Here is a 230686-nt window from a genome sequence, read left to right as displayed (position 1 = left end):
GCGACCGGCAGTGCGCGCTGCTCTGGCACTCCTCCTGGCTGCACCTGGGAACCACCCCGACCCGGTAGCCACGGACGTACCTCTGGACACCTGGCTCTCCTTGCCAGGACACTGACAAGTCGGCAGGCATCGTTCGCCTGTTCTTCACCTGAGAAGCGCGGCCATGTCCACCACCGCACTCCTAGGGTTGCGGCGCTCGGACACCCCCTCTGCCCACGCCGACTCGCCCGGAGGACATCCACCATGACGACGAATCAGTCAGCTCCGACCCCCGCCCGTCCCCGTCGCAAGCTCACCGCCGTCGCCGCCGCCACCGCCCTGGCGGCCGGCTCGCTCGGCCTGTGGGCCGCCGCCGGCGGCAGCGCCCAGGCCGTCGTCGGCCTGCCCTCCCCGGACCACGTGGTGGTCGTGGTGATGGAGAACCACGCCTACTCGCAGGTGATCGGCAGCTCCAGCGCACCGTACATCAACAACACCCTGAAGGCGGGCGGCGCCAACCTCACCTCCTCCTTCGGCCTCACCCACCCGAGCGAGCCCAACTACTACATGCTCTTCTCGGGCAGCGCCCAGGGCCGTACCGACGACAGCTGTGTGAGCGTCGGCTCGATGTCCGCGGCCAACCTCGGTTCCGAGCTGATCGCGGCCGGCAAGACCTGGGGCAGCTACAACGAGGGCCTGCCGAGCCAGGGTTCGACCACCTGCAGCAGCGGCAGGTACGCCCAGAAGCACAACCCGTGGTTCGGCTTCAAGAACGTGCCGACCAACACCGCGTTCACCATGACGCAGTTCCCGACCGACTTCACCACCCTGCCGAAGGTCTCCTTCGCCATCCCCGACCTGTGCAACGACATGCACGACTGCTCGGTCGGCACCGGCGACACCTGGCTCAAGAACAAGCTGGGCGCGTACGCCACCTGGGCCAAGACCCACAACAGCATCCTGGTGGTCACCTTCGACGAGGACAACCGGCTCTCCGGCAACAAGATCCCGACCGTGATCTACGGCGAGCACGTGACGCCCGGCAGCAGCTCGTCCACCACGTACAACCACTACAGCGTGCTGCGCACCCTGGAGGACCTGGCCGGTCTCTCCACTCACGCCGGCAACGCGGCCGGCGCCTCCGACATCACCGGCATCTGGAACTGACGCCCGTGTACCTCGCGGACTCCCGCAGCACCAAGGCCCCCGCCGTCCCGGACCAGCGTCCGGAACGGCGGGTGGCCGCCGTGCCCGGCACCGTGCTCGCGCTCGGCGCGGTCAGCCTGGTCACCGACGTGTCCTCCGAGATGGTCAGCGCCGTGCTGCCGCTGTACGTGGTGGCCGGGCTCGGACTCTCGCCGCTCGGCTTCGGGCTGCTGGACGGGATCAACAACGGCGTCGGCGCACTGGTCCGCCTGCTCGGCGGCCACCTCGCCGACCGGGGCGGCCGCGGACCGAAGACGGTGGCCGTGGTGGGCTACGGGCTCTCCGCGCTCTGCAAACCGCTGCTCCTGCTGGTGCACACCGTCCCGCTGATCGGCGCGGTGCTGGCCGTGGACCGTACCGGCAAGGGCCTGCGCACCGCACCCCGGGACGCGATGATCTCGCTGGCCACCCGGCCCGAGCACCGGGGACGGGCGTTCGGCGTGCACCGGGCGATGGACACCACCGGCGCGCTGCTCGGACCGCTGGTCGCCTTCGCCGTGCTGCGGGCCACCGTGGACGGGTACGACGCGGTCTTCGCGGTCAGCGGCTGCGTCGCCGCGCTCGGCGTCCTGGTCCTGCTGCTCTTCGTACCGTCGGCCCCTGCCAAGGCAGTTGACCCCGCTCCCCGGCCCTCACTCCGCGACTCGCTCGACCTGCTCCGGCTGCCCGGCCTGCGGCGGCTCGGGGTGTGCGCCGCGCTGCTCGGCCTGACCACCGTCAGCGACTCCTTCCTCTACCTGCTGCTGCAGCGTCAACTCGGGCTCGCCACACACCTGTTCCCGCTGCTTCCGCTCGGCACCGCCGCCTCCTTCCTGCTGCTCGCCGTACCGCTCGGCGCGCTCGCCGACCGGATCGGCCGCCGCCGGCTGTTCCTGGCCGGGCACGTCCTGCTGCTGCTGGCCTACGCCCTGGTGCTCACCAACAGTTCGGCGGTGCTCCTGGTGCTGGTCCTGCACGGCGGCTTCTACGCGGCCACCGACGGCGTACTGGCCGCGGCCGCCGCCAACGCCGCGCCGGAGGACCGGCAGGGCTCCGCGCTCGCCCTGGTCGGCACCGGACAGGCGCTGGCCCGGTTCGTCTGCTCCCTGGTCTTCGGCGCCGCCTGGAGCGCCTGGGGTGGTCACACCGCGCTCGCCGTCACCGCAACCGCCCTGTCTTGCACGGCGGTTGTCACCTTCTTCCTGCTCCGCAGCTCCGCCGACGAGGTCACCGTATGAAGAACTCCACCCGCCTGCTGGTCCTGCTGCTGGCCGTCGTCCTGCTCGGCGGGATCGGCACCGGCGCGGTGCTGTACGCCGCCGACCGGGCCGACCGGCGCGACCAGGAGCAGGCCGGCGGCCCGGCCGTCCGGTCCGGCCCGGTGTCGCTCCGGCCGCCCGGCCCGCAGCTGGTCTTCCGCAACCTGGCCTGGGGCGCGCACCGGGACGAGATCACCACCGTCCCCGCCGACCGGCCGGACGGTGAGCGGACCGCCTCCGGCCTCAAGTGCCTGCGCTTCCACGCCGCTTCGGGCACCGGCATCTGCCTGCAGGCGGTCCGCGGCGCGCTGGAGGACACCTATCGCACCGTCGTGCTGGACGCGGATCTGCACGAGCGGCACGTCTTCCCCGCCGCCGGCATCCCCACCCGGGCCCGGGTCTCGCCCTCAGGTCACCTGGCCGCCTGGACGGTCTTCGTCAGCGGCGACTCCTACGCGGGCACCGACTTCTCCACCCGGACCGAGATCGTGGACACCAGGACCTGGGCGCTGGACGACAACCTGGAGACCTTCGCGATCGTCAAGGACGGGCACCCGTACCAGGCGCACGACACCAACGTCTGGGGCGTCACCTTCGCCGACGACAGCCGGTTCTACGCGACGCTGGCCACCGGCGGCCAGACCTACCTGGTCCAGGGGGACGTCGCCGCCCGCACCCTGACCACGCTGCACCAGAACGTCGAGTGCCCCTCGCTCTCCCCCGACGGCACCCGGATCGCCTACAAGAAGCGCGCGCCCGAGGCTCCCGGCGACGCCCCCTGGCAGCTCTACGTGCTGGACCTGCGCACCATGACCGAGACGCCCACCGCCGAGCAGCGCAACATCGACGACCAGGCCCTGTGGGCGGACGACGGCACCCTGCTGTACTCGATGCCGGGCGACTTCGGCGCCGACCTCTGGTCCACGCCCGCCGACGGCACCGGAGCCCCTCACCGGCTCCTCACCGCCGGGGTCGCGCCCGCCTACCTCGGCTGAACGGCAGCGGCCCGGCCCCCAGGACGGGGGCCGGGCCGCGGGCCGGACGGACGGGGACGTCAGCTCTGCTGGTCCTCCGGGAGGGTGATGATCCAGCGGCTGTCCTGACGCGGCCGCAGGTAGAACACCCAGTACAGGCTGGCGACGGCGGTGATGCCCGCGGTCCAGGCCAGCGCAGTGTGGTCGAGATGGGCCAGCACCCAGCCCAGCAGCACGATCAGCAGGAGCGGCAGCACCGGCCAGAGCGGCTGCCGCCACGCCGCGGCGGTCTTGTGGTGCTTGCGGCGGGAAAACAGCGCGGCGAACGCGACCAGCAGGTAGAGGGCCGCGACGGCCACACCGGTGATGTTCACCAGCTGCTCCTGCGGCACGAAGCAGAGCACCGCGCCGGGGATACCGACCGCGAGGGTCGAAACCCACGGGGCGCTGAACCGGTTGAGCGTGCCGAACGCCTTGTTGGCGGGGGCCGGCCAGGCCTTGTCACGCCCGGAGGCGAACAGCACGCGGGAGTTCTGGATCACCATGACGATGCCGGCGTTGATGATCGCCAGCGCGATGCACAGGCTGACGAAGGTGCCGACCGCCGAGCCCGACCACCCGGCCACCAACGCGGAGATGTCCCCGGCCGAGAGCGCATCCAGGTCCGGCGCACCAACGGTGATCGCGATCACCGGGATCAGGATGACGACCACGGAGAGGCCGAGCGTCCACAGCACGGTGCGGGCCACGTTGCGCCGGGGGTTCTCCAGCTCCTCGGAGAGGTAGATCGCGGTGGAGAAGCCCTGGGTCACGAACAGCGCGGTGCCCATCGCGGCCAGGATCGCCGCCATACCGACCGTACTGGTGCCGCCCGCGCCGTCGCCGACCACGCCGTGCAGCAGGCTGCTCGCGCCCCGCTGGCTGTGCGAGAAACCGAGGAACGAGACCACCGCGCAGGCGATCACCTCCAGGACCAGGAAGATGCCGGTCAGCCAGGCGTTGGCCCGCAGGTCCAGCAGACCCGCCACGGTGGCCGCGATCATCACGGCGGCACCGGCGAACCGGGGATCCACGTCGATGATCGGTGCCAGGTACTGCGAGGTACCGATCGCGATCAACGAGGGAACGATCATCACGACGATCAGGGACTGGATGAACACCAGCCACCCGGCGAACCGACCCGCCAGGGTGCCGACCATGGCGTACTCGCCACCGGCGCTGGGGATCAGGGTGCCCAGCTCCGAGTAGCAGAACGCCACGGCGATGCAGATCAGCGACCCGATCGCGATCGCCATCGCGGTGTGGGTGCCCAGCGAGCTGAACAGCTCCGGCACGATAACGAACAGCGACGACGCGGGCGTCACGCACGACAGGGTGAGCAGCGTGCCGCCCACCACGCCGAGCGAGCGGGAGAGCTTCTTCGGCACATCTGCGGGCGTCGGGGACGCCACCGCCGACACCGGGATGGACGGGTCAAGCGTGTCGGTCATGAGGGGTTCCGATCGGCTCAGCGCGAGGGGGCGCGCGGTGGGGCGGTGTTCACCGGGAGCGGTATCTCCTCCAGAAGGCTGAGGTTGGCGATAGACGTTGTCGCTCCCGGATCGCCATGGAAGCGGGCAGACCGCGCCCCGTCAACGGCCGAAAGGCTTCGGAATTCGTTGCCGACCAGCGGGTATTTCGCCGGATCCGTCGCACAGCGCGATCTCTGCGTGCGGAGATTCCAGCGCCGCGAGCCCTAGTCAGCAGATGAATCCATGGCAAACAGTCAATGAAACCTACGATCCATCATCACCGCTTCGACTTCGCCCGCCGACCGCCTCCCCGCCCCGGCCGACCGCCCCCGCGACGATAACCGCAGCTCAGAGCGGGGAAGTCGTCCATAACGTTTCAGCCAGCGGACGATCTTCGCCACAGCGTGTGTCTGAGCGTCAACCCGACGCCACAATGATCGGCATGAGAACGATCTACGCCATCGCGGGATCCCTGGTCCTGCTCGTCACCGTCGCCAGCATCCTGCGCACCCTGGTGGTGCCCCGCGGCCTCTACTCCGCGCTCGTCAACCGGCTCTGGGCGGTCCTGCGGGCCACGCTCCGCGCGATCTCTCCGTTCGGCGGCTACCACGTGCAGGACCGGGTGCAGACCTGGCTGGCCCCGCTGATGCTGCTCGGCATGCTGACCACCTGGCTGTTCGGGATGCTGATCGCCTACACCCTGCTACTGCACGGCTTCTCCCTGCTGGACTGGTCGGTCTCGTTCCGGGAGGCCGGTTCGAGCCTGTTCACCCTCGGCTTCGCGAGCGGTGAGCGCCTGCACCTCTCGGCCCTGGACTTCCTGGCCGCCGCCACCGGACCGCTGGTGATCGCCCTGCTGATCGGCTACCTGCCCACCCTGTACGGGGCCTACAACCGGCGCGAGGTGGAGGTCACCCTCCTGCAGTCCCGGGCGGGCGAGCCCGCCTGGGGCCCCGAGCTCCTGGCCCGCCAGTCGCTGGTGGACACCGAGACCGCGCTGCCGCAGCTCTACCGCGACTGGGAGCGGCTGGCCGCCGACGTCGGCGAGGGCCACTCCAACTACCCCGTCCTGCTCTCCTTCCGCTCCCCGCAGCCGCACCGCAGCTGGGTGGTGGGCCTGATCGCGGTGATGGACGCGGCCGCCCTGCAGCTCGCCCTCTGTCCGAAGTCCGCCCCGCCCGAGGCCCGCCTGGTGCTGCGGGCCGGCTTCACCGCACTGCGCGACATCGCCAGGACCCAGCGGATCGCCTTCGACCCGGACCCGCATCCGGACGGCCCGATCCGGCTGACCTACGAGGAGTTCGACGCGGCCGTCGCCCTGGTCACCGCAGGCGGCATCACCGGCGAGCGGGCGGCCTCCGAGGCGTGGCCGCACTTCCGGGGCTGGCGGGTCAACTACGAGTCCCTGGCGCACGAACTCGCCCGCCGTACCGACGCCGTACCGGCGCTCTGGACCGGACCGCGCGACTTCCCCGCCGCCCCCATTCCGCCGAGCCGCCCGGCCGACCGCCGTCCCCGGCAGCCCATCTGAGCCCGAGCCCCGGTCAACCCCGGGGGGCCGGAGGCGCGGTGATCCGTCGACCGGTGCGTCGACGATCCACCCGCCGGCCACCCCCGGCGGCGCGCCGGTCAACGGGCCCGGCTCAACAGCCAATTCTGTCTGAACAGTTGACCTCCTTGATGCGGGCATGGCAGCTTTCTCCGGCCTGGGCGTTCCAACCGGTTGCGCGCCGGGCGATCCCCCACAAGGAGACCCATGCTCAAGGGACTTACCGCCGCACTCGGCACCGCCGCAGTCGTCGCGGGCCTGCTGACGTCAGCCGTCTCGCCCGCACAGGCGGTCCAGGCAGGCGATCTGACGTCCACCATCGCGCTGAGCAACTGCTCGGCGTCCCTGGTGCGTTACCCCTCCTCGGTCGACACCGACCGGGCGCTGATGCTCACCAACGGCCACTGTCTGCCGACCATGCCGAGCGCCGGCCAGGTGATCCAGAACACCACCGCCAGCCGCTCCGGCACCCTGCTCAACGCCGCCGGCTCCTCGCTGGGAACCGTGCAGGCCGACAAGGTGCTGTACGCGACCATGACCGGCACCGATGTCGCGCTGTACCAACTGACCGACACCTTCGGGTCGATCACCAGCAAGTTCGGCGCCACCGCGCTGACCATCAACGACACCCACCCGGTCGACGGCTCGTCGATGTTCATACCTTCGGGCTACTGGAAGCAGACCTGGAACTGCTCCATCAACGGCTTCGTGGACACCCTCCGCGAGGACGCCTGGACCTGGCACGACTCGATCCGGTACAGCTCCGGCTGCAACACCACCCACGGCACCTCGGGCTCGCCCATCGTCGACGCCACCAGCAGGCGGGTCGTCGGCATCAACAACACCGGTAACGACGACGGCGCGATGTGCACGCTCAACAACCCCTGCGAGGTGGCGGCCGACGGCACCACCACGGTCACCAAGGGCCAGAGCTACGGCCAGGAGACCTACTGGTTCACCACCTGCCTCGGCACCAACCGCGCCATCGACCTGAGCCTCAGCGGCTGCCTGCTCACCAAGCCGGCCGGCACCAGCGTCTCGGTGACCAACCCGGGCAGCCAGACCACCGCGCTGAACGGCTCGGCCGACCTGCAGATCAGCGCCACCGGCGGCACCGCACCGCTGACCTTCACCGCCACCGGCCTGCCGACCGGCCTCTCGATCAGCTCCACCGGCAAGATCACCGGCACCGCGACGGCCACCGGCACGTACAACGTGACCGTGACCGCCAAGGACGCCGCCAACAAGACCGGCAGCACCGCCTTCAGCTGGATGGTCGCCGGCGGGGGCGGCACCTGCACCCCGGCCCAGCTGCTCGGCAACGCGGGCTTCGAGACCGGCACCGCCGCCCCGTGGACCACCACCTCCGGCGTCGTGGACAACGGCACCTCCCAGCCCGCCCACACCGGCTCCTGGAAGGCCTGGCTGAACGGCTACGGCTCCGCCCACACCGACAGCGCCGCCCAGACCGTCACCATCCCCGCCGGCTGCCGGGCCACCCTGAGCTACTGGCTGCACATCGACACGGCGGAGACCGGCAGCACCGCCTACGACAAACTGACCGTCACCGCCAACGGCACGACCGTCGCCACGTACTCGAACGTCGACAAGAACACCGGCTACGCCCAGAAGACCGTCGACCTCTCCTCGTACGCGGGCCAGTCCGTCACCCTCAAGTTCAACGGTGTCGAGGACTCGTCGCTGAAGACCAGCTTCGTGATCGACGACACCGCCGTCCAGACCAGCTGACCCGGGGCGCCCGGCGGCAGCGGCCGCCGGGCGCTTCCCCACTCGACCCCCTACGGACTTGCGTCCGCCTCACCTGACGGCCCCGTGTCGGCCGACTTCGAGCCACTGCCGAGGAGTGCCCCCGAGGACGTACCGGCGGACGGGGCCGAGGAGCCGCCCTTGCTGGCGGACCCGGGCCCGGATGCCGGTCCCGACGCCGGTCCTGAGGCCGGGGCGGACCCGGGCGCGGAGCCGGACGCCGGGCCGGACGCCGGGGCCGAGCCGGACCGCGAGCCCGAGGGCGGGACCGAGGGTGAACCGCTCACCTGGTGGGAGTACGACTGCCCGCTCGACGGGTCGACCACCACGAGGTCCTTGAGCGGCGAAGGCGCCGGGCTCACCGCCACCACGTTCTGCTCCTTGAAGCCCGGCCACGGCGTGCCCGAGTAGGCCGGCGGGGTCGCCGACAGCACGGGCGGCAGCAGCGGGTTCCCGCAGGCGCAGCGCACCCGGGGCACCCCTCGGGCGTCGATCAGCACGGCGCTGCCGCTCTGCAGCACGGCCTGGTACGGCGTGGCGACGCCGTTGGCGAAGCCGTGGTTGGTCACCCGGGTGTCGACCCGCAGCACCACCGAGGTGAGCGAACGGAGGTAGTCGCCGATCGCCGCCGGATCGATCCCCTCCACCGTCGCCCAGGCCTTGGCCTTGTCCGGGTTGGCGTTCAGGAACTCGATCAGGCGCGGCACGTCGCAGCTGGCGACCTGCTGGCTGCCGCCGTACAGGCCGGGATCCGATCCCTGCACGGGACGTCCGTCGGTGCCGGTCGCCGAGGCGCTGCCCACCGAGGCCGACGCCGCCGAGGCGGTCGTCCCGACCGCGACCGAACCGGTGAACGGGTCGGGCCCCTGGGCCGCGACCGGCTGCAGGGCCACCTGCGGGGCGGCCTCGGTCTTGGTGCCGGAGTCATGGTGCCCCTGCGTCGTGAGCACCACGGTCAGCACGGCGGCCGCCACCACCACGCCGGTCAGCAGCGCGAGCATCTTGGGCTTGCGCCACCACGGCCGGGGCGGCCGTCCGCCGGAGGCCGTCACCAAGGTCCGGCCGCCGCCGGGCGGCTGCGCTCCGCCGCCCGCCGCGCCACCACCGACCGAGCCCGCACCTGCCGACCCGGCAACGGTCTCTCCGGCACCACTGGAACCGGCAGCCGGCGCCCCGGCCCCGGAGGACCCGGAGAGCGGGCCGGACGGTGGACCGGACGCACCTCCGCTCACGGTCGGCCGCCCGGCAGTCGGGGTGGGAGAGCCACTCGGCGGCACCGACGGCGGGCCGGACGGCGGGTGGGACGGTGGTCCGGACGGCCGCCCCGCCGAGGGGTCGGGCGGCGGCGGATCGGACGGCGGTTGGGAACTCAAGGCCTACCTCCACAACTGGTCTCCCCCGCTGCCCCATTGTTCCGACGCCCGCACCCGGTGGCTCGCCGGAGTCCGCCGGGTGGCCCAAGCTGGAGTGACGCGACCACGGCACCGCACGTCCGCCAGGAGGCGCCATGCTGCCGACCGAAACCGCCGCCGGGCCCGGCCGGGCGGCCACCGTCCTCGGCCCCTGGGCGGACGCCCTGCTCGCCACTGTCGTCACCCTGCTGGCGATGGCCGCGCTCGCCACCGCGGGCCTCTGGCTGGCCGGTGCGGATGACCTGCCGGGGTCGGCGTTACCCGCCGTGGTCGCGGCGACCGTTCTGATGGCGGTCGGTGTCCCGGTCCAACTCACCGGCGGCGCCGCCTTCCTGGCCGAGGCACACGGTGACCTCTCCGCCCTGCCGCTCTCGGTGACCCTGCTCGGCGCGCTGGCCCTCGCCCGGCTCTTCCTGCGCCCGCTGCGCCTGCGGGCGGTCGCGACGCCGGGTGAGCTGGCCGGCCGGGCGGCCCGGACGGCGGTGCTCTGGCTCGCCCTGCTGCTCCTGCTCCGGCCGCTGGCCCAGCACAGCTTCACCATCAGGACCGGCGACCCTCTGGCGGACGAACTCGGCGCGGCCTTCGACGCGGCGCCGACCGCCGGCTTCCGCACCGGCCTGCTCCCGACCCTCGGCCTGGGCCTGCTCTGGCTCGCCCTGGTGCTGCTGCTGACCCTGGTGACCGCCCGTGGCGCGCCGCTGCCGCCGAGGCTGCTGCGGTACCGGGCGGCCGTCCGGCCCGCCGCCCACGCGGTGCTCACCCTGCTGCTCTGCACGGTGGTGCTCGGCCTGCTGGCCGGGCTGGTCTCGGCCACCGTGGACGGGCATCCGCGCCGGACCCTCGCCGTCCTCCTGCTCGCCCTGCCGAACCTGGCCTGGCTGGCCCTCGGCGTGGGCTTCGGCGCGTCCTGGCACGGCTCGGCCGGCGGCGATCTGGGCCTGCCGGTGCCCCACCTGCTGACCGACGTCCTGCGCACCTCGGACCACCGGGACGTCACGCTCGACCTCGGCACCCTGGCCGCGCAGGACGGCCGGGCCTGGCTGCTCGCGGCGCTGGTCGCGCTCCTGTTGCTGCTGACCGGTCTGGGCGCGGCCCTGCACTCGCCGCCCGACCTGCCGCTCTGGCGGTACGCCGCCCAGCTGGCGGCCGCCCTGGCCCTCGCGATGGTGCTGATCGGCCTGCTGACCCGGATCTCCGCCGAGGTCGGCCTCTCCCTGCTCGGCTTCGACGCGGCGGGCGGCGGCCTCTCCCTCTCCCCGGACCTCCTGCGCTCCGTCCCTCTCGCAGCCGCCTGGGGCGGCCTGGCAGGCCTGCTCGGCGCCCTCGCCGCGCGTCCCCTCCGGTCCCGCCCGACGGCCCCCACCTCGGCCGCCCCGGAGTCAGGGCGGAGCACCTGACTCCGGCTCAGGACAGCCTGGACCGGCCGGGCCGCGAACCGGCCCGCGCAGCCGTCAGAGGGCCTGCCAGCTTCCGAGGGTTGTGGTCCCCGTCCGGAAGTAGATCCTGCCGTCCGTGCTGATGGCGAACACGTGGATCACCGAAGCGCCGTCCACGACGGCCGCCGGGCCGTCCACCATCGTGCCGCCGAGATCCTGCCAGGCGCCGTACGACCCGTTCGGTCCGGTCCTGGCCACCACGCTCACACCGGTGGTCCGGTTCCGCTCGAACAGCACCACCTGGCCGTTGACCGTCGCGGCGGCCGGCTCGCCGACGCCGCCGTGACCGCCGGTGTTGATCGGTGACGCGTTCCACGCTCCGCCCACCTGGTTCTGGTAACTGACCAGCATCATCCCGGTCCCGACCTCCCGGTAGGCGAGGTCGATGCGACCGGACTGGCCCACTGCCGCTTTGGGCGGGCTGGCGGGCTGAGCGTTGGGGATCGGACCGGGACCGGCGAAGGTCCCGTTCGGTGCGCCCTGCCACCAGCCCAGGATGCTGGTCCGGGTACTGCCGAACACCTCGATCCGACCTTCGCCGTTGCGGACCGCGGTCACCGGATCCTGCAGGTCGCTGCCGCCCATGTCGGCCCAACCTGCGCTCCACGAGCCGTTGATCGAGGTCTGCCACTTGTGGCTGAGGCCGCCGCCCGCGTTCTTGACGAACATCTCCAGCCGCCCGTCCTGGTCGGCGGCCACCACCGGCATGCCGACCTGGGCCTCGTAGCCGCTGCCCTGGTTCGGGTTGCCGTGGTCGGTCCAGGTGGTCCGCCAGCCTCCGTTCGGGGTGTTCTGCGGCAGGGAGACGATGTGGTGGTCGGTCAGCCTGCGGGCGAACAGCTCCATCCGGCCGTCCTGGTTCATCCCCACCGCCAGGGCCGGAGCCAGCCGGCCCCCCGGATCGGAGAACCGGAGCGGCCCGGCCCAAGTCCCTTGCAGTGTCCGCCAGTAGGTGTCCGGTGCGCCGTTGCGCACCACGAACACCTGGGGTCTCCCGTCCTGGTTCAGCCCGGCCCAGGACGTGCCCCGGGACCAGCGGTAGTACATCCGGGACAGCCACTCGGAGTGGTAATTCCCGGTGGAGTGGTCATGGCTCTGGTACTCGGCGAAGATGCCGAGCTTGCCGCTCGCCGCCGTCGGCTCCAGGTTCGCCGGGCAGCTCTCGATGTTGTAGTCCCGGTAGTTCACCTGGACCACGTCGTACGGGTGCAGGAGTACGGCATCCGCGACGAACTGCGCGGCCGCCACGTGGTCGGGGTGGTCCTCCGTGTACCGCTGGTCGGGGAACTCGTCATGGACCCGGAGCACGGCGGGCCGGTAGGCGTCCAGCAGCAGGCGGAGCAGTTCGACCACTGCGGCGGCGGTGTAGGTCGTCCCCGGTGGCAGCAGGCTGCCCTGCGGGACGACGGCCGTGTCGGTGCCGCCGGCCCGGATGGCCGCGAGACCGGAGTCGTGCAGGTTCACGAAGATCAGCTGCACACCCGGCCGCTCGCGCAGGGTGTACTTCTCGACGGGACGGGCGTTGAGGGTCCACAACTCGGCGTCCCAGCGCGCGTACTCGTCAGTGCCGGGACTGCTGTCGCTGACGCCGGCCATGCGCGACTGGGCGTTGAGGACGCCGAGCTGACGTTGACGGGTCCGTCCCGGGTCTCCGGCGGCGTCGAAGCAGATCGACGGGCAGGGGTCGCCCGTCCTGTTTCCCGCCGTGAGGAACACGGTGACCATCGATGCCCCGGAGCCGGCCGCCGCCGCCAGGTCCGGGTTCATGAACAAGATGTCGTCGTCCGGGTGTGCCACCACCTGCATGATCACGGTTCACGTTCCTCACTGCGTCCACCCGGTGCGGTCGTCCGGTGCTCCGAGGGCGGCCGGGCATTCCGGAGTCTCGGATGACGGGGGTGCAGCCCGGGCGGGAGGAGAGTCGCTCTACCGAGATCGGAGATCTTGAGGCACGGGCCGACATCTCATATGATCGCCTGATATTCCCCCCTTCAAACACACTTCGTACACAGATCCTCCGTTATCGAGGAGCTGCCGCCACACAGTGAAGCCGGGAACGCAGCCCTGCGCCGCGATGTCGGCCCCGCTGCCTCGCGCGGCCGTCGCCGCCGGGACGGACGAACCGTTCAGCGCTCACCCGTCTCGAAGACCGGCCAGGCCCAGGCGGGCGGAGCGGGCACCGGTTCGGGCAGTGAAACCACCGGGACGACCTCCGTCGGGGTCGGAACGCCGGCCGACGGAGCGGCCGGCTCCGTACCGGCCGCCCGCAGTGCGGCGACCAGCGCGAGGCAGCTGTCGAAGCGCTGGTCCGGGGTCTTGGCCAACCCCCTGGCCAAGACCTCGTCGATCGCGGCCGGCAGGTCTGGGCGGAGGGCGACGATCGGCGGTACGGGGTCGTTCAGGTGGGCCCAGAGCAGCGCCAGGTCGTCGTCGCGGCGGAACGGCGGTGCGCCGGTGAGCTCCTCGTACACCACGCAGGCGAGGCTGTAGACATCGCAGCGGCCGTCCACCGGCTTGCCGGAGATCTGCTCGGGTGCGACGTAGTCGAGGGTGCCGACGAACTGGCCGACCGTGGTCAGGCCGGTCAAGGAGAGGGACTTCTTGGTGAGGCCGAAGTCGGTCAGGTAGACGTGTTCGGGGTGGTCGCTGTCGGTCCCCTCGGCGACCAGGATGTTGCCGGGCTTGACGTCCCGGTGGACCAGGTCGTGGGCGTGCGCGGCGTCCAGTGCGGAGGCCACCTGGGCGGTGATCCGCAGCGCCTGGCGGACCGTCAACGGGCCCTGCCGGTCGAGCAGGGCGCGCAGGTCCCGACCCTGGACGTAGCGCATCGCGATGTAGAGCACGCCCTCCGCCTCCCCGGCGTCGTACACGGGGACGATGTGCGGGTGGTCGATCGCGGCGGCGACCTTGGACTCGCGGGCGAAGCGCTGCCGGAAGACCTCGTTGCGGGCCAGTTCGGGGGCGAGCAGCTTGACCGCGACGATCCGGCCCAGCCGCAGGTCCTCCGCCTGGTGCACGACGGCCATCCCGCCGCGCCCGATCACCTTGCCCAGCCGGTAGTTGCCGAGCTGGCGCCCGGTCAGGTCGGACGGCGCGGTGGTGCTCACCCCGGGCTCCGCCCGCTGTCGGCCGGCTCCACGGTGGCGAACGTCTGCAGCTGGGCGCCCTCGCAGTAGTACCAGCGGCCCCGGTCGAGGTCGAGCAGCCAGGCGGCCGGACCGTCGACCACGGCACCGATCCGCAGACCGGCGCTGCGGCTGCGGAAGGCCTCCAGGTCGATCCGCCCGTCGGCGTAGTCCTCCACCAGCCGCCGGTAGGTGCCCAGCGCCGACTCCAGCGCGGCGAGCAGCGCCCGGGGGTCGGCGGTGGTGGCCAGCGGCTCGGCGGTGCCGGGCGGGCGGTGCGGCAGGCTGATCAGCAGCCGGCCGTCCACCCAGGCGGACCAGGCGTTGGAGCAGACCACCCGGGCCCAGTCACCGCTGGTCTCGGTCAGCATCACCGGCAGCAGCGGGTCCAGCCGGGCGGACTGCCGGGCCGGGTCGGGGCTGTCCCAGGTCGGCAGCCCGCCCTCGGGCACGACATGCGTCGGCCGGAACTCGTACGGGCTCGTCATCGCCGCTACCCGCGCATCACGGCCGGCTCGTGCCGGCGCAGCAGCCGGGCGACCAGCAGGCCGAACAGCAGCGAGAGCGCCGCGAGCACGCCGAGGTCGAGCAGCCAGATGCCGAGGCTGTGCTCGAACAGCGGGTCCTGGGTGAGCTTGCCCGGCACCACCTGGCCGAGGTCGATGCTGGCCGCCATCGCCGCCAGGGCCCAGCGGGACGGGATCAGCCAGGAGAGCTGGTTGAGCACCAGGACACCGTTCAGCTGGAGCAGCGCACCGCAGAACACCACCTGGACGATGGCGAGCAGCACCAGCAGCGGCATGGTCACCTCCTCCTTCTTCACGAGGGCGGAGATCAGCAGGCCGAGCATCATCGCGGTGAAGGACAGCATCGCGACCGCGATGGTGATCTCCACCAGCGGTGGCAGCACCACCCCGCCGCCACCCTGCGGACGGAGTTTCACCCCGGCCAGGCCGACCATGGTGAGCACCACCGCCTGGGTGACCGTGATGGTGCCGAGGACGACGATCTTCGACCAGAGGTAGGCGGATCTGGACAGGCCGACGGCTCTCTCCCGCTGGTAGATGGTGCGCTCCTTCACCAGCTCCCGGACGGCGTTGGCGGCGCCGGTCAGCACGCCGCCGACGCAGAGGATCAGCAGGCCGTTGAGCGCGGTCTCCTGGGTCAGCGTGCTGCCGGCCAGGGCCCGGGCCATCGCGCCCATCACGAACGGCAGCGCGATCATGACGGCCAGGAAGGTCCGGTCGGCGGTCAGCGCGGTGGCGTAGCGGCGGACCAGGGTGCCCAGTTGGGACCACCAGCCCTGCGGCGGCCGGACCGGCACCGGGGCGACGGCGGCCGGGGCCGGCCGGGCCGGGCGGGCCATCGCGTCGGCGATGTACCTGCGGTGCGCGTCCGAGTCGCGGTACTGACCGGCCCAGTCGCGGGCCCGGTCGTTCTCGAACGCCTCGAAGGCTTCCGGCCACTGGCCGAAGCCGACGAATTCCAAGGTCTCCCCCGGTGGTCCGTAGAAGGCGATCTTCCCGCCGGGGGCGAGCAGCAGCAGCCGGTCGCAGAGGTCGAGGCTGAGCACGCTGTGGGTGACCACGATGACGGTGCGTCCGTCGTCGGCCAGGTCACGCAGCATGTGCATCACCGACCGGTCCATGCCGGGGTCCAGGCCGGAGGTGGGCTCGTCCAGGAAGAGCAGCGAGGGTTTGGTGAGCAGTTCCAGCGCGACGCTGACCCGCTTGCGCTGGCCGCCGGAGAGGCTGGAGATCACCTGGTCGGCGCGCTGTTCCAGGCCGAGTTCGGTGATCACCTCCTCCACCCTGGCGGCCCGCTCGGCAGGCTCGGTGTCGCCGGGGAAGCGCAGTTCGGCGGCGTAGCGCAGCGCGCGGCGGACGGTGAGCTGGGTGTGCAGGATGTCGTCCTGCGGCACCAGGCCGATCCTCCGGCGCAACTCGGCGTAGTCGCGGTACAGGTCGCGGCCGTCGTAGCGCACGGTGCCCCGGTCGGCGGGCCGCAGGCCGGTCAGGGCGTTCAGCAAGGTGGACTTGCCGGCGCCGCTCGGGCCCGCGACGGCCAGCAGGCACTTCTGGCCGACCGGGAAGGTCACCTGGTCGAGCAGCACCCTGCCCTCGCCGACCTCGACCACCAGGTTCTCGACGTTCAGGTCGATGTCGCCCGTGTCGACGAACTCCTGCAGCGTGTCGCCGACCAGGCAGAACATCGAGTGTCCGATGCCGACCAGGTCCTCGGGCCCGACCGGGGCGGTCCGCACCGGGCTGCCGTTCAGGTACGTGCCGTTGTGGCTGTCCAGGTCGGTGATCTCGTACCGACCGTCGAGGCGGGCGCGGAGTTCGGCGTGGTGGCGGGAGACCGAGAGGTCGGCCAGCACCAGGTCGTTGTCGGTGGCCCGGCCGATCCTGATCACCCTGGTGGGCAGGGGGCGGACCCGGGTGGGTGGCCGGTAGGAGCCGGTGAGCATGGTCAGCGCGGACGGCGCCCTGGCCGTGGCGGGCGCCTCGGGCAGCGCGCTCAGCGTCGCGGCCGGGCCGTCCTCGGCGCTGCCGAACCGGACGGTGCTGCCCGGGCCGAGGTCCAGGTGGCTGACCCGGTGGCCGTACGCCCAGGTGCCGTTGGTGGAACCGGTGTCGTCCAGGGTCCAGTGGTCACCGTCGGCGTGCAGCACCGCGTGGTGCCAGGACACTCGGGGGTCGGTCAGCACGATCTCACCCGTGGGGTCCCGGCCGACGTGGTAGGTGCGGCTCGGGCTCATCACCTGCGAGTCGCCGTCCGTCTCCAGTACGAGCTGCGGCGCGAAGGGCGCCACCTGTGGCTCTCCCATACCAACGATGCTAGGCCCGGGCCTCGCCGGGAGCCTGGCGAGAGCCGGTGGCGTCACGTTCGGTTGGCGTGATCGGGCCATGGCGCGTTCCGGCAGGTTCGAGGCGTTGTTGCGCCCGCTCCGGGGTTGTTTGACTGGTTCCCTCCCCGACCCGTCCCGATCCGGAGGCGTGCCACCGATGACTGCCGACGCTCATGCCGCCTTCCCCCTGACCGAGATCCAGTACGCGTACTGGGTCGGCCGCGGGCCCAACTTCGTGCTCGGGAACGTCGCTCCGCATGCCTACTTCGAGCTGGAGGGCAGGCGGCTCGACCCGGCGCTGCTCACCCGGAGCTGGCGCCGACTGCTGGAGCGGCACCCGATGCTCAGGGCGGTGGTCGACAAGGAGGGACGCCAGCGGGTGCTGCCCGAGGCGCCGCCGTTCGAGGTCGGCTTCGAGGACCTGTCGGCGGCTCCACCCGCCGTACGGGCCGAGCGGCTGGCCGCCACCCGGGCCGAGATGTCGGAGCGGGTCCACGACCCGGCCGAGTGGCCGCTGTTCGACATCAGGATCAGCCGGCTGGCCGAGCACGATCGACTGCACGTCAGCCTGGACCTGCTGATGGTGGATCTGGCCAGCATCACACTGCTCTTCACCGAGTGGAGCGCGCTCTGCCAGGACGAGGCGGTGCGGCTACCGCCGGTCGACGTGACCTTCCGGGACTACGTGCTGGCGCTGGAGGCCGGGACCGACGCGCCGCGCTACAAGCGCTCGCTGGACTACTGGGCCTCCCGCGCCGAGACGCTCGCGCCGCCGCCCGAACTCCCGCTCGCCAGGCCGCCGGCGCAGATCCACAAGCCCCGCTTCACGCACCGCGAGTACCACCTGCCGCCGACCGAGTGGCAGCGCTTCCAGCAGCTCGCCGAGCAGCGCGGTCTCACCCCGACCGCCGTGCTGGCCACCGTGTTCGCCGAGGTGCTGGCGGCCTGGAGCGGCACCCCGAGGTTCAGCCTGAACCTCACCGTCTTCAACCGGCTGCCGCTGCTGCTCGCCGAGAACGAGCGCGGCCACCGCACCGTCCATCCTCATCTCCGGCGCGTGGTGGGCGACTTCACCTCGATCTGCCTGCTGGAGATGGACACCACCGGCGACCTGCCGCTGACCGAACTGGCCACCCGCACCCAGACCCAGCTGCAGCAGGACCTGCGGCACCGCTACGTCAGCGCGCTGCACACCCTGCGGGAGCGCCGCCGCCGTGGCCTGCAGACCGGTTTCGAGGGTATGCCGGTGGTGTTCACCAGCGGGCTCGGCACGGTCTCCGACGCCTCGGGGCCGATGGAGTACTTCGGCGACATCAGCTACCGGCTGAGCCAGACCCCGCAGATCTGGCTGGACCATCAGGTGCTGGACGTCACCGGTTCGCTGGACCTGACCTGGGACGCCGTCGAGGAGCTGTTCCCCGAGGGCGTGCTCGACGACATGTTCGCCGCCTACTGCGGGCTGGTACGGCGGCTCGCGGAGCCGGCCGCCTGGGACGAGGGCCTCGACGTCCCGCTGCCGGCCCATCAGCTGGAGGTCAGGGAGCGCGCCAACGACACCTCGGGCGAGGCGCCCGGCGGGCTGCTGCACGAGGCCCTGTTCCGGGGCGCCGCCGCCCACCCCGACCGGCCCGCCGTGCTGCACGGCGGCGGCTCGGTCAGCTACCGCGAACTCGCCGACCGGGCGGCCGCAGTAGCCGAGGGCGTCGCCGGGCTCGCCGCCGGGCCGCTGCGCGACCGGCTGGTCGCCGTCACGCTGCCCAAGGGCCCGGACCAGGTCGCGGCCGCGTACGGCGTGCTGCTGGCCTCGGCCGCCTACCTGCCGGTCGGCCCGACCCTGCCGACCCGGCGGCGCGAGGAGCTGTTCGAGAGCGGCGAGGCGCTCGCCGTGGTCACCGACCGGGCACTGGACCGGCAGCTGGACTGGCCGGCCGACCTCCCCCGGCTGCACTCCGACGGACCGGCCGGCGCCGTACCGCTCGCGCGGGCGGAGCCCACCGACCTCGCCTACGTGCTCTACACCTCGGGCTCCACCGGCCGCCCCAAGGGCGTGATGATCGAGCACCACGCCGCGCTGAACACCGTGCTGGACATCAACGAACGGTTCGGAGTCGGCCCGCAGGACCGGCTGTTCGGGCTGGCCGACCTCGGCTTCGACCTCTCGGTGTACGACCTCTTCGGCAGCACGGCGGCCGGCGCGGCCCTCGTCCTCCCCGACGAGGACCAGCGCCGTGAACCTGCCCACTGGGCCGAGCTGATGGACCGTCACGGCGTCACCGTCTGGAACTCGGTGCCCGCCCAGATGCAGATGCTGGTCGAGCACCTGGAGCAGGCCGACCGTGTCCCGCCCGCCCTGCGGCTGGTGCTGCTCAGCGGCGACTGGATACCGCTAGACCTGCCCGACCGTATCCTCGCGCTCTGGCCGGACGCCCGGGTGATCAGCCTCGGCGGCGCCACCGAGGCGTCGATCTGGTCCAACTGGCACCCCGCCGACCAGGTGGACCCGGACGCCCCGAGCATCCCGTACGGCAGGCCGCTGCGGAACCAGGCCTTCCACGTCCTCGACGCCGAGCTGCGGGACTGCCCGGTCTGGGTGCCCGGCGAGCTGTACATCGAGGGCACCGGCCTGGCCCGGGGCTACTGGCGCGATCCCGAGCGGACCGCCGCGAGCTTCGTCCGGCACCCGGTCACCGGGGCGCGGCTGTACCGGACCGGCGACTTCGGGCGCTATCTCCCGGACGGGGTGCTGCAGTTCCTCGGCCGCCGGGACGGTCAGGTCAAGATCGGCGGGCACCGGATCGAGTGCGGCGAGATCGAGGCGGTGCTCGGCCGACACCCCGGCGTGGAGTCCGCGGTGGTGGTGAAGTCCGTGGACGAGGGTGGCGGCGCCAAACTGCTCGGCTTCGTGGTGCCCGACCGCGCGGACGGCTCGCTGCTGGTGACCGGTACGGCCGACCCGGCGGAGACCGAACGCTGTCGCCGGGCCCTGCACTCCGCCGCTCTGCTGCCCGCCCCCGGCCCTGGCAGCGCCGAACTGCGCAGCGCGTGGGCCGCGTTGAACCAGGTGTACGTGGCGGCGGCGGCCGCCGCCTTCCGTGCCCTCGGCCTGCCGCACACGCCGGGCGAACGCTTCGACCCGGCCGCGGCCCTGGCCGCCGGGGTGGCCCCGCGCTACGAACGCTGGCTGGCCCGCGCCGTCGGCGTGCTGACCGAGCAGGGCCTGCTGCGGCACACGCCCGACGGACCGGAGGTGGCCAGGACCTTCCCCGCCCTGATTTCCGACCAGGTGGCCGCGGACGCCCGGGCGGCCCTGCACGCCACGCTGGAGGTCCCGGAGGACCTGATCGACTGGATGCTGTCGCTGGCCGGCGGCCTGGCGGACATCCTCACCCAGTCCGTGCACTCCGCCGAGCTGTACGCCTCCGACCGCACCCCCGAGGTCTACGCCCGGCTCTTCGGGCCGGCCTACGCCGTGGCCACCGAGGCCGTCCGCCGCCTGGTGGCCGACTGGCCCGAGGACCGCCCGATGCGTGTCCTGGAGGTCGGCGGCGGGTACGGCACCCTGACCCGGCACCTGCTGCCGCTGCTGCCTGCCGACCGCACGGACTACCTCTTCACCGACATCTCGCCGTACTTCACCGACCGGGCCACCGAGGTCTTCGGTGACCACGCCTTCCTCCGCCCCGGCCTGTTCAACCTCGACCAGGCGCCCGAACTCCAGGGCCACGAGGGCCTGTCGGCCGATCTGGTGATCGCGGCGAGCGTGTTGCACGACATCCGCCGGATCGGGCCCGGGCTGGAGACCCTGCGCTCGGTGCTGGCACCCGGCGGCACCCTGCTGATGGTCGAACAGACCGCCTTCCACCCGTGGTTCGACCTCACCATGGGCCTCCAGCAGGGTTTCGACGGCTACGAGGACACCGAACTCCGCGGCTGGGGGCACCCGTTGCTCGACCGCGGGCAGTGGGCGGATCTGCTCACCGTTACCGGCTTCGCCGGGAGCACGGTGCTGACCAGGCCCGAGGACGGCCCGGCCTCGGTCGGCTTCGACGTGATCGCCGCCCAGGGACCGCTGACCACCCGTCGGTTCGACCGCGAGGCACTGCGCGAGTACACCGCCGAGCGGCTGCCCAAGCACATGGTCCCGACCCGGCTGCTCGCCCTGGACCGGCTGCCGCTCAGCCGCACCGGCAAGGTGGACCGCGGTGCCCTCGCCAAGGCCGGGGTCCGCAGGACCGGCCGCAGTAGGGCCGCACGGCCTCCGGTGACGGACCGTCAGGTGAAGATCGTGGAGATCTACCGCACGGTGCTCGGCCTTAGCCAGGTGGACCTGGCGGACGACTTCCTGGAGGCCGGCGGCGACTCGCTGCTCGCCGCCCGGATCTCGGCGGCGCTGCACCGGGCCCTGGGCGCCGAGGTCCCGGTCGGCGTCATCCTGCAGCACCCCACCGTGGCCGCACTCGACAGCTGGCTGGAGCCGCTCCTCGGCCCGGCCGCACCCCTGGACGACCGGCCGGACACCGGCCCCGCCGGAAGCGAGGAGACGGCATGACCCGGCAGCAACTGACCGAATGGCTACGGGAGTACCTGGCGGACCTGCTCGACGTGACGCCCGAGCAGATCGGTACGGACCTCCCGCTGGAACAGCTCGGGGTCGACTCGGCCACCACGCTGGTGCTGAGCGCCGACCTGACCGCGCACCTCGGGCGGGAGATCCGGCCCGGGGAGATCTTCGAGCACCCGACCGTCGAAGGGCTGGCGGCCCATCTCGGCGGTACCGCCCTCGGCGTCCCCACCGAGCCCGCGACGGCCGGGTGATCGCAATGGACGCACCGTCCGTACCCCGCTGGGCGATCCGCGCACCGGGTGCCGACCCGGACGCCCGGACGCTCTACTGCCTTCCGCACGGCGGCGGTTCGGCCGCCGAGTACGTCCGGTGGGCCCGCGACCTGCGCAAGGTGGCCGTCTGCGCGGTCCAACTGCCGGGCCGGGGCTCCCGCTTGGCGGATCCGCCGCACACCTCGATGGCCGAACTGGTCCGCTCCCTGCTGGCCGGCCTCGACCCGGCCCCGCCGTACGTGTTCTTCGGACACAGCCTCGGCGCCCTGGTGGCGTACGAGCTGGCGCAGGCCCTCTACGCGGCCGGGCGGCCGCTGCCCGAGCGGCTGATCCTCTCCAGCCATCCGGCGCCGCACCTGCCCCGGCAGCGCACCCGCCTGCACCGGCTGCCCGACGAGGAGCTGCTGACCGAGGTGGCCCGGCTGCACGGCGGCATCCCCGAGGAGGTGCTCGCCAACGCCGAGTTGCGCCGGTTGACGGCGGTCTGTGTCCGGGCCGACTATCAGATCGTGGAGACCTACAGCTGGGAACCTCGGCCACCGTTGCCGGTGCCGATCACGGTGCTCGGTGGGCAGCAGGACGTGGTGTCCGCCGAGCAGTTGGCGGCCTGGGTCGAGCACACCACCGTGGGGCCGGTGCAGCAACGCACCTTCCCCGGCGGGCACTTCTACTTCCGCGAGCGGCAACGGGCCGCCGTGCTGCGGACGGTGGAGGCGGCCGCGTGCTGACCTTCGCGGTGGCGGCGCTGCTGCTGATCATGATCCCGGGCCCCGACCAGGCGTTGATCACCCGCAACGCCCTGGTCGGCGGCCGGTCCGCCGGGCTGTTAACCATGACCGGCGGCATGCTCGGCCTGAGCGTCCACGTCAGCGCGGCCTCACTGGGCGTCTCGGCCCTGCTGCTGGCCTCGGTCACGGCCTTCACCGTGCTCAAGGTGGCCGGCACCGTCTACCTGGTCTGGATGGGTATCGCCACGCTGCGCAGCGCCCGCAGGCGCGGCCAGGAGAGCGACGGTGTCGACCAGGACCGCTCGCTCTCCCGGACCCGGTGCCTACGGCAGGGCTTCCTGTCGAACGCGCTCAACCCCAAGGTGGCGCTGTTCTTCGTCACCTTCCTGCCGCAGTTCCTGCCCGACACCCGGCACACCCTGGGCAGTGCCCTGCAACTGTCCGCCGTCTTCGTGCTGCTGTACCTGCTCTGGTTCTCGCTCTACACCGTGACGGTGGACCGGTTCGGCGCTTTCCTGCGCCGCCCGGCCGTCCGGCAGCGGATCGAGCGGTCCACCGGAGCGCTGCTGATCGCCTTCGGCGTCCGGCTGGCGTTGCAGCACTAGACCGGTACTGACGCGGCGTTCAGACCAGCCCGCGCGCCCGGGCCAGCACCCCGGCCTGGAAGCGGCTGTGCGCGCCGAGGTTCCGGGTCACCTCGGACACCAGCCGGCTGACGGTGCGGACGGAGACGCCCATCGACCGGGCGATCCGTTCGTCCGTCAGCCCGTTGGCCAGCAGCCGGAGCGAGGTCCGGTGCTGCTCGGTCAGCCAGTCGCCCTCGGGGCCTCCTGCCACCTCGGCGGGCCCGGCGTACGGGAAGGCCCGCAGCCAGTGGTCGTCGTAGAGGGCGGCGTACGTCCGCACCAGCGCGGCGCCGCGGATCACGATCAGCGGGTCCTCGGGTTGGTCGGGCCGGGGCGGCAGCAGGGCGACGTCCAGGTCACCGATCACCAGGCTGCACGGGACCTGCGGGGCGAGCCGCAGCTCCACCCCGACCCGCCGTACTTCGGCCAGGTATTTGCACTGCCAGCGCGCCGAGTTGAAGCCCTGCGGGTAGATCGCCCGGACGGTGACCCCGCGCCGGACCATCCGGCCCTTCTCGGTCAGGAAGCTGCCCAGGCTCTGGCTCATGGTCCGCGACGGCACCGTGTCCGCGTGCAGGGTACGGCTCTGCGCCCGGGGCAGGTCGGCGAAGTCGCGCAGCACCCGCTGCTGGTTGCGGAGGCCGGTCACCACCTCCACCTCGACCCGCTCGGTCAGCCGGGCGGCGGCCGGCCGGTACCGCTCCAGCAGGGATTCGGTGGCGCTGACGATCGAGGTCAACTCCTGGCAGTGCGAGCTGAGTACGGCCCGCTTCTGCCGCAGGGTGCCGAGCAGACCGAGCAACGCGGTCTCCGGCTCGACCACGTCCGTCTCCCCGATCGCCGAGCCCGGCCGGACCAACCGCAGCGCGCGCAGCTCGGCCCAGGCCGAGGCGGCCTCCCTCGGGTCCAGTCCGAGTGCGGGCGCCGCCTCGGCGGGGCTGCGCGAGTCGTTCTCCCGCAGCCACCGATAGAGCAGCGGTCCGGCGCTCTCCTGCCGGGCCGGCTCGCCCGCAGAGCTGTTCGTCACCATTCCCCACTCCTCATTCCGGCGGCCGGAACACGACTGTCCCTCGGCATTCCGGGCCAGTGTCAGGGAACGTACTACCGGCGGACCTCTTCCATCGTGCTCTCCTGTGTTCCCGCTGGTGGTCAACCTGGTTGATCCGCTGGGCAATTCAGGAGTAGCCGCGCATTGCCGCATTCCCCGCATACTCACGGTGTAAAAACCGGCAGAGCGCGAAATAGCCGCCCGGAACGGCAGAGGAAAGAGGGCCAGAACATGATCGAGCTGGACACGGTGAACCTCGAGATCGACGGACCCACCGCCACGATCTACCTGAACCGACCGGACAAGAAGAACGCCATGAACCCCCAGATGCACCAGGACATGAACCAGGCCCTGGACGCGATCGAGGAGGCCGGGGACGTCAAGGTCGTCGTGGTGACCGGCAACGGTGACAGCTTCAGCTCGGGCATGGACCTGGAGGAGTGCTTCCTCAAGCCGTACGAGGACCCCCAACTCTTCTACCGGACCAACCTGGTGGCGCTGAACTGGTTCAAGCGCCTCAAGGCGTTCCCCGCCGTGACCATCGCCAAGGTGAACGGGTTCTCGTTCGGCGGCGGGGTGCTGGTCACCGGCATCTGCGATCTGGCGATCGCCGACGAGGCCGCACTGTTCGGGCTCTCCGAGATCAATTTCGGCATCTTTCCCGCCGGCGGGGCGAGTTGGGCTGCCGCCCACAACTTCTCCCGTAAGCAGGCGCTCTACTACATCCTGACCGGCGACACCCTGACCGGCGCCGAGGCGGAGAAGTACGGCCTGGTCAACAAGGCAGTTCCGGCAGACCAGTTGGACGCCGAGACCGACAAGCTGGTCCGCCGGCTGGTCAAGAAGAACCCGGTCACTCTGGCGCTGGCCAAGCAGGTCTACGAGCACAACCGCGCGGTGGACCTGCCGGCCGCGATCGACTACGACCAGGCCAAGCTCTGGGAACTGTCCCGGCTGACCGGCAACGAGTGGATCAACGTCGCGCTGAAGCAGTTCGAGAAGCGCAGCTACCAGCCGGGCCTGAGCACGTACAGTCGGGCGGAAGTGACCTCATGATCTTCGCCGGCCCGCACCCGCCGGTGCCCGTACCCGAGACCTCGTTCACCTCCTTCGTCCTGCAACGGGCCGAGCAGTACGCCGACCTGGTGGCGACCGTGGACGTCACCGGCGCGAACGCCCACACCTACCGGGAGCTCGCCTCCGCGATCGGCCGCGCCGCCGACGGGCTCCGGGCCCGCGGCTTCCGGCGCGGCGACGTGCTGGCCATGCTGGCGCCGAACCTGCCCGACTACCCGATCGCCTTCCACGCCGCCGCACTGGCGGGCGGCACCGTGGTGGTGCTCAACCCGCTGGACACGGTGGACGATCTCGCCGCCCACCTGAACGAGGCCGGGGCGCGGCTGCTGGTCATCTCGCCGACCGAGCTGGACAAGGCGCAGCAGCTCCTGCTGGGCACCCCGCTCGAGGAGATCATCGTGCTGGGCAAGGCCGACGGCGCCACGCCGTTCGCCTCACTGCTGACCGACGGCCCCGCGCCCGAGGTGGCGGTGGACCCGGCCCGCGACGTGGTGGCCCTGCTGCACTCCAGCGGCAGCACCGGCCACCCGAAGGGCGTGATGCTGACGCACCGGAACATGATCGCCAACGTGCTCCAGACCAGTACGGTCGCACCGCTGGAGGCGGACGAGAAGGTGCTCGCCGTACCTCCCTTCCACCACGCCTTCGGCCTGATCATGGTGATGAACGCCAGCCTGCTCCAGGGCGCCACCCTGGTGACCATGCCGCGCTTCGATCCCGAGGCGTACCTCCAGGCGATCCAGGACCACCGGATCACCCGGCTCTACGTCGTGCCGACGATCGCCGTCCTGCTCGCCAAGAGCCCGCTGGTGGACCGCTACGACCTCTCCTCGGTCCGCGAGATCGTCTCCGGCGGCGCCGCGCTGGACCCGGAGACCGCCCGGCTCTGCCGCGAGCGGCTCGGCTGCCGGATCGGCCAGGGGTACGGCCTCACCGAGGCGCTGGTGTCGTTCATGCAGCTCGACCACTCCGAGGCGCCCGGATCGGTCGGCCGGAACACCCCGAACATCGACTGCAAGATCGTCGACCTCGACACCGGCAAGGAGCTGGGGCAGGACGAGGACGGCGAGATCCTGATCCGCGGCCCGCACGTGATGAAGGGTTACCTGAACGCCGAGGAGGCCACCCGGCAGGTGCTCGAACCGGACGGCTTCCTGCACACCGGCGACCTCGGCCACGTGGACCGGAACGGCGAACTGTTCATCGTGGACCGGATCAAGGAGCTGATCAAGTACAAGGGCCAGCAGGTCTCCCCGGTCGAGCTGGAGGCGGTCCTGATGACGCATCCGAAGGTCGCCGACGCCGCGGTGATCGGGGTGCCGGACGAGGAGGCCAGCGAGATCCCGAAGGGCTTCGTGGTGACGCGGGAGCCGGCCACGCCCGAGGAGATCATGGCCTTCGTCGCCGAACGGGTCGCCCCGTACAAGAAGCTCCGCCGGGTCGAGTTCATCGAACAGATCCCCCGCACACCGGTCGGCAAGATCCAGCGTCGCGCCCTGAGGGAGTGGGGCAGCACCACCCGGTAGGGCCCCTGCGGGCCCCGACCAGCTGTTCGGGTCGGGGCCCGTCGACCTGATCTGACGTACCGTCATCAATTCGATCCTTTGGAGGACTTCATGAGCGACCTGTCCGGCCGGACCACAATCGTCGTCGGCGCGAGTCGTGGCCTGGGCCACGGGATCGCCACCGCCTTCGCCGAGGCCGGCGCTCCGGTGGTCGCGGTCTCCCGCACCGCGACCGTCTACCCCGAGCCGGCCAACGGCGCGGGCGGCATCCAGCCGGAGACCGCCGACGCCGGTGACCCCACAGTGGTGGCCGACCTGATCGACCGCCACCAGCCGCAGACCGTCGTCCTGGTGGCCGGCGCCACCCCGCACATGCGTCCGCTGCAGCAGCAGACCTGGGAGACCTTCTCGGCCAACTGGGAGAGCGACGTGCGGATCTCGTTCCACTGGCTGCGCGAGGCACTGCTCACCCCGCTCCGGCCCGGCAGCCGGGTGGTGGTGTTCAGCAGCGGGGCCGCGCTGGCCGGTTCGCCGCTCAGCGGCGGGTACGCGGGCGCCAAGGCCACCCAGCGCTTCATCACCGCCTACGCGCAGGAGGAGGCGGACCGGGCCGGGCTGGAGATCGGCTTCACCACGATCCTCCCCCGGATCACCCCGCTGACCGGCCTCGGTCGCGCGGCCGCCCGGGCGTACGCGGCCCGCGACCATCGCGCGGAGGAGGAGTACGTCCAGCAGTTGGGCCCGCTGCTCTCCCCCGAGCAGGCCGGCGCCGCAGTCGTCGAACTGGTGCAGGCGGACGCCGCCACGGTGGCACCGGCCTACCTGCTGACCGGTGCCGGACTGAAGAAGCTGGGCTGATGGGAGAGCCTGTCCGCATGGCTGATGCCCGTACCCGGCGGGGTACGGGCATCAGCCGTGCCGTGCGGCTGGTCAGTCGAGGTAGCCCCTGGCGACCAGGGCCTCGCCCATCTCGTCGTACAGTGCCGGGTCCTCGGGCGTTATCGCGCCCAGCCCGTCGACGTAGCGGTTGTACATCGCGAAGGCCGCCGCGATCAGCACCGTGTCGTGGATGCACTCGTCGTCGGCGCCCGCGGCCCTGGCCCGCTCGATGTCGGCCGGGGTGACCGCCAGACCGCCGATCTGCACCTGGCCGGCCAGCATCAGCAGGGCGCGCAGCCGCTCGTCGACCGGGGCGGTGCTCAGGTCCTGCCGGACCGCCTCCACCAGCGCGAAGTCGCCACCGAGGGCGTGCGCAGCCGCCGCGCCGTGGGCGCCCGTGCAGAACCTGGTCCCGTTGCGGGCGGAGACGTAGGCGGCGATCAGCTCGCGCTCGCCCACGCTGAGCGGGGACTCGCCCCGGAGCAGTTGCTCGGCCAGCTCGCCGAGTCGGCGACCGGAGGCGGGCTTGGTCTTCATCAGCCCCCGAATGCCGGGGATCGGGGCCGGCAACGCGATGTGCGGCATGGGGATCAGCCTCCGTGTCACGTGGTGGACCCGGACGGCCTCCGTGCGGGTCATAACATCGTTATACATTAACGGACTCAACTGTCCGTCAGATGCCACGCGCCGTCAAGCCGCCGTGCACAGCCCAACTCCCCGATGAATGACCCTCGTTCAGCCTCGGGTCAGACCGACCGCCCCGGCCGCCAGCTCCGGCTGCGGCAGCTCCCAGCAGTCGAGCTCGGGCAACGCCAGCAGGATCGGCAGGTCGAACGGGCAGAACTCGCGGGTCTCCAGATCCACCTCGATCGGCTGGTCCGCCCGCACCGTCACCGGCCGGCTGGAGCCGATGAACAACGGGCTGCGCTTCCACGGCTGCGGTTCGACGTCGTGCACCGCGACCACCGCCGCCCGCAGGTGCCACACTCCCTCCTGCACCCCCGACAGCAGGAACTCCCCCGGCCCGTCGAGGATGTCACAGGCGACCGGCTCGCCCTGCACGATCGGATCGCTGAACGCCGCCACGTAGATCCGGGTCGGTAAGCCGACCTCCGGCGATCCGACCGAACCACGCACCGCGCAGGTCCGACGGGCCGCCGCCGACCGGAACGCCCGGGTGGCGACCGGCATACCGGTCCGGGCCAGCGTGCGGTACCGCCCCGGCGAGAGCCCGACGCTACGGGTGAACCGGCTGGTGAACGTGCCGAGGCTGTTGTAACCCACCTGGTACGAGATGTCGGTGACGCTCAGTTCGGTTCTCAGCAGCAGGTGCTTGGCCTTGTGCAGCCGGATCGCGGAGAGGAACCGCCCCGGCGAGGTGCCGGTGAGGGTCCGGAACACCCGGGAGAAGTAGAACTTGCTCAGGATGGCGGTGTCCGCGATGTCGTCCAACGAGAGCGGTTCCTCGTAGCGGTCCCACATCGTCGCGATCGCGCGCTCGACTGCGTCTTGCATGACATCACTCCTTCGGTCGGGTCCGGGGGGCTCCGAAGCGAACTCGGCGGTGCCGGGCGGAGGTTCCGTTCACTCGGGGTGGTGCATCCAGGCGCCCACCCGGCGGGCGGCGGTCAGACTCGCCCAGGCCGTGATGCCGACCAGTGCCTCGTCGTCAGCGCCCGCCGCGCGGGCGGCGTCGATCACCGTCTCGTCCACCGTGTAGGCGGCGAGCGCGGTCAGCAGCGCCAGCCGGGCGGCCGGGCGCTCCTCGGCCGGGCGCGACTCGACGGCCGCGTCGGCCCAGGCCCGGCCCAGGCCGGGCGGGCGCCCGTCCCAGCGCTCCACGGTGTCCAGCACCAGGGCCCGGACACCGTCGGGCAGAGCAGCCCGTCCGGCCGCCTCCACGGCGGCCGCCGCCCGGGCGAAGGCCGCCGCGATCTGCGGGCTGGCCGCCGCCCAGGACAGGTCCTCGGGCAGCGGCGCGGCGGGCAGCAGACCCAGCGTGCCGCCCGCCTTCGGCTCGGCCCTGGCCGCCGAACGGAGCAGCCAGGTGAGCACCCGCATCACCGGCCGCAGCGAACTCTCCGGTGCTCCGGGCGGCAGCGGCAGCGCGCCCAGGAAGACGTTCACCATGCGGTTGAGGTAGTGCATGATCACCACCGATCCGAGCAGTTCGGGCAACTGCTCGACGGCGAACGGGAACCGGGTCTTCGCGGCGGTGTCCCGGACCGCGCCGTCCCGGACCCAGCCGGCGACCGCACGGACCGCCGGGTCGGCCACCAGCTCGAGCCGGCCGTCCCGGATCGCGGCGCTGTCCCTGCCGGGCGCCAGGCTGTGCAGCATGGCGGAGTGCATCCGGACGCAGAACGGGCACTCGTTGGCCACCGAGACCGCCGCGGCCACCGCCTCCTTGGTGGTCCGCGCCGCCACCCCCGTCACCAGCATCGACTCCCTGAGCATCAGCCAGCTCGCGGCGAGCGGACCGTACGAGGGCGAGTGCAGCGCGATGGGCGGGGCCAACACCCCGAAGTCACGCTCCAGTTCGCGGTACACCTCGGCGATACCGTCGCGCGCCGCGTCGAACGGGACCGGCTTGACGTGGCGCACCTGGAGCAGCGACAGCCCCCGCAGTGAGGACTGGACGAACCTTCTGTGCACGGTGCGCTCCTCGATCGGTCGGGCAGCGGGCGGTTCGGAGTTCGCGGTTCGGGTCTTGCGGGCGGTTCACGGCTTGCGGGCGGTTCAGGGTTTGCGGGCCACCGCGCACCACAGGGCCGGTGACCCGGTCGGGGCGGCCGGTGACTCGGGCCGCCAGTCCGTGGACAGGACCATGCCGGGGTCCTCCAGTTCGAGGCTCCGGTCCAGCAGGGCCAGCGCCTCCGCCCGGCTCCGGCGGACGATCCGACCGCTCCAGTCCGGCACGATCCGTTCCATCGCGGCGTCCATCAGGTGGTCCCGTTCGTGCGTGGCGAGGTGCCCGAAGGCCACCCAACTGCCGGAGGGGACCGCGTCCACCAGCAGCTGCACCAGGCCGGCCGGATCGTCCGCGCCGGACACGAAGTGCAGTCCGCCGAAGAGGACCAGCCCGAGCGGGCGTGACAGGTCCAGTACCCCGGCAGCGTCCCGGAGAATCCGATCCGGGTCACCCAACTCGCCGTGCACGTAGGCGGTCGGGCTTCTCGGCTGCTCCCTGAGCAGCTGCCTGGCGTGGGCCACCACGCCCGGGTCCCGGCTGACGTACACCACCCTGGTGGCCGGGGCCATCCGCTGGGCCACCTGGTGGGTGTTGCGCATGGTGGGCAGGCCGGCCCCGATGTGCAGCAGCTGCCCCAGGCCCGCCTGGCCGACCAGATGGCCGACCATCCGGCCCAGGGCGGCCCGGGCGGCCCGCAGTTCGGCTCGCAGATCGCCGGTCGGCCAGACCGCGCAGGCCCGGTCGGCGGCCTCCCGGTCGGCCGGGCCGTGCGCCTCGCCGCCCAGCAGATAGTCCATCGCCCGGGCCAGACCGGAGGTGTCGAACTGTTCGGTCACACCATTCCTTAGGGGAGTCTGAGGGGGTAACACGGACTCGGGAAAAGCGCTATTCGCTCAGGGGATCGGGAAGAAGGCGCGCACGAACTTCTCGAACATCCGATCGCCGATTGTCCAGCGCATCCGGGGCAGTAGTCGAGAGGGCACCCCGATCCGGTACCGGATCCTCGGGTTCTCACTGCTCACCGCCTGCTCGATCACCTTGGCAACGGTCTCAGCCCGAACGGCCATTCGACCTCGCCCGGTCGGCTTGTCGGTCTCCCGGTACGCGCCGTGCCAGTCGACGAAGTACTCCCAGAACTCGTCGTAAAGGCCGCCGCGCTCCTGTCCGGTCATCCCGAGGTCGGCGACCGACATCGGTACGAATCCGCCCAGCACCGGCGAGGGCTCGATCAGCACCACCTTGATGCCGAACCGCGCGACCTCGTGCCGGAGCGAGTCGCCGATCGCCTCCAGCGCGTGTTTGGTGGCCTGGTAGTACCCCCGGCCCGGGGTGGCGAACTGGCCGAAGATGGACGACATCATGACCACCCGGCCGCCGCCCTGGGCCCGCATCCCGGGCAGCACCAGCTGGGTCAGCCGGGACAGGCCGAAGACGTTGGTCTCGAACTGCCGGCGCACCTCCTCGACCGGTGTCTCCCCGATCGTGCCGTTCAGGCTGTAGGCCGCGTTGTTGATCAGCGTGCCCACCGCGCCGTGCTCGGCGGTGATCTTGTCGACGGCCTCGACCATGGACCGCTCGTCCGTCACGTCGAGGTAGAGCACCTGGATCCCCTCGGCGGCCAGCGGCGCCAGGGCCTCCAGGTTGCGCCCGGTCGCGTACACCGGCCAACCCGCCCGGTGCAGCCGCAGCGCCGCGGCCTGACCGGTGCCGGAGGACATCCCGGTGCCGGAGGAGGCGCCGGTCAGCAGCACCGCCCGGGACGCGGCCATCAGCCGACCGCCCCGTCCGCGCCGGTGTCCGCACCGGCGTCCGACTGGCTGGCGACCCGGCTGCGGGTCATCGAACTGCCGAGCCCGTAGCCGTCCACCAGACGGTTGATGAAGGCGAACAGCCCGGCGGTGAAGACCGCCTCCAGCAGCTCGTCGTTGCTCCAGCCGGCGGCCGCGACCCGGTCCCACTCCTCGTCGGTGATCCGGTAGGCACCGGTGCAGACCTGGGTGACCAGGTCCATCAGTGCCAGGTGCTTCGCGTCCAGCGGGAGTTCGCCGGGCTTGTTCGCGGTGGCGATCGCGTGGGTGAGTTCCTCACTGCCGCCGAACTGCGAGAGGAACCAGTTGTGGGTGCCCACGCAGTACGGGCAGCCGTTCACCTTGGAACTCCAGGCCGAGATCATCTCGCGGGTGGCCCGGGGCAGCACTCCGTCGCCGAATACCCCGGTGTAGCCCGTGATGAGAACCTCCATCAGATCCGGCCGGGTGGAGACCAGCCGAAACATATCGGGCACGAACGGAAGACCCGTCCTGCTCTTGATCAGGTCGTAGAGTTCCGCGGTCCTTCCGGTCGCGTCGGCCTCGTCGATCAGCGGGACGCGTGCCGCCGGAACCTGCTGTTCGGTCATGGAAGTGACTCCTTCGCCATGGACGGACATTCGCGGGCAACCCGATGTTGTCAGGACGGCGGAGCCCTTCTGTCTCCTAAATTGCCCTCTTCCAGCAGATCGGACGTCCGTCAAAACGCACCCCCTGATTTGCCCGGGGCAGCACCGCGGGCATATGCCGAGGGTGCCCGGAAACCGGCAGACCGCCGGAGCCGGACACGCCGAAGCCCGGGTGCCGTCATTCACGGCACCCGGGCTGGGCCGGACTTCAGACCCGACCGGTCATCAGGTGGCGAACTTGTCCGTACGGTTCCACCAGTTCTGCCCGGCGGTCGCGGCGTTCTCGTCGTCGTACTTGTCGTGGTGGCGCCACCAGTCCCACGGCTGCTCCAACTGGGCCTCCTGCCGGCCGAGCGGGGTCAGGTCGAGGTAGTTGTAGAAGTTCTTGAAGATGTCACCACCCCGGTCGTAGATCGAGTAGGTGTGGAAGACGTCCGTCCCGTCGGTCATGAAGACGCTCACGCCCGGCAGTTCACCCTGTTCGGTGGTGACGTGGTAGTCCACGTTGAAGTCCGAACCGAAGGAGGAGTACCACGGGAGGGTCCAGCCCATCCGGGCCTTGAACGCCTCCAGCTTCGGCAGTTGTCCCCGCGACACCATCACGAACGTGGTGTCGCGGGCGTTGATGTGGGCCAGGTGACCGACCGAGTCCGCCTGCATCGAGCAGCCGATGCAGCCCTCCTCCTGGTCCGGGCCGAACATGAAGTGACGGACGATCAGCTGGCGCCGCCCCTCGAACAGGTCGGCCAGCGAGAGCTCGCCCTGCGGGCCGTGGAAGACGTACTCCTTCTCCACCTTGACCATCGGCAGCTCGGGACGGGCGGCGACCACCTCGTCGTGCAGCCGGGTGAGCTGCTTCTCCTTCTCCAGCAGTTCCTTGCGCGCTTGGAGCCACTCCTCGCGGGTGGCGATCCTGGGCAGGTCGATCAACTCGGTCTCCTGACGTGTGAGTTCGGCTCCGCCGGTCTCAGCCGGCGCGGAGCCAGTCGGCGAGCCGTTCGCCGATCATGGTCGAGGTCAGATTGGTGTTGCAGTTGACGATGCTCGGCATCACCGAGGCGTCGGCCAGGTAGAGGCCCTCGGTGCCGTGCACCCGCAGGTACTGGTCGACCACGGCGCCCTCGTCCGAGGCCGTCCCCATCCGGGCCGTGCCGACCGGGTGGTAGGCGCTGTCCAGGCTCAGCCGGACGTACTGGCGGACCATGTCGTCGTTGTCGATCAGCTGGTCGTTGAGCACGATGAACCCGTCGCCCCGGCTGCTGATCCCCGGGTGGCTGACCAGCTCCCAGCAGGTCCGGACGGCGTCGACCAGCTTCTGCAGGTCGCGTTCGGTGGACAGGAAGTTCAGGTCGATGTCGGGTGAGGCCGCCGGGTCGGCGGAGTTCAGCCGCAGCCGGCCCCGGGACTCCGGTTTCTGGTCCACCACCATCACACCGAGGATCACGTTCCCGCCGGCCAGCATCTGCAGGTCGGGGAACATGGTCAGGTCGAAGTGGTTGACCATGTAGTACTGCAGGTCGTTGAAGTCGGTGGAGCCCTTCGCGGTGGTCCGCACCATGGTCTGCAGGAACGGGTCGGTGCGCTCGATCGCCCCCGGGGCCGGCTTCATGAAGATGCCGGTGCGCGGGTGGTCGATCAGGTTCTCTCCGACGCCGGGTGCGTCCAGCAGCACCTCGATGCCGAGCCGACGCAGGTCCTCGGCCGGTCCGATGCCCGAACGCATCAGGATGGTGGGCGAGTTCACGGCGCCGGCGGACAGGATCACCCGCTGCGCCCGGACCTGCTCGGCCGTCCCGCCGGCGGACACCTCCAGACCCACCGCGCGGGTCCCCTCGAACAGCACCCGGTGCACCAGCACGCCGGCCCGGACGGTCAGGTTGGCCCGGCCGCGGACCTCCGGGGTGAGGTAGGCCAGCGAGGCGCTGACGCGGACCTCGGTGTCCCTGCGGTTGGACGGAATCGGACCGATTCCGGTGGCCGTGGGGTTGTTGTGGTCGGTCACCTCGGGGAATCCCGCCGCCAGGCTGGCGTCCACGAAGGACTTCTGGGCCGCCGTCAGCTCCTCCGGACGCCAGCGCCTGATCGGGACCGGACCGCCCTTCCCGTGAATCTCGTCGCCCCCGAGATCGAGGTCGTCCTCCAGCTTCCGGTAATACGGCAGGACGTCCGACCAGGACCATTCGGAATTGCCCGAACCGGCCCATTCGGCGAAATTCTCCGGGACACCCCGCAGGGCGATGGTGGCGCCGACCGAGGACGATCCACCGGAGACCTTTCCGCGTGGAAAGAGGATCCGCCGGCCGTCGCTGATCTCCGCCCGGAACTTCCAGTCGTGCGCGCTCAGCGACATCGCGTTGCCGTCCCGGATGTCGTCCGGCAGGGCGCCCACGTCGGCAAAGTCGGGTCCCGCCTCCAGCAGCAGCACCCTGCGCGAAGGGTCCTCGCTGAGCCGCGCGGCGATCGCCGCGCCGGCCGAGCCCGATCCGACAACGACGTCGTCATAAACCTCTGTCATGGAACATCCTCGGGGTCGCGGAATCCGATAGGGGGACGTCTTCTCTCCCAGAGCTTCACAGCCGCCGTGTCCCGATGTCTTCTCCGAACGTGCCCTCCCGCCCACCGGCCGGAGCGGTGGGCAACATGAGAGAAGCGGGACCGCAAAAGGTGTCCCATGCTCAAAAACCAAGACGTCCACAAAAGGGGTTGACCAGCAAAATAGGGCCGAGCATCCATCACATTGTTATTACTGTGCGGAAACCCGCGCGGAGAGGGGAACGTCTTGTATCGCGAGCGAATTCGTAGACTCATTCCGGGAGTGGCGACGGTGGTGGTGACCGCGTCACTCTTCATCGCCGTCCGGAGCTCGGTCGCCGTGGCCGGGGGCGACGAGGTCGCCACGCAGTACAAGTTCCAGGAGATGCCGATCGCCTTCCCGGCCGGGTACGAGTCCCAGAAGATGAACACGGTCCGTACGGTGAACCCGTCGTACGAGAAAATCCGCTCCTGGGTCTCCTCCGTCGGCGCCGGCATCGCCATCAACGACCTCACCGGGCACGGCCTGGCCGACGGCATGTGCATCGTCGACACCAGGACCGACCAGATCGTGGTGACCTACACGCCCACCGCCCGCCCGGGCGACCGGTTCACGCCGTTCGTGCTGAACGCCGCACCGCTGCCGATGGATGCCGCGATGGCCCCGACCGGCTGCACTCCCGGCGACTTCAACGCCGACGGCCGGATGGACCTGCTGGCCACCTACTGGGGGCGCACCCCGGTCCTCTTCCTGGCGAACTCGGACGCCACCACTCCGGCCGTGGACAGCTACACACCGCGTGAGGTGGTCCCCTCCCAGTCGCTGGACGGCAAGTACCACGGCCCGCGCTGGAACACCGACGCGGCGTACGTGGGCGACCTGGACGGCGACGGCCACCCGGACATCGTGATCGGCAACTACTTCCCCGACTCCGACGTGCTGGACCCGCGCGGGCTGAACAACGTCCAGATGAACGACTCGCTCTCCAGTGCCCGGAACGCCGGCGGCGACCACGTGCTGCGCTGGGCCAAGTCGACCACCGGACCGGAGCCCGACGCCTTCTTCGTCGAGGAGAAGGCCGCCATCCCGTTCGACGCCTCCACCGGCTGGACACTCGCCATCGCGGGCGCCGACCTGACCGGCAAGGGCCTGCCGGACCTGTACATCGCCAATGACTTCGGCCATGCGCACCTGCTGTACAACCGCTCCGTACCGGGCCGGATCAGCTTCACCGAGGCCACCGGCCGGCGGGACGCGACCACCCCCAAGTCCTTCGTCCTGGGCAAGGGTTCGTTCAAAGGCATGGGCGTCGACTTCGCCGACGTCAACCACAACGGCAGCTTCGACATCATGGTCAGCAACATCACCGCCGCCTGGGGCCTGGAGGAGTCCAACTTCCTCTGGATCAACCAGGCGAAGGACAACGACGAGATGCGCGCGAAACTGGAGCAGGACATCGCGCCGTTCACCCAGGAGGCGCGCGAGCACGGGGTGGCCTGGACCGGCTGGGGCTGGGACACCAAGATGGCCGACTTCCGCAACGACGGCGACCTGGCGATCCTCCAGGCCGACGGGTTCGTGAAGGGCGAGATCGACCGCTGGCCGTGGCTCCAGGAGATGGCCATGACCAACGACGACCTGCTCTCCAACCCCCGGATGTGGCCCAACGTCCAGCCCGGCGACGACCTGGCGGGCGACGACGCGCTGGCCTTCTACGCCAAGACGCCGAGCGGGACCTACGCCAACATCAGCAAGGACCTCGGGCTGGCGGTGCCGACCCCGACCCGGGCCATCGCCACCGGTGACACCACCGGCAGCGGTCTGCTCGACTTCGCGGTCGCCCGCCAGTGGGGACCGCCCGCGTTCTACGCCAACCAGGCGCCCCGGCCGGGCAATTACCTCGACTTGCGGCTGTACCGACCGACCGGCACCGAGGGCGCGGGGCAGGGCCTGGTCAACACCGGCAGTCCCGCCTACGGCGCCACCGTCAAGGTGACCACGCCCCGGGGTACCCAGGTCTCCCAGCTCGACGGCGGCAGCGGCCACGGCGGCTTCCGGAGCTTCGAGGTGCACTTCGGTCTCGGCGGCCAGCAGGGACCGGCCACCGTGGAGCTCTGCTGGCGCGACGCCGCCGGCCAGTTGCACATGAAGGACCTGCAGTTGAAGCCGGGCACCCACTCGCTCCAGCTGACCAGTGACGTCCAGGAGGTTCCGAGCCGATGAGTACCGTCGCCCTGCCGACCCCCGCCAAGGACCCGCGCTACCTCGCGCTGCGGAACTTCGCCATCTCGATCTCCGTCTTCAACGCCTTCGGCTACACCCTGCTCGGCTTCGAACAGCCGTGGCTCTGGCCGTTCATCGCGGTGGGCACCGCGTACACCACCGAGCTCGCCTTCGAGGTGCTCAGCGCCTGGGCGCAGAAGCGCGTTCCCCGTTTCCGCGGGAACGGGGTGCGCGGCCTGTACGAGTTCCTGCTGCCCTCGCACATCACCGCGCTCGCGGTGAACATGCTGCTCTACGCCAACGACCAGATCCTGCCGGTGATCTTCGGCACGGTGGTCGGCGTGGCCGGCAAGCACGCCCTCCAGGCCCCGGTGGCCGGCCGGATGCGGCACTTCATGAACCCGTCCAACTTCGGCATCACCATGAGCCTGGTCTGCTTCGGCTCCTGGGTCAGCATCGCGCCGCCGTACGAGTTCACCGAGAACGCCAACACCTTCTTCCGGGTGGCCATCCCGCTGATCATCGTCACCTCCGGCACCGTGATCAACGCGATGCTCACCAAGAAGGTCGCGCTGATCGTCGGCTGGCTGGGCGGCTTCGTGATCCAGGCCCTGATCCGGCACTGGATCTGGGACGTGGCGATCTTCAACGCGCTCGGCCCGATGAGCGGCGTCGCCTTCGTGCTGTTCACCAACTACATGATCAGCGACCCCGGCACCACGCCCTCGCGTCCCAGGAACCAGTTCATGTTCGGCTCCTGGGTCGCCATGACCTACGGCGTACTGATGCTCTTCAACGTGGTCTACACCCTGTTCTTCGCGGTCACCGTGGTCTGCGGCGTGCGTGGCGCCGGCTGGTGGGTGGCCCATCTGATCAAGCGTTACCGGGCCCCGGAGTCCTCCGCCGGCAACGGGCTCGGCGACACCATCGCCGCCGAGCTGGGCAAGAAGACCGGCTCCGAGGCGGTGGCCGCATGACCTCCAACCCCAACCCTGCCAGGATCGCCGTCGTCGGCATCGCCTGCCGCTACCCGGACGCGGACTCACCGGGCGAGCTCTGGCAGAACGTACTCACCGGCCGCCGCGCCTTCCGGCGCCTGCCGGACGAGCGGATGCGCGCCGAGGACTACTACGACCCCGACCCGGCGGCGCCGGACAAGTTCTACTCGGCCAAGGCCGCCGTCATCGAGGGCTTCGAGTTCGACCGGGTCAAGTACCGGGTGGCCGGCTCCACCTACCGGGCCACCGACATGACGCACTGGCTGGCGCTGGACACCGCCGCGCGGGCCCTGGAGGACGCCGGCTTCCCGCTCGGCGCCGGGCTCGGCGAGGCCAACACCGGTGTCATCATCGGCAACACCCTCACCGGCGAGTTCAGCCGGGCCAACCTGATGCGCCTGCGCTGGCCGTACGTGCGCCGCACGGTCGGCGCCGCGCTGCGCGAACAGGGCTGGGACGACGCAGCGTTGGCCGGTTTCCTGGCGGGCCTGGAGGAGCGCTACAAGAGCCCCTTCCCGCCGATCGGCGAGGACACCCTGGCCGGTGGTCTGGCCAACACCATCGCCGGCCGGATCTGCAACCACTTCGACTTCAAGGGCGGCGGGTTCACCGTCGACGGTGCTTGCTCCTCCTCGCTGCTCTCGGTCGCCACCGCCTGCGACGCGCTGGTCGACGGGCGGTTGGACGTGGCCGTGGTCGGCGGCGTGGACCTCTCCATCGACCCGTTCGAGGTGATCGGCTTCGCCAAGACCGGCGCGCTGGCCACGGGCGAGATGCGGGTCTACGACAAGGGCTCGAACGGCTTCTGGCCGGGCGAGGGCTGCGGGATGATGGTCCTGATGCGCGATCAGGACGCGCAGGCCGAGCAGCGGTTCAGGTACGCCTCGATCGCCGGCTGGGGCTACTCCTCGGACGGCAAGGGCGGCATCACCCGACCGGAGGCCAGCGGCCACCGGCTGGCACTCGAACGGGCTTACGCCACGGCCGGGTTCGGCATCGAGACGGTGTCCTACTTCGAGGGCCACGGCACCGGCACGGCGGTCGGCGACGCCACCGAGCTGCGGGCCTTCTCCGAGGCCCGCCGGGCGGCCGACCCCACCGCCCCGCCCGCCGCGATCAGCACGGTGAAGGGCAACTTCGGGCACACCAAGGCCGCGGCCGGGGTGGCCGGGCTGCTCAAGGCCGTCCTGGCGGTCCGGCACCAGATCATCCCGCCCGCCACCAGTCACCACGACCCGCACCCCGAGCTCACCGGCGAACGTCCCGCCCTGCGGGTACCGGACCACGCGGAGCTCTGGCCGGCCGGCGCACCGGTCCGGGCCGGGGTCTCCTCGATGGGCTTCGGCGGGATCAACGCGCACGTGGTGGTGGAGCACGCCGACGGCATGCGGAAGACCGACGTCGGCCGCACCACCCGTCGGCTGGTCGCCTCCCGGCAGGACGTCGAGCTGCTGCTGGTCGACGCCGCCAGCATGGCCGAGCTGCGCGGCCGGGTGGCCCAACTCGCGACCCTCACTCACCGGTTGTCGTTCGCCGAGCTCGGCGACCTGGCCGCCACCCTGCAGCAGGAGCTGGCCGACCGGCCGATCCGCGCCGCAGTGGTCGCGGCCAGTCCCGAGCAGGCCGAGCAGCGCTTCGGCAAGCTGCTGACCCTGCTGGACTCCGGCGCCCGCTCGGTGCTGGACCCGAACGGCGGCGTCTACCTGGGCAATTCGGCGCTCACCCCGAGGATCGGCTTCCTCTTCCCCGGTCAGGGCGCCGGGCGGCGCGGCGACGGCGGCGCGATCCGGCGCCGGTTCGCCTCGGTGGACGAGCTCTACCGGACCCACGCCCAGCCGACCGACGGCGACCTGGTCGCCACCTCGGTGGCCCAGCCGAGGATCGTCACCGCCTCGGTGGCGGGCCTGCGGGTGCTCTCCGCGCTCGGCATCGACGCCGTCGGCGCGGCCGGGCACAGCCTCGGCGAGGTCACCGCGCTGCACTGGGCCGGGGCGATGGACGAGACCACCCTGCTGCGGGTCGCCGCCGCCCGTGGCCGGATCATGGCGGACGCCAGCGACGGCAACGGGACGATGGCGGGCATCGCGGCCGAGGCCGCGCTGGTCGAACCGCTGCTGGCGGGCGAGCCGGTGGTGATCGCGGGGTACAACAGCCCTGCGCAGACCGTGGTTTCGGGCCCAGTGGACGCGGTCGACCGGGTCTGCGCCAAGGCCACGGCCGCCGGTCTCGGCACCGCCCGGATCAACGTCTCGCACGCCTTCCACTCGGCGGCGGTCGCCCCGGCGGCCGAGGGCCTGCGGGCGCACCTGGCCACCGAGACCTTCGCGCCGCTGACCGAGCGGATGTTCTCCACCGTCACCGCGACCGAACTCCCGGCCGACGTGGACGTGGTGGAGCTGCTGACCCGTCAGGTGCTGGACCCGGTCCGGTTCGACGAGGCGGTCCGCGAGCTGGCGTCCGAGGTCGACCTGCTGGTGGAGGTCGGCCCCGGACGGGTGCTGCGCGGCCTGGCGGCCGAGATCGCACCGACCGTGCCGACCGTGTCGCTGGAGTCCGACAGTGCCTCGCTGATCGGGCTGTTCGCGGCCGTGGCGGCGGCGTTCACGCTCGGCGCGCCCGTCCGGCACGCGGAGCTGTTCCGCGACCGGTTCACCCGGCCGCTGCCGCTGGACAAGGAGTTCAGCTTCTTCGCCAGCCCCACCGAGCTCTCCGCCGAGGGCGAGTTCGTGCTCGCGGCCCTCCCGGCGGAGCGGCCCGTGTCCGCCGCGCCGCCGGTCGCGGTCGCCGCTGCCACCGCGACCGCCACCGAGCCGGCCGGGAACAGCCTGGAGGTACTGCTGCGGCTGGCCGCCGACCGGGCGGAGCTGCCGCTCGCCGCGGTCGGCCCGGACATGAACCCGCTCGACGAGCTGCACCTGAGCTCGATCACGGTGGGTCAGATCATGAACCAGGCGGCCCAAGAGCTCGGCTTCACCGCCCCGTTGGTGACCTCCGCCTTCGCCACCTCAACGCTGGCCGAACTGGCCGCGCTGCTTGACGAGTTGGCGGAGACCGGCGGGGACGGGGAGGAGCCGGGACGGATCGCCCCGGGCGTCGCTCCCTGGGTCAGGGCGTTCGAGGTCGAGCTGGTCCCGACTCCGGCACCCCCGTCCCGGAGCAGCGACACCGGCGGCGACTGGCAGGTCTTCGCCTCCGAGCGGCACCCGCTGGCGGACACCCTGCACCGGGCGCTCGGCGCGGCCGGTCTCGGCGGCGGCGTACTACTCTGCCTGCCGAGGGACTGCGGGGCGGACCACGCGGCGCTGATGCTGGCCGCCGCCCGCGCGGCGCTCACCGAGGCGGGCGCCGGGACCGGCCGGTTCGTCGCGGTCGGTGACCGGCGCGGAGCCGCCGGGCTGGCCAAGACGCTGCACCTGGAGGCCCCCGGCATCACCACCACCCTGGTCACCCTGCCGCTGCCCGACGACCTGTCGGCGGAGCGGGCGGCCGAGCTGAGCGCGCTGATCACCGCCGACGTCGCCGGCACGGTCGGGTTCGCCGAGGTGAGCCACGGTCCTGACGGCGTCCGCCGGGTGCCGGTGCTCCGGCCCCGTCCGACCTTCGACCCGGCGGCCGGACGCCCGCCCCTGGGCGGTGCGGACGTGCTGCTGGTCACCGGCGGCGGCAAGGGCATCACCGCCGAGTGCGCGCTCGAACTGGCACTGGAGACCGGCGCCGCGATCGGCCTGCTGGGCCGCTCCGACCCGGCCCGAGACCCGGAGTTGGCCGCCAACCTGGCCCGGATGACCCAGGCCGGCGTGACGTTCCACTACGCCCGGGCCGACGTCACCTCGGCCGACGAGGTCAAGGCCGCGGTGGACGAGATCCGGACCGCGCTCGGCCCGGTCAGCGCCGTCCTGCACGGCGCGGGCCGCAACGAGCCGCACGCGCTGGCCAACCTGGACGAGTCCTCGTTCCGGCGCACCCTGGCCACGAAGATCACCGGTCTGGAGACGGTGCTGGCAGCCGTGGACCCCTCGTCGCTCCGGCTGCTGGTCACCTTCGGCTCGATCATCGGCCGGGCCGGTCTGCGCGGCGAGGCGGACTACGCCACCGCCAACGACTGGCTGACCGACCTGACCCTGCGGATCCAGCAGGAGAACCCGGACTGCCGCTGCCTGGCCCTGGAGTGGTCGGTCTGGTCCGGGGCCGGGATGGGCGAGCGGCTCGGCGTCCTGGAGGCGCTGATCCGCGAGGGCATCGAACCGATCCCGACCGAGCAGGGAGTGGCGCTGCTCAAGCAGCTGCTGGCCGACCCCTCGGCCCCGACGTCGATGGTCGTGATGGGCCGGGCCGGCGGACTGCCGACCCTGGACGTGGGCCGGGGCGAATTGCCGCTGCTGCGCTTCCTGGAGCGGCCGCAGGCGTACTACCCGGGCATCGAGCTGGTCGCCGACGCGGACCTGTCGGCCGCCGGTGACCCCTACCTGGCCGACCACCTGCTCGACGGGGATCTGCTCTACCCCGCCGTGCTCGGTATGGAGGCGATGGCGCAGGCCGCCGCCGCGGTCACCGGGCGGTCGGGCGCGCCGGTGGCACCGACCCTCGAGAACATGGAGTTCCTCCGCCCGATCGTCGTCCCGGTCACGGGCACCGTCACCGTCCGGGTCGCGGTGCTGGCCACGGACGCCGACACCGTGCAGGCGGTGATCCGCAGCAGCGAGACCGGCTTCCAGGCGGACCACTTCCGGGCCACCCTGCGGTACGGCCGGCCGGCGCCGGTGGACGGCGCGCCCCGGCCGGTCGCCGAGGACGCCCCGCAGGTCCCGCTCGATCCGGCCCGGGACCTCTACGGCCCGGTGCTCTTCCAGGGTGGACGCTTCCAACGCCTGCTCGGTTACCGGCAGTTGGCAGCCAAGGGCTGCGTCGCGGAGATCTCCAACACCGCCACGGCCGGCTGGTTCGCCGGCTACCTGCCGCACGAGCTGGTGCTCGCCGACCCCGGCACCCGGGACGCGATGATGCACTCGATCCAGTGCTGCGTACCGGACGCCACCCTGCTCCCGGTCAGCGTCGAGCGGCTGCACCTGGCCGACCCGGCGGCCGTCAGGGCCGAGAAGCAGGTCACCCTGCACGCCGTCGAGCGCTCCAAGGTGGGCGACACCTACCTGTACGACCTCGACGTGCGCGACCAGGACGGCGTCCTGGTCGAGCGCTGGGAGGGGCTCAAGCTCCAGGCCGTCCGCAAGCTGGACGGCACCGGACCGTGGCACCCCGCGCTGCTGGGCGGCTACCTGGAGCGGCGGGCCGAGCTGATGCTCGGCTCCCCCGTCCGCGGAATCGTCCTACCCGACGGCGAACTGGCCGTGCGGGGCGTGGCGATGCGCCGGGAGCGGACCGCCAAGGCGGTCGGCTGGGCCCTCGGACGGGAGACGGCGGTGCGCTACCGGCCGGACGGCCGCCCGGAGATCGACGGCGAGCTGCGGGTCAGCTCCTCGCACGGCGGCGGCGTCACCTTCGCGCTGCTCGGTGAGCGGCCGGTGGGCTGCGACGTGGAGCCGGTGGTGGACCGGGCCCCGGCCGACTGGGCCGCCCTGCTCGGCCCGGACGGGTTCACGCTCGCGGAGCTGGTCGCCGGTGAGCTGGACGAGCCGCTGTCCCAGGCGGCGGCGCGGGTCTGGGGTGCCACCGAGTGCCTGCGCAAGACCGGCCGGGCCCAGGTCGCGCTGACCCTGGCCGAGGTGCCGGACACCCCGGACCGCTGGGTGGTGCTGCGCTCCGGCGGTGCCCTGGTGGCGACCTTCCCGACCGCCCTGAACGGGGCCGACCTGCCGGTGATGTTCGCCCTGTCGACGGAATCCGAGGAGTGACCGTGCAGCCGTTCTACGAGTACCGCCACCTGGTCGGCTTCGAGGAGACCAATCTGGTGGGCAATGTCTACTACGTCAACTACTTGCGCTGGCAAGGTCGTTGCCGGGAGATGTTCTTGCGGGAGATGGCTCCGGAGGTACTGGAGGACATCCGCGCCGACCTGAAGCTGTTCACCCTCAAGGTGGACTGCGAGTTCTTCGCCGAGATCACCGCCTTCGACGAGCTGTCGATCCGGATGCGGCTGGAGGACCTGACCCAGACCCAGGTCGGCTTCGCCTTCGACTACGTCAAACTGCCTGAGGCGGGTGGCGAGTTGCTGGTCGCCCGGGGGCGTCAGCGGGTGGCGTGCATGCGCGGCCCGAACAACGACACCCGGCCGACCCGGGTGCCGGAGGCACTGCGCAAGGCACTCGAACCGTACGCGGTCGCGCCGAGCGGCCCCGCCGGACGGGCCACCCGGCCCGTCCTCGTCCCGAGCGAGGTGTAGCCGATGACGTCCACCGACAGACTGCCCGCCGGTCCGGCCGCCGTCCGGACCGACCAGGAGCGGACCGAACTCCGGGGCGTGCTCGGCCGGTTCGCCACCGGCGTGACCGTCCTGACGGCCGGCCGGACCGAACCCCGGGGGATGACCGCGAACTCCTTCACCTCGGTCTCGCTCGATCCGGCGGTGATCCTGGTCTGCGTGGTCAGGACGGCGGCCGTGCACGAGACGATCCTGGCCGAGCGGGCCTTCGCCGTGTCGGTGCTGGCCGGGCCGCAGGAGAAGGCGGCCAGGCACTTCGCCGACCGTCACCGGCCGCGCGGCGCCCAGGAGTTCGACGCCGTCGAGACCACGCCGGGACGGTACACCGGGGCTCCCGTCCTGGTGGGTGCGCAGGCCTGGCTGGAGTGCGAGCTGACCGCCGAGTACGACGGCGGCGACCACTCCATCTTCCTCGGCTCGGTGCTGGACCTCGGGCGCTCGCCCGCGGACGACCCGCTGCTTTACTTCGCCGGCGGCTTCCAGCGGCTCGGCGACTGACGGGAGTTGTCCGAGAAGCCGGTGTCTCCCGCACGGGAGGCACCGGCTTCCGGCATGCCAGGACGGCGTCCGTACGCACCGCAGAAGGCCCGGCCGGTGAGTCCGGCCGGGCGTTCTGCGCTGGTTACGGGAGCCCTTGGTGTGGACGCGCCGGATATGGCTCAGTCGATCGGATGGACCGTCATCGGCAGCCCGCCCTGCACCCGCAGCGTGAGCATCGGCTCCGGCTTCGGCACGTAGCCCGGCGCCTTCACCAGCTTGAGCTCCCGCACCACCGCCGCGAGCACCACGGTGGCCTCCAGCATGCCCAGGCTGCTGCCGACGCAGTAGCGCGGCCCGGCCCCGAACGGGATGTAGCTGTACCGGTGCCGTCCGGCAGCCCGGCCGGGCGCGAACCGCTCCGGGTCGAACCGGTCCGGGGCGTCCCAGAAGCCGGGGTGCCGGTGCAGCGTGTACGGGCAGATCAGCACCTCGGCGCCGGCCGGGACGTGGAAGCCGCCGATCTCGTCCTCCTGCTGCGCCTTCCTCGGCAGGATCCACACCGGCGGGTAGAGCCGCATCACCTCCTCCAGCACCTGGGAGGTGTAGGTGAGCCGGTGCAGGTCCTCGGGGACCGGTTGGCGGTCGCCGAGCACCTCGACCACCTCGGCGTGGACCTTCTCCAGGACCAGCGGGTGCTGGTCGAGCAGCAGGAAGGTCCAGCTGAGGGTGGACGCGGTGGTCTCGTGCCCGGCCAGCAGCAGGGTGACCAGCTCGTCCCGCATCCGCTGCCGCCGGACCGCCTCGTCCGGTTCGCCGGCGGTGGCCTCGATCAGCCGGGAGAGCACGTCGTCGCCGTCGGCGCTCGGGTGTGCGGCCCGCTCGGCGGCCAGCCGGGTGGTGATCCGCTCCAGATCCGCCCTGGCCCGCCGGAACCGGCGCTGCTGGGGCAGCGGCAGCCAGGACGGGACGGCGCTGAGCGACATCATCTCGAAGATCGCCTGGTCCTGGACCACCTCGAAGGACTCACCGATCGAGTCGTACACCCCGAGGTCGGCGTCCAGCAGGGTGCGGCCGAGGATGCCGAGGGTCAGTTCGGTCATCTCCTCCCGGATGTCCACCGGGCCGCTGCCCGCGCGGGCGCGCAGCCGGGCCACCAGCTTGGCCGCCTCCTCGGCGATCACCCCGGTCTGCCGGGAGATCCGCTTCGGCTGGAAGACCGGCTGGATCACCTTGCGCTGGGCCCGCCAGAGCTCGCCCTCGCTGGTCAGCAGCCCGTCGCCGAGCGCCCGTCTGGCGTGCACCAGCCCGATGCCCTTGTGGTAGTTGGCGGCGTTGTCCGCCAGCACCCGCTTGGCGTGGTCGGGGTGGTTGAAGAAGAACAGCGTCTTCGGCCCGAGCGGCAGCCGGACGGCGTCACCGTAGCCGAGCGCCGCCGAGGTCATCACCGAGAGCCGGTCCCTGGCCATCCTGGCCAGCAGGCCGACCGTCCGGGTGGCGGGCGGTCCCGGCGGCAGCCGCCGGGCGGCCGCGGGCGCGCTCATGCGGTCACGTCGCGCTGCTCGGCCAGCTGCTCGGCGATCCGCTGCCGCCAGAGTTCGTAGCCGGGCACCGCGCCGTCCGGGCCGGTGGCGGGGCGCGCCTTGTCGCACAGCACGGCCGCCTCGTCGGGCGTCAGATCGCAGAAGAACCGGGCCGCCAGCTCGGTGTGCGGCGTGACAAGACCGGCCTCCACCCGGGCGGTGGCCGCGAAGGCGGACGCCTGCGCGACCTGCGGGCGGTAGCGGGCCGCCCGCTCCCAGAACAGCTCCAGCTCGGCCTGGTCCCCGCCGCCCGCGTAGGTGGCGGCCAGCCCGGCGCCGCTGTAGAGGTCGGGCCGCCGGTGCTCGGGGAAGCGGTCGAGCAGGTCGGCCACCACGTCCGGCGCGGTGCCCGCGACGAACCAGGTGGCGCGGCCGATGCCCTGGTCGATCGCCCGGTTCCGGTAGTCGGCCGGACCGTCCACCGGCCACGGGAAGTCCCGCTCCTGGTAGTGCTCGTGGACGTACTTCCGGGTGTGGAAGTACGCCTGGTGGAAGCCGTAGCCGTCCAGCACCAGCCAGCGCAGCAGCGGGTCCGGCGGGGTGATCGCGGCCCAGCGGAACCGGGGCAGTCTTGCCATCGCCCAGCCGACGCCGACGTAGGCCATGTAGCTGTGCTGCCGACCGCGGCCGGCCAGCAACTCGGACACCTTGCGGCCGTTGCCGAACGGCAGGCCGTCGAGCATCGCGCAGGCCATCGCCGCGCCTTCGTAGGCGAATCCGCGGAACGGGTCCGGCACCCCCTCAAGCCGGATCTCGGCATCGGCGACCGTGCGTTCCTCCATCACGTACGCGTAGCCGGTGAGAAAGGTCGCACCGACCGTCTCCAGCAGTTCCCGGGATTGCACGCTCTTCTCGTGGAATCCCCGCTTTGAGAGCTTCGTTTCCGAATGATCTGGGGTCAGGATTCTGCGCCTGAGCGCACGCCAAGAACCCGCCATGGTTCCCTCCGGAGAATCGGGCTGCCGAATGGGCGCAGCTGTCCAACCGAAATCCTGGCGGCTTTCCCCGTGGGCCGCCTACTCCGAACGTGCCCTGCCGAGGGCACGTGCGAAGAAGTCGACCACCGCAGGGACACCCAGAATCAAGCCGTCCTGTCCTGAACACCCCATCGGAGGAGCAGCAGACGTGACCGATCTGAGCGCCGCCCGGAAGCCCGCCCCAGAGACCTCCCGAACCCCACTGTTCGTCAACAGCACCTTCCCGCGCCGCCGGGGGCTGCTGATACTCCTCAGCATCGCCTTCGGACTCTTCCTCTCCTATGCCTGGTCCGCGAAGTTCGTGGACACCGAGATCGGCACCACCACCGCCAACGCCCTTCTCGGCCACGACGCCCACAAGACCCCGATCGCGGGGATCGCGGCCGGAGTGGTGTTCGCCTTTGTCACCGGCCTGGCCGGTTCGTTCACGGCCTGCAACATCGCGGTCTTCGGTGCGGTCGGCCCGATGATGGGCGAGCTGACGACCCGTCGGGACCGGTTCCTGCGGACCGTCAGGCCGCTGGGCTGGATGGCTGCGGGCATGGTGCCGGTCTCCGCCGCGTACGGTGCGCTGGTCGGCTTCGTCGGGACCAGGATGCCGCAGTTCTCCACGGCCTCGGGCCCGGCAGGCACGCTGTCACCGCGCAGCATCCAGTCCATGATCACGTTCGGCCTGATCGGGCTGGCGATGACCGTGCTCGGTCTGGCCGCGGCCGGTGTGCTCAAGGACCCGCTGGGCCCGCTCTCCCGGCGCTTCCCGAACGCGCCGATGCTGGTGCTCGGCGCGCTGGTCGGCGGTTTCCTGATCGGGCGCCCCTACCCGCTCTTCCGCGACCTGTTCCGGCACGCCGCGACCACCCACAACCCGCTGTACGGCGCGGCCGCCTTCACCCTCCAGTCGCTGGGCAACATTGTGGTGATGTCGCTCCTGGTGCTCGCCCTGACGTACGGTCTGGGCGGCCCGCTGCAACGCTGGCTGAGCGGCGGGCCCGGCCGGGTCGCGGCGGTGACGGCGGCGGCCTTCCTGGTAGCCGGCGTCTTCACGCTGGTCTACTGGGACGTGCGGATCCTCGGCCGGCTCGACTACATCTGGTTCCCCACCGCACCCTGGAACAACTGACCCACGGGCGGACGGACGGCGGGCCTGGCCTCAGGCCCGCCGTTCGCGTGCCCGCGCCATCGAGGCGAGGGTGGCCGTGGGCTCACCGCCGGCACCTATCAGCAGCCCGCTCACCTGGGCCTCGAAGCAGGCGTCCGCGTCGTACGGCGGCACCAGGTAGCCGCCGAACTCCAGGGTGACCAGTCCGTGCAGGGCGATCCAGAGCTGGTGCGCGACCGCCTGCGGGTCACCGGGCGACAGCCGGTCGGCCGCCATGCACCGCGCGACGGCGGCGACCAGGGTCTCCAGGGTGTAGCGCCCGTGCTGCCGGTCGTCGTCGGTGAGCGAGAAGCCGCTCAGCACCGAGCCGCCGAACATCACGCTGTACAGGTGCCAGTGCTCCCGTGCGTTCCGCCGGTACGCCCAGCCGAGCGCCCCGATGTCGGCGACCGGATCGGCCGTCCCTTCGACCTCGGTGAGGCTGCGGTTGAGGTAGCTGAAGCCCTCCCGCACCATGGCCCTGACCAGGTCGCCCTTGCCCCCGAAGTGCGTGTAGACGGCCATCGTGGAGGTGCCCACCTCGGCCGCCAGCCGACGGGTCGACAGCGCCTTGGGCCCTTCCTCGGCGAGCAACTTGGCCGCAGCCCGCAGGAGTTGGGGGGCAAGGGTCGGGTCGATCTGACGGGGGCTCACTCTTGACATCCTCTCACGACAGCAGGAACCTTCGTAGAACAGAGTTATATAACGCCGATATGCAAGGGGACGCCAGATGACCACCCGTCGCACCCACGGCACGTCGCACCTGCTGACCGGTGGCTACCGCCCGGTCACCGAAGAGGTCACCGAGTACGGCCTGCCGGTGCTCGGACAGCTCCCGGCCGGGCTCGACGGCACCCTGCTGCGGATCGGCGCCAACCCGCTCGGCCCGTCCGACCCCGCCACCGACCACGCCTTCGCGGGCGACGCGATGGTGCACGGGCTGCGCCTGCGCGGGGGCCGCGCCGAGTGGTACCGCAACCGCTGGGTGCGCACCGACCGGGTCACTCACGCGCTGGGCGAACTTCCCACCCCGGGGCCGCAGTCGGGGCTGTGCGACAACACCAACGCCGGCCTGGTCCGGCACGCGGGCCGCACCTTGGCGCTCGGCGACGGCGGCGCGCTCCCCTTCCAACTGGGCGACCAGCTGGAGACGCTGGCCAGGTACGACTTCAACGGCACCCTCCCGGCCGGCTTCGCCGCCCACCCGGTGGCCGACCCGCTCACCGGCGAACTGCACGCCGTGGCGCACCGGTTCGGCCGGCCGCAGCTGAGCTACCTCACGGTGGACTCGGACGGCCACGTCAGCCGGGCCGAGCCGATCACCGTAAAGGGCGCACCCATGGTGCACGCCTTCTCGCTGACCGACCGGCACGCGGTCATCTACGACCTGCCGGTCACCTTCGACCCGCGCGCGGCCGCGGCCGGCTCCCGGGTGCCGTACACCTGGGACGAAGGCCACGGCGCCCGGCTCGGGCTGCTGCCGCGCGGCGGCCGCGACGCGGACGTCCGCTGGCTGGAGATCGACCCCTGCTTCGTCTTCCACCCGGTGAACGCCTACGAGCAGGGCGACCGGACGGTGATCGACGTGATCCGGCACGAGCGCGTCTTCGACCGCGACCCGCTGCACCCGACCGAGTCCACCCCGGCCCTGTGGCGGTGGACCGTCGACCACCGGCACGGCACCGTGCTGGAGCGCCGACTCGACGGCCGCGCCCAGGAGTTCCCCCGGATCGACGACCGCTACGCCGGATCGCCGTACCGCTACGCCGTCACCGTCGGGCTGCGCCCGGACCGTGGCGGGGCGCTGGCCGGCCCCGAGCTGCTGCGCCACGACCTGCTCACCGGGCACACCGAGGTGCACCGGCTCGGCGCGGGGCGCGAGGCCGGCGAAGCGGTCCTCGTACCGCGCGGGGCGCACGCCCCCGAGGGCGACGGTTGGCTGCTCAGCCTGGTGCACGACACGGTCACCGACCGGAGCGAACTGATCGTCCTCGACTCCGCCCACTTCACCGGACCGCCGGTCGCCGTCGTCCCACTGCCCGTCCGGGTGCCGCACGGATTTCACGCCCAGTGGGTGGCGAATTCTCAACCGTGAGCCCGAGTGTGCCAGGCCCACACCATTGCGGACATGACACCACGTCGCTAGGCTCGTCCCTCTAATGCAGCAGCACAAATAGGACATCCACCCATCGGGAATGGAGAGATTCCTTGCATGACGCTGTCGAACGGGCCATCGCCACGATGTGGGAACGCTTTGACGAACCACTGACCCTGAACGATATCGCAGACAGTGCGATATTGAGCAAGTTCTACTTCTCACGCGTATTCCGTACCCTCACCGGCACCTCGCCAAGTAGATTTCTTGCCGCCATCCGCCTCTGTATGGCAAAAAAGTTACTGTTGGAGACGTCGGCCAGTGTCACCGACATCTCCTTCATGGTCGGGTACAACAGTCTCGGCACGTTCACCAGCCGGTTCACCCGCAGCGTCGGCGTCCCGCCCGCCCGGTTCCGGATGATGTCCGAACTCGGCATGGGTGCCACCCTGAGCGCACTGCGCGCGGTCGGCCCGACCGGACACAGCGGCTGCGTGGAGGGCGAGTTGTACGTGCCCGAGACCGAACTGCCGGTCCGGATCTACGTGGCTGCCTTCAAGGAGTCGATCCCCGAGGGCCAGCCGAAGGCCTGCGACATCCTCGACCGGAGCGGCTCCTACCGGCTTACCGGATTGCCGGACGGCCAGTGGTACGTCCGGGCCGCCGTGGTCTCCCGGGTCGCGCTCGAACCACGCCCCTGGGTGCGGCAGCCGCTCTTCGTCGGCTCCTCGCACCTCCCGGTGGTGATCTCCGGCGGCGGGACGGTCGAGGCCGATGTGATGACCCGTCCGCTCAGCAAGCTGGACATCCCGATCCTGCTCGCCCTGCCCGAGCTCGACGGCAGGCAGCCACTGACGGTCGGCCTCCCGGCCCAGCGGGTCGTCCGGCTCGCCCGCACGCCGGGCATCAGCCGGTCCGGCTAGCGGCACCACCCGGCCCACCGGGACGGCCACCAGGACCGCCCCGGCTCAGCGAACGGCGTCGGCGCGCACCGCCCGCCGTTGGCTCAGCCACCCGCCTCCCCGATGGCCTGCAGCAGCACCGGAACGGCCTCCCCCTGGAAGTCCACCCCGGGGTCGAAGCTGTGGATCATGCCCTCCAGCACCAGCAGGGACAGCAGCGGGAAGGCGAACTCCGCGGCCGCGAAGATCCCGAATCGACGCTGCAGCTTGAACAGCCGCGGCGCGAAGGCCGCCAGGTTGAACTCAGCCGCCACCACCGCGGACGCGTCCCCGACCAGCTTCTCCACCTCGGTCCTGAACGCCTCCAGGTCACAGTCGGCCGGCACCCGCGCGGCGCTCTCGATCACGATGTCCGCGCACCGGCGCCCCTCCCCGAGCGCCATCCTGAGGAAGAACTCCCCGAAGTGCCTGCGCACCCGGTCGGGGAGCCGGACCACGAACCCGGCGTCCAGCAGGACCACCTCCCCCGCCGCGTCCAGCCGCAGGTTCCCCGGGTGCAGGTCACAGTGGACCAGTCCGTCCAGGAAGAGCATCTGGTAGACCGCGCGCAGCACCCTCCGCATCGCGTCCCTGCGCTCCTCCGGCCGGTACGGCTCGGGCCTGAACTCCCTTAGGTCGTCCAAGAATTCCATCACCAGCACCTGGTCCCCGCCGAACCCCTCGACCGGCTCGGGCAGCCGTACGCCCTTCACCGTGGCCAGGTTGGCGCGCAGCCGCGTCAAGGAGTCGCGCTCGGCCGCCAGATCGGCCTGGGCCAGTACGGCGGTCCCGATCTGGCCGAGCATCTCCTCGGCCGGCAGCCGGCGCAGCCCGGGCAGTCGGCCGGTGGCCCGGGCGAACGCCCCGGCCAGCCGGAAGTCACTGCTCATCAGCGGCACGATCCCGGGCCGCCGGATCTTGACCGCCACCACCCGGCCGTCGGTCAGCACCGCGCGGTGTACGGTCGCGATGCTCCCGCTGCCCACCGGCTCCCAGTCGAACTCGGCGAACGGCCAGCCGGCCTCGGGCCCGAACTCCTCGGCCAGCACCGCCGCGAGCTGCTCCCGCGACGGCGGCGGCACCGTATCGGTCAGCCGCCCCAGCTCGTCGCACCAGCGCTCCGGCAGCAAGTCCCTCCGGGTGCTCAGCAGTTGGCCCACCTTCACGCAGAACGGGCCCAACTCGGTCAGCATCGCCGGTGCCCGCTTCGCCAGCCGCGCGGACACCGACCCTCCCCGGCCCCGCCGGAACACCGCCCCGCCCAGGGCGGCCGCGGTGTGCCGTAGCGTCACCGAACCGATCCGGACCGCCCGCCGGCCGAGGCCGGACCTTTCCGTGCCCGCGTAACCCATGAGGCTCTCCCTCGTCAGCTGTGCTCTTCGCCGACTGCTCCAGGACTGCCCTACAGATACTCAGCGTCCGCGGCCTGCCGGACTTCTCCTGACGTGCCCGTTCTGCGACTCCGGCGGGGACCGTAGCGTTCAGCGGTCGCGCAGCGCCCGCTCGGTCGGCTCCGCGGGCGGGCTGAACGGCCACCAGGTGAAGGCCGGCAGCCAGCGGTCGGCGGGCCCGCTCCAGGACAGTGCGCCGATCTGGTCCAGGGTGCGCCGCCCGGTGAGCGAGCGGAACACGTCGTGGTGGTGGCCGCCCACCGTGACCTCGGGCTCCCCCGGGCCGACCAGCCACTCCTGGCCGCCGGCCCGCACCCGCAGGGCCGGCAGGCCGAGTTCGGCCACCCTGAGGCCCATGCCCAGCGCCACCAGGTCCAGCGAGGCCGGGTAGGCGGGGTGGTCGAGCGGCACCGGCGCGCCGATCGCCCACCGCAGGTCGAGTTCGTGTGTCAGGGCGTCCATCGTCATGATCGGGCCGCGCAGCCCCTCCCCGAGCGGCGGCAGCTTCCCGGACAGCTCCGTCCACCGCTCCAGCAGCTCCGGCACGCCTGCCACGCCGTCGGGGTCGGGGTTCCGCAACGGCAGCACCTTGGTCCCCTGGGTGACCTGCCGGCAGACGTCCACCAGATGGTCGACCAGATCACGGACCGTCCACCCGTGGCAGGCCGGGACGGCGAGCTCGGCCAACTCCGGTCTGCCGCTGAGCAGTCCGATGACGCTCTCGCTGACCCGGTCGTAGCCGAGCCGGGGCGACAGTCGCTCCCAACCGGCCGGTGCGGAGCCGTCGGCCGTCATCCCTGTACTCCCGCCGCCCTGTGTGGGCCCGTTCGCCGTCATCCCCGTACTCCCGCCGCCCGGCCGGCCTGTTTGCGGCTCAGCTGTCCCCGGGCGTGCAGCCAGGAGATGGTGTCGCCCATCGTCTCGGCCAACGGCCTCGCCTTGACACCGTGTTCGGTACCGCCCTCGGCCCGGGCGGCCACCGCGCAGGTGTAGACGGCGCCGTACTCGGCCGGGATGTGCCACGGCCAGACGTGCTGCACCGCCCCGGTCAGCAGGCCGAACGGCAGCATCGCCCTGGCCGGCAGGTACGTCGCGGGCAGCTGCCGCCCGGTGGCCTCGCGGACCGCCTGCACGTACTGACGGGTCGTCAGGAAGTGCTGCGGGCCGAACTGCCGAACCGCTCGGCCGGCCGCGCCGGTGACCAGGGCGGCGTGCATCGCCGCCGTGTCCCGGACGTCTCCGACCGGGAGGTGACCGGTCGGCCAGAGCGGCATCAGGCCGCGCAACTCGTTGCGCAGCCGGGCGTTCTGGTCACCCAGGTACGGATCGTCCGGGCCGAGTAGGGCGGGCGGGTAGCTGATCACCACCGGCGCGCCCTCCTCCTGGTGCCTACGGGCCACGGCCTCGGCGGCCGCCTTGGTCGCCAGGTACGGCTCCCGGGGCCGGCCCACCGGTGAGTCGGTCCGGACCGTCGGCCCGGCGGCCGGGAAGAGCGCGCCCACGCTCGACACGTGGATCACCGCCCTGGCGCCGCTCTCCCGCCCGGCGGCCAGCACCAGTTCGGTCCCGCGCACGTTGGTGCGCAGCATCTCGCTCCGACGGCGGCTGTCGAAGGAGTACACCGAGGCCGCGTGCAGCACCACCTCCACCCCGTCGACCGCCTTCGCCACCGCGCCGGGGTCGGTGACGTCGCCGACCACCAGCTCCAACTGGTCCGGGTCGACGCCCAGCGGCAGCAACGCCCGCCCGACGGCGACCGGGTCGCGGACCAGCAGCCGGACCCGGCACCCCGTGCGCAGGACGGCCGCGACCGAGTGGGCGCCGACGAAGCCGGTCCCCCCCGTCACGCATACCAGCATGAGAACTCCAACCAGCGGCGATCACGTCCGGCCCGGGGTCCGGGCAGGCACCACAGCAATCGTGGGTCTGCCCGGCCCGCCCGGACTTCTCGCAGCGTGCCCCGCCGGAGTTCACCGACGAGGCGTCACCGGCCCGCCCGCGCCGGGACCGCCCCGCGCGCGTGCCGACCGGCCGTACGCGGGCTGCGTCCGGCCAGCGCCGCCACCGCGCCGGCCACCAGGAGCAGCCCGGCCGGTATCGCCGGCGCCAGGCCCTGCCGTACGCCCCACCGGTCGGCGAACCCGTCCACCGGCAGCCGGACCAGCTCCAGCAGGTGGGACGCGTCGTAGGTGGCCAGCGCGTAGGCCAGCGCCGCGTACCCGAAGGCGAACAGCAGCAACCAGCTGCTGCGTTCGGCCGCCGCCAGCAGGACCAGGGCCGCCGCCGACACCAGCAGCGGGGTGGCGCCGTTGAAGATCAGCAGCTGGGCCGAGCCCAGCGCGGCCGAGGGCGAGCGGAAGCCGCGCCAGTGGGTCACCGTCAGGGCGGCCGCCGCTCCGCCGAGCAGCACCATCACCGCCAGCGCCGGCAGCGCCCGCCGCAGCCGCCCGGCCCGCCGGTACCGCCGGGCCATCAGCCAGAGCGCGAGCAGCAGTGCGACGGCCCAGTAGCAGGCCAGCCAGCCTGGACGGGCCAGCGCCTCGGTGCCCAGGATGCCGCCGGTCGCCCGGGTCGGCACCGCGCAGACGCCGTCGGCGGCCCGGCCGCAGCGGGTGCCCGGCAGCCGGTACAGCGGCACCGAGAGGGCGAGCGACACGCCGAACAGCACGAGCACGAACCAGTACCGCCGTGCGGCCACTTGCCCTCCTCGGAGACAGCTGCCAGGCATCTTGCAGGCGTGACGGCTCCCGCACAAGGGGGATCACCACCGGAATCGGGTGGTCGGGACGGACGGCACGCAGCAGCGTCGCCGCCGGTCCTACCGCACGGCCGCCCCGTAGGCCGCCCACCGGCCGAGCGCGAACCCGTCGCGCACCTTCCTGACCTGCACCGCGCCCGCCCCGCCGAAGTGCGCCGGGATCACCAGCTCGCGTTCTTCCGAGGCCCGTTCGAGAATCCGGCGGCGGCTGACGGCCGCCTGGACCGGGTCCAGGCAGAGGCAGCTGCTGCAGCTCGGCCGGAGGATCTGGACCGGACTGTGCATCAGGTCCCCGACGAAGACCGCCCGGTCCCCGCCGGAGGAGAGTCGCAGGACGGCGGAGCCGGGGGTGTGGCCGGGCGCCGACTCCAGGGTGAGGTGCTCGTCGATCCGGTGCGTGCCGTCCCACAGGTCGACCAGCCCGGCCTGGTGGACGGGGCCGATGCTGTCCTGGTAGATCAGCCGGTCGACCGCGCGGGCACCCTTGGCGTACTCGTTCTCAGGGCCGAACCACCGCTCGTCGGCGGCCGGCAGCAGGTACCGGGCGTTCGGGAAGGTCGGTGCCCAACCCCCCTCCACGGGCGTGGTGTTCCAGCCCACGTGGTCGATGTGCAGGTGGGTGTTGACCACCACGTCCACCTCCTCGGGAGCGATCCCGGCCCGGGCCAGCAGGCCGGGGAAATCCCCCTGCCAGTGGTGGAACTGCGAGCCGGGCCGCTCGCGGCCGTTGCCCACCCCGGTGTCGACCACGACCGTCCGGCCGCCGCTGCGCAGCACCCAGGTCTGCAGCGCGCCCCCGGCCCGTTCGGTCTCCGGCTCCCAGTGGTCCGGCGCCAGCCACTCCCGGTTCTCCCGCCACACTTCGGCACCGGCTCCGGGTACGAGCTCCCGGGAGGGCATGAACGTCCCCCGCCACTCCACCAAGCGGATGATCTCGACATCTCCCAGCGTCATGCGCTGCACGCTCTCGTTCTCCATGCGTCCAACCCTACGGAGCGGGTGGTGAGTGGATCAATGCCTGTTGTGCTCAGCCGCATACGCATCCGTCTCACCGGTGAGGACTCCGTATGCTGATCCGATGGATGTAGTGAGCGATGCGATCTCCGCCGTCCGGCTCGGCAGCCCGTCCTCCAACCGGCTGCGGGTCACCGGGAGTTGGTGCACCCGGCTGGCCCCGTACGACGGGGCGGGCTTCCACGTGGTGCTGGAGGGCGGCTGCTGGCTGCTGCCGGACGGCGGCGGGGACCCGGTCTCCCTCGGACCGGGCGATGCGGTACTGCTCCCGCACGGCACCGGCCACGTGCTCGCCGACTCCCCCGCCGGGCCGGAGACCGTGGCGCGTGCGGTGCCGTTCGACCTGTACGCCGGGCAGGTCGGGACTGACGGTCCCGGTGGCACGGAACTGCTGTGCGGGAAGTACCGACTGGACCGCAGTCGGGTGCACCCCCTGCTGGCCGAACTGCCGGGCATCGTCCACCTGCCGAACCGGATCGGCAGCCGTCCCGAACTCCGTTCCGCGATCGACCTGTTGGGACGAGAGCTCGCGCAGGCCGGGCCAGGATCCTGCCTCGCCGTGCCCAGCCTGCTCGACCTCCTGCTGGTCTACCTGGTCCGGGCCTGGCTGGCCGGGGCGGCGGCCACCGGAGCGTGGCCCGCCGCGCTGGGCGACCCGGTGACCGCCGCCGCCCTGCGCGCCCTGCACACCGACCCGGCCGCCCCGTGGACCAACGACCGCCTCGCCGCCGAGGCCGGCGTCTCCCGCCCCACGCTGGCCCGCCGTTTCACCGCCCAGGTCGGTCGGCCACCGATGGCGTACCTCACCTGGTGGCGCCTCACCTACGCCGCCACCCTGCTCCGCGACACCGCCGACCCGCTGGCCTCCATCGCCCACCGGGTCGGCTACGCCGGTCCGTACGCCTTCTCGCACGCGTTCAACCGCGAGTTCGGCACCACCCCGGGTCGCTACCGGACCGAACGGCGGAACCGCCCGGCACCGGCGGCCCACTGAGCCGACCTTCGTGATCCCGGACGGCTGGCGCGCCGATCAGGGCAGCGTCCTGATCGTCCCTGCCGACCAGACCGTCCGGGTCGCGTTCCGCCCGGGCTGACCGGCCCGGGCCCTCCGTCAGTCCCGCACGAACCGCAGGGTGACCAGCTCGAACGGACGCAGCCGCAACCGCACCCCCTGCTCCGTCACCGCAGCCTGGCACTCCGGGAGTTGACGCTCCAGAAGATCGCAGACCTGCACCCCGGCGAAGGCGAACCCGGCCGCGATCACCGCCTCGGCGCGCCCGCCCATGCTCTCGTACAGGCGGACCACCACGTCCCCGCTCCCGTCGTCGGCGAGCTTGACCGCGCTCACCGTCACCGCCTCGTGGTCGACCTCGACCAGCGGCCGGACCTCCGCGTCGCCGGGCACCCGCCGCTCGGGCAGGTTGATCAGGTACCCCTCGCGGACGGCGTCGCCGATCTCCGCCCCCGGGACCAGCGCGTGCCGGAAGCTGTGCGCGCCCTGGTCGGTGTGCGGGTCGGGGAACCGGGGCGCGCGCAACAGCGAGAACCGGACCGTGGTGGTGGTGCCGTGGTCCTGCTCCCGGACCGTCCGGGTGACGTCGTGGCCGTACGTGGAGGCGGTCACCAGGGCGACGCCCCAGCCGGGTTCGGCCAGGTGCAGGAAACGGTGGTTGCAGGACTCGAACCTCGCCGCCTCCCAGCTGGTGTTGGTGTGGGTGGGCCGGTACAGGTGGCCGAACTGGGTCTCGGCGGCGTACCGCTCGGTGTGCAGGTCGAGCGGGAAGGCGGCCTTGAGGAACTTCTCCGTCTCGTGCCAGTCCACCTCGGTGCCGAGCTCCACCCGCTTGGCGCCCGCCGTCAGCCCGATCGTCTGCACCGCCCTGGACGCCCCGAACGCCCGCGACACCCGGATTGAGACCGCCGCCGGGGAGTCCGCCGAGACGACGAGCTCCTCGACACCGGTCAGGTCGGTGACGGTGTTCCGGTAGAACTGGTCGACGTCCCAGGCGTCCCACATGTTGGGGAAGTCCGGGTGGATCTGGAGCAGGTTGGCCGCGGCCCCGGGGGCGACCGTCTCCCGCCCGGCCGCGAGGTCGAGCACCGAGACCACCAGCCCCTGCCCGTCCACCTCCACCCGGAGCAACCCGTTGTCGAGCCGGTACCCGCCCTCCGGCCGGGCCGTCACCGTGCAGCCGCCCGAACTCTCACCGACCATCCGGCCGCCGCCGGCGGGCACCCCACCGCGCTCGTGCGGCGCGGAGTTGAAGACCAACTCTCGCCCGGCCGCCGGATCCCCCGCCAGCGCGCGCTGCGCCCGCTCGACGATCCCGGTCAGCTCGGCGGCCACCGCCGCGTACGTCCGCTCCGCCTCCCGGTGCACCCAGGCGATCGAGGAGCCCGGCAGGATGTCGTGGAACTGGTGCAGCAGGACGGTCTTCCAGATCCGGTCCAACTCCTGGTACGGGTAAGGGAGTCCGGCCCGCACCGCCGCCGTGGCCGCCCACAGCTCGGCCTCCCTGAGCAGGTTTTCGGCGGCCCGGTTGCCCTGCTTGGTCCTGGCCTGGCTGGTCAGCGTCGCCCGGTGCAGTTCCAGGTACAGTTCACCGACCCAGACCGGCGGGTTCGGGTACTCGGCCTGCGCCTTGGCGAAGAACTCGGCGGGCCGCTCCCACCGCACCCGGGCCGAGCCCTCCAGATCGCGCAGCCGGGCCGCCTTGGCCACCATCTCGCGCGTGGTGCCGCCGCCTCCGTCGCCCCAGCCGGTCGGCGCGATGGAGTGGCTGGCCACCCCCTTGTCCTTGAAGTTCCTCGCCGCATGGGCGATTTCGCGCCCGTCCATCGAGCAGTTGTAGGTGTCGACCGGCGGGAAGTGGGTGAAGATCCTGGTCCCGTCGATGCCCTCCCACCAGAACGTGTGGTGCGGGAACTTGTTGACCTGGCTCCAGGAGATCTTCTGGGTGAGCAGCCACTTGGACCCGGCCGCCTTGATGATCTGCGGCAGACCGCCCGCGAAGCCGAAGGTGTCAGGCAGCCAGGCCTCCTCGTTCTCGATCCCGAACTCGTCCAGGAAGAACCGCTTGCCGTGGACGAACTGACGGGCCATCGCTTCGGAACCAGGCATGTTGGTGTCCGACTCGACCCACATGCCGCCGGCCGGCACGAACCGTCCGTCCGCCACCGCCTTCTTGACCCGGGCGTACACCTCGGGGCGGTGCTCCTTGATCCAGGCGTACTGCTGCGCCTGCGACATCGTGTAGACGAAGTCCGGCTCGTCCTCCAGCAGCGCGGTCATGTTGGCGGTCGTCCTGGCCACCTTGCGGACGGTCTCGCGCAGCGGCCAGAGCCAGGCGGAGTCGATGTGCGCGTGGCCGACCGCGCTGATCCGGTGCGCCGAGGGCTCGGCGGGGGTGGCCAGCACCCCGGCGAGCTGCTCCCGGGCCGCCGCGGCGGTCGCGTTGACGTCCTGGAGGTCGATCGCGTCCAACGCCCGTTCGACGGCCCGCAGGACGTCCCAGCGGCGGGCGCCGTCCACCGGCAGTTCGGCCATCAGCTCACCGAGCACCTCCAGGTCGATCACCAGCTGCCAGACGGTCTCGTCCAGCACCGCCAGGTCGATCCGCTCCAGCCGGTACTGCGGCTCGTTCCCGGCGGTCTCCTTCTCGCCCAACTTCGTTGGCAGGAACGGGTGGTAGTCCAGCACCACCGGGTTGGACGCGGCCTCGACATGCAGCAGCACCTCTTCACCCCCGACTGCGGGGGCGGCGATCCGCACCCACTGGTTGCGGGGGTTGAGCCCCTTCACCGGGGTGCCGTCGGGCCGGTAGACCAGGCCCTCGCACTGGAATCCCGGCATGTTGGCGTCGAAGCCGAGGTCGATCAGCGCCTCGACCGTCCTCCCCGCCCACTCCTTCGGCACCGTCCCGCTGACCGTCAGCCAGCTGGTGCCCCAGGGCGCGCCCCAGCGCTGTCCGGCCGCGATCGGGGTGCGCGGGGCGGCGATGCCCTCGGCCACCGGCACCGGCTCGTCGGGCGCGGTCCAGATCCCGACCTCCAACGGCACGGACTCCGGGTACACCGCCGGGCGGATCCGCTCCGCGAGCACCCGCTTGAGCCGGGACTCGACCAGACTCCGGTCGTCATGCATGACACACACTCCGTGAAGTACTCGGTGACAGGGTGGATTTCAGCTCTGTTCGACGTCCTCGACCGTGACCAGCTCGGTGATGCCGCGTGCGGCCAGGTGGTCCTGGTCGGTGGCGTGCCCGGCCAGCACCACGGCGGGACGCGCGTCCCTCGCGCTCAGTCGCATGAAGGCCTCGAAGTACGCGCCGCCAGGGGCGCAGGTCGAGCGCTTCGCCGCCGCCTCCGACACGTCCAGCACCAGGGCGGTGCTGCGCGGCGGTGGTGGGCGCCAGCCCGTACGGACCTCCTCGACCGCGCGGGCGATCGCCCGGCCGGCCGGCTTGACCCGCCGGTCGTTGGTCAACAGCCCGAGGCTGTACTCCAGTTCGGGGAAGTCGGCCAGCGAGCGGGCGACGTCGTGCGAGCACCACCAGGTGATGCCCCACAGCCCTGGGCAGTCGAGCGCGCCCGCCACGGTGGTGCGGACGAAGTCGGCCGCCTCCCCCGGCAGGATGTGCGGTTCGGGGGCGCCGACCTCCTGGAGCCAGACCGGCCGGGCCGGGTCCTCGGCCCAGGCCTTGGAGAGCTCGATCAGGTACGCGGCGTGCTGCCCGACCGCGACCGATCCGGCGCCGTGGCGCTGGGCGGTGCCGTTGAACACCCAGGAGTGCACAGCCGTAGCCGCGCCGATCCGGGCGGCCTGAGCGGGCGTGAAGGGGTGGTCGTCCTGGTACCAGCACGCGTCGTACTCGGCGTGCAGGTGCAGCCGCCCGGGCGCGCCCCGTTCGCAGGCGTCCAGCATCCGGCCCAGCCAGGCGGCCGCCTGCTCCGGAGTGACCCGGTAGGGGTCGGGGTGCGGGTCGCCGGAGAACTGGTTGATCTCGTTGCCGACCGTCATCCCGAGGAAGTTGGGCCGCTCCGCCAAGGCCGAGGCCAGGGTGTGCAGATAGCGGGCCTGACCGTCCAGCACCTCGGGGTCGGTGAAGATGTTCCGCCGGTGCCAGCTGGTGGTCCAGGACGGGAGGAAGTCGAAACTGGACAGGTGACCCTGCAGCCCGTCCACCGCCACGTCGAGCCCCCGTTCGGCCGCCGCGTCCACCAGCTGCACCAGGTGCTCGACCGCCCGGGGGCGGATCAACGTGCGGTTCGGCTGGAACAGCGGCCAGAGCGGGAAGACCCGGAGGTGGTCGAGGCCGAGTGCGGCGATAGAGTCCAGATCGGCCCGGACCTGGTCCGGGTCGAAGTCGAGCCAGTGGTGGAACCAGCCTTGGCTCGGTGTGTAGTTGACACCGAATCGGGGAGTGCTGGTGGTCATACGGGGAACGGCCCTCCTCTGCGGAGCACGCGCGGTCAGCCTTTGACCGCGCCTTCCTCGACGCCCTTGAAGAAGAAGCGCTGGAGGGTGGCGAAGACCACGACGACCGGCAGGAAGGCGATCATCGTGCCGGCCGCGATCAGCCGGGGGTTGGCGCTGAACGTGCCGTTCAGGTACTGGAGTCCGACGGTCAGGGTGTACTTGCCCGGATCGTTCAGCACGATCAGCGGCCAGAGGAAGTCGTCCCAGGCGCCGATGAAGGTGAAGATGACGACCACGCTGAGCATCCCCCGGACGTTGGGCAGGCCGACGTGCACCAGCCGCTGCCAGACGTTGGCGCCGTCCACCAAGGCCGCCGCGTCCAGGTCCGGTGGTACGGCCTGGAAGGCGGTGCGCATCAGCAGGACGTTCAGCATCGCGACCGCCCCGGGCAGCGCCACCCCGGCCAGCGTGTCGGTCAGGCCGAGGCTGCGCACCGTGACGTACTGGGAGACGATGGTGACCTCGCCGGGCAGCACCAGGGTGGCCAGGAACAGGCCGAGCACCAGCCCGGCTCCCCGGAACCGCAGCCGGGCCAGCGCGAACCCGGCCAGGGTGGCGCCCACCGCGTTGCCGACCACCGCGATCGCAGCCACCACCAGGGAGTTGGCGGCGTAGGTCCACACCGGGATGGTGTCGGCCACCTTGCCGTAGTTGGCGAGGGTCGGCTCCTGCGGCCAGAAGCCCGGGGTCCTGGACCAGACGTCCTCGCCGGGGCCCTTGAGCGAGGTGGACAGCTGCCAGAGGAACGGACCGACCGTCAGCAGCAGCACGACCGCCAGCAGCAGGTATCGCACCGTCCGCTCGGCGGCGGACGGAGTGTTGAAACTTCGGGTCCGCGCCTGTCGCACCGTCAGGCCGCCTTTCGGTTCAGCCGCGCCAGCAGCAGCATCGGGCCGATGGTGATCAGGAAGAGCAGCAGGCTCAGCGCCGAGGCGTACCCGATGTGCCCGGTGAAGCCCCGGCTGTACATCTGGATGAGCATCACCACCGACATGTCGCGGCCGCCCGGGCCGCCGGTGCCGTGCGAGAGCACGTACAGCTCGGAGAACACCCGCAGCGCGGAGACCGAGATCAGCACCGAGATCAGCATCATGGTCGGCCGTACGCCGGGCAGGGTGACGTGCCAGAACCGGCGAAGCGCCGGGGCCCCGTCGACCGCGGCCGCCTCGTGCAGCTCGCGGCCGACGTTCCCGAGCGCCGACAGGTAGATCACCATGTAGTACCCGAGGCCCTTCCACACCGTCAGTCCGATCGCGCTGAACAGCAGCAGCCAGCGGTCGGTGAGGAAAGACACCGGGCTGTCCGCGACGCCGAGTTGGCCGAGCACGCCGTTCACCAGCCCCCGGTCGTCCAGCACCCAGCCCCAGATCAGCGCGACCACCACGGCGGAGGCGATCACCGGGGTGTAGAAGGCGGTCCGGAAGAAGGTGATTCCGGGCAGTCGCTTCTCCACCAGCAGGGCCAGCAGCAGCGGGAGCACGGTGAGCAGCGGCAGGCAGATCAGCAGGTAGACGATGCTGTTCAGCAGCGCGTCGGCCAACTGAGCGTCGCTGAAGGCGCGTTCGTAGTTGGCCAAGCCGGTGAACCGGCCGCCGCCGAGCGGCTTGGCGTTGGTGAACGACAGCACCACCGTGTTGAGCGCGGGCCACAGGTTGAAGACGGCCAGCCAGACCACGGCCGGAGCGGCCAGCAGCCACGGGGTGAACCAGCGCCGGTGGGTCATCGGGAACCTTTCCGATCCGAGGGGGTCAATCCTTGAGCAGCTGGTTGCAGCGCTCGACGGCCGTGTCCAGCGCCTGCTTGGAGCCGGCCTGACCGCTGATCGCCAGGGCGATCTGCTGGTTGACGACCGTGCTCATCGCATCGTTGACCTGGACCGGTTGCAGCATCTGCGCCTTGGCCAGGGAGTTGAAGGCGATCACCTTGGCGTCCCCCGCGTTGCTGCCGTCACCCTTGCTGAAGAAGGCGTCCCCGGCCGAGGCCCTGGTCGAGGGGAAGATGCTGGTGAGGTGGGCGAAGGCCGCCTGGTTCTCCGCGTCGGTCACCCAGCGGGCCAGCGCGACGGCGGTGGCCGCGTTCTTGCTGCCCTTCGCGACCGAGAGGCCCTGGACGTAGAGCGGCGGTGTACCCATCGCGGCGGACGGGACCACCTTCGGCGCCAGCGTCGGGTTGTCGGTGGCGAGGCTGGTGATGTAGTTGGCACCGCCGGTGGTCCAGGCGACCGTACCGGCGTTGAAGAGCTTGGCGTTCCCGGCGTAGGTCTCGGTCAGCACGTCCTTGGGGAGCAGCCCCTCCTTGAAGGCGGCCACGTACTTGTCCAGCACGGCGGCGGCCTCGGGGGTGTTGAACGTGAAGCTGCTGCCGTCGTCCGCCATGATCTTCACGCCCGCGTTGGCCAGGTCGCCGAGACCGGGCTTACGGCTCATCAGGTAGGCGGCGCCGCCCGACTTCTCCTTGACCGTCCTGGCCTGCGCGATCAGCTCGTCCAGGCTGGTCGGCACCTTCTTCGGGTCGAGGCCGTACCGGGTGAGCAGCTCCGAATTCCAGTAGTTCACGTCGGTGTTGAGGTACCAGGGGTAGCCGTACGCGCCGCTGCGGCCGGCGAAGCGGTACGCGTCGACGCCGCCCTTGACGTAGTCCTCGGTCAGCTTCGGGTCGGCCGCGGCCACGTCCAGCAGCATGTTCTGCTTCGCCAGCGGCAGCGCGAAGTCGGGCGGGAGGTTGACCACGTCGGGCAGCGAGCCGCCGGCCGCCTGGCTGAGCACCTTGTCGGAGTACCCGTCGCCGGGCTGGTCGAGCCACTCGACCTCGGTGCCGGGGTACTTCTTCTCGAAGGCGGCGATGACGCCGTCCATGTAGCTGGTGAACTTCGGTTTCAGGGCCCAGGTCTGGATCGAGACCTTGCCCTTCACCTCGCCGGTGATCGCTGCGCCGTCGGCGGCGGTGCCGGAGTTGTCGCCGAGTCCGCAGCCCGCGAGGGTCGACAGGGCGAGCGCGGTGACGGTCAACCGTACCCGGTGGCTTCTTCGCATCAGAGGGGTCTCCTGGTGTGTCCAGACGAGGATGAGCCTGACTAAACCGCTCTAGTGACCGGGGACTATGCCCGCGATCCGATGCGCCGTCAAGGGCCTCTGCGTCAACTCGCGGCTGCGACAAGCTTTCTGCGCGCCTGACGATCACCCAGCCCGTCCGGCACCCTTGACGCCGTCAGCTAAAGCAATTTAGCCTCCGGGGCGGCATGCCAACCCGAGCGCACCTCCACCCACTTCGCTTGGATTCGGAGCACCGGATGAGACGACATCTCCCACTCCTGCTGACCACGGCGCTCACCGCGGCCGTTCTCGGGATCGCCCCCACCTCGAACGCCACCGAGTACCCCACGGCCACGGCGGCCGCCGGCAACCAGCCGTTCGCCTCCTACTGGTTCCCGAACAGCATCCTCACCTGGGACCCGGCCACCGATCCCGACGCCAGGTTCAACCGCTCCCGGGTCCCGCTCCGGCCCCGGGTCTCCTACCCTGCCCTCAAGGCCAACGCCAACGCCCGGACGGGGGAAGGGAAGATCGCCTCCCTGGTCTCCTTCGGGCCCACCTCCAACAATCCCTCCCAGGGCTCGGCCGACCCGAACTACTACGCCTTCGGGTACTGGCAGTACGTCGACAAGCTGGTGTTCTGGGGCGGTTCGGCCGGCGAGGGCCTGATCCTCGCCCCCAACCCGACCGTGATCGACGCCGCCCACCGCAACGGCGTGAAGGTCTACGGGACGGTGTTCTTCCCGCCCACCGCGTACGGCGGGCAGCTCCAGTGGGTCCGGGACTTCACCCAGAAGTCCGGCACGACCTACCCGGTCGCCGACAAGCTCGCCCAGGCCGCCCAGTACTACGGGTTCGACGGCTGGTTCATCAACCAGGAGACCGACGGCGGCGACGCCGCCCTGGCCACCGAGCTGCGCAACGAGCTGCGCTACGCCCGCTCGCTCGGGCCGGTCGAGTTCATGTGGTACGACGCCATGACCGAGGCCGGCTCGGTGACTTGGCAGAACGCGCTGACCTCAGCCAACGACGCGTTCCTCCAGGAGTCGGCCGAGCGGACCTCCGACTCGATGTTCGTCAACTTCGGCTGGAGCAGCTCCGGTCTGAACTCCTCCCGCACGCTGGCCCGTTCCCTCGGTCGCAACGAGTACGAGCTGTACTCGGGCATCGACACCGAGGCGAACGGCTACAACACCTCGGTCTCCTGGGACGCCCCCTTCCCGGCCGGCCAGCCGCACACCACCTCACTCGGCCTCTACCGACCCGAGTGGACCTGGAAGTCCGCCACCGACCGCGCCGACTTCTACGCCAAGGACTCCCGCTACTGGGTCGGCGCCAACGCCGATCCGGGCAACACGACCACCACCTCGGCCTGGAAGGGCCTGTCCACGTACGTCGCCGAGTCCTCCCCGATCACCGCCAAGCCCTTCGTCACCTCCTTCGACACCGGCCAGGGTGACTTCTACAACTCCGGTGGCGTACGGGTCGGTTCGAGCGGGTGGAACAACCTCTCGCTCCAGGACGTCCCGCCCACCTACCGCTGGTCGGTCAGCTCGACCGGCAGCAGGATCACGCCGTCCATCGACTTCAGCGACGCCTACGAGGGCGGCTCCTCGCTCCGGCTCACCGGGACCGTGGACGCCACCAACACCGTCCGCCTGTACCAGACCCAGCTGCCGGTGGCGGCCGACACCAAGCTGTCGGTGACCCTCAAAACGCCGACGGCACGGGCGAGCAACCTCCGGGCGGCGGTGGCCTTCACCGATGCCCCGACCAGCTTCACCACCCTCGACCTCGGCTCCACCACCGGCTCCGGCTGGGAGACCCGTACCCTGGACCTGTCAGCCTACGCGGGCCGGACGATCGCCCAGATCGGCCTGCAGACCGTCGGCAGCACGCCCTCCCTCGACGTGCGGATCGGCCAACTCCGGGTGTACGACGGCTCGGTGGACACGGCAGCCGCACCCACCGGCCTGACCGTCCTGGGCAGCACCGACGTCTCCGCAACCCGCAAGTCCCTGCGCCTGACCTGGACGGCCTCCGCCACCGGCTCGGTGCACCACTACGAGGTGTACCGGCGGAACGCCGACGGCACCCGGACCTTCCTCGGCGCCACCACGAACGACGCATACTACGTCCCGCGGCTCGACCGGGTCGGCAGCGAGCCCGCCACCACGCTGGACGTCGAGGCCGTCTCCACCGAGCTCGGACGCTCCACCACCGCGAGCACGACGGTCAACTGGTCCGCCGTCACCGCGTCCAACCTCGCACTCAACCGGCCGGCCACCGCCTCCAGCCAGTGCAACGGCAACGAGGGCGCGGCCAAGGCCGTCAACGGCAGCGTCTCGGGCGGCACCAGCGACAAGTGGTGCGCCCTGACCGCAAGTCCGTCCCTGGAGGTCGATCTCGGCTCGGTCCGACCGCTCACCCGCTTCACCGTCAAGCACTCGGCGGCAGGCGGCGAGAGCGCCTCCTGGAACACCCGCGACTTCACCATCCAGGTCCGTAACACCACCACCGATCCCTGGACCACCGCCGCCACCGTCACCGGCAACACCGCCGCGACCACCGACCACCCGGTCGTCCTGAACGCCCGCTACGTCCGCCTGGTCGTCACCAAGCCCACCCAGACCACCGATCCCGCCACTCGCATCTACGAGTTCGAGGCCTGGGGTACCTGACCCATGGCCCCCGGTCAGCCCCCGACGACCGGGTGGTGGACGCTGAGGTCGCCGAAGGCCGACAGGGAACGTGCCGGGTCGCCGGGCTGGTCCCGGAGCACGGCGTCCAGGAACGTGAGGGTCGCCCCGGCGACGACGCGCGGGCTCTCGGTGCGGCCCAGGGTGCCGACGATCGAGGGCACCGGCGGCAGGTACAGGGTGCCGTCCATGAAGGTGAGGTGTGCGGCGCCGGGGATGGTGAGCCGGTAGCTCGTCGCGGTGCTCTGCCCAAGGGCCTCGGTGAGACGGGGGAGGTAACGCGGGTCGGTCGCGGGGGTGATCGCCTGCGTGAGCGCGAGCGCCGGCTGCCGCAGGGCCGGCGAGGTGGGGCCGTGAGGGTAGCCGTCCAGATCGATGACGGCGTCGAACCTGCGGTCCTGCCGGGCTGCTTGCAGGGCGGCAGCGCCTCCGATGGAGTGGCCGGTCACCGCGACCCGGCCGGTGTCCAGACGTCCGGTCAGCGGGTCAACGGTCTCCCCTCGGTCCAGGCCCTCCAGCCGGGTGAGGACGAAGCCGAGGTCGGCGGCCCGGACGGCCGTCCAGTCGGCCGCGAGCGTCTCGTCCCTGTCCCGGTCGCCGGTGGACGCGGTTTCGGCGTGGATCGTCCGACCGTCGGCGAGCACGACGGCGGCCGAGTCGTACGGATGGTCGAGGGCGGCGACCAGATAGCCGTGACTGGCCAGTTCCTCCGCCCAGGCGGTGTTCTGGGTCCTTACTCCGCCCGACCCGGGCGAGAACAGCACGATCGGGAACCGTTCGCCCCCACCGGCCACCGGAGCGTCGACGACTGCCCGGGTGTGCGCCTCCGGGACGCCGTCGACCAGGAAACCGGGCAGACCGACCGCGCCGGCCAGGGCATCGGAGACAGTACGCGCCTCGTGCTCCGTGCGTCCGAGGTACTGGGCCCGCTGCGCGCCTGCGGGACTCCGCTGCGCGGGGTACCAGAGCTGGACCACCACCGTGCGGAGGTCGTTCGGGTCGGCGGTGAAGCCCTCGGGGCGCAGCGGGTCGGTCCACTGCACCACGCGGGTGCCGACCGCGAAGTCGCCCGACGGTTCGGGGAACACGGGAACGGGGAAAGCCCAGGCGGCCACTGGGCCCATGGCGATCAGACCGGCGCAGGCCGCCGACCCCGGCAGCGCCAGCCACCACCGGGCCCGCCACGACCTCCGTCCGGTCCGGCGTCGCAGCAGCGGCGCGAGGGCGAACGGCAGCACGACGGCAGCACCCACCAGGACGGGCAGCAGCTGCCAGCGGATCCCCACCACGCCCAGCACGGTCGCGGACGGCACGAGAACCGCCCCCGCCGCGATCGTGACGCGTGGTCGGGCGGCGGGCGGAAGCCAGCGGGCCACCACCAGAGCGACGGCACCCAGCAGGGCAAGGATTTCCAGTGGCGACATGGACAGCCCTTCAATGATCTCGGTCATCCCGCCATGCTGGGCGCCGGGGCCGCGCTGCCGCATCGATCCCGGGTCGCCGTCGGGTGCGACCGGGGTCACCCTCCGGGGCGGTCCCGGTGCGACCTGAGTGGCAGCCGGGCGCCCCGGATCAACGGCCGCCTTGCGACCACGGGAGGTGGTGGGACTCATCCTGCGGTCGTACCTCGGCCCGCTCCAGTCCGACCGTGGACTCATGTGCTGCGCGGGCCGGCGGCCTACCGTGACAGGGCCGCGGTGCGTGCCGGGCAGCGCGAGACGTACGGGCCCGTCCCCGACTCGGCTCCGGCCGCACGCGGTGGTCGCCCCGACCGGGGCCACCACGACGCCGAACCGGCAGGGACGTGTGATGACCGAGACGGCCGTCGAACCGGGCAGTGCCCGCCCGGTGCGCTACGGGTACCGGGTGCGGCGAACGAGGTACGCCGACCTGCTCTCGGTCCTCGCCGCTCGACCGGCGCGAGCGGTCCGAGCCGCCGGGCGCCGGATTCGCCGACTACCGCCTGTGGTAAGGGACTTGCTGGTGCCGGCGCTGCTCCTGCTCAACCTCGTGACCACCCGCGAGCCCCACGAGCTCCCGGTCACGGTAGCCCTCACCGCCGCCCTGACACTGCCCCTGCTGTGGCGGCGCCGGGCCCCGCTCACGGTGTTCGGCGTCGTGGCCGCCGCGGCTTTCGTCCAGTGGCTGATGGACGTTCAACTACCGGCGGACATAGCCCTCCTGGTAGCGCTCCATACGGCGGCTGCCACCTCGGGCCGGCGCGCCACACTCATCGCCGCGGCCGTCGCGGAGGCCGGGGCTCTGCTGGCCTGCCTGCGCTGGGCGACCGACGGGGCCTTCCTGACCCCCTTCGTCGCGGCGACCGCGCTGGTCGTCGCGGCCGCCGTCCTCGGCGTCAACGTGCGGACCACGCGCGCCTACCTCGCGGCCCTGGAGGAACGGGCCGAACGCCTGGAGCACCACCAGGACCAGCAGGCACGACTGGCCGTCGCCGAGGAGCGGACCCGCATCACCCGGGAGATGCACGACATCGTCACCCACAACCTGTCCGTCATGGTCGCGCTCACCGACGCCGCCGTCTACGCGCAACACCGGTCGCCCGACAAGGCCACCGCCGCGATGCTCCAGATCTCCGAGACGGGCCGACAGGCCCTCACCGACATGCGGCGCTCCCTGGGCATCCTGCGGACCGACGAACCCGACGCGGAGCGCCACCCGCTGCCCGGTATCGCCCAACTGGAAGCTCTCGCCGAGCAGATGGGCGCCGCCGGACTGCCAACCGACATCGAGGTCCACGGCAGCCGCGCCCACGTACCCGCCACCGCCCAACTCACCGTCTACCGCCTGGTGCAGGAAGCCCTGACCAACACCCTCAAGCACGCGCCCGCCGGCACCCGCGCGGAGGTCCGGATCCGGTGTTCGACCGAGTCCGTCGGCGTGGACATCACCGACGACGGCCGGTGCCCGTCACGGCCCGGCACCACACCGTCCGGCCACGGCATCCACGGCATGCGCGAGCGCTCGGCCGCCTACGGGGGAACGTTGCAGGCCGGACCGCTCCCGGGCGGCGGCTGGGGAGTCCGCACCCGCCTGCTCCTCGTCGGCAGCGGAGCGGCGTCCGCGTGACGATCCGCATCCTGATCGCCGATGACGAAGCCCTGCTCCGGATGGCCTTCAGCACCGTCCTGGACGCCCAGCCCGACATGACACCGGTCGGCGAGGCCACGGACGGCGGCCACGCGGTGCGCCTCGCCCGGGAACTGCGCCCCGACGTCGTCCTCATGGACGTCCGGATGCCGGGCACCGACGGGATCGAGGCGACCCGGCAGGTCATCCGGGCTTCCCCGCAGAGCAGGGTGCTCATCCTCACTACCTTCGACCTGGACGAGTACGCCTTCGCCGGGCTCAGGGCCGGGGCCTCGGGCTTCCTGCTGAAGAACACCAGGCCCGAGGAACTCCTCACCGCCATCCGCAGCGTGGCGGCGGGCGACGCGGTGGTCTCCCCTCGGATCACCCGCCGCCTGCTGGAGAAGCTCCGCCCGCACCTCCCCGACGGCAGCCGCCCCGCCCCCGACGAGCGGCTGAGCCGGCTCAGCGCCCGTGAGCGCGAGGTACTCGTCCAGGTGGGCCGCGGCCTGTCCAACTCCGAGATCGCGGCCACCCTGCACCTCGCGGAGGCGACCGTGAAATCCCACCTGGGCCGCATCCTGCAGAAGCTCGAACTCCGCGACCGCACCCAGGTGGTGATCCTGGCCTACGAGAGCCGCCTCATCCACCCGGCATGACGCGAGGACATGCTGTCCGATGCGTAGCGGTGATCTCGGGTGACCGGGGCTGCTGCCGGCCACCGCGCTGGGATAGGGTCCGGAGATCAGTAAGCCGTCCGGAAGGGGGCCGGTCCGCGCCATGTCAAGAGAACTCGTCAAGGCGTCCCGGGTGCGGGTCAGCGAGCTCACTTCGAGCACCGACCTCTACCTCGGCGTGCACATCGCCGGGCCCGGACTCACCTTCGACATCAGCTGCTTCGGCCTCGACGCCGAGGAACGGCTGAGCGACGACCGGTACTTCGTCTTCTTCAACCAGCCGCACAGCCCCGAGCAGTCGATCCGGCTGCTCGGCGCGCAGCAGGGCGACTCCGAGTCCTTCTCCGTGGCGCTGCCGCAGGTGCCGGAGGCCGTCCACAAGTTGGCGCTGACCGCGACCATCGACGGCGCCGGGCAGATGTCCCAGGTGGCCTCGGGGTACGTCCGGATCGTGGCGGGCGGTACCGAGGTCGGCCGGTACAGCTTCACGGGCACGGAGTTCAGCACCGAGCGGGCCGTGATGCTCGCCGACGTCTACCGCCGGGGCGGCGAGTGGCGGTTCGCCGCCGTCGGCCAGGGGTTCGACGGGGGGCTGCAGGCGCTGCTGGAGAACTTCGGCGGCGAGGTCCTCGACGAGTCCGAAGCGGCCCCCGGTGCAACCGTCCCCGCCCCGGCCACCGAAGCCGTGCCGGCCCCTGCACTCGTCCCTGCACCGGCTCCTGCACCGGCGGCCGCCCAGCCGACCGAGTCCGTCCCGGCCGGTGTCAAGGTCTCGCTGACCAAGTACACCGAGGTCCCGGAGAGTTCGGGCTGGGTGCAGCAGAACGACAACCTGGTACGGGTCACCCTGACCAAGGGTCAGGACGTGCTCGCACTCCAGGGCAGCATGGTCGCCTACCAGGGCAGGGCCGACTTCGCGTACGAGGGCTCCGGTGTGCTGAAGAAGCTGGTCGGCAACCTGACCGGCCAGCCGCTCAAGCTGATGCGGGTCTCCGGCGAGGGTCAGGTCTTCCTCGCCGACGAGGCGTGCGACCTGCACATCGTCCGGCTGGAGGGCGACTCGCTCTGCGTCGGCTCGGACCGGCTGCTGGCGTTCGACGCCGGCCTGGAGTACGAGGTGCGCCGGATCGAGGGCGAGGGCCTGCCGAACGGCGGCTTCTTCACCCTCCAACTCAGCGGACACGGCATGGTGGTGGTGAAGACCAACGGCATCCCGGTCGTGCTGCCGGTCACGCCCGCCCCGGAGACCTTCGTCGACATCCAGGCGCTGGTGGCGTGGTCGCGGGGTGCCCAGGTGATCACCACCGCTCCGGTACGGATCCGCCGCTCCGCGTACGCCGGGCACGCGGCCGAGTCGCACAGTCTCCAGTTCCGTGGCGCGCCGGGGAACCTCGTCGTCGTCCAGCCGTTCGAGGTCTGAGGACCGAGGAGGAGTCATGCAGGCACAGTTCCTCAGGGGTGGCGGGCTCGGCACCCACCGACCGACCGACAGCACGACCCGGATGACCAACCACGGCAAGGCGATCTGCCGGGTCGCGGTGACCGCCACCTCGGATGTCTACGCCAAGGCGGGCGCGATGGTGGCGTACGACGGCTTCCTCCAGTACGAGGCCGTGTCGCAGAACTTCCGCCGGGCGCTGGGCGAATGGGCGTCCGGTGAACGAAACCCGCTGCTGCGCTGGTCAGGTGACGGCGCGCTCTACCTCGCCGACCGGGGCGCGGACGTGCTGAACCTGCACCTCGACGACGAGAGCCTGTCGGTGAACGGCTCTCACCTGCTCGCACTCGACGCCACCCTCCGGTGCACGGTGGATAAGGTGAAGGGCGCGGCCATGATGGCCGGGACGGGCCTCTACAACGTCAAGGTCTCGGGCACCGGTTGGGTCTCCGTCACCTCCCGCGGTGTGCCGGTGGTGCTCGACTGCGCCGAGGCGGAGACGTACGTCGACCCGGACGCGCTGGTGGCCTGGACCACCGGTCTCGACGTGCGCTCCCGCCGGTCCATGAAGCTCGGCGCGCTGGTGGGCCGGGGCAGCGGTGAGGCCGTGCAACTGGGCTTCCAGGGCGTGGGTTTCGTCGTGGTACAGCCCAGCGAGGACACCGCAGACCGTCTCAAGATCCGCGGCTGAGAACCGAGTTCGAGGAGCCCCTCCGTGCAGAGCCCCCTCCTGGCGCACACCGCAGGCACCGGCACCGACCGCTTCGGACTGCAGAACCCGCAGTTGCTGCGGGTGGTGCTGGACGGCACGTCCGAAGTGCTGGCCCGCAGCGGCGCGATGGTCGCGCATGTCGGCAAGATCGCCTTCGCCGGCTGGACGCCGCCGACCGGCAACCGCCGAGACCGGCGGCGTGAGCCCGACGTCCTGGACCTGATGCGCTGCTCCGGCACCGGCACCGCCTACCTCGCCAACCTGGCTCAGCACCTGCACGTGCTGCCGCTGAACGGCGAGAAGCTGGTCGTCACCAACACGTACGTCCTGGCGCTCGACGCCTCCTTGGACTGGCACGCGGTGGCCGTCGAGAACGGCGACCGGATCGCCGGGGTCGGTTCACGCGCGGTGGAGTTCTCCGGCACGGGGAGTCTGGTGCTGATGACCTCCGGCCGCCCCCTGGTGCTCCCCGTCGAGCCCGGCCGGTACGTCTACGGCGACGCCGACGCGGTGGTCGGCTGGTCCTCCGGGCTCGAGGTGCAGCTCCAGGCGCAGACCAGCAACACCGAGGCCTGGCGCCGTCGCGGTACCGCCACGGAGGGTTGGGAGCTGTCCTTCACCGGGCAGGGCTACGTGATCGTCCAACCCAGCGAGCTGCTGCCCCCGCAGCGGGTGCCGCGCGGCTGAGACCACGGCGGGCGGTCACTCACCGTAGATCTAAACCGCTCTAGTTGACGCACCGTTGGATTGATTCCCCAGCCGCCTCCCGCCCTCATCTGACGTGTTCTCAACAAGAGTTCAGCCCTGCGCTGTCGGTAAACCGGTTGATGACCCGTGCACTATGCTCCGACCAGATCCGACAGGTCGCAGGAGAGGCGGCATCCCCGTGGCTAGACCGACCATCGCGGACATCGCCCGGCAGGCCGGCGTGTCCAAGGGCGCCGTCTCGTTCGCCCTGAACGGACGGCCCGGGGTCAGCGAGGAGACCCGCCGACGGATCCTGCGGATCGCTGAGGAGATGAACTGGCGGCCGCACAGCGCTGCCCGTGCGCTCGGCGGTGCGAAGGCGGGCGCGGTCGGCCTGGTACTGGCCCGCCCGGCCCGCACCATCGGCGTCGAGCCGTTCTTCGCCCAACTGCTCTCCGGCCTCCAGGCGGGCCTGTCCGCGCACTCCACCGCCCTGCAACTGATGGTGGTCGAGGACACCGCCGCCGAGATCGAGGTGTACCGACGCTGGGCCTCCGAACACCGGGTGGACGGCTTCGTGCTGGTGGACCTACAGGTCCGCGACCCCCGGATCGCCGTGCTGGAACAGCTCGGCGTGCCCGCCCTCGTACTCGGCGGTCCCGGTCGCCACGGCACCCTGCCGAGCGTCTGGGCCGACGACCGGGAGGCGATGATCTCCACCGTCGACTACCTCGCCGCGCTGGGCCATCGGCGGATCGCGCACCTGGCGGGCCTGCCCGCGTTCCAGCACACCCAGCGCCGGATCCGCGCCCTGCGCGACAGCGCGAAGCGCCTCGGCCTGACCGAGGCCCTCTCGGTGCCCACCGACTTCAGCGACGCCGAGGGCGCCGCCGCCACCCGTACGCTGCTCACCCGAACCCGGCGGCCCACCGCGATCATCTACGACAGCGACGTAATGGCGGTCGCCGGGCTCGGTGTCGCGATGGAGATGGGCGTGTCCGTTCCGGGCGAACTGTCGATCGTCTCCTTCGACGACTCCACCCTCACCCGGATCGTCCACCCACCCCTCACCGCCCTCTCCCGCGACACCTTCGCCCTCGGCGAGCAGGTCGCCCGCACCATGCTCGCCGCCATCGCCGACCCCGACGCGGTGCACGACCTCAAGAACCCCACCCCCCGCCTGACCGTCCGCGAGAGCACCGCCGCCCCGTACTCGGACTAGCTGCTCCGCAGCCGCGGGAGCGGGGGTACGTGCCGGCCGGCCTCCCGGATGTGGGCCTGAAGCAGGGCCGACTCGGCGCCGGTCAGAGCGAGTTCCTCGGTGCTCCGGCGGTGGTATCCACTGCGTCACCCAGCAGCAGCCGGTCGCGTGACCGTCCGCTCCGGGCCGCAAACCCGCGGCACGAGACGTACCGAGTTCCACGGCTAGGACCCGCCCCTGGAGCCCCGGTTGCCGTATCGCCGACAGCCGGGGCCCGGGGTCGGCGGGACTACTTCTCGCAGAGGGCCGTGTCCAGCAGGGTGTTGAGCTGCTGGAGCGGCGGGTTGGTGGCGAGGTAGGCGTTGGTCATCACGGAGACGTGCCGGCCGTCCTTGGTGACCATGGTCTCGCTGAGGTAGCCGGGGACCGCGCCGTTGTGCCCCCAGGCTTCGCCGCCGCAGGAGAGGGTTGTCCTGACGATCCCGAGGCCGTAGGGGATCGGGGTGACGGTGCTCGGCTTCTCCATCTCCGCCAACGCCGCCGGTGACACGACCCGACCGGTGGTCAGGGCCTCGTAGAAGGTGCTGAGGTCCTCCAGCGTCGAGATGACCGCGCCGGCGGAGCTGAAGACGGAGGGGTCGTAGTCGAGGACCGGGCTCCAGAAGTAGAACGGGCCGAGCCGCGCGCCGTGGTAGCCGGGTACGGCCGGGGCCGGCAGCGCACGGTTGCCCGGGACCGGGAAGACGGTGCCGGTCAGGCCGAGGGGTTCGATGATCCGCTGCGTGACGGCCTGGTGGACCGGTATGCCCGTCACCTTCTCGACGAGCAGGCCGAGAATCAGGTAGTTGGTGTTCGAGTAGGTGAAGCCGCCGCCCGGCGCGGAGACCGGGGCCCGCTTGAGGCCCTCCCGGACGAGGGTGGTCAACTTGTAGGTGCCGTCCGGTTCGACCAGGGCGATGGAGGCCAGCGGGTCGTAGGCCGCGACCCCGCTGGTGTGCTGGAGCAGTTGACGCACGGTGATGCGGGTGCCGTCGTAGCCGTTGCCGGTGACGGTGCCCGGCAGATAGGTGTCGATCGCCGAATCGAGGGAGACCTTGCCCTCGTCGACCAGTTGCAGAACGGTCGCCGCGGTGAAGGTCTTGCTCTGGCTGCCGATCCGGAAGTGCTCGTCGGAGCGGATCGGCTTGACGGTGTTGATCGTGCTGGTACCGGCGGACAGCGTCCACGAACCGGCGGCGTTGCCGGCGTACACCGCGGCACCGGGGCCCGCAGCGGCCTGTAACGACTTCAGTGCCGCGCTGGTGGCGCCGTGCTCCTCGGCGGCGTGGGCCGTGGTCGTTCCGGTCAGCATGACGACCGTCGCGGCCGCTGCACCGACGAGGGCCGAGAGGCGCTTCCTGCTGTGCTTCATCGTGTGGCTCCTGCTCAGTGGGTGATCCAGGTGCCCCTGGTGGGGTTCCAGTGGATGGTGGCGTTCTGGAACTGCTGTGCGGTGCCGCCGGGTTCGGCGAACTCGTCGCTGGTGGGATAGCCGAGGGCGGCCTCGTGCCCGGAACCGTGGAACGCGTCGTAGATGGCGTCGTGGACGATGTGCGTGCCGGTGGCGGGCGACCAGAGGAAGAGACCGCGTTCGAAGAACTGGTAACGGCCCTTGGTCCCGTCGGGTGCCGCCGAGGCGTCGGCCTCGTCCATCGTCGGGAAGCCCCAACGGCGTTCGGCATCCGTGGCCCAGAACCTGGTCAGGATGTCCCCGTACACCGCGTACGCGACATCGGGGTGCCACAGCACGATCCCGCGCTCGAACTGCTGGAACCGCCCACCCTCCGACGCGTCACGTTCACCCCGGACCGGCTGCCCGAGCGCACCGCCCGGACCGCCCAGGGCTGCGTACTTGGCGCCGATCGTCCCGTACGGCATGAGGTCGTCGAGCCGGTCGTAGCGGCGTGGTGCGAAGCCGCGGAGCCCGTCGTTCCAGACGCGCTCCTCGGCGACCTGTCCGAAGTCGTACTCCTCCCGGACCACCGGACGGGTGTGGGCGGCGTCGGCCCAGTGCAGGAAGAGGGCCACGTGGTCGGTGCCGTCGGCGTCCTTGAGGAGGGCGTCGCCGGGCTGGAGGTCGTCGGCGGGGATGTCCCGGGTGACGTTCCACAGGTCCCAGGTGGTCAGCGAGGTGCCGAGGTGCCACGCCATCGAGACGAAGCCCGAGCAGTCCGGGCGGTAGCAGCCGTACTGGTTCTCGTGGCAGCCGGTCCAGCTGTAGGGGACCTGTTCCGCGATCCAGGACCAGGAGCGCTCCATCACCTCGGCGCGTCCGAGCGGTTCGTCGGGGCCGGCCGCGTGGGCGGCCGGCGCGGCCGGGAGGGCGAGCGCGCAGACGGCCAGAGCCAGGCCCGCGGCGCGTGTGAGTCGGAGGAAGAACCTCATCGTGTGGCTCCTGCTCAGTGGGTGATCCAGGTGCCCCTGGTGGGGTTCCAGTGGATGGTGGCGTTCTGGAACTGCTGTGCGGTGCCGCCGGGTTCGGCGAACTCGTCGCTGGTGGGATAGCCGAGGGCGGCCTCGTGCCCGGAACCGTGGAACGCGTCGTAGATGGCGTCGTGGACGATGTGCGTGCCGGTGGCGGGCGACCAGAGGAAGAGACCGCGTTCGAAGAACTGGTAACGGCCCTTGGTCCCGTCGGGTGCCGCCGAGGCGTCGGCCTCGTCCATCGTCGGGAAGCCCCAACGGCGTTCGGCATCCGTGGCCCAGAACCTGGTCAGGATGTCCCCGTACACCGCGTACGCGACATCGGGGTGCCACAGCACGATCCCGCGCTCGAACTGCTGGAACCGCCCACCCTCCGAGGCGTTCTCCTCGGCACGCAGCGGGGCACCGAGCGGGCCGCCCCCGCCGCCCAGGTCCTGGTACTTGGCGCCGATCGTCCCGTAGGGGGCGAATGCCTCGGTCATCAACTCGCGGGCCCTGCCCTCGGCCTGGTCGTAGCGGTCGGGGTAGGCGGAGCGCTGGACGGCCTGGGCGAGCTGACCCGGGGTGCTGCCGGTGTGGTCGGGTTCCATCTGCTGGGCGACCTCGAAGAACTTGTTCGCCGCGTAGTCGACATCGAGGCACTGGGCCGGGGTGCACCAGTCCATCGACGGGCGCTGCTGGAACACGCCGAGCGAGTCGTCCTGCCCGCAGGCGAGGTTGTTCATCCGGGTCTCTACCCATCCGGTCTCGAAGCCGGCGAGCATCACCTTGGCTGACACGCCCCGGCGTTGGCCGACCTCGTAGACCTTGCGGGTGACGGCGACGTCCCGGTCGGGCGGGATGGCGCAGTAGGCCGCGGCCGTCGCGGAGTGGTTCAGCGGACCGGGTACGGGCCCGGCTCCTCGTGCCCCGGCCGGGCCGCCGAGGGCCACCATGGTGCCGGCGAGCAGCAGGACGGCGGCGGCGGAGGCCGCGCGCCGTGCGGCGGGTCTGGTCATGCTTCTCCTTCGTCTGCGGGCTGCGAGCGGTGCGTGACTAGGGGTTGATCCCGTCGAACTGCAGTACCCGGTATGGAGGTTGGTGCACGACCCCGGGCCACTGGGAGACGATCAGGGTGAGCGAGGTGGCACTCGCGCTGCCCGGGTGGATGTAGCCGCCGTACAGGGTCTGGACCTGCGGCTTACCCCAGTGGCTGGCCGGCCAGCGGTTGTCGCCGACGATCTGCGGCTTGGCCGCCGTCCACGCGGCGTCCGGCCGGGGCGCGGTGCGGGTGGAGATGGAGTAGTCGGTGACGTCGAAGTAGCTCATGCAGTACCGGTTGCCGATCCGCTTGACCGAGAACTCGCCGATGTTGTTGCCGGTCAGGACGGGCGAGGGTCCGACGGCGGTGGTCCACTGCCAACGGTCGTCCAGGTAGGCCCAGTTCTGCTGGGCGCCGAAGTTCCCGGCCCGGAAGTCGTCGGGCCAGATCCGGAACAGCTGGATCGCGCCGCCGTCGGCGGTGTTGCGGTGGGTGCCGTTCCAGCGCTTGGAGAAGATGTACAGCCAGCCGTCGGGGTCGATTCCGGCGAACGACCACATCCCGTACATGGACTGGTTCACGCCCTGCATGTCGCCCGGCCAGTGGTACGGGTAGTCGTGCCAGCTGACGCCGTGGTCGTCCGACCAGGCGACGCCGGACATCACGGACCCGTCGTAGCCGGCCGGCGGGGTCCAGGTGCCGACCGAGGTGTACTGGATGTAGGTGCGGCCGCCGAACTCGATGCAGTCGTTGGGGATCCGGCTCACCTCGAAGCCGAACCCGTTGTCCGCGTTGGTCCGGTAGTCGAACAGCTGCCCGGCCCGGCCGCCGGTGGGCATCGCCCAGGTGAACGAGATGGGGGACGAGCCAGAGGCGTCGAAGCGATCCTGACAGAGCATCAGTGGCGAGCCGAGGTAGTCGCCGTACTGCTGCATCCCGGCCCAGGTGTCGCCGAAGACGTAGCCCCAACTGCCGTCGTGCTCGCGGTAGTACGGGATGCCCAGGTCACTGGAGCCGATCCCCTGGCCGGCGGCCGAGTCGCCGGCCTCGTCGCACAGCGGGGTGCCGTGCTGAGCGGCGAAGGCGGGAGCGGCCGGGGCGAGACCGGCCAGACCGGCGCCCAGGGCCAGGCCGCCGCCGGCGCGGAGGACGGTACGGCGCGAGACGGCGGGACGATGGTCCGACGGGGACGATTCGGGCATGGTGGTTCCTCCGTGGGAAGACGGGGTGGTGGAAGTGGACGGCCTGACGGCCGGTCAGCCCGCAGCGGCGAAGGCGGTCGCGAGACGCGGGACGTAGTCGGCGAAGGCCGGCGCCCAGCAGCCGTAATTGTGGCCGCCGTTGCAGGTCGGAGCGAGCGACGCGCCGTTGCCGTAGTCGACCAGACGGCTGGGAATGCCCAGGTGGTCCAGCCGGGCCTTGACAGTCGCCGACGCCGCTGCGGTGTTGACGTCGATGACGTCGTTGTTACCGGTGTAGAGCGCGATGCCGGTGCCGGACAGCTTGGCGAGGTTGACCGGTGCGGCCGGATCGACCGCCTTCCAGACCCGGTCGGCGTTGAAGACCGAGTACGGGGAGCCGAAGATCGCGTCACTGTCCACGTAGGAGCCGTAGCCGGTGCAGGCACCCGAGCCGGAGGTGCTGACCGCGCACCAGGCGCCCGTGACGTTGAGCTCGGTGGCCAGGACGGCCGCGCGGATCTTCCACTGGCCGAAGTCGATGCCGCCGGACATCACGGCGACCTGGCCGAACAGGTCGGGCCTGGCCTCGGCGTAGTGCAGCGAGCCGTAGCCGCCCATGGACAGCCCGACCACGGCCCGGTGCGCCCGGTCGTTGACGGTCCGCAGGTTGGCGTCGATGAACGGGACCACTTGGGTGAGGTGGAAGGTCTCCCAGTTCGCCGCCCCCTCGGCGGTGTTCTGCATCAGCCAGTCGGCGTACCAGCCCTTCAGCCCGCCGTCCGGCACCACGGTGATCATCGAATCGGCGTGCAGGGCCGGGGCGGCCGCGACGTCGTCCACCCCGCCGCCACCGCCGTGCAGGAAGTAGGTGACCGGCCAGCGGCGCCCGGGGTCGGTGTCGTACGCGGCGGGAAGCAGGATGCGGATCCGGTGCGTCCCGGAGAGCTGCTTCGTGGTGACTGTGAGGGTGAAGTCGGTGGGGCTGTGCACCTCGGTGGCGCCGGGGACCACGGTCAGACCGTAGCCGTCGGCGAAGACCGGGAGGGCGGAGGCGGAGACCGCGTAGGGTGCGGCGGACGCCGGATCGGCATGGGCCGCGCCGGTGCCCGTCAGGGCGGCGAGCGCGAGTGCCGCGCCGAGTGCGGTGTGGCGCAGGGAGGTCATCGGGAGCCCTTCGTCGGGGTGCCCGTGGCGGCGTGGACCGCCGCGGGCCGAACGTCCCGATGCTGGCCTCCCGCACCGCCCGGTGGACAGGTCAGGCCACCGGCCATTGGTGACCGGCTGTCAGGCCGCTCGCAAGTGGCCGGTGCTGGGCTCCACCGGTCAGGGGCCGCCGGTCAGGGCGGGTGGGTAGGTGGCCGGTGCGAAGTCCGGGTGCCGGCGGCGGAAGGCACTCCCGAGGTGGTGCTGCAGCCGGACGTGGCGGAACTGGTAGACGGCACCGGTCTGACGCAGCACCCCGCGCCGGTAGGCGTCGTCCAGGAAGGCGGCGGGGTGCCAGGGGAGCCGGCCGGTCAGCGGCAGCCAGAGGCGGGAGAGCAGCAGCCACTGCCCCCAGGCGGTGAAGGCGAGCACGTAGGAGGCCGTGCCGCCGAGGCCGCCGACCGCGCCGATCAGCAGGCTGTCCTCCAGACCCCAGGTGAGCGGTCCGAGTGTGCCCTGCAGCAGCTGGACGATCACGTGCCCGCCGAAGGCGATGGCCAGGGTGAAGGTTGGGACCAGGAACAGGAACTGACGGCTCACCGTGGTGCGGTTCGAGGACAACAGGCCGACCGGGGTGGCCGCCTCGGTGACGTCCACGGGGGCTTCGAGCGCGGCCATCAGCCCGAAGACCAGACCGGCCGCCGAGCCGAAGACCAGCCCGAAGACCAGCATGTCGGTCAGGGCGCTCCGGACGAGGTGCGGATCGGTGAGCGAGGTCCCCGTGGCCAGCGCGTGTTGCAGGGTGAGGGTGGCGGCGCATCCGATCCCCATCACGGCCCCGCCGAACAGGCCCTGCCCGAAGCGGACGGTGAAGGTGCGCAGCGGTCGGTGGCCGAGGCCGCGGTGGGTCGCGCGCAGCGTCAGCCGGACCCGGGCCGGTTCGAAGGCCGTCCCGCCCCCGGTCCGCTCCGCCATCGCGTAGACGGAGCCGAAGGCGAGCCCGGCGGCGGGCCCCATGAGGGCGCCCTGCAGCAGGAGTTCGGCGATGCCGAGCGGGGTGAGCAGCAGACCGACCAGCCAGTCCGCCAGGGTCACGCACAGGGCGGTGGCCAGCACGACGGCCAGCGTCCGGGCCGGACGGGTCACCAGGTCACCGAGCTGCCACCAGGCGACGTCCTGCCGCTCGCGGTCGAGCCGGACCAGGTGGTGGGCGAGGTGACCGAGCCAGCGCTCGGCCCGCGCGGGGTCCGCGTACGGGGTCCTCGGCTGCCGTCCGGTAGCGTCCCGCTCCGGGGTGCGGCGCCGGTAGACGGCGGGCACGAAGCCTGCCAGCAGGTGCTCCTCCAGGCTCCGGGCGGACGGAAACCTGGTGGCGTCGAGGAGTTCGGAGGGATCGCGGCCGGGCGTCTCGCTGTACAGGGTGCGGGCCAGGATGACCATCAGCGGCGTGGTCAGCACCGTGGCGAGGCCCTCGCCCGCCGGGGTCTGCGGGGCGCGGAGCCGGGCCAGCACGGCATCCCATGGCGTCCCGGGCGTGCCGGAGCCGTCGCCCTCGCCGGACGGGACGGCCCTGGTGGTGCGGGGCAGGTAGCCGACGAGGTCGTCCAGGGTGACGTCGGTGAGCTCGATGCCCCCGGCCCAGACCAGCGGTGCGTGGGCCGCCCGGACCGCTTCGGCGTACTCGTCGCGACGACTGGTGAGCACCAGCGGCGAGGCGGTCGCGTTGAGCGCCTCCAGGGCCTCGCGGCGCAGACCTTCGGCCATCTCGTCGAACCCGTCCAGGACCGGGAGGACGAGGTCGGCGTCGACCAGCGCGGCGGCCAGGGTCGTGCCGTGCGGGCCGCGGGCGGCCAAGTGGGGGTGGTCACGCAGCAACCGCCCGATCAGCCAGTCCCGCAGTGCGGTGGTCGACGGGTTCCAGGAGCCGATGCTGAAGATGACCGGCACCCGGGAGTGCGGGACGGGGGCGTCCAGCAGGTCCAGCGCGAACCTGATGGTCAGGACGGACTTGCCCGAGCCCGCCCGGCCGAGGATCGCCAGCCGTCCGGAGGGGATCCTGAGATAGACCTCGGCCACGCTCCGCAGGTCGCCGCCCAGATCCACCTCGCGCGGCGTCTCGCCGGGTCCGAGGCGCTGGATGTTCTCCGGGAGGTCGGTCAGGCCGGTCGGCGCGGGCTGCCACCGGACGGGCAGCGGGAACGGGTCGTGCACCCGGCGGTGAGCCTCCTCGTGACGCCAGCGGCGTCGGACCTCGGTCGCCAACTCACGGGCAGCATCGGCGAGCGGGCCGTGGACGGGCGGGCCGGGGACGGGCGGGCCGGGGACGGGCACCGGGGCGGGGTTGGCGGGCAGGGGTTCCTTCACGGGGCCCTCGCCGCCCGATCCGGCGAGGGTGGCCGCCAGGCGCAGGCGGTCCTGCTCGCCCAGCCCGAGCGCGTCGGCGAGCAGGTTCACCGTCCCCATCCGATGGTTGGTGGAGGTGCCGCTCTCCAGCCGGCGGATGGTGCGCACGCTGACCCCGGACCGTTCGGCCACCTGTTCCTGCGTCAGGTCGGCCTCATCGCGGAGCCTGCGTAACAACATGCCGAGATCGTCTGTCACCGCGAGTCTCCCTACCCAGCAGTACGAACGGCGGTGAGCCTACCCGCGAGCACCGGTCACAGATGGCCGGTTCCCTGTCCTGTACAGCGAACATGACAAAGGTCACCCTCGGGGGCGGTGTCCCCGTGCGCACACCGACGGAAGCCAGGAAACCTGGGTGGCGGGACCACGACTGCCGACGCTCCGGTAGGTTCACACCAGTCGGCGCACTCTCAGTCGACCACGAACAGCCGGGCGCCCTCCGCCGTGCTGGAGCGGTGCGGCTGGGCGTCGTCACCGACCTGGTAGCTGCTGCCCGCCGTGAGTGTGACCACCTCGCCGTTGCCCAACTCGGTGGTGAGCGACCCTTCGAGGACCAGCAGGATGTGGCCCCGGTCGCACCAGTGGTCGGCCAGCTGGCCCCGGCTGTACTCCACCATCCGGACCCGGACGGCCCCGAACTCCCTGGTCCGCCACGTGGCGAGCCCCGTCTCCCACTGGTGCTCGGTGGCCGCGACCTGCGACCAGTCGGTGGTGCCGAACGGAATGTCGATCATGTCCATCCGGCGAACGTAGCGGGATCGGGGCGGGCGGCGAGTACGTCTACGGCGCCTTGACATCGGCCTGGCCTCCGCCGCGTCACACCGGCGGTCTACCATCGGCGCATGGTGACCGTACTGGTGAACGGCCTCCCGGCGGCCGGCAAGTCCGCCCTCGCCCGCGCCCTGGCGGGCGAGTTGGGACTGCCGCTGTTCAGCAAGGACTCGATCAAGGAGACCCTGGCGGACACCCTCGGACCGCAGCAAGCCCCCGGCACGGACCCGCGCGAGTGGAGCACCGCCCTCGGCCGCGCCGCGGCGGAGACCCTCTGGACGCTGCTGGCGTACGCGCCGGACGGTGCCGTCCTGGAGAGCCCGTGGCTGGCCGACACCCGTCGGTACGCGGTGGACGGGCTCGCCAGGGCCGGTGTGCGGCAGGTCCAGGAGGTTTGGTGCGAGGCGCCGTTGGCGGTCCTGCGCCGTCGCTACGCCGAGCGCGCCGCCGACCGGCACCCGGTGCACCTGGACGACCAGGCGGACGCCGAGGAGCGGTGGGAGCGGTGGAGCCGGGCCGCCGAGCCGCTCGGGCTCGGGCCGGTGCACCGCGTTGACACCACGCGGCCGGTGGACATCGCACTGCTGGCCCGCCGGATCAGCGGCCGACCGCGGGGAGCATCGCCCAGTCGATGGCCGACAGGGTGACCATCGACAGCAGGGTCGAGCAGAGCACTGAGTTGCGCGGCAGGGCGGTGCTCAGACCGTACTCTCGGGCGTAGACGAACACGTTCTGCGCGGTGGGCAGCGCGGAGCAGAGCACCACAGCGAGCAACTGACGGCCACTCAGCTGGAGCAGGGCGCCGACGGCCAGCGCGACCAACGGCTGTATCAGGTTCTTGGTGAGTACGGTGACAGCGAGCTCGGCGCGCGGCGAGCTGCCGGTGGTCGGCGGGCGGCCGTGCAGGGAGAGGCCGAGGGTGATCAGCGCGGTGGGGACTCCGGCGCCGCCGAGCAGCACGCAGGAGTGGCCGAGCGCCGTCGGCAGCTGCCAGCCGAGGGCGGAGCAGGTGGCCCCGAGGGCGGAGGCCAGGATGACCGGGTTGCGCAGCGGCATCCGCAGCAGGCGGCCCAACCGCCGGTCCGGGCGGCCGCCGTCGCGACCACCACCGGTGGTGGCGTCCAGCGCGGTCAGGATCACCGGCGTCACCAGCAGCACCTGGAACAGCAGGACCGATCCGATGAACGAGGCGTCACCGAGCACCTGGACGGCGACCGGGATCCCCAGGTTGGCGGAGTTCACGTACCCGGCCGCCATCAAGCTGATCGCCCGGTCGGCCGGCTTCCGGTCGAACAGCCACCGGGCCGCGGCCCACCCGAGCAGCGAGGCCGCCAGAGTGCCGACGGCGAAGGCGAGCATCGAGGTGTTGGCGAAGCTCCCCAGCGGAGCCCCGGCCAGCATGGTGAACAGCGCAGCGGGCATCGCGACGTGGAACACGAAGCGCCCGAGCACCGCCTCGGCCTGCTCGCCCAGCAGGCCGGTACGCCCGGCCAGATAGCCGACGGCGGTGAGCGCCCAGATGGGCACGAAGCTCGACAACAACGGTTCCACGGTCATGGCGCACCATCATCGTCCCCGGTCCCTGCGTCGGTGCAGGTGGGCCGGGGACTTGGCCGCGAATCCCACACGGGCGCTCCGGGCCGGGCGACGCTACGATCACTTGCCCATGGACGTGAACGAAGCAGTCGAGATGGTCACCGTCCCACCCGGGCGGGTGACGCTGTCGGACCGGCGGACACAACGGAGTTGGCAGGCCGAGCTCGCGCCCTACCGGCTGGCTCCGCATCCGGTCACCCAGGAGCAGTACGCGCAGGTCACCGGTCTGCGGCCGAGCACCGCGCAGGGTGACCGGCTGCCGGTCGAGGGCGTCTCCTGGCTGGACGCGGTGCGGTTCTGCAACGCCTGGTCCACCCAGCAGGGGCTCACGCCCGCCTACCGCCTGCCCGGGGACGCCGAATCCGTCGAGTGGGACACCACCGCCGACGGCTACCGGCTGCCCACCGAGGCCGAGTGGGAGCACGCCTGCCGGGCCGGCACCACCGCCGCCCGCTACGGCCCGCTCGACGAGATCGCCTGGCACCGGGGCAACTCCGCCGAACGCATCCACTCCGTCGGCGGACGGCAGCCCAACTCCTGGGGCTTGTACGACATGTTGGGCAACGTCTGGGAGTGGTGCTGGGACGTCTACGACGCCGAGGTGTACGGCACCTACCGGGTGCTGCGCGGTGGCGGTTGGTTCGACGAACGCTGGAGCTGCCGGGCCTCGGTCCGCCGCCGCAGCCACCCGACCTTCCGGATCGACGACGTCGGCTTCCGGGTCGCCCGGACCGTCCCGGCACCTGCCGCCCTACCGTCGGACCAGGCGGCTAGGTTGAACGGATGACCGAAGCACAGAACAAGAGCGAGCCCATCAGGCCGAAGCAGTTCCACGAGACCGCCGGCCTGGCGGACTGGCGGGTGCTGGGCGAGGGGGCGTGCGCGTACTTCCGCACCGGTTCGTTCCCGATGGGCGCCCAACTCGTGCAGGCCATCAGCGAGTTGACCGCCCTCGGGGACGGTGCCCCGGACGTCGACCTGCGGCCCGAGGGAGTGACCGTGCGCCTGATCGCGGTCACGGAGGACTACTACGGGCTGACCGAGCACCACCTCGAACTGGCCCGGCAGATCTCGGCGGTGGCCCGCGCGCTGGGCGTCCCGGCCGATCCGGCCGCCGTGCAGACCGTCCAGGTCACGGTGGACGCCCTCGCCGGTCCCGAGGTGGTGGCGTTCTGGCGCGCCCTGCTCGGCTATCGGGACCGGGCGAACAGCCCCGAGGACCTGATCGATCCGCAGCGCCGGGGGGCACCGTTCTACTTCCAGCAGATGGACGAGCCGCGCCCGCAGCGCAACCGGCTGCACGTCGACGTCTGGGTACCGTACGACCAGGCCGAGGCCCGGATCGCCGCGGCGCTCGCGGCCGGCGGCCGCCTGCTGAACGACGCCGACGCGCCGTCGAACTGGGTGCTGGCCGACCCCGAGGGGAACGAGGCCTGTGTCGGCGCGGCCGGCTGGACCGGCCCGGAGCCCGGGCGCCCGTAGGGGGGAACGAGCCCGGGAACACGAAAGGCAAGAGGAAAACCCACCTCTTGCCACTTCTAAGATATAGCGCACAGGGGGCCTTGCCGCAAGGCCCCCTCCGTGCCGCAGAATCGCTGGCCTGAACCAGAAAACCTGCGGATTCGGGAGATTCACGAAAGTGCGTGTGCTGTTGTCAGCTGACGGGTCGTTCGATGACGTCGCAGTGCGGGTGTGCGCACTGCCGGACTTCGCAGGAATCACCTCGGATCGGAGCCGCTGACATGAATCCTCTGACCACCAGCGTGTTCGACCTCCCCGACCGACTCTCCGCCAAGGCCGATCCTGCCCTGATCGCCCGCGACGAGCAGCACTTCGCCGCCGTCGGGGAGAGCCTCGAACAGACCATCGCCGAACTGTCCGACCGCCTCGACGCCGAGCTCAGGGCGCCCGGCGGCCTCGGCCGCGAGGCGATGGACCGCGACATCGAGGTCCACCGGCTGACCGGCCGCCTGCGCGCCCTGCGCCGCTTCGGCCTGGACCTCTGCCTCGGCCACATCGTCGGCGAGGACGACCCCGAGCCGGTGTACATCGGCAGGCTCGGCCTCACCGACAGCACCGGCCGCCGACTGCTGCTCGACTGGCGCTCCCCCGCCGCCGAACCGTTCTTCGCGGCGACCCACGCCAACCCGATGGGCCTGGCGAGCCGCCGCAGGTACCGCTGGTCCCACGGCCGGATCAACGACTACTGGGACGAGGTCTTCACCGCCGACGGCCTCGAAGGGCACGCCGCACTGGACGACCAGTCCGCCTTCATCGCCAGCCTGGGCAGCAACCGCTCGGCCCGGATGCGCGACGTGCTGGCCACCATCCAGGCCGACCAGGACGCCATCATCCGGGCCGGGTCCCGCGGCACACTGGTGGTCGACGGCGGTCCCGGTACGGGTAAGACCGTGGTCGCCCTGCACCGCGCCGCCCACCTGCTGTACTCCGACCCGCGCCTCGGCCACCGGCGCGGCGGCGTGCTGTTCGTCGGTCCGCACCAGCCCTACCTGTCGTACGTGGCCGACGTCCTCCCGAGCCTCGGCGAGGAGGGCGTGCAGACCTGCACCGTGCGGGACCTGGTCGCCGAGGGAGCTAAGGCGCCGGTCGAGGCCGACCCGGAGGTGGCCCGGCTGAAGTCCTCGGTGCAGCTGGTCCGGGCGATCGAACCGGCGGTCGGCATCTACGAGGAGCCGCCCACCGAGGGGATGGTGGTCGAGACGCACTGGTCGGACCTCTGGCTGAGTGCCGAGGACTGGGCCACGGCGTTCGAGGCACCGGAGCCGGGGACCCCGCACAACGAGGCGCGTGACCAGGTCCTGGAGGAGCTGCTCACGATCCTGATGGACCAGGACGACGGCGAGGCGCCGCCCGCTCAGCTCCGGCGGTCGCTGCTGCAGAACCGGGAGCTGATCACCACCCTGAACCGCGCCTGGCCGATGATCGAGCCGACCGACCTGGTCGGCGACCTCTGGTCGGTGCCCGCCTACCTGCGCAAGTGCGCCCCCTCGCTCACCCCCGACGAGGTCAGGAAGCTGCAGCGCGAGGACCCCACGGCCTGGACGGTGTCCGACCTGCCCCTGCTCGACGCCGCCCGGCAGCGGCTCGGCGACCCGCAGGCGTCCGACCGCAGGAAGCGGCACCAGGCCGCGGTCGCGGCCGAGCGCGCACGGATGGACGACGTCATCGAGCACATCCTCCAGGCCGACGACGACGGCGAGGGGGCGGTCACGATGCTGCGCGGGCAGGACCTCCAGAGCACCCTGGTGGACGACGGCGCGCTGCCCGGCACCGACCCGGAGCCGCTGGCCGGCCCGTTCGCGCACATCGTCGTGGACGAGGCCCAGGAACTGACCGACGCCGAGTGGCAGATGCTGGTGCTCCGCTGCCCGTCCCGGAGCTTCACCATCGTCGGCGACCGCGCCCAGGCCAGGCACGGGTTCACCGAGTCCTGGCAGGAGCGACTGGAGCGGGTCGGGCTCGACCGGATCGAGCTGACCTCACTGAGCGTCAACTACCGGACGCCCGAGGAGGTCATGGCGGAGGCCGAACCGGTCATCCGCGCCGCACTTCCGGACGCCAACGTGCCGACCTCGATCCGCAGCAGCGGCCTCCCGGTCAGGCACGGGTCCGTCGCCGAGCTGGAGTCGGTCCTCGACACCTGGCAGGCCGCGAACGCGGAGGGGGTCGCCTGCGTCATCGGCGATCCGACCTTCCGGCCGACCTCCCGGGTCCGCTCGCTGACCCCGGAGCTGTCGAAGGGGCTCGAGTTCGACCTGGTCGTACTGGTCGACCCGGACACCTTCGGCACCGGCATCGAGGGAGCGGTGGACCGCTATGTCGCGATGACCCGGGCCACCCAGCAGCTGGTGGTGCTGACCAGTGGCTGACCCCGGCGCTCACCCGAACTGCTGAACCCTCCGGGCTCCCCACATGGACGGCGCGGCGAAAGGGTAGTCCGAGTACGAAGGTTCATCACGGACACCGGGAGACCCGCATGCCGCCCACCCGCATCCTGGCCACGGTCGGAGCCGCCCTGGCTGCCCTGCTCTGCACCGTCGCCGCAGCCCCCGCCGAACCGCTCCAGGCCTCGGCCTCCTGCAAGGGCGCCGCCTGCAACGGCAAGGACCCGATCTCGGCGGGCTGCGACCAGGACGGCAGGCTGGTGGAGAGCGTGCCGCTGGCGACCGACCGGAGCATCAAGGTCGAGCTGTTCCACAGCAGCGCCTGCCAGTCCAACTGGGCCCGCAGCGTCGGCGCTCCGAACGGCGGCGCGGTGCTGGTGACCAACAAGCGGGGCGCCCGGTACGTCCGGAACACCGACGGCGCCAGACGGTACGTCTGGACGCCGATGGTGGACGGCACCGTCCAGGCCCAGGCCTGCCTCGGCCCGCAGAACAGCGATGCGCTGACCTGCACCAGGTACCACTGACCACCCGTCAGCCGGGCGCCTCCGAGCGCAGCTCCGCCTCGGAGGCGCCCGACCGCACGTGACCCAGAGCCTGCCCGCCGATGTCCGCCATGCCGTCCAACTGCTCCCGCCACCAGGCGGCCATGTCCGACTCCGTCATCGCCGACCAGTCGGGCGTACGCTCCGCCTGCGCCGAACCCAGGCGGCGGGCCAGCGCGACCAGGTCCCGGCCGGTGGTGCCCCGCGCCGCCTGGTAGGCGCTGAGCAGGTCGCTCCACGAGTCGGCCTGCCGCCAGGCCACCTCGAAGGCGGTGGCGTCCTGCAGGGCCTTGGCCGCGCCGCTGGTGTTGTGCGGGCGGACCACGGAGGCGGCGTCACCTGCCAGCAGCAGGCGCTCCGCCACCGTGAGCCCGGTCTCCAGGTCGTAGATCGGCTGTACGGAGGTCCGCTCCGGCGGGGTCAATCCGATCACCCCGGCCCAGTACGGCGGCAGCCGGTGCTGCGCCAACCAGGCGAGCTGGTCGGCGAGTTCGCCGATCACCTCGCCCGGCGGGAAGCTGGTCGGGTCGTCCAGCCGCAGACCGGTCTCCGGTGGGGCGGCGTAGAACACCCAGTTCACCATCGGCCCGTCGGGCCCGGGGATCCGGTAGATCACGCAACTTCCACCCGGGATACCGATGGTGACGGTGTCGGTGACCGGCCAGTCGGTGCCGCCGTCCGCCGGGGTGCCCAGCGCGGCCAGCCGGTCGGCGGGGTAGCTGCCGCGCCAGCAGACGTAGCCGGCGTAGCTCGGCCGGACGCCCGGGCAGACCGCCTCCCGGACCACCGACCGGTAGCCGTCCGCGCCCACCACCAGGTCGAACCGCTCCAACGACCCGTCGGTCAGGCGCACTTCGGCCCGGTCGGCGTACCCCCGTACGCTCTCGACCGCCGCACCCTGGCGGTGGACCACGGCGGCCGGGGTGGCCGCACGCAGCCCGCGCCAGAGCAGGCCCCAGTGGTAGGAGTGGAACGGGAACGGCTGATCCCAGATCACCCGCCCCGTCCTGGCCTCCCCGTCCCTGACCAGCCACCTGCGCCGGGTCAGCCGGTGGGTGGCGATGTCCGGGGCGAGCACACCGGTGGCTCGCAGCTCGACGGCCCGGTCATTGTGGATGCAGAGACCCACGCCGCGATCCGCCAACTGCCCACTGGTGCGCTCCAGTACGACCACCTCGTCGGCACCCGCCCGGGCCGCCGCCGACGCGATCGCACAGCCCGCGATGCTGCCGCCGACCACCGCGACCCGACCTCCGCGCATTGCTGCTCCTCCCTCGGGCGCCTGCCGTTCGGCAGCGTACTGTCCCTCCCCACTGCGGCACTTGCGTACACGCTCGGGGGATCGGGGCGTCACCGCACCAGGGTGGCCCCGGCCCAGTCGGCGTGGTCACTGTTGATGCCGTCGCCCGCGTCCGTCACCTTCAGCACCAGCTGGTTCACACCCACGACACTGACGTCGACGGGCTGCGTCGCGCTCACCGGCGTCATCACCGCCGGGCTCTCCCACAACTTGACGCCGTCGCCCCAGACCTCGAACCGCACGGTCGAGTTCGCGCCGACCTCGTCGTCCACGCCCACGTCCGACCGGAACCGCGCGTACCCACCGTTCAACGCGTACGTGATGGTGCCGTTGGCGTGCGTACCGATGCCCTTGGCGTACGTGGTCCCGTTCAACCTGATCGGGTTCCCGTAGACGCTCCGGTCCTTCTCGACCGCGCCGAAGTCGCTCCTGGCGCTGCTCCAGGCGAGGTCGCTCAGACTGACCGTCTGTCCGGTCCCGCCGCTGGTGACGGCGAGGGTGTTGCCGGCCGCGGAGACGTTCTGGGCGGCGTCGACCGCCTTCACCGTGAAGGTGTACGGCGTCAGGGGCGTCAGTCCCGTCGCGGTGTAGCTCGTACCGGTCGAGGTACCGACCAACACGCCGCCGCGGTAGACGTTGTAGCCGGTCACGCCGACGTTGTCGGTGGAGGCCGTCCACTGCAGGTCGACGCTGTTCGACGTCACGTTGCTCGACGCGAGGTTGCCGGGCGCGGTGGGGGCCGTGACGTCGGTCGTCGTGGTGCTCGCGGTCACGGTGGCACCGGCGGCGACCGGTATCGTCACGTAGGACACCGTCTTGCCGTACAGCGTCTTGGTCTGTGGCGTCCGGGCGACGCCGTTCACGGTGATGGTGGCGGGGGTGCCGTAGAACTCGGCGTCCCAACTGACGGTGCCGCCGGAGTTGTTGGTCAGGGTGGAGGCCGTCGCGCCGTTGTGCTTCAGCTTCAGGTCGTTGTCACCGACCTTGAGGTGGTCCATCTCCACCCACGGCGTCTCGGGTGTCAACCGCGAGATGGTGGCCACCTTGTCGTGCGGGGCGTCGGGCTGCACGCCCATCATCCCGTCGACAACGCTGCTGACCGCCAGAAACGAGACCTCCGGGTAAGTGTTCCGGCCGGTCATCAGCTTCTTGAGCCAGGACCAACCTTCGTCGGACCGGTTGTACTGGTAGTACATCTCCGGCAGGTACGAGGTCGCCTCGACGTTCAGGCCGTCGTCGTTGGCGGCGATGAAGTCCAGGTAGCTGTTGGTCCTCGAGCCGTAGTCACCCAGCCCCGTCAGCATCATCAGGAAGCTGGCCTCGTGACCCCAACTGCTGTACCCGGTACCGGCCGCGTCCTTGCCGCGGACGTACCGGTTGTTCGACGCGTCCCACCAGTTGGCCTCGAAGGTGTTCCGCACCCGCTGGGCACGGTCGGCCCACTTCGTGCCGTTCGCGGCGTCACCCTTCGCCTTGAGGATCTCCGAGTAGGCCAGCATCGACTGGTACTGGTACCCGAGCGAGTCGGCCGCGGAGACGAGGTTCTCGTTCGGGAACTCGAAGAACGTCGCCGTGTACTCCCCGGCCTGCTTCCTCGCGACCGGCTGCTCGGCAGCCGGGTTCGCGTCGTTCCAGGTCACCTCGTGACCGGCGAGGAACTGGTTCATCGTCGAGTCGTAGTACGCGGCGAGCGTCGGATCGTTGATCCAGTCCGCGTTGCCCGTCCACTGGTACTGCTTGTACGCCTTGGTCATCAGGTTGAACGGCGACGGCAGTTCACGGAAGCCCGTGCCGTCGATGTAGTACATGGCCCCGGTGGAGCTGTGCGCCCACAGCGGCCACCCGTTCTGGCCGGGCTTCGCGGCGTCACCGGCGAAGGTCTTCATCATGTTCAAGGTCTCGGCGTCCAGACCGAGGTCGTGCGCGCCGTCCGACTGGTGGGAGATGTCCCGGTTGTAGTACGACTCCCGGTTGGTGTACGCACCCCAGTAGCCGGGCGCCGGCGCCGGGTGCGTGGCGTCCTTGAGCCGCCACCACTCCGGTTCGTGACCCATCATCGGGTTCCCCGGGTAGAACGTCATGCCCAGGGCCCGGTCCTTGCCCCAGGCGAAGCCGTCGTTCAGGGTCGCGTTCGGGGAGTCGATGGTCAGGGTGCTGGTGGGCGCCCCGACATGGGCCTGAATGGTGATCCGGTCCACCCGGGGCACCTCACTGACCGAGGTGGCCGTCAGCTCGATGACGTCACCGGCCTTCAGCACGACCTTGCTCGACGTCCTGGTGTCGATGTTCATCGGGTCGGTGTAGTCGGTGCCGTACCGCTGCGACGTCGCCCAGGAATCCACCGGGGCGGAGTTCACGGTGATCTTGTACGTCACCCCGTTGGCGGCCTTGCCGTTGTAACGGGTGATCAGGTCGTAGGTCCCGGCGGACCCGTTGAAGGTCGTGCGGGCGCTGCTGGTCTGCCCCGCCGCGCCCCGGGCGTAGGTGACGTTGTCGACGGTGGTGCCGTTCCAGGTGTGATTCACCGTGTCCGTCGCGAAGTTGGTCAGCGACATGCTCTCGGCTTCGATCACGTAGGGGCCTGCGGCCGACACCGCCACCGAGGGCGTGCCGGGGACGACGACTGCGGTACCGACCACGGCGAGTACAGCAGATAGTGCACAGGCAAGACGACGACGCATGAGCGATCGATCCTTCCGGGTGGGGGCGTGCCTGATACGGGGACGGCCGATCGCGACCGCCCCGGCTGTGGGGGTGTGAGGGTCCAGGGACGGCGTCTCGCGCCGTGTTGGAAGTGGTTGAAGTGTGTGGCCTATTGAGTACTTCGCGGTGAAGCGGTGTCAAGAGCCCTGCACGGGCTCGTCGGGCCGGTTCTGCAAGCCCGTCAGATCGCCACCGCTGCTGTCCCCCACCTGGATTTCACCCGATAACACCAGGTCAACGGTCATTTCGAGCGGGTTCAGCCGAGGGCTTCCGGCACCCTGGAGCGCCTCGAAAACTCACGATCCTTACAGCTTGATGCTGACGTATATGATGAAAGCTTTCATCGATCTGTTGCATGCACGAACAGGAGTGAGCTAGTGTCCTGGCCGGTAGGGTCGGATCATGGCAAGCGATGAGTCGAGCGTGCGGGTGGACGCCTGGATCTGGTCCGTGCGGCTCACCAAGACCCGGTCCCTGGCCGCTGCCGAGTGCCGGGCCGGACACGTGCGGATCAACGACGAGCGGGTGAAGCCCGCGCAGGCCGTCCGCGAGGGTGACGTGGTCCGGCTGTTCCACGCCGGACAGGAGCGGATCGTCACGGTCCGCAAGCTGATCCGCAAACGGGTCGGCGCCGAGGTGGCTGCCGAGTGCTACCGGGACGACACCCCGCCCCCGCCCCCGCGCGCGGAGGTCGAGATGGCGGGCATTCGCGACCGGGGCGCCGGACGGCCCACCAAGCGCGACCGCCGGGAGATGGAGCGGCTGCGCGGGCAGTGACCGGCCGGTGATCGCGCAGGCCGCAGAATAGGGGCATGTCACGACGCACCAAGCCCTCGCCGCGCCCCGCCGCCACCGCCGCCTGCCCCTGCGGCCTGCCCGCGACCTACCGCGACTGCTGCGGCCGCCTGCACCGGGGCGAACTGGCGGCCGGCACCGCCGAGCAGCTGATGCGCTCGCGGTACAGCGCGTTCGTGGTCGGCGACGAGGCGTACCTGTTGCGCACCTGGGCCTCCGCCACCCGGCCGCCGTCGGTCGACTTCGACCTGGAGCTGCGCTGGCAGCGGCTGGAGGTGCTGGCGAGCACCGAGGGCGGGACGTTCCACACCGAGGGCACGGTCACCTTCCGGGCGCACTACCTGCACCAGGGCGAGGAGGGCGTGATGAGCGAGCGCAGCGGGTTCGTCCGCGAGAACGGCGCCTGGATGTACCGGGACGCACTCGAACTGAGCTGACGCCACCGGGCCTGCGTGGCACCGGCCGGGGGCGGCGGCCGGTGCCCTGGGGCGAGGTGCGAGGATGGCCGTTCCCGCCAGCCGTGGGCGGGCCTCTCAGCCGACCGGCCGGGTGCTCATCCAGCACCGGTATCAGGGGCGACGCGAGCGGGCCCGACTCGCTGCGCACCCCGGCAGCCGGCAGCGGTGACCCTCTCCTCCTCTTCCCTTCCTCAGGAAGTTGCGCCCTCATGCACGTCTCCGCCCTACCCTCGCGCGCCCTCGCGGCCGTGGGTTGCCTGACGCTGGCCGCGTGCGGCAGCGTGGGCCCCGCCACCCCCGGCTCGAAGTCCGACCTGCGCGCCCGGCTGCCGCAGTCCGTCCTGGACGCCGGCGTCCTGAAGATCGCCTCCGACCTCAACTACCCGCCCGTCGACTTCAAGGCCGGCGACGGTAGCCCCACCGGTGTGGACCCGGACCTCGCCGCCGCGCTCGGCGCGTACCTCGGACTGCGGGTGCAGTTCGTCGACCTGCCGTTCGCCGAGGTGCTGCCCGCTGTCCAGGACGGCAAGGCCGACCTGGCGATGTCTGCGGTGATCGACACCCGCCGCCGCCAGCTGGGCACGGACGACACCGGGAAGCAGACCGGTCCCGGCGTCGACTTCGTCGACTACTTCGTCACCGGCACCTCGATTTTGGTCAGGCAGGGCAACCCGCTCGGCATCGGTTCGCTCGACGACCTCTGCGGCCGGACCGTCGCCCTCCAGCGCGGCACCGTCCAGGACGAGATCGCCGAACTCCAGACCGGCGCCTGCACCAGGATTGGCAAGCCCCTGCGCATCCACCGCCTGGACACCGACGACCAGGCCCTCGCCGAACTCGCCTCCGGCGCGGCGGTGGCCGACCTCAACGACTACCCGGTGGCCGACTACAACACCCGCACCGGCCGCGGCAAGGGCACCTTCCAGGTGACGGGCGGTCAGTTCGGGGCCAGCCCGTACGGGATCACCGTGCGCAAGGACCGGAGCGCCCTGCGCGACGTCCTGGCCAAGGCCCTGGACCAGCTGATCCGCAACGGCGAGTACGACAAGGTGCTGGCCAAGTGGAACGTCCAGGGCGGCGCGGTCACCAGCGCCGTCGTCAACGGCGGACGCTGAACCGCAGGACGCGGTCGTCCCCCGTCTGGGGGCGGCCGCGTCCGTCGGTGTTGCTGGTGGTCACCAGCAGCGTGCCGTCGCTTTCGGTGAGCACCGTACGCAGCCGCCCGTACTGCCCGGTCAGGTGGGCGACCGGCGCACCGCCGTCCAACGGCACCTGCCACAGCCGGGTGCCGCGCAGGGCCGCCATCCAGATCGCGCCGTCGGCGTAGGCGATCCCCGACGGCGACGCCTCGGCAGTGGTCCACTGGGCGTACGGATCGACGTACCCGGGCCGCCCGGCCTTGCCCTCCACCACCGGCCAGCCGTAGTTGCCACCCGGCTCGATCAGGTTGAGTTCGTCCCAGGTGTTCTGGCCGAACTCGGCTGCCCACAGCCGTCCTTGGGGATCCCACGCCAGTCCCTGCACATTGCGGTGCCCGAGGCTGAACACCACCGAGCCGGGGAACGGATTGCCCGGCGGCGGGGTCCCCTCCGGCGTCATCCGCAGGATCTTGCCGCCCAGCGACGCCAGGTCCTGGGCCAGCGAGGTGCGGCCGATCTCACCGGTGCCCGCGTACAGCATGCCGTCCGGACCGAACGCGATCCGGCCGCCGTCGTGGTTGCTGCCCTTCGGAATGCCGGTCAACACGGGCTGCGTATCGGTGAGTTGGTCGTCCCGGTAGGTCATCCGGACGATCCGGTTGTCCTGCTCGGCGGTAAGGTACGCATAGACCCTCCGGTCCTCGGCGAACCCCGGCGAGAGCGCCAGCCCGAGCAGCCCGCCCTCCCCGCCTGGCACCACCCCAGGAACAGCACCGAGGTCCACCCGCGCCCCACCCGCCGGTGACACCCTGGTGATCCGCCCCTGGTTCCGCGACCCCACGAGCAGCTCCCCGTCCGGCAGCCGGGCCACGCCCCACGGCGTGTCCAGCCCCTCCGCCACCGTTCTGACCGCCGGACCCACTGCCGCCGTCGGCGTCGGGCTCGGCGCCGCCGGGCCGCCCGCCTCGCAACCGGCCAGCAGCAGGGCGGCGAGCAGAACGGCGACGGGTGCGGCTCTCACGGCGACCTCCTGAGGGCTTCTGCCCTCCAGCACACCACAGTCACTTCGGGACGGCGGCCAGCCCCGTGCAGCCACGCAGGCCATCCCGGCGCTTCAGTGAGGCGGCGGCCACGGCACCTGTCTCGGGCATGGGCACCCCCTGCGAGTTGACCTGGGCCGGAGTGAAGACCTCCCCGGTGACCTTGCCCGTGCCGGTAAGAGTCAGCGTGGTGACGCCGGTCTCGTTGGAGTTGGCGTAGCTGGAGGTGCCGTACCAGAGGAAGTTGCCGAACCCGTAGGCGACGTAGGTGTCGCCCAGCATCCCGGCACCGAGCATGGTGTGGGCGTGGGTGCCGACCACGGCGGAGGCCCCGGCGGCGGCGAGCCGCTTGGCGAGGGCGGTCTGCGCGCTGGTCGGACAGGCCACACCCTCCTCACCCCAGTGCAGGAAGACGATCACCACCGGGGTCTCGGTCTTTGCCTTCAGCACCGCCTTTACCAGCGTGTCCGCCTCCAGCGCTGAGGCTATGCCGGGCTTGTCCGCGCCGGCCCGCCACTTCTGGTTGGTCAGGTCGACCACCTGGCTCGCCGCAAGCACCGCGACCTTGACGCCCTTCACCTGCGCCATGTACGGCGCGAACGCCTCCTCGGCATTCTTGCCGAAGCCCACCACCGGTATCGGCGAAGCAACCTTCGCCGCCAGGGTGTCGGCCAGCCCGGCCGCGCCGAAGTCCACCGCGTGGTTGTTGGCGAGCGAGACGATGTCCACGCCGGAGTCCTGGAGCACCTTGAGCGATCTGGCCGGCGTCCTGAAGGTGTACGTCTTCGGCTCCGGCGCACCCCGGTCGGTGATCGCGGTCTCCAGGTTGACCACCGAGAGGTCGGCCGCCTCGAGCTTCCCGGAGATCGGTCCGAGCGCCTTCTCCGGAGCCCTGACGTTGAGCCGGGCCTCGGTCCTGCCCTCGAAGTGCACGTCACCCGCGAAGGCCACGGTGATGGTCCCGGCCGGGTTCCCGGGCGCGGTCGGCGGCGTCGGACTCCCTGCCACCGCCGGGGAGCCGGACCCGGCGCCCCCGTTCACGTGATCCGCGGCCGGAGAGTTAGGTGCGGAACTGCACGAGGCCAGACAGGTCAGACCGACCAGCAGTACGGCAGCGGACATGGCGCGGCCCATTGGTTTCCCCCCGGAGTAGATATGCGGAGAGACTACCCACCCGCCCCACAGCTCCTCCACACCCCCTCCACGAATACGGAAGGAGTCACTCCGAATCCCCTCCGCCTTCACCTCGGCAACGCCCGCAGCCCACACGGTGAGCGCACGCCGCCGAGCGTGCTCACGGTCGGCGACCCCCTGGACAACGTGGGCGGATGCCCCTGCTCAGCCTGCACAACAAGGCCGTCCTGCCGCCCGCCTCGGGCGCGACCCGGCGCTCCATCAGATGGAACTGGGCGACCTCGACGACCTGCTGTGGCCGCACACCACCTGCTACACGCTCGACACCGGCCAGTACGTCGGCGCCCGGGACGACTCCGGCACCCTGATGGCCGTCGCGGGTGTGCACGTCTACTCCCCCACCCACCAGGTGGCGGCCCTCGGCAAATGTGACCACCCGTCCCACCATCCGGGGCCAGGGTGCGGCCTCGGCCTGCGTGGCCGAGCTCTGCCGCAGGCTGACCGGCACCGTCGACCACATCGGGCTCAACGTCCGCGCCGACAACACCACGGCCGTACGCCCCTACGAGCGCCTCGGCTTCACCCACGAGCTGGACTTCGAGGAGGCCGTCCTCACCGCATGCTGACCCCGGTCGCGGGTCCTCACTCCCCTCCGGACGGGTGTCGCCGCCGTGACCTGCCGAGCCGGGTTCAAGGAACGGCGGAAGTCACCCGGATGCCGGAGCAGCCCACCGGAGCGGTACGGCCTCGCGGCCGCCCGGCAGGGCCGCTCACGGGCAACCGGCAGCTCCACCGGCCCCGCGTGACTACAGCGGGCCCGGGAAGCGCTCGGCGAGGCCCCGGAGCAGACGCGCGTACGCTTCCCGCTGTGGCGTCCGGGGTTCGACCCGGCCTTTCTCCCAGGTCCAGATGGTCTCGCGTTTCACCCGAAGGGCGTCCGCGATCTGCTGCTGGGTGAGACGGGCGGCCTTGCGCAGGCGGGCCCGCTCCTCGGGGGCGGGCAGCTCCTCCGCTTTCGCGAGCAGTGCGTCCACTGCTTGGAACAACGACCCCGGTTCCGTCATTACGCCACCTCCGCGCAGTACCCTAGCCTCGATGTCACTGCGGATCTAACACCCACGCCGGTGCTGCCGGTGGAGTCCTTTCGGCCATTGGGCGCAAAACCGTGGTCCACGTCACGTAATTCGATCCGTAACGGATCGACCTGCCCCGCGATGAACGGGGAGGTGTTGTCGCGCGGGAATGAGTTCCCGTACCGCGTTGTCCCACTCCCCCTTGTGAGAGGCTCCTCGTGTCGCTCAGCTCGACCAGCAGGGTTTCAGTCGCCGAGAAGAAGCGTCCCGCCAAGCGGGCGGCCGCCAAGGCCGCAGTGGCCGCTCCGCAGACCGCACCGTCCTCCGAGGACGGCGGCGACTGGGAGGACGACAAGGAGCAGGCCGCCGCCGAGCCCGAGGAGCAGGAGGGCGGCGTCTTCGTCCTGTCCGACCGGGACGACGACGACGCGCCCGCTCAGCAGGTGTCCACGGCCGGTGCCACCGCCGACCCGGTCAAGGACTACCTGAAGCAGATCGGCAAGGTCCCGCTGCTCAACGCCGAGCAGGAGGTCGAGCTCGCCAAGCGGATCGAGGCCGGCCTGTTCGCCGAGGACCGGCTCGACGTCGACGACAGCCTGACCCCGCAGTTCCGCCGTGAGCTGGAGCTGCTCGCCGAGGACGGCCGCCGGGCCAAGAACCACCTGCTGGAGGCCAACCTCCGCCTGGTGGTCTCGCTGGCCAAGCGCTACACCGGCCGCGGCATGCTCTTCCTGGACCTGATCCAGGAGGGCAACGTGGGTCTGATCCGCGCGGTGGAGAAGTTCGACTACACCAAGGGTTTCAAGTTCTCCACGTACGCCACCTGGTGGATCCGGCAGGCGATCACCCGAGCGATGGCCGACCAGGCCCGCACCATCCGCATCCCGGTGCACATGGTCGAGGTCATCAACAAGCTGGCCCGCGTGCAGCGCCAGATGCTCCAGGACCTGGGCCGCGAGCCCACCCCGGAGGAGCTGGGTCGAGAGCTCGACATGACCCCCGAAAAGGTGGTCGAGGTCCAGAAGTACGGCCGGGAGCCGATCTCGCTGCACACCCCGCTGGGCGACGAGGGCGACAGCGAGTTCGGCGACCTGATCGAGGACTCCGAGGCGGTCGTCCCGGCCGACGCGGTCTCCTTCACCCTGCTCCAGGAACAGCTGCACTCCGTCCTCGACACCCTCGCCGAGCGCGAGGCGGGCGTGGTCTCGATGCGCTTCGGCCTGACCGACGGCCAGCCGAAGACCCTGGACGAGATCGGCAAGGTCTACGGCGTGACCCGCGAGCGGATCCGCCAGATCGAGTCCAAGACCATGTCCAAGCTGCGCCACCCGTCCCGCTCGCAGGTCCTGCGCGACTACCTGGACTAGACCGCCTCACGGACCTCCGTCGGCTCGGTTGCGGGCCGGGTCCGGCCGGTGGTGATGCCCCGCTGCTCGGCGCCGGGCCGTTCGGCGAGCGCGGGGCGGCTTCGGCCAGGTGGCCCTGGTGCAGGCGGGGCGGTGGCGATCAGCAGCACGGTCCTGGCCCCAGGGGGGCCGAACGTCACCTCAGAGCGCCCGTCGCATGCACACCCGCGGCCCAGCGGTCCAGGCCGTGGGCCGCCTCCCGGGCCCGGATCGCCCGCAGGCCGGGACCGACCTCGTCGCCTTCGATCACCTCGAAGCCGCAGCGCACGTAGTACGGCGCGTTCCAAGGGACTTCGGCGAAGGTCGTGAGCGTCAGCGCTGGGAAGGCGACGGCGGCGCGTCCTCGGCGATCTCCGCCGCGCCGACCTCCCGGAAGCACCGGCGGCGGCCAGCTCGATGCTCTGCAGAACCGGGAAGTCGGCTGTACGTACGGTCCGAATGCGCATGACCGTGTTCTCCACGCCGACCTGCCAGTCACCGTCGCCCCGCTCAGCCGACGGCCGCGCCGAACCACTTCGACAGCGGCCCGACCAGCTCCTGCTGATCGTCACCGACCCAGGCCACGTGACCGTCCGGCCGCAACAGCACTGCGGGGACGTCCAGCTCCTCACTGACGTCAACGACGTGGTCGACCCGGTCCGCCCAGCCGTCGACCGACAGCCGGCCGGTCTGGTCGAACAGCAGCCCACGGCCGCCGTGCATCAGCTCGTAGAGGCGGCCCCGCTTCAGCTGTACGTCCCGCAACCGCCGACCGAGCAGGTCGTCGCCCGGACCGAAGTCGTAGCGGACGCCGACCGCGGTGATGATCCCGGTCATGTACCGGTTCACCTCCTCGAAGTCCATCAGCCTCGAGAACAGCTCCCGCAGCGCGGTGGCCCCCGGATCGGTCCCCAGCAGCGTGACCTGCGCGCGGGTGTTCTCCAGCACGGCCGCGCCGACCGGATGCCGTTCGGCGTGGTAACTGTCCAGCAGCCCGTCCGGCGCCCAGCCGGCGACCGCGGCGGCCAGCTTCCAGCCGAGGCTGAACGCGTCCTGCACGCCGAGGTTGAGCCCCTGCCCTCCGGTCGGCGGGTGGATGTGCGCCGCGTCCCCGGCCAGCAGCACCCGGCCGACCCGGTAGCGCTCGGCCTGCCGGGTGGCGTCGCCGAACCGGGACAGCCAGCGCGGCGAGTGCGCGCCGAAGTCCGTACCGGCGACCGCCCGCAGCTGCCGCCTGAACTCCTCGAGGGTCGGCGCGCTGCGGTCCTCCGACACGCCGTCGGCGGGCACGACCATGCGGTACACCCCGCCCGGCCGGGGATTGACCCCGAACCGCAGCTGGGTCTTCCGGACCTCCGCCACGACGGCGTCGATCACCTCCTGACTGTCAGTCAGCATCAGCTCACCGAGCAGGGTCTCGACCTTGGCGGGCTCGCCCGGGAAGCCGACTCCGATGAGCTTGCGCACCGTACTACGGCCGCCGTCGCAGCCGACCAGGTAGCGCGAGCGCAGCCGCGTGCCGTCCGCCAGCTCGACGGTCACCCCGTCCGCTTCCTGGCTCAGGCCGACCAGCTCGCTGCCGCGCCGGATCTCCGTACCGAGTTCGAGCGCCCGCTCGTTGAGCAGCCGTTCGGTGACCGGCTGCGGGGTGGCGAGGCCGTACGGGTGGGCGGTGTCCAGCTGGTCCGGCCACGCCTTCATGATGCCGCCGAAGAGACCGCCGGCCTGGAACTTCTCACTGACCGCCAGGAACCGGTCCAGCAGACCGCGCTGGTCCATCACCTCGACGCTGCGCACGTGCAGGCCCTGCCCTCGGCCCTGATCGGTGGGCTCGGCCAGCTTCTCCAGCACGATTACGTGCACGCCGTGCAGCCGCAATTCGCAAGCCAGCATCAGACCGGTCGGCCCGCCGCCGGCCACGATGACGTCGATCATCAAAACCCCCATGGAAATCAGCCGGTTCCGGCTTCGGTCGACGATTGTCCGTGATCACCCGGCCCTTGCCGCAAGCCCCCCTGTGCGCTATAAGTTGAGAGTGGCAAGGAGCGTGTTCACCTCCTTGCCTCTGCCGTGTAGAGCGCTGTGAGCTCCGCACCCAGCCTCGCCAACTCGTGACGGGCCTCCGGCGGGTGCAGCACCTCCACCCGGGCGCCGAGTCCGGCCAGTTGGGCCACCACCACCTCGGGTGACGGTCCGTTGATCTCCAGCTCGCTTCCGCCGTCCGGAAGTTGACTTACCATCCGCAGCCGTCCGCCGAACAGCCGGTGCAGGACTGCCGAGGCGTCGGACCTCGCCCGTACCCGGACGGTGGCGGCGTGCAGCCGCTCCTCCATCCGGGCGGCCAGCTCGCGCCAGACCATCGCCAGGTCGAACCCGTCCGGCCGCTCGACCGGATCACCGGTGGCGACGGCGGAGGTCACCCGGCTGAGCCGGAACGACCGCAGACCGTTGGCCGTGTCGGCGACCAGGTAGCCGACGCCCGCCTTGGTGGCCAGGCCGAGCGGGTGAACGGTCCGCTCCCCGGCGGACCGCCCCGGGGTCGCGTAGCCGAGCCGCACCTGCACGCCCTCCACCACCGCTCGCTGGAGTGCGTCCAGGTGCGGTTCGGCGGCCGTGGAGGTGGCCCGCGACCAGTCGGTGGGATCGGCGAACCCGGCCCGCGCGGCGGCCTCGGCGGCCGGGCGCAGCGGCGCCGGCAGGGCCCGAACGAGCTTGCGCAGTACGGTCCTTGCCTCCGGCGAGGTGGCGGCAGGGCCGGTGGTCAGAAAGAGCGAGCGGGTCTCGTCGGCGGTCAGGCCGGTCAGGTTGGTCCGGGCTCCGCCGACCAGCGACCAGCCGCCGTTCCGGCCGCGCTGCGAGTAGACCGGGATACCAGCCGTGGCCAGCGCCTCCAGGTCCCGGCGGGCGGTGCGCTCCGACACCTCCAGCTCAGCGGCCACCTGGGCGACGGTCACCTGCCCTCGCTCCTGGAGAAACAGCAGGGCGGCGACCAGACGATCAGCTCTCATGACAAGTCAGTCTGCCGGTAAAAGTGGCCAGAAGATGGCCACTTAAGCGCTCAGAGTGGAGTCATCGCCGCGAACGAGCGCGGCACACAGGACAGTTGGAGCTGACCATGATCGTGGTGACCGGAGCGACCGGAAACGTCGGGCGTCCGCTGGTGCAGGCCCTGGCCGGAGCCGGTGCGCAGGTGACCGCCGTGTCCCGCACGGCGACCGAGCTCCCGCCCGGCGTACGCCACCGGGTGGCCGACCTGACCGACCCTCAGGGTCTGCGGGCCGCCCTGAGCGGTGCCGAGGCGCTCTTCCTGCTGATCGCGGGCTCGGGCCTGGAACTCGACCCGGACGCCCTGCTCGGCGCCGCGAAGGCGGCCGGAGTCCGCCGGGTGGTGCTGCAGTCCTCGCAGATCGTCGGCACTCGGCCGGACTCTCCCTCGCACGCCGGGCTGCGCGCCTTCGAGGAGGCAGTCCACCTGTCGGGCCTGGACTGGACGGTGCTGCGACCCGGCGGCTTCGCCTCGAACGCCTACCTGTGGGCCGAGGCCGTCCGCACCCACCGCACGGTGGCGGCGCCGTTCGGGGACGTGGGCCTGCCGGTGGTCGATCCTGCCGACCTCGCCGAGGTGGCGGCCGCCGCGCTGCTCGGCGACGGCCACGCCGGGCGGACGTACGAACTCACCGGCCCCGCACCGATCTCCCCGCGCGAGCAGGCCGAGGCGATCGGCGCTGCCCTGGGCGAACCGGTCCGCTTCCTGCCGCAGAGCCCCGCCGAGGCCCGGGCCCAGCTGCTGCACTTCATGCCCGAACCGGTGGTGGACGGCACCCTCGACCTCCTGGGCCGCCCGTCGGCCGCCGAGCAGCGGGTCAGCCCCGACGCCGAGCGGGTGCTCGGCCGGCCCGCCCGTCCGTTCGCCGCCTGGGCGCAGCGCAACGCCGCGGCCTTCCGCTGAGCGGCCCGGCCGTACCGTCAGCCCCGCCAGGCGGTGGCCTCGCCGCGCTCCGGCTCAGACCGGCTGTGCCACCACCTCGACGCCCGGTTCGACCGGGGCGGCGCGCTCGGCGGGCCGGTCGAGGGCCCAGGAGGCGGCGGCGATCAGGAAGCCGACCGCCGCCAGCCCGGCCCCGACCAGTGCCGGTGACACCCAGCCGAACCCGGCGCTCAGCGCCAGGCCGCCGAAGAACGCGCCCTGCGCGTTGGCCAGGTTGAACGCCCCCTGGACGGTCGCCGAGGCCAGCGTCGGCGCACGCCGGGCCTTCTGCAGCACCAGGGTCTGCACGGTCGGTACGGTCGCGAAGCCGAACAGCCCGATCAGCACCACCGTGACCGCGGCCGACCACTCCGTCCGGGCGGTGACCGAGAACGCCGCCAGCACCAGCGCCATCAGCAGGAAGGTGGCGCAGATGGCCGGCCGCAGCGCGCGGTCGGCGGCGTACCCGCCGATCACGTTGCCGAGCGTCATGCCGACGCCGAACAGGGCGAGCACCACGGTGACCGAGCCCTCGGAGAAGCCGGCCACCTCGGTGAGGATCGGGGTGATGTAGCTGTAGCAGGCGAACAGTCCGGCGCAGCCGAACACCACCGTGCCGAGCGCGAGCCAGAGTTGGCCGCTGCGGAAGGTGGAGAGCTCGCGACGCAGCCCGGCGCCGGGGTGGCTCGGGAGGGCGGGGACCAGCCGGGCGATGGCGAGGGTGCCGAGGCCGCCGATCGCGACGACCACCAGCATCGCGGCCCGCCAGCCGAGTTGCTGCCCCAGCAGCGTGGCGACGGGCACCCCCACGATGTTCGCCACCGTCAGGCCGGAGAACATCACCGAGACGGCGCGGGCCCGCAGGTGCGGGGCGACCAGTTCGGCGGCCGCCACCGCTCCGGCGCCGAAGAACGCGCCGTGCGGCAGGCCGGTGATCAGCCGGGCGGCGACGAGCAGCGGGAAGGTGGGCGCGACGGCGCAGAGCAGGTTGCCGACGGTGAAGAGTCCGGCCAGACCGATCAGCACGCCCTTGCGGGGCAGCCGGGCGCAGGCCGCGGTGAGCAGCGGGGCACCGATCACCACCCCGATCGCGTACATGGTGATCAGCCAGCCGGCCTGCGGGATCGAGACCCCCAGGTCCCCGGCGGTCTGTGGCAGCAGGCCCATCGCGGCGAACTCGGTGGTGCCGATGGCGAAGGCGGTGACGGCGAGGGCGACGAGCGCCAGCGGCATGTGGGTTCAACTCCAGGTCAGGAAGGGGGGCGGTCGCCGCTGACCGCCGTACGTGGAGATCGGGCCAGTCTAGCGAGCACCCGTGAGCGTACGGATCCGGTGCAGTTCGCCCACGATGTCGTTCAGCGTGTGACAGTCCGCCGGGGCGGTGGCCGGGGCCGGGGCCGCCGGGGTCAGGCCGTCGAAGGTGTCGGCCAGGGCAGCCAGTTCGGTGGTGACGAACCGGGCGGTCGTGGCCGCCGGTGCGGGACGGCCATGGTCGAGGCGGACGGCGCAGGCGGTGGTGGCGTCGACGATCCGCTCGGCCCGGACGGTGACGGGCAGCCAGTTCCGGTCGGCGTGCAGTTCGGCGGCGGCGGTCTCGGCGGCGGCCCTGGCCTCGGCCAGCGCCCGGTAGGCGGTTCGCCGCAGGGCGGCCCGTTCGGGGCCCTCGGGTGCGCCGGAGAGTACGTGGTCCAGGTAGTGCCTGGCGTGCCGCAGCGCGACCGCGAACCGGTGGCCGACACTGGTGCGGGTCGAGGCCAGCCGGGGCAGGTGGCCGACCACCAGGACGATCGCGCAGGCCAGCGCGGTGTCGGCGAGCCTGGTGCCGGAGGCCCGGGTGTCGCCGCCGAGCGAGACGAAGGCGAGCACGGTGACGGTGATCACGGCGGTCTGGGCGGCGAAGTGACGGGCCGCCAAGGGGATCAGCGCACCGGCCACTGTGACGGCGGCCACCTCCGCCCCGCCGGTCGGCCAAGCGGCGAACAGCAGCACCCCGAGCGCGGTCCCGACGAAGCGGTTGACCACCCGGGAGAACAGCGGGCCGACGTCCGGCTTGACCAGGAACGCGGCGGTGACGGGAAGCCAGTACCAGTAGTCGGCACGCAGCAGCAGCGCGACGGCGGTGCTGACGGCGACGCAGACCGCGACCCGCAGACCGTTCTCCCGCCCGGCGGGACCGAGCGGACTGGCGCCCGGACGGCTGCGCGGCGGCACGGCGGACGGGCCGGCCGGGTCCGCGAAGGCGAGCGTGGCGTCCAGTACGGCGCGGTCGAAGGCGCTGCGGGCGGCGGTGTCGGAGCTCGGGGCGGGCAGGGCGCCCGGCAGGGCTCCGGCCCGGACGGCGGCGGCCAGCCGGCGGGGTCCCTCGGCGATCCGGGGCGGCAGCGGGGTGCCCTCCCAGAGCAGTGCGACGCTCGCCTCGCAGAGCGCGGCGGCGGCCGCGAACCGTCCGAGCAGCCGCTGCTGACCGGCCCCACCCGAGCCCGTCCGCCGCCAGAGCCGCAGCGCCTCGTCGGCCTGGTCGAGCGTCCCGGTCAGCCTGCGCCGGGCGGCCTCGGCGGCCGGGGTGCCGACGGCGTCCAGCGCGTCGGCGAGTGCGTCGAACACGGCGGCCACCGCATGCCGCTCCCCGTCCGCGCCCGAGGGGCTGACGGTCAGTCGGAGCAGCAGCGGCCAGAGCGCTCCGGCCAGGAAGCAGAACGCCTTCACCCAGGGCGGGGTCCCGAGCGGCATCCCGGCGCCGACCGCCGTCAGCACCAGCAGTTGGACGGCGGCGGCCGCGCAGACCGGTCCCGCCACGCTGACCGCGCCGGAGAGCAGCCCGACCAGGGTCAGCAGCGCCAGCGCCCACCAGCCGGGGGAACCGCCGCCGAACCACCCGAGGGCGCCGGCCAGGGCGGGTACGGCGATCCGGACGGCGGCCACCCGGCGGGTGCCGGGCCGGTCGTTGAGGGTGGCGAACATCGCGCCCAGTCCCGCCGCGACCGCTGCCGGACGGTGCCCGGTGGCCAGTCCGACGGCCAGCACGGGCCCCATCCCGAGCGCGCCCCTGAGCAGGGCCGGCCAGGGCACCGGGCCGCGCTGCCAGCGGAACGGGTGGGTGAGCCAAGCGGGCGACTGGGGCACGGTCCTCCTTCTCGAGCGGGTGTGCCGCCAGCCTACGGGCGCCAGTTGTCCGTTCCGCTGCGCCGCCGTTACGGGAACGTGAGCGTTCCCCGGTCCTGGCCAGGTGCCAGAATGGCGAACCGGCGCGCCGCACCCGATCGCGTGCCGGGAGGAGAACCACCGTGTCGGACGCCCTGCTCGCCGCCCTGGACGTCGGCGGCACCAAGATCGCGGCAGCGGTGGTCTCACCCGACGGCGCCGTACTGGCCAGGACCCGGCGGCCCACCCCGGCGGACCGGGACGGCGAGGCCGTGCTCGCCGCGGCCGCCGAGGCGCTGGCCGAGCTGGCCGACTCCGTGCACTGGCCGCGGGTGGCCGCCCTCGGCATCGGCAGCGCGGGTCCGGTGGACATCTCCCGGGGGACCGTCAGCCCGGTCAACATCCCCGGCTGGCGCGGGTTCCCGATCGTCGAACGGGTTGCCGCGCTCCGGGCCGTCAAGGGCCTGCCGGTCACGCTGGCCGGGGACGGCATCGCGATCGCGGCGGCCGAGCACCGCTACGGCGCGGCCCGCCCGTACCGGAACGCACTCTGCCTGGTGGTCTCCACCGGCGTCGGCGGCGGACTGGTGCTGGACGGCGAGCTGCACTTCGGCACCACGGGCAACGCCGGGCACATCGGCCACATCTCGGTGGACTTCGACGGCGAGGCCTGCCCGTGCGGCGGCCGGGGCTGCCTGGAGCGCTACGCCAGCGGCACCGCGATCGCTCGCCACGCCCTCGCCACCGGCTGGCGGCCGCCCGCTGACGACGCGTCGGCCGTCGCGGTCGCCGCCTCGGCCAGGACCGGTGACCCGCTCGCCCTCGCCGCCGTCGACCGGGCCGCCCGCGCACTGGCCGCGGGCATCGCCACCACCGCCACCCTGGTGGAACTCGACGCGGTGGTGATCGGCGGTGGCGTCGCCGAGACCGGCGACCTCCTGCTGACCCCGCTCCGCACCCACCTGACCACCTACGCCGCCCTGCCCTTCACCACCACCCTCCAGCTCCACCGCGCCCAACTGGGCACCGACGCAGGCCTGGTGGGCGCCGCAGCGGTGGCGGCATCCCTACTGGAGAGCTGAGGCCCCGCCGCCCCGCTGCTGGTGGCTACCCGGCCACCCGGAGCAGCAGCTTGCCGGTCGAGGTCCGGCTGCCCATCAGCGCGTGGGCCTCGGCCACCCGGTCGAGCGGGAACTCCGCGGTGACCGGCAACTCCACGCCGCCCTCGGTGACGGTACGGAAGGCTCGTTCGGCCAGCGCGCGCAGCGCCCCGGGGGCGGTCCTGGCGAGCGTCAGGATGGAGAAGCCCGCCACCGAGCGGCCGTGCGTGGCGAGGTCCGACTGCCCGAGCTGCCAGGCCGGTTCACCGCTCGCGTTGCCGTAGGACACCAGCCGCCCGTACACCGCCAACGCGTCCAGGCCGCGCCGCAGGGTGGCCCCGCCGACGGGGTCGAGCAGCAGGTCGACGCCGCGTCCGGCGGTGGCGCGGCCGACCTCGGCCACGAAGTCCGAACCCGGGTCCACGAACACCTCGTCATAGCCGAAGCCCCGCGCGTACTCGGCCTTGGCGGCCGAGGAGACCACGCCGTAGACCGCACCGGCCCCGGCGGCCCTGGCCAGCTGCCCGGCCACCGTGCCGACTCCGCCCGCGGCGCCGTGCACCAGGACGCTCTCGCCCTCGCGCAGCCGCCCGACCTCGTGCAGCAGCGCGTACGCGGTCGGCAGCACGGTGGGCAAGGTGGCCGCCGTCCGCAGGTCCAGCCCCGGCGGGAGGGCGAAGACGGTGCTCGCCTCGGCGAGTGCCACCTCCGCGTAGCCCCCGCCGGCGGTCAGCGCGGCCACCTGCCGGCCCGGCGTCAGCCCGGTCACCCCCGCGCCGACCGCGCGGACCACGCCCGACACCTCCAGCCCGGGCACGAACGGGAGGGCGGGTACCCGGTAGCCCTCGGCCCGCGCCTTGAGGTCGGCGAAGTTCACCCCGGCGTAGGCCACGTCGATGGTGACCTGCCCCGGCCCCGGCCTGGGCACCTCGGCCCGTACCGACCGGAGCACCTCCGGACCGCCGTACTCCTGGAACTCCACCGCGCGCATGACAGACCCCGCCCCTCGGCATGTGTTCAATCGAAAGCGAACACTCGGAGTGTATGATTTTCATCGAACACTAGGCAAGAGGAGATCGGCATGCCGGACGAGACGGCCAGCAGCGGCCACCGCGCCGCCCCGGTCCACCGCGATCCGGACCGGGTGCCGGTGGAGGCCGCCCTGTCGGCCCTCGCCGACCCGGTCCGCATCCAGCTGGTCCGCGAGCTCGCGGGCGACCCCGACTGGACCCGCAGCTGCGGCAGCTTCGACGTCCCGGTCGGCAAGGCGGCGCTCAGCCACCACTTCACCGTGCTGCGCGCGGCCGGCCTGGTCGAACAGCGGGACCAGGGTGCCAAGCGGGTGAACCGGCTGCGCCGGGCCGAGTTCGACGCCCGCTTCCCCGGCCTGCTGGATCTGGTGCTGCGCCCCGAACTCCCCGCCTGACCAGCCCCCCGACGCTCCACGGCGGCCCACCGCACCCCGTGGGACCATGGCAGGACGGAAGTCCGACCCCGGGGCGGTGGTCCGATACATGCCTACCGACGAGCCGGGCCTCGGTCCCCTCCCGTCCGGCCTCGCCGACGGCGAGCCGGACCAGGGCGGCCTGCTGATGGTCCCGATCGCCACGGCGCTGATCGCGGCCGACGGCCGCATCCTGCACTGGAGCACGGACGCTCAGGCACTGCTCGGTTACACGCCGGAGGAGGCGATCGGCGCCCGGGCCGCCCAGCTGCTGGTTACCGAGGAGCAGCGCCCCGACGTCCAGGAGCTGTTCCGTTCGATCCTGGAGGGCCGGGCCTGGTCCGGGGTCTTCCCGGTGCTGCACCGCAGCGGCCACCACGTGAACCTCGAGTTCCGAACCCACCCCGTGCTCGGCCCCGAGGGTCTCCCGCTGGTGCTCGCGGTCGCCTCCGACGTGACGGCCGTGCACCGCCTGCGGGCCGACCTCGCCGTGCTGAACGGCTTCTTCACCCAGGCACCGGTCGGCATGGCGGTGTACGACACGGAGCTGCGCTTCGTCCGGCTGAACGAGGCACTGGCCCGCACCAACGGTCTGTCGGTCGAGGCCCAGCTCGGCCGCCGGGTCACCGAGGTGCTGCCGGGCATCAACGGTGCCGAGATCGAGGCGGTGATGCGGCGGGTGCTGGAGACCGGGGAGGCGGTGATCGACACCCGCTCGCACGGCCGGACCCCCGGTGACCCGAACCACGACCACGCCTGGTCCGCCTCGTACTTCCGCCTGGAACGCCCCGGCGGCGGCGTGCTCGGGGTGAGTTCGACCATCGTGGACATCACCGAGCGCTACCGCGCCGAGTCGGAGGCGGCCCGGGCGCAGCAGCGGCTCGCGCTGCTGAACGAGGCCAGCACCCGGATCGGCACCACCCTCGATCTGCAGCGCACCGCCCAGGAGCTGGCCGAGGTGGCGACGCCCGCGCTGGCCGACACGGTGGTGGTGGAGGTACTGGATTCGCTGGCCCGGGGTGAGTCGGCCGCTCCGCCCAGCCCGGCGGACCGCTCGGCGGTGCTGCGCCGGATGGCCTTTCACACGGTGCCGGGCTCGGCCATGACCCCGCTGGCACCGCTGAACGCCGTGCATCGCTACCCGCCGTCCGCCCCGTTCGCCTGGGCGTTGAGCCACCGGCGCCCGGTGCTGCTCCCCGCGATCGAGGGCGCCGCGCTGCACTGGTTCGCCGACACCCCCGAACTGGCCCGGCAGATACGCACCGACGGCGTCCGCTCGCTGATGGCGGTGCCGTTGATCGCGCGCGGAGCTGCGGTCGGGGTGGCGGCGTTCTACCGGAACGTGACGGAGCGCCGCTACGACCAGGACGACCTGGCGCTGGCCACCGAGCTGGCCGCCCGGGCGGCCGTCGCGGTGGACAACGCGCTGCTCTACACCCGCGAGCGGGACGCGGCCCGGCAGCGGCAGCAGGCGCTGGACGAGACGCACGCCGCCCAGCAGCGGCTGCTGCTGCTGAACGAGGCCAGCACCCGGATCGGCACCACCCTCGATCTGCACCGGACCGCACAGGAGTTGGTGGAGGTGGTGCTGCCCCGGTTCGCGGACTTCGTCACCGTCGACCTGCTGGAGTCGGTGGTGGAGGGCGAGGAGCCCACCCCGCCGCCCGATGGCGGGCCGGCGATGCTGCAGGCGGTCGCGGTGGGCGAGGCGCTGGGTTCGGTGGTGATGGCGGGGGCGGCCGACGCGGTGGGCGAGGCGAGCAAGTCGGCGCAGCTGTACGCGGAGAGCCTGCGCAGCCGGAAGTCGATCCTGGTGCCCGAGGTGGACGAGGCCGCGCTGCAGCGGATCGTCGCCGCGCCGGAGCGGGTGGCCCCGAGCCTGGCGGCCGGCGTGCACTCGTACCTGATGGTGCCGTTGCTGGCGCGCGGGGTGGTGCTGGGCGGTGCCGAGTTCATCCGGACCGGCAACACCCCGGAGCCGTTCACCGAGGACGACGTGGCGCTGGCCGAGGAGTTGGCGGCCCGGGCGGCGGTCTGCATGGACAATGCCCGGCTGTACCGGCGGGAGCGGGAGACCGCGCTGACCTTGCAGCGCAGCCTGCTGCCGCAGGAGGTGCACCGGACGCTCGGGCTCGAACTGGCCCACCGCTACCTGCCGAGCAGTGTGATCAGCGAGGTGGGCGGCGACTGGTTCGACGTGGTGCCGCTCTCCGGCGGCCGGGTCGCGCTGATCGTCGGTGACGTGATGGGCCACGGCATCCGGGCGGCCGCGACGATGGGCCAACTCCGCACGGTGGCAAGGACGCTTGCCACCCTGGAGCTGGAGCCGGCCCGGGTGCTGCGGCGGCTGGACGAGGCGGCCGCCGCAGTCGGCGAGGACCAGTTCGCCACCTGCGTCTGCGTCTTCTTCGATCCGCTGGACCGCAGCTGCACGGCGGCCTCGGCCGGCCATCTGCCACCGGTGATCGGCCACCCGGACGGCACCGCCGAGCTGCTCGAACTCCCCTCCGGGGCACCGCTGGGCGTCGGCGGGGTGCCCTTCGACAGTCGGCGGTTCACGCTGCCCGAGGACGGCATCCTGGTGCTCTACACCGACGGCCTGGTAGAGCGGCGCGGGCAGGCCCTGGAGGACGGCATCGACCTGCTGCGCCGGACGGTGGCCGACCGGCGGCCCACCCTGGAGCAGACCTGCGACGCGGTGCTGACCACGCTGGACGCACCCGCGGGCCAGGACGACGTGGCCGTGCTGATGGCGCAGGCCCGCCCGGTCGGTGCCGACCGGTTCGTGATGCTGCCGCTCGTCGACGACCACGCGATGGTCGGCCACGCCCGCCGGTTCGTCCGCCGGACCCTGACCGACTGGGGCCTGCCCGGGCTGGTCGACCAGGCCGAGCTGCTCACCAGCGAGCTGATCACCAACGCCCTGGTGCACGCGGGCTCGCCGGTCGAACTGCGCATCCTCCGGGACCGCCTGCTGACCATCGAGGTCGCCGACGTGGACAGCCGGCCGCCCCGGCTCAGGCACGCCAAGGACGCGGACGAGGGCGGCCGCGGCATGTACCTGGTCAACGAGCTGGCCCACCGCTGGGGCAGCCGGGCCACCGAGGTCGGCAAGGTCGTCTGGTACGAACTGGAGGCGCCGCCCGGCTGACGCCCGCTCACTGATCCGACCCGGGAGAACGACGTGTCCCTTCGCAGACTGAGCACCCTGCCGTGCGGACGGCGTGGCAAGTGGGTGGTCCTGGTGGTCTGGCTGGCGGTGCTGGTGCTGACCGGCCCGCTGGCCGCCAAGCTGGCCGGCGCCGAGGACAACCAGGCGTCCAGCTGGCTGCCGGGCGCCGCCGAGTCCACCCAGGTCCTGAGCACCCAGCGCGCCTTCCAGCCCGTCGAAACCGCCCAGGCCGTCGTGGTCTACGCCCGGCCCGGCGGGCTCACCCCGGCCGACCGGGTGGCGGCGGCCCGCGACGCGATGGCCTTCCCGAGCGCGCCGCACGTCCGCGGCCCGGTGGTCGGTCCGGTCCCGTCGGCGGACGGGCAGGCGATGCAGACCATCGTCCCGGTCGACATCGGCACCAACGGCTGGCAGGACCTGAAGCCCGCCGTCGACAGCCTGCGGGCCACCGCCGCCGAGGACAGCCAGGGCATGACCACCCACGTCACCGGGCCGGCCGGGATCGGCGCCGACCAGGCGGCCGCCTTCGCCGGGATCGACAGCACCCTGCTGCTCGCCACGGTCAGCGTGGTGATCGTCCTGCTGCTGCTCACCTACCGCAGCCCCGTGCTCTGGCTGCTTCCGCTCTTGGCCGCCGGGGCCGCCCTGACGGTGGCCGAGGCGGTGATCTACCTGCTGGCGAAACACGCCGGACTGACCGTCAACGCCCAGAGCGCGGGCATCCTGATCGTGCTGGTGCTCGGCGCCGGGACGGACTACGCCCTGCTGCTGACCGCCCGCTACCGGGAGGAGCTGCGACGGCACCGGGACCGGCACGAGGCGATGGCGTTCGCCCTGCACCGGGCCGGGCCCGCGATCGGCGCCAGCTCGGCCACCGTGGTCGCCTCGATGCTCTGCCTGCTGGTCGCCGAGATGAACTCCACCCGGGGTCTCGGCCCGGTCTGCGCGATCGGCGTGCTGGTCGCCCTGCTGGCCATGATGACCCTGCTGCCCGCGCTGCTGGTGGTGCTCGGCCGCTGGGTGTTCTGGCCGGTCCGCCCGTCCTACGGCACGCCGGAGCCGACCGCGCACGGCCGCTGGGCGCGGGTCGGCGGTGCGATCGCCCGCCGGCCGCGCCGGATCTGGATCGGCACCGGTCTGGCACTGGCCGCCTGCTGCCTCGGCCTGTTCGCGCTGAACGCCAACGGCCTGAGCCAGGCCGGGAGTTTCACCGGCACGCCGGATTCGGTGACCGGGCAGCAGGTGGTCAACCAGCACTTCCCCGGCGGCACCGGCGCCCCGCTCACCGTGGTCAGCGCCGCCGACCGGGCCGGGCAGGTCAGGGCGGCGACGGTCGGCACGCCCGGCATCGCGGCGGCCACCGAACCGACGGTCCGTCAGGGCACCGCACTGTTCTACGCGACGCCGACCGATCCGCCCGACAGCCGGGCCGCCAAGGACACCGTCGACCGGCTGCGCGGCACCGTGCACGCCGTTCCCGACGCCGACGCCCGGGTGGGCGGCAACACCGCCGTAATCCTGGACGCCGGGCGGGCCGCCGCACACGACAACAAGGTGATCATCCCGCTGGTGCTGGGCGTGGTGTTGCTGATCCTTGGCGGGCTGCTGCGCGCGATCACCGCGCCACTGGTGCTGATCGCCACCGTGGTGCTCTCCTACGCGGCCGCGCTCGGACTGAGCGCGCTGGCCTTCGAGCACGTCTTCGGCTTCGAGGGCGCGGACCAGTCCTTCCCGCTGTTCGCCTTCGTCTTCCTGGTGGCACTCGGCATCGACTACAACATCTTCCTGATGACCCGGGTCCGCGAGGAGTCGCTGCACCGGGGCACCAGGGACGGCGCGGTGGCGGGCCTGGCCGCGACCGGCGGGGTGATCACCTCCGCCGGCCTGATCCTGGCCGCCACCTTCGCCGTACTGGGCACCCTGCCGGTCGTCGGCCTGGCGGAGATCGGGTTCGCGGTCGCCCTCGGCATCCTGCTGGACACCCTGGTGGTCCGCTCCGTCCTGGTCACGGCCCTGACCATGGACCTCCGTCATCGGATGTGGTGGCCGTCCGCACTGCGCGACTGACTACTCCGGAGTCACGTACGCCCCCGAGATGCCGCCCCGACGACTCATCCCTCCCCCACCCCTGCCCGCCAGCCGCCCGCAGGGCACCTACTCCGGAGTCACGTACGCCCCCGAGATGCCGCCGTCGACCAGGAAGGTGTTCGCCGTCATGAACGACGAGTCGTCGCTCGCGAGGAACGCCACCGCGGCCGCGATCTCGGACGGCTCCGCGAACCGCCCCAGCGGGATGTGCACCAGACGCCGGGCCGCCCGCTCCGGGTCCTTGGCGAACAGCTCCTGGAGCAGCGGGGTGTTCACCGGCCCCGGGCAGAGCGCGTTGACCCGGATCCCCTCCCGGGCGAACTGCACGCCCAGCTCGCGGGACATCGCCAGCACCCCGCCCTTGGAGGCGGAGTACGAGATCTGCGAGGTGGCCGCGCCCATCACCGCGACGAACGAGGCGGTGTTGATGATCGAGCCCTTGCCCTGCCGCCGCATGTGCCCGATCGCGTACTTGCAGCACAGGTACACGCTCGTCAGGTTGACGTCCTGGACCCGCTTCCAGGCCTCCAGGCCGGTGGTCAGGATCGAGTCGTCGTCCGGCGGCGAGATGCCCGCGTTGTTGAAGGCGATGTCCAGGCTGCCGTAGGTGTCGACGGCCTGCTGGTACATGGCGATCACGGCCGCCTCGTCGGTCACGTCGGCCTGGATGAACAGACCGTCGACCTCGTTGGCGGCCTTGGCGCCGCTCTCCGCGTCGAGGTCGACGCAGACCACCTTCGCGCCCTCGGCGGCGAACCGCTTGGCGGTGGCCAGGCCGATCCCGCTGCCTGCTCCGGTGATGACGGCCACCCGGCCGTCCAGACGCTTGGTCATGTCGACTACTCCTGATCCGTTGCGATGAAGACGTTCTTGGTCTCGGTGAAGGCGTTGAGTGCGTCGGGGCCCAGCTCCCGGCCCAGGCCGGACTGCTTGAACCCGCCGAACGGGGTCGAGTACCGCACCGAGGAGTGCGAGTTGACCGAGAGGTTGCCCGCCTCGACTCCGCGCGCGACCCGCAGCGCGCGGCCGATGTCCCGGGTCCAGATCGAGCCGGACAGGCCGTACTCGGTGGCGTTGGCGATCCGCAGCGCATCCCCTTCGTCGCGGAACGGGACCACGCTGACCACCGGGCCGAAGACCTCCTCGGTGAAGGCCCGGTCGTCCGTCCGACCCGGCGTCAGCACGGTCGGCGGGTACCAGAAGCCCGGACCGTCCGGGCAACTGCCTACCAGATGAGGCTCGTTGACGTACGACGCGACCCGGGCCCGGTGCGCGGCCGAGATCAGCGGTCCCATCTCGGTCTTCTCGTCCGCCGGGTCACCGACCCGGACCGCCCGCACCGCGGGCTCGAACGCGGCCATGAACTCGTCCAGCACGCTCGCCTGGACCAGGATCCGGGAGCGGGCGCAGCAGTCCTGCCCGGCGTTGTCGAAGACCGCACCGGGGGCCGAGGCCGCCGCCTTGGCGAGGTCGGCGTCGGCGAAGACGATGTTGGCGCTCTTGCCGCCGAGTTCCAGCGTGACCTGCTTGACCTGGTCGGCGCACCCGGCGGCCACAGCCTTGCCGACGGCGGTCGAGCCGGTGAAGACCACCTTGCGGACGGCGGGGTGGGTGACGAAGCGTGCCCCGACCACCGGCCCGCGCCCGGGCAGCACCTGGAGGACGTCGGCCGGAATGCCCGCCTGCCGGGCGAGTTCGGCCAGCCGCAGGGCCGTCAGCGGGGTGAGCTCGGCGGGCTTGAGGACCACCGTGTTGCCGGCCGCGAGAGCGGGGGCGAAGCCCCAGGCGGCGATCGGCATCGGGAAGTTCCACGGCACGATGATGCCGACCACGCCCAGCGGCTCCTGGAAGGTGAGGTCCACTCCCCCGGCCACCGGGATCTGCCGGCCGAACAGCCGCTCGGGGGCGGCGGCGTAGTACTCGATCACGTCCCGGGCGTTGCCCGCCTCCCACCGGGCGTTGCCCACGGTGTGGCCCGCGTTGGCGATCTCCAGCTGCGCCAGGTGCTCGCGGTCGGCGTCCACGGCGGCGGCGAAGGCGCGCAGCAGCCGGGCCCGGTCGGCCGGGCTGACCCGCCGCCAGCTGTCGAAGGCGGCCGCCGCCCGCTCGATGGCGGCGTCGGTCTCGGCGAGCGAGGTCATCGGGACGGTGGCGATCACCTCCTCGGTGGCGGGGTTGACCACCTCGAAGAGATCGGGCTGCGCACGGCTCACTGGGTGCTCTCCTTGATCAGGGCCTGGAACAGGCGCGGGTCGGTCGGGTCGGTCTCGGGGTGCCACTGCACGCCCAGTACGAAGCGCCCACCGGGCAGTTCGACCGCCTCGACGGTGCCGTCGGAGCTCCGGGCGGTGACCGCCAGGCCCTCGCCAGGGCGGCTGACGGCCTGGTGGTGGTAGCAGCGGACCTTGGCGTGGCCGCCGAGGATCGCGGCCAGTCTGCTGCCGGGTGCGGTCTCGACCTCCCGCCACCGGAAGGTGGCCGGGGCGACCTGGTGGTCCGGCGGGTCGAGGTGCTGGACCAGGTCGCCGCCGAGCGCGACGTTCAGCAGTTGCATGCCTCGGCAGACGCCGAGCAGCGGGAGCCCGCCGTCGAGGGCCGACCGGGCGAGCGCGAACTCCCAGCAGTCCCGGTCCTGTTGGGGTGCTCCGGTGCGCGGGTGCGGTTCGGCGCCGTACGAGGCCGGGTCGAGGTCCGGGCCACCGGCCAGCACCAGCCCGTCCAGTCGGGCCAGCACCCGGGCGGCGCCCGCCGGGTCCTGCGGTGGCAGCAGGACGGGCAGGCCGCCGACCCGTTCGACGGCCTCGACGTAGCTCTGCGGGATCAGCGCGGCGGGCTGTCGCCAGACGCCCCACGCGGCCTCGTCCCGGTAGCTGCTGACGCCGATCAGCGGACGCTCCGTCACAGCCGCTCGAATCCGCGGCGCCGCTCCCAGTCGGTCACCGCCGCGTCGTAGGCGGCGAGTTCGACCCGTCCGGCGTGGGCGTAGTGCCGGACCACGTCCTTGCCGAAGGCCAGACCCGCCACCTCGCTCGCCTCGAACGCCGCCACCGCGTCGCGCAGCGTGCTGGGCACCCGGGGGGCGTCCGAGGCGTACGCGTTGCCGGTGAACTCCGGTTCCAGGGCGAGCTGCTGGTCGACCCCGTGCAGCCCGGCCGCGATCAGCGCGGCCAGCGCCAGGTACGGGTTGACGTCCCCGCCGGGCACCCGGTTCTCGAACCGCAGTGAGGGGCCGTGGCCGACCACCCGCAGCGCACAGGTCCGGTTGTCCCGGCCCCAGGCGATCGCGGTGGGCGCGAAACTGCCGGGCACGTACCGCTTGTAGGAGTTGACGGTCGGCGCGAGCAGCAGCGAGAACTCGGCCAGACAGGCCAGCTGCCCGGCCAGGAAGTGCTCCATCGTGCGGGAGAAGCCGCCCGGGCCGTCACCGGCGAACACCGGCCGGCCCTGCTCGTCGCGCAGACTCAGGTGGACGTGGCAGGAGTTGCCCTCGCGCTCGTTGTACTTCGCCATGAAGGTCAGGCTGTAGCCCTCCTGGTCGGCGATCTCCTTGGCGCCGGTCTTGTAGACCGCGTGGTCGTCACAGGTGGCCAGCGCGGGGCCGTACTTGAAGGCGATCTCGTGCTGGCCGAGGTTGCACTCCCCCTTGGCGGACTCGACGGTCAGCCCGGCGCCGGTCATCTCGTTGCGCAGCCGGCGCAGCAGCGGCTCGATCCTGGAGGTGCCGAGGATCGAGTAGTCGACGTTGTACTGGTTGACCGGCGTCAGCCCGAAGTAGTCCTTCTGCCAAGCCTGTTCGTAGCTGTCCTTGAAGACGATGAACTCCAGCTCGGTGCCCGCGTACGCCTGCCAGCCGTAGCCGGCGAGCCGCTCGAGCTGACGTTTCAGCACCTGCCGAGGTGAGACCGCGACGGGTGTGCCGTCGTGCTGGAGCACGTCGCACTGGACCATCGCGGTGGCCGGGTGCCAGGGCACGGTCCGGAGCGTGGCGAAGTCGGGCTTGAGCACGAAGTCGCCGTAGCCGGTCTCCCAGGAGGAGACGTCGTAGCCGTCCACGGTGTTCATGTCGATGTCCACGGCCAGTAGGTAGCCGCAGCCCTCGGCCGCGTTCTCGACCACCTCGTCGAGGAAGTGGCCGGCCGCGATCCGCTTGCCCTGGAGCCGGCCCTGCATGTCGGTGAGGGCGAGCACGACGGTGTCCACGGCTCCGTCCGCGATCAGCTCGCGCAACCGGTCGAGGGTGAGTCGGGCGCTGCTCATCGCTTCTCCAATACGGTGGTCGGCTCGTCCTCGGCGGTGACCTTGGGGCCGGTGAACCAGTGCCGGGCCGACGCCAGCCACCAGAGCCCGGCGAAGCCGAGCACGGCGGCGACCGCCACGGGGGTGTAGTTGAAACTGACGGCGGTGACCGGGCTGACGGTGGGCAGCATGAACAGCACCGTGATCACCGCCGTCCAGCCGACCGCCACGCTACCGACCAGCTTGCTCCAGCGGCCCAGATGCCACGGGCCGCGCTGGAAGGCATCACCCTGACGGAGTCTCAGGAACACCGGGACGACATACGCGATGTACAGCCCGATCACCGAGACCGAGGTGACGGCGGCGTACGCGGTGGCGTTCCACAGGTACTGCGCGCCGAGCACGAACGCGCCGCCGGTGGCCAGCCAGACGGCGGCGGTCGGGGTCTGGGTGCGCGGGTTGATCCGGTGCCAGATCCGGGAGCCCGGCAGCGCGCCGTCCCGGGAGAAGGCGTAGATCATCCGGGAGTTGGCGGTGACCGAGGCCATCCCGCAGAAGAACTGGGCGCCGATCACGATCAGCAGCAGCAGCTTCGCACCGCTCACCCCGATGGCGTCGATGAAGATCTGCGCGGGTGGCACCCCGGTCGAGCTGCCGAGCGCGCCGTCGTAGTCCCGGATCGCGAAGGTCAGGCCGAGCAGCAGCACCCAGCCGGCCACCAGCGAGACCAGCACCGAGTTGACGATGCCCTTCGGCCCGGACCGGGCGGCGTCCCGGGTCTCCTCGGTCATGTGCGCCGAGGCGTCGTAGCCGGTCAGGGTGTACTGGGCGAGCAGCAGGCCGAGCATTGCGACGTAGAAGCTGTTCTGGAAGCCGGTGTTGTTGACGAACTTGGTGAACACGAAGGAGGCGGAGGCGTGTTCGGCCGGCAGTAGGACCAGTGCGCCGACGATCACGGTGACACCGACCAGGTGCCACCAGACGCTGACCGTGTTGAGCAGCGAGACCAGCCCGACGCCCCGGGTGTTCAGCAGCCCGTGCAGGACCAGGATCACCGCGAAGATCAGCACGGTGTGGGCGGGGCTGGCGGCGTAGCCCCACTGGAGTTCCAGGAAGGCGTTGGTGAAGAAGGCGGCACCGAAGTCGACTCCGGCGGTGACCGCGACCTGGCCCATGAAGTTGAAGTAACCGGTGAACCAGCTCGTCGCCGCGCCGTTGCGCCTGGCCAGTTTGGCGGCCCAGTAGTAGAGCCCGCCGGCGGTCGGGTAGCTGGAGCAGATCTCGGCCATCGCGAGCGCGACGCACAGGGTCATCACACCGACCAGTGGCCAGCCCCAGATGATCAGGGCCGGGCCGCCGGTATTCAGGCCGAAGCCGTAGAGGGTGAGGCAGCCGGAGAGGATGGAGACGATCGAGAACGAGACCGCGAAGTTGGCGAAACCCGACATCGAGCGGGCGAGCTCCTGGGTGTAGCCGAGTTCGCGCAGTCGGTGTTCGTCGTCGCTGAGAGTGTGCTCGGAGGACATGCGCACCCCTTGGGGGTTCGGTGGGGGAGGTCCGAAACGTGCGCCCACGGCATGGTGGAGATCAATGGACTGAAACCGGACCATTGATGTGGTGAGCATGTTTCACCCCGTGCGGTAGTCGCGTCAAGGGGGTCTGGATACGATGCCCGCGTGAATGACGACGGCGGGCTGATGGACTGGCAGGGCGGCGCGATCTTCCGTCCGGTCCGGACCGGCAACGCCTTCGAGGAGACCGTCGAACGCATCCTGGAGGCGCTCAAGCTCGGCGTCTTCGGGTACGGCGACCGGCTGCCCGCCGAACGCGAGCTGGCCGCGCGGCTGCACGTCAGCCGGGAGACCCTGCGTGACGCGATCCGCTCACTCCAGCTGGCCGGCTGCGTGGAGTCCCGGCGCGGCCGCTACGGCGGCACCTTCGTCACCTACCGGCTGCCGCCCCCCGACCCGGACCTCGGTCAACTCCGCCGGGCCGTCCAGGACATGGGCGCCGAGCTGGAGGACGCGCTGACCTTCAGGACGGTGCTGGAGACCGGCGCGTCCGAACAGGCCGCCCGGCGCGCGCTCACCGCCGAGCAGCGCGCGTATCTGACCCAGCGCCTCGACGAGCTCGAGCGCTCGGGGCCGGAGGAGTACCGGCAGCTCGACTCGCGTTTCCACCTGGCCATCGCCGAGCTGACGGGCTCCCACTCCCTGGCTGCCGGAGTGGCCGAGAGCCGGATGCGGCTGAACGACCTGCTGAACGCCATCCCGGTGCTCAGCCGAAACATCGACCACGGCTCGCAGCAGCACCGGGCCATGGTGAGGGCCATCCTGGACGGTGACGTCGAGGGCGCCAGACGCGCCACCGAGGAGCACCTCGAAGCGACCGCGGCGCTGCTCCGCGGCTTCCTGGGCTGAGTCCCCACTGCTCAGTGCTGGTGCTCGTGGTCGTGGTCGTGCTGGTGACCGTTCACGTGCTGGTGGGACTGGTGGGACCCTCGCACCACCAGATGTTCCAGCAGCTCCCGGGTCGCCTCGGTGACGGCGGCCACCGCCCGGTCGAACGCCTCCTGGTTGTGCGCCGCGGGCGCCCGGAACCCGGAGACCTTCCGGACGTACTGGAGCGCGGCCGCGTGGATGTCGTCCTGGGTCACCTCGGGGGTCACCGGGGCGCGCAGGGTCTTGATGCTTCGGCACATGCCTCCAGTCTGCCCCCTTACGCGCCCCTCACAGGTGACAGGGGGTGATGGACCGCGTCCCGGGGTACGGTGGCGGGTAACTCTTGACGCATGATCATTCGCGGCCGCGAGGCCGGACAGCAGCGGGGAGACGCAGTGGAGACCTGGGCGACGTGGACCACGCAGGGCATCCGGGCCGGGCACGGCGGTGTCCTCACCGAAGAGCTGGGAGCCATCACCGGAGACCTCACCCTGCACACCACCTGGGTGGACGGCGAGGCCCGGATCACCATCCAGTACACGGGGGCGCAGGACTGGTTCACCGTGGTCGGCAGCCCCGTCACGGTCACCGACGAGACCGCTGCGCGCAATCTGCACCAGGCCATGGTCGAGGCCACCAAGGCCGGCGGGGGGTCGCGCGTCCCGGCCTGAGGAGCTAGGGCGTCCGGCGGCTGTTGATGATCATTCAACTGCTAGGCTGCGAAGGCCAAACGGGGGGCTCCGGGCCGATCCGCACCGGTTCTCCGGGTGCGGTGGGTTTGCTGTGCGCCCCGTCGTACTCGACCGCCAGGAGCACTCTTGCTGCCCACGAGCACCCACCGCCGCCGTGTCCTGCCCTTCGCCGCCGTCGCCATCGCCGCCTCGCTGCTGGCGGGTGTCGCCCAGGCCGACACCACCACCCCGGCGGACCCGAAGCTGATCGCCGACCTGGACGCCATCCTCGCCGACGCCCGGCTCGCCACCGCCCAGGCCGGCGTGCAGGTCGTGGACACCACCACCGGTCAGGTGGTCTACCAGCACCAGGCCGACGCGCTGCTCACCCCGGCCTCCACTCTCAAGACCATCACCTCCGCCGCCGCGCTGGATCTTCTCGGCGAGAACCACGTGTTCACCACCGAGGTCCGCACCACCGGCAGCCGCTACAGCTCGGTGCTCAACGGCGACCTGGTCCTGCGCGGCGGCGGTGACCCGAGCCTGCAGCCGAAGGACCTGGACGACCTGGCGGCCCAGGTGGCTGCGGCCGGCATCACCACCGTCACCGGCCGGGTGCTCGCCGACGGCAGCCGCTACGACTCCGTCCCGCTCGGCCCGGGCTGGGCCTGGGACGACGAGGCGTACTCGTACAGCCCGCAGATCTCCGCCCTCACCGTCGCCCCCGACGCCGAGTACTCGATGGACACCGTCAAGGTGACCGTCACCCCGGCCGCCACCGCGGGGCAGCCCGCTACGGTCACCCTGTTCCCCGCCGAGGCGCCGGTGAAGTTCGCCGGGCAGATCGCCACCGGCGCGGCCGGAAGCGGCAACAGCGCCGGGGTCGAGCGCCGACGGGGCGTCAACGAGCTGGCTCTGACCGGCAGTCTGGCCGTCGGTTCCGCCCCCGCCGACTTCTTCACGACGGTGGAGAACCCGACCGGCTACACCGGCGACGTGTTCGCCGGTGCGCTGGCCCGGCACGGGGTCAGGGTGATGCGCCCGACCACGGCCGCCACCGGTTCGGAGACCTCGCAGGCCCTGGTCGGCCACGCCTCCCGCCCGCTCGGTGAGCTGCTGGTCCCGATGCTCAAGCTGAGCAACAACGGCATCGCCGAGCACCTGCTCAAGGAGATCGGCAAGGTCAAGGGCGGCCAGGGAAGCTGGAGCGCCGGAGTCACCCAGGTGAACGGCTTCCTCAAGGCGAACGGCCTGGAGCTGCCGACCGGCCGCCAGGTGGACGGTTCCGGCCTCTCCCGCTACGACCTGGTCACCGCCTCCAAGCTGACCGCCCTGCTCAAGCTGGCCCCGGGCAAGCCGTGGTTCAAGACCTGGTACGACGCCCTCCCGGTGGCCGGTAACCCCGAGCGGATGGTCGGCGGCACCCTGACCGCCCGGATGCGCGGCACCGCCGCCGAGAACAACGTGCACGCCAAGAGCGGCTCGATGGGCGGCGTCGACAACCTGGTCGGCTACGCCACCGCGCCCGACGGCCGTCGGCTGGCCTTCTCGATCCTGGTGAACAACTTCCCGGGCGCGCGCCCGCGCAGCGTCCTCGACGCGATCGCCGTCCGGCTCGCCACGGGCCCGGCCGCCACGCCGTCCGCGCCGGCCCTGAAGTCGTTCAACGCCCCGGCGCTGCGCGACGCCCCCACCGAGGTCCCGGCCACCCGCTGGGAGGAGTGCGAGACGCTCGGCCACTGCTGAGTTCCCGTCAGCGGCGCCCCATCCGTCCTCCGGGTGGGGCGCCGCCGTCGTTCGGTAGCCGACCGGGCGCCCCGGCGCACGGCCCCCCGCGTGCGGGAGCGCGGGACAGGTCCATCCGGGTGACGGGACCGGCATCGGCCCCGGGACGCGCACAGCCCGGAACTACGCTGGCGGCGGTTCAGTACCCGTGCGGGCCGGGCACGGTCCGCCTGGAGTTTGGAGGCCGTCTTGTCCGGAGCCAGGGCCATGCTGCAGACCGCCCGGAGTTACCTCGGCTACCACGAGGGCGCAGGCAACCAGAACCGCTTCTCGGCCGCGATGGGCCGCCCCGCCGAGAGCTGGTGTGCCGACTTCGTCGCCGCCGTCGCGGCGGAGAGCGGCAACGCGGGCCGCTACCCCGATACCGCCTCCTGCTCAGTCGCCCGCGACTGGTTCGAACGGCGCGGCCGACTCTCGCTCTACCCCGCCATCGGCGCCCAAGTCCTGTTCGGCACCCCGGAGGGCCCGTACGGCCCCGGCGGCGAGCACACCGGTCTGGTGCTCGCCTACACCTCGGACTCCATCACGGTCGTCGCGGGCAACACCAACAACGACGGCTCCGCCAACGGCGACGGCGTCTACCGCCGCACCTATCAGCGCCGCTCCCGTTACGTGAACTCGTACGGCTACCCCGACTTCCCCGAGGGCCTGGTCACCGCCGACCCCGCTTGGCGCGGCCGCGCCGGCGTCCGCTACTTCGGGCACCAGGCGGACGAGTCCGACCTGCCCGCCCCGCTGATCCCCCGTCAGGTGGTCATCGACGGCCGCCCCTACGGTCCCGGCGCGGTCGGCGACCACATCACCACCCTCGGCCGGATGCTGGTGGCGGCCGGCTGCTCCCACTACACCGAAGGCCCAGGCCCGGTCTGGGGGCCCGCCGACACCGAGAGCTTCCGCCAGTACCAACTCAGCATCGGCGACACCGGAGCGGACGCCGACGGCATCCCGGGCCCCCGCCAGCTTCACCGTCTGGAAGCCGACTACGGCGACCAGATCTAATGACTGCGGGGTTCGCCATGGCAAACCCCGCAGCCATCCGCCTGCCCGGGGACCTCAGCTGCCACCGCCCGAGGCCCTGAGCGCCGGTACCTCCGGTGAAGGCGCCGTCGTCGTGACGGCTGCCTCCTGCCCCGCCCAGTGGCGGATGCCCGCGATGTCGATGCCGAAGGGCGGGGCCGCCTCGAACGGGGCCAGGCCCTCCGCCGCCCGGGCCAGCAGGGCGGCCGCGCCGGTCGGGTTGCCCCGGGCGGCGTGGGTGAGACCGACCGCGTACTGGGCGAGGGCGCGCCACAGCGGCCGTTCCGGTCCGGGGGCGGCCTTCCAGCGGTCCTCCAGCACCTCGTGGGCGTGGAACGGCATTCCGGCGTCCAGCAGTTGCTGGGCCTCGGTGAGCGTCCGCTCAGCCGAGCGTTGCACTCCCTCGGGCTGGCGCGGAGCCCCCTGCGCGCCGTACGGGAGCGGTCGGCCCAACCCGTCGCGCGGCCGACCGTTCCGGGCCCGGCCCGCCGCGTCGCGGTCCCGCCCGGGACGCCGTACGGCGCGGGGCGGCGCCGCGGCCACCGCCCCGCACTGCTCGCAGGACCCAGCCGCCGGGCCTTCGCTCAGCCGCCCGCACTCCGGGCAGACCCGCTCGAGCCAGCACGCCGCGTCCCCGCCGTCGTTCTCCACCTCAGCCATACCGCGATTGTCCCGCGTCGCCGAACGTTTCCGGTCAGCGCAGGGTGGATTCGTCCGCCTCGCCCTCGCGGTCGCCCTCCGCCTGCGACTCCTCCCAGGCATGCGCGACCTGGTAGGAGGTGACGCCCTCCTCCGGGTCGGCGGCCCGGACGTCCTCACGGTCGGCTGCGGCCTTGCCGCTGAACTTCTCCTGGATCTCCGACATGACGGCTCTCCCAACCTGCTCGGCTACTCCCAGCGTGCACTCATCGCGCCCGGGCGGCCAGATCCGGCAGCAGCGAGGGGTTCACCAGTTCCAGCACCGTCCGGACGTCCTCCGCCGCGGCAGCGGGCCAGAGCACCGCCCGGGCCGAGCGGTAGCGCTCGGACAGCCGCTCCCGGTCGGCCTCCGTCAGGGCCGCGGCCCTGGCCGGGTGCGAGTTGTGCGCGTTGTCGGCGATCTTCAGCAGGGTGGCCGCCTGGTCGGTCACCACCTGCCGGAGCATCTCCGGATAGCCGACCCCCGGCACCCGGGTCACCCGCCGCACCGTCGCCACGACGCTGAACGGCACGCCCGCCCGGAGCAGATCGTCGGCCGTCACCGGAGTGTCCTCCAGGACGTCGTGCAGCAGCCCGGCCATCCGGAGCCCGACCCCGAACGGCGCGACCCCCGCCGCCACCGCCCGGACGTGCTCGATGTACGGCACCCCGACCTTGTCGAACTGTCCGGCGTGCGCCTCGGCCACCAGGGCATCGACGTCGGCAAGGCTCAGCGTGGGCACAGGGCTCTCCCCGGAAGGTTACGGTCCGTCAGCCGGTCGGCCGCCGGGTCTGGCGCGACGATACTGACTTCGGCTTGTCAGGGTGAGGTTGGGGTGTCGAAGGTCAGGCCGGTGCCGGCTATGAAGCCGTCGAGCGTGTCGGGCCGGTACTGGAGGCGTTTGAGCAGGTTGCGCACGAGGGCTTCGAGTCGGTCCAGGGCCATGACGGCGAGGTTGGCCAGGCTGCGTTTGACATGTGCCCAGACCCACTCGACGGGTTTGAGGTCGGGCGAGTAGGAGGGGGCAGGAGGAACACCGTCAGCCAGGCGCGTTCAGTGACCAACTCACGCACGGCGGGGGGATTATGGGTGTTCAGACCGTCCCAGACCAGCACGATCGGTGCGCCTTGACGAGCTGGTGGACGCCGTCGATCGGTGCGATGAGTCGCGCTCGCCCATGCTGCGGCGCTTGCCTCTGCCCGCCGGGTGTGTGCGCAGGCGGTGGCACAGCCGGGTGCGGGAACCGGGCCGCACGGCGATCAGCCGGGCCACCGACACACGCCCCGAGCGACGGCCGCTGACCGTCACGACCGGGGTGATGCCGTGCCGGCCCCGGGTGCGTCCACGGGGCGGACGGCGGGTGAAACCTGCCTCGGCCTCGAAGCAGATGCAGCCCCCGCAGGCCGCCCGCGCCCTTTCCCGCCGGCGGAAGGGAAAGACCGGAGGCCCTCAGGTCACCTCTGCGACGTGGCCCGATGGCTCACACCGCCTCCACCGACCCCGACCACCTAACCCGCGCTCTTCACCGAGGCCTGCGACACATCCACGTCCGGTTCTCCTCGTCGACGGCTGCCCGACGGGCACCGGCCCGTCGCTCACCCCGCCGGCCCATCTGGAAGATCTCGGTGGGGCCTTTCCTCCTGCCGCCCGCTACGGTTCCTGGCCACCGGCGGTCGGGGCCAGGCTGCGCACCACGTCGAACTCGTTGCCCTCGGGGTCGGCCATCACCACCCAGCTCCGTCCGGGGCCCTGGCCGACGTCCACCAGGGTCGCGCCGAGGCCGAGCAGACGGGCCGCCTCGTCCTCGGTACTGGCGTCGATCGGGCTGACGTCGAGGTGGAGCCGGTTCTTGCCGGTCTTGCCCTCGGGCACCCGAATGAACATCACGGTGGGCGGCATCTGGCTGGCCCGGATCGCCTCGGCGGTCGGCTCCCAGGAGGCGATCTCGACCGTGCCCTCGCTCCGGTCGATCACCGTGAAGTCCAGCACCGCGCACCAGAACGCCGCGAGCCGCTCCGGGTCGCGGCAGTCGACGACGAGTTCGGTAAACCTGCTGGTCATGGTTTCTCCGGAGCTGTGGTGGTGGAGGTGGGGGTGTGCAGGATGCCGTCGAACGCTTCGAGAACGGGGGTGTGCAACTGGACGCCCTGCAGGCGGATGCGGTCGGGGCCGGTGAGGCCCGCCGCGCGGGCCGGCCGGAGGTCGGTGACGGCGAGGCCGAGGCCGGCGTCGGTGAAGGCCGCTTCGATGCTTCCGGGTGAGGGCGGCTCCAGCGGCGTGCCGTGGACGGTGAATCCGAACCGAGCCGCCTCGTCGCGACGCATCTCGGCGGTGTGGCCGGCGGTGCTGGTCAGGCCGAGTGCGAAGTATGTGTCACCGAGGGTGTTGTGCAGGTGTTGTCCCATGGGGAGTCCCGTGAGCAGGCCGTCGAAGGCGACCGGCGTCTTCTGGATGTGCGCGTTGTGGGCCACCAGTACGACGCGGTCGGCGGGTTCGAGTCGGTCCAGGTGCCACAGCAGTGACTCGGCCATGAAGAGGTCACGCGCGGAGGCGTCGGCAGTGAGGCCGTTCCCCGCGAACAGGCCGGCCATGGCCCGGAAGGTGTGGTCGCCGTGGCAGGCGGCCTCCAGGCATCGCAGGGCGAGCTCGTAGCTGTGCCGGTCAGCGCGGGTCAGGTACAGCGGTTTCAGCGAACGGAAGCGGATGCGCAGCCGCGCCAGGAGCGCGCTCAGGGCGTCCTGTTCGGCAGCGGGCAGGCGCGCCCAGGCGGGCGCGGCCACGGCAGCGGAGTCTCCGGCGAAGGTGGCGGCGATCGCGGTCGCTCTCCGGACCAACGGGAGGGTTTCCGGGTCGACTCGGCGCAGGTAGTCGGCGACCGGGCCCAGTGCGGGGAGCAGTGACCCGCCGGCCGCCGGAATGTCGATGCCCGCGAAGCGGACCGGCGTCGCGGCGGTGCGGTTGTGCCGGCGGACGAAGCGGATCGGCTCGTGGAGGCCGATCGGGACCGCGGTCGCCAGAAGCGCGGTGAGGTCGTCGTCCGCGCCCTGCCCGTGAGCCCAGGTGTCGACGGGAGCGGCTTCGCAGAAGCCGTACTCGAACGCGAGGACAGTGAAGCCGCAGCGTTCGACCAGGAACCGCAGGATGCGGTGGCGCAGTGCCGTGAACTCGTCGATGAAGTGGGAGTGCTCGCCCAGGGCGACCACCCGCGCCCCATCGAGGATCTCGCGCAGCGGTTCGAGATCGTCCAACGGTGCCGCGGGGTCGAGGTGGCTGAGTGGGACGGCCCCGCGGCGGAGCCAGTCGGTGAAAGGCGTTCGGTCTGGTGCGGTGGGCATGGCTGCTGACTCTTCCGTGCGGGGACGGGGGGGGGTGGTGGCACCTGGCCGGTCACGGCTGCGGGCGGGCCGGCGCCGCGTGCTCCAACTCCTCGACGCTGCCGGACATCAGGGTCCGCAGGTGCTGGGTGATGTGATCGGTGGGCCAGTCCCACCAGGCCAGTGCGAGCAGCCGGGCGATGTCCTCTTCGCTGTAGCGGGAGCGGATCAGGCGGGCCGGGTTGCCGCCGACGACGGCGTAGTCGGCGACATCCCGGGTGACCACGGAGCCGCTGGCGATGATCGCGCCGTTTCCGATGCGCACGCCGGGCATGACGGTCGCGCCGTGGCCGAGCCAGACGTCGTTGCCGACGACGGTGTCGCCGCGGTTGGGCAGGCTGGTGAGCAGGTCGAAGTGGTCGGCCCAGAGGCCGCCCATGGTGGGGAAGGGGAAGGTCGAGGGGCCGTCCATGCGGTGGTTGGCGCCGTTCATGATGAACCGCACCCCGGTGGCCAGCGCGCAGAACTTGCCGATGACCAGCCGCTCCGGCCCGTAGTGGTACAGCACGTTGCGGGTCTCGAACGCGGTGGGGTTGTCGGGGTCGTCGTAGTACGAGTACTCGCCGACCTCGATCAGCGGGGAGGTGACCAGTGGCTTGAGCAGCACCACCCGCGGCTGGTCGGACATCGGGTGGAGGACGGTTGGGTCGGGCATGGCGGGCTCCCTGGCAGGTGGGCGGCGCTGGCTCGGTGAGCGGTTGCCGACACAGTCACTCGAAGAAACGGCACGTGCCGTGCCGGTGCAGTAGCCTGCCCAGTTCATGGAGCAGTGTCAAGCACGGCACGTGCCGTGCCACTACAGTGGGGACATGACCACTGCCCGCCGTCACGGCCCCGACCTCACCGAAGCCATCATGCGCACCACACTGGAACTCGGACGGGAACTCGGCTACGCCAAGCTCAGCATCGAGGCGATCGCCGCGCGGGCCGGCGTCGGCAAACACACCATCTACCGCCGATGGGCCTCCAAAGGGGCGCTGCTGCTGGACTCGCTGCTGTCGGTCAGCCCGTCGGACCTCGACTATCCCGACACCGGCGATGTCCTCGCCGACCTGCGCCAGCAGATCCACGAGGCCGTCGACCTGCTGGGCGGGGCCCCGTTCGGCCCGCTCTTCAGGGCTCTGGTCGGCGAGGCCCAGCAGGACCCCGGCGTCGCCGCCGCGCTGAACGAACGCTTCATCGTCCCCCAGGAGGCCAGGACCGTCGCACGCCTGGAGAGGGCCCGGGAGCAGGGCCAACTGTCCCCGGACTTCGACCTGGAGCTGGCGATGGCGGTCCTCTCCGGACCGCTGTACTTCCGACTGTTGATCACCCAGGAGCCGCTGACCCACGGATATGTCGACCGGATTCTCGACGCGCTCTTCACCGGGATGGGGCCCCGACCCTGATCTGATTGGACGTTACTGACGTCGGCTCGTCAGGGTGAACCTTCGCGAAGTTCCTGATGGGTCTGGAGCGGTGACTGTATGCGGTGGGCTGTGAGATCTGCGGATGGGGGCGGGCTGACCGCCGCGGGACGTGAGCGCCGGGAAGCTGTTCGGGTGTAGGCGGCCGAGCTGTTCGAGCAGGAGGTCAGGCCGTCGGAGGTCGCGCGACGGCTTCGGGTGAGCCAGAAGTCGGCCTACCGGTGGCATGGGTTGTGGCGAGCCGGAGGAGCCGAGGGGCTGACCTCCCGTGGTCCAGGTGGGTCGCGGTGCCGTCTGTCACCGCGGTGCCTGGAGAAGCTGGCTGTCTGCCTGGAGCAGGGTCCAGCCGCACACGGCTGGGTGGAGGACCAGGTATGGACCGCAGCTCGGGTGGCCACGCTGTCCGGCAGGAAGTTCCACATCGCCTACAGCGTCTCCGGGGCGACGAGGCTGATGCACCGGCTCGGTTTCACTCCGCAGGTTCCCGCGCGCCGGGTCGCCGAGCGCGACGAGGCGGCCATCGCCGTGTGGAAGGAGGCGACCTGGGCGGAGGTAAAAGGGCGCGGGCGGCCTGCGGGGGCTGCATCTGCTTCGAGGCCGAGGCAGGTTTCACCCGCCGTCCGCCCCGTGGACGCACCCGGGGCCGGCACGGCATCACCCCGGTCGTGACGGTCAGCGGCCGTCGCTCGGGGCGTGTGTCGGTGGCCCGGCTGATCGCCGTGCGGCCCGGTTCCCGCACCCGGCTGTGCCACCGCCTGCGCACACACCCGGCGGGCAGAGGCAAGCGCCGCAGCATGGGCGAGCGCGACTCATCGCACCGATCGACGGCGTCCACCAGCTCGTCAAGGCGCACCGATCGTGCTGGTCTGGGACGGTCTGAACACCCATAATCCCCCCGCCGTGCGTGAGTTGGTCACTGAACGCGCCTGGCTGACGGTGTTCCTCCTGCCCCCTCCTACTCGCCCGACCTCAAACCCGTCGAGTGGGTCTGGGCACATGTCAAACGCAGCCTGGCCAACCTCGCCGTCATGGCCCTGGACCGACTCGAAGCCCTCGTGCGCAACCTGCTCAAACGCCTCCAGTACCGGCCCGACACGCTCGACGGCTTCATAGCCGGCACCGGCCTGACCTTCGACACCCCAACCTCACCCTGACAAGCCGAAGTCAGTAACACCGCCCGGACGGGCCGGCCGCGCCGGGCCGGGGCATACTTCGACCGACCCACCGACCCACCGACCCACCGAGCCACCGACCCACCGACGAGAGGCAGGAGACCGATCCCGTGCGGGTGCACCCCATCTCTCCCGGGCGGCTGGCCGAACTGCTCGCCGACCGGATCGCCGACCTGTCCGCCGACGGCCGCCGGGTCCGGGTGGCACTGGACGGTGCATCCGCCGCGGGCCCCGGCGCGCTCGCGGACGCGCTGGTCGAACCGCTCCGCCTGCGCGGACGCCCCGTCCAGCGCGTGTCGGCGGCCGACTTCCTCCGCCCGGCCTCGGTCCGCCTGGAGTACGGCCACCAGGACACCGACGCGTACCACGACATCTGGCTGGACGACGGCGCGCTGCTGCGCGAGGTGCTCGACCCGCTGGAACCCGGCGGCACCGGCAGGATCCTGCCCAGCCTCCGGGATCCGGCCACCGACCGGTCCACCCGGGCCGGGTACGTCGAACTCCCGCCCGGCGGCGTCCTGTTGCTGGACGGCCCGCTGCTGCTCGGGCGCTGGCTGCCGTTCGAACTCACCGTGCACCTCTCGCTCGGTCCGGCCGCGCTGGGCCGCCGGACCGCCCCCGAGGAGCAGTGGACCCTGCCCGCGTTCGCCCGCTACCAGGCCGAGGCCGACCCGAGCGCGCTCGCCGACCTCACCGTCCGCTGCGACGACCCCAGGCACCCCGCCCTGATCGAGCCCGAGCCGTCCTGAACCAGCCTGCGGGTGCTGCGCGGCGCGATGATCCCTCCGGCTAGCGTGTCGGTATGGAACTCACCCAGATACGTCTGCTGGTCTCCGACTTCCCCGCCGTCTACCGCTTCTACCGGGACGTGCTCGGGCTCAAGCCGCAGTTCGAGGCCGAGAACGGACCGTACGCCAAGCTCAGCCCCGACGCCGGACACGCCGCGATCGCGCTGCAGGACCGGGAGCAAATGGCGGGTCTGCTGGAGCAGTTGGGGACGGACGCGGCGGGACACCGCTCGCTGGTGGTGCTGCGGGTCGACGACCTGGACGCCACGCACACCGAACTCACCTCGCGCGGAGCCCGGTTCGTCCGGGACCCGGCCCCGATGGGTGACCGGATGCGGGTCGCCCACCTGGCGGACCCGGAAGGGAACCTGATCGAGTTCCAGGAGTGGCTGGCGCTGCGCGAGCCGGCCAAGGACGCGTAGCAGGCACCTCACCGGGGGCCGGGGCCGCGCTGGCAGCGCGGGCACCAGTACGCGGGCCGCTCCCTGTCGTGCTGGGCGGCGCGGATCGGGGTGCCGCAGCGCAGGCAGGGCCGGCGGCCCCGGCCGTAGACCCAGTTCTGTCGGCCGGGGCGGGGGTCCGGGGTGGTCGGGTGGCCGAGCCGCTCCTTGTTCGCTTCGAGCAGCTGGTGAGCCCTGGCCGCCAGCCGCTCCAGGACGGGGAGGGCTTCGGCGACCGGCGTCCACGGGGTGAGCCCGGCCAGGAAGCACAGCTCGTTGGCGTAGATGTTGCCGATCCCGGCCAGATTGCGCTGGTCCAACAGGGCGGTACCGAGCTGCCGTTCGGGATCGGTGGCGAGTCGGCGGGCCGCCTCGGCGGCGTCCCAGTCGGGGCCCAGCAGGTCGGGGCCGAGGTGGCCGACCACGGTCTGTTCCTCGGTGGTGCGGAGGAGCTGCACCACCGGCAACCGGTACCCGACGGCCGTCCGCCCCTCGACCCCGAGGACGGCCCGGATCTGGTGCCCGGCTCCCCCGGTCCACCGCTCCCCCGGTCCGTACAGCGCCCAGCGGCCGTCCATCCGCAGATGGGTGTGCAGCGTCAGCCCACCCTCGAACCTGGTCAGCAGGTGCTTGCCGCGCGGGACGGTACCCAGCACCTGGCGTCCCGTCAGGTCGGCGGTGGCGTGGGCGGGCACCCGCAGGTCGGCGGCGATCAGCGGCCGGCCGGTGAGCGCGCGGTCCAGCTCCCCGGCGACCCGGTGGACGGAGTCTCCTTCTGGCACCCGTCCATCATGCCCGCTTCGGATCGGCGTACCGGGCCCCGCGTCGCTCCGCTGTTGGAGGACTCGGACCGTGACGGCATCGGTGAGGGTGGGCTGGTAGGGCGAAAGGGTCAGGCGTTTGGCCGGGACACCCCGGCCGAACGCCTTCTGTACTGCTCGAAGACGACACCGCCCCCGCCGTGTTGGCGACGATCTGTTGAATCCACCTGTTCGGGGGCGGCGCGTCGTGCGTACCGATCGGGAGCGGGTCAGTCCTTGCCGGGCACCGCCAGGATGCAGAGCAGGGAACAGGCCACGGCCGACGACGGGGCGGTGGTGGTGGGAGTGGTGCCGGCGGGGGCGTTCGCGGCGACGAAGCTCGCGGAGGCGGTGTTTTTCAACGGGAGCGCCAGCAGCAGGGAGTCGCAGTAGACGGCGCGGCTGGTGCCGACCGCGAGGGCGAAGGTGCCGGCGGCCTGTCGGCAGGCGGGCGTGCTGGCGTCGTTGACGGTGACGGACGCGGCGTCGACCGGTCCGGCGTTGCTGACGGTGATCCGCCAGTGTGCGGTGCCGAGCAGGCCCAGCAGGCCGACGGGGCTGGTCTTGGCCCAGGGTCCGGGGCCCCCGGGCAGGCAGTCGTGGGAGTTGGCTGAGCCGCAGATCTCCTTCTCCACGGTGACCCGGGGCTGGCAGCCGGTGCCGGGCGCGACCGCGGTGGTGAGGGTGTTGGAGGTGAGCGCGCCGTTCGCGTCGTTGCCGTTCGCGGTGTTGGTGACGGCGGTGGCGGTGCAGGCGGCCGCGACGGTGGTACGGAAGCAGACCTGCGGCCCGTCGCCCCGGTACTCGACGACCAGGGTGGGGTGGTTGCCGTTGGCGAAGTCCGTGGAGGTGGTCAGCACCAGTTGCGCGGTGACGGTCAGGGCCGGGTGCGCGGCGACGGAGATGCCGGACAGGTCGACCGTGCCGTCGGCGCCGAGCGCCGGGGTGGCGACGGGCGTGCCGTCGGGGTCGGTGACCAGGACCCGGGACGCCGACAGGGTGATGTGCGAGAGGTCGATGTCGGTCAGCCGGACCTTGTCGTAGCCCTGGACGTGGCCGCTCGCGCCGTCGCAGTAGAAGTCGCCGGGCTTGAGGGTGACCGAGGCGCCGCTGTGCACGCAGGGGCTGGCGCCGGTCGCCGGGTCGAGCGAGAACAGCACACCGGCATCGCCGAGGCCGATCAGGCAGCGGGTGGTGGAGTCGTAGCTGTAGCCGTAGTCCCGGGTGTCCCCGCCGTGGGCGCTCGGGTGCCCGGCCGGGAGCGGGAAGCCCGCGCAGGGGCCGCCGGTGGCCCAGTCGTGGCAGACGGTCGCCCCGGAAACGCCGCCGCCCCAGACGGGGAAGTAGCTGCGGGTGCCGGAGTCGGTGGTGACGGGCTCGGGATTGAAGGTCAGCACTCCGCCGGCCAGCGTGCCGAGGCTGCTCGGCGCGGCGTGCGCGGAGCCGTCCAGGCCGTAGCAGGTGGTCAGGACGTTGGCGCCGCCGACGGTGCTGGTGCAGACGCCGTCGGGGTGCCCGGCGGTGTCGTACGCGGTGTAGGCGTTGTAGGTGTAGTAGTTGGCGTTCGGCCCGGCGAGGTGCGGGGTGGCCCAGCCCGCACAGGTGGTCAGGGCGGCGGTGTCGAAGCAGCCGAGCGCGGGCGGCCCGGGGACGGTGGAGGTGCCAGCCTGCGGCGAGCTGGAGACGAAGACCCTGTCACCGACCGCGGTGAGCGCGCCGAAGTAGAGCGCGGTGGGCGTGCTCGGCAGGTCGCGGTTGCCGGGGGCCACAGCGGCGTACGGCTGGCCGGCGCACGGGGTGCGGGTGGCGAGCGCCAGGCAGAGCACCCGGCCGTCGCTCGCGACGCCGTACAGGTTGTCGCCGGAACGCACCAGGCCCGCGAGGTTGTTGACGCTGCTGGGCGAGCCGCCGGTGGGGGTGAGGGCGGTGAAGCCGCAGTTCGCCTGCGCGTCGAGGTCCAGGCAGCCGACGCCGACCGCGGCGGCGGTGACGGCTGGGTACAGCACCTGGTTCGGGTGCGCGGGGTCGAACACGTACTGCGGGGTGAGTGGGCTGCCGATGTCACCGGTGGCGCCGCTGCCGAGCGGGCCGACGGCGGCGTTCAGGGGGCGCGGCCACGGGCCGCCGGTGCACGGCTGACCGGCCGTCAGGCTGAGGCAGACCACCTGCGGGGCAGTGCGCGCGGCGTGGTGGTAGATGTTCCAGGACTGGATCTCGCCGGACGCCGTCCGGTGCAGGATCGGGGTGAACCCGTCACCGCCGGTGGACTGCGCGGTCGGCTGGACGGGGGCGAGCAGCAGCGGGGAGACGCCGGTGCCGATGCCGCGCAGCACCGGGTTCTCGGCCCGGACGGCGGTGGTCGCGGTGCCGGTGTCGGTGGCGCCGAAGGTGCTGCCGTCGGTCGACCAGGACGGCGCCCACCCGGGCGGGACCTTCAGCGAACCGGGCACGTACGTCTGGGAGCTGCCCGCGCCCGCGATCGGGTCGGTGACGACGGCGGACGCGGCGGCCTCGCCGGAGGTGCCGCTGCGGTAGGTGACGGCCCAGTTCAGGGTGTCGCCGTGCTCGGCGGTGGCGGTGCCCGGGTGGGTGGCGTTCTGGACGGTCTTCACCAGCGCGGACGCCCCGGCGGTGTCGGCCGGGCTGGCGCCGGCGCCGGGGGCGATGCTCCCCAGGCCCAGCAGCAGGAGTGCGGAGGTGACGGCGGCGGCCGTGGCGGTGCGCAGCGGACGGCGGCCGGTGCGGCGGCTTCGGACGGGGATCGGCATGGGGGGACGCGGGCTTCTCAGCACTGGTTCTCCACCTCTGATCGGCAGTCGGATTGACGGGTCGTCAGACCGGACCGTTGCTCAGGGTAAAGGTTCGGTAAGTGCGCGGCGGATCTACTTTTTCGTATTGGTCACATCATGAACGAATATGACTCAACCGCCCCCTCCCGGCCGCCAGCACCGGCCCCGCACGGGCCGATCGTCCTCGAACTGCACTTCGATGCCCGTCCATCCGTTCCGTCCGAGAGCCCCTCCCGCGTCCCTCCCAGCCACCCGTCCGGTCCGGTGCGGACCGGAACCGCGGGGCCCCCGGGGCCCCGCGCAGCTTCGAAATCCCGGACGGACGCCTGCAACCGACGGGCCGACCTGACGCGTGTTCAGATCCGTTGATTCACAACGTCCAGGGGGGACACGCCATGCCCAAATCGACTGCCGTTCTTCGTGCTTCGCTGCTCTCAGCCGCCGCTGCGCTGGCGCTGGCCGCACTGACCGCCTGTGACCCGGGAAGCACCGTACCCAGCGGTGCACCGTCGGCTGCGCCCGCCGTCACACCCACCGGCTCGGGCAGCACCCCGGCATGTGGGGCGCCGGCAGACGCCCAGTGGGTGTACGTGTCGTCGGCCGCGCGGACGAGTGACGGCACCACCACACTCGGGGTCGCCCCGACCAGGGTGACGTGCAGCTCGGAGGGGCTGGACCCCCAGGTCGAGGGCACCGGTGTCGAGGCCCGAGCGGTCACGGTCACCGCCGACGCCGGCGTGCAGTTGCTCACGCCGGGCAAGCAACTCCTGGCCGGCACCCCGGCCGACCTGCCGAAACTGTTCGCCGCCCACGCCGCAGGCCAGGACAGTACCGGCGGTTTCGGTTGGCACGGCAACATCTACACCATCCGGCTGAACGCGGCAGGACAGATCACCTTCGTCGGCCAGGGCCCCTGGTCGTCGCTCAACACCGCCCCGCCGCAGTGACCTGCACTCACGCCTTCAGCCAGGGGTTCACCTCACCGGCCACCCGCGTCGGGCCACTGGTGGTCACCGCCCGGGCCCTGTTCGGTGGGGACCACCATCGGAGCTGACCCTGACGGGCGCTCCGTTCAGCGGTTCCCGGTGCGCTCCGCAGCCGCGGTGACCCGGATCGGCGCGGGCCGCCGGGGCCGCACGGTGGTGCCGTTCAGGGCGGCCACGAAAGCGGCCAGTTCGCGCTTCTGTCCGGACGTCATGCCCCGCTTGGGCACCGCGGTGAAGGTCAACCGGTTGATGTACAGGAACAGGAACTCCGGATCCTCGACGACCTTCCGGTAGTGCCGCCACGCGATCTCGGTGTGCAGACCGGGACGCCGGACCGTGACGGCGTCGTCGGTCAACTCCACCTCGGTCGTCCCCGCGGCCTCGGCGAGGGCTCTGCGGACGCCTTTCCGGGTGCCCAGGGTCAACTGGTGGAGGACGAACGCGCCTGCCAGCAGCGCGGCTGCTGCGAGCGGGTGGTTCCCCAGTGCGAAGAGCAGCACACCGTCGGAGACCAGGGCGATCGCGCAGATCCACAGCACTCGCCGCCGACGCCGCAGGCCCAGCTGCGAAGCCCGCAACAGGTCGGCGAACGAGACCTGGTACGACGTACTGATGTTCAACGCTTCCCCCGGCGAGTCCGTGACGAGAGCTGAACTCTAGAGAGAGATCATCTTCTCGTCCAGACGGTCGAAGGCCGAGCGGTGGGCGTGCACGGCGACCTGCACCCGGACAGCGTGCCGACGGCTCCCCCGTGTCCCGGCCGGGGTCTCCGCCGCTCTCGCGCAGCGGCTGAACCGGCCGGGACAGTAGCGCGAAGCTGAACTCGAGAAGACGAGGCCAGAACGGCCCGTTCCCCTTCGATCAGCAGGCGTTCACTTGAACCCGGCGGAAAATGAAAGGCATTGCCCGCGCTTTGGTGTAGAATCTGAAGTACAGAGGGTGGCCCTGGGGGCCGGCATCACGGAGATGCCACCGGACCATCCGTCGACAGGGGGAACCACCATGAGCTTCCAACTCGAGGCAGCGCGGGCGACGATCGACAACCGTCTGCGTGAGGCCGAGGACCACCGCCTCCGACGTGCGCTCCGGCTCCGGAGCCGTGCCGAGCGCGCCACCCAGCGCGCCCGCCAGGCTCTGACCAGCCTGACCGCGTGAAGACCGCAGCAGCGGACGGGCCGTCACCGAAACACCGGTGACGGCCCGTCCGTGTTCCGCGGGTCGTACGCACCACCGAACAGTCACGCCGCCGGGTCAGACGCCGGGCAGGCCGGTCTCCAGGCCGTCCAGCGCGTGTGAGCAGAGGCAGTCGCGGGCTGCGGGCAGGCTCTCCAGGGCCTTGAACAGCACGGTACGCAGCCGGTCCACGTTCCGTCCGAACACCTCCAGCACCTCCGCGTGGGTGACGCCCTCGCCGCTCTCCACCCCCGCGTCCAGGTCGGTGACCAGGGCCAGCGAGGTGTAGCAGACGCCGAGTTCGCGGGCCAGCACCGCTTCCGGGTGGCCCGTCATGCCGACGACCGACCAGCCGTTCCCGGCGAACCAGCGCGACTCCGCCCGGGTCGAGAACCTCGGGCCGCCGATCACCACCAGGGTGCCGCCGTCCACCGGCTCCCACGCGCAGTCCCGCGCCGCCGCCAGCGCGACCTGCCGCCCGTCGGGGCAGTACGGGTCGGCCATCGAGACGTGCACCACCTCGGGCCGACCGCCGCCGGGCAGCGGGAGGCCGTCGTAGTACGTCTGCTGCCGACCGTCGGTCCCATCCACGAACTGGTCGGGCACCACCAGCGTCCCGGGCCCGTACTCCTCCCGCAGCCCGCCCACCGCGCACGGCCCGAGCACCTGGCGCACGCCCAGCGAGTGCAGCGCCCACAGGTTGGCCCGGTAGTTGATCCGGTGCGGCGGCAGCCCGTGGTCCCGGCCGTGCCGGGGCAGGAACGCCACCGACCGCCCGGCCACCTCCCCGACGAACACCGCGTCGCTCGGCGCCCCGTACGGAGTCTCGACCACCACCTCGGTCACGTCGTCCAGCAGCGCGTACAGACCCGACCCCCCGATCACACCGATCTCGGCGCGGACGGGACGGGCGGCGCTCTCGCTCATGGTGACGGCCTCTCAGTCGGCGGTTCCGGCACCCACCACTGTACGAACCCGGGCACCCCGAGGGGCCGACCCGCGCGGGCACCGGCCGCCGACGTCCGGCAGACCCGGGCACCACCCCGCCAGGCGCACACGGGACGTCCCGCTCCGCACCCCGCCGCCCCGCCGGGGCACCCCCGCCAGGCGTACAGTGGCCCTCCCTTGTGAGAGTTGGAGTCGGTGGAGATGAACAGAGTGCGGGTCGCCGGACACCGGGCGCTGGCTTGGCGTGGGGCGACCGAGGGGGCCGAGGCGGCGGTCCTGGTGCTGCACGGCGGACAGGTCGCCAGCGAGCGGCGGCCGGGGCCGGTCAACCTGCCGGGGCTGCGGATGCAGGGCTTCGCCTGCGCGGTGGCGCGCGAGACCACGGGCACCAAGGTCGCGCTCGGCTCGGTGCGCTACCGCTACCGGGGCTGGAACGGCGAGCACGCCGACGCCGCCCGGGACGCCACGGCGGCCCTCAGCGACCTGGCCGAGGACCTCGGCCCGGTGCCGACCGTGCTGGTCGGGCACTCGATGGGCGGCCGGGCCGCCCTCCGCGCCGCCGGGCACCCCTGTGTGGTCGGCGTGATCGCGCTGGCTCCGTGGTGCCCGGCGGGCGAGCCGGTGGCCCAGCTCAGGGACCGCACCGTGGTGACCCTGCACGGCGACCGGGACCGGGTCACCGCCCCCGGGGCCACCCGCGACCTGGCCACCCGGGCCCGTGAGGCCGGCGCCCGGGTGGCCGGCTACACCGTGCACGGCTCCGGCCACGCCCTGCTCCGCCGTTCCGCCGACTGGCACCGCGCGGCCGCCGAACTGACGGCCGGCCTGCTCGGCCTGCGGCCGCTCCCCGCCGAGGTCGCCGACGCGCTCGCCCTGGGCGCCGCCGACGTCGGCGGCCTGGGACTCGCCCTACCGCTCTGACGGAACGTCGGCCGGCGCGGTGGCCCGCGCGTACGCCGCCGCGCGGATCGGCGAGGGGCCGCAGGCCCAGACCATGACCCGTCCGACGGCCCACGCGGCCGGACGGTCCCAGACCGCCCGCACCAACCAGGGTCGCCGTACGCCCAGTTCGGCTCTCGCCCAGGCCGGGAGCAGGTCGACCGAGGCGTTGGTCAGCAGCCGGACCGCGAGCCGCTCACGTCGGCTGCGGCCGAAGCCGCGCAGCAGCCGGAGCACCTCCAGCGCGGGCGGTGTGACCCATAGCCCGGGCCGGATTCCGGCCAGGTACTCCGCGACCTCGGCCCGGGACCGGGGTGTCGCGGCTGCGCCGAGCCGTTCGGCGACCCGCACCGCCTCGGCGTAGTGGTCGTCGCACTCGGCGGCGCTCAACGGCGTGGCGGAGAAGCGCTGGTATCCGGTCAGGAAGCAGTACACCTCGGCGGTGTGCACCCAGGTGAGCAGTTCCGGATCGTCGGCGCGGTACGGGCGGCCGTCCGGCGCCGTGCCGTGGATCCGCAGGTGGACCCTGCGCACCGCCGCGATCGCCTGTTCGGCCGCGGCCGTCGAGCCGAGCGTGGTGCTGGTGACGAAACGTGCCGTCCGGTTGAGCCGCCCGGTCGGGTCGGCGCGGAAGTCCGAGTTGGCGTCCACGGCGGCCATCGCCAGCGGGTGCAGGGCCTGCAACAGCAACGCCGCGAAGCCGCCCACCAGCATCCCGGCCGGATGCCCGTGCACCCGCCACACCACACTGTTCGGGCCGAACAGCCCCGGATCCCCGGCCGGCCGGTCGTAGCGCTCCAGGTGGAGGTCGTCCCCGTGCACGGTGGCGTTGATCTCGGCCGTCGGCCGGGCCCGCAGCGCGGCAACCGGCGTACACCGCGCACTCCCTGTCATGTCCCGCCCGCCCCTCGCCGCCCGGACCCTACGCTACCCGGGTCTCCTGCCGAACAGCAGGGCACGGTAGGACCGGTTCGGCCGCGCTGCCGAAACCGGCTCACGGCCTCAGCTCCGTTGGTAGCGTCGGTGTGTGACAGATCAACAGCGCGACACGGCCAGCGGACTGACCCGACGTAAGGCGCTCGCCGCACTCGGCGCGGGCGGCGCCGCCTGGCTGCTGCGCGGCACCGTCGGCCCGGACAGCGCGCAGGCGGTCGGCACCGCCCCCGCCGGGCTCCCGGCCGGGCTGACGCCCTACCAGCGGGTGTACGAGAACTGGGCCGGCGAGGTCCGTACCGACCCGCTCTGGGTCTGCGCGCCGAGGACCCCGCAACAGGTCGCCGACGTCGCCGACTGGGCCCACGCCGGAGGATGGCGGCTGCGTCCGCAGGGGCACCGGCACGGCTGGTCGCCGCTCACCGTCGCGCCCGGCACGCCATCCTCGGCCCGGGTGCTGCTGGTCGACACCACCCAGCACCTCACCGCCGTTGCCCTGAACGGGAGTTCGGTGTCCGAAGCCCCGACTGTCCGGGTGCAGACCGGGGCCTCGATGGAGGACCTGCTCGCCGACCTGGCCGGCCACGGTCTCGGTGTCACCGGCTGCCCCGCACCGGGCGACCTCACCGTCGGCGGCGTGCTCGCGATCGGCGGTCACGGCACCGCCGTACCGGCCAACGGCGAGACCGCGCCCACCGGCCACGGCTGGGGTTCGCTCAGCAGTCAGGTCGTCTCGCTCACCGTCGTGGCCTGGGACAGTGCCCAAGGCCGGTACGCGCTGCGGGAGTTCCACCGGTCGGAGGCCGACACCGCCGCCTTCCTGGTCCAGCTCGGCCGGGCCTTCCTCACCGAGGTGGTGCTCCGGGTCGGCGCCGACCGGAACCTGCGCTGCGTCAGCCGCCTCGACGTCCCGGCCGACGAACTCTTCGCCGCACCCGGGGCGTCCGGCGGCCGGACCTTCGCCGACTTCGTCGACCGGGACGGCCGGGCCGAGGCGATCTGGTACGCCTTCACCTCGCACCCCTGGCTGAAGACCTGGCGGGTCACGCCCGCCCACCCGTTCGCCGCCCGCACCGTCACCGAGCCGTACAACTACCCCTTCTCGGACAACATCCCGAAGCCGGTGGCCGAGCTGGCAGGCCAACTGCTGGAAGGCGCCTGGGGGTTGGCTCCCACCTTCGGCCAACTCCAGTTCCTGATCACGAAGATCGGCCTGACCGGCGACCTGACCGACGTGCTGCTCTCCACCGGCCTGCTGCGCAGCCTGCTCACCGGCGAGCTGATCACCCACCTGCTCGCCGACGGCCTGCACTCGGACCTGTGGGGCCCCTCCCGGGCCCTGCTCCAGTACGTCCGCCCGACCACCCTGCGGGTCACCGCCAGCGGGTACGCGATCCTGACCCGGCGTGCCGATCTCCAGTGGGCGGTCAGCGAGTTCGCCGCCTACTACCAGCGCCTCCTGACGGAGTACCAGCAGCGCGGCGAGTACCCGGTGAACGGCGCCGTGGAGATCCGGGTCACCGGCCTGGACGACCCGGCCGCCTGCGGCGTACCGGGCGCCCAGGCACCGTTGCTCTCCGCCCTGCGGCCCGACCCGGCCCGACCCGAATGGGACACCGCTGTCTGGGTCGACGTCCTCAGCCTGCCCGGCACCCCCGGCCTGCACCGGTTCTGCCGCGAGCTGGAGCAGTTCCTGCTGCGCACCTTCGACGGCACCAGGGCCGGCCTGCGGGTCGAGTGGTCCAAGGGCTGGGCCTACACCGAGGACGCCGCCTGGGCCGACCCGGACGTGCTCGGCCGGGCCATCCCCGACAGCCTCCGCACCGACGGCGGCCCGGGCTGGGACGAGGCGGTCGCCGTGCTGGACCGCCACGACCCGCACCGGGTCTTCGGCAACCCGCTCCTCGACGGGCTGCTCCGTACGCCGTGACGCGGGGATCTCGGGCGACCCGGGATCTCAGCCGCAGTGGGTCCAGCCGCTGGTCCAGGACGAGCTCTGGTAGGAACCGCCCCACTGCACACAGGTGTTGGGAGCATGCTTGGTGACAGGCCCCGCGTAGGAGGCGAAGGTTCCCGGGTCGCTGCCGGAGCTGCCGTCCTTGATCGCAAGGGTCGCGTTCATCGGCACCGGGCCGGCCGGGTTGTTGACGATCGTGGTCACGCAGTTGTCACCGGTGGCGCTCTTGTAGAGCAGGTACACGGTGGCGCCGCCGAGGCTGTGTGAGTCGATGACGTTGAACCCGCTGCCGCACACCTGGACCGGGGTGTACGACTTGCCGGCGGGCGGCGGTGAGGTCTGCGGGCTCCCCGGCGTGGGAGTGGCACCGGGCTGGACGACGGGCGGCCGCGCCGACGCCGACGCGCCGGCCGAGGGCGGCGGCTTGGTCACGGAGCCGGCCGGGTGCGAGGTCTCGGCAGAAGCGCTGAGCGAGGCCGAGGGCAAGGCCAAGCTGGGGGCCTGCGCCGGGACTGACTCGGCACCAGGTGACGGGCTGTCCTCGGCCCGCGCGGAGGCGCTGTCCTCCGTTGTCGCGGCCGCCGCCCGCGCAGGCTCGGCCCCCGAGTCGCCGGGGAGCACCATGGCTATCATGCCGCCGATGGCCGCCGTCGCCGCGACACCGGCCGCCACGGCACGGAGCTGTCTGCGGCGCCGCAGCTGCTCGCCGTGCTGCTCCGCCAGGGCCGCCCAGTCGGGCTCCTGCGCCCTGGTCACCACCGGTTCGACGCTCCAGCCCGACCCTGATCCCTGGTTCTCCGTCATGGGCCGAGATAATAGAACACCCGTCAGTTCGCCCTACTCCCGGCCGCTTCGAAGCCTCGGAGGATCCACCGCACCCCGGCGCGTGCCCGACGGAGTGGAAGAACGGCCCGTCGGCCCCGGCAGGCGTCCTCACCCCCGGTTCAGTGCCTCGACCACGGCCGCCGGCAGGCCGAGCAGCCGCAGTACGGCCGGAGCGCCGTCGCCCACCTCCGCCGCCGTCCCGGCGGCCGTACGGAAGCGCAGCTGTGCCGTGGCGTGGTCGCCGCGCAGTTCGGCGACGTGGGCCAGTCCGGCGAGCGCCCGCACCCGGTTGGCCAGGGCCTTGATCCAGCGCGGGTCGATCCGTTCCAGCGCCTCGGAGTACAGCCGTTCCGCCGCGACCAGGTCGCCTCCGGACAGCGCGAGGTCGGCCTGCCCCCGCAGGGCGGCCGCGAGGGCGTCCGCGCTGCCGGCGCCGGTGGCCAGTTCGGCGGCCCGCGCGTAGTCGACGGCGGCCTCCGGACGGCCGTCGGCGGCGTACTGGTCGCCCCGGTTCACCAGGAGGTCGGCGACGTCCTCCAGGGCGCCTAGCTGTTCGGCCAGGGTGAGGGCGCGGTCGGTCAGCGCGACCGCCTCGACCCGGTCACCGCGCCCGGCCGCCAGTCCGGCGCGCATGTCCAGGGCCAGCGCGGCTCCCCAGCGCTCGCCCAGCGCACCGAACTCCTCACCGGCCAGCGTGAAGGCCCGCTCCGCCCCCGGAATGTCGCCCGTCCCGAGGAAGCCGAACCCCGACACGTACCGGGCCACCGCCCGGGCCCACGGCTCGGGGCAGTCACGCTGCGCCGAGACCAGCTCGAACGCGCTCCGCCGCTCCTCGGCCTCCGACTGCCCGGCGCTGCGCAGCATCCACGCCAGCAGCGCGACGGGGTACCGGCCCGCACGCTCACCCGGCCACGCCACGGCCAACGCCCGCTCGGCCGCGAGGCGGTGCTGCTGCCACAGCGGCTGCCCTCCGGTGCCGGACGCCGCGAGCAGCACGCACACCGCGTACTCCTCGCCCAGCCCGGCCGGGGGCCGCTCGCCGATGGTCCGCAGCAGCGCGGCGGCGTGCGGCGCGATCGAGGCGGCCGTACCCCGGATCCACAGGTGGGCCGAGGCCGAGGCCAGCAGCTCCAGGGCGGTCGGCACCTCCTGCGCCGCGACGGCCCACCGCACCGCCGCCGGCAGGTCGTCGTGCACCGCGGAGACCACCGGCAGCCACTCCAGCTGTCGGGCCGTTCGCAGGTGCGGGTCTGCGGTCCTGACCACCCGTCGGACGTAGCGGGCGTGCGCCCGGCCGGCCATGTCCTGCTCACCGGCCGCCGCCAGCTGTTCGGCGGCGAAGGTGCGGATCGTCTCCAGCATCCGGTACCGGCCACGGCCGACCTGGAGGAACGACTTGTCCGCCAGCGACTCCAGCGTCCCGCCGTCGGCGTCGCAGACCTCGGCCGCCACCTCGGCCGACGCACCCCCGACGAAGACGGCGAACCGTCGGGCGGCCTGCCGCTCGGGTTCGGAGAGCAGGTCCCAGCCCCACGCGACCACCGAGCGCAGGGTCCGGTGCCGCTGGTCAGCCGTCCTGGTGCCGCGCGCGGCGATCCCCAGCAGGTCGTCCAACCGTCCCGCCAGGTCGGCGATCTCGAGCGTGCGCAGCCGGGCGGCGGTCAGTTCGATGGCCAGCGGCAGGCCGTCCAGGGCGGCACAGATCCTCCGTACGAGCGCCGGATCGGCGGTGAGGCCGCGCCGCACGGCGGCGGCCCGGTCGGTGAACAGCCGGACCGCCGCGTCCTCGCCGAGCGGGCCGACGTACTGCAGGCTCTCGCCGATGATGCCGAGCGGCTCGCGGCTGGTGGCCAGCACCCGCAGCCGGGGGCAGCTCGCCAGCAGCCGCGCCACCAGCGCGGCGGTCTCCTCGATCAGGTGCTCGCAGTTGTCCAGGACCAGCAGCAGCGCCCGGCCGGACAGCGCGGTGACCAGGCGGTCGAGCGGCGGCCGCGCACTGTCGAGGTGGAGCCCGCCCTCGCGGAGGCCGAGCGCGCTCAGCAGCGCCTGGGGAAGTGCGGTGCCGTCGCGCAGCGGGGCCAGTTCGACGAAGCAGACCTCCTCGGCACCGCCCCGGGGCAGTTCGACGGCCAGCCGGGTCTTGCCGGCGCCGCCGGGGCCGACCACGGTGACAAGGCGGGCCACCCGCAGCAGCTCCACGGTCTCGTTCAGCTCGCTCGCGCGGCCCACGAAGGAGGTCAGCTGCGCCGGCGGTGCGGCCGGGGCCGGGGCCGCCTCCGAGCTGAGCAACTCCCGGTGCAGGGAAATGAGTTCGGCCGAGGGGTCGGCGCCGAGTTCCTCCGCCAGCCGCCGCCTGGTCTGCTCGAACACTACCAGCGCCTCGGCCTGACCGCCCTCGGCGAACAGCGCGCGCATCAACAGCGCCGCCAACTGCTCCCGGAGGGGATGGCGGCCGACGAGTGCGCGCAGCTCCGGTACGGCCGCGCGGTGCTCGCCGAGGCGCAGCGCCGCCTCGAACCGGTCCTCCAGCGCCCCGAGCCGCAGTTCGTCCAGCCGTACCGCTGCCGCCCGGGCCGTCTCACCCTCGGTGATCTCGGCCAGTGCGGGCCCCCGCCACAGGGCGAGCGCCTCGCGCAGCAGCACGACCGCCTGTTCCGCGTCACCGTCCCGCAGCGCGGCGCGGCCCTGACCGGCCAGCCGTTCGAACCGGGAGGTGTCCACGGCCTCCGGCTCGACCACGATCCGGTAGCCCGTCCCGGCCCGCTCGATGGCCGCCGCCTGCCCCAGGGCCGTCCGCAGCCTGGACACCTGGGACTGCACCGCGTGCGCCGACAACTCGCCGCCGGGGTCCACCTCCTCGGCCAGGCGGTCGACGGAGACCACCTCACCGGGGTGGACCAGCAGGAGCGTCAGCAGCGCCCGACGGGCCGGGCCGCCGAGCGGGACCTCGGCCCCGTCGTCGCGCCAGGCCTTGGTCTCACCGAGGATTCCGAACCGCATGCGGCTGATTATCCATCAGATACGATCACGACCGGCCCGATCGCGCCGAGGCAGGTCAGCCCGATCGCGCCGAGGCAGGTCAGCCCGATCGCGCCGAGGCAGGTCAGCCCGATCGCGCCGAGGCAGGTCCCGCGCGGTCACGCCGGCACGATCGGCCCGAGGTAGGTCCCGCCCGACACGTCGACCGTCTGGCCGGTCACCCAGCGCCCCCGCGGGCCCGCCAGGAACCCGACCACGTCGGCGACGTCCTCCGGCTCGCCGAGCCGGCCCAGCGCGGTGATCGACTCCAGTCCGGCGACGATCTCCGGGATCGCGGTGTGACCCGCCGTCAGGTCGGTCCGCACGGCGCCGGGTGCCACCGTGTTCACCGTGATCCCCCGTCGGCCGAGCTCGTTGGCGAGCGAGGGCGCCATCGCCTCCAGCGCGGCCTTGCTGACTGAGTACGCGATCTGCGTGGAGACCGCGAACCGGCTGGCCGTCGACCCCATGTTGATGATCCGGCCACCGTCGTTGAGCAGCGGCAGCGACCGCTTGGTCACGAAGAACGGCGTACTGACGTTGACCGCCAGCAGCGCGGCGAACTCCTCCTCGGTGACCTGCCCGATCGAACTGCCTGACATGATGCCCGCGTTGTTGACCAGGATGTCCAGGCCCTCGGCGCCGTGTGCCTCCAGTCCGGCGGTCAGTCCTTCGAACAGTCGGTCCAGCGCGCCGCTCTCGCCGAACCGGGCCCGGACGGCGAACGCCCGGCCACCTGCGGCCCCGATCCGCGCCACGGTCTCCTCGGCGGCGTCCTGGTTGCCGCCGTAGTGCACGGCGACCAGGGCACCGGCCGCAGCCAGCCGCAGTGCGACCGCCCGTCCGATCCCCCGCGAACCACCGGTCACCAGCGCCGACTTGCCGGTCAGCTCACCCATGGTCGTGCTCCTCTGTCCTGGCCGGCCCTCGGCGGATCCGGCGATGACCCGAGACTGCCGACCACCGCTCACCGCGGGCTCACCAAGGGCTCACACCTGCCCCACGGGCGGCGCCAGACCGGCCGTGCGCGCGGCGAGGCGCGCCTGAACGGTGAAGAGCCGGTCGCGCGCCTCCTGCTCCAGCTTGTCGAAGTGGCCGTACGCCTCCAGGGTGACGAAGCCGTGCACGGTGGCCCAGGCCAGCATCAACGCCTCCTCGGCTTCGGGCACCAGCGGGCTGCCCCGCCGGCCGCGCTCCGCCGTGTCCGTGACCAGGTCGACCATGTGCTCCATCAGCCGCCGGCCCGCCACTGCGGTCGGACCCTCCGGCGGAGCCGCGTAGCCGGGCACCGGGGAGCCGAAGATGAGGGCGAAGCGCTCCGGATTCCGCTGGGCCCAGGTGCGGTAGGCCGTGCAGGTGGCCAGGAAGCGGCCGTCCAGATCGTCCGCCGGCACCGTGTCCTGAGTCGCCGTCAGCGCGTCCGACAGACCGTGGTACGAGTCGGCGACCAGCGCGGTGAGCAGCTCGTCCCGGTCGGCGAAGTACCGGTACAACGCGGGCGCGGTCATCCCCATGCTCCGGGCGATGTCGGTGAAGCGAAGGTTCGCGCTGCCGTGCAGGACGATCAGGCCGAGGGCGGCCTGCTTGATCTCCTCCACGGTGCCGGCCCTCATCCGCTCCCGGCGGCTCGGTCCGCCGCTCACCTCGGTCGGCCCACCGGTCATCGCATCTCCATCGCTCCGTGTGCAGTCACAACGTTGACAAACCGTACCCATCGAGGGAAACGTTACGCCTCATAAGAAGCGTTATGAAGCGTAACGCCTTCCCGGGGCGGAGCGCCTCACCACATACGGAGGACGTCATGGCCCAGGGACCGCACGCCGACCGGCGGGCAGCCACCGGACTACCCGACAGACCCGGCCCGCTCGGCCGAATAGCCGGCTGGAGCTTCCGGAACCGGGGCCGCACGGTGCTGCTCTGGCTGCTCGCCGCCGTCGTGGCCTTCGGACTCTCGGCCGGCCTCAGCGGGAAGTACAGCGCGGACTACAGCGCACCAGGCTCGGACTCCAAGCAGGCCCAGCAGCTGCTGGCGCGGGACTTCCCCGGGCTCGGCGGCGATGCGATCAGCCTGGTGCTCGCCTCCGACGGCAGCGTGACGGACGCCGCGACCCGCACCCAGGTCCAGGGCCTGCTCGCCAAGATGGCCGAGGTGCCGCACGTCAAGGGCATCGACGACCCGTACGGCCCGCGCGGCAGAGTGGCGGCCGACGGCCGCACCGCCCTCGGACAGATCCACCTCGATGTCGCCAACGCCCCCGACATGCCCAAGGCGGACACCCACCGCCTGCTCGACCTCGCCCGCACGGCCGACGGCGGACTGCACGTCCACCTCGGGGGCATGTCGGTCCAGCAGGCCGAGCAGGGCTCGATCGGCTCGGAGGGCATCGGCGTGGCGGCGGCCACGCTGATCCTGGTGCTCACCTTCGGCTCGGTGGTGGCCGCCGGCCTGCCGCTGCTGACCGCGCTCGGCGGGCTCGCCGTCAGCAGCACGCTGCTGCCGGTCCTGGCGGCGGTCATGCCGGTCCCGGACTGGTCGACCTCGCTCGCCGCGATGCTCGGCATCGGCATCGGCATCGACTACGCGCTGCTCCTGGTCACCCGGTTCCGCGAGTGGCGCGCCGAGGGGCTGGCCCCCGAGGCCGCCACGGTCGCCGCCCTGGACACCGCGGGCCGTGCGGTCGTGGTCGCCGGGATGACCGTGGTGGTCAGCATGCTCGGGCTGTTCGCGATGGGCCTGTCGTTCATGCGCGGTGCCGCAGTCGCTGCCATCCTCTCCGTACTGATCGTGATCGCCGCGTCCATCACCCTCTTCCCCGCCCTGCTCGGCTACTTCGGCCGGCACATCGAGCGCCTGCGGCTGCCGCTCCCCCGGCGCCGCACCACCCAGGCGGAGAGCACGGTGCCCACCGGCTGGCTGCGCTGGAGCAGGCTGGTCGAACGCCACCGCGTCCTCGGCGCCGTCACCGGCGTGGTCGTACTGCTGGCGCTGGCGGCACCCTTCCTCGGCGTACGCTTCGGCTTCCCCGACGCGGGGAACGACCCGGCCGGGCGCTCCAACCGGCAGGCGTACGACGCGGTGGCCGCCGGCTTCGGACCGGGCAGCAACGGACCGCTGCTCCTGGTCGCCGAACTGCCGCCGGGCGCCCCCGCCGACCTCGCGTCCACGCTGCCCACCGCGCTGCGGGCGGCACCCGGTGTCGCGGCCGTCACCCCTCCGGTGCCCGCCGCCGACGGCCGTTCGCTGCTGCTGACCGTCGTTCCGGTCAGCGGTCCGCAGAGCACGGCCACCAAGACCCTGGTCCGCGACCTCCGCGACCACGTCATCCCGGCCGCCACCGGCCCCGGGGTCCCGGTGCACGTCGGCGGGGCGACCGCGAGCGCGATCGACAGCACGGACAACATCGCCGGCCGCATCCCGCTGCTCGTCGGCGGCGTGGTCACAGTGTCGATGCTCCTGCTGCTGGTGGCCTTCCGCAGTCTGGCGGTCGCGCTCAAGGCCGCCGTGATGAACCTGCTCTCCGTCGGGGCGGCGTACGGCGTGGTCGCCCTGGTCCTCCAGGGCGGCACGGCCGGGCGGCTGATCGGCATCGACAACCCCACCCCGCTGCCCGCCTTCGTGCCCGTACTGACCTTCGCCGTCCTGTTCGGCCTCTCGATGGACTACGAGGTGTTCCTGGTCAGCCGGATGCGCGAGGCCTGGCTGCGCTCGGGCGACAACGCCGAGTCCATCGTCAGCGGGCTGGCGGGCACCGCCCGGGTGATCACCGCGGCGGCGGCCATCATGGTCGCCGTGTTCGCGGCCTTCGTCCCCTCCCCCGACCTCCCGATCAAGGTGATCGGGGTCGGCATGGGGTCGGCCATCCTGATCGACGCCACGCTGGTCCGGCTGCTGCTGGTACCAGCCGTGATGCACCTGCTCGGGCGCGGCAACTGGTGGCTGCCGGCCTGGCTGGACCGTCGCCTGCCCCAGCTCCACGTCGAGGGGCACACCGAGTTCTACCAGCCGGCGACCGCCGCTACGGCGACCCGCTCGCCGGCGACGGTCGGCTAGCGGTACCGAAGCCGGGTGTGATCCGCAGCCTGCGGATCACACCCGGCTTGCTGCCGCCGGACCGTGATGGGGCGTCACATGTACCAGTGCGTGTCGCCGGTGTTGTCTTCCGGTGATGTCATCGGAATAATTCACGCACATTACAAATCCGGACGGAGAGACGCCCCCATGTTTCGATCCCGCTCCCTCAAGTCCCGCCTCTTGGGCATAGTTGCCGCGGTCGGCCTCGCGGTCGGGCTGAGCCTCCAGGCCGCCCCCCAGGCCACCGCGGCCTCGCTGACGCAGATCACCAACTTCGGCACCAACCCGACCGGTCTGCTCATGCACCTCTACGTGCCGGCCAACGTCAGGGCCAATCCCCCGATCCTGCTGGCCATGCACGGCTGTCAGGGCACCGGCCCCTACATGCACTCGAGTACCGACTTCGCGTCCCTGGCCGACCAGTACGGCTTCCTCGTCATCTACCCCTCGACCAACCCCAGCGGAAGCTGCTGGGACGTCTCCTCCGACCAGGCGCTGACCCGCAACGGCGGCAGCGACCCGGTCGGGCTGATGTCGATGATCACCTACACGGAGCAGCACTACGGCGGCAACGCCAACGCCGTGTACGTGACCGGCGAGTCGTCCGGCGGGATGATGACGAACGTGATGCTCGCCGACTACCCGGACGTGTTCAAGGCGGGCGCGGCGTTCATGGGCGTGCCCTACCGCTGCTTCTACACCGGCTCGGTACGCGGCTGGAACTCGGCCTGCGCACAGGGCCAGGTCTCCAAGACCCCGCAGCAGTGGGGCGGTCTGGTGCGCACCTCGGGCTACCCCGGCTACACCGGTCCGCGTCCGCGCGTGCAGCTGTGGCACGGAACCGCCGACACCATCCTGAACCACAACAACCTCGGCGAAGAGATCAAGCAGTGGACCGACGTCCTCGGCGTGAGCCAGACGCCGACGACCACCGACACCCCCGTGGCCAACTGGACCCGTACGCGCTACAACAACAGCGCCGGCACCCAGGTCGAGGCCTACAGCATGGCCGGGTTCGGCCACCAACTCCCGGTCCAGGGCACCCCGATGGCCGCCTACGCGATCCACTTCATGGGCCTCGACACGACCTCCTCCGGCGGCGGCTCGACCGGCGCCCTGCGCGCGGTGGACGCGGGCAAGTGCCTGACCGACGCCAACACCGCGCTCGGCACCCAGCAGCAGATCTACACCTGCAACGGCGCCGCCAACCAGACCTGGACCCGCACCGCGGCGAACCAACTGACCGTCACCGTGGGCGGCACCACCCTGTGCCTCGACGCCAACGCACACGGCACGACCGCCGGCACCAAAGCGATCGTCTGGTCCTGCAACGGCCAGGCCAACCAGCAGTGGCAGCTGAACTCCAACGGCACCATCACCGGAGTCCAGTCGGGCCTCTGCCTGGACGTGGCCGGCCTGGGCACCACCGACGGCACGCCCGTCCAACTCTGGACGTGCAGCGGCGGCAAGAACCAGCAGTGGAAGCTGGGCTGATCCTTCTGTGCTCCTCGGTGGGGCCGACGAGACACGCCGACCCCACCGAGGAGCAACCACCTTGACGCGACGCCGCAGTGAGCGGCGATCAGGTCCCGATACCAGGCGCCCGACCCGCGCTCGCCGGACACGAACGCTCCTGACAGCACAGCCAGGGCCGAGTGCGGAAGACCGTGTCGCAAGTGCCCCAGCGTGACCAGCACCCGATCGACGAACACCAGACGACGCTTCGGGCCTGCATCGGCCTCGCAGCGGCGATCACCGCCACGCCTCGCGCTGCCTACGCCTGCCGCCGCTCCCACTGCTCCTTGGTGATCTCGTACCGCACACCCCCGTGTTCGGAACCCTCGACCGCCATCATGTCGTCCGGCGTGGCGATGCTCTCCGTGAGCGTCATCCCGAGCTTCTCCATGACGTTGCGGGAAGGGCGGTTCACGGTCATCGTCTCCGCCCAGACCATGCGGATCCCGAGCTCGGCGAACCCCTTCGCCAGCAGCGCCTGCGAGACCTCCGTAGCGTAGCCCCGACCCCAGGCCGCACGGCGCAGGCGGTAGCCGAGTTCGGCCTCCTCCCGAGGGCCGCTGCGGAGCGGCCGCAGGCAGAACCAGCCGACGAACGCGCCGCCGTCCTTCTCGTGCGCGGCGAACAGGCCGAGCTCGTGATCCCAGCGCTCGTAGCCGGCGAGGATGCTGGGGATGGCGAGGTCGCGGATCTCCTCCGGAGGAGTCGGAGCGCCGCCGGTCAGGTAGCGCATCACCGCCGAGTCGCTGTCCAGCTCGACCAGCAGATCCGTGTCGGCGGCGGCGAAAGGGCGCAGGGTCAGGCGCTCGGACTCGAGGTAGGTGGTCACGTGGGGATCATGGCCGAGGCGGATCTGACGGTCCAACCGTTTTCGGACCGCGTCCGTCACCGGTGGGGTGCGGGAGGAGCGGCATGGCAGGGCCGCCTTCACGTCATGGCCGACCCGCCGCTGTCGCTGCCCGAGTTCAGCAGCCGGAACGCGGGATCGATCCCGACCACTGATGCTCCAACAGAGCCCCGGCTCTGGCTGCTCGATCCCCGGACGCGGCAGGTGCAGCGCCGGGGGCGATCCTCAGTCAGCCGCCCCGGTGCGCGGCTGCGGACGGCGACGTGGAGCCGGTCCGCTGCCGCGGGGTCACGGCAGCGGGTGGCCGGCCACGGCACGGGCGTAGGAGCGCAGGGCACCACGCACATCACCGACGGACTCCCGCAGGGCAACGCGGCGATACGGTTCGCACGCCCGGGCGCTCCAGGGGGACGCACAGCGGACCCTCGCCGGTCGATCGGGCCTGTACGGATCCAGCCGTGGCGGTCGTTTGGTGCGGCCGGAGTCTCCGTCTCCTGTCTGTCGGGCGATGCCGATCCGGGTCGCCGTCCCCGGGCTACCTCGCTTGCCGAGCCCGATGGGCCGCGATCAGCTGGCGATACCAGGCGTACGAGGCCTTCGGGGTACGGCGCTGCGTGGTGAAGTCGACGTGCACGAGGCCGAATCTCTGAGTCAACCCTTCGGCCCACTCGAAGTTGTCCAGCAGTGACCAGGTGAAGTAGCCCCGTACGTCGACCCCCTCCGCCACCGCCGCCTCGACCGCGCGGAGGTGGCCGTCCAGGTAGGCGATCCGCTCCTGGTCGTCCAGCTCCTCGCCGTAGGAGCAGCCGTTCTCGGTGACGGTGACGGGCGGCAGGGCGGCGCCGTAGCGGGTTCGCAGCCCGGTGAGGAGTTCGCGCAGTCCGTCCGGGACGACCGGCCAGCCGAAGGCGGTGCGGGGAACGTCCTCGATCGGGGCTTCGGCGAAGGGGAGGCCGGGGTCGGTGGGCGCGGCGATGCGGGTGGGGTTGTAGTAGTTGACGCCGAGTCCGTCGAGACCGGGGCCGGCGATGAGCTTGAGGTCGCCGGGGCGTACCGCACCGCCGAGGTCCTCGCTGACGCCGAAGGCGGAGAGGTCGGGGTAGCGGCCCAGGAGCAGGGGATCCGTGAAGAGGCGGTTGTGGAGGGCGTCGTACGCCTCGGCGGCGGCGAGGTCGGCGGGCGCGTCGGAGGCAGCCCGCACCGGCGTGAGGTTGTTGGCGATCAGCACCTCCAGTCCGCGCTCGCGCATCAGCGCGGCTGCCAGCCCGTGGCCCAGCAGTTGGTGGTGCGCGGCGGGCAGCGCGTCGAGCATCAGGGCCCGGCCGGGCGCGTGGATGCCGAGCGCGTAGCCGTAAACCATATGCACGAAGGGCTCGTTGAGCGTGATCCAGGCGGGTACGCGGTCGCCGAGCCGGTCGACGACGGCGGCCGTGTACTCGGCGAACCGGTACGCGGTGTCGCGGTCCAGCCAGCCGCCGGTCTCCTCCAGGGCCTGCGGAAGGTCCCAGTGGAAGAGCGTCGGCAGCGGGGTGATGCCGGCCTCCAACAGCGCGTCCACCAGGCGGTCGTAGAAGGCGAGCCCCTCCTGGTTGACCGGGCCGGCCCCGGTCGGCTGGATGCGCGGCCAGGCGATCGAGAACCGGTAGCCGTCCAGGCCGAGGCCGCGCATCAGAGCGACGTCCTCGGGCCAGCGGTGGTAGTGGTCGCAGGCCACCGCCCCGGTCTGCCCGTCCCGAACGGCGCCGGGGCGGGCGGCGAAGACATCCCAGATGGACGGGCCGCGTCCGCCCTCCTCCACGGCGCCTTCGATCTGGTAGGCGGCGGTGGAGGCTCCCCAGCGGAAGCCCGCCGGTAGGTCGAGTCGCTTCGGCACAGCCTGACTCCCTGCTCGATGACGATGGACGAGAACACATAAACATGAGCGATGCTCATATTAGTGCGCCGCCACCGAAACACCAGACGCAGTCCCCAGGCTCACCAGCCGCAAGCCTTCCTCGCCTGCGGAGCCGACACCCGAAGGCCAGGAGAGGCGGATCGCATGTCCGCTCGGGTGATGGCTCGTTGGACACGACCAACGCCGGCCCGCAGCATGGCCGAGCCGATGGGGAAAGCCGAGCCGGCCTGTGCTTCAGCCGGTTGAAGCATCGTTCGACCACGTTGCGGAGACGGTACATCTTCCGGTCGAAACCGGGTGGCCGGCCGCCTTGCGCGCCCCGGTCGAGGCGGCCGAGGGCTTGGTCGACGCGTTCGGGGATCGTGTGCGCGATGCCGCGCCGTCGCAGACAGGCGTCTTTTGGGAGCTGTAGCCCTTGTGGCGATGACGTGGTCGGGCCGGTGTCGCTCGGACCGGCTGCTGCGGCTCTACAGCCCGGTTTCCTGTCGGTGGGTTCCAGCCGTCAGCGCCCAGATGATGAAGATGTCGATGGCGATCATGACGATGGCCCAGAACGGGTAGTAGGGCAACCACAGGAAATTGGTGATCATGTTCAGCCCTGCGGCGATCACACCGAGGATCCGTGCCCACATCGCACCGGTGAAGAGCAGGAAACCCGCCACCACGATCACGATGCCGAGAATGAGGTGCAGCCAGCCCCAGCCGGTGACGTCGAACTTGTAGACGTAGTTCCCGGTGATGACGTAACGCTCGTCGTTGACGATGGCGCCGATGCCCTCGAAGATGGCCATCGTTCCGCCGAAGATCATCATGCAGGCCGCGAAGACGGTCCAGCCGGTGGCGAAGTGCTTCCGGCTGACGGGAGCACCCGCGGGCGCTCCGCTGACGTTGCTGGCCATGTTCGGCTCCTCGGGAGTTGAACTGTTACCCGTACCCGCGGGATGCGGGGAACGACCCCCTTCACCAACGTCCCACGACCTCCGCAAGGCTGCTACTCACACCTGTCAGCGGCTCCGCACGCCCCGGCCCAGGAGGCAATGGGCAGCCGCAACCGGTCACTTGCTGTCAGACAGGGCCCTGGACCGTCCACTCGGGCGGCCACTGACCGTGCGACCAGCTCGGCAGGTGCCTACGTCGGACCGCAGCGCAGACCGCGCCCACACCAAGGGAGACGACAGATGCCACCACCTCCGAGACGCCCGTTCTCGACACCCTCATCGCCATGACAGACAGCCGACTCGCTCGAACGGTGCGGTCTGGCTCCGGACATCCTGGTCCTCACGCGGATCGCCGCGCTGGCGGCGATGGACGCACCAGCGGTCGACGACGCAGGAGCACATGACCGCTGCTCAACTGCAGGACGTCCTGGTGGCGATCGCGCCGATCGTAGCCTCTACGACCTGCTCGGCATCGAGTCGCCCGAGGTCATCAAGGGACATCCGCAGAGCCCGCTCGAGGGCGAGAGCCTCGCCTCCTCGCTCACCGACCCCGCCGCCCCCGGCAGCAGACCCAGTTCTACGCGATGCTCGGGCAGCGCTCGATCCAGCACGACGGCTGGGCACGATCGAAGCCTCGGTGCGGCTGGACCTGCCGATCTGCTGCAGGGTTGCCCAAACACACTGAACGTAGCGGGTCGACGCGGCGCCGGGGGCGGAGGCGGAACGGCGCGACCGACCATGCCTTTCGGCACGTTCCGGCTGGGTCCAATGACCCCACTGAAGTGCTCCGAGGTGCACTGGTGGCCGACAGCGGGCCACACAGAGGATGGAGGTGAAAGTGAGGCGCTCTCCACCTGCGCCGACTGGCCGAGGACAGTGATAACGATGGACGAGATCAGCCGAGCAGAGTGGTTTGCCATAGGCGTGAGCGGCTCGGCGTTGGCTGGAGCCGCCCACGCCGTGGCCGGAGCGGCACACATCGCCAGGGCGGCGGTGAGGCCGGCAGCCGAGCCGAGTGGCGACGGCGACCCGGGTATCGAGGTGAACAGCGGGCCCGGAGGTTGGATCCTCTTCAGCGCCCTCGTCCTGGCGAGCGGGGCCATCTACCGCCTCGTCGCCGACACCGGAGAGATGGTGAAGGAGATCCTCAACGTCACGGCCCGGCCCACCACCTGAGGCAGGCGGGCGCAGAGAACGAGGACCAGGTCCCGGGATGTCGACGAGCACCGCCGCAGGACGCCTCATCGCCACCTGCAACCCGCTGGGACGACGGGCTGCGGGCGACGAGTCGGCGCCCCGAATCAGGGGCCGTGGTGAGAGGCTGGGGCTGTGGAGGATCCCCCCGTCGACGCCCCGGCGTCCGCGCTGTCCCGCTTCGTGCTACGCGCGGCCCTGGCCGACCCCGGCCACCTGCCCGAACTCCTGGCCAACTTCGCCGTCCACCATCTCGGGCAGCGCGCCGCCACCGCGGTCGCCCGCGCACGCGAAGAGCACCCCGGGGCCGGTGACGCCGAACTGTCCGCAATGGTGATCACCCGGGGGCGCCGGGTCAGCGAGAGCGAGGGCGCGTGCGTGGGCGGCCCGTTCACGGTCCTCGTCCCGTTCGCGTTCTGCACCGCGCTGCTCACCCAGAGCCGAATGATGCTGGAACTCGCAGCGGTGACAGGGCGGGAGCCCACCGAAGGCGCGCGGGCGGCGGAGCTGCTGGTGATCCAGGGCGTGTATGGGGATGAGGAGGAGGCCGCCGCCGCACTGGAGGCCGCCGCCGCGGCGCGGCCCGACGCTCCTCCCGGCCGTATCACCGCCCTGTGGCGGGTCGTGAAGCGGATGGCCCATCTGCTCGGCGTGGTGACGCCCGAGGGGCGCCCGGTGTCGACCGCCGTCCGCGTCGGGCAGTGGGTCCTGCTCGGTGGGGTGTTTCTGATCGGCCTGATCGCCCCGCTGGTCTGGCTGCCCTACCTCGGCTACTCCTACCACCGGGCGGGCCAGGAGCTCGGGGAGCGGGCCTGGGCGTACTACCGGGGCGAGGCCACCGCCTGGCCGTCTCGGCCGACCCGGCCGACCCGGGCCGGCCGGGCCCGGCCCGCACAGGTCGCCGGCACCCTCAGGACGCTGCTCTCACTGCTGGTGCCGATCGGCGCGGTGGTCCTCGTGGTCGCCACCGGCGCCAAGCTCGCGGGCGGCCGGTACCCGCTGCTCGCGATCGTGCTGGTCACCTCGTCGACCGCGGTCGGCACGATCTGGTACCTACGGCGCCGGCGCGGGTCGACGGACTGACCCGCTGCCCGGTCTGTCGCGATCGAACCTCCCGTTCCCTGCCTCCGTCGGGGCAGCCGACGGGATCAAGACCAGCGCCCTGTCCACGTCCTCCGGCCTGCCCGGCCCGATGCTCGACGTCGTCCTGGTACCCACCCTGCTCACCACCGTCGGCATCGGCTCCCTCATCATCACCGGCCTCGACTCCTGGACCGGCCTGGGCGCCCGCCTCGTGACGCGACGGGTCCACGGCCCGCTTCCGGGCCGTCAGCCCGAGGAATCCGGTCCGCCGGTACCGCCGTCGGTGCCCGCAACGCCGGGAGGCGGGACGACGCCGGAGAAGGCAGGCCGGCTGCGCCGGTCGAGTCCTACGTTGACGGCACCCAGAATCACGCGTGCGGCGATGCCGACGAACACCAGGTCCCCGAGCATCTGCAGAACGACCAGCACCCGGGCCACCTCCTCCGTGGGAACAATGTCGCCGAAGCCCACGGTGGAGAACACCGTCACCGTGAAGTACACGGCATCCACCCGCGTCAGCGGCTGAGTGAACGATCCGGACTCGCTCCGCGCCATGAGGTAATAGGCGGCCGCGAACAGAAGAATGAACAGCGGAACGCTCGTGGCCAACGCCTCGATCCCTTTGAGCCGCGGGTACGGAGATCGAACGATCGACCGCGTCTGCCACACGACGAGAGCGCACACCACAACCAGTCCGCCAAGGAGACCGACCGCCGTCGCGACCCCGAAAGACTGGTCCAGCGGCAGCAGGAAGTACGCCACCACCAGAACGGCCGCAGTCAGCAACGACCGCGTCAGAGCCCACAGCAGAACAACGCGGCGCCCGCGTCCGGTCCCCTCGGACCGCGACGGTCCCCTCACCCCCGTCCCCATCAGCCACCGGTCCACAGCAACAGCCCGTCGATCCTCATGAAAGCCAGCATGCGGACTCCGGCCCGCTTTACCCCAACCACGGGCCGGTGTGTCCCCGCCCATTCCACCAGCCAGTCGGCATCCTTGCTCGACCTCCGGCACACGACCGGCCACAGCATTGCTATAGGACACGTGGCCCCCCAGAAAGCCTCACCCCAGCGCCTGAGTCGGCTCACCAGGTCGCAGTGGACCATCGAGAACCCCGGCTCCACTTCATCCGCCACCCGTGCTGTTGCCTTGGATCACGGAAAGAGGCTGGCATCGATGCCGAGCGGTCGTGCAGCTGCAGCTCCGAATAGCGCGGACCGACCGTCAGGACGCCGAGCATTATGCGGCCGAGGCACTCGCCGCCGCGGTCGACATCGCCCCGACCCTGCTGGAGATGGTCGGCGTCCACCCGTCCGATACCGCCACCCGCCACCCGCGCTCAAGGGCCCGCTCCCTCACCGGCGTGCTTCGACGGCGGCACCATCCGCGACGGCTTGCTCACCGCCGTGGAATCCGTCCTGGCCCTGGACGCCGGCTTCTGGTTCGAGTTCGCCGACCCGGAGGCACCCCAGCGGGTCCAGGCCGGACAGCTGCGCCCCGACTGGAACAAGCGCGGCTTCCTCGTCGCCCGGTACCGCACCCTCCTGGAGAACCTCATCACCGCCGAGATCGGCACCGACACCCGAGCCTGGGTCACCGAACGCCCCCGCCTCCTCGGCTGGCCCACCTGACACGGCGAGACCGACCAGCCCGCAGCCGCGGCCGCAGCCCGCGCCTGACCCGACCGACAGGTGGCGCGGCTGCCGGACTCCCACCACCGCACCACCCCAGGTTCGCCCGGAAGCGACGGTTTCACCCTGTTCGGGTGGTGCGCCGCACGCCGTCGCGGCTCCACGGTGGAGTTCCGAGCTTCGCGTCCGAAACCGAGATGGGAGATCGACGATGGACCTCGCACTGCAGGACCTGGCCGTGGACTATCCGCTGCTCAACGCGTTCTGGACGATGTGCCTCCTCTTCCTCTGGATTCTCTGGTTCATGCTGCTCTTCCGGGTCATCTCCGACATCTTCCGCGACGACTCCCTGAGCGGCTGGGGCAAGACCGGCTGGCTGGTCTTCGCGTGTGTCCTGCCGTTCCTCGGTGTCTTCGTCTACGTGGTCGCCCGAGGCCGTGGAATGGGAGAGCGCGACGTGCGGCAGGCCCGAAAGCGCGACGAGGAGTTCCGCTCCTACGTCCGGGAGGCCGCGGCCCCCAACACCAGTGACGACCTCGCCCAGCTTGCCGACCTCAAGGCACAGGGCCACCTCACAAACGACGAGTACGAGCAGGCCAAGGCCAAGATTCTGGCCTGAGGACGCTCGGGGATGGAGCTGCTCCATGGATATCGGCCCGGTCGAATACGTCGTCATCGCCTTCCCCGGCAACCGGTTCAAGGGTGAGATCGCGCCGGAGCTGCGGCGACTCGTGGATAACGGCACAGTCCGGATTCTCGACCTCACCTTCGTCAAGAAGGACGCGAACGGCACCGTCAGTCACGTCGAGTTGCAGGCCCTGGACCCCGACGAGGCGTCGGTCTTCGAGGAGGTCGAAGGCGAGGTCGGAGGGCTCTTCAGCGCGGAGGACCTGGACCTGATCGCCCAGGAACTCGACCCGGACTCCTCAGCCGCCGTGATCGCGTGGGAGAACACCTGGGCGGCCCACATCACCGGTGCGATCCAGCGGGCGGGCGGCCTGTTGGTGGCTCATGAGCGGGTACCGGCACCGGTCGTGGCGATGGCACTGGAGGCCGCCGTCACGGCATGACACGCATTCACGAGATCCCCTGAACCACGTGATCGATGGGAGAAGGAAGCATGTTGGGTCGTCCGTTGGTCCGAGCCGGTCGTCCAGGTCTGGTCGGCACGGCAGCCCGTACTGCGGTGGTCGCGGGCACCGCAACAGCTGTCTCAGGACGCGTCGCCAGGCGCCAGGCCGAGAGGGCGGCCGCCGATCAGGCGGTTGCGGCCCCGCCCCCGGTGCAGCCCGCAGCACCGGCGCCACCGAGCGCCCCGGACGAAGACACCATCGGCAAGCTGGAGCGGCTGGCTCACCTCCGTGACCAGGGAGCACTCTCCGAGGACGAGTTCGCCGCAGCCAAGGCGCACCTACTGAATCTGTGAACCGACCGGTCACAGGGTGGTCGACGCTCCACCCAGACGCGGCACCGCCTCACTCTCCGAGGCGGTGCCGCGACGTTCCGCCACCGAAACGACCCGGCCGGTTGCGGCACTCGACCGATCGGGTGAAGGTCGAACTGAGTACGCACCCAAGCACTCTCGACTCCTCACGGGGAGCACCATGCCCCACAGCTCCGCACATTCCTCGGTACCCGTTTCGACCGGGCGGCAGCAGCAGACCTCGCGGCCACCGGCCCAGATGCCGAACGGCGACCCGGTTCTGGCGGCCCGCTTCGCGGTGCCTGCGCTCCCGAAGAGTTTCGTCTGCAGGCCGCGGCTCGTCGAGAAGCTTTCGGAGGGCGCGCGGGACTGCCCGCTGGTCCTGGTGAACGGCCCGGCCGGCGCCGGAAAGACGCTGCTGGTCGCTGACTGGGTCAGCTCGGCACCAACCCCGGTGCAGGCTGTCTGGCTGACCTTGGACCGGGAGGACAACGCACCCGGCGTCTTCTGGACGAACGTGCTCGCAGCGTTCCGCCATCACGGCATGACGCTGCCGCACGACATCGGCAGCCCCTCCGGCTCGGACGAGGTGGACCCGTCCCTGCTCGCCCGGCTGGCATTCCGTCTGAGCGGGGAGGACGTTCCGAGGCTGCTTGTCCTGGACGAGTTCGAGCGGGTGTCCTCGGCAGAGGTGGCGTCCGAGCTGCATGCCATGCTCCGCCACGCCGCTCCAGGTCTCCGGCTCGTCCTGATCAGCCGCACCGAGCCGCTGCTGCCGATCCACCGGTACCGCGCCGCCGGCGAGATCACCGAGATCCGCCGCGCGGACCTTGCCTTCACCCCGGAGGAGACGGCAGAGCTGCTCCGTCGGCACGGGCTGTCACTGCCCGACGGAAGCGCTCGCGCGCTGACCGAACGGACGGCGGGCTGGGCGGCCGGAATCCGGCTGTCCGCCCTCGCCGCCCAGGGCGCCGCCACCCCGGAGACGTTCCTCGAGGAGTTGGAGGCGGATCGCAGCGCGATCGCCGACTTCCTGTTGGCCGAGGTGCTCGATGCCCAACCTGTCGAGACCCAGGATCTCCTGCTGCGGACGAGCATTCTGGATCGGACCAACCCCGACCTGGCGAACGCCCTCACCGGACGGCAGGACGCCGAACGCATCCTCTCCCAGCTGCACCGCGTCAACGCGTTCGTCGAGCCCGTCGGCCACTCGTGGTACCGGCAGCATCCCCTCTTCACGGAGATTCTCCGGATGCATCTGCGCGCCCGGCACCCGGGCCTCGAACCGGAACTGCACCGCCGGGCGGCCCGGTGGCTGTCCGGAGCGGGTCAACTCTCAGAGGCGCTCCCCCAGGCCGCCGCCGCCGGCGACTGGGCGTTCGCGGCGGCTCAGTTCGTCGGCAGTCTGGCCATCGGGCAGTTGTTCACCGGCCTTGACGCGAACCGGTTGGCCGATCTCTTCTCCGGCATGCAGCCGCAGACCTCGGGTGCCGCCCCGGAGGTCATCCGTGCGGCACGTGATCTGGCCCGGTACGACGTCGGCAGCGGACTCGAGCACCTACGAAGAGCAGAGAAGTACCTGCGCGACGGGAACCCCGCCCATCTCCCGGCCGTCCAGCTGAGCTGCGCGTTCCTACGGGTTCGGGCGGGCCGGCTGCTCGGCTCCGCAGACATGGCCCAGGCCGCCGCCGAAGCCGCCGCGAAGCTCGAACACGTCGTCCCCGCCGAGCTCCTGGAGCAGCACCCGGAACTGCCCGCCCTGCTGCGAGCCGATCTCGGATCCGCCCTGCTCTGGGAAGGCCGCTTCGACGCGGCCAAGGCGGCGTTCTCGGCCGCTGTCGGCGTCTCCGACAGCACTTCCACGATCTGTCCCAGGTACGAGTCACTGTGCCGGCTCGCCCTGATCGACCTGCTGCGTGGCTGGCTGGGCAGGGCGGAGACCCAGGCCCGGCAAGCGGCGTCCGAAGCCGAGCGGTTCGGCAGGCCGTTGGCTTCCCGTACCGGCGTGGGGCAGCTGGTCCTGGCCGCCGTCGCCATCGACCGGGACCGCCTGTCCACGGCGCAGACGGCCCTCGACCTCGCAGGTGAGTCGCCCGCAAGCCGCCAAGATCCCGTCGTCGCGATGGGGCTGACCATCGTCCGTGCCAGGTTGCTGACTGCCGGCGGAGACCCGCCCGGGGCCCTCGCCTCCCTCGCCGAGACGAACGAGTCGGCGCCCGCCGGGACCCGCTCTCCCTGGGTCAGCGACCACCTCGCCCTGGCAGCCTCGGCAGCGCACCTGGCCGACGGAGATCCGGAGGCCGCACTTCACACACTGGAAGCGCACGGGCAGGGCAGCCCGGAATGCGCCACCGTTGCGGCTTCGGCGCATCTCGCCTCCGGCAGGACCAGGACAGCCCTGGAAATCCTGAACTCGATCCCTCGCGACCGCGGCAGCGGTCCGGCCGTCACCGTACGAACCCTGCTGGTCCGCGCGCAGACCGCCACGGCGCTCGGGGACGAGGCCGCAGCCAGGCGACTGGTGGCCCGCGCCCTCTCCAGCGCCCGGCCCGAACTCCTCCGGCGTCCGTTCCGCGACGCCGGGCCGTGGTTGAGTCGCCTCCTGCACAGCCGGGCCGCACTGGTCCAGGGGCACGACTGGCTCGCCCCGGGCCTTGACGCCGATCTGCCCCGACCGGAGCCGGGCGGTGGCCCCGCCGCCCCCGTCGAGCCGCTCTCCCATCGTGAGCACGAGGTCCTCGAACGGGCGGCACAGCTGATGTCGACCGACGAGATCGCCGCCGACCTGTACCTGTCCGTCAACACGGTCAAGTCCCACCTCAAGAGCATCAACCGGAAGCTCTCGGCCACCCGACGTGGAGAGGCCGTCCGGCGGGCCAGAGAACTGCACCTGCTCTGACCCGCGCGGCCAGCCCCTCGCGGGTCACCCAATGGAGGTGGTGCCCTTGTCGACCCGCTCGGCACGCGTGCCGACCCGGCTGCTCGCGGCGAGCAGCGCCAGGACGGCGAGCAGGACGAGCAGGATGGCCACCAGCAGCAGAACCGTAAGACCATCGCCGTGCTGCTCGTACTCGCCCTGGTGTTCGCACTGTGGGACCACCCGACCGTGCCGGGAGACGGCCATGAAGGCCACCGTCGTCCGGGAGTTCACCGGGCCGATCACCGTCGAGGACCGCCCGCTGCCGGAGCCCGCCGCGCACCAGGTCCGGGTCCGGATCGAGGCCAGCGGGCTGTGCCACACCGACATCCATGCCGCGCGGGGTGACTGGCCGGTCCGGCCCGCGCTGCCGTTCGTCCCGGGTCATGAGGGAGTCGGGATCGTCGACGCGGTCGGCGCCTCGGTCCGGTGCGTCCAGGTCGGCGACCGCGTCGCCCTCCCCTGGCTGGCCGACGCGTGCGGCCACTGCGACCAGTGCGTCTTGGGCTGGGAGACCCTCTGCCTCACCCAGCACAACACCGGCTACTCGGTCGACGGCAGCCACGCCGAGTACGCGCTCGCCCACGGTGACTACGTGGTTCCCGTCCCGGACGGCGTCGACCCGCTGGACGCCGCGCCCCTGACCTGTGCGGGTGTCACCACCTACAAGACGGTCAAGCTGGCCGGCGCCCGACCGGGCACCCGGGTACTGGTCTCCGGTATCGGCGGACTGGGCCATCTGGCCCTGCAGTACGCCCGGTTGGCCGGTGCGGAGACGGTGGGAGTGGACGTCACCGACGACAAGCTGGCCCTCGCCAGGGAACTCGGCGTCGACCACGTGGTCGACGCCAGGACCGAGGATGTCGCGGCCAGGCTACGGGCACTGGGCGGCGCCGACGCGGCGATCGCGGTCGCGGTCGCGGTCGCCGTCAGCAACGAAAGCTTCCGGGCCGCGTACGGCTCGCTGCGCCGGGGCGGCACGCTGGTACTGGTGGCGCTGCCCACCGACGGACGGCTCGAACTGCCGGTATTCGAGACGGTGTTGAACGGCACCAAGGTGGTCGGCTCGATCGTCGGGATGCGGCAGGACCTGGCCGAGGTGTTCCGGCTGCACGCCCTCGGTCGCACCCGGGTGATCCGGGAGAGCCGACGGCTGGAGGACATCAACGCGGCCGTCGAGGAGGTGCTCGCGGGCAAGGTCTCCGCGCGTCTCGTCTTCGATCTGCGGTGACCCGGCCGCAGGATGGCAGTCCCAGGAAACCCGAGAAGAGTGAGGCGGCGGACATGGCGGACATGGCGGTCAGGTGCGTGGTGGCGGCGGTGGACGGATCGGCCGGGAGTCTGCGGGCGGTCGACTGGGCCGCTGACGAGGCTTCACGCCGGCAGGTGCCGCTCAGGCTGGTACACGCCAGCCTGTGGGAACGGTACGAGCCGGAGACCGAGGACGGGGACGGACCGCTGTCCGCCCGCACGGAGGTCCGGCATGTGGCCGACGCTGCGCGGGCGAGGGCCACCGAGCGGCAGCCGTCGGTGGAGACCGTGACCGAGGTGATCCCGGAGGAGGCCGTGTCCGCGCTGCTGGGGCTGGGCCACCTGGCTCCGGTCCTGGTGCTGGGACACCGTGGTACCGGAGGCTTCGCGGGGCTGCTGCTCGGCTCGGTCGCACTACGGGTCGCCGCGCGGGCCGCCTACCCCGTGGTGGTGGTGCGCAGCGAGCCGTCCGCGCCGGTGGGACGGGTGGTTCTCGCGCTGAGCGAGGACCAGGACGAGGCGGCCGCCGCAGCCGCGTTCGCGGTCGCCGAGGCACGGCTGCGGGGGGCGGAACTGGATTTGGTGCACGCCTGGCAACGCGACTCGTTCCTCTCGGGCTCGTCGGTCCTGCTGGCCGACACCCCGGCGCAGGAGCTCGCCGAACGGCTCGTGGCCGGTGCCGCGCTGCCGGGCGCCGAAGGGCTGACCGTCCACCGGCACGCGCGTCGGGGCCGCGCGGCCAAGGTCCTGCTGGACGCGGCCGCCGACGCCGACGTGCTCGTGCTCGGGGCGGCGCGGCGACACGGCCTCGGCGGGCTGCAGCTCGGCTCGGTCAGCCACGCGGTGCTGCACCACGCCCCGTGTCCGGTGGCCGTGGTGCCCGCCGGCTGACGGTACGTCGCCAGGGCGGGGCCCGGGTCGGACACTGTCGGTCCGACCCGGGCCCCGGCGCTCGGCGGTCTCAGTCGTGCGGTACCACGGCCACCGGGGAGTGGGCGTGGTGGAGGACGGCATGAGCCACCACCCCCAGGCGAGGCGCGGCCGTGGGGTGCCCGGGCGCACGTCGGCCCAGCACGACCAGGGATGCCTTGCGGGAGGCCGCCTGCAACGCGTCGGCCGCGCCGACGCCCACCACCTCCGCGTGCGTCGGGACCTCGGGGTACTTCTCCCGCCAGCGGCCCAGCGCGTCCTGGAGGTGCACCAGCCGGTCGGCCGCCAGTGACTCCCGGATGGCAGGCTGCTCCACCTGAGCCTGCGTCACGTACCGCCGGACCGGGGGCCTCCAGGCTTCCACCGCCCGCAGAGCGGCCCCGCGCCGGGCCGCCTGGTCGAAGGCGAAGGCGAGCACGGCGTCGCATGGCCGGTCACCCTGCACGCCCACCACGACCTCGCCCGCGGTGTCGGCCGTACCGTCGTCGGCACCGTCACGGACGAGGACGACGGGGCACCGTATGTGGGACGCGGTACGGAGCCCGACGGAGCCGACCAGCGTGCCGACGACGACGCCGAGCCCTCGGGAGCCGAGGACCAGCAGGCCCGCCCGCTCCCCCGCGGCGGCCAGGGCGTACGAAGGGCTGCCCGTGACCCGCACGCAGGAGATCGCCAGTTCCGGCAGTGCGGCCGCGATCCGGTCCCGGATCTCGGCCACGGGCTCCGGCAGCCGTTCCACCGGTTCGCCCGCGGGTGGGAGCACACCGCCTCCCGCAGCCGCGACGTGGACCATCCGCAGGCTCCGTCCGCTCCGACGGGCCTCCTCCGCGGCCCAGCGGGCGGCGGTCTCGCTCTGTGCCGATCCGTCGATCCCCACCACTACGGACTGGTTCATGGCCTGTGGCCTCCATCGTCTCGGTGTTCCGACCCGCCGCGGCGTGGATTCGCGCGTGCGCCGTCACCGGACACTCTGCTGCCGCCTGCGCGGCCCGACCCAGGGGCCGATCAGCCTCACGGCGGACCCGAAGGTCCCGGTACACCGGAGGCCGCCCGGCCCTTACCCGCAACTCCCCTTCCGGCGGAGGCTGGTGGAGCCTGCCGAGCGGTGCAGGCGCGCCGCACGGCGCCGGCTCCCGGCCTCTGGACGGAACATGATCGACAGCACTCGCGAGCGCAAGGCCTATCTGGTCGGCGGCGGTATCGCCTCGCTCGCCGCGGCCGCCTTCCTGGTGCGCGACGGCGACTTCCCGGGCGAGAACATCCACATCCTGGAGGAACTCCCGCTGGCCGGCGGGTCCCTGGACGGACGGCGCACCGACGCCCACGGCTACGTGACCCGTGGCGGGCGGATGCTGGAGGAGGAGGCCTACACCTGCCTGTGGAACCTGCTGGAGACCATCCCCACCCTGGAGAACGACCAGCTGAGCGTCCGTCAGGAGATCCTGGACTTCAACGAGGAGGTTCCGACCGAGGCCAGGGCCCGGCTGATCGACAAGGACCACCGGATCCTCGACGCCTCCCGGCTCGGCCTCGACACCCACGACCGCATCGAGCTGGCCCGGCTGCTGGCACTGCCGGAGTCGGTGATCGGCGCCCGCAGGATCGACGAGTTCTTCTCCGAGCACTTCTTCGCCACCAACTTCTGGGCGATGTGGCGCACCACCTTCGCCTTCCAGAACTGGCACAGCGCCATCGAGCTCAAGCGCTACTTCCTGCGCTTCGTCCAGGAGTTCCCGCGCATCCACACCCTGTCCGGCGTCCGCCGCACCCGTCTCAACCAGTACGACTCGATCGTCCGCCCGCTCATCGCCTGGCTGGCCGGGCGCGGGGTACGGATCGAGCACGGCGTCAGGGTGACGGACGTCGACTTCGCCGAGGCCGACGGCGTCCGCCGGGCGCGGCGGCTGCACCTGGAGCGCGGCGGCCAGCGGGAGAGCGTCGAACTGGACGAGCTAGACCTGGCGTTCGTCACCCTGGGCTCGATGACGGCGGACGCCTGCTACGGCGCCGACGACACCGTGCCCGAGCTGGTGCGGGACAAGCGCGACGGCGGCTGGGCGCTCTGGGAGACGCTCTCCCGCAAGGCCCCCGACTTCGGTCGGCCGGCCGTCTTCAACGGGAACCTCGCCGAAGCCGCCTGGGAGTCCTTCACCCTGACGATGCGCAGCCCCGTCCTGCTCAAGCGGATCGAGGAGTTCAGCGGCAACGCGCCGGGGACCGGCGCGCTGATGACCTTCAAGGACTCGAACTGGCTGCTGTCCGTCGTCGTTCCGCGTCCCCCGCACTTCGACGGCCAGCCCGCGGACGTGTTCACCCTGTGGGGATACGGACTGTTCATCGACACCCCGGGGGACCACACCGGCAGGACGATGGCCGAGTCGACCGGCCGGGAGATCCTGGACGAGCTGCTCGGTCAGCTCGGCTTCGACGACATCGCCGACGAGGTCCGCGCCACCACCACCGTCACGACGGTGATGATGCCGTACATCACCAGTCAGTTCGCGCGGCGGACGGCCGACGACCGGCCGCGGGTGATCCCGCACGGCGCCAGGAACTTCGCCTTCCTGGGCCAGTACGTGGAGATCCCGGAGGACGTGGTCTTCACCGTGGAGTACTCCGTGCGTGGCGCGATGCACGCCGTGTACGCGCTGCTCGGCTTGGACATCCCCGTCCCGCCCGTCCACCACGCGCTCTCCGACCCCAGGACGGCCTTCCAGGCGTTGAAGGCCGCGTTCGCCTGACCCGGCACCAGACCTGACCTCCCATCACACTCCCCAAGAAGGACGGTTCCCATGACCAAGTACCTGCTCGCCGGCGTCGACGGTTCCCCGCGCAGCACCGCGGCCGCCCGGTGGGCCGCCGACGAGGCAGCACGCCGGGGGCACGGCCTGCGGCTGGTCCACGCGCGGACCTGGCTCGACGACATCCACGCGGACCCCGCCCAGCCGACGGATGTCCGCGGCCTCACCCTGCGGATGCTCGCGGACGCGGAGCAGGAGATCCGGCGCTCCCACCCGGGCCTGGAGGTGCGGACCGAACTGATCGGTGGCGGCGAACCGATCGAGGAGCTGGTCGGGGCCGCGACCGGGGCCGAGCTGCTGGTCCTCGGATCGCGCGGCCTCGGCGGGTTCGCGGGGCTGATGGTCGGCTCGGTGGGCCTCGGCGTCGCCGCCCGCTGCGAGGTGCCCACGGTGCTGGTCCGGGCCGACGGGACCGACGAAGCCGAGGGCCGGGGCGGTCCCGTCGGGCGGGAGGTCGTGCTCGGCGTCGACACCCGCGCCCCCTCCGATGACGTCATCGACTTCGCGTTCCGGCAGGCCGCCAGGCTCGGAGCCGTGCTGCGTGCGGTCCACGGCTGGACGCCGCCGCCGGCCTGGGGATACGCCGGCTGGGTTCCCCCGCTGGGCGAGGCGGACCAGTTCCGCGCGATCGAGGCCGAACTGCTCACGGAGGCGTTGGCCACTCGGCGCGAGAAGTACCCGGACGTGGTCCTGGCCGAGGACAGCCGGATCGGCACCGGCTCCTCTACCCTGGTGGACCTTTCCGCCGATGCCGCGCTCGTGGTGGTCGGACGGCGTCGCCGCCCGCACGGCGCGGGGATGCGCCTCGGGCCGGTCGCCCACGCCGTCCTGCACCACGCGAAGGCGCCGGTCGCCGTCGTGCCGCACGACTGAGCGTGAACGCGAGTTCCGGGACCGGGGTGGTGCTCACGGTCAGCCCCTGCTCAGGTGCGGCCGGCGCCGGGCCGGCGTGCGCCAGGCGGAGGCCGCAGGTGCGCTCGTCGCGGTGGACCACGCTGTCGCGGCCGGATCCCGCCTCGATGAACAGGTGGAAGTCGTTGTCCATCGCCTCCATCTCGAACACCGCCGCCCATGCTGCCCGCCGGGGCAGGCTGTAGGACTCGTGCCGCATGATGTGTCGTTCCTCCGCCGGGCGTACCCGCCGGCGCGGGCGGTGCTCACGGCCGTCCGGACGGTCCCAACTCTCGGACCCGGTCGGCGAACCCATGTGTGCACCGCGGGACACGCGGTGGATCGAGTCGCTGGCCCCTGCTCAGAACACCGTGGCGGCACACCCGAATTCGACGGGTCAGCTCGCCATGGGGCTGGCCGTCGCCGCGGAACTGACCAAGTAGCGACACGGGCCGGTGGGGCGGGCGTCGTCATCAACGCCCGCCCCACCGGCACCCCACCGCCTGCGGCGGAGCCGACCACGGCGCTTGTACGGAACTGCTGTTGACCAGCCGTCACACGGTCCGACTTCAAGGACGGAACATGACCATCACGGTGTCTCCCGACGACAGATGCGTGGACGCGGCTGCCACCGCGCGTTTCACCGCCTCGCCTACGCTCGCCGCGGCGCTGCAGGCGATCCTGGCCGACCTCGTCGAACTGCACCTCCAGGGGAAGCAGGCGCACTGGAACCTGGTCGGCCCGGGCTTTCGGGACCTGCACCTGCACCTCGATGAGATCGTCGACGCCGCCCGCGAGGCCGGCGACACCGTCGCCGAGCGGATGCGCGCCCTGGGCGCCGTACCCGACGGCCGCTCGGACACCGTCGCGACCACCACGACGCTGCCCGCTTTCCCCGAAGGGGAGCAGCCGACCTCAGCCATCGTCCACCTGATCACCGGTCGCCTGTACGCCGTCGTCGACACCGTGCGCAGCCTGCACGACGAGGTTGACGCGGAGGACCCGACCACGGCCGATCTTCTCCACGCGGTCATCAGCACCCTGGAGCAGCACGCCTGGATGATGGACGCCGCCGGTCGCTGACCCGCGCCGGGCGACCGCACCCGGCAGGGGGCCAGGCACCCAGCGCCTGGCCCCCACCTGCGGAGAGCGCCGCAGGCCCACTACGCCGACGGAGGCTGACCTTCACCTTGGTCGCGCCGGCTGTCCGCCCGCCCAGGACGGCGGGCCGGTCCCGTATGCGTCCGGCCCGGGCTCCGGCCATCGGCGGATCAGGCTTCGACAGGCAGGCGGGCCGCCAGCCGACCCCGGTAGTAGTCCACCACCACGGCGATCATGATGACCAGTCCGGTGATCATCTGGCGCTGGAAGTCGGAGACGCCCATCAGCAGCAGGCCGTTGGTGAGCACGCCGAGCAGGCAGGCGCCGAGCAGGGTGCCGATCATCGAGCCCTTGCCGCCGGAGAGCGAGGCCCCGCCGATCACCACCGCCGCGATGGCGCTGAGCTCGTAGCCGCTGCCCAGGATCGGGCTGGCGATGTTGAGCCGGGCCATGTAGGTGATGGCGGCGATGCCGACGGTGAGGCCACTGATCACGAAGACGGCGACCTTGACGATCGAGGTGCGGTGGCCGGAGAGCCGGACCGCCTCCTCGTTGCTGCCGATCGCGAAGACCAGGCGGCCGAACACGGTGCGGGTCAGGACCAGGTGACCCACCACGACCATCGCCAGTGCGATCCAGAACAGGGTCGGGATGCCGAGCACGGTGGAGGTGCCGAAGCGGCTGAACGCGGCCGGGAAGTCGTACACGGTCTTGGCGTCGGTGTACTGGAGGGCGGCGCCGCGCGCCACGTTGAGCATGCCCAGCGTGATGATGAACGACGGCACCCGCCAGCGCTCCGAGACGAAGCCGTTGACCAGTCCGCAGCCCATCCCGACCAGAGCCGAGACCACTACCGCGAGCAGGATCGCGACCGGGGTGGAGAGACCCTGCGCGGTCAGCAGCGGGCCGGCCACCACCGCCGACAGAGCCATCACCGAGCCGACCGACAGGTCGATGCCGCCGACCAGGATGACGAAGGTCATGCCGACCGCGAGCATGGTGTTGAGGGTGATCTCGGTGGCGATGTTGGTCAGGTTGTCCGAGGTGGCGAACTTCGGTGCGGCGACGGTGAAGACGGCCAGCAGGGCGAGCAGGGCGATCCCGATCCCCGCCTCCCCCATGACCTGGCGGGCGAGCAGTGCCGCGGAGCGGGGCTTGCGGGTGAGGGCGGCAGAGGTGGTCATCGGATGTCACCGTTCGTTGAAGTGGCCTCGGCAGGCGTGGGGGTGGCGGATACCTCGGCTGTCGGACGGGCAGCTGCGGACGCGTCGGCGGGGGACGCGTCAGGTGCGGGAGCCGGGCCGGAGGGCGGCGCGGTGGCGGGGGCGGACACGTAGCCGGAGTAGGCCAGGGTCAGGATGTGCGAGCTGTCGAACTCCTCGCGGGGCACCTCGCCGGCGATCCGGCCCCGGGAGAAGACCAGGATCCGGTCGCAGATGCCCATCAGCTCGGGCAGGTCGGAGGAGACGACCAGCACGGCCTTTCCGGCCCGGGCCAGATCCACCAGCTGCTGGTGGATCTCGTAGCGGGCGCCGACGTCGATGCCCCGGGTCGGCTCGTCCACCATCAGGACGTCGGTGTCGGCCAGCAGCCAGCGGCCGAGCACGACCTTCTGCTGGTTGCCGCCGGAGAGCGTGCGTACGGGGTGCCGGACGCCGGGGGTGCGGACGGCGAGGCTGTCCACCGCGTGCTGGGCCAGCCGGTGTTCCTCCGCCCGCCGGAGCAGGCCGCCCCGGGAGACCTTGTGGGTCGCGGTCAGGGTGACGTTGGCGGCCAGCGGCATGTCGAGCACCAGCCCCTGGCTCTTGCGGTCCTCGGTGAGCAGGCTGATGCCGTGCCGGACCGCGTCCCTGGGGGTTCGGATCTGCGCCGGTACGCCCTTGACCAGGACCTTTCCGCCGACGGCCCGGTCCGCGCCGAACAGCGCCCGGACCGTCTCGGTCCGGCCGGAGCCGACCAGCCCGGCCACGCCGACCACCTCGCCGGCCCGGAGCGCGAAACTGACGGGTTGTCCGTCCTGCGGCTGGAGCCCCTCGGCCCGGAGCAGCTCGGGACCGGGCTCACCGGGCAGGTACGGCGGGTACTCGTGCTGGAGGTCCCGCCCCACCATCAGCCGGATCACCTCGGCGGTGTCGGTGTCGGCGAGGTCGCGGGTGGTGACGTACTTCCCGTTGCGGAAGACCGTCATCCGGTCGCCGATCTCGAACACCTCCTCCAGGTGGTGCGAGATGTAGAGCACGGCGGTGCCGCGTGCGGTGATCCGACGCAGCAGGGTGAACAGCCGCTCGGTCTCCCGGGGGGTCAGGGTGGCGGTGGGTTCGTCCATCACCAGGACCCGGCAGTCCTGCCAGAGCGTCCGCGCGATCTCCAGCAGCTGCATCTGGGCGATGCCGAGCCGCTCGACCTTCGTCCGAGGGCTGACGTCCAGGCCGACCTCGGCGAGCAGTTCGGCGGCGCGACGGTTCAGTTCCCGGCGGTCGACCAGGCCGAACCGCCGCGGGAAGTTCTGCAGGAAGAGGTTCTCGGCGACGGTGAGGTTCGGCAGCAGGTTGAGCTCCTGGTGCACCACCTGGACGCCGGCCCGGATCGCGGCGGCCGTGTCGGCGGGCCGGTAGAGCTCGCCGCCGAGGGTCATGCCGCCACCGTCCGGCTGCTGGATGCCGGCCAGGATCCGGACCAGGGTCGACTTGCCTGCGCCGTTCTCACCGAGCAGGGCGTGCACCTCGCCGGGGAGCAGTTCGAGCCGGACGTCGTCGAGGGCCTGGACACCGGGGAAGTGCTTGCTGATACCGCCGGCAGTGAGCACCGGGGCCGGAGGGCTGGTGTCGGGTGTGTTCATGGGGTGGGCTCGCCTTCCGGCTTGGGGCGCGGGTCGGATGCGGATCGAGGGTTCGGATTGGGGCGCGGGCCCGTGGGGAGCGCGGGCCCGCGCCGGTCCGGGGCCGGGTCAGCCGAGCTCGGCCTTGGTGATCACCTTGATGTCGGTCTTCACCCAGGCGCTCACCTGCTCGCCGGCGATCTCCTTCATCGCCACGTCGATGCCGTCACCGGCCTGCTTGGCGGCGTACTGGTCCACGGTCGCCACCACGGTGCCGTCCTGGACGTAGGGGTGGATGGCGTCGACGTTGTCGAAGGCGGTGACCTTGATCTGCCCCTGCTTCTTGGCCGCCGCGATGGCCTTGATGGCGCCCAGCGCCATGTTGTCGTTGGAGGCCATCACGCCCTGGAGGTCGGGGTGGGCGGTGATCAGGTTGGTGGTGACGGTGTAGGCCTGGTCGGTCTCCCAGTTCGCGGACTTGGAGTCGAGCACCTGGAGCCCGCCGGCCGTGGCGGCGGCGTCGAAACCGGCCTTGCGCTGCTGGGCGTTGGCCGCACCGGAGACGCCTTCGAGGATGACCACCTTGCCGCCGGTGCCGAGCGCCTTGGCCAGTACGTCACCGGACTTCTGGGCGCCGGCGGCGTTGTCCGGGCCGACGAAGGGGACGTCGAGTCCGGCGGCCTTGAGCGCGGCGTCGTCCAGCTTGACGTCGATGTTGACCAGCTTCATCCCGGCCTTGGAGGCTCGCTGCAGCGGGGCGATCAGCGCGCGGGAGTCGGCGGGAGCGAGCACCAGGGCGGCGGCCTTGTCGGTGATGCACTTGTTGATGGCGGCAACCTGGCCGTCGATGTCGGTCTCGTTCTGGATGCCGGTCGCGTTCAGGGTCAGGTCTCCGCGCTGTCCGGCGTGCTCCTCAGCCCCCTTCTTCATGGTCTGGAAGTACTCGTTGCCGAGCGACTTCATCACCAGGCAGACCGTGGGCTTGCCGCCCTTCGCGGCCGTGCCCGTCGACTGGGAGTTGTCGCCCTCCTGTCCGCAGGCGGTGAGGCCGGCGGCGAGGACGAGAGCGGTGCAGGCGGTCAGGGCGAGCTTGACGTTCATGAGGGTGCGGCCTTTCGGGGTGGGGGTGGGATGACACGAAGGTGCGGCAGGCGCGGTGGGGGGAAGGTCGCGCTGCGGGTGACGCTTCGTCAGAACGGGACGCCGGCCCGGAGGACGACGTTGGCGTACGGGGTGGCCTCGCCGGTCCGGACCACGGCGCGGGCGGAGCGGGTGAGCTCCTTGAGGCGCTCGTGCGGGAGACGGCCGACCTGGTCGGTGAGGCCGTGCTGCTCGAACCGACTGTCGAGACCGGCCAGCAGGGCCGGGTCGGTCAGCTCCTCGGCGAGGTCGGCGTGCTCGACCACGAGTTCGTCGAGGACCGCCTCCAACACCTGGAGGAACGGCGGGTCGCCGCGCCGCCAGACCAGGTCGATGCTCTCCACGCCCGGCGGTACCGGGAGTCCCGGGTCGGCGACCACCAGCAGGTCGCCGTGGCCGAGCGAGCTGATCAGCTGGAGCAGGCGGGGGTGCCAGAGGCCGTCAGTGCGCATGCCGCACCTCGGTTCCAGCCCCGGAGGCTGCGGCGTCGGCCGGGTCGGCTGCCCGCGCCAGCAGGGCGTCCACCTCGGCCCGGGTGGGCAGCGAGTGCTGTGCGCCGGTCCGGGTGGCGGCGAGCGCGCCGGCCGCGCAGGCCCGCCGAACGGCCTCGGCGAGCGGGCGGCCCGCACCCAGCGCGATCGAGAGCTGGGCGCAGAACGCGTCGCCCGCGCCGACGGTGTCCACGGCGTCGACCGGGAAGCCCGGCTGGCGGAGCCGCCCCTGCGGACCGGCGGCGACCGCGCCGGCCGCGCCGAGGGTCACCACCACAGTGGCCGGGCCGAGTTCGCGCAGCCGTTCGGCGTGGGCCGTCCAGTCCTGCTCGCCATGGAGCGCGTCGGCGGCGAGGCCGAGCAGTCCGGCGGCCTCGGTCTCGTTGACCACCAGCACGTCCACCTGGCCCAGCAGTTCGGTGAGCACCGGCCCCGGATCGGGCCGGGGCGCGGCGTTCAGCACCGTCAGTGCTCCGGCGGTGCGGGCGGCGCGGGCGGCGGCCATGACGGTCGGCAGCGGCACCTCCAACTGGAACAGCACCGTGTCGGCCGGACCGGCGAGCGGACCGTCCGTCAGCGACTCCAGCGCGGGGACGTCGAGATGACGGTTGGCGCCGGGCGAGAGGGTGATGGTGTTCTCGCCGTCCTGCTGGACCACGATCATGGCCAGTCCGGAGGCCGCGCCGGGCAGGTCGGCGACCGCCCGGTCGTCGACGCCCTCCCCTGCGAGGCAGCTGCGCAGTTCGGTGCCGAACGCGTCGTCACCGAGCAGTCCGACCATCCGGACCGTGGCCCCGAGGCGGGCGGCGGCGACCGCCTGGTTGGCTCCCTTGCCGCCGGCGCCTCGGACCACGTCGGCCCCCTGCACCGTCTCGCCTGGTCCGGGCAGCCGGGGGACCGTGATGGACAGGTCCATGTTGAGGCTGCCGACGACAACCAGTCGTTCAGTCATTGCTCTGTGCTCCGTGGTTCTCTTGGTCAGGGGTGGGGCCCGGGCCGGCCGGGGTGGCTGCGCTCCCGGCGGCCGTCGGACGGTCGGGGTCTTCCCCGCCCACCGGGTCCGGGCAGCCGCAGGACCCTCGGGCCAGCAGGGTCACCGGCAGGACGTCCCGGGTGATCGGCAGGTCCGGGGTCTTCATCCGGTCGAGCAGCCGGGCGATCGCGGTCCGGCCGAGCTCCTCGACCGGCTGGCGCATGGTGGACAGGGCCGGGGTGGTGTACGCGCCGCCCGCGATGCCGTCGAAGGAGACCAGCGCCAGGTCCTCGGGCACCCGGATGCCGAGTTCGGTGGCGGCTCGCAGGACGCCGGCCGCCTGCTCGTCGGAGGTGACGAACAGGGCGTCCACCGAGCGGTCCCGGGAGAGCAGCGCCCGGCCGGAGCGGTAGCCGTCCAGCAGGCCGAAGGAGCCGTGCAGCAGCGGTGCGGCATCCGGGCAGGACTCCCAGCCCGTTCGGCCGACCGACCCGGAGCCCGCCTTGAGTCCGGCCTGCTCCAGCGCCCGCCGCCAGCCGACGACCCGGTCGACGGTGGGGTGGATGCCGAGCGGGCCGGCGATGCAGCCGACCCTGCGACGGCCGTGCCCCAGCAGGTGTTCGGTGGCCTCCTGGGCGCCGCGCGTGTTGTCGACCAGCACCTGCGAGATGCCGGCTCCGTCCAGGGCCCGGTCGAAGACCAGGCTCGGGACGCCGCTGCGGGCCAGCTCGGTCCGCCAGGGCTGATCCCCCTGAGCGGGGATCAGCACCAGACCGTCGACCTGACGGTCCAGGAAGGTCCGGATGTATCCGGCCTCACGGCCCGGGTCGTCCACCGTGTTGCCGACCAGCAGGGTGTAGCCGGCCGCCCACGCGTGATCCTCCAGCGCCCGGGCCAGCTCCGCGAAGAACGGGTTGGCCGCGTCCGGGACGACCAGTCCCAGCGTCATGGTGTGGCTCAGGCGCAGCGAGCGGGCCACCGCGTTGGGCCGGTAGTCCAGCTCCCGCACGGCGGCCAGGACCCGTTCCCGGGTCGCTGGGGCGACAGTCCTGGGCCCGTTGTTGAGCACGTAGCTGACGACCGAGGGCGAGGTGCCCGCGAGTAGTGCCACGTCCTGCCGTGTTGCCATGGTGAAGCTCCCGGAGCGCGGTCATGAGGGAAAATGCCCCCTCAACACGAGTTGGCAACTCGTGTTGACTGCGGGCTCCGGAAGTATGAGAAGCAACCGGCGCAACTGCAAGAGGCCGGTCGGAACCGTTATCGGGCGTCTATCTGGGGCCGAGCTCGTGGGTCACGAGGGCGGCCTGCCGGACCGCCGCAGGTTCGGCGGGGAACCCGGAGGAGGTCGTGACCAGGGATTGTGCGGCTTGGTGGCCGCCGGGACCGACACGCTGAGCCGGTACGGGTTCGACCCGTATGTGCCGACCGGCCCACCGGTGACGGACAGCGGGCAGTCGCCAGTCCTGGATCGGGAGTTGACGATCCTGGGACAGCCGACCTATCGGCCGATTCACGACAAATACGGCTTAACACCAGCGCGATGGAACGTCTTGACGGAACATCACCCATTGGGGCAAGGCCATGAAATTCGGATCAGTTAGGCTCACGGGCAACTCTCGGGGAGGGAACACCAGATCGATGACCACGCCTTTGCTGCCGTTCAGTACTGAACGGCTCCTGTTGCGCCCGTTCACGCCGGGCGACCTTGATGACCTGTACGCGTATCAGGGCCTCCCCGAAGTCGCTCGCTACCTCTACCGGCCGCCGCTCACGCGTGAACAGTGCGCACAGAGCCTGACGCGGCGTGCGGCCGGCACGGCGTGGGCCAAGGACGGTGACGACCTGGTGGTCGCCGTCTGTCCGGTCGGAGAGGCGAAGGTCGTCGGTGAGGTCGTCCTCAAGCTCGCGAGCGCGCGGGCGCGCCAGGTAGAGATCGGCTGGATCTTCAACCCGGTGTACGGCGGTCGGGGTTACGCCACCGAGGCCGCGCGTGCGATCGCCGCGCTGGCCTTTGCCGAGCTGGGTGCTCACCGGCTCTTCGCCCGCCTCGACGTGCTCAACACCGGGTCGGTGCGGGTCTGCGAGCGGCTCGCCATGCGCCGGGAGGCGCACCTGGTCGAGAACGATCTCGACGACGAGCGCTGGGGAAGCGAGTACGTCTACGCGATCCTCGCCCGAGAGTGGAAGGTTGATCCGACCTGACAACAGGGCTCGGCCGGACAAGCCGATGAACTGAGCACTTGGCCGTCCGGTCGGCCATGACCACGCAGCTGGTTCTGGTGGACGCCCGCATGGGGAGCGGAGTCCCGATAGAACGGCGTTGTCCTCCAGCGGTGGCCGAAGGTGTCTCCATCCCTGGTCATCTGGGCGAGTTGACCCAAGCGTCCCCTGTCCCGCTATACCTACAAGGACCTGCGCGTCGACCGAGGCACACACCGCCCGCTCCTTGGACAGGGGCCCGTGATCGCCGGCCGGTGACCTCCCCGCGCGTGCCTGACGCCGGAAGACCCGCTGTCCGCCCGAAAGGCGAATGCGTCCGAAGGTCTGTCAGGGAAGGGTAAAGGTCGGATAAAGTCAGTCTCGGTGTGCCGGGAAGCCTGGTCGGCAAACAAGGGACAACTCTCTTGTTTCTCCGCCGATCCGAGGACGGCTCCCGTGGTCCTTGTTGCCGTGTACGGGGCCGCGCTGCCTGCTGCGGTCCTCCTGCCGAGCCTGGTGACCCGTTCGGTGTGGTTCCCTCGCTGCCGATCTCGCGGATCCGTTCCCGGATCGTCGTGTACGGGCTGCCGACGTTCCAGGCCGGTGTGGCGCTGACGCCGGGCCCTGACCTGACGTCACAGAATGCCGCTGTCCCGCCCGTACGCAGACCGACCGACCTGACCAAGACCGAGGAGTCCTCCGATGCGCGCACGTGACCTCGCCGAGCCCTATCCGACCGTGGGCCTGGACGACCAGGCGCTGGAGGCGGCCCGGCTGCTGGCCGAGAATCGGCTGCCGGGTGTCCTGGTGGTCGACGGTCCCGGCATGCCGCACGCGCTGCTGCCCGCCTCCCAGCTGGTCCGCCTGCTGGTGCCCGGCTACGTACTGGAGGACCCGACGCTGGCCGCCGTCATCGACGAGGCCCACGCCGACCGCCTCTGCGCCGCCCTGGCCGGCCTGACGGTCCGCCAGTGTCTGCCCAAGGACGCCCCGGCCCCGGCGGTCGCCGACGCCGACGACACCGCCATCGAGATCGCCGCGCTGATGGCCCGCACCCGCAGCCCCCTGGTCGCCGTCGTCGAACGCCCCGTCGGCCACCCGAAGGCCGCCGGCGAACTGCTGGGCGTCATCACCGCCTCCCACCTGCTCCACCGACTCCTGGGGAACCCGTGAACAACTGGCAGGCCTGGGCCGCGCTCGCCGTCTTCGCCGGCGCCTACGTCCTGATCATCACCGAATGGGTCCACCGGGTCGCCGCCGCCCTCGGCGGCGCCGCCCTCATGCTCGCCCTCCGCGCCACCGACGACGAGTCGGCGTTCTTCTCCACCGACTCCGGCATCGACTGGAACGTCATCTTCCTACTCATGGGCATGATGATGATCGTCGGAGTACTGCGCCGCACCGGTGTGTTCGAGTACCTGGCCATCTGGGCGGTCAAACGCGCGAAGGCCAGGCCCTTCCGGGTGATGGCCATGCTCGTCGTCATCACCGCCCTCGCCTCCGCGCTGCTCGACAACGTCACCACCGTGCTCCTCGTCGCCCCCGTCACCCTGCTGATCTGCGACCGGCTCCGTCTCAAAGCCGCGCCGTTCCTGATCGCCGAAGTCCTGGCCTCCAACATCGGCGGAACCGCCACCCTGGTCGGCGACCCGCCGAACATCATCATCGCCAGCCGGGCCGGCCTGACCTTCAACGACTTCCTGGTCCACCTCGCCCCGCTCGCGGTCGTGCTGACCGCCGCCCTCGTGCTGATCTGCCGCCTCCTGTTCCGCGGCTTCTTCGTCCACGACGAGGACCGGGCTCAGGAGGTGATGTCCCTCAGCGAACGCGAAGCCGTCCACGACCCCCGCCTCCTCACCCAGGGGCTGGCGGTCCTGGCCCTGGTGATCGCCGGCTTCGTCCTCCATCCCGTCGTGCACTACGCCCCCTCCGTGGTCGCCCTGCTCGGCGCCGGACTGCTGGTGGCCGTCTCCAAGGTCGAGGTCAAGGACGTCCTCGCCGAGGTCGAATGGCCCACCCTGGCCTTCTTCGCCGGACTGTTCGTCATGGTTGGCGCCCTCATCGAGACCGGCGTCATCGCCACCGTCTCCCAGGCCCTCGCCCACGCGACCGGCGGCAACGCCCTCGGCTCCGTGATGGCCCTGCTCGGCGCCTCCTCCGTCCTTTCGGCGATCGTCGACAACATCCCCTACGTCGCGACCATGGCACCCATCACCTCCGACCTCGTCCACACGGTTGGCGAACCACACGGCGTGGTGCTCTGGTGGGCCCTCGCCCTGGGCGCCGACCTCGGCGGCAACGCCACCGCCATCGGCGCCTCCGCCAACGTCGTCGTCCTCGGCATCGCCGAACGCAACCGGCAGCCCATCACCTTCTGGACCTTCACCCGCTACGGCCTCCCCGTCACCGCCGTCACCATCGCCATCTCCGCCCTCTACCTCTGGCTCCGCTACTTCGCCTTCGCCTGACCGGCCATCACCCGGTTCGAGATCGGCCGAGCACGGTCACGGTGTAAGGTCGCGGGCGGTGTGCCGGGAAGTCTGGTCGGCGATCGGGAGGCCCTTCTCTTCTCACGCCCGGAGGCACCATGACGCCCCACCCCACGGTCGGCACCGCCCGCTCCACAGTCTTCGGCCGCCGAGCGGGTGAACGGTGAACGCGCCGGGCCCGCTGGCGCAGCTGGGTCACCAGTACCTCGGGGTGCTCGCCGAGGTGTCGCGGACGGGCAGGTACCTGCGCCGTCGGGAGCTGGAGAGCCTGCGTGCACTGGGTGAGCAGGGAGCCGAAGACGGCTACGGCCTGCGGGAGTTGGTGGCGCACTGCCTGGGTGCCACCCGGAAGGCGTGGCAGGCCCTTCCGGGTATAGCCGAAGCCGCCACCGTCACCGAACTGCGCGCTACCAGCGACGCCGTACTCGCGGCCATGGACAGCGCGCTGGCCGCTCTCGGCGAAGGGCATGAGCGGGCACAGCAGCTGATGGTCCGCCAAGAGGAGGCGGCGCGCCGGGAGTTCATTGACGACCTGCTGTTCGGACGCAGCGATCTGGGCCTGCTGGCCGAACGGGCGGAACGGTTCGGTCTTCGGCTGGGCCGGACCCATGCGGTGGCGGTGGCTCTGGGCGAGGAACCGTACGACGACGTGCACCCGGTGGTGCGCCGGGTGGAGCGGGAGTTGGTGGGGCGGTTCGGGCAGCGGGACGTGCTGCTGGCGACCAAGGACGGCCGGCTGGTGTGCATCGCCCCGGACAGTGAGCGGGCGGTGCTGGACGCCTTCGCCCAGTTGACGCTCCGTCCGGGCGCCGGCTACCGCTCGGCCCGCCGGGTCGCCAGCGGGCGGCGGCACTCGGGTGCGAGCGGGGTGGTGCGCAGCTACGAAGAGGCCCTGGGAGCCCTGGACTTCGCTGACCGACTCGCTCTGCCGGCCACCCTGCTCAGGGCGGAGGAACTGCTCGTGTTCCCGGTGCTGATGCGTGACCGGGCGGCGATGGCCGACCTGGTGCGCACCGTGCTGGGGCCGCTGACCGGAGCACGCGGTGGGGCGCAGCCGCTGCTGGACACCGTCACCGTGCAGGCCGAGGCGGGGTACGTGAACGCGGAGGCGGCCCGTCGGCTGGGCATCAGCGTGCGGACCCTCGGCTACCGGCTGGAGCGGATCAAGGCGCTGACCGGGTACGACCTGTCGGACGCGTTGCACCGCTACACCCTGGAGACGGCCGCGATGGGCGCCCGGCTGCTGGGATGGCCCGCGCGGCAGCTCTGACACCCCGACCGCAGGTGCGCGTTCCCGGCCGTCAAGGATGCGTCAAGATTGCCGGATCCTGGCAATGTGCACCGGGTGCTCCGACTGTCACCATCGCTGTGCGCCGACGTCACGGCGGGCAGCGCGAGGGGATCGGGGGCGGAGCAGGGTGCACGGGTTCGTCGAAGCCGCGCTGGGCTATCCGGCGGCTCTGTTCGGCTTCGCGCTGGTGGTGGTCATCGGGTACTGGGGGTTGGTACTGCTCGGTGGCATGGGTGTCGACGTCCTCCACGGGGGAGACGGCGTCGGCACCCACGGGGGCACCCTGACCGGCTTCGGCCTCGGCGGGGTGCCGGTCACGGTGGCGGGATCGCTGCTGATCGCCATTGCCTGGTTCGTGACCCTGGCCGGGTCCGCCATGACCTCGGGCACGGCAGCGCGGACCGGGGTGCTGGCCGCCGCACTGCTCTGCTCCTGGGGCGGTACCCGGATGCTGCTGCGGCCGCTCGCCCGGCTCTTCCCGCCGCAGCGGGCCGTCTCGCGGCGGGACTTCGTCGGCCGGCTGTGCGTGATCCGCACCGGCCGGGTGGACGCGCACTTCGGACAGGCCGAGGTGACCGCGGAGGACGGCTCGTCGGCGCTCGTCCAGGTCCGGTCGCTGACCGAGGAACCCCAGCTGACGATCGGTCGGACCGCTCTGGTCTACGGCTACGACCACGATGCCGAGCACTTCCTGGTGGCCCCGTTCGATCCGGCCCTGCTCGGTTTCTGAACCTTTCGCACTTCTCTCAAAGGACCCGTGATGGACACCATCGCCGTGGGCCTCGGCGTAGTCGTAGCCGTGGCCCTGCTCATCGCGCTCGCGCTGCTCCTGCTCACCAGTCGGCTGTTCCGGAAGGTGGAGCAGGGCAAGGCGCTGATCATCTCCAAGACCAAGAAGGTGGACGTCACCTTCACCGGGGCGATCGTGCTGCCGGTGCTGCACAAGGCCGAGGTGATGGACATCTCCGTGAAGACCATCATGATCGGCCGCACCGGCCGGGACGGGCTGATCTGCCGGGACAACATCCGCGCCGACATCCAGATCTCGTTCTTCGTCCGGGTCAACAAGACCACCGAGGACGTCATCAAGGTCGCCCAGGCGATCGGCACCGCTCGGGCCAGCGACCAGGCGACGCTGCAGGACCTGTTCGCCGCGAAGTTCTCGGAGGCGCTGAAGACCGTCGGCAAGCAGCTCGACTTCACCGACCTCTACACCAAGCGGCACGAGTTCCGCGACCAGATCGTCCAGGTCATCGGCACCGACCTGAACGGCTACAGCCTGGAGGACGCGGCGATCGACCACCTCGAACAGACGCCGATGTCCCAGCTGGACGCCAGCAACATCCTGGACGCCCAGGGCATTCGCAAGATCACTGAACTGACGGCGATCGAGCACGTGCGCACCAACGAGTTCCAGCGCACGGAGGAGAAGGAGATCACCCGGCAGAACGTGGACGCCCGGGAGACGGTCCTGGAGCTGGAACGCCGGCAGGTGGACGCGGAGATCCGCCAGCGTCGCGAGATCGAGACGCTGCGCGCCACCGAGGAGGCGGTGATCGCCCGGGTCCAGGAGGAGGAGCGTCTCAGTGCCCAGAGCGCGTTCCTGAGGACCGAGGAGCACCTCGGCGTCCAGCGCGAGAACCAGGCCCGTGAGGTGGCCGTCGCGCAGAAGAACCGCGAGCGGGTCATCGCGATCGAGACCGAACGCATCGAGAAGGACCGCCTGTTGGAGGTCATCGGCCGCGAGCGGGAGACCGAGCTCGCTCAGATCGCCAAGAACAAGGAGGTCGAGCAGCAGAAGCGCGAGATCGCCGACGTGATCCGTGAACGCATCGCGGTGGACCGCACCGTTGCCGAGCAGGAGGAGAGCATCAAGACCCTGCGCACGGTCGAGGAGGCCGAGCGGCTGCGCAGCTCCGTGGTCATCGGGGCCGAGGCCGAGGCTCAGGAGAAGCTGGTCAAGGACATCAAGGCGGCCGAGGCGGCCGAGCAGTCGGCCGGCCACAAGGCCCGCGAGTCGCTGGTGCTGGCCGAAGCGCGGCAGCGGGCCGCCGAGTTGGACGCGACGGCGAAGATCCGCCTCGCCGAGGGCATCCAGGCGGAGGCCGCCGCCGCGGGCCTGGCGCAGGTCCAGGTCCGCGAGCGCGAGGCCACGGCGATCGAGCGGGTCGGCCGGGCCGAGGCCGTCGTCCTCGCGGAGAAGGCGCAGTCCGCCGCGCTCGAGATCGGGGCGAAGCTCAAGGCGGAGGCCGAGGGCCTGACCGACAAGGCCGCCGCGATGGCGAAGCTGGACGAGGCGAGCCGCGGGCACGAGGAGTACCGGCTGCGCCTGGCCATGGAGAAGGACGTCCGGCTGGCCGGCCTGGAGACCCAGGTACGGATAGCCGAAGCCCAGGCTGCCCTGGTGGCCACCGGCTTGGAGAAGGCGAACATCGACATCGTCGGCGGCGACACCGTCTTCTTCGACCGCCTGGTGCAGTCCGTCACCGCGGGCAAGGCCGTCGACGCCTTCGTCGCCCACTCCGACACCGCCCGCACCCTGGCCGGGCCCTGGCTGGACGGCAGCGCGAGCTTCACCGAGGACCTCACCCGGGTGCTGTCCGCAGTCTCCACCGCCGACGTGCAGAACCTCACCATCTCGGCCCTGCTGATGCGACTCATCGGCTCCGGCGACGAGCAGGCCGGCCAGTACCGGCAGTTGCTCGACGTGGCGAAGAACCTGGGCCTGGCCGAGGCGCCACTCGCGGCCCTCGACGGAACGAAGAAGTAGGCGGGAACGAGCGGTGGACCAGGTCGTCGACACCGGAACGTACGAGGTGCTGCGCGCGCGGCTGTCCGCAGCCGCGGACGAGCTGACCGAACGGGCCCGGGCGCTGAACACCCGGCGCCTGGAGGTGTTCGGGGCCAGCGAGCTCCGCCTGGGGAGCAGCGGCCGGCTGCGAACGGCGGGCCCCTGCACACCGCAGGACCTGGTCGCGGTGGGAGGCTTCCTCCTCCTCGGCCACCGACCACCCCTGAGCGTGGGTGGTCCGCTGGCGGTCGGCGACGTCCTGACCCTTCACGAGAAGGACCTCGCCCCCGCCGGCCCCGACGCCGTCCCCGGGCTGCTGGACGACCCGCGCCTCCAGCAGGACTTCGCCGAACTCCACCGCTACTACCGCGAAGCCCGCATCGAGCAGCTGCGACTGACCGACGGCAGGCTGCTGGCGGTCTTCCGCACCGGTCCGGCCGCCGGGGACCTGCGTGTCCTGCGCTGGCAGCTGAGCCCCGACGGTACGCCCCGGTACCTGGACGCACGCGGCGAGCGTGACCACGTCCGCCCTGACGGGCAGCAGCTGCACTGGGCCGGGGCGACCCGCGACGACCACGTACCGGGCCCGACTCCGCAGCTCTCGCTCGGCGGCGAGCTGCTGCTCGCCACCGGTGGCGGCACGCTGACCCTCAGCACCCCCGCCGGACGGGTTCTGCACCGGGAGCCGCTGGACGAATCGCTGCAAACCCTGGCCGATGCCGAGATCGCCCACGCCCGCCTGGACACCCTGCTGGTCGTCCGCATCCGCCCGTACCAGGAGGAGACCGTCCGGCACCTGGTCTGTCACCTGCCCTCGGGGCGGATCAGCAGGATCGACGCCGTGGGCCAGGCCTGCCTGCATCTGCCGGGTGACCAGGGTCTGGCGTTCCCCGGCGGCTACCACCTCACCGACGGCACGGTGCGGACCTTCGACCAGCCCACCGACGCGCTCGGCTACGAGCGCACGGTTCTCGCGCCCAACGGCGAGGACGTCCTGTACGCGTTCCGCGACGAAGCCACCGGTCGCACACTGCTCCTGCCCTACAACACCGTCCGCCAGGAAGCATCGGTCCCCCTGGCCTGCCAGGGCTACGCCCTGCTCGACGACGGCACGCTCGCCGCCCTGCGCACCTCCGAGGACGGGCCCGGCCGGCTCCACACCGTGCAGCTGTGGCAGACCCCGTACGTCAGCGAGCGCCACGCCGCCGCGCAACCGGCGGGCGACGGCCCGCTGGCGCGGATCGGGAACGCCGACCTGGTCACCGGCCTCGCCGACTGCCTCGCCCTCGCCCGGCTCGCCACCGCCCCCATCGACACCACGCACGGCTACACAGCCGTTCTGGCCGCCTGCTCGCGAACCGCCGACCGCCACCACTGGCTTGCCGAGCCCGGCCTCGGCGACCTGCACCAGCCCCTCCGGACGATCCGCGACACGGCCCGCCAGGTCCTCGCCGAGCACGAGAGCGTCACCCAAGTCACCGCGCACGCCGCGCAAGCCGTCGACCAGGCCGCCGAGCGGAGCGCCGCTCTGCTGCGCCTCACCCGCGGCGAGAACCTCACCTCCGCAACCGCCTGGGTCACCAGACTCGGCGAACTCCGCCACGCCCAGGGCCAGGTGGAGTCCCTGCGCGAACTGCGCCGGGCCGACACCGCCCGCATCGACCGGCTCGCAGCGGACCTCCTGGACGGCCTCACCGAGGCCGCCCGACGCGCCGCCACCTTCCTCGCCGAGCCCGACGCCTTCGCCGACCACCTCCGGCAGGCCACCACCCTCACCTCCGCCGCCCGGACCATCACCACCGCCGCCGAAGCCGCTCCCCTCGGCGAGCAGACCGAGCACCTCGCCGAAGCCCTCGCCACCGTCGGCGACCTGGTCACGACCCTCGACCTCACCGACCCGACCCTGCGAACCGGCATCCTGGAGCGCCTCGCCGCCGTACTCGCCGAGACCAACCGCGCCACCGCCACTCTCGCCGTCCGCCGCCGCGAGCTGCGCACCCGCGAAGCCACGGCCGAGTTCGCTGCCGAGACCGCTCTCCTCGCCCAGGCGACCACCGCCGCCCTGGCCGCCGCCGACACCCCCCAGGCCTGCGACGACCAGCTCGGGCGCCTGCAACTGCGCATCGAACAGCTCGAAACCCGCTTCGCCGACGCGGACCCGGCGCTGACCGAGCAGCTCACCGATCGCCGCACCGAGATAGACGACACGCTCACCACCCGCAAACAGACCCTCCTGGACGAGCGGGCCCGCCGCGCCGACCGCCTCGCCGACTCCGCCACCCGCGTCCTCGACGCCCTGCGCCGCCGCCTCGCCACCCTCAGCGGGCCCGGCGAGGTGGACGCCGCACTCGCCGCCGACCCGATGGCCGCCAAGATCCGCCACCTCGCTGAGCAGCTGGCCGACTTGGGGGAAACCGCCCGCGCCGAGGAAGTCACTGGGCACCTGCGCGCAGCCCGCGAGGAAGCCCACCACGCCCTGCGCGACCGCGGCGATCTGTACACCGACGGCGGAACCACCCTGCGGCTGGGCCGCCACCACTTCGCCGTCACCACCCAGCGGCCCGAACTCACCCTCGTCCCCTGGCAGGGCCGTCCCACCTTCGCCCTCACCGGCACCGACTACCGCTCACCCGTCACCCGCCCCGACTTCGACGCCACCCGCCGCTACTGGGACCAGCACCTCCCCTCCGAAACCCCGGACATGTACCGGGCCGAGTACCTCGCCGCGAGCCTGGTCCTCCAGTCCCAACCGCTCGGCCTGGAGGCCCTGAACGAGGCGCAGAGCACGGGAAGGCTGCTGGAACTCGTCCGCCGGGAAGTTGAAGCGCGTCCCGACGAGGGGTACCAGCGCGGCGTCCACGACCACGACGCCACCACCATCCTGGACGCTCTGCTCCACCTGCACGCCGACGCCGGACCGTTGCGCCACCCGGCCGCCGCCCGCGCCGCCGCCCAGCTCTTCTGGGCCCACGGGACCGACGAGACGACCCGGAGCGCCTGGACGACCCGCGCCCGTTCACTCGCGCTGGCCCGCAGCGCCTACGGCCCGATCCCCGCCTTCGAGGCCCTCACGGACGAACTCGACTACCGGATAGCCGAGTTCACCGACCGGCTCGGCCTTGCGGCCCCGCCACGCGGCGGCTCGTACCTCGCCGAGGAACTCGCCCACCACCCGCACGGTTTCGCCATCGCGGCCCCCACCACCACGCTGCTGGAAAAGTTCCACGCCACCGAGGACGCGCCCGGCCTCACCGACGCGTTGAAGGCGCTTCCGGACACCCCCGCCGACCTCGCGGTGCGCCACCAACTCGCCTACGCCTGGCTGGAGTCGTTCGCCGTCTCCACCGGCGAGGCCCTCGACGGAGGGGACCTCGCGGAGGCCACCACCGCGGTGCTGTGCCCGGACCTTCCCCGCTTCCCCGCCACCGGCACGCTCCGGACGACCCTGACCGGCCTACTCGGCGACCACCCCCGCCTGCGCAACGGCACTCTCATCGTCCGCCTGGCCGAACTCCTCAGCCGCACGGCGGACTTCACCACCCACCAGGTCCCTGGATTCCGCGCCTACCAGCGCCTGCGCACCACCCTGCTGGACACCGAACGCCGCCGCCTGCACCTGCATCAGTACCGCCCGGCCCCACTGAGCGGTTTCGTCCGCAACCGCCTCATCGACGAGGTCTACCTCCCGCTGATCGGTGACAACCTCGCCAAGCAACTCGGTGCCACAGGCGACGCCGCGCACGCCGACCGCAGTGGGCTGATGCTCCTCATCTCCCCGCCCGGCTACGGCAAGACCACCCTCGTCGAGTACGTCGCCGCCCGGCTCGGCCTGCTCCTCGTCAAGGTCAACGGCCCCGCCCTCGGGCACCGGACCACCTCCCTCGACCCCGCCGACGCACCCGACGCCACCGCCCGCCAGGAGATCGAGAAGCTCAACTTCGCCCTCCACGCGGGCAACAACGTGCTGCTCTACCTGGACGACATCCAGCACGCCTCAGCCGAACTGCTCCAGCGCTTCATCCCGCTGTGCGACGCCCAACGCCGCATCGACGGCATCCAGGACGGCCAGGCCCGCGGGTACGACCTGCGCGGCAAGCGCTTCGCCGTCGTCATGGCCGCCAACCCCTACACCGAGTCCGGCCACCACTTCCGCATCCCCGACATGCTCGCCAACCGCGCCGACGTCTGGAACCTCGGCGACGTCCTGGCAGGCCGCGAGGACCTCTTCGAGCTCAGCTTCATCGAGAACTGCCTCACCGCCAACGCCCACATCGCCCCCCTCGCCGGCCGTGACCGTGCCGACCTCGAGGTCCTGCTGCGCCGCGCCTCGGGCGAGCCGGCCGACGAGCCGCTCTCGCACCCGTACCCGCCCGCCGACCTCGACCGGATGACCGCCGTGCTGGCGAAGCTCCAGTACGTCCGCGACACCGTCCTCACGGTCAACCGCGCCTACATCGCCTCGGCCGCCCAGAGCGACCACAGCCGCACCGAACCGCCGTTCCGCCTCCAGGGGTCCTACCGCGACATGGCCAAGCTCGCCGAACGGATCGTGCCCGTCATGGACGACCGCGAGCTCGACGCGCTCATCGAAGACCACTACCGCGCCGAAGCCCAGTCCCTCGGCGCCGAGGCCGAAGCACAGCTCCTCAAACTGGCCGAACTCCGCGGCACCCTCTCCCCCACCCAGGCCGACCGCTGGGCCGCGATCAAGGCCGGCGGCAGACATGCCTCGTGACGTCCTGCCCGCACTACAGCGCCCGCCACCCGTGAAGGAACTGTCGGCGCGAAAGGTGGCGCTGTCCTGGTAGGGCTCGGCGTCCAGGTGACGCGCGCTGAGCCCGGCAGCCTCGAACTCCGCAGCGGAGATCTCCCACTCCACCAGATCGGGGTCGAAGAGGTCCACCACCGGAGGATTGAACGGCCAGTCGTCCGGACCGCTCCTGAGAACCGTCCCCTCTTCCGTCAGTTCCACCTGCCACGGTCTGCGGCCGTCCGGGCCGACTTCCATCAGGTAGACCGTCGGGTCGTCGTGATCGCCGTCCCGGCGCCGACGTACGTGCAGCATCTCCCGGTCCGCCAGGGCAGCGAAGCCGGGAAGTCCGCGCTGACCATCACGCTTGGCCTTCAGCCCGTCGAGCCCCGGGGGCATCGTCGCGGCGTCGATGTCGACCTCATAGTCGCGCCTCGCCGCGACCTCCGAGGCCGGCGCCAGGACCGTCAACCGCTGCACCTGCGGATCCCCGGGCCTGACGAACCGCAGCGGACCGGTGCTGGCGCAGTACCTCCCTCCCTGCAGCCCCGAGCCTCGCGAAGGACTGCACGCTGCCGTGCGTGGGGTGGGGACGGCGGGGGTAGTCGCCCGTTCATGACTGGTGTGGTGGAGGCAGGGCTCTGGGGTCTGGTGGCGGGATCGGCACTCCTGATCGGCGCGGCGGTCGGGTACGGGGTGAAGGTGCCGCAGTGGGTGGTCGCGTCGGTGATGGCCTTCGGCGCCGGGGTCCTGCTGTCGGCGGTGTCCTTCGAGTTGCTCGGAGAGGCCTACGACGAGGCAGGACTGGCGCCGGCCGCGGTCGGGGCGCTGGGAGGGGCTCTGGCGTACACGGTCGGCAACGTGGTGCTCGCCCGGCGGGGGGCCAGGCACCGCAAGCGTTCGGGACACGGCCGGTCGCAGCCGTCCGAGAGCGAGCAGCAGGGCTCGGGCACGGCGTTGGCGCTGGGTGCCCTGCTGGACGGCGTGCCGGAGTCCGCGGTCATCGGCGTGGGCCTTCTCCAGGGCGGTGCGGTCAGCGCGGTGACGGTGGTGGCGGTGTTCCTGAGCAACATCCCGGAGGGTCTCTCCAGCGCTGCGGGCATGCGCGCCGCAGGCCGCAGCAGCCGCTACGTGTTCACGGTCTGGGGCACGATCACCGTGGTCAGCGCGGTGTCGGCGGTCCTGGGCTACGCGCTGCTCGGCGGCACGTCGACGGCCCTGGTGGCGGGGGTGACGGCCGTGGCGGCCGGCGCCATCCTCACGATGATCGCCGACACGATGATCCCCGAAGCCTTCGAGAACGCCCACCTCGCGATCGGCCTGATCGTCGTCTGCGGCTTCCTGCTGTCCTTCGCCCTCTCCCACGCCTGACCCACCCCTGCCGTCTGCGAGGAACGGCGGCTTGTCAGCGCTCCCGCGACGCCGCACCACCCGGGCCTCTTTCGACGACCGTCTCCGCCCTGCGCATCCGCACCCTTCTCCAGCAGCGCTGATCTCCGTGGCAGTCCCTGACAGTCACCGGTACTTGACATCATCTAGTACCAGGGACAGTCTGGGTCTGTGACCCCCAGCCATGACCCTCAACTGCTCAAAGGCGTCCTGTCGCTCCTGCTGCTGCACCTCCTGGCCGAACAGGAGTCCTACGGGTACGAGGTGGCCCAGCGCCTGCAGGCCGCCGGTTTCATTGACGTTCTGGAGGGCACCGTGTACCCCGCCCTCGCGCGGCTCGAGCGCGAAGGGCGGCTGACCACCAGGCTCGTCGCCTCCTCCAGCGGTCCCGCACGCAAGTACTACCGGCTGACCGACGCCGGGCACCTGGCCCTGGCCGCCGGTACCACCGGCTGGGCCCGGCACGTCGCCAGTGTCGACGCCGTCCTCGCCCGCCCCCTGCCCACCGCACCGCAGAAGGGTTCCTGACATGCCGCACACCGTCACCTGGCTGGATCGGCTGCGCATCGAATGGGTCGTCTGGTCGCTCGACCAGCGCCTCTACGACCTCCCCTCCCGTACCCGGATCGCCCGGCGCCGCGAGGTCCGCGCCAACCTGCTGGCCGCCGCCGCGGAGATAGGCGCAGCCCAGGCGCTACGGCGACTGGGCGGCAGCCGCGCACTGGCGCAGGAGTACATGGACGCGGAACTCGGCGACGGGCCGCGATACTCCTGGAGCGCTGCCGGGATCTTCCTGCTCACCACTGCCCTGCTGCTCAACTTCTTCCTGGACGAGGCGGCGAACGCCTACCAGCAGGCGATCGCCGCCGTCGGCCCGCACATCGACGGCGCGTTCACCTGGAGCGGCGTCGCCGGGCTGCAGAGCTCCGTCACCTTCGTCTTCCACCAGGGCCAGGCCAGCCGCTCCGGCGGCGCCTGGACGCCACTGGTGTACGCGTTGCTGCTGGTCGGGACCGCCGCCAGCGGCCGCCTCTGGCGGATTCTGCCGCGCCACCGGAAGCGGAACTCGCAAGCGGTGAGCGAGAGCCTGGCGGGCTGAGCCGCTCGCCGCAGAGCGGTCCTGTGCCGCCGTCGGTCGGACGGGACTCCTCCCGTCCGACCGACGGCGGGCGTCGGCCTGCGACCGGCTCTCAGTTGGCCTTCAGCGGGCCGGCGAAGGACTTGCGGAGGGCCGACGGGCCACGACGGGGAGCAGCGAGGCCGGGATCTTGCCCTTCAAGGTGCCGGGCTTCCTGGTGAGCCCTCGACTCCAAGCTCTTCGGGCCGGGCGGCGGCTGGCTCTTCCGCCTGACCCTTCCCCCAGGCCGTGCACCTCGAAGTGTTCACAGGATGAAAACTCGCGAGGACACGTCCACCCGGCCGACGCCGGACGGGATCGCTTCCGCACGCCGCCCGAGCGCGTCTCCCCGGAGCGCACCTACGTCTCCCTGCCGGCATCCGAGGCCGAGCCAGCGGGGACGGGTACGACCACGACGAATGGCTGGCTCGGAACACCTCGTGCGGCAGCCTCATCTGTGGACGTCATTGCGAGGTGAATGACGTTCACCTACAGTGGTGAACGTCATTCACCTTCGAGGGGGGTCCGCTGTGGCCACTGATTCGCCATCTCCATCCCCGACCTCGTCCCCGTCCGCCGACCGCCGTGTCCTCGCCGTTCTGGCGGCAGGCGGCATCGTCACCACGCTGGTGCAGACCGCCATCGTGCCGCTGCTGCCGCAGTTGCCCCGGCTGACCGGCGCGGCGCCGGTCGATGTCGGCTGGGTGGTCACGCTCACCCTGCTGACCGGGGCCGTCGCGACGCCGTTGCTGGGGCGGGCCGGGGACATGTACGGCAAGCGGCGGATGTTGTTGGTCGCGCTCGGTGCGCTCGCCCTCGGGTCGCTGGTGTGCTCGTTCGCCTCCACCCTCCCTTGGCTGCTGGCCGGCCGTGGCCTGCAGGGGGTGGGGGCCGCGGTGGTGCCACTGTCGATCAGTCTGCTGCGGGGCGTGCTGCCACCGCATCGGACGGGTTCGTCGGTGGCACTGATGAGTTCGACGGTGGGGATCGGCGCTGCTCTCGGTCTGCCGCTGGCCGCGCTGCTGGTGCAGTTCGCGGACTGGCACGCGATGTTCTGGGCCATGACCGCGCTCTCGGCGGCCGTGCTCGTGCTGGCGTGGTGGGTGCTGCCGGAGGAGCCGGTCCGGTCGCCGGGGCGGTTCGACCTGGTCGGGGCGTGCGGGCTGAGTGCGGGGCTGGTGCTTCTGCTGCTGGCGCTGTCCAAGGCGGGTGAGTGGGGGTGGGAGAGTCGGCGGGTTCTCGGCCTGTCGGCGGCGGCGCTACTGATCCTGGCGGGGTGGACCGTCCAGCAGCGCCGCGTTGCGCATCCGCTGGTGGACGTGCGGCTCGCGATGCGTCCGGCGGTTCTGCTGCCGCATGTGGCCGCGTTGCTGGCCGGATTCGCGTTCTACGCCAACTCCCTCGTCACCGCGCAGCTGATCCAGACGCCCCGGGTCACCGGCTACGGCCTGGGTCTCTCGGTGGTGGCGGCGGGTGCGTGCCTGCTGCCGAGTGGCGTGATCATGGTCCTGTGCGCTTCCCTGTCCGCCCGGCTGGCCGCCGCCCGTGGGGCCAAGGCCACGCTGACCGTGGGCACGGTGGTCATCGCCGCCGGGTACGGGCTGCGCTTCGCCGACAGTCGGCAGCTGTGGGCGGTCATCGCCGGTGCGGCCGTGGTGTCGGTCGGCACGGCGCTCGCATACTCCGCGCTGCCCATGCTGATCATGCGGGCGGTGCCGCTGGAGCAGACCGCCGCGGCGAACGGCCTCAACGTCCTCATGCGCACCATCGGGCAGGCCCTGTGCAGCGCGGTAATCGCCACCGTGCTGGCGCAACACACCCACGTGTTCACCGGCGGGTCGGGCACGGCCATGGCGGCCCCTACCCTGAACGGGTACCGCGTGGCGTTCGCCGCGGCGGGGGCGGTCGCGTTGCTGGCCTGTGCGGCCGCCCGCCTCATCCCGCGCCAGCCGCGACCAGCGCCGTCCCCCCTCCAGGAGGCTGAACACGATGCCCGGCCCGAGCTCCGCCTCCCCCCGTCCCGGCCGCCCGCGAACGACGTCCAGCAACCCGCCGGGACCGGTGCCCGCGTCGCCGACGCCCGGCCCGGCACCGGACGGCCCGGCAGCGGACGGGGCGGCACGACCGCGTGACGCCGAGGCGCGGCGCGCGGAGATCCTCGCCGCCGCCCGGCGGGCGTTCGCCCGGCATGCCTACGCCGACACGACCATCGCCGCCATCGCCGATGACGCGGGCGTCAGCCCGGCGCTGGTGATGAAGTACTTCGGCTCCAAGGAGCACCTTTTCAACCAGGTCTTCACCTTCGACGCCGACGCCACCGCCCTGTTCGACGCCCCGTTGGACGGCCTCGCCCGGCACATGGTCCTGCACCTGCTCGCCACCCAGCGCGGCCAGACCCGCGACCCGATCCTGCGCATCGCCTTCTCCCGTCACCACCTGGAACTCGGCGGACAGGCCCGGGCCAACTTCCGCACCCAGGTCATCGACGCCCTCGCCGCCCGGCTCTCCGGACCGGACACCGCACTACGGGCGGAACTGGCCATCGGTGTGCTGCTCGGCCTCGGGGCCCTGTACGCGACCGTCCAGGCAGACCGGCTGACGAGCCTGCCCCCGGACGAGGTCGCCGATCTGTACGTCCCGCTCCTGCAACCCCTGCTCGACGGCGAGGCTCCGGCGCGTCGTTGAGCAGTACGTTTCCCTGCACCCCCCGGTGATCTTCCACCGGGTACGCCGCTCACAGCAGTGATCCGGCGTCAGACGTGCACGTACCGAACACTGGAGGTTTTCATGGCCAAGGGCTACTGGGTCAGCGTCTACCGCACCATTTCCGACCCCGAGAAGCTGGCTGCCTACAACACGCTGGCCCGCGAGGCCGTCGCGGCCGGAGGCGGCCGGACGTTCGTTCGCGGCGGGCAGGTCGTCGCCCACGATGACGGCATCGCCGAGCGCGTCGTCCTGGTCGAGTTCGACAGCTTCGAACAGGCCGTCGCAACCCACGCGAGTGAGGCCTACCAGCAGGCGCTGCTCGTCCTGGCCGACGGCGTCGAGCGCGACTTCCGCATCGTCGAAGGCGTTTGAGCGTCACGGCCTGCCGCACGGCGAAGGCGTACTACACCGCCGTGCGGCCCGTTCTCGCCCACCGGCGACCACACGCTCACCCGGCCACTCAGCTGCCCGGCCCGCCGTCCCCCGCCGCCGCGACCACGAACCAGTCGGCCGGCAGGGCGACCCGGGTGCCGTCCGGGTTGCGCTCGCTCATCGCGAGGTCGGTCCCGCCCTGGTCGAGGATCTCCAACCCGGCGCCGCGCAGCAGCTCGGGCAGTTCCCCCGCGGCGACCTCGGCCGGACGGAGCTGGTGCTTGCGGACCTGGCGAAGCTTCTCCGAGGGACCACCGGGCCGCTCGGCGGCCTGCTGGAGTACCGTCTTGGCCGCAGCGGTCGGCTCGACCACGAAGCCCCGGCCACGCCGACCGAGCAGCAGCGCGACGGCGGCCGCGACCGGCGCCCGGTCGTCCGGATCGCTCTGGTGGAGCACCGCCCGCACGTAGACGTTGGCCTCGCCGAGCCGCCCTACCCCGACCAGGTCGGTGAGGTCGAGCTGCTCGAACTCGGCCACCGCGTCGTGGTCCGCCCGACGGGCGTGCGCCACGGCCGAGGCGGAGAGGTCGACGCCCACCGCTCGCGGGAAGTGCCCGGCCAGGTAGCGGGTCTGGGTGCCGTTGCCGCAGCCGAGGTCGACGATCGGCAGTGTCCGGTCGGCGTGGGCGGCGAGCAGCGCGGTGTGCGGGGCCGCCGTCAGCGACGGGTCCGCGTCCCAGAACGGTTCGCCCGGCTCGCCCGTGTTCTCGGCCCAGAAGCCCTCCCACGCGCGGACGTAGCGCTGCGAAGTACTCATGCCCAGGTCTCCCGTGTGTCGTGGCGGCGCGTACCAGCCTCCGTACCGGCGCCGGGGCCTGCGGAAACCGCGCGCCCGGATCCTTCACGCCGTGTTCGACCCAGCGCCGGAGAACCACCCGCACGGCGGACGCCGGCCGGCCCGGCGGCGGCTGCGTCAGACGGCGTCGCCCGGCCCGGGGGCCGACGGCAACGCCGCGAGCGCGTCGCGCAGAGCCGCCCGGGAGGTGACGCCCGGTTTGGGGAACACCCGGTAGAGGTGGGAGCTGACGGTGCGCGGCGACAGGTGCGTCCGCTCGCCGATCTCCTTGTTGGTCAGGCCGCTCGCGGCGAGTTCGGCGATCCGCTGCTCCTGCCAGGTCAGCGCAGCCGGGTTGGTGGCGGAGTGCGGCGTCGGCGCTCCGCAGGCCCGCAGTTCGGCGCGCGCCCGCTCGGCCCATGCCTCGGTACCGAGGTCTGCGAGGCCCTCGACGGCCTGCCCCAGGACCTGCCGCGCGGCCCTCGGCCCCCTACCACCTGGGCGACCTCCACGAAGCCGTCAGCCAATTCAGAATCTCTCTGGCGCTCTGCGAAGAGATGCCCCTCACCATCGGAATCACGGCAGCCGACACACCGTCAGAACGTATTACCGTAACCGCACGGACGGCCTAAGGTGATCGGGATGAGCGATGATCCCGTGATGCTGCGTCCTGTGGACGAGAGTGACCTGTCGGTGCTCGAACGGTTTCTCACGGATCCTGAGGCGACCGGACCGTTCCAATGGCTCGGCTGGTCGGATCCCGGGCGGTGGAGACGACGTTGGGCGCAGGACGGTCTGCTCGGCGATGACGGCGGCCACCTCATGGTGGTGGCCGGTGGCGACAAGTGCGGCTTCGTGGCGTGGCGGAAGATCGTGACGTCGCGGAGCTCGTACTGCTGGAATGTCGGAGCCCAGCTGCTGCCGGAGAGCCGGGGCCGTGGGGTCGGCACGCAGGCCCAGCGGCTGCTGGTGCGCTACCTTTTCGCGCACACACCGGTGGTCAGACTCGAAGCGGACACCGAGACGGAGAACATCGCCGAGCAGCGCGCGCTGCAGAAGTCCGGCTTCACCCGTGAAGGCGTGCTGCGCAGCACCGTGTTCCGGGACGGGCAGTGGCGGGACGTCGTCCGCTACAGCGTGCTCCGCGGCGACAGCCCCGGACAGTGGTGACAACTCAGCCGAACGCTGGGAGCAGGTGACGACCAGCCCGACCATCCGGTGACAAGAAGCGTGGCCAGTGCACCGCTGCAGCCCGGATCAGTCGCCGATTCCCGTACCTCTGGGCCGACGCCCTGCGGATCGTCTCAGCCGCTCCCCGAAGCCCGCTTCCTTGACCACGCGGCGGCGTCGACCCCGTACCGGGCCAGGAGGCGCGCGAACTGGACCTGCTCCTCCGGCGACCAGGCGGCGGTGATCTCCTGGAACGCCGTGCGCTGCTCGGCGGCGAAGCGGTTGCGTTCGGCCTCGCCGTGCTCGGTGAGTTCGAGCACGGTACGGCGCCCGTCGGCCTGGGAAGCCGCCCGGCGCAGCAGCCCCTCCTCGATGCAGGCGGCGACGGTCCGGCTGGCCACCGGCTGGGCGACACCCATCTCGGCGGCGAGGCCGCCGACGGTGGTCTCGCCCGGCGCGTCGGCGATCACGTTGAGCACGAGATTGCGGGAGAGGTCCTTGCCCGACGCCGGTGCGCGCCGCCGCAGCCGGGACAGCGCCGGGCCGATCTGGTCCAGCGCCAGGTCGTCGGGGGACCGCTCGGAGGGGGGCACGCTGCTCATGTGCCTGAGTCTAGGCCCATGCCCCACATTTGCATACCTGCCGATAAGTCCATAGCATTAGGTATGTAAATGCACTGAGCAAGGAAACGAGGGGGACTGCCATGACGCTCACCGCGATCACCAACGCCCGGGTATTCGACGGGGAGAAGAGCCTCGGCGTGCAGACCGTGGTCATCGACGGCGGGAGGATCACTCAGGTCGGAGGCGACGCCCCGCGCGGCAGCGAGATCGTCGACGGCCACGGCGCCACGCTGCTGCCGGGACTCATCGACGCCCACGTCCACTCCGCCCCGGACTCCCTGACACTCGCCCTGCGGTTCGGAGTGACGACCGAACTCGAGATGCAGGGGATGAACACCCGGGAGAACCGGGGTGCCATCACCGACGACGACACCGTGGCCGACGTGCGCTCCGCAGGCTTCGCCATAACGCCCCCCGGAGGCCACCCCAGCGAGCTGATGCCCGAGGGGTACCGGCCGAAGCGGGACCTCCCCCCGGTGATGCCGCTGATGCCGTTCTCCACGACGCCCGAGGAGGCAGCCGCCTTCGTCCCCCAACTCCTCGCTCGGGGTTCCGACTTCATCAAGTTCATGATTGACGACGGCACCGTCGAGGGGCACCCCGGCCTGCCCGTCCTCGACCAGGCCACCGTGAACGCCGGTGTGGCGGAAGCAAAGAAGTACGGCGCCCTCACCGTGGCCCACGCCCTGACCGTGGAAGCCACCGCGATGGCCGCCGAAGCCGGCATCGACGGCGTCGTCCACCTGTTCATGGACCAGCCGCACACCGCCGAGATCATCGGCCTCATCAGGGACGCGGGCATGTTCGTCGTCCCCTGCATCAGCCTCAACGCCTCGATGATGGGCATCACCGGCAGCGAACTCGCCGACGACCCCCGGGTCGCCGCCCGCCTCGACAGCCGGTGGGACCGGACCCTGCGGTCCAGCTACAACCGCTACCCGCAGGGCAGCCTCGACGACGTGTACGACAGCGTGCGCGCCTTGGACGCCGCCGGCGTCGACATCCTGGCCGGTACCGACGTCTCCATGCCCGAGACCTTCTTCGGCGGCCTGGCGCACGGCGCCAGCCTCCACCACGAACTGCAGTACCTCGTGGCCGCAGGCCTCACCCCGGCCCGCGCCCTGCGGGCGGCCACCGCGACCACGGCCCGCTGCTTCCGCCTCAGCGACCGTGGCCGCATCGCCGAAGGCCTCCGCGCCGACCTCCTGCTGGTCGACGGCGACCCGACCGGCAACATCAGCGACACCCTCAACACCCGCGCCGTCTGGCGCCGCGGTGCCCGCCTGGCCCTTGAGAGTCTTCCGTCCTGAACCCGCAGATCGCGGAGCCGGGTGACCAGGGCCGGCCACCTCGTCACCCGGCTCCGCGGGCCCCGAACGGGCCGAGGCTACTCACCGTTCCCTCGCCTGGAGCACGAGGGAGCTCCAGCGGACACTGTCCCGGCCGTGGAGATCGGGACGCTCGCTGCTCAGGATCGTCAGCAGGCCGTGCACTGCACCCAGCTCGACGGTCTCAGCAGCGGTCACGTCGAACATGTGGCGACCGTCGGGTACGGGACCATGGCGGAGGTTGACGAAGAATCGGCCGCCCGGCATCAACAAGGCGGCGATCCTGGCCATCGCCTGCCCGCGCTCCTCGGCGTCCAGATGCATCCACACCGCAGTGGCGAAGACCGCGTCGAAGCGACCCGGGCACTGGCGAAGCGTCAGGTCAGGGAGAACGTCGTCGGTCCACTCGATTGCGCTGCCGGCATGGATTCGCTGTCCGTGTCCCCGTAGCTCCGCCGTCGGCTCGGCAGCCACGACCCTGTGCCCCAGGGCCGCCAACGCGGCCGCATCGCGTCCGGTTCCCGCACCGACGTCGAGGATCCGTGCGGGCCCGACGGGCACCAAACCCATTACGTCGCGGTGGACTTGGCCGAAGGTGACCTCTTCGTACTGGACTGCCAGCACGTCCGCCGCCCTCGCGTACCCGGCGGTTCCCCTGGGGCGGCCGATGCTGTCCCCGTCGGCACCCGATCGATCAATCACGATCGAAGCGTACCGACCCGCAGATTCTCCGCATTACTCCAGGTGTCAGCCTTGCCGGCTGGGGAGCACAGCCAGGGCCTGGGACCGCCTTGCGACGAGCTCGTCGTAGGTACCGTCGCACTCGGCCCAGCGGTGCGTGACAACCCGCTCGACCAGGATCTCGTCAGGAGTGGGGATCAGCGAGAGCAACTGCATGGCCTCGGCGGCGACTTCGTCGCGGGGCAGTGCCTGCGGGTTCACCTTCTCCTACCCTGCCGTTGCGACCGCCGGGGGACGAGCTCGACGACACTGACGCCGGTGCCGTCCAGCTGCACACGCAGTGCCTCGGAGTAGGCGTGCACTGCGGCCTTCCAGGCGCCTCCCCTCAGGTCCTCGAATCCCTCGCGCGCGTCCTGAACCTCGCCGACGTGGAGCGGGCATCTGCTCGGCCTCGCGGCCGCCCGCCCCACAGCACCCCGACGCAAGCGACCCGCGAACGTACCGGCACGGGTGCACCAAAACCCCCCGTTCGTCGAACTCGTCGGAGAGCTCGCCCTGTCCAGCCAGCGGTTCCGCACTCTGTGGGCCCGGCACAACGTCCGCAATCTCGACGGAGGCACCACTACCGTCCAGCGCCCCGTCGTGGGCGAACTACGGCTCCACTGCGACAAACTACCCATCGACGACGTCATCCTCGTCGTCTACTACCCCGACAAGGACAGCGACAGCGACGAGAAACTACAACTGCTCACCTCGCTCTCACACACCGAACCCACCGTCACGATGGAAGGATCTCGGGTCGGTCGTGGCGCTGACCGTGCCGGTGGTGGGCGAGGCCGGACTTGAACCGGCACAGCCGAAGCGGGGGTGTTACAGACCCTTGGGCTCTCCAGTGCCCAGCTCGCCCTTGGCGGAGGAAGTGGGGGTCGAACCCACACGGGTGCTCGCGCACCCCAACGGTTTTCGAGACCGAGGCCGGCGCCACCTCTCGGCTGGCTCCTCCGTGAACCGCCTTGTCCTGCGCGGAGAGTGCGCGGATCGAACGCGCGCGGGCTTCCACCCGACTACGGCTTAGCAAGCCGCTGCCTTACCACTCGGCCAACTCTCCAGGTGCTGCGCTGCCGGACGAGGATTCGAACCTCGAACTTCCTGATCCAGAATCAGGCGTGCTGCCAGTTGCACCATCCGGCACTGCGGGGCGGCCATGAGAAAGGCCACCCGTTCGGGGTGTCCCCGGGGCGGCCTGGCACGAGTGGGTGCCGGTCTACCGCGCGGAGGGATACCCCTGGCTCTGCTGGGAGCTCGAGGAACGCTGATACGACTGACTGTTGCTCATGACGCGCGTTCCTCTCCGTGGCTGTGGTGCCGGGCTGATGCGCCTACTCTGCGGCAGACCGCCCCAGGCGGGCAACCGCATTTCCGCGTGCGGTGGTGCATGGGCGTCCTGCTAGGCCGTGTCCTGGCGATCAGGTAGACCGTTGATGGGACTGTAGGACATAGGGGTGATCTGACGGACGCTCAGTGGGAGCGGTTGGTGCCGTTTCTGCCGGTGAGCAATGGTCGTCGTGGCAGGTGGCGGGATCATCGGCAGGTGGTCAACGGGGTACTGTACCGGATCCGCACCGGTGTGCAGTGGCGTGACCTGCCGGAGCGGTACGGCCCGTGGAAGACCGTTCACGAGCGGCATCGCCGCTGGTCGGCAGGCGGCACGTGGCAACGGCTGCTCCAGCGGGTGCAGGCCGAGGCGGACGCTGCCGGGGCCGTCGACTGGGATGTGTCCGTGAACTCGACGTCGGTGCGGGCCCACCAGCATGCCGCGGGCGCCCGGCATACGCCGCCGGCCAAAGGGGGGCTCCACGCCAGCGGTCAGGAACGCTCGGATGTGGGCGGAGCTGGTCGCCCTGCTGGTGGAGGTGGTGCGGGAGGTGAGGCGCTCGGCCGCTCGCGCGGCGGTTTCACGGCCAAGCTCCACCTGAGCGCGGACGGCCGCTGCTGGGTGCTGTCACCGGTCCCCACGCCCGGTCAGCGAGCCGACTGCACGCAGTTCGAAGCGGTGATGCAGCGGATCAAGGTGCCCCGCCTGACCGCCGGCCGACCTCGAACGACACCGGACAGCGTCAGCGCGGACAAGGGCTGCAGCAGCCGGCGGACCCGCCGCAACCTGCGCGGACGCGGGATCCGGCACGTCATTCCGGAGAAGGCCGACCAGACGGCCAACCGGGTCCGGCGCGGGAGCGCCGGCGGTCGGCCGCCTGGCTTCGACAAGGAGCGGTACAGGAAACGCAACACCGTCGAGCGGGCGATCAACAAGCTGAAGCACTTCCGCGCCGTCGCCACCAGGTACGACAGGCGCGCCTACGTCTTCCTCGGCACCGTCACCGCCGCAGCACTCGTGATCTGGCTCCGCTCGTGATCGCCAGGACAGTGCATAGGGCCTGTCCGATCCCGAACCGCCTACGGCCGTCCAGTCGACTCCGGGGTCGGTGACGCCGATGAGCAAGGTGGCGACCTCTGCCCAGCAGCCGGGGAGGAGTTGATCATGCCGTGCCGGACATGATCAAATTCATCCGGCCGCAGTCCACCTCAGCGGGTGGCCTGGCGCAGCATCGGGGGGAGATGGTGAAACTGAAGGCCACGCGCGTCCGGCTCCCGAAGCCGCACTCAGACATGGTGTCACCCCCGTCGAGGCCGGACGACGGATCACCCATCAACAGGTGATGCACGTCGGTCCGGCTCTCGGCCGCGCTGCCGCCGACTCGGCTCCGACCGCGTCGTGCAAGAGCGTTGACGCTCTACCCACTGGCTCCATGCGGGTTCGCGCGCTCCGTATCGGCTGCCGTTCCTCTCGGGCGAGCCGCCCGTTTCCAGTCCGTTGTTGTCTGAAAGGTTGTCATGAAGAACACCGTGCGTCGCACTGCGGCGGTCGCCGCTGCCACCCTCGCTCTCAGCCTGGCGAACACCGGGTCCTCACAGGCCGTCTCCGGTACTCAGGACTTCATCGTCTACGGCGCAACTCCCAAGTGCGCCACGCCTTACGGCAACGGAACGGCCAACGGCACGACGCTGACGCTCTGGGACTGCACGGGCTCCAGCGCCCAGAAGTTCCAGTTCTTCAGCTCGGGCGAGGTCAAGCACGTCGAGAGCGGCAGGTGCATCACTCCTCGGGGCAACAGCTACTCGAACGGCACGGTCCTGACCCTCTGGGACTGCACCGGCGCCAGCGTCCAGAAGTGGAACGTCGGCAGCCACTACAACCGGGGCAACAACCGGACGACTCCGCTGTTCAACTCAGGCCAGTGCATCACCAATGAGGGCAACAGCTTCGCGAACGGCACCCAGATGACCCTGTGGACCTGCGACTCGTCCTGGCCCGCTGTCCAGGACTGGGCCGTCTGGCTGTAGCAGTACCGCCCGACGCCGGTAGGGGCGGTGCCCATGCCGGGCCGAGGCCGCGCCGCGTGGTTGGGGAGGTGCTCACGCCGGTTCAACGAGCCGGGTGTTGGCCGGTGGCGAGCCATTGCCCAGCCGGACGGCGCGGCCGACACCGCCGGACGCGAGAAGGGCAGCCAGCCCGACGCGGGCGCCGACCCCAAATCGACCAACCGGCCACCGCCACCGCCACCGACGACGTCGCGGAGCAGGCCGGATCGGGCGCTCGAGGCCGTCGACGCCGCATCTCGCGCGACCCGAACGAAACCGAGTCCTTCGTTCGGGTCGCGCAGCGGGCACAGAGCGCCGACGGCTACCAGGTGATGACGACGTATCCGTCAGTGCCGCCCCGGCCCGCGGCGAAGGAGCTCCCGCCGGCGCCGCCCGCTCCACCCTGTCCGGCCCCGGCCGGGACCTTCGCCCCGGCGAGGTCGGCGCGCTTGCCCGCCGTACCGGCAGTGAAGTTCTTCGCGTTGCCCGCCCTGGCGCTCACCGCCCCGGTACCGGTGGAGCTCATTCCCCACGGCGCGTCGCACAGGTAGCCACCGCCCCCTCCGCCCTCGCCGCCGATGGTGTCCGGCTTGTTCCCCTCACCCCAGGCCCCGCCCAGCCCGGCATGGTCGAGGGAACCGCCCCCGCCACCGCCACCTGCGCCACCACCGCCACCCGGCCGCGCACCGACGCCCTTGGCGAAGCCGCCACCGCCCCCACCCCCACCGCCACCGCCGGCCAGCGCGAGCAGGCTGGCGTCCTTGGTGTAGACGGCCGATTTCGAGCCGCCTCCGCCACCGCCCGCGCCGCCGCCGTCGTTCTTGTTGCCCGGTGAGCCGTTGGAGCCGCCGCCCGAGCCGCCGCTGCCTCCGGACCCGCCCTCGACCCGACCCTCGACGCCCCGGGGTCCCCCGCCGCCCGCACCACCGACCCGAACGCCGATCTTCGAACCGGCCCCGGAGACCTTGCACTTGGCGATGCCGCCGGCCCCGCCACCACCGCCCGCGCCGCCGGTGCCATAACCCTGCGAGTACACACCGCCCCCGCCGCCCCCGGCACCCGCACCCACCAGCACCGCCGTGAACTCATCCACCCCCGACGGTAGGGTGAACTCGTAGTACCCGGGCTTGTCGAACACCTTCGACCCGGTCGCCGCCTGCGCCGGTGCCGCCCACGCCCCGTTGCCCGCCAGCACCGTCGCGAGCACCACACCCGCCGCCCGCCAGACCCGCTGCCTGCCCATGTCCCGCTCCTCGCCGCACTCGACCTCGCCCGGCATCACCCGGCCGGACGGACCGTTCCAACGACACGGCCACGGCCCCGGTCACCGTGCGAGACCCGGACGGCCCCCTCCAACATCCGTCCGGTGCCGGGCGTCTGGCCCGCAGCGGGCCCGCCGTCTTCCGGGGCGGCGAGCACGGTCGTGTGCAGAGCCGAGGATTTGCCACGGATGGCCAGTTGAGAGATCACGCTCCGTACGTCGTTTCGGGGCCTCCAGAGCAACCGGCCGGACTGCCTCAGCCCTGGTCGGCACCGACGACCTCCGCCTCGCGGGTCGACACCGTCGTCCGTGCCGCCCGGCTGGCGATGTGCTCGGCCACGCAGTTGGCGTCCCGGTCGACCCCGCCGATCAGCATGGAGGCGAACTAGTACTGGAACCGGACCCCGGCGAAGTACAGGCCGGGCTCCGGCGACACACCTCGGTCGTGGACGGGGTAGCCGTCCTCGTCCGTCACCAGCATGTCGATCCAGTCATGGTCCTGGCGGAAGCCGGTGCACCGGAGCACGTTCGCAGCCTCGATCACCCGGCCGTCGCCGAGAACCGGCAGCCCGTCGCGCACACCGGTCACCCGGTCGAGCACCCCGCTCGACTCCGGCGGCGCCCGTTGTTCAGACCTGGGAGAGCGTGAACGACGGCAGGAAGCCGAAGACGACGATCAGTCCGATGGCCGGGTGCGCGTCCTCGAATGGAGTTGGATGCGGACGGCCGCGGACCGCTCCTGCACCTCGACGCCCAATACCTTCACCGGGTGATCGTCAGCGAACGGGAGGTCGCTGAGGCTTCCGGTGCCACCGTATGCGTTCAGGACGATGTCCAGTCCCTGGGCCTCCCCTGCCACGATCTTCGAGCGGGCACGCTCCATCCTGCGTGCCCAGCCCGGGTGGCCGCATTCGCCGAGTACTCGCACGAAAGCGTCGAGCGCGGTCATCAGCTCCCGGGGGGTGTCGATCATGGAGTAAGTATGTACCGCTGTTCGACTGCGGGATCACAGCAGCTGCCGCAGCTGTCCTGGAGCTCCTCAGCGCGTTAGCCACGCACTCCGACCGATGCCGACCCGTGAGCCGTCCAGCGCGCAGGTCCCACCCCTCACCGAGCCGCACCTCCTGTTCCCGGAACCGGGTGGACGGGATGTGCGAAACAAGTGGTGCGCGCCGCCGACGCCTTGCTCACGGCGGTTGCAGGCTCAGTGTTCTTGCCGGGGTGAGTGTGGTCCGGTGTCCTGCAACCGGCCGGGCTGCGGAAACCTCGGGGGTGGGAAAGCTGACGGCCAGGAGCGCGCGGTCATCGGGGAATTCAGCGCCGGGTTGGTGGTTCAGGAACAGGTCGCACAGCTCTGTGGCAGTGAGGCCGACAGCGGTGTGGGCCAGGGCTCGGAGACGGCCCAGGCCGATGTCGAGGTTCTCGCCGCGCCGTTCGATCAGCCCGTCGGTGTAGAGCAGGACGGTGTCGCCGCGCTGGACATTGACCGCCGCGTCGAAATACCGCGCCCCCTCCATGGGGCCGACCGGAGGTGCCAGGGCCTGGTCGAGGTAGCGGCTGGTGCCGTCGGCGCTGATCAACAGAGGCGGCGGGTGACCGGCTCTGGCATAGCGAAGGAGGTGGGTGCGGCGGTTGAAGACCAAGTAGCAGGCGGTGGCCATCCGTTCGGGGTGATACCGGCCGACGAACTCGTTGAGTTCGCGCAAGACCTCGGCGGGGTGCTGCCCGCAGCGCATGGCGATGCCGCGCAAGGCCGCGGAGATCTGGGCCATGACGGCAGCTTCGGCCAGGCCGTGCCCCGCGACATCCCCGATGGTGAGCCCGATCTGGTCGTCGTCGAGAGGGTGGACGTCGTACCAGTCGCCGCCGACCTTGACCTGGTCGGTACCGGCCGCATAGCACCCGGCCAGGTCGAATCCGGGGATGGCAGGCAGGCGCGGGAGCAGGCTCAGCTGCAGACGCTCGGCGACTCGGTGCTCGTGCTCGTACAGGCCCGCACGGCGCACCGCCTGCGCGACCTGTTGGGCGACAGCCCTCAGGTGTTCGGCCTCCAGTCCCTCCCCCGGTCCGTGACGCACGAGGAGACTGCCCAGATTCACGCTGTCCGCTTCGAGCGCAGCCCGTACTGCGGTGACGTCAGGACCCGCCGCCTCTGCGCCTTCAGTCGCTCCGCCGGGTGGGCCGGGGACCCGTTCGTCGAGGTCTGTCCAGGTGTCTCCGGCCAGGGCGAACAACGTGTCGGCCGGTTCAAGCGAAGGGATCAGTCGGCGTGAGTGCAGTTGCAGGTCGACGCTGGTGGCGTTCAGCGCGGCCGGAGCGGTCTCCTGGACCGCGTGGGCGACCTCGGCCAGGGTGGCGGCCGAGGCGAGAGCAGCGGTCAACTGGTAGAGGTGCTGGAGGCGCAAGCGTCCGCTCTTCTCGGCAGCCAGGAGGCGCTCGCGTTCGGCTTCGGTCGCGCGGCGGAAGGCAATCTCGCGGTTGAGCGCCGTCACCTGCTGGCTCAGGACCACGAACTGGTCGGTGTGGTCCAGGCGGGTCATGTGCAGCTGAACGGCCGGCTGCCGCCCGTCCCACCAGGTGGCGCGGGCGCCGTGGCAGCGGAAACGCACCAGGTGACCGTCGGAGTCACGGACGGTCAGTGAACCCGGTAGCGGGTCACCGCTGCGCAGCCAGTGATCCATGTGCAGGCGAAGGAGAGCCGAGTCCTCCGCGGCGAGGTGGAACAGGTCGGCGCCCGCGCGCAGGTGAGTGACGAAGCGGGTGGCGGCCGGGTTGGCCGCGAGGATCCGGCCCTCGGCCGTGCACAGCAGGACCGGGTTGGGCAGCAGGCGGGCAATGGCCTGGAACAGGCCCAGGCTCATTCGACCACCCGCCCGGCGGCGAGGGCCCCCGGGGCCGGGGGTACGTCACCGAAGTACTCCCGGCCCCGGTCCCCGACCGCGCCCGCCTCGGGCACCAGGTGCACGACCACGCGGCAGCCCGCCGCTCCGCGGGCGATCGTCTCCACAAGTTCGACCTGCGCGTAGCCGAGGTTGCGCGCGGCAATGGTGCCGAAGATGTTGGAGGTCATCATGCACATCGACTCACGGCCGATCACCTTCTCCGCGAAGGGACAGCTGCGGGTTCCGAGCACGATCCTCTGCTCGTCCTGCTCGATGACGTAGAAGTCGCCGTTGATGCGTTGCTTGAGATCTACCAGCACGTCTGCGACCTGTCGGCGGGAGAGCCGGTCAACGGCGAGAGCGCCCGTATACATGTCGTCGATGTGAGTACCCACGCTCTGCCCTACCAGACTGATGTAGCCGGACGCCTCCGCCAAGCCGACGACCGACTCCAGTGAGGTCGCCAACTCTCGCACCAGCGTGCGTAGGAAGATGTCCCGGTCCAGAGGGATGTCGGCGTCTGTCGTGTGCGTCATCTTTTCGCTCCCGTCGCGCCCGGCCATAGCGGTTTGCGCAACGTCACCGAGCGACGCATGTCAATGACGGCGATCACCGTCCGCGCTCGACTCGCCTGCCCCCAAACGCGAGCTTCAGGCGCGGACTGCGAGAAGGGTGACCCGGGCCACGGTTCTCACTGTCGTCACCTCCACGTGTCGCGCGCCGGACTCGTGGCAGGGCTGGTTTCTCGGGGTCATGCCGTTGAAGGAAGCTGATCGATCATGGTGGGACCGCCGACGCTGCCGACGGAGGAGAAGGTCCGGATCGTGCGATCCTGGCGCGCCGTTGCCAAGGCCGCACGGCGGGCGTAGGTGTCCGAGCGGTCGGTCGGGACCTGGAAGCGCCAGTTCCTGGAGTCCGGCCGGGCCGACCCCGCAGGAAAATCAGCCCCTCCACCTCGCCGGCCAGGCCGAGCGACTCGCAGCGGGAAGCCGAAAGGGCCGCGTCGACATGGTCCTCGAACCTCTCCGTCCGACTGTCCTTGGGGATCCGCTCGCACTGCCTCTGCGGGTGGTCTATGAGCCGAGACACGATAGTTGGAACCAGGGTGGTGTGCTGACCTGGCGGTTCTGACCTTGCGGGACAAGCTTGTTGGAACCATCTGGTCACGCTTCTTGCAACCTGCGGTGGATTTGTCCCGCCAGCAGGGCACCTTGGGTGCGGGTCCTCGACCGGCATGAGTCCTCGTGCTCAACGAGACTTCTACAAGCCGCCGAACCATCCACTCGCAGCTTCCGGCGCACCGCTCGCGGAACCAAGGCGCCTGCCCGCAGTGGCGGCTACCACCCCGAGCACATCCCCGCGTTCCTGGAACAGGACTGGTACCAGAAGCACCTCGCTGACCTTCAGTGCCACTCCCACGTCAAGACCATGCGACGCGTCGGAGCCGTCCTCCTCGTTCAGTGGGCGGCGGGCGGCTCCATGGGGGACGCTGCCGCCTTCCTGGGAATCAACCTCACCGGGGGCCAGTACGCCGCCACCAGTGGGTTCTACCAGTGGCTCAACAACGACGACTCCGGCCGCTTCACCCACGCGCTCACAGCCATTGCCGGTGATCTTGATAGCTCGGTCGACCTCACCGACTACCAGCGGCGTCGCGAAGCACTGCGCGGCTGGTCTCTCGCTCCTGACACCTGGAACGACATCGTCGCTGAGTTGCCACCGGTTCCCGGCCCTGTCCGCCCCAACCTGGACGACCGGAAACGGCAAGAAGCGTCCGCCTTCGTCTGGGCCCACGTCACACGAGGCGAGCCCCGCTTCGCTCCACGGCCGATTGACCGACCAGCCCGACCGTGTGCGTCGGGATTGGCCCCTACGACGCTCCAGCACGTGGTTCCAACTTTCACGGCCGGATCCGCTCAACCACTACGCGGCTCTGCGGCAACTCCTCGTCCGACACGCGGAGGATCTCACCAGCAAGATCGATGCCTCTCCGCTCGGCTATCGATCAACGTCGACGTGAACCCCGCGCAGCTGAAGCCGAACCTTCAGGAACTCCATCTCCGACAACGTCCCTACCAGGCCATCGTCGCTCAGTTCCCCGACCAGCTCACGAGCCCGCGACAACGAGGCCGCCGAGACCTCCCGAAAGACCTTCAAAGCTGGGACGAGACTGGGAAGCGGATCGACCAACCGCAGCCTGACGGGTCCGTGCGCCGCGAGTAGAGCCTCCCGGACATCATCAGGTGCTGGCCCCGGGCCGGCGTGTTCGCACAGGTAGGTGCCGCAGGACCTGCAAGAGAACTCGGCGTCCCACCACAACTCATCGCGAAGGATGAACTGGTTCACCTGTCGCACCGCCATACTGCCGCACTCGCAACGCGATGCGATCTTCGCTGTCTGACCAGTCACCCGGGCTCCCTGACGTTCCACTCCCGCGGCAGATCCTCGCCGCAGAAGACGCAGACGAAGTCTTCCTCCCGCACGATGTTGAGCTCCCGGCAGGAGCGGCATTGGCGGAAGACCACCTCGTGTGTGAACCCGGACTGGCGATGGATCCCAATCCGGTCCAGGGCCTCGGCCACGGCCACGGCCGGCCATGAGCTGGCGTCCGGGCAGTAGCCGGTCGACTGGTTGCTGACCTCCTCGACCACCCACTGTCCGGACTCCTCGCGGAAGCTCATCTCGCCGGCGCTCAGCACCTCTTCACCGCCGGCGCACACCACGTGCTCGCTGCGGCGCGGAGCCAGTCGCAGCACCCCGCCGCTGTCGACGACGAACGTGAACGGCTCGGCCAACTCATCCAGGGTCAGCGCAGAGACCCACTCGCCGAAGTCCGCCGACGAACGAATGCTCCGACCCTCACTACCCGTCCGGACGAGCGCCTTCAGCCCCGCCGGACCCACATACCGATACCTCTGCCCCCGCGTCTCCACGCACACCAACCTAGTGGCTCACGTCGCCAGGACCCCGGGGATTACGGGCTCTGACAAAGACCATGAGCCTTGACAGAGACGGGACTGCGGCGTCGACGTTGGCCATCAAGCCTCGGTGCCAACAATCAAGACCAGGTTCCAACTACCGTGTCCCGGCTCGGTCTACCAGCGGTACCAGCGGTGGCGGCCGCCGGAGGAGTGAGTGCCGCGGGCAACTAAGCCGACCAGCCACACCACAAGCACAACGAGCGCCACCCACCAAAGGATCTTGACGGCGAAACCCGCGCCGAACAGGACCAGGGGCCAGCAGCAGCACAACAAGAAGGGGCACCATCGCAACAACCTCCGCCCAGGGCCTGATCAATTTCGGCGAACGCCTGCCCCGGCCGATGGCCCATATTCGTGCGAATCTTCCGCCCAGGAGGGGGCAGGCGCCTTCGTGCACCGAACAACACGCTCGACTCCTGGAGGCCCAAGTGAGCACCCACGACAAGATTGAGAACACCGGCGACAAGGTCAAGGGCAAGGTCAAGGAAGGCGCCGGCAAGCTGGTCGGCAACGAGCGCCTGGAGGCCGAAGGCAAGGCCGACCAGGTCAAGGGCGACGTCAAGCAGGCTGGCGAACACGTCAAGGACGCCTTCAAGCACTGACCACCCGAACGACCTGCGGGCCCCGACCGAAAACCGGTCGGGGCCCGCAGGTCGTTCACCCGTACTCACCGTCGATACGGGTCGGCGGGCCACCTCGGCCGCCTGGCCGGCGCGCCGATGGCTCGACGCGAGAGCCGCTGAGACAGAGTGACGGTTGGCCCCCGACCTGAGCTGCTCTGAGTTTGGTGGAGTCCCTGAAGCCAGGGTTACGATCCTGGCGTAAGGAGAACCGCCTGCTGTGCCAGCACCACGTAAGTACCCCGACGAGCTCCGTGAGCGCGCGATCCGCGAGGTCCGCACCACGGGCCGCCCGATCGCGCACGTCGCGCGGGACCTCGGCATCCACAAGGAAGCCCTACGAAACTGGGTCCGCCAGGCCGAGGCCGACGCCGGAGAGCGCGACGACCGGCCGACCAGCGACGAACTCGAGGAACTCAAGCAACTACGCCGAGAAAATGCGGAGTTGCGGCGGGCGAACGAGATCCTCAAGGCCGCCAGCGTGTTTTTTGCCCAGGAGATCGACCGTCCCCGGACGAGGCCGAGCAGGTGATCGACCACCTGCGCGACGGCTTCGGGGTCGATCCCGTATGCCGGGTTCTGGACCTGTCACCGTCCACCTACTTCGCCCGCAAGCAGCGGCCGAAGTCCGCCCGACGGCTCCGCGACGAACAGCTCATGCCACTGATCGCCCAGGTCCACGACGAGTCCGGAGCCACCTACGGTGCCCGGAGGATCACACGCGCGCTCAGGCGCAAGGGCGTAGAGGCCGCCCGGTGCACGGTCGAGCGGCTGATGGCCGAGCTGGGCATCGAAGGCGTCATCCGCGGCCGGCGGCGCCGCACGACGATCCCGGAGCCGACCGCGCCCAGGCCACCGGACCTTGTCGACCGCGACTTCACCGCCGAGCGGCCCGACCAGCTGTGGCTCGCGGACATGACCTACGTGCGGACCTGGTCCGGCTGGGTCTACGTCGCGTTCGTCCTGGACGTGTTCTCCCGGACGATCGTCGGCTGGCAGGTCGCTGACCACATGCGGACCGAACTCCCTTTGGACGCGCTGGAGATGGCCCTGTGGCGCCGGAGAATTAAGAAGGGCTCCGGGCTGATTCACCACAGCGACAGGGGGTCGCAATACGTGTCCATTCGCTACACCGAACGGCTTTCGGAGATCGGCGCCGCCGCGTCGGTCGGTTCCGTCGCGGACTCGTACGACAACGCGATGGCCGAGGCCCTGAACGGCACCTTCAAGGCCGAGTTGATCGAGATGCAGGGGCCGTGGACCGGGTTCGAGCAGGTCGAGCGGGCGATCTTCCAGTGGGTCACGTGGTACAACGAGGAACGGCTCCACTCCGCCCTCGACTACCTGCCGCCGGCCGAGTACGAACGCGACTACTGGCGGACCCAGGCCGCCACCCCGCAGTCCGCCTGAACACACAATCACGGACTCCACGAAACTCGGGACAGCTCAACCACTATGCAGCTCGTCCACTGCGCACGATCGAACCGCCCCCCGGCACTGTTTGTGGTCCGCCCGCCGCCGTTCCCGACCGGGCGCCGCTTCCTCCGCAACACGTCAAGGCCGTTGTACATCCTGCCCGCTACGACCACCGTGTCCCACCTCAAACCGAACGGCCGACGGACGGCCTCGGCCACATTTCACCCATGGACGACGTTGGTGCAACCGCCGGCGGGGCACGGTGCGCCGACCTGACCGTCACGGCGCAGGCCTACGGCTCGAGTTCCCGCTGGGCGGGGGCGCGGAGTTGACGATGCGCTGCCGACGGTGGAGCATGCGGGCGCAATTCAGCCCGCCGGGTGCTTTCACCTCTGCAGTGGGCAGCGTCCCGGCGAAGCCCGGCCGGTCGGCTCCCGGTGCCGCAGGTCTTGGGCATTCTGGAAACGCACGGCGCCCCGGCTCTGAGACGTCGGGCAGTAGCCGCCGCGCGGCACGTCACCAGTAGTGCTTACGTCCTCCGACCTCATGGCCGACGGCGCCAAGGATCCACAGGATGGCTCCGATGACGATGAGGGCGATGCCGATGGTCCACAGGATCGAAATGCTGGCGACGAACCCGATGACGAGAAGGATGAGTCCAAGGATGATCACGACTACCTCCGAAGAAGGTCTCCTTCCACTGTCGCGCTGTTCGCCCGACACGGCCACAGGCGGGAGCGCCGCGCGCAACGCAGGCCGGTGACTGTCGGTGAAGCAGACGAAGGCCGACATGGGAGCGATGCCCGGGCGTAGGGCGTAGTCCCCTCCAGAGAGTGCGGCCGGCCTTACAGCAGGGGCGGGTGCGGCCCCGGTGCGGTGGGCAGGGCCTCTTCGACGATGGTGCTGGTGCTGGCCTCCCACGGCTCGGAGGCGATCAGGCCAGCCCCGGTCACGGCGAGTACCTGTTGACTTGCTGCTCGGCGTATCAGTACAGGCCGAGGGTCTTGGCAATGTCCTCGCGCTCCTGCATCCGCTGGTGTCCCTGGTCGCCCAGCGAGTTGAGGACTCCTGCGATGACGGTCTCGGTGACGGCCAGGGTGGGGGCGAGGCTGTCGTAGGGCGACGGTGAGGTGACCTGGCTGGGGAGGACGACCTCGGCGTGAGCTGCGACGGGAGAGAGCCAGGTGTCGGTGAACAGGATGACGCGGCCGCCGTGCTCCTGAACGAGCTGCGCCATGGCGACCTTGTCGGGTTCGTAGCGGCGGTAGTCGAAGACGACCAGGACGTCGCGGCGGCCGAGGGCGGCGAGGGCGGCGGTGCGCTCGACGTCACGGTCGGGCAGGAAGCGGACGTCGTCGCGCAGTTGCATCAGGTGCAGGCCGAGGTACTGGGCGAAGAGCTGGGTGAAGCGTCCGCCGGCCAGGGTGATGCGTCGCTTGGGGTCGGCCAACAGCTCGATGGCCCGGTCCAGGTCGTGCTGGGGCAGCTCGGCGAGGGTGCGGCCGATGGCGGTGACGAAGGCAGTGGAGGCGCGCTGGAGGAGGCCGGACTGTGCGTCGGCATCATCCCCGGGGGTGGTGAAGAGGGACAGTGGGGAGGCGTTGCGTTCGTCGAGCTCGGTGCGCAGGGCGGCTTGGAAGTCGGGGAAGCCGCGGTAGCCGAGGCGGGTGACCAGGCGCAGGACGGTGGGGGCGCTGACGGTGGCGCGTTCAGCGAGGGTGGCGACGGTCTCGAAGCCCGCGGCGGGCCAGTTGGCGAGCAGGACGCGGGCGACCTTGCGTTCGGCGGGGCTGCATTCACCGAGCCGGGTACGGATCTGCTCGGCGATCGGGGCGGCGGCCGACATGGTGGCTGGTCCTCTCGGGTTGGTGATCGGGGAAACGATATCGGCTGCGGACGGCGGAGCCCGGACCGCTCGGGGGACGGGCGGGCCGGGCGGACCGGATTCGGTGGGGGTGGCCGGGTCAGCGGGGGCCGATGGCGATGTCCAGGCCGGTGAGGGTGGCCGGGGTGGCGCCGTCGGCGGTGTAGGCGCGCGAGGAGGGGTTCTCGGTGAAGGTGACCTGGAAGCCGGGGCCGCTCTCCCAGGTGGTCGCGGTGGCGGTGTGCTGTGCGGTGGTGGCGACCAGGGCGCGGGCGGTGCCGGAGAAGGAGTACGGAGTGCCGCTGGGGTTGGCCACCGAGTAGAAGATGTCGTTGTTGGCCGGCACCGGGGCAGTGCCCACCGGCTTGAACGGCCGCTTGGCGGGGGCGGGTCGGGTACGCCGACTGCGGGGGTCGTACTGGTCGCCGTCGGTGAGATAGGTGTAGCCGACCGAGCGGATCGACCATCCGCCGGGGCCGGTGGCGACCCGGGCGTGGCGCAGGTCCAGGACCGAGACGCCGTGGTTGCCGAGTACACGCAGGTTCTCCTGGCGGGTGCCGCCGTTTTCGACCTCGAGGGCGGTGTCCTCGTCGAGGGCGAAGACCTGGTCGTGGCCGGTGTCGGCGGCCAGGCGGACGGCGCGGCCCTCGCGGCCGTAGGTGCCGGTGTGGGTGTCGATCAGACCCGAGGCCAGGAATCCGAAGCCGCCGGCCGGGAGATAGCCGAGCCGGGTGGGGTCGTCGAAGTAGCCCGGGGCGGAGCCGTCGCGCAGGGCCTGGTAGCTGTCACCGCCGGTGACCATGTCGGGGCCGGAGGCGATCTGGGCGCCCGCGCTGGTGCCGGCGACGACCGCGCCTGCGGCCAGCTTGGCGCGGATGGCGGCCAGGACCTTGGAGTCGGTGTGGGCGGGGCCGTGCAGGAGGCTGGTGACGTAGCGGTACTGGTCGCCGCCGCCGAAGAAGAACCCGGTCATGGAGTTGACCTGGGCGAGGACGGCTTCGGAGTCGGCGGCTTCGATGTGCTCGATGTCGACGGGGATCCACTGGGCGTCGGCGGCGCCGTGGGCCTTGAGGACGTCTGCGTAGTAGGAGCCGTTGCAGGCGGAGTTGGAGCAGGTGTCGGGGTCGGCGGCATTGGGGTCCTGGCTGGGCGGGACGGAGGCGGCGGTGACGACGCCGATGCGGGCGCGCTCGGGCCCGCCGGCCTTGGCGATGATCTCGCGGTAGATGCGCGCGTCCTTGAGTCCGCCTCCGACCAGGATCAGGGTGCCGCCACCCGGCCGGTGGGGGGTCTCGGCGGCCGCAGGTGTGAGGGTGGCGGCGACGCAGACCGCGGCGGTGACCGCGCTGACGGTGACGGTGCGAAGGGTGACGGCATGCGATGGTGCGGCGCGGTGCACGGGCGCTCCAGGAGGTGGCTGCGTGGTGGGGGTGTTCCGGGGCCGGGCTCGGCTGTCAGGGCGTGCCCGGCCCCGGGGTTCCAGCAGGCCCGGTGCGGAACGGCCTGCCGGGGTCTTGGCCGGTCCGTTTCGGACCGGGTCCGGTCAGCGCTGGTGGCCGAGCCCGGCGCAGACGGCGGCGAGGACGGCGATCCTGGCCGGGACGGTGGTGGTGTCGAGCCACTCCTGGGGTGAGTGGTCGGCTCCGCCGACGGGGCCGAGGCCGTCGAGGGTGGGGGTGCCGGCGCCGGCGATGAGGTTGGCGTCGCCGACGCCCCCGGTGGCGGCCGCGCCGAGGGTGAGGCCGAGCTCGGTGGCGGCCAGGCCGGCGAGGTCGAACATGGCGCGGGCGGCGGGGGTGCCCTCCATCGGCGGGCACACGTCGAGGCGTTCGACCACCGCGGTGGTACCGGGGACGTAGGGGCGGACGGCGAGCTCGCGCACCGCCCGCTCGGCCTCGCGCAGGCCCTCGGTGGTGGTGGCGCGCACTTCCAGGCGCAACTCGCCGCTCGGACACACCACGTTGGTGCGGTGGCCGGCCTGGATGACGCCGACGTTGACGCTCACGCCGTCGATGCTTCCGTTGAGGGCCTGGAGGTCGACCAGCAGGTGGGAGGCGGCGAGGGCGGCGCTGGCGCCGCGTTCGGGTTCGACGCCGGAGTGGGCGGCGCGGCCGGTGACGGTGACCAGGAAGTCGGCGACGCCCTTGCGGGCGACCACGAGGTCGCCGTTCTCGCGGGCGCATTCGAGGGCCAGCGCGTAGTCCGCCTGGGCGGCGAGGTGTTCGGTGACGGGCCGGCTGGCGGGTGAGCCGATCTCCTCGTCGGGGGTGGCCAGCAGGATGATCTCGGCGTGGTCCCGCCAGCCGGAGCGCAGCAGGAGTTCGAGGGCGGCGATGCCGGCGAGGAGGCCGCCCTTGTCGTCACTGACTCCGGGGCCGTAGGCGATGGTGCCGTCGATCCGGAAGGGGCGGGCCGCGGCTGTGCCGTCGTCGAAGACGGTGTCCATGTGGCCGGCCAGCAGGATCCGGCGCCCGCCCTGGCCTGGTGCGAGACGTCCGGTGCGGCGGGCGATGAGGACGTCGCCGGTGCGGACAGGCCCGTCGGGCGTGATGCGTTCGGTCGTGAGGCCGAGGGCGTGCAGGCGTGCCTGGAGCCAGTCGGCGACTCGGTTGACGCCCTCGGGGCTGTGGGAGCCGGAGTCGATGGCGACGAGTTCGGCCAGGTCGGCGAGGTAGCGGGGCATCAGGTCGTGGGCCAGGGGCAGCAGACGAGCTGCGGCGTAGGCATCGACCGTGGCGGGGGCGTTCACAGGACCTTGGACAGGAACGCCTTGGTGCGCTCCTGCTCCGGGTTGCCGAGGACCGTACGGGGGTCACCGGCTTCTACGACGATGCCGTCGTCCATGAACACCGCGACGTCGCCGACCTCGCGGGCGAAGCCGATCTCGTGGGTGACCACCACCATGGTCATACCGTCGGCGGCCAGGTCGCGCATGACGTCCAGGACGTCGCCGACCAGCTCCGGGTCAAGCGCGGAAGTGGGCTCGTCGAAGAGCATCAGCTTGGGCTTCATGGCCAGCGCGCGGGCGATCGCGACGCGCTGCTGCTGGCCGCCGGAGAGCTGGGCCGGGAAGTGGTCGGCACGGTCGCCCAGGCCGACCCGCTCCAGCAGGCGCTGGGCTTGGGCACGGGCGTCGCTCTTGTTGACGCCGGCGACCTTCACGGGCGCCTCGGTCACGTTCTCCAGTGCGGTCATGTGCGGGAAGAGGTTGAAGCGCTGGAAGACCATGCCGATCTCGCGGCGGCGCTCGGCCACCTCCGCCTCGCGCAGCTCGTGCAGGCGGTTTCCCGCCTGTCGGTGGCCGACCAGGGTGCCGTCGACGGCCAGTTTGCCGCCGTCGACCTTCTCCAGGTGGTTGATGCAGCGCAGGAACGTCGACTTGCCGGAGCCGGAGGGTCCGAGCAGGCAGCACACCTGGCCGCGTTCGACGGTCAGGTCGATGCCCTTGAGGACCTCGAGCCGTCCGTAGTGCTTGCGCACGCCCTCGGCGTGCACCATCGGCTGGGCCACGGTTCAGCCCTTCAGGTTGCGGGTGGCGGGGAACGGGGTGGTGGTGACGCCGACGAACATCCGGCGCAACGGCGAGACCCGGGCTGCGCGGGTGGTGCCGCGGCCGTAGCGGCGCTCCAGCCAGGCCTGCGGGACGGACAGCACGGTGGTCAGGGCCAGGTACCACAGCGCCGCGACCACGAGCATCGGGATGACCTGGTAGTTCTGGGCGTAGACGTCCTGGATGTTCGACATCAGGTCGTGCGCGGCGATCACCGAGACATAGGCGGTGGTCTTGAGCATGTTGATGGTCTCGTTGCCCATCGGCGGAATGATCACCTTCATCGCCTGCGGCAGCACGATCCGACGCATCGTCAGGGCGGGCTTCATGCCCAGGGAGTGGGCGGCCTCCGTCTGGCCGGGGTCGACGGACTGGATGCCGGCACGGACGATCTCGGACGCGTACGCGGCCTCGTTGAGGCCCAGGGCCAGCAGGGCCGCGATCGAGGGGGTGAGCAGGCTGTTGGTGTCGAACTCCACGAAGGTGACCGTGGTGAACGGGATGCCGATCATCATGTGCTTGTAGAGGGCGGCGGCGTAGGCCCAGAAGATGATCTGGACCAGCAGCGGGGTCCCTCGGAAGAGCCACACGAACAGCGTGGACAGGCCGTACAGCACCGGGTTGGCAGACAGACGCATGACCGCGACCAGGGTGCCGAGCCCGAGGCCGAGAGCCATCGCCGCGACGGTCAGCCACAGTGTGGTGACCAGGCCGTCGAAGATCAGGCCGGCGAACAGGTAGCGGCCGACCACGTCCCAGTGCAGGTTGGGGTTCTTGGCCAGGGAGCCGACCAGGCCGACCAGGCCGACCAGGGCCACTGCGGCGGTGATCCAGCGGCCCCAGTGGCGCACGGGAACCGCCACCAGGTCACCGGGGCCGGGACCGGCTGTGCTGCCGGTGCCCGGGGTGTGATGCTGGGTGGTGGCCATGTCAGTCCACCGCGCCGTTCTTGACGGCCTTGGCGACGGCGATCGAGGCGACGCCGTACTTGTCGTAGATCTTGGCGAGGGAGCCGTCGTCGATCAGCTGCTGCAGGGCCTTCTGCACGGCGTCGGTCAGCTCGGGCAGGGACTTGGCGATGGCGATGCCGTTCGGGGAGGCGTTGTAGCCGCCGGTGGCGGCCGGGTCGTCGACCAGCTCGAAGGCGGTGCCGTCGTCGGCGGTCTTGGCTGTCCAGCCGCCCGCGGGCTTGGTGAGGACGTCGGCCGCCACCTTGCCGGAGCGCAGGGCGAGCTGGGCGTCGGAGTCCTTGGGGAAGGCCTGGACGTCGATGGCGGGCTTTCCGGCGGCCTTGCAGGCGTCCTGGTGCTTGGTCAGGAGCTTCTGCTGGTTGGTGCCGGTCTGGACGGCGGCCTTCTTGCCGCACAGGTCGTCCAGGGTGACGATCTTGTCGGGATTGCCCTTCGCGACCATGATGCCGGTGCCGGAGTGGGAGTAGGTGACGAAGTCGACGACCTGCTCGCGTTCCTTGTTGTCGGTGATGGCCGAGACGGCGGCGTCGTACTTGCCGGCCTGGATCGCGGGGACGATGCCGTCGAACTTCTGGGCCTGGAACTCGAACTGGACGCCGAGCTTGGCGCCGAGGGCCTGGCCGAGGTCGTAGTCCAGGCCGGTCATCTCCTTGCCGCCCTCGGTGACGTACATCTCGAACGGCGGGTAGGGGACATCGGTGGCGACCCGGACCTTGCCGGCCTTCTTCACTGACGCCGGGAGCGCGTCGTGCAGGGCCGCGTCGCGGGCGATGGAGACGCCTGCGACGGTGACGGCGCTGGTGGAGGCCGTGCCGGAGGTGGTGGTGCTGTCACCAGAGGAGCCGCAGGCGGTGAGCACGAGGGAGCCGCACGCCACGAGGGCGGCCAGCATCGCCGGTCTGCGGGAGACGGTGAAGGTCACGTCGTTGCCTTTCGGAAACCTGGACGGCGCTGGGGGCTGCACCGCTGGCCAGGACGTTACAACGAAATCCAACTGATGGCTACATGTAACGAGGGATACAAATAGGTAACGCCGGACAGCCCTCCATGAACCTGCTGATGGGGCATCAGCAGGTGATCCCTGTGCTCGAATATTTCATTACATCTATCGCGAGTACTTCTTGGTCTGTATGTTCCATTCCTGCACCAGCACGGCAGGGGTATCACCGTGCCGGGCACTGCTCGCCTGCCCTGCCCCCACGCCGGGCCGGCTCTCCTCGCCGACGCCGCACTCCCCCTGCGGCCCGGCCTCCCCCACAGGAGCTCGCATGCGCTCGTACGCCCACCGTCCGTCCCTGTGGCGGACCGTCGCCTTGATCGGCACGGCCGCACTCGGAACCACCCTGATCGCGCCGGCCAGTACCGCTGCGGCCGCGGGCTCCGGCCCCGGCACACTCGTCCTGGCCGGAGGCGCCGTGGCTGCGACCAACACCGCCGTGTACGGCACCTTCGTCGCCAAGGCGGGCGGCTCCTCGGCCCGGATCGGCGTCGTCACCGCAGCCTCCGACGTCCCCGCCAACGACCCGAACGCGAACGACCCCGCGAAGTGCTCCAACTCCGTCTGCAACGGTGCCTACTACGCCGACCTGCTCAAGAGCGGCTTCGGCGCGGCCGACGCGCAGTGGATCCCCATCGACCTCGACCACCTCGCCAACAGCTCCAGCCGGACCGTCGTCGACCAGATCAACTCCATGACCGGCTTCTTCTTCGGCGGCGGCGACCAGAGCCGCCTGGTGACCACCCTGATGAAGAGCGACAACGCCGACACGCCCGCCCTGGCCGCGATCCGCGCCAAGTGGACCGCCGGCGCCGCCGTCATGGGCACCAGCGCCGGCACCACCATCGCCAACGGGCGCGACATGGTCACCGGCGGGGAGAGCTGGGACGCCCTGCGCTACGGCTCCTACACCACCCCCAGCACCACCTACCCCGACGACCTCACCTACCGCCCCGCCGGCGGCTTCAACTTCTTCGCCAGCGGCCTGCTCGACACCCACTTCGCCGCCCGCGGCCGCCAGGGCCGCATGGTCCGCCTGGCCGCCGACACAGGCCACAACCGCGCCTTCGGCGTCGACGAGGACACCGCCCTCGTCGTCGACTCCCCCGGCACCACCGGCGAGACCACGACCGTCGTCGGCTCGGGCGGCGTCTCCGTCCTGGACCTCAGGTCCGCCACCACCGGCACCTCAGGCGGCTACTGGGCCGTCGACAACGTCAAGTGGTCGTACCTGACCAGCGGCGACACCTACAACCCCGCCACCTGGACCGCCGCCTCCACCAAGGCCGCCTACGCGCCCACCACGGGCACCGTCGGCACCCGCTGGAGCGACATCTTCTCCTCGCCCGAGCCGAACACCGCGCATCCCAACCAGATGGTCAAGATGGCCACCGAGCTGGCGAACGCCGGACGCAGCACCACCCAGTACGGGATCAGCTACGAGAGCGGCCCACGCTTCGAGGCGGACCTCACCAAGAACAGCGACTACAAGGCGTGGAAGAGCGGCACCACGGTCTCCTTCGCCAACCTCACCACGCACCTCTACGTGTACTGAGGACACCGCGCGAGCCGTGATACCGCTGCGGGGCCGGTCGTCATCCGACAACCGGCCCCGCAGCGTTGCGATGGCATCGCATCCAGGAGTCCCGAGCACTCCCCCTCACGGGATCCCGGCCGGCAGTCCGGGCGCCCCGGCCGCGCGCGCGGCGATGGCGACGTCCCCTATCCGCCGTTCGAGATGTACGTATCGGAAGGCAGCAAGGAGATCACCGGTGTCGACTACGACCTGGGGCAGGCGATCGGCGCCCGCCTCGGGATCAGGTTCGAGTTCACGGGCCAGAGGTTCGATGGTCTGCTTCCCGCGGTCCAGGCCGGCAATTTCGATGCCGTCATGTCGGCGATGACCGACAAGAAGGAGCGCCAGCAGGCGGTCGACTTGGTCGACTACATCAACGCGGGCCCGGGCTGGCTGGTGGAGAAGGGCAACCCGGAGAACATCAAGGTCCTCACGGACGTGTGCGGCAAGAGCGTGTCGGTGCAGACCGGAACCAACCACCAGCGGCTCCTCGACCAGCGCCAGGAGCAGTGCAGGCAGCAGGGCAAGCCGGCCATCACCGTGCTCGCCTTCACCAAGGACTCCGAGGCACAGCTCGCGCTGCGAGCGGGCAAGGTCTCGGCTGACCTCCTTGATGAGGTCACCGCGGCGTACGTCGCCGGCACCGCGGACAACGGCGTCACCTTCGACACGGTGGTCGGCAAGGAGGCCGTCGGCCCCACCAGCGCGTCACCCATCGGAATCGGCGTCTCCAAGGCGGTGCCGGGGCTGACGGAGTCGATCCGGGACGCCCTGCAGTCGCTGATGGACGACGGTTCCCATCTGAAGATCCTGGATGCCTACCACGTGCCGAACATCGCGATCCCTTCGGCGACGATCAACGGCGCGCTCGACTGACAGCCGCTGCCGCTGCCGGGCGCGCCCGGCACGTCGGGCCCGCCCGGCAGCGGCAGCGCGTCGTTCAGCTTCGAGGTGGCGGCATCGCCCACCGGACCGTCCGCACCACGGCGCACCCGAGCGGGCGGGCGGACACGTCGAGCAGGCGGGTGGCGGGCAGGCCGAGCAGGCGGCGGTGGTGCGGCTCCAGCAGAGCGACCGCCGCTGCCGCCAAGGCGCCATAGGCCGGGCGGGCCACGACCGTGATGGGCGGACGCAGGAGCAGGAACCGCGCGGCCGATCTGGCCGGGCCGCTCTGAACGAGCTCAGGAAGGTAGGCGGCGAGCCGGGCGTCGAGAGCGGCCTCGGTGCGCGGCGGGTCCTCGGCACCGAGGGCGGTCGCCAGGTGTGCGGCGTCGGCCACGTACCGGTCGCGGCCGGCGGGATCCAGCGGGCCCTGTCCGTACGTCTGGTGGGCGCGCAGGAAGCAGTGGGTCTGGGCGGTGTGAATCCATCCGAGCAGGTGCGGGTCGTCGGCCTGGTAGGGCTGCCCGGCCGGTGTCGTTCCGCGGATGCGTGCGTGGACTGTGCGGACCCGGTCGACGGCCGCCTGGGCGTCGGTGGCCGGGCCGAAGGTCGTGACGGCCAGGAAGGTACTGGTGCGCTGGAGCCTGCCCCAGGGATCGCTGCGGTAGCCGGAGTGGTCGGCCACGGCCGCCATCGCCACTGGGTGCAGGGACTGGAGCAGGAGAGCTGCCAGGCCGCCGACGAACATCGCGGCGTCGCCGTGCACGGTGCGGATCTCACGACCGGGGCCGAACCAGCGCGGCCCCGGGGCCGAGTGGATGCGCTCCCTGACAGCCCGACCCTGGGGCCCGGCGATCCGCGCGAACAGCTCGTCGCCGATCCGCTCGCGCGGACCCCAAGGATCCAGATGCCAAGGCATCATCGTGTCCCTCGCCTCACCAGCGGGTTCGGGCGCCTCGGAAGGGAGCCGTCCGGCGGCCTGCCGCGTGGCGGGGCCGGAACTCACCATCCGGCGATCCTGCCCACCGCGAACGCGGCGAGCACGAGCGCGGTCGCGAGGATGAGGGTCAGCGGGATCCAGCCCGGCCACGCGGTGCGCAGCTCGACCGACTCGGGCGTCGAGATCGCGTGGCTCGTGGAGGCCTCGCACTCGGGCGTCTCCGTGGGGGACGGTCCGGCGGCGCGCCGGCCTGTCGGTTCGGGAAGGGACATGATCGGCTCCAAGAGAGTGCTTGTCACAGGTGAAGGCCGGCAAGTCGCCGGAACGCGATGGCCAAGGCGATCGCGCCGAGCACGGCTGCGACCGCGGCCCATGGTGTGACCGTGCACGCGAGTGTGGCTGCGGCAAGTACCAGCACGGCCGCCAGCGATGCCAGCGCCGCCAGTCGGCGGGGCTGCCAGATCCACAGCCGGACGGGTTTGGTGCGGCGGCCGAGCATTCGCTGCAGCCGGGGATCGGTCGCTTTCAGGGCGCACTCGATCTCGTCGATGAGCCGCCTCTCGTAGGCGGTCAGGGGATGAGCCATGGCCTCCACCTCCAGGATCCCCACCGTCGCCCAGCACCGCCTGGTGTGCTGGTTGCAGCGTTTGCGCACCGCAACGGCCGCCTGCTCGGCACCGTGCGGGAGCGTCGCGTCGGGCGCCGGATGTGCCGTCAACTGACCCATGCTGCAGGCACGTTCAAGATGTCAGGGCAGCACCGGGAACCGGATCGGCGGTTCAGCCGCGGTCGGCCGGGTGGGCTCGTTCGGTGATGTTGCGCGCCATGCCCCCGAACACCACCGTGTGGAACGGTGCGACGGCCCACCAGTAGGCGTGCCCGGCGAGCCCGTGGGGATGGAACAGGGCCCGCTGCCGGTAGCAGCTGCCCGGCCCGTCGGGTTCGACGGACAGCTCCAGCCAGGCCAGCCCGGGCAGCCGCATCTCCGCGCGCAGCCGCAGCAGCCGGCCCGGCTCGATCTCCTCGACCCGCCAGAAGTCGAGGGAGTCGCCGACGCGCAGGCGGGCCGGGTCCCGCCGCCCCCGGCGCAGCCCGACGCCACCTACCAGCCGGTCCAGCCACCCCCGCAGGGCCCAGGCGAGGGGGAAGGAGTACCAGCCGTTCTCCCCGCCGATCCCTTCGATGACCTGCCACACGGCATCGGGGGCGGCGGTCACCCGGCGTTCCTTGACGTCCTGGTAGAGGCTGCCGCCGGCCCAGTCGGGGTCGGTGGGCAGCGGATCGCTGGGCGCACCTGGCAGCGAGGCCGAGGACCATCGGGTGGCGACCTCGGCGTCCTTGATCCGGCGCAGCGCGAGGGCAACGGCACGGTCGAACCCGGTCAACCCGGCGGGCGGGTCGGGCACCCACCGGGCGAGGTCGTGCTCGCCGCAGACCACCTCGTGGCGCAGCGACTCGACCAGCGGGCGGGCGATGGAGTTGGGGACCGGTGTCACCAGGCCGACCCAGTGGCTGGATAGTCGGGGCGTGAGGACCGGCACGGGGACGATCACACGGCGCCGCAGCCCGGCGATGCGGGCGTAGCGCTGCATCATCTCCTCGTAGGTGAGGACGTCCGGCCCGCCGATGTCGAAGCTGCGGTTCAGCGCGGCGGGCAGCCGGGCAGCGGCGACCAGGTAGTGCAGGACGTCGCGGACGGCGATGGGTTGGATCCGGGTGGAGACCCAGCGCGGGGTGACCATCGCCGGGAGGCGGTCGGTGAGGTGACGGAGCATCTCGAAGGACGCGCTGCCGGATCCGATGATCACCGCGGCGCGGAGCTCGGTGGTGGGCACGCCGCTGTCGCGCAGGATCCGGCCGACCTCGGCGCGCGAGCGCAGGTGGGGTGAGAGGCCGGTGGGCGGGACATTCCGGGGGACGAGTCCGCCCAGGTAGACGATCCGGCGCAGGCCTGCGGCCGCAGCGGCGGCCCCGAAGGCCCGGGCCGCCTCGCGGTCGGTGGTCTCGAAGGACGGTCCGGTGCCGAGCGAGTGGACCAGGTAGTAGGCGACGTCGATGTCCTGGAAGGCCGCCGGGAGGGTTTCGGGGCGGGTGACGTCGCCGGTCGCGGTCTCCACCTCAGCCCGCCAGGGCTGGTCGCGCAGGCGGCCGGGCTCTCGCACCAGGCAGCGCACCGCGTGCCCCTGTGCGAGGAGTTCGGGCACCAGCCGACCTCCGATGTAGCCGGTAGCACCGGTGACCAGGCAGCGCAGGGCGCGGGACGGTTCCAGGTCCATGTCTGCTTCTCCGTTCGGCGTAGCCGGTGCGGGTCGAACAATCTGGACGCCGGACGCCGCGGTCGCGCCGCAGGATCCAGCTCACAGGTCACCCGCGGATTTCCTCCGGCACCGGGCCCGCGGTCTGGCCGGGGGTGCTGGGTCCCGGCGGGTGGGCGGTTCGTTCCAGTAGGTCGACTGCTGCTGCGAGGGTGCGGGGGCTCGACGCGCCGGGAGGCGGGCCATGGCGGAGCCAGCCCGGCCCGGCGGCCACCACGAGAGCCCGGGTGCGGGAGCCGCGGGCCCCCCAGGTGGCAGCGCCCACCAGTCGGGCAAGCTCCTGGTCCGCAGTGCGGTGGTCCTGGGACCAAAGCATCACGGCACACGGCCCCAGCCGATGGACGGCGTCCACCAGAGCTCGGCGCGGCACCGCCGCGCCGAGCATGCGGAAGGGGAGCTCTCGTTGGGACAGTGCCGCCGCAGTGGCTTCAAGGGGCAGGGTGTGCTGCTCACCAGGGCCCGCGGCCAGGAGGACCGGGCGGCCCGGTCCGCTCGCGATGGAGGCGATCGCCGCTTCGCGCAGGACGCTGGAGACATGCCAGGACAGCAGGTGCTCGACCTCGACGTACTGCTCGCCGTCCACCGCCCACTTGCGGCCCGCCGCGCGCAAAGCCGGCATCATCACCTCGGTCCACGCCTCGATGACACCGTGTTCGCTCACCGCCTCGCGCAGAATCCTGACGGTCTCCGCCGCGTCGAGCCGGACGGCGGCGCGGGCCAGTCCGCGGCATTCGGGCCGCACGCTCCCAACGCGCAGTGCCCTGCCTCCGCTGGCGCCGCGCTCGGGAATCTCCCGCGCGACGTCAGCGGGTCGGCTGGGTACAGAGGTTGCCGGTTGTCGGGCGTCGCGTTCGGCCAGAGCCGCACGGGCCGCTTCGGCGGGCGGAACTCCGCGGGCGGTGAGGTGGCACATCGTCTCAAGGACAGCGATGTCGCGTGGGCCCCAACGGCGGTGATGGCCCTCGTGTCGGTGTTCGGGGCCGATGCCGTAGCGACGCTCCCAGGAACGGATCGTGGTCGGCGACACACCGAGCAGAAGAGCGACATCGCCCGTGGGCAGGGCCGCCTGCTCCACCGGATCGGCTGCCTCGGCAACAGGGCTCGGCCGAGCGGGTGTGTCATGGCCGGCCGACGATGTCTCCATGGTGTCAACCTCCCTTGCGCTGTCTGCCGGGTCACCAGCGCGAGGTGCCGGGACGACCCTTGAACGGGCCAGTGATCTCGCTGGTGATCCAGCCGCCGTAGAAGTCGCCGGCTTGGGGGCGGACCCTTTCGCCGTCCACAGTGCAGCGATCGACCAGGCCGGGGTAGAACGCGAAGGTGCTGCGGAGCTGGCCGTAGCCGGGAAGCGGGTCCGGATAGCTCCATGCGGCACGCGGGACGTGGCGCCCGGCTACATCGAGATCCCAGTAGCAGGCGAGGCCCTTCCACTCGCAGACGCTCGCAGCGGGGCTTTGCGTGAGCAGTTCCACGGCGACGTCGGCGGCCGGGAGGTAGAAGACCGGGGGGTGACTCGTCTCAAGTACGCGAAGCGCGGATCGGGTGGAGGCGATGAGCGTGTCAGCGAACCAGATCTCGACCACCCGCCCGGAAGCGGCTTCGACGGCCGGCGGCCGAGGGTAGT

The 230686-nt window shown here is 71.6% G+C and carries 192 protein-coding genes, 4 tRNA genes and 12 pseudogenes (2 of these 208 only partly in view); 95 read left to right on the top strand and 113 right to left on the bottom strand.

The features are described 5' to 3' along the window. The 4 genes from ACKUU6_RS30205 to ACKUU6_RS30190 all read left to right on the top strand — a co-directional run. A protein-coding gene (locus ACKUU6_RS30205) for a hypothetical protein (RefSeq protein ID WP_407991733.1) crosses the window boundary here: on the top strand, positions 1-68 show its end. The gene continues 712 nt to the left of window position 1, outside the view; 68 of the gene's 780 nt are visible here — the last part of the coding sequence; its start codon lies beyond the left edge, outside the window; it ends in the stop codon at positions 66-68. A 175-nt stretch (positions 69-243) separates the two neighbouring features. Next, complete coding sequence (locus ACKUU6_RS30200) at positions 244-1146, top strand: alkaline phosphatase family protein (RefSeq protein ID WP_407991732.1); 903 nt, start codon at positions 244-246, stop codon at positions 1144-1146. Between the two features lie 5 nt (positions 1147-1151). Further along, positions 1152-2402, top strand: a complete 1251-nt coding sequence (locus ACKUU6_RS30195) for an MFS transporter (RefSeq protein WP_407991731.1) — start codon at positions 1152-1154, stop codon at positions 2400-2402. Next, positions 2399-3418: a TolB family protein gene (locus ACKUU6_RS30190; protein ID WP_407991730.1), complete on the top strand. Its 1020-nt coding sequence runs from the start codon at positions 2399-2401 to the stop codon at positions 3416-3418. The genes ACKUU6_RS30195 and ACKUU6_RS30190 overlap by 4 nt, the downstream gene beginning before the upstream one ends. 59 nt (positions 3419-3477) lie before the next feature. Here ACKUU6_RS30190 and ACKUU6_RS30185 read toward each other — a convergent pair whose 3' ends face one another. Continuing rightward, on the bottom strand, positions 3478-4887 hold the full coding sequence (locus ACKUU6_RS30185) for an APC family permease (protein WP_407991729.1): 1410 nt from the start codon (positions 4885-4887) through the stop codon (positions 3478-3480). Positions 4888-5350: 463 nt separating this feature from the next. On the opposite strand from ACKUU6_RS30185, the gene ACKUU6_RS30180 reads away from it, so the two are divergent. The 3 genes and pseudogenes from ACKUU6_RS30180 to ACKUU6_RS30170 all read left to right on the top strand — a co-directional run. Next, positions 5351-6439, top strand: coding sequence for a hypothetical protein (locus tag ACKUU6_RS30180; protein WP_407991728.1), 1089 nt, complete (start codon positions 5351-5353; stop codon positions 6437-6439). Between the two features lie 225 nt (positions 6440-6664). Then, positions 6665-7282: pseudogene (locus ACKUU6_RS30175) on the top strand (S1 family peptidase); the annotation flags it as partial. A gap of 201 nt (positions 7283-7483) precedes the next feature. Further along, positions 7484-8206: pseudogene (locus ACKUU6_RS30170) on the top strand (putative Ig domain-containing protein); the annotation flags it as partial. Between the two features lie 50 nt (positions 8207-8256). On the opposite strand, the gene ACKUU6_RS30165 reads toward ACKUU6_RS30170, so the two are convergent. Beyond that, positions 8257-9276: a DUF6777 domain-containing protein gene (locus ACKUU6_RS30165; RefSeq protein WP_407991727.1), complete on the bottom strand. Its 1020-nt coding sequence runs from the start codon at positions 9274-9276 to the stop codon at positions 8257-8259. Positions 9277-9731: 455 nt separating this feature from the next. Between ACKUU6_RS30165 and ACKUU6_RS30160 the strand changes: the two genes are divergently transcribed. Then, complete coding sequence (locus ACKUU6_RS30160; RefSeq protein WP_407991726.1) at positions 9732-11033, top strand: streptophobe family protein; 1302 nt, start codon at positions 9732-9734, stop codon at positions 11031-11033. Between the two features lie 54 nt (positions 11034-11087). Here ACKUU6_RS30160 and ACKUU6_RS30155 read toward each other — a convergent pair whose 3' ends face one another. The 4 genes from ACKUU6_RS30155 to ACKUU6_RS30140 form a co-directional block, all read right to left on the bottom strand. Beyond that, positions 11088-12878, bottom strand: a complete 1791-nt coding sequence (locus ACKUU6_RS30155; RefSeq protein WP_407992281.1) for a PIG-L family deacetylase — start codon at positions 12876-12878, stop codon at positions 11088-11090. 320 nt (positions 12879-13198) lie between these two features. Further along, the gene (locus tag ACKUU6_RS30150; RefSeq protein WP_407991725.1) at positions 13199-14179 is read right to left on the bottom strand and encodes a serine/threonine-protein kinase; all 981 of its coding nucleotides are present in this window, start codon (positions 14177-14179) and stop codon (positions 13199-13201) included. Then, a complete protein-coding gene (locus ACKUU6_RS30145) occupies positions 14176-14685 on the bottom strand; it encodes a hypothetical protein (protein WP_407991724.1) in 510 nt (169 codons plus the stop codon). The genes ACKUU6_RS30150 and ACKUU6_RS30145 overlap by 4 nt, the downstream gene beginning before the upstream one ends. A gap of 5 nt (positions 14686-14690) precedes the next feature. Beyond that, on the bottom strand, positions 14691-17027 hold the full coding sequence (locus ACKUU6_RS30140; RefSeq protein WP_407991723.1) for an FHA domain-containing protein: 2337 nt from the start codon (positions 17025-17027) through the stop codon (positions 14691-14693). 178 nt (positions 17028-17205) lie between these two features. Between ACKUU6_RS30140 and ACKUU6_RS30135 the strand changes: the two genes are divergently transcribed. Genes ACKUU6_RS30135 through ACKUU6_RS30120 form a run of 4 tightly spaced genes read left to right on the top strand, consistent with a single transcriptional unit; the run spans position 17206 to position 23217 of the window. Next, positions 17206-21597, top strand: a complete 4392-nt coding sequence (locus ACKUU6_RS30135; RefSeq protein WP_407991722.1) for a non-ribosomal peptide synthetase — start codon at positions 17206-17208, stop codon at positions 21595-21597. Continuing rightward, positions 21594-21863, top strand: a complete 270-nt coding sequence (locus ACKUU6_RS30130; RefSeq protein WP_407991721.1) for an acyl carrier protein — start codon at positions 21594-21596, stop codon at positions 21861-21863. The genes ACKUU6_RS30135 and ACKUU6_RS30130 overlap by 4 nt, the downstream gene beginning before the upstream one ends. Positions 21864-21868: 5 nt before the next feature. Beyond that, the gene (locus ACKUU6_RS30125; RefSeq protein ID WP_407991720.1) at positions 21869-22612 is read left to right on the top strand and encodes a thioesterase II family protein; all 744 of its coding nucleotides are present in this window, start codon (positions 21869-21871) and stop codon (positions 22610-22612) included. Continuing rightward, entirely contained in the window at positions 22606-23217 is a 612-nt protein-coding gene (locus tag ACKUU6_RS30120) for a LysE family translocator (protein WP_407991719.1), read from the top strand. Before ACKUU6_RS30125 ends, ACKUU6_RS30120 begins: the two co-directional genes overlap by 7 nt. A 19-nt stretch (positions 23218-23236) precedes the next feature. Here ACKUU6_RS30120 and ACKUU6_RS30115 read toward each other — a convergent pair whose 3' ends face one another. Continuing rightward, the gene (locus tag ACKUU6_RS30115; protein ID WP_407991718.1) at positions 23237-24265 is read right to left on the bottom strand and encodes a helix-turn-helix transcriptional regulator; all 1029 of its coding nucleotides are present in this window, start codon (positions 24263-24265) and stop codon (positions 23237-23239) included. Positions 24266-24517: 252 nt separating this feature from the next. Between ACKUU6_RS30115 and ACKUU6_RS30110 the strand changes: the two genes are divergently transcribed. The 3 genes from ACKUU6_RS30110 to ACKUU6_RS30100 all read left to right on the top strand — a co-directional run bounded on the left by ACKUU6_RS30110 (position 24518) and on the right by ACKUU6_RS30100 (position 27726). Then, positions 24518-25342 carry a p-hydroxycinnamoyl CoA hydratase/lyase gene (locus ACKUU6_RS30110; RefSeq protein ID WP_407991717.1) on the top strand — a complete coding sequence of 275 codons (825 nt, stop codon included), beginning with the start codon at positions 24518-24520 and terminating at the stop codon, positions 25340-25342. Continuing rightward, positions 25339-26889: an AMP-binding protein gene (locus ACKUU6_RS30105; protein WP_407991716.1), complete on the top strand. Its 1551-nt coding sequence runs from the start codon at positions 25339-25341 to the stop codon at positions 26887-26889. Before ACKUU6_RS30110 ends, ACKUU6_RS30105 begins: the two co-directional genes overlap by 4 nt. Before the next feature lie 90 nt (positions 26890-26979). Then, complete coding sequence (locus ACKUU6_RS30100; protein ID WP_407991715.1) at positions 26980-27726, top strand: SDR family NAD(P)-dependent oxidoreductase; 747 nt, start codon at positions 26980-26982, stop codon at positions 27724-27726. A gap of 72 nt (positions 27727-27798) precedes the next feature. Here ACKUU6_RS30100 and ACKUU6_RS30095 read toward each other — a convergent pair whose 3' ends face one another. The 8 genes from ACKUU6_RS30095 to ACKUU6_RS30060 form a co-directional block, all read right to left on the bottom strand. Continuing rightward, positions 27799-28332, bottom strand: a complete 534-nt coding sequence (locus ACKUU6_RS30095; protein WP_407992280.1) for a carboxymuconolactone decarboxylase family protein — start codon at positions 28330-28332, stop codon at positions 27799-27801. Positions 28333-28482: 150 nt separating this feature from the next. Beyond that, entirely contained in the window at positions 28483-29262 is a 780-nt protein-coding gene (locus ACKUU6_RS30090; RefSeq protein ID WP_407991714.1) for a helix-turn-helix transcriptional regulator, read from the bottom strand. A gap of 69 nt (positions 29263-29331) precedes the next feature. Next, positions 29332-30402, bottom strand: coding sequence for a carboxymuconolactone decarboxylase family protein (locus ACKUU6_RS30085; protein WP_407991713.1), 1071 nt, complete (start codon positions 30400-30402; stop codon positions 29332-29334). Positions 30403-30486: 84 nt separating this feature from the next. Beyond that, a complete protein-coding gene (locus ACKUU6_RS30080) occupies positions 30487-31275 on the bottom strand; it encodes an SAM-dependent methyltransferase (RefSeq protein WP_407991712.1) in 789 nt (262 codons plus the stop codon). Positions 31276-31332: 57 nt separating this feature from the next. Then, on the bottom strand, positions 31333-32208 hold the full coding sequence (locus tag ACKUU6_RS30075) for an SDR family NAD(P)-dependent oxidoreductase (protein WP_407991711.1): 876 nt from the start codon (positions 32206-32208) through the stop codon (positions 31333-31335). Next, positions 32208-32837 (bottom strand): carboxymuconolactone decarboxylase family protein, encoded by a 630-nt coding sequence (locus ACKUU6_RS30070; RefSeq protein ID WP_407991710.1) that lies wholly within the window; start codon positions 32835-32837, stop codon positions 32208-32210. The genes ACKUU6_RS30075 and ACKUU6_RS30070 overlap by 1 nt, the downstream gene beginning before the upstream one ends. Positions 32838-33101: 264 nt before the next feature. After that, positions 33102-33806: a DUF899 domain-containing protein gene (locus ACKUU6_RS30065; protein WP_407991709.1), complete on the bottom strand. Its 705-nt coding sequence runs from the start codon at positions 33804-33806 to the stop codon at positions 33102-33104. Positions 33807-33843: 37 nt separating this feature from the next. Further along, entirely contained in the window at positions 33844-35391 is a 1548-nt protein-coding gene (locus ACKUU6_RS30060; RefSeq protein ID WP_407991708.1) for a GMC family oxidoreductase, read from the bottom strand. Between the two features lie 300 nt (positions 35392-35691). Here ACKUU6_RS30060 and ACKUU6_RS30055 point away from each other — a divergent pair, with 300 nt between their 5' ends. The 5 genes from ACKUU6_RS30055 to ACKUU6_RS30035 are packed head-to-tail and all read left to right on the top strand — an operon-like array spanning position 35692 to position 45504. Then, positions 35692-37632: a CRTAC1 family protein gene (locus ACKUU6_RS30055; protein WP_407991707.1), complete on the top strand. Its 1941-nt coding sequence runs from the start codon at positions 35692-35694 to the stop codon at positions 37630-37632. After that, positions 37629-38609: an enediyne biosynthesis protein gene (locus ACKUU6_RS30050; protein ID WP_407991706.1), complete on the top strand. Its 981-nt coding sequence runs from the start codon at positions 37629-37631 to the stop codon at positions 38607-38609. Before ACKUU6_RS30055 ends, ACKUU6_RS30050 begins: the two co-directional genes overlap by 4 nt. Continuing rightward, on the top strand, positions 38606-44479 hold the full coding sequence (locus tag ACKUU6_RS30045) for an SDR family NAD(P)-dependent oxidoreductase (protein WP_407991705.1): 5874 nt from the start codon (positions 38606-38608) through the stop codon (positions 44477-44479). The genes ACKUU6_RS30050 and ACKUU6_RS30045 overlap by 4 nt, the downstream gene beginning before the upstream one ends. 2 nt (positions 44480-44481) lie before the next feature. After that, entirely contained in the window at positions 44482-44967 is a 486-nt protein-coding gene (locus ACKUU6_RS30040) for an acyl-CoA thioesterase (RefSeq protein WP_407991704.1), read from the top strand. A gap of 3 nt (positions 44968-44970) precedes the next feature. Further along, on the top strand, positions 44971-45504 hold the full coding sequence (locus ACKUU6_RS30035; RefSeq protein WP_407991703.1) for a flavin reductase family protein: 534 nt from the start codon (positions 44971-44973) through the stop codon (positions 45502-45504). Positions 45505-45665: 161 nt separating this feature from the next. Here ACKUU6_RS30035 and ACKUU6_RS30030 read toward each other — a convergent pair whose 3' ends face one another. Next, complete coding sequence (locus tag ACKUU6_RS30030; RefSeq protein WP_407991702.1) at positions 45666-47027, bottom strand: cytochrome P450; 1362 nt, start codon at positions 47025-47027, stop codon at positions 45666-45668. Then, positions 47024-48004: a DUF1702 family protein gene (locus ACKUU6_RS30025; protein ID WP_407991701.1), complete on the bottom strand. Its 981-nt coding sequence runs from the start codon at positions 48002-48004 to the stop codon at positions 47024-47026. Before ACKUU6_RS30025 ends, ACKUU6_RS30030 begins: the two co-directional genes overlap by 4 nt. Before the next feature lie 187 nt (positions 48005-48191). Between ACKUU6_RS30025 and ACKUU6_RS30020 the strand changes: the two genes are divergently transcribed. Then, entirely contained in the window at positions 48192-49163 is a 972-nt protein-coding gene (locus ACKUU6_RS30020) for a hypothetical protein (protein WP_407991700.1), read from the top strand. Between the two features lie 30 nt (positions 49164-49193). On the opposite strand, the gene ACKUU6_RS30015 is transcribed toward ACKUU6_RS30020, so the two are convergent. Continuing rightward, on the bottom strand, positions 49194-49835 hold the full coding sequence (locus ACKUU6_RS30015) for a TetR/AcrR family transcriptional regulator (RefSeq protein ID WP_407991699.1): 642 nt from the start codon (positions 49833-49835) through the stop codon (positions 49194-49196). 76 nt (positions 49836-49911) lie between these two features. On the opposite strand from ACKUU6_RS30015, the gene ACKUU6_RS30010 reads away from it, so the two are divergent. Both ACKUU6_RS30010 and ACKUU6_RS30005 read left to right on the top strand, forming a co-directional pair. Further along, a complete protein-coding gene (locus tag ACKUU6_RS30010; protein WP_407991698.1) occupies positions 49912-51276 on the top strand; it encodes a carotenoid oxygenase family protein in 1365 nt (454 codons plus the stop codon). 146 nt (positions 51277-51422) lie between these two features. Then, positions 51423-52199 (top strand): helix-turn-helix transcriptional regulator, encoded by a 777-nt coding sequence (locus tag ACKUU6_RS30005; RefSeq protein WP_407992279.1) that lies wholly within the window; start codon positions 51423-51425, stop codon positions 52197-52199. Between the two features lie 83 nt (positions 52200-52282). Here the strand turns inward: ACKUU6_RS30005 and ACKUU6_RS30000 are convergent, their stop codons facing one another. The 5 genes from ACKUU6_RS30000 to ACKUU6_RS29980 all read right to left on the bottom strand — a co-directional run bounded on the left by ACKUU6_RS30000 (position 52283) and on the right by ACKUU6_RS29980 (position 57344). Next, positions 52283-53569 carry an ABC1 kinase family protein gene (locus ACKUU6_RS30000; protein ID WP_407991697.1) on the bottom strand — a complete coding sequence of 429 codons (1287 nt, stop codon included), beginning with the start codon at positions 53567-53569 and terminating at the stop codon, positions 52283-52285. A 129-nt stretch (positions 53570-53698) separates the two neighbouring features. Beyond that, entirely contained in the window at positions 53699-54403 is a 705-nt protein-coding gene (locus ACKUU6_RS29995) for a maleylpyruvate isomerase family mycothiol-dependent enzyme (RefSeq protein ID WP_407991696.1), read from the bottom strand. 38 nt (positions 54404-54441) lie between these two features. Then, the gene (locus tag ACKUU6_RS29990) at positions 54442-55455 is read right to left on the bottom strand and encodes an NAD-dependent epimerase/dehydratase family protein (RefSeq protein WP_407991695.1); all 1014 of its coding nucleotides are present in this window, start codon (positions 55453-55455) and stop codon (positions 54442-54444) included. A gap of 137 nt (positions 55456-55592) precedes the next feature. Beyond that, positions 55593-56306, bottom strand: coding sequence for a hypothetical protein (locus ACKUU6_RS29985; protein WP_407991694.1), 714 nt, complete (start codon positions 56304-56306; stop codon positions 55593-55595). Between the two features lie 120 nt (positions 56307-56426). Continuing rightward, positions 56427-57344, bottom strand: a complete 918-nt coding sequence (locus ACKUU6_RS29980; RefSeq protein ID WP_407991693.1) for an MBL fold metallo-hydrolase — start codon at positions 57342-57344, stop codon at positions 56427-56429. Positions 57345-57444: 100 nt separating this feature from the next. Here ACKUU6_RS29980 and ACKUU6_RS29975 point away from each other — a divergent pair, with 100 nt between their 5' ends. Continuing rightward, positions 57445-58374 (top strand): AraC family transcriptional regulator, encoded by a 930-nt coding sequence (locus tag ACKUU6_RS29975; RefSeq protein WP_407991692.1) that lies wholly within the window; start codon positions 57445-57447, stop codon positions 58372-58374. A gap of 117 nt (positions 58375-58491) precedes the next feature. Here the strand turns inward: ACKUU6_RS29975 and ACKUU6_RS29970 are convergent, their stop codons facing one another. Genes ACKUU6_RS29970 through ACKUU6_RS29950 form a run of 5 tightly spaced genes read right to left on the bottom strand, consistent with a single transcriptional unit; the run spans position 58492 to position 65891 of the window. Beyond that, on the bottom strand, positions 58492-61524 hold the full coding sequence (locus tag ACKUU6_RS29970) for an alpha-mannosidase (protein ID WP_407991691.1): 3033 nt from the start codon (positions 61522-61524) through the stop codon (positions 58492-58494). 39 nt (positions 61525-61563) lie between these two features. Beyond that, positions 61564-62817: a glycoside hydrolase 5 family protein gene (locus tag ACKUU6_RS29965; RefSeq protein ID WP_407991690.1), complete on the bottom strand. Its 1254-nt coding sequence runs from the start codon at positions 62815-62817 to the stop codon at positions 61564-61566. Positions 62818-62852: 35 nt separating this feature from the next. Next, a complete protein-coding gene (locus ACKUU6_RS29960; RefSeq protein ID WP_407991689.1) occupies positions 62853-63707 on the bottom strand; it encodes a carbohydrate ABC transporter permease in 855 nt (284 codons plus the stop codon). Between the two features lie 2 nt (positions 63708-63709). Beyond that, on the bottom strand, positions 63710-64582 hold the full coding sequence (locus ACKUU6_RS29955) for a carbohydrate ABC transporter permease (RefSeq protein WP_407991688.1): 873 nt from the start codon (positions 64580-64582) through the stop codon (positions 63710-63712). A gap of 25 nt (positions 64583-64607) precedes the next feature. Continuing rightward, positions 64608-65891 (bottom strand): ABC transporter substrate-binding protein, encoded by a 1284-nt coding sequence (locus ACKUU6_RS29950; RefSeq protein ID WP_407991687.1) that lies wholly within the window; start codon positions 65889-65891, stop codon positions 64608-64610. Between the two features lie 257 nt (positions 65892-66148). Between ACKUU6_RS29950 and ACKUU6_RS29945 the strand changes: the two genes are divergently transcribed. Further along, entirely contained in the window at positions 66149-68572 is a 2424-nt protein-coding gene (locus ACKUU6_RS29945) for an endo-beta-N-acetylglucosaminidase (RefSeq protein WP_407991686.1), read from the top strand. A 14-nt stretch (positions 68573-68586) separates the two neighbouring features. Here the strand turns inward: ACKUU6_RS29945 and ACKUU6_RS29940 are convergent, their stop codons facing one another. Further along, positions 68587-70041 carry an alpha/beta hydrolase family protein gene (locus ACKUU6_RS29940; protein WP_407991685.1) on the bottom strand — a complete coding sequence of 485 codons (1455 nt, stop codon included), beginning with the start codon at positions 70039-70041 and terminating at the stop codon, positions 68587-68589. Positions 70042-70573: 532 nt separating this feature from the next. On the opposite strand from ACKUU6_RS29940, the gene ACKUU6_RS29935 reads away from it, so the two are divergent. The 6 genes from ACKUU6_RS29935 (at position 70574) to ACKUU6_RS29910 (ending at position 76413) form a co-directional block, all read left to right on the top strand. After that, positions 70574-71677, top strand: a complete 1104-nt coding sequence (locus ACKUU6_RS29935) for a sensor histidine kinase (RefSeq protein WP_407991684.1) — start codon at positions 70574-70576, stop codon at positions 71675-71677. Then, positions 71674-72336 (top strand): response regulator, encoded by a 663-nt coding sequence (locus ACKUU6_RS29930; RefSeq protein WP_407991683.1) that lies wholly within the window; start codon positions 71674-71676, stop codon positions 72334-72336. Before ACKUU6_RS29935 ends, ACKUU6_RS29930 begins: the two co-directional genes overlap by 4 nt. A gap of 121 nt (positions 72337-72457) precedes the next feature. Continuing rightward, positions 72458-73774: a TerD family protein gene (locus tag ACKUU6_RS29925; protein WP_407991682.1), complete on the top strand. Its 1317-nt coding sequence runs from the start codon at positions 72458-72460 to the stop codon at positions 73772-73774. A gap of 16 nt (positions 73775-73790) precedes the next feature. Continuing rightward, a complete protein-coding gene (locus tag ACKUU6_RS29920; protein ID WP_407991681.1) occupies positions 73791-74483 on the top strand; it encodes an AIM24 family protein in 693 nt (230 codons plus the stop codon). Positions 74484-74507: 24 nt separating this feature from the next. Then, a complete protein-coding gene (locus ACKUU6_RS29915; RefSeq protein WP_407991680.1) occupies positions 74508-75191 on the top strand; it encodes an AIM24 family protein in 684 nt (227 codons plus the stop codon). Between the two features lie 199 nt (positions 75192-75390). Further along, complete coding sequence (locus ACKUU6_RS29910; protein WP_407991679.1) at positions 75391-76413, top strand: LacI family DNA-binding transcriptional regulator; 1023 nt, start codon at positions 75391-75393, stop codon at positions 76411-76413. Positions 76414-76681: 268 nt separating this feature from the next. Here ACKUU6_RS29910 and ACKUU6_RS29905 read toward each other — a convergent pair whose 3' ends face one another. The 7 genes from ACKUU6_RS29905 to ACKUU6_RS29875 all read right to left on the bottom strand — a co-directional run bounded on the left by ACKUU6_RS29905 (position 76682) and on the right by ACKUU6_RS29875 (position 85343). Then, the gene (locus ACKUU6_RS29905; RefSeq protein WP_407991678.1) at positions 76682-77803 is read right to left on the bottom strand and encodes a serine hydrolase domain-containing protein; all 1122 of its coding nucleotides are present in this window, start codon (positions 77801-77803) and stop codon (positions 76682-76684) included. 14 nt (positions 77804-77817) lie between these two features. After that, positions 77818-78816 (bottom strand): NlpC/P60 family protein, encoded by a 999-nt coding sequence (locus ACKUU6_RS29900; protein ID WP_407991677.1) that lies wholly within the window; start codon positions 78814-78816, stop codon positions 77818-77820. A 14-nt stretch (positions 78817-78830) separates the two neighbouring features. Then, complete coding sequence (locus tag ACKUU6_RS29895) at positions 78831-79853, bottom strand: LGFP repeat-containing protein (RefSeq protein WP_407991676.1); 1023 nt, start codon at positions 79851-79853, stop codon at positions 78831-78833. A 37-nt stretch (positions 79854-79890) separates the two neighbouring features. Next, positions 79891-81078: a DUF4185 domain-containing protein gene (locus ACKUU6_RS29890; protein WP_407991675.1), complete on the bottom strand. Its 1188-nt coding sequence runs from the start codon at positions 81076-81078 to the stop codon at positions 79891-79893. A gap of 54 nt (positions 81079-81132) precedes the next feature. Next, the gene (locus tag ACKUU6_RS29885) at positions 81133-82221 is read right to left on the bottom strand and encodes an alpha/beta hydrolase (RefSeq protein WP_407991674.1); all 1089 of its coding nucleotides are present in this window, start codon (positions 82219-82221) and stop codon (positions 81133-81135) included. A gap of 159 nt (positions 82222-82380) precedes the next feature. Next, positions 82381-84783, bottom strand: a complete 2403-nt coding sequence (locus tag ACKUU6_RS29880) for a helix-turn-helix domain-containing protein (protein WP_407991673.1) — start codon at positions 84781-84783, stop codon at positions 82381-82383. A gap of 230 nt (positions 84784-85013) precedes the next feature. Next, positions 85014-85343, bottom strand: coding sequence for a DHCW motif cupin fold protein (locus tag ACKUU6_RS29875; protein WP_407991672.1), 330 nt, complete (start codon positions 85341-85343; stop codon positions 85014-85016). A 102-nt stretch (positions 85344-85445) separates the two neighbouring features. Between ACKUU6_RS29875 and ACKUU6_RS29870 the strand changes: the two genes are divergently transcribed. Next, positions 85446-86021, top strand: a complete 576-nt coding sequence (locus tag ACKUU6_RS29870) for an AAA family ATPase (RefSeq protein ID WP_407991671.1) — start codon at positions 85446-85448, stop codon at positions 86019-86021. On the opposite strand, the gene ACKUU6_RS29865 is transcribed toward ACKUU6_RS29870, so the two are convergent. Beyond that, the gene (locus ACKUU6_RS29865; protein WP_407991670.1) at positions 85972-86931 is read right to left on the bottom strand and encodes an AEC family transporter; all 960 of its coding nucleotides are present in this window, start codon (positions 86929-86931) and stop codon (positions 85972-85974) included. The genes ACKUU6_RS29870 and ACKUU6_RS29865 overlap by 50 nt on opposite strands. A 109-nt stretch (positions 86932-87040) precedes the next feature. On the opposite strand from ACKUU6_RS29865, the gene ACKUU6_RS29860 reads away from it, so the two are divergent. The 4 genes from ACKUU6_RS29860 to ACKUU6_RS29845 all read left to right on the top strand — a co-directional run bounded on the left by ACKUU6_RS29860 (position 87041) and on the right by ACKUU6_RS29845 (position 91402). Continuing rightward, positions 87041-87757 (top strand): formylglycine-generating enzyme family protein, encoded by a 717-nt coding sequence (locus ACKUU6_RS29860; protein WP_407991669.1) that lies wholly within the window; start codon positions 87041-87043, stop codon positions 87755-87757. Beyond that, complete coding sequence (locus ACKUU6_RS29855) at positions 87754-88452, top strand: VOC family protein (protein WP_407991668.1); 699 nt, start codon at positions 87754-87756, stop codon at positions 88450-88452. Before ACKUU6_RS29860 ends, ACKUU6_RS29855 begins: the two co-directional genes overlap by 4 nt. Before the next feature lie 260 nt (positions 88453-88712). Next, a complete protein-coding gene (gene helR / locus ACKUU6_RS29850; protein WP_407991667.1) occupies positions 88713-90860 on the top strand; it encodes an RNA polymerase recycling motor ATPase HelR in 2148 nt (715 codons plus the stop codon). Between the two features lie 107 nt (positions 90861-90967). Beyond that, on the top strand, positions 90968-91402 hold the full coding sequence (locus tag ACKUU6_RS29845) for a DUF2690 domain-containing protein (protein ID WP_407991666.1): 435 nt from the start codon (positions 90968-90970) through the stop codon (positions 91400-91402). 7 nt (positions 91403-91409) lie between these two features. Here ACKUU6_RS29845 and ACKUU6_RS29840 read toward each other — a convergent pair whose 3' ends face one another. After that, on the bottom strand, positions 91410-92681 hold the full coding sequence (locus tag ACKUU6_RS29840; protein ID WP_407991665.1) for a monooxygenase: 1272 nt from the start codon (positions 92679-92681) through the stop codon (positions 91410-91412). 89 nt (positions 92682-92770) lie between these two features. After that, positions 92771-95359 (bottom strand): NPCBM/NEW2 domain-containing protein, encoded by a 2589-nt coding sequence (locus ACKUU6_RS29835; RefSeq protein ID WP_407991664.1) that lies wholly within the window; start codon positions 95357-95359, stop codon positions 92771-92773. 466 nt (positions 95360-95825) lie between these two features. Here ACKUU6_RS29835 and ACKUU6_RS29830 point away from each other — a divergent pair, with 466 nt between their 5' ends. The 3 genes from ACKUU6_RS29830 (at position 95826) to ACKUU6_RS29820 (ending at position 97791) form a co-directional block, all read left to right on the top strand. Next, the gene (locus ACKUU6_RS29830) at positions 95826-96200 is read left to right on the top strand and encodes an RNA-binding S4 domain-containing protein (RefSeq protein ID WP_407991663.1); all 375 of its coding nucleotides are present in this window, start codon (positions 95826-95828) and stop codon (positions 96198-96200) included. A gap of 35 nt (positions 96201-96235) precedes the next feature. Then, complete coding sequence (locus tag ACKUU6_RS29825; protein WP_407991662.1) at positions 96236-96655, top strand: YchJ family protein; 420 nt, start codon at positions 96236-96238, stop codon at positions 96653-96655. A 230-nt stretch (positions 96656-96885) separates the two neighbouring features. Next, positions 96886-97791, top strand: a complete 906-nt coding sequence (locus ACKUU6_RS29820; protein WP_407991661.1) for an ABC transporter substrate-binding protein — start codon at positions 96886-96888, stop codon at positions 97789-97791. Here the strand turns inward: ACKUU6_RS29820 and ACKUU6_RS29815 are convergent. Next, a complete protein-coding gene (locus tag ACKUU6_RS29815; protein ID WP_407991660.1) occupies positions 97775-98836 on the bottom strand; it encodes a PQQ-dependent sugar dehydrogenase in 1062 nt (353 codons plus the stop codon). The two genes, ACKUU6_RS29820 and ACKUU6_RS29815, sit on opposite strands and share 17 nt — an antisense overlap. Before the next feature lie 40 nt (positions 98837-98876). Further along, on the bottom strand, positions 98877-99863 hold the full coding sequence (locus ACKUU6_RS29810; RefSeq protein WP_407991659.1) for a CapA family protein: 987 nt from the start codon (positions 99861-99863) through the stop codon (positions 98877-98879). A 554-nt stretch (positions 99864-100417) separates the two neighbouring features. Here ACKUU6_RS29810 and ACKUU6_RS29805 point away from each other — a divergent pair. Further along, the gene (locus tag ACKUU6_RS29805) at positions 100418-100615 is read left to right on the top strand and encodes a GNAT family N-acetyltransferase (protein ID WP_407991658.1); all 198 of its coding nucleotides are present in this window, start codon (positions 100418-100420) and stop codon (positions 100613-100615) included. A gap of 180 nt (positions 100616-100795) precedes the next feature. Here the strand turns inward: ACKUU6_RS29805 and ACKUU6_RS29800 are convergent, their stop codons facing one another. Next, entirely contained in the window at positions 100796-101035 is a 240-nt protein-coding gene (locus ACKUU6_RS29800) for a helix-turn-helix transcriptional regulator (RefSeq protein WP_407991657.1), read from the bottom strand. 284 nt (positions 101036-101319) lie between these two features. On the opposite strand from ACKUU6_RS29800, the pseudogene ACKUU6_RS29795 reads away from it, so the two are divergent. Beyond that, positions 101320-102429 (top strand): annotated as a pseudogene (locus ACKUU6_RS29795) (RNA polymerase sigma factor); the annotation flags it as partial. Between the two features lie 180 nt (positions 102430-102609). On the opposite strand, the pseudogene ACKUU6_RS29790 reads toward ACKUU6_RS29795, so the two are convergent. The 3 genes and pseudogenes from ACKUU6_RS29790 to ACKUU6_RS29780 all read right to left on the bottom strand — a co-directional run. Next, a pseudogene (locus tag ACKUU6_RS29790) lies at positions 102610-102802 on the bottom strand (GNAT family N-acetyltransferase); the annotation flags it as partial. A 155-nt stretch (positions 102803-102957) separates the two neighbouring features. After that, positions 102958-104382: a rifampin monooxygenase gene (rox, locus tag ACKUU6_RS29785; protein ID WP_407991656.1), complete on the bottom strand. Its 1425-nt coding sequence runs from the start codon at positions 104380-104382 to the stop codon at positions 102958-102960. 116 nt (positions 104383-104498) lie between these two features. Then, on the bottom strand, positions 104499-105455 hold the full coding sequence (locus ACKUU6_RS29780) for a helix-turn-helix transcriptional regulator (protein WP_407991655.1): 957 nt from the start codon (positions 105453-105455) through the stop codon (positions 104499-104501). A 107-nt stretch (positions 105456-105562) separates the two neighbouring features. On the opposite strand from ACKUU6_RS29780, the gene ACKUU6_RS29775 reads away from it, so the two are divergent. After that, a complete protein-coding gene (locus ACKUU6_RS29775) occupies positions 105563-106396 on the top strand; it encodes an SDR family oxidoreductase (protein ID WP_407992278.1) in 834 nt (277 codons plus the stop codon). Positions 106397-106450: 54 nt separating this feature from the next. Here the strand turns inward: ACKUU6_RS29775 and ACKUU6_RS29770 are convergent, their stop codons facing one another. Continuing rightward, a complete protein-coding gene (locus ACKUU6_RS29770; protein WP_407991654.1) occupies positions 106451-107647 on the bottom strand; it encodes an MFS transporter in 1197 nt (398 codons plus the stop codon). A gap of 69 nt (positions 107648-107716) precedes the next feature. Further along, the gene (locus tag ACKUU6_RS29765; RefSeq protein ID WP_407991653.1) at positions 107717-109537 is read right to left on the bottom strand and encodes an FUSC family protein; all 1821 of its coding nucleotides are present in this window, start codon (positions 109535-109537) and stop codon (positions 107717-107719) included. A gap of 161 nt (positions 109538-109698) precedes the next feature. On the opposite strand from ACKUU6_RS29765, the gene ACKUU6_RS29760 reads away from it, so the two are divergent. Next, positions 109699-110637, top strand: coding sequence for an ROK family protein (locus ACKUU6_RS29760; protein WP_407991652.1), 939 nt, complete (start codon positions 109699-109701; stop codon positions 110635-110637). 25 nt (positions 110638-110662) lie between these two features. Here the strand turns inward: ACKUU6_RS29760 and ACKUU6_RS29755 are convergent, their stop codons facing one another. Further along, positions 110663-111646, bottom strand: coding sequence for a quinone oxidoreductase family protein (locus tag ACKUU6_RS29755; RefSeq protein WP_407991651.1), 984 nt, complete (start codon positions 111644-111646; stop codon positions 110663-110665). 90 nt (positions 111647-111736) lie between these two features. Here ACKUU6_RS29755 and ACKUU6_RS29750 point away from each other — a divergent pair, with 90 nt between their 5' ends. The 3 genes from ACKUU6_RS29750 to ACKUU6_RS29740 all read left to right on the top strand — a co-directional run bounded on the left by ACKUU6_RS29750 (position 111737) and on the right by ACKUU6_RS29740 (position 117338). Continuing rightward, positions 111737-112081 carry an ArsR/SmtB family transcription factor gene (locus tag ACKUU6_RS29750; RefSeq protein ID WP_407991650.1) on the top strand — a complete coding sequence of 115 codons (345 nt, stop codon included), beginning with the start codon at positions 111737-111739 and terminating at the stop codon, positions 112079-112081. Positions 112082-112169: 88 nt separating this feature from the next. Continuing rightward, on the top strand, positions 112170-115250 hold the full coding sequence (locus tag ACKUU6_RS29745) for a SpoIIE family protein phosphatase (RefSeq protein WP_407991649.1): 3081 nt from the start codon (positions 112170-112172) through the stop codon (positions 115248-115250). A 33-nt stretch (positions 115251-115283) separates the two neighbouring features. Further along, positions 115284-117338: an MMPL family transporter gene (locus ACKUU6_RS29740; RefSeq protein WP_407991648.1), complete on the top strand. Its 2055-nt coding sequence runs from the start codon at positions 115284-115286 to the stop codon at positions 117336-117338. An 87-nt stretch (positions 117339-117425) separates the two neighbouring features. Here ACKUU6_RS29740 and ACKUU6_RS29735 read toward each other — a convergent pair whose 3' ends face one another. Genes ACKUU6_RS29735 through ACKUU6_RS29715 form a run of 5 tightly spaced genes read right to left on the bottom strand, consistent with a single transcriptional unit; the run spans position 117426 to position 123121 of the window. Beyond that, positions 117426-118193, bottom strand: coding sequence for a 3-oxoacyl-ACP reductase (locus ACKUU6_RS29735; RefSeq protein WP_407991647.1), 768 nt, complete (start codon positions 118191-118193; stop codon positions 117426-117428). Between the two features lie 5 nt (positions 118194-118198). Continuing rightward, positions 118199-119572, bottom strand: coding sequence for an aldehyde dehydrogenase family protein (locus ACKUU6_RS29730; protein ID WP_407991646.1), 1374 nt, complete (start codon positions 119570-119572; stop codon positions 118199-118201). Next, a complete protein-coding gene (locus tag ACKUU6_RS29725) occupies positions 119569-120261 on the bottom strand; it encodes a gamma-glutamyl-gamma-aminobutyrate hydrolase family protein (RefSeq protein WP_407991645.1) in 693 nt (230 codons plus the stop codon). The genes ACKUU6_RS29730 and ACKUU6_RS29725 overlap by 4 nt, the downstream gene beginning before the upstream one ends. After that, positions 120258-121616: a glutamine synthetase family protein gene (locus ACKUU6_RS29720; RefSeq protein WP_407991644.1), complete on the bottom strand. Its 1359-nt coding sequence runs from the start codon at positions 121614-121616 to the stop codon at positions 120258-120260. Before ACKUU6_RS29720 ends, ACKUU6_RS29725 begins: the two co-directional genes overlap by 4 nt. After that, positions 121613-123121, bottom strand: a complete 1509-nt coding sequence (locus ACKUU6_RS29715) for an amino acid permease (protein ID WP_407991643.1) — start codon at positions 123119-123121, stop codon at positions 121613-121615. The genes ACKUU6_RS29720 and ACKUU6_RS29715 overlap by 4 nt, the downstream gene beginning before the upstream one ends. 150 nt (positions 123122-123271) lie before the next feature. On the opposite strand from ACKUU6_RS29715, the gene ACKUU6_RS29710 reads away from it, so the two are divergent. After that, entirely contained in the window at positions 123272-124015 is a 744-nt protein-coding gene (locus tag ACKUU6_RS29710) for a FadR/GntR family transcriptional regulator (RefSeq protein WP_407991642.1), read from the top strand. Between the two features lie 11 nt (positions 124016-124026). Here the strand turns inward: ACKUU6_RS29710 and ACKUU6_RS29705 are convergent, their stop codons facing one another. Further along, complete coding sequence (locus tag ACKUU6_RS29705; RefSeq protein WP_407991641.1) at positions 124027-124296, bottom strand: DUF2277 domain-containing protein; 270 nt, start codon at positions 124294-124296, stop codon at positions 124027-124029. 90 nt (positions 124297-124386) lie between these two features. Here ACKUU6_RS29705 and ACKUU6_RS29700 point away from each other — a divergent pair, with 90 nt between their 5' ends. The 3 genes from ACKUU6_RS29700 (at position 124387) to ACKUU6_RS29690 (ending at position 127491) form a co-directional block, all read left to right on the top strand. Continuing rightward, positions 124387-124707: a hypothetical protein gene (locus ACKUU6_RS29700; RefSeq protein ID WP_407991640.1), complete on the top strand. Its 321-nt coding sequence runs from the start codon at positions 124387-124389 to the stop codon at positions 124705-124707. Positions 124708-124854: 147 nt separating this feature from the next. Next, a complete protein-coding gene (gene dacB / locus ACKUU6_RS29695; protein ID WP_407991639.1) occupies positions 124855-126453 on the top strand; it encodes a D-alanyl-D-alanine carboxypeptidase/D-alanyl-D-alanine-endopeptidase in 1599 nt (532 codons plus the stop codon). Positions 126454-126699: 246 nt separating this feature from the next. Then, positions 126700-127491 (top strand): peptidoglycan-binding protein, encoded by a 792-nt coding sequence (locus tag ACKUU6_RS29690; protein WP_407991638.1) that lies wholly within the window; start codon positions 126700-126702, stop codon positions 127489-127491. Positions 127492-127545: 54 nt separating this feature from the next. Here the strand turns inward: ACKUU6_RS29690 and ACKUU6_RS29685 are convergent, their stop codons facing one another. The 7 genes and pseudogenes from ACKUU6_RS29685 to ACKUU6_RS29655 form a co-directional block, all read right to left on the bottom strand. Continuing rightward, positions 127546-128169, bottom strand: coding sequence for a DUF309 domain-containing protein (locus ACKUU6_RS29685; protein WP_407991637.1), 624 nt, complete (start codon positions 128167-128169; stop codon positions 127546-127548). A 34-nt stretch (positions 128170-128203) separates the two neighbouring features. After that, the gene (locus ACKUU6_RS29680) at positions 128204-128374 is read right to left on the bottom strand and encodes a hypothetical protein (protein ID WP_407991636.1); all 171 of its coding nucleotides are present in this window, start codon (positions 128372-128374) and stop codon (positions 128204-128206) included. Positions 128375-128414: 40 nt separating this feature from the next. After that, on the bottom strand, positions 128415-128930 hold the full coding sequence (locus tag ACKUU6_RS29675; RefSeq protein ID WP_407991635.1) for a phosphohydrolase: 516 nt from the start codon (positions 128928-128930) through the stop codon (positions 128415-128417). Between the two features lie 77 nt (positions 128931-129007). Continuing rightward, positions 129008-129496 (bottom strand): annotated as a pseudogene (locus ACKUU6_RS29670) (transposase). A gap of 342 nt (positions 129497-129838) precedes the next feature. Beyond that, a complete protein-coding gene (locus ACKUU6_RS29665) occupies positions 129839-130249 on the bottom strand; it encodes a VOC family protein (protein WP_407991634.1) in 411 nt (136 codons plus the stop codon). Then, positions 130246-131523: an erythromycin esterase family protein gene (locus ACKUU6_RS29660; RefSeq protein ID WP_407991633.1), complete on the bottom strand. Its 1278-nt coding sequence runs from the start codon at positions 131521-131523 to the stop codon at positions 130246-130248. The genes ACKUU6_RS29665 and ACKUU6_RS29660 overlap by 4 nt, the downstream gene beginning before the upstream one ends. A gap of 52 nt (positions 131524-131575) precedes the next feature. Further along, a complete protein-coding gene (locus ACKUU6_RS29655) occupies positions 131576-132217 on the bottom strand; it encodes a CatB-related O-acetyltransferase (RefSeq protein ID WP_407991632.1) in 642 nt (213 codons plus the stop codon). A 154-nt stretch (positions 132218-132371) separates the two neighbouring features. Here ACKUU6_RS29655 and ACKUU6_RS29650 point away from each other — a divergent pair, with 154 nt between their 5' ends. The 5 genes and pseudogenes from ACKUU6_RS29650 to ACKUU6_RS29630 all read left to right on the top strand — a co-directional run bounded on the left by ACKUU6_RS29650 (position 132372) and on the right by ACKUU6_RS29630 (position 135350). After that, the gene (locus tag ACKUU6_RS29650; protein WP_407991631.1) at positions 132372-132950 is read left to right on the top strand and encodes a TetR/AcrR family transcriptional regulator; all 579 of its coding nucleotides are present in this window, start codon (positions 132372-132374) and stop codon (positions 132948-132950) included. Positions 132951-133118: 168 nt separating this feature from the next. Next, the gene (locus ACKUU6_RS29645) at positions 133119-133637 is read left to right on the top strand and encodes a winged helix-turn-helix domain-containing protein (RefSeq protein WP_407992277.1); all 519 of its coding nucleotides are present in this window, start codon (positions 133119-133121) and stop codon (positions 133635-133637) included. Beyond that, positions 133634-134122: pseudogene (locus tag ACKUU6_RS29640) on the top strand (transposase). Before ACKUU6_RS29645 ends, ACKUU6_RS29640 begins: the two are co-directional and overlap by 4 nt. Positions 134123-134250: 128 nt before the next feature. Next, positions 134251-134889: a uridine kinase gene (locus ACKUU6_RS29635; protein ID WP_407991630.1), complete on the top strand. Its 639-nt coding sequence runs from the start codon at positions 134251-134253 to the stop codon at positions 134887-134889. Positions 134890-134942: 53 nt separating this feature from the next. Beyond that, positions 134943-135350, top strand: coding sequence for a VOC family protein (locus tag ACKUU6_RS29630; RefSeq protein ID WP_407991629.1), 408 nt, complete (start codon positions 134943-134945; stop codon positions 135348-135350). Positions 135351-135358: 8 nt separating this feature from the next. Here the strand turns inward: ACKUU6_RS29630 and ACKUU6_RS29625 are convergent, their stop codons facing one another. Both ACKUU6_RS29625 and ACKUU6_RS29620 read right to left on the bottom strand, forming a co-directional pair. Beyond that, positions 135359-136150, bottom strand: a complete 792-nt coding sequence (locus ACKUU6_RS29625; RefSeq protein ID WP_407991628.1) for a DNA-formamidopyrimidine glycosylase family protein — start codon at positions 136148-136150, stop codon at positions 135359-135361. Between the two features lie 248 nt (positions 136151-136398). Next, on the bottom strand, positions 136399-138936 hold the full coding sequence (locus ACKUU6_RS29620) for a hypothetical protein (protein ID WP_407991627.1): 2538 nt from the start codon (positions 138934-138936) through the stop codon (positions 136399-136401). Positions 138937-139352: 416 nt separating this feature from the next. Between ACKUU6_RS29620 and ACKUU6_RS29615 the strand changes: the two genes are divergently transcribed. Beyond that, entirely contained in the window at positions 139353-139904 is a 552-nt protein-coding gene (locus ACKUU6_RS29615) for a hypothetical protein (protein ID WP_407991626.1), read from the top strand. 125 nt (positions 139905-140029) lie between these two features. Here ACKUU6_RS29615 and ACKUU6_RS29610 read toward each other — a convergent pair whose 3' ends face one another. Beyond that, a complete protein-coding gene (locus ACKUU6_RS29610) occupies positions 140030-140563 on the bottom strand; it encodes a YcxB family protein (RefSeq protein ID WP_407991625.1) in 534 nt (177 codons plus the stop codon). 382 nt (positions 140564-140945) lie between these two features. Here ACKUU6_RS29610 and ACKUU6_RS29605 point away from each other — a divergent pair, with 382 nt between their 5' ends. Next, positions 140946-141098 carry a hypothetical protein gene (locus tag ACKUU6_RS29605; protein WP_407991624.1) on the top strand — a complete coding sequence of 51 codons (153 nt, stop codon included), beginning with the start codon at positions 140946-140948 and terminating at the stop codon, positions 141096-141098. A 96-nt stretch (positions 141099-141194) separates the two neighbouring features. Here the strand turns inward: ACKUU6_RS29605 and ACKUU6_RS29600 are convergent, their stop codons facing one another. Then, a complete protein-coding gene (locus ACKUU6_RS29600; RefSeq protein WP_407991623.1) occupies positions 141195-142043 on the bottom strand; it encodes an S-methyl-5'-thioadenosine phosphorylase in 849 nt (282 codons plus the stop codon). Between the two features lie 222 nt (positions 142044-142265). On the opposite strand from ACKUU6_RS29600, the gene ACKUU6_RS29595 reads away from it, so the two are divergent. After that, entirely contained in the window at positions 142266-142985 is a 720-nt protein-coding gene (locus ACKUU6_RS29595; RefSeq protein ID WP_407991622.1) for an alpha/beta fold hydrolase, read from the top strand. On the opposite strand, the gene ACKUU6_RS29590 is transcribed toward ACKUU6_RS29595, so the two are convergent. Next, positions 142974-143897 carry an oxygenase MpaB family protein gene (locus ACKUU6_RS29590; protein ID WP_407991621.1) on the bottom strand — a complete coding sequence of 308 codons (924 nt, stop codon included), beginning with the start codon at positions 143895-143897 and terminating at the stop codon, positions 142974-142976. The two genes, ACKUU6_RS29595 and ACKUU6_RS29590, sit on opposite strands and share 12 nt — an antisense overlap. Positions 143898-144030: 133 nt before the next feature. Between ACKUU6_RS29590 and ACKUU6_RS29585 the strand changes: the two genes are divergently transcribed. Further along, the gene (locus tag ACKUU6_RS29585) at positions 144031-145866 is read left to right on the top strand and encodes a cholesterol oxidase substrate-binding domain-containing protein (protein WP_407991620.1); all 1836 of its coding nucleotides are present in this window, start codon (positions 144031-144033) and stop codon (positions 145864-145866) included. A 27-nt stretch (positions 145867-145893) separates the two neighbouring features. Here the strand turns inward: ACKUU6_RS29585 and ACKUU6_RS29580 are convergent, their stop codons facing one another. The 4 genes from ACKUU6_RS29580 to ACKUU6_RS29565 form a co-directional block, all read right to left on the bottom strand. After that, positions 145894-146697, bottom strand: a complete 804-nt coding sequence (locus ACKUU6_RS29580; RefSeq protein WP_407991619.1) for a hypothetical protein — start codon at positions 146695-146697, stop codon at positions 145894-145896. Between the two features lie 129 nt (positions 146698-146826). Beyond that, on the bottom strand, positions 146827-149718 hold the full coding sequence (locus ACKUU6_RS29575; RefSeq protein WP_407991618.1) for a BTAD domain-containing putative transcriptional regulator: 2892 nt from the start codon (positions 149716-149718) through the stop codon (positions 146827-146829). A gap of 137 nt (positions 149719-149855) precedes the next feature. Then, the gene (locus ACKUU6_RS29570; protein ID WP_407991617.1) at positions 149856-150635 is read right to left on the bottom strand and encodes an SDR family oxidoreductase; all 780 of its coding nucleotides are present in this window, start codon (positions 150633-150635) and stop codon (positions 149856-149858) included. Positions 150636-150725: 90 nt separating this feature from the next. After that, positions 150726-151400, bottom strand: coding sequence for a TetR/AcrR family transcriptional regulator (locus tag ACKUU6_RS29565; RefSeq protein ID WP_407991616.1), 675 nt, complete (start codon positions 151398-151400; stop codon positions 150726-150728). A 137-nt stretch (positions 151401-151537) separates the two neighbouring features. Between ACKUU6_RS29565 and ACKUU6_RS29560 the strand changes: the two genes are divergently transcribed. Together ACKUU6_RS29560 and ACKUU6_RS29555 are read left to right on the top strand one after the other, a co-directional pair. Further along, the gene (locus ACKUU6_RS29560) at positions 151538-153787 is read left to right on the top strand and encodes an MMPL family transporter (RefSeq protein WP_407991615.1); all 2250 of its coding nucleotides are present in this window, start codon (positions 151538-151540) and stop codon (positions 153785-153787) included. Positions 153788-153955: 168 nt separating this feature from the next. Beyond that, positions 153956-155302: a PHB depolymerase family esterase gene (locus ACKUU6_RS29555; protein WP_407991614.1), complete on the top strand. Its 1347-nt coding sequence runs from the start codon at positions 153956-153958 to the stop codon at positions 155300-155302. A 280-nt stretch (positions 155303-155582) separates the two neighbouring features. On the opposite strand, the gene ACKUU6_RS29550 is transcribed toward ACKUU6_RS29555, so the two are convergent. The 4 genes and pseudogenes from ACKUU6_RS29550 to ACKUU6_RS29535 all read right to left on the bottom strand — a co-directional run bounded on the left by ACKUU6_RS29550 (position 155583) and on the right by ACKUU6_RS29535 (position 158963). Continuing rightward, positions 155583-156152: a GNAT family N-acetyltransferase gene (locus ACKUU6_RS29550; protein WP_407991613.1), complete on the bottom strand. Its 570-nt coding sequence runs from the start codon at positions 156150-156152 to the stop codon at positions 155583-155585. 553 nt (positions 156153-156705) lie between these two features. Continuing rightward, positions 156706-158043, bottom strand: coding sequence for a GH1 family beta-glucosidase (locus tag ACKUU6_RS29545; RefSeq protein ID WP_407991612.1), 1338 nt, complete (start codon positions 158041-158043; stop codon positions 156706-156708). Between the two features lie 253 nt (positions 158044-158296). After that, positions 158297-158510, bottom strand: a pseudogene (locus tag ACKUU6_RS29540) (IS5/IS1182 family transposase); the annotation flags it as partial. A gap of 21 nt (positions 158511-158531) precedes the next feature. Continuing rightward, complete coding sequence (locus tag ACKUU6_RS29535; RefSeq protein ID WP_407991544.1) at positions 158532-158963, bottom strand: hypothetical protein; 432 nt, start codon at positions 158961-158963, stop codon at positions 158532-158534. A 924-nt stretch (positions 158964-159887) separates the two neighbouring features. Here ACKUU6_RS29535 and ACKUU6_RS29530 point away from each other — a divergent pair. Both ACKUU6_RS29530 and ACKUU6_RS29525 read left to right on the top strand, forming a co-directional pair. Continuing rightward, positions 159888-160178: a hypothetical protein gene (locus tag ACKUU6_RS29530; protein WP_407991611.1), complete on the top strand. Its 291-nt coding sequence runs from the start codon at positions 159888-159890 to the stop codon at positions 160176-160178. A gap of 153 nt (positions 160179-160331) precedes the next feature. After that, on the top strand, positions 160332-161279 hold the full coding sequence (locus tag ACKUU6_RS29525; RefSeq protein WP_407991610.1) for a hypothetical protein: 948 nt from the start codon (positions 160332-160334) through the stop codon (positions 161277-161279). 246 nt (positions 161280-161525) lie between these two features. On the opposite strand, the gene ACKUU6_RS29520 is transcribed toward ACKUU6_RS29525, so the two are convergent. Next, on the bottom strand, positions 161526-162041 hold the full coding sequence (locus tag ACKUU6_RS29520; RefSeq protein WP_407991609.1) for a potassium channel family protein: 516 nt from the start codon (positions 162039-162041) through the stop codon (positions 161526-161528). Positions 162042-162673: 632 nt separating this feature from the next. Between ACKUU6_RS29520 and ACKUU6_RS29515 the strand changes: the two genes are divergently transcribed. From ACKUU6_RS29515 to ACKUU6_RS29495, 5 genes are all read left to right on the top strand, one after another. Then, positions 162674-162910, top strand: a complete 237-nt coding sequence (locus tag ACKUU6_RS29515; RefSeq protein ID WP_407991608.1) for a hypothetical protein — start codon at positions 162674-162676, stop codon at positions 162908-162910. A gap of 211 nt (positions 162911-163121) precedes the next feature. Further along, on the top strand, positions 163122-163529 hold the full coding sequence (locus tag ACKUU6_RS29510) for an SHOCT domain-containing protein (RefSeq protein WP_407991607.1): 408 nt from the start codon (positions 163122-163124) through the stop codon (positions 163527-163529). A gap of 25 nt (positions 163530-163554) precedes the next feature. Then, positions 163555-163980, top strand: a complete 426-nt coding sequence (locus tag ACKUU6_RS29505) for a DUF6325 family protein (protein ID WP_407991606.1) — start codon at positions 163555-163557, stop codon at positions 163978-163980. 50 nt (positions 163981-164030) lie between these two features. Next, complete coding sequence (locus ACKUU6_RS29500) at positions 164031-164336, top strand: SHOCT domain-containing protein (RefSeq protein WP_407991605.1); 306 nt, start codon at positions 164031-164033, stop codon at positions 164334-164336. 178 nt (positions 164337-164514) lie between these two features. After that, entirely contained in the window at positions 164515-167232 is a 2718-nt protein-coding gene (locus tag ACKUU6_RS29495; RefSeq protein WP_407991604.1) for a LuxR C-terminal-related transcriptional regulator, read from the top strand. Positions 167233-167256: 24 nt separating this feature from the next. On the opposite strand, the gene ACKUU6_RS29490 is transcribed toward ACKUU6_RS29495, so the two are convergent. Next, positions 167257-167457: a hypothetical protein gene (locus tag ACKUU6_RS29490; protein WP_407991603.1), complete on the bottom strand. Its 201-nt coding sequence runs from the start codon at positions 167455-167457 to the stop codon at positions 167257-167259. Between ACKUU6_RS29490 and ACKUU6_RS29485 the strand changes: the two genes are divergently transcribed. Both ACKUU6_RS29485 and ACKUU6_RS29480 read left to right on the top strand, forming a co-directional pair. Further along, a complete protein-coding gene (locus ACKUU6_RS29485) occupies positions 167456-168481 on the top strand; it encodes a zinc-dependent alcohol dehydrogenase (protein ID WP_407991602.1) in 1026 nt (341 codons plus the stop codon). The two genes, ACKUU6_RS29490 and ACKUU6_RS29485, sit on opposite strands and share 2 nt — an antisense overlap. 53 nt (positions 168482-168534) lie before the next feature. Further along, the gene (locus tag ACKUU6_RS29480) at positions 168535-169392 is read left to right on the top strand and encodes a universal stress protein (protein ID WP_407991601.1); all 858 of its coding nucleotides are present in this window, start codon (positions 168535-168537) and stop codon (positions 169390-169392) included. Positions 169393-169462: 70 nt separating this feature from the next. Here ACKUU6_RS29480 and ACKUU6_RS29475 read toward each other — a convergent pair whose 3' ends face one another. Next, positions 169463-170326, bottom strand: a complete 864-nt coding sequence (locus tag ACKUU6_RS29475; protein WP_407991600.1) for a universal stress protein — start codon at positions 170324-170326, stop codon at positions 169463-169465. A gap of 256 nt (positions 170327-170582) precedes the next feature. Between ACKUU6_RS29475 and ACKUU6_RS29470 the strand changes: the two genes are divergently transcribed. Then, on the top strand, positions 170583-172172 hold the full coding sequence (locus ACKUU6_RS29470; RefSeq protein ID WP_407991599.1) for an oleate hydratase: 1590 nt from the start codon (positions 170583-170585) through the stop codon (positions 172170-172172). A gap of 51 nt (positions 172173-172223) precedes the next feature. Continuing rightward, positions 172224-173105: a universal stress protein gene (locus ACKUU6_RS29465; protein ID WP_407991598.1), complete on the top strand. Its 882-nt coding sequence runs from the start codon at positions 172224-172226 to the stop codon at positions 173103-173105. 118 nt (positions 173106-173223) lie between these two features. Here ACKUU6_RS29465 and ACKUU6_RS29460 read toward each other — a convergent pair. Next, a pseudogene (locus ACKUU6_RS29460) lies at positions 173224-173439 on the bottom strand (sigma 54 modulation/S30EA ribosomal C-terminal domain-containing protein); the annotation flags it as partial. Between the two features lie 266 nt (positions 173440-173705). On the opposite strand from ACKUU6_RS29460, the gene ACKUU6_RS29455 reads away from it, so the two are divergent. After that, positions 173706-174206, top strand: coding sequence for a Dps family protein (locus ACKUU6_RS29455; RefSeq protein ID WP_407991597.1), 501 nt, complete (start codon positions 173706-173708; stop codon positions 174204-174206). 188 nt (positions 174207-174394) lie between these two features. Here ACKUU6_RS29455 and ACKUU6_RS29450 read toward each other — a convergent pair whose 3' ends face one another. The 6 genes from ACKUU6_RS29450 to ACKUU6_RS29425 form a co-directional block, all read right to left on the bottom strand. Further along, positions 174395-175408, bottom strand: a complete 1014-nt coding sequence (locus ACKUU6_RS29450; protein WP_407991596.1) for an ABC transporter permease — start codon at positions 175406-175408, stop codon at positions 174395-174397. Then, the gene (locus ACKUU6_RS29445; RefSeq protein WP_407991595.1) at positions 175405-177063 is read right to left on the bottom strand and encodes a sugar ABC transporter ATP-binding protein; all 1659 of its coding nucleotides are present in this window, start codon (positions 177061-177063) and stop codon (positions 175405-175407) included. The genes ACKUU6_RS29450 and ACKUU6_RS29445 overlap by 4 nt, the downstream gene beginning before the upstream one ends. A 108-nt stretch (positions 177064-177171) precedes the next feature. Continuing rightward, positions 177172-178143 (bottom strand): sugar ABC transporter substrate-binding protein, encoded by a 972-nt coding sequence (locus tag ACKUU6_RS29440; RefSeq protein WP_407991594.1) that lies wholly within the window; start codon positions 178141-178143, stop codon positions 177172-177174. Between the two features lie 89 nt (positions 178144-178232). Then, positions 178233-178634: a D-ribose pyranase gene (gene rbsD, locus ACKUU6_RS29435; RefSeq protein ID WP_407991593.1), complete on the bottom strand. Its 402-nt coding sequence runs from the start codon at positions 178632-178634 to the stop codon at positions 178233-178235. Then, positions 178624-179625: a ribokinase gene (locus ACKUU6_RS29430; RefSeq protein WP_407991592.1), complete on the bottom strand. Its 1002-nt coding sequence runs from the start codon at positions 179623-179625 to the stop codon at positions 178624-178626. Before ACKUU6_RS29430 ends, rbsD begins: the two co-directional genes overlap by 11 nt. After that, positions 179618-180775, bottom strand: coding sequence for a LacI family DNA-binding transcriptional regulator (locus ACKUU6_RS29425; protein WP_407991591.1), 1158 nt, complete (start codon positions 180773-180775; stop codon positions 179618-179620). Before ACKUU6_RS29425 ends, ACKUU6_RS29430 begins: the two co-directional genes overlap by 8 nt. Positions 180776-181284: 509 nt before the next feature. On the opposite strand from ACKUU6_RS29425, the gene ACKUU6_RS29420 reads away from it, so the two are divergent. From ACKUU6_RS29420 to ACKUU6_RS29360, 13 genes are all read left to right on the top strand, one after another. Further along, complete coding sequence (locus ACKUU6_RS29420; RefSeq protein WP_407991590.1) at positions 181285-181848, top strand: GNAT family N-acetyltransferase; 564 nt, start codon at positions 181285-181287, stop codon at positions 181846-181848. Positions 181849-182547: 699 nt separating this feature from the next. Then, positions 182548-183018 (top strand): CBS domain-containing protein, encoded by a 471-nt coding sequence (locus tag ACKUU6_RS29415; RefSeq protein ID WP_407991589.1) that lies wholly within the window; start codon positions 182548-182550, stop codon positions 183016-183018. Beyond that, complete coding sequence (locus tag ACKUU6_RS29410) at positions 183015-184313, top strand: SLC13 family permease (protein WP_407991588.1); 1299 nt, start codon at positions 183015-183017, stop codon at positions 184311-184313. The genes ACKUU6_RS29415 and ACKUU6_RS29410 overlap by 4 nt, the downstream gene beginning before the upstream one ends. 184 nt (positions 184314-184497) lie before the next feature. Beyond that, the gene (locus ACKUU6_RS29405) at positions 184498-185604 is read left to right on the top strand and encodes a PucR family transcriptional regulator (protein WP_407991587.1); all 1107 of its coding nucleotides are present in this window, start codon (positions 184498-184500) and stop codon (positions 185602-185604) included. Between the two features lie 148 nt (positions 185605-185752). Continuing rightward, a complete protein-coding gene (locus ACKUU6_RS29400) occupies positions 185753-186355 on the top strand; it encodes a hypothetical protein (protein WP_407991586.1) in 603 nt (200 codons plus the stop codon). 30 nt (positions 186356-186385) lie between these two features. Then, positions 186386-188395: a flotillin family protein gene (locus ACKUU6_RS29395; RefSeq protein WP_407991585.1), complete on the top strand. Its 2010-nt coding sequence runs from the start codon at positions 186386-186388 to the stop codon at positions 188393-188395. Between the two features lie 13 nt (positions 188396-188408). Further along, positions 188409-193151 carry a DNA repair ATPase gene (locus tag ACKUU6_RS29390; RefSeq protein WP_407991584.1) on the top strand — a complete coding sequence of 1581 codons (4743 nt, stop codon included), beginning with the start codon at positions 188409-188411 and terminating at the stop codon, positions 193149-193151. 630 nt (positions 193152-193781) lie between these two features. Further along, positions 193782-194537 carry a ZIP family metal transporter gene (locus tag ACKUU6_RS29385; protein ID WP_407991583.1) on the top strand — a complete coding sequence of 252 codons (756 nt, stop codon included), beginning with the start codon at positions 193782-193784 and terminating at the stop codon, positions 194535-194537. A gap of 189 nt (positions 194538-194726) precedes the next feature. Continuing rightward, positions 194727-195083: a PadR family transcriptional regulator gene (locus tag ACKUU6_RS29380; RefSeq protein ID WP_407991582.1), complete on the top strand. Its 357-nt coding sequence runs from the start codon at positions 194727-194729 to the stop codon at positions 195081-195083. Between the two features lies 1 nt (position 195084). Then, entirely contained in the window at positions 195085-195654 is a 570-nt protein-coding gene (locus tag ACKUU6_RS29375; protein WP_407991581.1) for a hypothetical protein, read from the top strand. Positions 195655-196202: 548 nt separating this feature from the next. Beyond that, entirely contained in the window at positions 196203-197804 is a 1602-nt protein-coding gene (locus tag ACKUU6_RS29370; RefSeq protein ID WP_407991580.1) for an MFS transporter, read from the top strand. Continuing rightward, positions 197734-198357, top strand: coding sequence for a TetR family transcriptional regulator (locus tag ACKUU6_RS29365; RefSeq protein WP_407991579.1), 624 nt, complete (start codon positions 197734-197736; stop codon positions 198355-198357). Before ACKUU6_RS29370 ends, ACKUU6_RS29365 begins: the two co-directional genes overlap by 71 nt. Positions 198358-198459: 102 nt before the next feature. Further along, positions 198460-198750: a DUF1330 domain-containing protein gene (locus ACKUU6_RS29360; protein ID WP_407991578.1), complete on the top strand. Its 291-nt coding sequence runs from the start codon at positions 198460-198462 to the stop codon at positions 198748-198750. Positions 198751-198838: 88 nt separating this feature from the next. Here ACKUU6_RS29360 and ACKUU6_RS29355 read toward each other — a convergent pair whose 3' ends face one another. Then, complete coding sequence (locus ACKUU6_RS29355; protein ID WP_407991577.1) at positions 198839-199567, bottom strand: class I SAM-dependent methyltransferase; 729 nt, start codon at positions 199565-199567, stop codon at positions 198839-198841. 156 nt (positions 199568-199723) lie between these two features. Then, positions 199724-200077: pseudogene (locus ACKUU6_RS29350) on the bottom strand (helix-turn-helix domain-containing protein); the annotation flags it as partial. A 150-nt stretch (positions 200078-200227) separates the two neighbouring features. On the opposite strand from ACKUU6_RS29350, the gene ACKUU6_RS29345 reads away from it, so the two are divergent. After that, positions 200228-200755: a GNAT family N-acetyltransferase gene (locus ACKUU6_RS29345; protein WP_407991576.1), complete on the top strand. Its 528-nt coding sequence runs from the start codon at positions 200228-200230 to the stop codon at positions 200753-200755. A gap of 134 nt (positions 200756-200889) precedes the next feature. On the opposite strand, the gene ACKUU6_RS29340 is transcribed toward ACKUU6_RS29345, so the two are convergent. Next, the gene (locus tag ACKUU6_RS29340) at positions 200890-201357 is read right to left on the bottom strand and encodes a MarR family winged helix-turn-helix transcriptional regulator (protein ID WP_407991575.1); all 468 of its coding nucleotides are present in this window, start codon (positions 201355-201357) and stop codon (positions 200890-200892) included. Positions 201358-201458: 101 nt separating this feature from the next. Between ACKUU6_RS29340 and ACKUU6_RS29335 the strand changes: the two genes are divergently transcribed. Further along, positions 201459-202688, top strand: a complete 1230-nt coding sequence (locus tag ACKUU6_RS29335) for a metal-dependent hydrolase family protein (RefSeq protein WP_407991574.1) — start codon at positions 201459-201461, stop codon at positions 202686-202688. An 81-nt stretch (positions 202689-202769) separates the two neighbouring features. Here ACKUU6_RS29335 and ACKUU6_RS29330 read toward each other — a convergent pair whose 3' ends face one another. Both ACKUU6_RS29330 and ACKUU6_RS29325 read right to left on the bottom strand, forming a co-directional pair. Further along, the gene (locus ACKUU6_RS29330; RefSeq protein ID WP_407991573.1) at positions 202770-203408 is read right to left on the bottom strand and encodes a class I SAM-dependent methyltransferase; all 639 of its coding nucleotides are present in this window, start codon (positions 203406-203408) and stop codon (positions 202770-202772) included. A gap of 45 nt (positions 203409-203453) precedes the next feature. Next, positions 203454-203764, bottom strand: a pseudogene (locus ACKUU6_RS29325) (oxidoreductase); the annotation flags it as partial. A 3-nt stretch (positions 203765-203767) separates the two neighbouring features. On the opposite strand from ACKUU6_RS29325, the pseudogene ACKUU6_RS29320 reads away from it, so the two are divergent. Continuing rightward, positions 203768-204233 (top strand): annotated as a pseudogene (locus tag ACKUU6_RS29320) (hypothetical protein); the annotation flags it as partial. On the opposite strand, the gene ACKUU6_RS29315 reads toward ACKUU6_RS29320, so the two are convergent. The 4 genes from ACKUU6_RS29315 to ACKUU6_RS29300 all read right to left on the bottom strand — a co-directional run bounded on the left by ACKUU6_RS29315 (position 204212) and on the right by ACKUU6_RS29300 (position 204578). After that, a tRNA-Tyr gene (locus ACKUU6_RS29315) sits at positions 204212-204294 on the bottom strand. The pseudogene ACKUU6_RS29320 and the gene ACKUU6_RS29315 overlap by 22 nt on opposite strands. A gap of 1 nt (position 204295) precedes the next feature. Further along, a tRNA-Ser gene (locus ACKUU6_RS29310) sits at positions 204296-204390 on the bottom strand. 20 nt (positions 204391-204410) lie between these two features. Further along, a tRNA-Ser gene (locus tag ACKUU6_RS29305) sits at positions 204411-204495 on the bottom strand. 10 nt (positions 204496-204505) lie between these two features. After that, positions 204506-204578, bottom strand: a tRNA-Gln gene (locus ACKUU6_RS29300). A 316-nt stretch (positions 204579-204894) separates the two neighbouring features. Between ACKUU6_RS29300 and ACKUU6_RS29295 the strand changes: the two genes are divergently transcribed. After that, entirely contained in the window at positions 204895-205800 is a 906-nt protein-coding gene (locus ACKUU6_RS29295; protein ID WP_407992276.1) for an IS5 family transposase, read from the top strand. Between the two features lie 479 nt (positions 205801-206279). Next, positions 206280-206789: a ricin-type beta-trefoil lectin domain protein gene (locus ACKUU6_RS29290; RefSeq protein ID WP_407991572.1), complete on the top strand. Its 510-nt coding sequence runs from the start codon at positions 206280-206282 to the stop codon at positions 206787-206789. Between the two features lie 340 nt (positions 206790-207129). On the opposite strand, the gene ACKUU6_RS29285 is transcribed toward ACKUU6_RS29290, so the two are convergent. The 7 genes and pseudogenes from ACKUU6_RS29285 to ACKUU6_RS29255 all read right to left on the bottom strand — a co-directional run bounded on the left by ACKUU6_RS29285 (position 207130) and on the right by ACKUU6_RS29255 (position 214217). Then, entirely contained in the window at positions 207130-208050 is a 921-nt protein-coding gene (locus ACKUU6_RS29285) for a hypothetical protein (RefSeq protein WP_407991571.1), read from the bottom strand. A 403-nt stretch (positions 208051-208453) separates the two neighbouring features. Beyond that, on the bottom strand, positions 208454-208669 hold the full coding sequence (locus ACKUU6_RS29280) for a hypothetical protein (protein ID WP_407991570.1): 216 nt from the start codon (positions 208667-208669) through the stop codon (positions 208454-208456). Between the two features lie 75 nt (positions 208670-208744). Next, positions 208745-209041 carry a DUF6966 domain-containing protein gene (locus ACKUU6_RS29275; protein ID WP_407991569.1) on the bottom strand — a complete coding sequence of 99 codons (297 nt, stop codon included), beginning with the start codon at positions 209039-209041 and terminating at the stop codon, positions 208745-208747. Between the two features lie 214 nt (positions 209042-209255). Continuing rightward, positions 209256-210929: a SpoIIE family protein phosphatase gene (locus tag ACKUU6_RS29270; protein ID WP_407991568.1), complete on the bottom strand. Its 1674-nt coding sequence runs from the start codon at positions 210927-210929 to the stop codon at positions 209256-209258. Next, a complete protein-coding gene (locus ACKUU6_RS29265; protein WP_407991567.1) occupies positions 210926-211486 on the bottom strand; it encodes a methanogen output domain 1-containing protein in 561 nt (186 codons plus the stop codon). The genes ACKUU6_RS29270 and ACKUU6_RS29265 overlap by 4 nt, the downstream gene beginning before the upstream one ends. Before the next feature lie 1869 nt (positions 211487-213355). Further along, positions 213356-213883 (bottom strand): hypothetical protein, encoded by a 528-nt coding sequence (locus ACKUU6_RS29260; RefSeq protein ID WP_407991566.1) that lies wholly within the window; start codon positions 213881-213883, stop codon positions 213356-213358. Positions 213884-214045: 162 nt separating this feature from the next. After that, a pseudogene (locus ACKUU6_RS29255) lies at positions 214046-214217 on the bottom strand (hydrophobic protein). Between the two features lie 142 nt (positions 214218-214359). Here ACKUU6_RS29255 and ACKUU6_RS29250 point away from each other — a divergent pair. Together ACKUU6_RS29250 and ACKUU6_RS29245 are read left to right on the top strand one after the other, a co-directional pair. Next, positions 214360-214533: a CsbD family protein gene (locus tag ACKUU6_RS29250; protein WP_407991565.1), complete on the top strand. Its 174-nt coding sequence runs from the start codon at positions 214360-214362 to the stop codon at positions 214531-214533. 238 nt (positions 214534-214771) lie between these two features. After that, a protein-coding gene (locus ACKUU6_RS29245) for an IS3 family transposase (RefSeq protein ID WP_407986365.1) occupies positions 214772-215961 on the top strand; the annotation gives its coding sequence in 2 pieces (ribosomal slippage) (positions 214772-215036 and positions 215036-215961; 1191 coding nt in all). A gap of 522 nt (positions 215962-216483) precedes the next feature. On the opposite strand, the gene ACKUU6_RS29240 is transcribed toward ACKUU6_RS29245, so the two are convergent. The 7 genes from ACKUU6_RS29240 to ACKUU6_RS29210 form a co-directional block, all read right to left on the bottom strand. Next, complete coding sequence (locus ACKUU6_RS29240; RefSeq protein WP_407992275.1) at positions 216484-216639, bottom strand: DUF6131 family protein; 156 nt, start codon at positions 216637-216639, stop codon at positions 216484-216486. Between the two features lie 313 nt (positions 216640-216952). Further along, positions 216953-217813: a MurR/RpiR family transcriptional regulator gene (locus tag ACKUU6_RS29235; protein WP_407991564.1), complete on the bottom strand. Its 861-nt coding sequence runs from the start codon at positions 217811-217813 to the stop codon at positions 216953-216955. Positions 217814-217931: 118 nt separating this feature from the next. Beyond that, positions 217932-219230, bottom strand: coding sequence for a cyanophycinase (locus tag ACKUU6_RS29230; protein ID WP_407991563.1), 1299 nt, complete (start codon positions 219228-219230; stop codon positions 217932-217934). A 144-nt stretch (positions 219231-219374) separates the two neighbouring features. Then, the gene (locus tag ACKUU6_RS29225; RefSeq protein ID WP_407991562.1) at positions 219375-220580 is read right to left on the bottom strand and encodes a M20 family metallopeptidase; all 1206 of its coding nucleotides are present in this window, start codon (positions 220578-220580) and stop codon (positions 219375-219377) included. Next, positions 220577-221329 carry an amino acid ABC transporter ATP-binding protein gene (locus tag ACKUU6_RS29220; protein ID WP_407992274.1) on the bottom strand — a complete coding sequence of 251 codons (753 nt, stop codon included), beginning with the start codon at positions 221327-221329 and terminating at the stop codon, positions 220577-220579. The genes ACKUU6_RS29225 and ACKUU6_RS29220 overlap by 4 nt, the downstream gene beginning before the upstream one ends. Before the next feature lie 15 nt (positions 221330-221344). Then, complete coding sequence (locus ACKUU6_RS29215; protein ID WP_407991561.1) at positions 221345-222310, bottom strand: amino acid ABC transporter permease; 966 nt, start codon at positions 222308-222310, stop codon at positions 221345-221347. A gap of 1 nt (position 222311) precedes the next feature. Then, entirely contained in the window at positions 222312-223274 is a 963-nt protein-coding gene (locus ACKUU6_RS29210; protein WP_407991560.1) for an ABC transporter substrate-binding protein, read from the bottom strand. Positions 223275-223620: 346 nt separating this feature from the next. Between ACKUU6_RS29210 and ACKUU6_RS29205 the strand changes: the two genes are divergently transcribed. Together ACKUU6_RS29205 and ACKUU6_RS29200 are read left to right on the top strand one after the other, a co-directional pair. After that, complete coding sequence (locus ACKUU6_RS29205; protein WP_407991559.1) at positions 223621-224904, top strand: cyanophycinase; 1284 nt, start codon at positions 223621-223623, stop codon at positions 224902-224904. Positions 224905-224946: 42 nt separating this feature from the next. Further along, positions 224947-225801 carry an ABC transporter substrate-binding protein gene (locus tag ACKUU6_RS29200; RefSeq protein ID WP_407992273.1) on the top strand — a complete coding sequence of 285 codons (855 nt, stop codon included), beginning with the start codon at positions 224947-224949 and terminating at the stop codon, positions 225799-225801. Positions 225802-225865: 64 nt separating this feature from the next. Here ACKUU6_RS29200 and ACKUU6_RS29195 read toward each other — a convergent pair whose 3' ends face one another. The 6 genes from ACKUU6_RS29195 to ACKUU6_RS29170 all read right to left on the bottom strand — a co-directional run. Then, positions 225866-226726, bottom strand: a complete 861-nt coding sequence (locus ACKUU6_RS29195) for an oxygenase MpaB family protein (protein WP_407991558.1) — start codon at positions 226724-226726, stop codon at positions 225866-225868. Positions 226727-226809: 83 nt separating this feature from the next. Beyond that, positions 226810-227019: a hypothetical protein gene (locus ACKUU6_RS29190; RefSeq protein WP_407991557.1), complete on the bottom strand. Its 210-nt coding sequence runs from the start codon at positions 227017-227019 to the stop codon at positions 226810-226812. Between the two features lie 23 nt (positions 227020-227042). Further along, positions 227043-227474: a DUF3040 domain-containing protein gene (locus ACKUU6_RS29185; protein ID WP_408649645.1), complete on the bottom strand. Its 432-nt coding sequence runs from the start codon at positions 227472-227474 to the stop codon at positions 227043-227045. 52 nt (positions 227475-227526) lie between these two features. Beyond that, positions 227527-229023 (bottom strand): SDR family oxidoreductase, encoded by a 1497-nt coding sequence (locus tag ACKUU6_RS29180; RefSeq protein WP_407991555.1) that lies wholly within the window; start codon positions 229021-229023, stop codon positions 227527-227529. Between the two features lie 88 nt (positions 229024-229111). After that, the gene (locus tag ACKUU6_RS29175) at positions 229112-230206 is read right to left on the bottom strand and encodes a MerR family transcriptional regulator (RefSeq protein WP_407991554.1); all 1095 of its coding nucleotides are present in this window, start codon (positions 230204-230206) and stop codon (positions 229112-229114) included. 31 nt (positions 230207-230237) lie between these two features. Then, a protein-coding gene (locus ACKUU6_RS29170) for a DUF427 domain-containing protein (RefSeq protein WP_407991553.1) crosses the window boundary here: on the bottom strand, positions 230238-230686 show its 3' portion. It continues 37 nt past the right edge of the window; only the last 449 of its 486 coding nucleotides appear in the window; its start codon lies off the right edge, out of view; it ends in the stop codon at positions 230238-230240.

Source organism: Kitasatospora sp. CMC57 (assembly GCF_045866025.2).
In the GTDB taxonomy this organism is placed as follows: domain Bacteria; phylum Actinomycetota; class Actinomycetes; order Streptomycetales; family Streptomycetaceae; genus Kitasatospora.
Note: the sequence above shows the minus strand (reverse complement) of the source record. Positions and strands in the feature narration are given on the sequence as shown.

What these genes read in the sequence shown, in the direction of transcription:
- ACKUU6_RS30200 (WP_407991732.1), top strand. Translation starts at nt 244, where the DNA reads ATGACGACGAATCAGTCAGCTCCGACCCCCGCCCGTCCCCGTCGCAAG.
- ACKUU6_RS30190 (WP_407991730.1), top strand. Translation starts at nt 2,399, where the DNA reads ATGAAGAACTCCACCCGCCTGCTGGTCCTGCTGCTGGCCGTCGTCCTG.
- ACKUU6_RS30185 (WP_407991729.1), bottom strand. Translation starts at nt 4,887, where the DNA reads ATGACCGACACGCTTGACCCGTCCATCCCGGTGTCGGCGGTGGCGTCC.
- ACKUU6_RS30180 (WP_407991728.1), top strand. Translation starts at nt 5,351, where the DNA reads ATGAGAACGATCTACGCCATCGCGGGATCCCTGGTCCTGCTCGTCACC.
- ACKUU6_RS30160 (WP_407991726.1), top strand. Translation starts at nt 9,732, where the DNA reads ATGCTGCCGACCGAAACCGCCGCCGGGCCCGGCCGGGCGGCCACCGTC.
- ACKUU6_RS30155 (WP_407992281.1), bottom strand. Translation starts at nt 12,878, where the DNA reads ATGCAGGTGGTGGCACACCCGGACGACGACATCTTGTTCATGAACCCG.
- ACKUU6_RS30145 (WP_407991724.1), bottom strand. Translation starts at nt 14,685, where the DNA reads ATGACGAGCCCGTACGAGTTCCGGCCGACGCATGTCGTGCCCGAGGGC.
- ACKUU6_RS30140 (WP_407991723.1), bottom strand. Translation starts at nt 17,027, where the DNA reads ATGGGAGAGCCACAGGTGGCGCCCTTCGCGCCGCAGCTCGTACTGGAG.
- ACKUU6_RS30135 (WP_407991722.1), top strand. Translation starts at nt 17,206, where the DNA reads ATGACTGCCGACGCTCATGCCGCCTTCCCCCTGACCGAGATCCAGTAC.
- ACKUU6_RS30130 (WP_407991721.1), top strand. Translation starts at nt 21,594, where the DNA reads ATGACCCGGCAGCAACTGACCGAATGGCTACGGGAGTACCTGGCGGAC.
- ACKUU6_RS30125 (WP_407991720.1), top strand. Translation starts at nt 21,869, where the DNA reads ATGGACGCACCGTCCGTACCCCGCTGGGCGATCCGCGCACCGGGTGCC.
- ACKUU6_RS30110 (WP_407991717.1), top strand. Translation starts at nt 24,518, where the DNA reads ATGATCGAGCTGGACACGGTGAACCTCGAGATCGACGGACCCACCGCC.
- ACKUU6_RS30105 (WP_407991716.1), top strand. Translation starts at nt 25,339, where the DNA reads ATGATCTTCGCCGGCCCGCACCCGCCGGTGCCCGTACCCGAGACCTCG.
- ACKUU6_RS30100 (WP_407991715.1), top strand. Translation starts at nt 26,980, where the DNA reads ATGAGCGACCTGTCCGGCCGGACCACAATCGTCGTCGGCGCGAGTCGT.
- ACKUU6_RS30095 (WP_407992280.1), bottom strand. Translation starts at nt 28,332, where the DNA reads ATGCCGCACATCGCGTTGCCGGCCCCGATCCCCGGCATTCGGGGGCTG.
- ACKUU6_RS30090 (WP_407991714.1), bottom strand. Translation starts at nt 29,262, where the DNA reads ATGCAAGACGCAGTCGAGCGCGCGATCGCGACGATGTGGGACCGCTAC.
- ACKUU6_RS30075 (WP_407991711.1), bottom strand. Translation starts at nt 32,208, where the DNA reads ATGGCCGCGTCCCGGGCGGTGCTGCTGACCGGCGCCTCCTCCGGCACC.
- ACKUU6_RS30070 (WP_407991710.1), bottom strand. Translation starts at nt 32,837, where the DNA reads ATGACCGAACAGCAGGTTCCGGCGGCACGCGTCCCGCTGATCGACGAG.
- ACKUU6_RS30060 (WP_407991708.1), bottom strand. Translation starts at nt 35,391, where the DNA reads ATGACAGAGGTTTATGACGACGTCGTTGTCGGATCGGGCTCGGCCGGC.
- ACKUU6_RS30050 (WP_407991706.1), top strand. Translation starts at nt 37,629, where the DNA reads ATGAGTACCGTCGCCCTGCCGACCCCCGCCAAGGACCCGCGCTACCTC.
- ACKUU6_RS30045 (WP_407991705.1), top strand. Translation starts at nt 38,606, where the DNA reads ATGACCTCCAACCCCAACCCTGCCAGGATCGCCGTCGTCGGCATCGCC.
- ACKUU6_RS30035 (WP_407991703.1), top strand. Translation starts at nt 44,971, where the DNA reads ATGACGTCCACCGACAGACTGCCCGCCGGTCCGGCCGCCGTCCGGACC.
- ACKUU6_RS30030 (WP_407991702.1), bottom strand. Translation starts at nt 47,027, where the DNA reads ATGAGCGCGCCCGCGGCCGCCCGGCGGCTGCCGCCGGGACCGCCCGCC.
- ACKUU6_RS30025 (WP_407991701.1), bottom strand. Translation starts at nt 48,004, where the DNA reads ATGGCGGGTTCTTGGCGTGCGCTCAGGCGCAGAATCCTGACCCCAGAT.
- ACKUU6_RS30010 (WP_407991698.1), top strand. Translation starts at nt 49,912, where the DNA reads ATGACCACCCGTCGCACCCACGGCACGTCGCACCTGCTGACCGGTGGC.
- ACKUU6_RS30005 (WP_407992279.1), top strand. Translation starts at nt 51,423, where the DNA reads ATGTGGGAACGCTTTGACGAACCACTGACCCTGAACGATATCGCAGAC.
- ACKUU6_RS30000 (WP_407991697.1), bottom strand. Translation starts at nt 53,569, where the DNA reads ATGGGTTACGCGGGCACGGAAAGGTCCGGCCTCGGCCGGCGGGCGGTC.
- ACKUU6_RS29995 (WP_407991696.1), bottom strand. Translation starts at nt 54,403, where the DNA reads ATGACGGCCGACGGCTCCGCACCGGCCGGTTGGGAGCGACTGTCGCCC.
- ACKUU6_RS29980 (WP_407991693.1), bottom strand. Translation starts at nt 57,344, where the DNA reads ATGGAGAACGAGAGCGTGCAGCGCATGACGCTGGGAGATGTCGAGATC.
- ACKUU6_RS29975 (WP_407991692.1), top strand. Translation starts at nt 57,445, where the DNA reads ATGGATGTAGTGAGCGATGCGATCTCCGCCGTCCGGCTCGGCAGCCCG.
- ACKUU6_RS29970 (WP_407991691.1), bottom strand. Translation starts at nt 61,524, where the DNA reads ATGCATGACGACCGGAGTCTGGTCGAGTCCCGGCTCAAGCGGGTGCTC.
- ACKUU6_RS29965 (WP_407991690.1), bottom strand. Translation starts at nt 62,817, where the DNA reads ATGACCACCAGCACTCCCCGATTCGGTGTCAACTACACACCGAGCCAA.
- ACKUU6_RS29955 (WP_407991688.1), bottom strand. Translation starts at nt 64,582, where the DNA reads ATGACCCACCGGCGCTGGTTCACCCCGTGGCTGCTGGCCGCTCCGGCC.
- ACKUU6_RS29950 (WP_407991687.1), bottom strand. Translation starts at nt 65,891, where the DNA reads ATGCGAAGAAGCCACCGGGTACGGTTGACCGTCACCGCGCTCGCCCTG.
- ACKUU6_RS29945 (WP_407991686.1), top strand. Translation starts at nt 66,149, where the DNA reads ATGAGACGACATCTCCCACTCCTGCTGACCACGGCGCTCACCGCGGCC.
- ACKUU6_RS29940 (WP_407991685.1), bottom strand. Translation starts at nt 70,041, where the DNA reads ATGACCGAGATCATTGAAGGGCTGTCCATGTCGCCACTGGAAATCCTT.
- ACKUU6_RS29925 (WP_407991682.1), top strand. Translation starts at nt 72,458, where the DNA reads ATGTCAAGAGAACTCGTCAAGGCGTCCCGGGTGCGGGTCAGCGAGCTC.
- ACKUU6_RS29920 (WP_407991681.1), top strand. Translation starts at nt 73,791, where the DNA reads ATGCAGGCACAGTTCCTCAGGGGTGGCGGGCTCGGCACCCACCGACCG.
- ACKUU6_RS29905 (WP_407991678.1), bottom strand. Translation starts at nt 77,803, where the DNA reads ATGAAGCACAGCAGGAAGCGCCTCTCGGCCCTCGTCGGTGCAGCGGCC.
- ACKUU6_RS29900 (WP_407991677.1), bottom strand. Translation starts at nt 78,816, where the DNA reads ATGAGGTTCTTCCTCCGACTCACACGCGCCGCGGGCCTGGCTCTGGCC.
- ACKUU6_RS29895 (WP_407991676.1), bottom strand. Translation starts at nt 79,853, where the DNA reads ATGACCAGACCCGCCGCACGGCGCGCGGCCTCCGCCGCCGCCGTCCTG.
- ACKUU6_RS29890 (WP_407991675.1), bottom strand. Translation starts at nt 81,078, where the DNA reads ATGCCCGAATCGTCCCCGTCGGACCATCGTCCCGCCGTCTCGCGCCGT.
- ACKUU6_RS29885 (WP_407991674.1), bottom strand. Translation starts at nt 82,221, where the DNA reads ATGACCTCCCTGCGCCACACCGCACTCGGCGCGGCACTCGCGCTCGCC.
- ACKUU6_RS29880 (WP_407991673.1), bottom strand. Translation starts at nt 84,783, where the DNA reads ATGTTGTTACGCAGGCTCCGCGATGAGGCCGACCTGACGCAGGAACAG.
- ACKUU6_RS29875 (WP_407991672.1), bottom strand. Translation starts at nt 85,343, where the DNA reads ATGGACATGATCGACATTCCGTTCGGCACCACCGACTGGTCGCAGGTC.
- ACKUU6_RS29870 (WP_407991671.1), top strand. Translation starts at nt 85,446, where the DNA reads ATGGTGACCGTACTGGTGAACGGCCTCCCGGCGGCCGGCAAGTCCGCC.
- ACKUU6_RS29865 (WP_407991670.1), bottom strand. Translation starts at nt 86,931, where the DNA reads ATGACCGTGGAACCGTTGTTGTCGAGCTTCGTGCCCATCTGGGCGCTC.
- ACKUU6_RS29860 (WP_407991669.1), top strand. Translation starts at nt 87,041, where the DNA reads ATGGACGTGAACGAAGCAGTCGAGATGGTCACCGTCCCACCCGGGCGG.
- ACKUU6_RS29855 (WP_407991668.1), top strand. Translation starts at nt 87,754, where the DNA reads ATGACCGAAGCACAGAACAAGAGCGAGCCCATCAGGCCGAAGCAGTTC.
- helR (WP_407991667.1), top strand. Translation starts at nt 88,713, where the DNA reads ATGAATCCTCTGACCACCAGCGTGTTCGACCTCCCCGACCGACTCTCC.
- ACKUU6_RS29845 (WP_407991666.1), top strand. Translation starts at nt 90,968, where the DNA reads ATGCCGCCCACCCGCATCCTGGCCACGGTCGGAGCCGCCCTGGCTGCC.
- ACKUU6_RS29840 (WP_407991665.1), bottom strand. Translation starts at nt 92,681, where the DNA reads ATGCGCGGAGGTCGGGTCGCGGTGGTCGGCGGCAGCATCGCGGGCTGT.
- ACKUU6_RS29830 (WP_407991663.1), top strand. Translation starts at nt 95,826, where the DNA reads ATGGCAAGCGATGAGTCGAGCGTGCGGGTGGACGCCTGGATCTGGTCC.
- ACKUU6_RS29825 (WP_407991662.1), top strand. Translation starts at nt 96,236, where the DNA reads ATGTCACGACGCACCAAGCCCTCGCCGCGCCCCGCCGCCACCGCCGCC.
- ACKUU6_RS29820 (WP_407991661.1), top strand. Translation starts at nt 96,886, where the DNA reads ATGCACGTCTCCGCCCTACCCTCGCGCGCCCTCGCGGCCGTGGGTTGC.
- rox (WP_407991656.1), bottom strand. Translation starts at nt 104,382, where the DNA reads ATGATCGACGTCATCGTGGCCGGCGGCGGGCCGACCGGTCTGATGCTG.
- ACKUU6_RS29780 (WP_407991655.1), bottom strand. Translation starts at nt 105,455, where the DNA reads ATGAGAGCTGATCGTCTGGTCGCCGCCCTGCTGTTTCTCCAGGAGCGA.
- ACKUU6_RS29775 (WP_407992278.1), top strand. Translation starts at nt 105,563, where the DNA reads ATGATCGTGGTGACCGGAGCGACCGGAAACGTCGGGCGTCCGCTGGTG.
- ACKUU6_RS29770 (WP_407991654.1), bottom strand. Translation starts at nt 107,647, where the DNA reads ATGCCGCTGGCGCTCGTCGCCCTCGCCGTCACCGCCTTCGCCATCGGC.
- ACKUU6_RS29755 (WP_407991651.1), bottom strand. Translation starts at nt 111,646, where the DNA reads ATGCGCGCGGTGGAGTTCCAGGAGTACGGCGGTCCGGAGGTGCTCCGG.
- ACKUU6_RS29750 (WP_407991650.1), top strand. Translation starts at nt 111,737, where the DNA reads ATGCCGGACGAGACGGCCAGCAGCGGCCACCGCGCCGCCCCGGTCCAC.
- ACKUU6_RS29745 (WP_407991649.1), top strand. Translation starts at nt 112,170, where the DNA reads ATGCCTACCGACGAGCCGGGCCTCGGTCCCCTCCCGTCCGGCCTCGCC.
- ACKUU6_RS29735 (WP_407991647.1), bottom strand. Translation starts at nt 118,193, where the DNA reads ATGACCAAGCGTCTGGACGGCCGGGTGGCCGTCATCACCGGAGCAGGC.
- ACKUU6_RS29720 (WP_407991644.1), bottom strand. Translation starts at nt 121,616, where the DNA reads ATGAGCAGCGCCCGACTCACCCTCGACCGGTTGCGCGAGCTGATCGCG.
- ACKUU6_RS29715 (WP_407991643.1), bottom strand. Translation starts at nt 123,121, where the DNA reads ATGTCCTCCGAGCACACTCTCAGCGACGACGAACACCGACTGCGCGAA.
- ACKUU6_RS29705 (WP_407991641.1), bottom strand. Translation starts at nt 124,296, where the DNA reads ATGTGCCGAAGCATCAAGACCCTGCGCGCCCCGGTGACCCCCGAGGTG.
- ACKUU6_RS29700 (WP_407991640.1), top strand. Translation starts at nt 124,387, where the DNA reads ATGATCATTCGCGGCCGCGAGGCCGGACAGCAGCGGGGAGACGCAGTG.
- ACKUU6_RS29690 (WP_407991638.1), top strand. Translation starts at nt 126,700, where the DNA reads ATGCTGCAGACCGCCCGGAGTTACCTCGGCTACCACGAGGGCGCAGGC.
- ACKUU6_RS29685 (WP_407991637.1), bottom strand. Translation starts at nt 128,169, where the DNA reads ATGGCTGAGGTGGAGAACGACGGCGGGGACGCGGCGTGCTGGCTCGAG.
- ACKUU6_RS29680 (WP_407991636.1), bottom strand. Translation starts at nt 128,374, where the DNA reads ATGTCGGAGATCCAGGAGAAGTTCAGCGGCAAGGCCGCAGCCGACCGT.
- ACKUU6_RS29665 (WP_407991634.1), bottom strand. Translation starts at nt 130,249, where the DNA reads ATGACCAGCAGGTTTACCGAACTCGTCGTCGACTGCCGCGACCCGGAG.
- ACKUU6_RS29660 (WP_407991633.1), bottom strand. Translation starts at nt 131,523, where the DNA reads ATGCCCACCGCACCAGACCGAACGCCTTTCACCGACTGGCTCCGCCGC.
- ACKUU6_RS29655 (WP_407991632.1), bottom strand. Translation starts at nt 132,217, where the DNA reads ATGCCCGACCCAACCGTCCTCCACCCGATGTCCGACCAGCCGCGGGTG.
- ACKUU6_RS29650 (WP_407991631.1), top strand. Translation starts at nt 132,372, where the DNA reads ATGACCACTGCCCGCCGTCACGGCCCCGACCTCACCGAAGCCATCATG.
- ACKUU6_RS29630 (WP_407991629.1), top strand. Translation starts at nt 134,943, where the DNA reads ATGGAACTCACCCAGATACGTCTGCTGGTCTCCGACTTCCCCGCCGTC.
- ACKUU6_RS29620 (WP_407991627.1), bottom strand. Translation starts at nt 138,936, where the DNA reads ATGCCGATCCCCGTCCGAAGCCGCCGCACCGGCCGCCGTCCGCTGCGC.
- ACKUU6_RS29615 (WP_407991626.1), top strand. Translation starts at nt 139,353, where the DNA reads ATGCCCAAATCGACTGCCGTTCTTCGTGCTTCGCTGCTCTCAGCCGCC.
- ACKUU6_RS29605 (WP_407991624.1), top strand. Translation starts at nt 140,946, where the DNA reads ATGAGCTTCCAACTCGAGGCAGCGCGGGCGACGATCGACAACCGTCTG.
- ACKUU6_RS29600 (WP_407991623.1), bottom strand. Translation starts at nt 142,043, where the DNA reads ATGAGCGAGAGCGCCGCCCGTCCCGTCCGCGCCGAGATCGGTGTGATC.
- ACKUU6_RS29595 (WP_407991622.1), top strand. Translation starts at nt 142,266, where the DNA reads ATGAACAGAGTGCGGGTCGCCGGACACCGGGCGCTGGCTTGGCGTGGG.
- ACKUU6_RS29590 (WP_407991621.1), bottom strand. Translation starts at nt 143,897, where the DNA reads ATGACAGGGAGTGCGCGGTGTACGCCGGTTGCCGCGCTGCGGGCCCGG.
- ACKUU6_RS29580 (WP_407991619.1), bottom strand. Translation starts at nt 146,697, where the DNA reads ATGACGGAGAACCAGGGATCAGGGTCGGGCTGGAGCGTCGAACCGGTG.
- ACKUU6_RS29575 (WP_407991618.1), bottom strand. Translation starts at nt 149,718, where the DNA reads ATGCGGTTCGGAATCCTCGGTGAGACCAAGGCCTGGCGCGACGACGGG.
- ACKUU6_RS29570 (WP_407991617.1), bottom strand. Translation starts at nt 150,635, where the DNA reads ATGGGTGAGCTGACCGGCAAGTCGGCGCTGGTGACCGGTGGTTCGCGG.
- ACKUU6_RS29565 (WP_407991616.1), bottom strand. Translation starts at nt 151,400, where the DNA reads ATGACCGGTGGGCCGACCGAGGTGAGCGGCGGACCGAGCCGCCGGGAG.
- ACKUU6_RS29560 (WP_407991615.1), top strand. Translation starts at nt 151,538, where the DNA reads ATGGCCCAGGGACCGCACGCCGACCGGCGGGCAGCCACCGGACTACCC.
- ACKUU6_RS29555 (WP_407991614.1), top strand. Translation starts at nt 153,956, where the DNA reads ATGTTTCGATCCCGCTCCCTCAAGTCCCGCCTCTTGGGCATAGTTGCC.
- ACKUU6_RS29535 (WP_407991544.1), bottom strand. Translation starts at nt 158,963, where the DNA reads ATGGCCAGCAACGTCAGCGGAGCGCCCGCGGGTGCTCCCGTCAGCCGG.
- ACKUU6_RS29530 (WP_407991611.1), top strand. Translation starts at nt 159,888, where the DNA reads ATGGACGAGATCAGCCGAGCAGAGTGGTTTGCCATAGGCGTGAGCGGC.
- ACKUU6_RS29510 (WP_407991607.1), top strand. Translation starts at nt 163,122, where the DNA reads ATGGACCTCGCACTGCAGGACCTGGCCGTGGACTATCCGCTGCTCAAC.
- ACKUU6_RS29505 (WP_407991606.1), top strand. Translation starts at nt 163,555, where the DNA reads ATGGATATCGGCCCGGTCGAATACGTCGTCATCGCCTTCCCCGGCAAC.
- ACKUU6_RS29500 (WP_407991605.1), top strand. Translation starts at nt 164,031, where the DNA reads ATGTTGGGTCGTCCGTTGGTCCGAGCCGGTCGTCCAGGTCTGGTCGGC.
- ACKUU6_RS29495 (WP_407991604.1), top strand. Translation starts at nt 164,515, where the DNA reads ATGCCCCACAGCTCCGCACATTCCTCGGTACCCGTTTCGACCGGGCGG.
- ACKUU6_RS29485 (WP_407991602.1), top strand. Translation starts at nt 167,456, where the DNA reads ATGAAGGCCACCGTCGTCCGGGAGTTCACCGGGCCGATCACCGTCGAG.
- ACKUU6_RS29490 (WP_407991603.1), bottom strand. Translation starts at nt 167,457, where the DNA reads ATGGCCGTCTCCCGGCACGGTCGGGTGGTCCCACAGTGCGAACACCAG.
- ACKUU6_RS29480 (WP_407991601.1), top strand. Translation starts at nt 168,535, where the DNA reads ATGGCGGACATGGCGGTCAGGTGCGTGGTGGCGGCGGTGGACGGATCG.
- ACKUU6_RS29475 (WP_407991600.1), bottom strand. Translation starts at nt 170,326, where the DNA reads ATGAACCAGTCCGTAGTGGTGGGGATCGACGGATCGGCACAGAGCGAG.
- ACKUU6_RS29470 (WP_407991599.1), top strand. Translation starts at nt 170,583, where the DNA reads ATGATCGACAGCACTCGCGAGCGCAAGGCCTATCTGGTCGGCGGCGGT.
- ACKUU6_RS29465 (WP_407991598.1), top strand. Translation starts at nt 172,224, where the DNA reads ATGACCAAGTACCTGCTCGCCGGCGTCGACGGTTCCCCGCGCAGCACC.
- ACKUU6_RS29455 (WP_407991597.1), top strand. Translation starts at nt 173,706, where the DNA reads ATGACCATCACGGTGTCTCCCGACGACAGATGCGTGGACGCGGCTGCC.
- ACKUU6_RS29450 (WP_407991596.1), bottom strand. Translation starts at nt 175,408, where the DNA reads ATGACCACCTCTGCCGCCCTCACCCGCAAGCCCCGCTCCGCGGCACTG.
- ACKUU6_RS29445 (WP_407991595.1), bottom strand. Translation starts at nt 177,063, where the DNA reads ATGAACACACCCGACACCAGCCCTCCGGCCCCGGTGCTCACTGCCGGC.
- ACKUU6_RS29440 (WP_407991594.1), bottom strand. Translation starts at nt 178,143, where the DNA reads ATGAACGTCAAGCTCGCCCTGACCGCCTGCACCGCTCTCGTCCTCGCC.
- rbsD (WP_407991593.1), bottom strand. Translation starts at nt 178,634, where the DNA reads ATGCGCACTGACGGCCTCTGGCACCCCCGCCTGCTCCAGCTGATCAGC.
- ACKUU6_RS29430 (WP_407991592.1), bottom strand. Translation starts at nt 179,625, where the DNA reads ATGACTGAACGACTGGTTGTCGTCGGCAGCCTCAACATGGACCTGTCC.
- ACKUU6_RS29425 (WP_407991591.1), bottom strand. Translation starts at nt 180,775, where the DNA reads ATGGCAACACGGCAGGACGTGGCACTACTCGCGGGCACCTCGCCCTCG.
- ACKUU6_RS29420 (WP_407991590.1), top strand. Translation starts at nt 181,285, where the DNA reads ATGACCACGCCTTTGCTGCCGTTCAGTACTGAACGGCTCCTGTTGCGC.
- ACKUU6_RS29415 (WP_407991589.1), top strand. Translation starts at nt 182,548, where the DNA reads ATGCGCGCACGTGACCTCGCCGAGCCCTATCCGACCGTGGGCCTGGAC.
- ACKUU6_RS29395 (WP_407991585.1), top strand. Translation starts at nt 186,386, where the DNA reads ATGGACACCATCGCCGTGGGCCTCGGCGTAGTCGTAGCCGTGGCCCTG.
- ACKUU6_RS29385 (WP_407991583.1), top strand. Translation starts at nt 193,782, where the DNA reads ATGACTGGTGTGGTGGAGGCAGGGCTCTGGGGTCTGGTGGCGGGATCG.
- ACKUU6_RS29375 (WP_407991581.1), top strand. Translation starts at nt 195,085, where the DNA reads ATGCCGCACACCGTCACCTGGCTGGATCGGCTGCGCATCGAATGGGTC.
- ACKUU6_RS29360 (WP_407991578.1), top strand. Translation starts at nt 198,460, where the DNA reads ATGGCCAAGGGCTACTGGGTCAGCGTCTACCGCACCATTTCCGACCCC.
- ACKUU6_RS29355 (WP_407991577.1), bottom strand. Translation starts at nt 199,567, where the DNA reads ATGAGTACTTCGCAGCGCTACGTCCGCGCGTGGGAGGGCTTCTGGGCC.
- ACKUU6_RS29345 (WP_407991576.1), top strand. Translation starts at nt 200,228, where the DNA reads ATGAGCGATGATCCCGTGATGCTGCGTCCTGTGGACGAGAGTGACCTG.
- ACKUU6_RS29340 (WP_407991575.1), bottom strand. Translation starts at nt 201,357, where the DNA reads ATGAGCAGCGTGCCCCCCTCCGAGCGGTCCCCCGACGACCTGGCGCTG.
- ACKUU6_RS29335 (WP_407991574.1), top strand. Translation starts at nt 201,459, where the DNA reads ATGACGCTCACCGCGATCACCAACGCCCGGGTATTCGACGGGGAGAAG.
- ACKUU6_RS29290 (WP_407991572.1), top strand. Translation starts at nt 206,280, where the DNA reads ATGAAGAACACCGTGCGTCGCACTGCGGCGGTCGCCGCTGCCACCCTC.
- ACKUU6_RS29285 (WP_407991571.1), bottom strand. Translation starts at nt 208,050, where the DNA reads ATGGGCAGGCAGCGGGTCTGGCGGGCGGCGGGTGTGGTGCTCGCGACG.
- ACKUU6_RS29275 (WP_407991569.1), bottom strand. Translation starts at nt 209,041, where the DNA reads ATGATCGACACCCCCCGGGAGCTGATGACCGCGCTCGACGCTTTCGTG.
- ACKUU6_RS29270 (WP_407991568.1), bottom strand. Translation starts at nt 210,929, where the DNA reads ATGAGCCTGGGCCTGTTCCAGGCCATTGCCCGCCTGCTGCCCAACCCG.
- ACKUU6_RS29265 (WP_407991567.1), bottom strand. Translation starts at nt 211,486, where the DNA reads ATGACGCACACGACAGACGCCGACATCCCTCTGGACCGGGACATCTTC.
- ACKUU6_RS29235 (WP_407991564.1), bottom strand. Translation starts at nt 217,813, where the DNA reads ATGTCGGCCGCCGCCCCGATCGCCGAGCAGATCCGTACCCGGCTCGGT.
- ACKUU6_RS29220 (WP_407992274.1), bottom strand. Translation starts at nt 221,329, where the DNA reads ATGGTGCACGCCGAGGGCGTGCGCAAGCACTACGGACGGCTCGAGGTC.
- ACKUU6_RS29215 (WP_407991561.1), bottom strand. Translation starts at nt 222,310, where the DNA reads ATGGCCACCACCCAGCATCACACCCCGGGCACCGGCAGCACAGCCGGT.
- ACKUU6_RS29205 (WP_407991559.1), top strand. Translation starts at nt 223,621, where the DNA reads ATGCGCTCGTACGCCCACCGTCCGTCCCTGTGGCGGACCGTCGCCTTG.
- ACKUU6_RS29195 (WP_407991558.1), bottom strand. Translation starts at nt 226,726, where the DNA reads ATGCCTTGGCATCTGGATCCTTGGGGTCCGCGCGAGCGGATCGGCGAC.
- ACKUU6_RS29190 (WP_407991557.1), bottom strand. Translation starts at nt 227,019, where the DNA reads ATGTCCCTTCCCGAACCGACAGGCCGGCGCGCCGCCGGACCGTCCCCC.
- ACKUU6_RS29185 (WP_408649645.1), bottom strand. Translation starts at nt 227,474, where the DNA reads ATGGGTCAGTTGACGGCACATCCGGCGCCCGACGCGACGCTCCCGCAC.
- ACKUU6_RS29180 (WP_407991555.1), bottom strand. Translation starts at nt 229,023, where the DNA reads ATGGACCTGGAACCGTCCCGCGCCCTGCGCTGCCTGGTCACCGGTGCT.
- ACKUU6_RS29175 (WP_407991554.1), bottom strand. Translation starts at nt 230,206, where the DNA reads ATGGAGACATCGTCGGCCGGCCATGACACACCCGCTCGGCCGAGCCCT.